Raw genomic sequence first — 230,686 nt, 5'->3', positions numbered from 1 at the left:
TCGCCCGCGAGCCGGGCCTCGCGGCCAAGGCGGCGGTCACGGCCTCGGAGGGCGCGGTCAGCCCGAAACGGATCAACGACCAGTTCGAGCCCGAGAGCTCGGACGACGCCGCGGGCTACATGCACTGGTGGCCGAAGAAGGGCACGTCCGAATGGATCGATTACGCTTTCGAGGCGCCCGTGCGCGTCTCCGAAGCGTCCGTCTACTGGTTCGACGACTCGGGCGCCGGCGGCTGCCGCGTGCCCGCCTCCTGGCGCATCCTCTACAAAGCCGGCGAGGACTGGCTCCCGGTCAGCCCGGCCGGCGCCTACGGCACGGCCAAGGACGCCTGGAACACGGTCAAGTTCGCGCCGGTGCGGACCAGGGCCCTGCGCCTCGAGGTCCGGCTCCAGCCGGACTGGTCGGCCGGCGTCCACGAGTGGAAGATCAAATAGCCCGGGACAGGGATCTTTTGTTCGGCGGCCGGGATGCCGCAGGCCTTCAGATCCGGAAGTGGCCGGCTTCGAGGAGCTTGAAGAAGGCCCGGGCGCAGGCGCCGATGTCGTTGGCCGCGTCGTGGGCCCCTTCGTAGGAGTAGCCGAAGCAGTAGCAGTGGAGTTCGTCGAGCGTCGGCCACTTGAGGCCCCCGCCCGGCCGGCGCAGGCCGCAGAGCTCTGTCGTCCCCTTCATCGTGCAGATCGACGGCAGCTCCAGGAAGCGCAGGGACTTGCGCGCCCGGACCAGCTCGCCTCCGATGACGCCGCGGTCGTAGTCGAAATTGTGGGCCACGAGCGTCGTCGCCGGCCGCTCGGCCTCGGCCAGAAAATCGTCGAGGACCTCCCCGAGGGCCCGGCCCTCCCGCCTGGCCTGGGCGTCGGAGATGCCGTGGATGGCCGTTGCGTCCTCCGGGATGCGGAACCCCTCCGGCTTGACGATATGGCAGCGGGCATCCTCGGGATCGCCCCCGGGATCGTAGCGGGCCCAGGCGATCTGGACGAGGCGGGGCCATTCCTCCGCGACTTCCGGCGCAAAATAGCGGACCCGGGGCAGGCCGGTCGTCTCGCAGTCGAAGAACAAGAGCTTCGGACGTCGCGGTGTCATGATATCGTCTTCCGGCGATAAGGGTTACCCAGATCGCGGTCGGATGTCAAGGCGTTGACAGGGGGACAGGGGCGAGGTAAAGTTGCCGGCGGCCGTCCCAATCCCGAAGGAGGAACGATGACCGCCCACCGCCGCCGCCCGTATCCCGCCCTGATCGCGATCGCCGCGTGCGAGCTGGCCCTGGCCTGCGCGGCCTGCCGGCCCGGTCCCGGAAGGCCCGAGGCCCGGGACGAGCTTGCCGGGGTGACCCAGTTCGTCGCCAACGGCTCGTTCGAGGAGATGCAGGGCGAGAGCCCGAAAGGCTGGACCTCCCGGAGCTGGCAGGACCGGAGCGACGCCTCCTTCTCCGTCGAGCCCGCCGGCCACGCGGGCGCCCGCAGCGTCGCCATCTCGTCCGGGAAGGGCGCCGACGCCTCGTGGGTCGCGACCGTCCCGATCCGGCCCTACTCGCGCTACCGCCTGAGCGGCTGGATCAGGACCGAGAACCTGCTGGCGGGCTCGGGCCGCGGGGCTCAGATCAACGTCGACGGCCAGGAGGAGTGGCGGACGCCGGCGCTCACGGGCACGCGGGACTGGACGCGGGTCGAGGTCGAGTTCGAGGCCGGGGCCAACGACGCCCTGCCGGTTTCCTGCCTCTTCGGCGGCTGGGGCCGGTCCACCGGCAAGGCCTGGTTCGACGACGTCGAGCTGGTCCGCCTCTCCGGCAAGGACCTCGGCCGGCCCGCCGTCAGGATCGACGGCGGCAAGACGGCCGCGCCCATGTCCAGGTACATCTACGGCCAGTTCATCGAGCACCTGGGCCGCTCGATCTACCAGGGCGTCTGGGCGGAGATGCTCGAGGACAGGAAATTCTTCTGGCCGGTCGGCGAGGGGGAATCGCCCTGGCAGGCCGTCGGTGACAAGGCCCTCGTCAAGATGGACGCGGCCAAGCCCTTCACCGGCGCGCACGCGCCGCGCGTGACCCTGACCGGCAAGGGCCCCGGCGGCATCGTCCAGAATGATCTGGCCCTGGTCGCCGGGAAGGAATACTCCGGCCGGGCCGTCCTCTGCGGCGACGCGTCCGCGGCCCCGGTCGAGGTCAGCCTCGTCTGGGGCGACGGCCCCGGGGCGCGCCAGACGCTCGCGGTCAGGGAACTCGGCCGCGGCTACAAGACCTTCCCCTTCGCCTTCAAGGCCGGGGCCTCGACCGGGAAGGCCCGGCTCGAGATCGTCTCGTCCGGCCGCGGCGCGTTCGGGATCGGCACGGTCTCGATCATGCCCGCGGACAACGTCGACGGCTTCCGGCCCCAGGTCCTGGCCCTGCTCAGGGAGCTCGACGCGCCCGTTTACCGCTGGCCCGGCGGCAACTTCGTCAGCGGCTACGACTGGCGCGACGGCATCGGCGACCGCGACCGGCGGCCGCCCCGCAAGAACCCGGCCTGGACCGGCGTCGAGCACAATGACGTCGGCATCCACGAGTATATGGACCTGATGCGGCTCATCGGGGCCGAGCCCTACGTCACGGTCAACAGCGGCCTGGGCGACGCGGCCATGGCCCTCGAGGAGCTCGAGTACGCCAACGGCGGGCCCGGCACCAAGATGGGCCGGCTCCGGGCGGCCAACGGCCATCCCGAGCCCTGGGGCGTCAAGTTCTGGGCCATCGGCAACGAGATGTACGGCGACTGGCAGCTCGGCCATATGCCGCTCTCCGACTACGTCAAGAAGCACACCCAGTTCGCCGTGGCCATGAAGGCCATGGACCCCTCGGTCCAGGTCGCGGCCGTGGGCGCCGTCGGCCCCTGGAGCGAGACCATGCTGGCCGAGGCCTCGAACCACATGGACCTCATCAGCGAGCACTTCTACGTCCAGCACAAGCCGGGCCTTCTCAGCCACGTCAGCCAGATGCCGGCCGCGATCCGCCGCATCGCCGAAGCCCACCGGAAGTACCGGGCCGAGATCCCGACGCTCAAGGCCCATCCGGTCCCGGTCGCCCTGGACGAGTGGAACTACTGGTACGGCCCGGACATCTACGGCGAGATCGGGACGCAGTATTTCCTCGAGGACGCCCTCGGCGTGGCCGCGGCCTTCAACGAATTCGCCCGCCAGACCGACGTCTACTTCATGGCCAATTATGCCCAGACGGTCAACGTCATCGGGGCCATCAAGACCTCGAAGACGGCGGCCGTCCTCGACTCGACGGGCGTCATCCTGGCCCTCTACCGGCGCCACTTCGGGAGGATCCCCGTCGCGGTCGGAGGCGCGCCGGAACCGCTCGACGTCATGGCCTGCTGGAAGGACGACGCGAAGACGGTCCTGACGCTTTCGATCGTCAATCCGACCAGGCGGCCGATGGAGCTCCGGCTCGACGCCGGACGGCTGAAGCTGCCGAAGGCGGCCCGGCTCTTCCTCGTCGACGGGCCCGACCCGAGGGCCTGCAACGTGCCCGGGAAGGAGCCCCAGGTCGTCGTTCGCGAGACCGCGGCCGCCCCGTTCGGCAAGAAGCTTACGGTCCCGCCGATCAGCGTTTCCCTTTATGAGATCGAGATCCCCGGAGCGAAATGACGGGGCATTGAGCGGACCCGGGCTCCGATCCGGCCGGGCCGCATCCGATCCGCAAGCATTACAAGGAGGTCGAGCGTGCAAAAGAACGGTCGAGCTGGCAGACACCTGATCCTGATCCTGGCGTTGGTCTTCATCGCCGGGGCGGCAACGCGCCCGCTTCCGGCCCAGCAGAAGGTCGACGCGGAATACACCAAGAAGATCCTCGAGTTCACGACCGATCCCTGCTTCCTCACCCAGTACGTCAACTACCTGCCGTCCGCCCCGGGCATCCCGACGCCGTTCGAGGTCCTCGGCCACATCGCCGGGGCGCGGGACGTCCTTTCCTATACCGCCGACGTCACCACGTACATGCGGGCCCTGGCGGCGGCCACGCCCCGGGTCAAGGTCTTCGACGTCGGCAAGACCGAGGAGGGGCGCGACTGGATCGTCGTCGCCGTGGCCGACGAGGGGACCATCAGGGACCTCGACCGGTACAAGGGGATCATGGCCAGGCTGGCCGATCCGCGCCGGCTCTCCGAGGCCGAGGCCAGGACTCTCCTGGCCCAGGCCAAGCCCATGTACTGGGCCACGGGCGGCCTGCACTCGTCCGAGACGGGCTCGGTAGAGATGCTCATGGAGCTGGCCTACCGCATCGCGGTCGACGACTCGCCCTTCGTCAAGGCCATCCGCGAGAATGTCATCACCCTGATCACGCCCGTGCTCGAGCCCGACGGCCGCGACAAGCAGGTCGACCTGGCCATGGCCAAGCGCAAGGACCCCAAGGCCAACGTCCCGACGCGGCTCGTCTACTGGGGCAAGTACGTGTCCCACGACAACAACCGCGACAACCTCGGCCTGGCCCTGAAGCTCAGCCAGAACATCACCAAGACCTTCCTCGACTTCCATCCCCTGGTCATGCACGACCTCCACGAGTCGATGTCCTACCTCTACATCTCGACCGGCACGGGGCCCTACAACGCCTGGCTCGACCCCATCACCATCGACGAATGGAACCTGCTGGCCTACCGCGAGGTCGACGAGCTGACCAAGGCGGGCGTTCCCGGCGTCTGGACCCAGGGCTTCTACGACGGCTGGACGCCGAACTACGCCTTCTACGCGGCCAACGGCCACAACGCCATCGGCCGCTTCTACGAGACCCAGACCGCGGGCGACGGCTCGACCCGGGTCGTCTCGGCCTCCCCCGACCGGGCCTGGTTCCGGCCCAATCCGCCGCTGCGCTCGGTCCTCTGGTCGCTGCGCGACAACGTCAACCTCCAGCAGAGCGGCGTCCTCGTCGCCCTCAACCATGTGGCCGCGCTCAAGGACAAGTTCCTGGAGAGCTTCTATCTCAAGGGCAAGCGCTCGATCGCCAAGGCCCGGGCCGAGGGCCCGGCCGCCTACGTTTTCCCCGGCGACGACCCGCGGCCCGGCCAGCAGGCCAGGCTGCTCCGCCAGCTCCAGACCCAGGGCATCGAGGTCCAGCGGGCCGACAAGCCCTTCAAGGTCAAGGACGCGGAATACCCCGCCGGGAGCTATGTCGTCCGCATGGACCAGCCCTATTCGCGGCTGGCCGACATGATGCTCGACCGCCAGTACTTCAACGTCAACGATCCCGCCCCGTACGACGACGTCGGCTGGACGCTCGGCCCGCTCTACAACGCCAAGTCCGTGCGGGTCGAGGACGTCGCGGTCCTGGACGCGGCGATGACCCCGGTCAAGGGCGAGGTGGCCGCTCCCGGCGGCGTCACCCGGCTCGGCAAGGGGGCCGTCCAGGCCTACCTGGTCAATCACAACGCCGACACCGTCCTGGCCACGTTCCGCTACGCCCGCAGGGACCTGAAGATCCGGGCGGCCGAGAAGGACTTCGAAGCCCAGGGCCGGAAGTTCCGGGCCGGGTCGTTCATCCTCAAGCCGGGGGATAACCCCAGGGACCTGGAAGGGATCCTCGACGAGGCCGGCCGGAGGCTCGGTTTCGCCGTCGCCGCCGTGCCCGCCGTCCCCGACGTGCCGGCGCACGAGGCGGACGCGCCGCGGCTGGCCGTCATGCACACCTGGCAGAACACCCAGAACGAGGGCTGGCTGCGGATCGCCCTGGACGATTGCGGCATCCCCTACGACTATATCGATGTCCACGCCGTCCGAGACAACGCCAGGCTCCGCGACAAGTACGATGTCATCATCTTCGGGCCCTCGTCGCCGGACCCGTTCAGCATCGTCAACGGCCTCGAGGGCGACAGGCCCCTGCCCTGGAAGAAGACCGACCTGACCCCGAACATCGGCGCCGAGGACTCGACCGACGACATGCGCGGCGGCCTCGAGCTCGACGGCGTCGTGCACCTGCGCGATTTCGTCCGGGACGGCGGCGTCTTCGTCACCATCGGCAACAGCTCCGGCCTGCCTATCCACTACGGCCTGGCCCGGGGGCTGGCCGTCCGCGACACGACCAAGCTCTGGGCCCGCGGCGGCGTGTTCCTGGCGTCCGTCGGCGACCGGACCAGCCCGCTCGCCTACGGCTATGACGACCAGGTCGGCATCTACTTCAGCCAGTCGCCCGTCTTCACCCTGGGCGGCATGAGCGGCCGGAGCCGGAGCCTGGCGGCCCCGGCGGGCGGGCCGGCGGGCCGGGTATCCGGGCGCGGCGGCGTCTCCGACCCGGACATCATCCAGGGCCGGCCCCGCGACCTCGGCCAGAAGGCCGTCGAGGAGTTCCGCAAGGCCGAGAAGGGCGCGGCCGGGACTGAGGCCGAGGACGAGCTGCCCCGGCCGCAGGTTTCGTCCGTCCGGCCGCGGATCGTTCTGAGCTTCGCCGCGAGCGCCGCCGACCTTCTGATCAGCGGCGGGCTGGCCGGGGGCGAGGAGCTGGCCGGCTCGCCGGCCCTGGCCGACGTCACGATCGGCAAGGGCCACGTCGTCCTGTTCAGCTTCAACCCCGCCTGGCGGAGCCAGACCAGCGGCTCTTATTTCTTTATATTCAACGCGTTGCTTAATTGGAAGGCCCTGGACGCCAGGCCCAAGTGATCAGGCCGCGTCCTTGACGCGGACCGGCCGGAAGACTATATTCTTTTTCCGGCCGGGGCGGGTGGAAGAGCAGGACAGAGGAGTCTTCGTGTTCAGCACATCCGATCTGAAGAAGGGCGATGTCGTCAGGATCGACGGCGACCCGCATATCGTCGAGACCATCAAGGTCCAGACGCCGTCGGCGCGCGGCGCCGTGACGCTCTACAAGATCCGCTTCCGCAACCTCAAGACCAGGAGGAAGATCGACCAGTCGCTCCACGGCGACGACATGTTCGAGGAAGCCGATTTCGAGCGGCGGCCGGTCCAGTACCTCTTCGGCGACGCCTCGAGCATCACCTTCATGGACCTCCAGGACTACAGCCAGTTCAGCCTGACGAAGGAGGAGATCGAGGAGGAGTGGCCTTACCTCACGGAGGGCGTCGAGGGGCTCATCTCCATCTCGTCCGAGGGCCGCGTCCTCGGCTTGGAGATCCCGACCTTCATCAACCTCGAGATCGTCGAGACCCGGCCCTCGGTCAAGGGCGGCTCGGTCACCGCCCGGACGAAGCCGGCCACGCTCTCGACCGGGCTCGTCGTCCAGGTCCCCGAATACATGGCCGTCGGCGAGATCATCCGCGTCGATACCCGGACCGGCGAATACGCCTCCAAGGCCTAGGGAAGATCAGCCGGACGCCGGGCGGATCCCGGACGATGAGAAACCACGGCTACGATTATCCCGACCGGATCTCCCGTCCGGACGAGGGCTCGTCCATTCTGAGCTTTTATTCCCGGCGCTATCGTCATTCGACCGAAGCCGAATGGCGGGAGAAGATCGAACGCGGCGAAGTGACGCTCAACGGCCGTCCCGCTTCGCCCCACGACCCGCTGTCCGCCGGCGACCTCCTCGTCTACCATCGCCCGCCCTGGGACGAGCCGGAGGCCCCGACGGACTTCGGCGTCCTCCTCGAGGACGACGACATCCTCGCCCTGGCCAAGCCCTCCGGCCTGCCCGTCCTCCCCGGCGGCTTCTTCCTGGAGAACACCCTGCTCTATCAGGCCCGGCGCCGCTTCGGCCCGGCCGTTTCGCCGCTCCACCGCCTCGGCCGCGGCACCTCGGGCGCCATCCTCTTTACCCGGAACCATCGGGCCGGGCGCTCGCTGGCCAAGGCCATGTTCGAGCGGCGCATCCTCAAGGTTTACCTGGCCCTGGCCTCGGGAACGTCGATGCCCGGCGCCTTCACCGTCGACGCGCCCATCGGTCCCGTGTCCCACCGCCTTCCGGCGACCGTCAACGCCTATCGCCCGGGCGGCCGGCCGTCCACGAGCCACGTCCGGGTCCTCCGCCGCTTTCCCGAAAAGAACGCCGCGCTTGTCGAGGTCGTCATCCCGACGGGCCGTCCCCATCAGATCCGCATCCATCTCGCCTACGCCGGCCACCCTCTCGTCGGCGACCCGCTTTACGGGCCCGGGGGCGTCCCCCGGGCCGACGGCGTGGACGACGAGGGAGGAACGACGCCCGGCGCGACCGGCTATCTCCTGCACTCCTGGAAGATCCGGTTCCCGCACCCTTCGCGGGGCGAGGACGTCGAAGTGGCGTCGCCGCCTCCGGACGCCCTGCGCCCGGAATGACCGTCTGGGACCGTTCGAACTACTTGATCTTCTGCGCTTCCCGCGGATGGCGGCCCGGCGTCCCGCAGGGGACTGGTCAAGGGATGAAGAAGACGCCAGTTGCATAATCGACGGAGCTGGAAGAAAATACTCGCCGAACCGTCTCAAGGGCGGATATCGTCCGCCAAGGAGGCTCCGTGAAGGCAGGCCGGCCGTTTGGGGCCATCGGCGCCGTCTTCGCTCTCAGCCTGGCCGGCGCCTGCGTCCGCTATCACCCCAAGCCGGTCATACCCGGCCGGACCTTGGAGGCCTTCGAGGCCCGCCGGCTCGATTCGCCCGATCTGGAGGCCTTTCTCGTGGCCAACAAAGAGGCCGAGAGCTGGCCTCCCGCCGTCTGGGGCCTCAAAGCCCTGACCCTCGTCGCCCTTTACTATCACCCGGACATGGACGTCGCCCGGGCCCAGTGGGGCGTCGCCCAGGGAGGCCGGATTACCGCCGGCGAGCGCATCAACCCGGCCCTCAACCCCCTGATGGGTTACAACAGCACGTCGCCCCGGAGCGAGGTCACACCCTGGATCCCGGAGGTCGCTCTCGAGCTGACCATCGAAACGGCCGGCAAGCGCGGCATCCGGATCGCTCAAGCCCGTGACCTGGCCGCCTCGGCGCGCTGGCAGATCTATACCGCCGCGTGGAGCGTCCGCAGCCGCCTGCGCGCCGCGATGCTCGAGCTCTTTGCGGCCGGCGAGCGGGCGGACCTTCTCGGGGAGCAGGAGAAGCTCCAGGCCGAGCTCGTCCGCCTTCTCGAACTCCAAAAGAACGCGGGCGAGATCTCGGTCTACGACCTGACCCAGGCCCGCCTGGCTCTCGACACGGCCCGGCTGGAGGCCATCGAGGCCGCGCGCCTCAAAGAGGAGGCCCAGGCCGGCCTGGCGGCCGCTCTCGGCCTGGCCCGCGGGGCGCTCGAGGGAGTGAGCCTTTCGTTCGAGGAGTTCCGCCAGGCGCCTCCGTCCGACCTACCGGCCGGGGAGGTCCGGCGCCACGCCGTTCTCAACCGGTCGGATATCCTGGCGGCGCTGGCCGCCTACGAGGCCAGCCAGATGGCCCTGAGGCTCGAGGTCGCCAAGCAGTATCCCGATCTCGTCCTCGGCCCGGACTATCAGCTCGACCAGACCGACAGCAAATGGACGCTCGGCGTGGCCCTCTCTCTGCCCCTCTTCAGCCGCAACCGGGGCCCGATCGCCGAGGCCCTGGCCGCCCGCGAAGCGAGCGCGGCGCAGTTCCTGGCCCTCCAGGCCGAGGTCATCGGCGAGCTCGATGCGGCCGTCCAAGACTGCCGGGCCGCCGTCAAAAAGTCCGGCGCCGCCGAGGACCTGCTGATCCACCTCACGGAGCAAGCGCGGCGGGCCCGGACCGAGCGCGATCTCGGCGAGATCTCCAAGCTCGAGCTCATCGGGATTGAGCTCGAGCTCAACGCCGGGGCGCAGGCCTGGCTCGAGTCCCTGGTCCAGGCCCAGGCCGCGGTCGGCCGGCTCGAGAACGCGGCCCAGAGCCCGCTCGACGTCAAGGACTGGATCACCACCCTGTCCCGGCCGGCCGCGGGCCCGGCCAAGGAGCGCCAAGATGACTAAACGCCAGGTCGCGACCGGGCTCATCGTTGCGGCCGTCGCCGCGGCGGCCATCCTGCTCGTCAAGGTCCTGGGCCCCAAGGGCGGCGGGGAGGAAGAGGCGATCGCCGCCGATGTCGGCGTCCACGTCGGCAAGATCGTCCGGGCCACGCTCCGCGGCTATGTCACGGCCTACGGCACGGTCGAGCCCGAACCGCCGGGCGCGGGCCGGGCCGCGGCCGGGGCCCTGATCTCCGCGCCCGTCGGCGGCATCCTGGCCGAGGTCGCCTGCTCCGAGGGCCGGGCCGTCGAGCGCGGCGCGCTGCTCTTCCGGCTCGATACCAGGCTGGCCGAGGTCGCGGCGGCCAAGGCGGCCCGGGCCGTCGAGGCGGCCGAGCTGACCTATGAGCGCCAGAAGAAACTCCTGGCGGCCGACGGGACGTCCGCGAAGAATTTCCAGGAGGCCGAGGCGGCGCTCAACGCCGCCCGGGGCGACCTGGCCGCGGCCCGGACGGAGCTGGCCCTTCTCGAGATCCGGGCGCCGCTTTCGGGCACGGTCGTCCGCATTGACGCCCGTCTCGGCCAATCGGTCGAGACGAACGCGGTCCTGGCCGAGGTCATCGCCCTCGACCGCCTGGTCGTGACGGCGCGCGTGCCGAGCCTTGACGCGGCCCGCCTCCGCGCCGGGAGCGCTGTCCTCTGGGGCGACGGCGACGCCGCCCCGGGCCGGGTCCTGGTCGTCGGCCGGGACATCGATCCGAAGACGGACACGGTCCTCGTCCGGGCCTCGGTCCCCGCCGGCGCGGGTCTTTCTCCGGGTCAGTTCCTGAGCATCCGCATCGTCGCCGAGGAGCGCAGGAACGTCCTGGCCGTGCCTGAAGAGAGCATCGTGCCGGGCCCGGACGGCGGCGCCGAGCTCATGGTCGTCGAGGGCGAGAAAGCCGTGCCCAAGCCGGTCAAGGCCGGTCTCCGCGACGGCGGCCTGGCCGAGATCGAGGGAGAGGGCCTGGCCGAGGGCCTGGTCATCGTTACGACCGATGCCTGCACCCTGGCCGGCGAGACGAAGATCCACATCATCGGGAAGCCCTAGCCCTCATGAGCAAGGATTCCGCCCTGGGCCGGTTCGCCATCCGCCACTCCCGACCCATCGTCTTCGTCTGCCTGGCCCTATGCCTGGCCGGCGTTTACGCCGCCCTGACCATCCCGTCCTCGGTCTTTCCGCAGACGGATTTCCCGCGCGTCGTCATCCTGATCGACAACGGCGTCATGCCGGCCGACGAGATGATGGCCGCCATCACCCGGCCGATCGAAGAGGGGATGAAGGATATCCCCGGCGTCAAGACCATCCGCTCGGCCACGGGCCGCGGCTCGGCCGAGGTCAACGTCTTTTTCAGCTGGAAAGTCGACATGGTCCAGTCCGAGCTCTACGTGCTCGGACGGCTGTCCCAGATCCGCGCCTCCCTGCCGCCGACGGCCGAGGCCGAGGTCTACCGGGTCACCTTCTCGAACTTCCCCATCATCGGGGTCAGCCTGACCAGCCCCAGGCGGAGCCTCGTCGATCTCTGGGAGACGGCCCGCTACAAGCTCAAGCCGCGCTTCCTCCAGATCCCCGGGATCGCCCGGGTGACCCTGGTCGGCGGCCGCGCGCCCGAATATCACATCGTCGTCGACCCGCTGCGCCTCCAAGCCGCCGGGCTGACGCTGGCCGAAGTGACGGAGGCCCTGAACAAGAACAACCTCGTCGCCTCGACCGGGCTCCACGAGGAGAACCGGATGCTCTACCTGGCCGTCGTCGACGGCCGCGTCCACTCCATCCGGGACATCGAGAGCTTCCCGGTGACGGTCGCCGGCGGCCACCCGGTCCTCGTCCGCGACTTCGCCCGGGTCGAGCGCGGGCCGGAGCCGGTGTTCAACTACGTCACCGCCGACGGCCAGGAAGCCGTCCTCCTCAACATCTACAGCCAGCCCGACGGCAGCACCCTGGACATCGCCAAGGCCCTGACCGCCGACCTCGCGGCGCTCAAGGGCGAGCTTCAGTCCGACCTGAAGCTGTCGTTCTTCTATGATCAGTCCCTGCTCGTCCGGGCCTCCGTCCGGAGCGTCTGGGAGGCCATCATCTTCGGGCTCGTCCTGTCCGTCCTGATCCTCTTCCTCTTCCTGAAGAATTGGCGGACGACCTTCGTGGCCATCCTGGTCATCCCGGTCACCGTCCTGGTCACGCTCGTCTCGCTCAAGGCCGCCGGGCTTTCCTTCAACCTGATGACCCTGGGCGGGATCGCCGCCGCCATCGGCCTGGTCATCGACGACGCCATCGTGGTCGTGGAAGCCATCCATACGAAGCGCCGCTCCGGCCTCGACCGGCTGACGGCCATCCGCGAGGCCTCGGGTGATCTCGTCCGGCCGCTTGTCGGCTCGACCCTGACCCCGGTCGTCGTCTTCATCCCCCTGGCCTTCCTGAGCGGGATCACGGGCGTTTTCTTCCGGGCCCTGGCCTTGACCATGGTCGTCGCCCTCCTGACCTCTCTCGTCCTGGCCGTGACGCTGACGCCTTCGCTGGCTGGCTGGCTGCTGCCCGCGCCGGGGGCGGTAGCCGGGGAAGCCGGCCCGGACGAGGGCCCGCTGCTGCGGCGGGTCATCCGGATCTACGAGACGGCGGTCCGGTGGGCGCTCCGGAAGCGCTGGGTCACGATCGCCCTCTGCGTCGTCGTCATCGTCCTGGCCTTCGCCCTCTATCGCGGGCTCCGGAGCGAATTCCTGCCCCCGATGGACGAGGGCGGCTTCGTCATCGATTACCTGACCCCGCCGGGGACGAGCCTGGCCGAGACCCATCGCCAGCTCCGGTACGCCGAGGACATCATCCGCTCGGTGCCCGAGCTCGAAAGCTACTCGCGCCGCACCGGGGCCCAGCTGGGCCTGTTCATTACCGAGCCGAACAACGGCGACTTCCTGCTCAAGCTGAAGCCCGGCCGCAAGCGGTCCACGGAAGAGGTCCTGACCGAGCTGCGGCACCGCCTGAACGCGGCCCTGCCCGGCATCATCTGGGAGTTCCCGGGGATCCTCGGGGACCTCATCGGCGACCTGATGTATTCGCCCCAGCCGATCGAGGCCCGGATCTATTCGACCGACACGGCCTTCCTGAAGGCGAAGGCCCCCGATGTCGCCGCGGCGCTGGAGAAGGTGCCGGGCGTCGTCGACGTCTTCGACGGCCTGGTCTACACGGGACCGACGATCAGCTTCCGCGTCCGGCCCGTCGACGCCGGGCGCTTCGGCCTGAGCGCCGAGGCCATTTCCGCCGCGGTGAACGGCGCCATGCTGGGCGAGACGGCCTCGACCGTGCTCGAAGGCGACCGGGTCATCGAGATCCGGGTCAAGGCGGAGCCGGGCCGGATCGACCGGCTGGAGAAGCTCCGCCACCTGCCCCTGCGCTCGGCCGACGGGGCCCTCATCCAGCTCGACCAGGTCGTCGACGTCGTCGAAGAGCCGGGCCAGCTCGAGCTGCGCCGCGACGATTTCCGCCAGGACGTGGCCGTGACGGCCCGCCTCGAGGGCCGGGACATGGGCAGCGCCATGGCCGAGATCCGGCGCGTGCTCAGGGCGGATAAGACGCTGCCGCCGGGGACTGTCGAGTACGCCGGCCTTTACCAGCAGCAGCAGGAATCGTTCCGCAACCTGGTCATCGTCCTGCTGCTGGCCGTCTTCCTCGTCTTCACCGTGCTCCTGCTCGAGTTCGGGTCGTTCGCCGAGCCCTTGGCCATCGTGCTCGGAGCCGTGCTGGCCATGTTCGGCTCCATCCTGGCCCTCTGGATCACGGGCACATCGCTCAACGTCGTCTCGCTGCTGGGGGCCATCATCGGGGTCGGCATCGTGGCCAAGAACGGCATCCTGATGCTCGATCTCGTCAAGGAGCACCGGGCCCAAGGCATGGACCTGGCCGAGGCCCTCATCCGCTCGGGCCGGCGGCGCCTGCGGCCGGTCCTGATGACCTCGCTGGCCGCGGCGCTGGGGATGCTGCCCCTGGCTTACGGCATCGGCTCGGGGGCCGACATGCTCCGGCCGCTGGCCATCGCCGTCATCGGGGCCCTGGCCATCTCCGTCCTGCTGTCGCTCATCGCCACGCCGGCGATCTACAGCCTGATCGCCGGCCGGCGCAAGACGGACTGAGCTCGGCGGTCAGCGCGGCGGGGCCTTCGGGCTCTCCCCCCGGCCCTTCCAGTCCCTCATGACCTCGGCGAAGCAGGCCAGGCCGCTGGGGATGCAGGCGCCGTAGCCGTGGCCGGGGAAGGTCCAGGCGCCTGCGAGATAGAGGTTCTTGATCGGCGTCCGCTGCGGGAAGCGGCGCTGGCCGGAGTTGTCGATCGTCTGGTCCCAGCCGTAGACCGCGCCGCGCGGGTTCGAGGTGAAGCGGAGATTGGTCAGCGGCGTCGCCACCTCCTCGACCTCGATGGCCTTCCGGAGCCCGGGCAGGAGCTTCCTCTCGACCTGGTCGATCAGGATGCCGGCCAGCCGCAGCTTCTCCCTGGTGTAGGCGTCCTTGTCGCCGCGGAAGTAATCGGCCTCGTACTTCTTCCAGTAGTCCCAGCCCTGGGCGACAAGGATGTTGATCGTGTTCTTGCCCCTGGGCGAGCAGCCCGGGCAGACGTTGTCATAGACGGTCAGCCCGAAGCCCGGGTCGGCCGGGAGCCCGCCCGCCATGATGGCGGCGTAATCGGCCTCGACGTCGTAGCCGGTGTAATAGAAGATCTCGCTTTCCTTCAGCCCGGCCCTGCGGACGAGATCGGTCTTGAGGCCGAGCCAGACGCTGAGCGACGAGTAGCTGACCTGGAGCTTGTCCATGCGGGCCAGCGTGTCCTTGAGGAACTCCCGCTCGCCGTCCATCATCCGGGTGAAGGTGTCGATGGCGTTGGCGTTGGAGATGACTGCCCGGCCGCGATACTCGCTGCCGTCCGCGGCCCGGACGCCGACGGCGGCGTGGTCGCTGGTCAGGATCTTCTCGACCCTCGTGTTGAGCCGGACCAGGCCGCCGTTCTTCTCGATGATCCCGACGAAGGCGTTGCTGATCCGCTGCGACGTGCCGGCCGGATAGTACCCGCCGAACTGGAGGTAGCCCAGGAGCGGCAGGGCGTAGTAGAACGGCGAGAGCTTGGAAGGCGGCAGGCCGAAGTAGCCCCACAGGCCGGAGAGAACGCCCTTGAGCTTGGAGTTCTTGACCCGGTCGTCGAGCATGGCCCCCCAGGTGCGGTTGAAGTTCTTGAACAGCAACGGGAACCTGGCCGGGAAGTCGGCCAGGCCGGCCGTGCCGCCCGCGGCGGAGAGGCGGCCGACCTCGTCGCTCAGGCCCTTCATGTCGGCGAAGATGCCGTCGATGGCCTCGGCGTCGCCGGGGAAGCTCGCCTTCAGCAGCTCGATATAGCCGGCGGGATCCCGATGCGGCACCCGGATGTCGCAGTCGGGGTAGATGGCCCTGTAAAGTGGCTGGTGCGGCGAGAAGACGACGTCCCTGATCTCGGGGAAGCCGGCGATGAGGTTGGCCACGCCGTCGCGGGTCCCGACCGTCGTCGAATGGAGCGAGACGTCGAAGGTGAAGCCGCCGGGACGGGCGAAGGACGAGGCGTAGCCGCCCGGCACGCCCTTCTGTTCGAGGACGACGACCTTGAAGCCCTTGCGGGCGAAGGCCGCCGCCGCGCTCAGGCCGCCGAGGCCGGCGCCGATGACGACCGCGTCGTATGTCGCCGGCCGGGCCGCGGCCTGGCCGGCGTCGCCGCGCGGGAAGGCGCTCCAATCCCAGGCGGCCAGGGGCAGGCCGGCCAGCAGGGTCTTCAGGAAATCACGTCTTTCCCAGGGGTTTGGCGACATGGACGGGCCTCCATCTTGCCGGGGCTGGTGTATGTCCTGAGTGTACGCCCCGGGCGCGGGGCCGTCAATGACGTCCGGGGCGGCCGATTGACAAGGAGCCGGCATCCCCTTAGGATTGAGGCGGATACGCAATAGCCGATCTGTCGTTGGGATCGTTCTGATGAAGAAATTCGCCTTTCGCGCGGCGCCGCTCCTGATCGCGGCCCTGATCGCCTGCGGCCTTCTCGCGGCCGCGGCGGCCGGCGGCGCCCCGGGGGAGACCGGCCCGGCCGGCACCGGCAAGGCCGCCCTGCGGTTCGCCTGGCTGAGCGACACCCACGTCGGCGCGGCCCGCGGAGCCGACGACCTCAGGGCCTCGGTCGCGGACATCAACTCGATCCCGGGCCTGTCGTTCGCCCTGGTCACGGGGGACGTCACCGACAAGGGGTCGTACGAGAACTTCCGCCTGGCCAAGGACATCCTCGACGGCCTCCGCATCCCGTACCACATCATCCCCGGCAACCACGACACGAAATGGTCGGAGTCGGGGGGCTCGGATTTCGTCCGGGTCTGGGGCGCTGACCGCTTCGCCTTCGAGAGCGGCGGCTTCCGGTTCATCGGCCTGTCCCAGGGACCGGTCCTGCGGATGGGCGACGGGCACTGGGCCCCGCAGGACGTCCGCTGGCTGCTGGGCCTGCTGGAGGACAAGGCCTCGGCGGCCAAGCCGACCATCTTCGTCAGTCACTACCCGCTCGACGAAAGCATCGCCAACTGGTACGTCGTCCTCGACAAGCTGAAGACCGTTCCGACGGTCGCGGTGCTGGTCGGCCACGGCCACAAGGACCAGCTGCTGGACTTCGAGGGCCTGCGGGGGGTCATGGGCCGGGCCAACATCGGCGCCGGCAACGTCGGGCCGGGCTACAACATCGTCGAGATCGCGGCCAAGGCGATGACCTTCGCCGGGCGGACGGAGCGGCGGACCGGCGCGCCCTGGTGCCGGATCGAGCTCGAAAAGGGCGGCCTGCCGATCGTGGCGGCCGGGCGGCCCGCCGGCGGCGCTAGCGCGAAGGCCGGGGCCAGGCCGGGAACGCCGGCCCGGCCCGACTTCGGCGTCAACGCCCTCTACCCGCAGGTCAAGGAGCGCTGGCGCTTCAACGCCGGGTGGACCATCGCCTCGCCGGCCGCGGCCAACGGCGAGACGATCATCTTCGCCGACGCCTCGGGTTCCGTGCGGGCCCTGCGGACGAGCGACGGCAGCATCGCCTGGGAGTTCAAAACGGACGATCCGATCTACTCCGCGCCCGCGGCCGGCGGCGGCCTGGTCGTTTTCGGCGGAACGGACGGGGCGATCTACGCCCTGGATGCCCGGCTCGGGACGCTCGTCTGGAAGACCGTGACCGGCGGCCCGGTCGTGGCCTCGCCGCGGATCGAGGGCAAGGTCGTCTATATCGGCTCCGGCGACCACGTTTTCCGGGCCATCGACCTGGCCACCGGCCGGCCCGTCTGGAGCCAGGACGGGATCGACGGCTTCGTGGAGGCCAAGCCGCTCGTCGCGGGCGGTCTGGTCGTCTTCGGCGCCTGGGACGGGCTTCTCTACGCCCTCGACGCCCGGACCGGCAAGGCCGTCTGGACGTGGAAAGGGGAGAAGCCGAGCTGGTTCTACTCGCCGGCCGCCTGCTGGCCCGTGGCGGCCAACGGCCGCGTCTTCATCGTCGCCCCCGACCCCTGGATGACGGCCATCGAGCTGGGCACGGGCCGGGAGCTCTGGGGCACCGACAACTGGGCCGTGCGCGAGTCCATCGGCATCTCGGCCGACGGCGCCCGGGTCTATGTCCGGACCACCGAGAACCTCATCGCGGCCGTCTCCACGGCCGAGGACGACGCCAAGGCCGTCTGGGAGACCGACGGCGGGTTCGGCCAAGACATCAACTCGGCCATGCTGGTCGAGAAGGACGGAGTCGTCTTCTACGGAACGAAGAACGGGCTGCTGCTGGCCCTCGACGGGGCGACCGGGGCGATCAAGTGGAAGCACCGGGTCGGCGTCGCCCTTCTCAACACGCTAACCCCCCTCAGCGGCCGAGAGGTGGTCGTCACCGATTTCGACGGCCACGTCACCCTCGTCGAAGATGGAAAAGAGGGGTTCAAACCTGCTTTTTGCGCAAAAATGAGTAAAAAGTAGGTTTGAACTCCTTCTTTCTCATTTCCTTTTCATTTGCCCCCCTCGTCGGACCGGTGCGGCTGAAGGGTGTTATAATTGACGCACCGGACCATGAAGAAGGCGCTTAGGAAGACGCTCCGGATCTCGGCGCTCGTCGTCGGGGCCATCGTCCTCCTTTTCGCCGCCGCGGTCCTTCTAGCCGTCCTCGACAAGCCGCTGGTCAGGAACATCGTCGAAAAGCAGCTGTCGAAGGGAGCCGGGTCCACGGCCGCGTTCGGCCGGCTCGATTACTCGCTCTTCCCCTTCCGGATCAGCGCCGAGGCGGTCGAGATCAGCCGCGAGGACGGTTTCCAGAAGCTCACCGTCGGCCTGGCCCGGCTCGAGGCCCGGGGCGAGTTCTGGAAGCTCGTTCGCGGCGTCAAGCCGGCCCTGGACTCGATCGAGGCCGACGGCCTGACCGTCCGCCTGGATCAGCGCGCGGCTTCCGAAGCGCCGGTGGACATCCCGAAGGTCCTGCTCCGGGTCTCCGATACGCTGGGCTGGGCCAGGCGGATCTCCGTCAGCGGCACCCGGCTTTCGTTCGGGCTCCTGGCCGGCCGGACCGAGATCGAGGGCCTCGACCTCACCCTGACGCCCGGACCAGAACGGGACGTCGTGACCTACGCGATCGGCCGCGGCCGCATCTCCATGACGGACAGGACCGGCGCGCTGACGCTTTCGACCGGCCTCGTTTCCTCCGGGCGTCTCGGACTGGCCTCGCCTTACCTGGTCGAGAGCACGTTCGACCTGAGCGCGGCGCGCTTCCCCGCGGCCGGGCCCGGGGTCGATCTCGAGAGCCTGAACCTGGCCCTGACCGCCCGCCTGGACCGGCCCAACCAGGAGCTGACCGTCTCCAGCCTGAAAGCCGTCATCCCCGGACTTCTCGATCTGCAGTGCCGGTTCGTGGGGAAATCGGTCTATGGCATCTTCCTCGAGGCCAGCGGCGAAGCCCGGCTCGACGACCTGGCCGCGGCGGCCAAGCTCATCGGCCCGCGGCTCCCGGCCGCGCTGCGGGACGCCGGCCCGCGGGGCCGGGCCCGGATCTCGGGCAAGTACGTCCTCCATCGCTCCGAGCGGAGCTCCAGGGACCACCTGGCCGCGTCCCTCTCGCTCGAGAACGTCGAGTTCTCCGCCCCGGTCGGGGGGCGTCCCGTCCGCGTCAAGGCCTCCGGCCGGATCGAAGCCGCCGGGCCGTCGGCCGATCCCGGGTTCTCGGTCGACCTCCGCTCCTCCCTGGGCCGGGTGGCCGTTTCCGGCCTGACCGTGACTGGCGCCGATCTCCGTGTCGTCGGCACCGGGTCGACCTCGGCCGCCAATATCACGCGTCTTGATATCGGTCTGGCCGGGCTCGACTATCAGGCCGCTGAAGGCAAGCATGTCGCTTTCGCCAAGGCCTATCTCGCGGCCAAGGGGACGATCGACCTCGTTAGCCGGGCTGGCATCCTGTCATCGTTCGAGGCCCGGCTGCCCGGGCTCGCGCCTATCCGGCTCTCCGGCCGCTATGGCGTGGGGCCGCGCCAGGCCGCCGAATTCAGGCTCGGGAGCCGGGGCCTTGACCTGCCGGCCCTGCGTACGGCCGCCGCCCCCTTCCTTCCGGCCGCGCTCGCCGGCTGGGACCTCGGCGGCGCGCTCGACCTTGCGCTGGCCGCGCGCCGGCCCGCGGCGTCCGGCGGCGACTGGACCTTCTCCGGCACGGCCGCCCTGGCCGGCGCCAAGTTCAACGATTCCTCGTTCACGATCGCCGGCGACGGCCTCGACCCCGTTCTCGAGTTCGAAGGCGCGGGCTCGCCCGCCAAGGGGCTTTCGTTCAGCGGCAGCCTGGACATCGGCCGGGGCGAGTCCCTTTTCAAATCGGTTTACCTCGACTGGGGCAAACACCCGCTCCGGTTGACGGCCGCCGGGCGCTGCGTTCCCGCGACGGGCGAGATCGACGGCCTGGCGGTCCGCGCCCGCCTGCCCGAGATCGGCTCGATCGACGTCTCCGGCTCGGCTAAGCTCGGCCCCGCCCTCTCGCTCGAGCTGAAGGCCGCGGCCGACCTAAGCCTCGGCCCGTTCTATTCCCTTTACGCGCAAGCAGGGGTCGCGGAAGGGGCGCGGATGAAGCTCGGCGGCCGGCTGGCCGCCGCCTTCGATATCCGCAAGAGCGGCGGGGCCCTGTCCGTCGGCGGCCGGATCAAGCTTGCGGACGCGAGCATCGCCCGCGCGACGGGGCAGGAGTTCCTCGCTGGCGTCGCCGCCGACGTGCCCGTTCTTTATGAGTCAGGCCCCGCCGCCGCGAACCCGCCGGCGCTCTCTTCCGGCGCCCCGCTCCCCGAGGCCGGCTTCTTCCGCGTCGGCGGCCTCCGGACCCCGTTCGTGTCCCTGGAAAACGTGGACATCGCCCTCCGCGCCGGCCCGAACGCCCTGGGCCTCGAGCCGCTCGCCCTGGACCTCTTCGGCGGCCGCCTCGAGCTCGGCCGGACGACCTTCCGTCTCGACCCGGCGTCCGGATCCCTCCGGGGAGTCGGCTCGCTGGCCCTTCGCGATATCGACATCTCGCGCTTCCCCATCGCCTCGCCCCAATTCAAGCTGACCGGCAAGGTCCAGGCGGAATTCCCCCGCCTCGACATCAGCTCCAGGAAGATCGCCATCTCCGGCCGGGGCGAAGCCAGCATCTTCGGCGGCCAGGTCGTCCTGCGCGACCTGGCCGTCTCCGACCCGTTCGCCCCGGGGCGCTCGATCTCGCTCAACGTCGATCTCGTCGACCTCGATCTGAAGAAGCTCACCGACGAAGTGCCCTTCGGCGAGGTGACCGGCGTCGTCCGCGGCGAGGTCCGCGATCTCGTCCTCAGTTACGGCCAGCCCGAGCGGTTCTTCTTCCAGATCGAGTCGGTGCCCCGCAAGGGCGTGCCGCAGACCTTCAGCCTCAAGGCCGTCGACAACCTGACCGTCCTCAGCTCGGGCGAGAAGGCCTCGGGCGGGACGGGCGGCTTCTGGATGAGGTTCATCCGCGGCTTCCGCTACCAGAAGCTCGGCATCGTCAGCACCCTGCGCAACGACACCTTCACCCTCAACGGCACCATCCACGAGGGAGGGGTCGAGTACCTGGTGAAGAAGCCGCCGCTTTTTGGTATAAATGTGGTGAACCGCGAACCCGGCAAGAAGATCAGCTTCAAGGACATGACCGGCCGGCTCAGGCGGATCGGCCAGTCCGGGAACTGACGATGCGACGCAAGGAGGATGGAACCATGAAGAAACGATACGCCCTGGCGACGGCCCTGGCCGCCGGCCTCGTCTTCGTCCTGGCCTGCATCACGGTCAACATCTACTTCCCCGAGGCCACGGTCAAGCAGGCCGCGGCCGAGATCGTCGACGAGATCCGCAAGACGGACGCGGAGAAGAAGGCCGCCGAGCCGGTGGCCGAGCTGACGGGCCCGCGGGGCTCCGCGGCCTTCTCGCTCGTTCCCGCGGCCTATGCCCAGGAAGCCACCTCCGTCTCGACGCCGGCCATCCGGGCCCTCAAGGAGTCGATGAAGAACCGCTTCGTCTCGCTCCAGCCCTACTTCGCCGCGGGCAACATCGGCGAGTCGAACAAGGGCCTGCTGGACGTCCGCGACGAGGCCGGCCTCAACCTCCAGGCCAAGGCCGCCCTGCGGAACCTGGTCAAGGACGAGAACGGCGACCGGACCAAGCTCTACGCCGAGGTGGCCAAGGCCCTGAACATCGAGGCCGGCCAGGTCGAGCGGATCCAGAAGATCTTCGCCGCGGAATGGGCCAAGAGCGCCGCTTCCGGCTGGTGGATCCAGCAGGAGAACGGCGCCTGGGTCAAGAAGACCTGACGCTCTCCTCCGGCCCGGGGGCCGCGGCCCTCAGGGGGGCGGCATTCCCGCGGGGCGGGCCGGCGCCTTGCGGCCGCCCGCGAACGAGGCCCCGAACGCGCCCAGCCCGAGCACGATCAGCGCGATCGCCGGGATGAGCAGGGCCTTGCTGGCCGGCCTGCCCGGCGGCTCGGGCAGGGCGTAGGTCACCATCTTCCGCGCGGCGTCGTACCTGGCTTGCCGGGCCGCTGCCGGCAGCACCAGGCGGCTGTTGCCCCGGACCGATCCGTCGCCGACCGTCTCGTTGAAGTAGATGGTCTTCTTGTCCTCGTCGAGATTGCTGTAGACGGCGCCGGGTCCGACGTCGAACTCCCAGTGGTTGCCCATGTTCCGGGCCGCCCCGAGCATGTGGATGGTGAAGGTCACGGTGCGCGAGGCGTCGTCCCACTCGGCCTTCTTCCGGGTCACCTCCGCGTCGGCCCGGTTGGAGGCCAGGTCGCGCATGAACAGGTAGAGGTTGCTGACGCTGTCGCGCAGGCCCTGGTAGCGCTCCATGGGCAGGGTCATCTTGAGGACCATGTCCAGGTCGCCGACCGGCGACAGCGTGAAGTTGCCGTCGTAACCGACGTCCTGGGCCCGGGCCGGAAGAACGAAGCCGGCCAGGGCCACGGCGAGGGCCGCGAGGAAGGCCTTTCGTAAAAGCGTCTGGTTCTTCATGGCGTGTCTCCCCGCGCCGCTCATTGGCGCACCAGGACGAGGCTGGCCGTGACGCCCGTGGCGTTGGCGAACTGGCCCTGCAGGCCGCCTTGGACGACCTGGAGGACGATGCGATAGGGCAGTCCCTGGCCCGGCACGGCCGCGCCGTCGATGGCGACCTGGGACTGGTTGCAGACGGCCTGGATGGCGGCGCCGTCGAAGGTGCCCTGGAAGGCGTTCACCTCCTGGACCTGGTGCATCATTCCGTCCTGGCCCATCTGCTGGTAGGCGAAGCGGAAGACGAGCTGGACCTGGCTGCCCTGCTGGATGATCTGGCAGGCCCCGGTCACGCCCTGGCCCGTCGGCATGGTCAGCTGGCAGCCCCAGTTGCCGGACAGGCCGCCCCGGACCGGCTGGGGCGCCGGCCCGCCGCCGCTCCGCGCGGGCTGCCGGCCGCCGCCTCCGCCACCTCCGCCGCCCCGCTCGGCCAGGTCCATGATGCCCCATTTCTCCAGGATGTCGGGCGGCAGCGGGTCGAGCTCGGGGTTGCCGATGCCCTGCGTCCAGAAGGCCCGGACGTCGATGAGGTTATAGCGTCCGGTCCGGTTGATCTTGTTCCAGGTCTCCAGGGCGCTCTTGTTGGCCTCGGCGAAGCTCATGCTCTTGGTGTAGCCGTCGCCGACCCCCGTGGCCTCGACCGGGACGAACTTGCGGCTCTGCGGCAGGCGGGCCATGGGGAAGCAGTGGCCGTCCATGCTGACCAGGATGGGCTCGATGTTGACCGAGTTCATCATGGCCGCCATCAGGATGGCCAGGTCGATGCAGGTCCCGCTGCGCTTCTCGATCGTGTCGCGGGGGAACTGCAGGCTCTGGACCGACTTGATGTCGTAGGACATGTTAGGGTCCTGGAGGTTCGGCGGGTGCTGGTAGCTGACGTGGATGGCCCGCATCAGCTCGTAGAGCTGGCCCAGGACCTCGATGCAGGCCTCGTCGCTCTCCGAGGCGCCCAGCCCGCCGGCCTTCTTGTTGGCCAGCGAGGCCAGGCGGCCGACCACGGCGTCGTCGCTGCGCGAGACCCAGGCCGCCATCAGCGGATAATTGGTGTCGGAATCCTGGAAGGCGCCCGTCCGCTCCTCGGCGGTCATGTCCGAGAAGAAGAACTCGTAGCGGCTCATGATCGTCAGGCGGCGCGTATCGGAGAATTCCTTCTTCCGGCCGCCGCCGTCCGTGTACTCGTACTCGACGGACAGGTCGGCCGGGGCCCGGCTGGTCAGGCGGGCCGTCTGGGCGGTGAAGATGGGATAGTAGAGGTCGACGACCGTCTGCCCCGGGTCCACGGCCGCGTACTTGTGCCAGTTGTTCCAGTCGGATTCGGCGTACTCGGAGACGCGGTAGCGGACCCGGAGGTTCGTCAGGCGCCGGCCGGTCTCGTTGCGGAAGACCGACTTGGCCAGCCACATAGGCACGGGGCATTCGCGGGCCCCGTAGGCCTTGTAGGCCCCGCTGACGACCCGGTCCTTGAACTTGAGGTCCAGCGACAGCTCTCCCTTCGGGGAGCCGGATCCCAGCAGGAACGCCAGGACGCCCAGCACGAGGCCCAGGGCGACCAGGACGCCCCCGGCGATCTTCAGCTGAGCGGGTTTCATGAGACCCTCCGGGCGGGATGGAAACGCAGAACGAGACCTCGATGATTCCCCATGATGGCCTCCTTCAGAGTTGTCCCTATATTCAGTTTAAAAGGGGGCGTTGTCAAGTCCGCCGGCGTCCCCGAGGAGGCGGTCGATCCCGCCTTCACGGCCGGCCGGCCTTCATCCTTGACGACCGGCGCGCGAGTGATATAAGGGGGGCGAGAGGAGAGTGCCATGTCGCGCCGATGCCCGTTCCGCCTTCCGCCCCGAATTCCGATCATGGCCGGGCTGGTCTTCCTCCTCCTCGCCGCCGCCTGCGTCCGCGAGCCGGCCGCAGCCAGGGTGTCGAAACGGCCTTCGTCCGATCCGCTCGCGGCCGGCTTCGCCCGGCCGCCAGATTCCGCCCGGCCCTGGGCCTACTGGATGTGGATGGACGGCAACCTGAGCCGGGAGGGCATCACCGCCGACCTCGAATCCCTGCGCGACGCCGGCCTCGGCGGCGTCGTCATCTGCGAGGTCAACGTCGGGGTGCCGCGCGGCCCGGTCGAGTTCATGGGCCCGGCCTGGCGCGGCCTGTTCAAGCACGTCGTCAGGGAGGCCGAGCGGCTCGGCCTCGAGGTGACGCTCAACGCCGGTCCGGGCTGGACGGGCTCCGGCGGGCCCTGGGTCAAGCCCGAGCAGTCCATGCAGCACATCGTCGCCGCCGCTGTCGAGACCTCCGGCCCGTCCCGCTTCGACGCGGTCCTGCCCCGCCCGTCGCGGCGTCCGGCCTACTTCGGCGAGGACTCCCTGCCCGCGGAGCTGAAGAAAACGATGGACGGGTTCTACCGCGACGTCGCCCTCCTGGCCTTCCCCACGCCGTCGGCCGGGCCGGCCATCGCCGACATCGACGAGAAAGCCCTCTACGTCCGGGAACCATATTCCTCGAAGCCGGGGGTCAAACCCTTCCTGCCCATGCCCGCCGTGTTCCCCGCCCTGCCGGCGGGCGCGGCCGTCGACCCGGCGCGGATCGTGGACCTGACCGGCAAGCTCGCGGCCGACGGCCGGATCGTCTGGGACGTCCCGGCCGGCCGCTGGACCATCCTGCGCTTCGGACGGGTGACGACGGGCGCCAACACCCGGCCCGCGCCCGTGCCCGGCCTCGGCCTCGAGTGCGACAAGCTCGACGCGGCCGCCTTCGACGCCCATTACGATGCCTTCGTCGGGGCCCTGCTTCGCGAGGTCGGACCGCGCCGGACGGACGGCCGGGCCGGATGGACGATGCTTCACATCGACAGCTGGGAGATGGGCGCGCAGAACTGGACCGCCGCCTTCCGCGAGGAATTCCTGGCGCGCCGCGGCTACGATCTCCTGCCCTTCCTGCCGGCGGTCACCGGCCGTCCGGTCAAGGACATGGAAACCTCCGAGCGCTTCCTCTGGGACCTGAGGCAGACGGCCAACGAGCTCGTCCTCGAGAACCACGCCCGGCGTCTCAAGGACCTCGGCCGCCGGGACGGCTTCAGCGTGTCGATCGAGCCCTATGACATGACGCCGTGCTCCGACATGTCCCTGGGCGCCGTCGCCGACGTGCCCATGGGCGAGTTCTGGCTGTCCGGCTTCCACACGGCCCACAGCATCATCGAGGCCGCCGGCATCGCCTACACCAACGGCCGGCCGATCGTCGCCGCCGAGTCCTTCACCTCGGACGACCGGGAGGCCTGGCAGGCCCATCCGGCGTCGATCAAGGCCCTGGGAGATTGGGCCTTCGCGTCGGGCGTCAACCGGATCGTCTTCCATCGCTCGCAGCACCAGGCCGGGCTGGCGACGAAGCCGGGCCTGACCATGGGCCCATACGGGGTCCATTGGGAGCGGACCCAGACCTGGTGGGACATGGTCCCGGCCTATCACCGCTACCTGGCCCGCTGCCAGTTCATGCTGCGGCGGGGACTGCCGGTCGCCGACGTCTGCTTCCTCGTCGCCGAGGGCGCGCCGCACGCTTTCCGGCCGCCGGCCTCGGCGCTCCGGGGCGATCCTCCGGGACCGGCCGGGCCGGCCTTCGACGGCTGCCCGCCGGATACGTTCATGACCTCCGCCTCCGTCAAGGACGGACGGATCGTTTTCCCGGACGGCATGAGCTATCGCGTCCTCGTGCTGCCCGAGCGCGAGACGATGACGCCCGTCCTGCTCCGGAAGGTCCGCGGCCTGGTCGCCGCCGGCGCCACGGTCATCGGGCCGCCGCCGCGGAGGTCGCCGTCGCTGGCCGGATACCCGGCCTGCGACGCCGAGGTCGAGCGTCTGGCCGTCGAGGTCTGGGGCGATTGCGACGGGGAGAAAGTCACGGAGCATGCCTTCGGCCGGGGCCGCGTCGTCTGGGTCAGGGGCCAGGCGGGAACATGCCCGGCTGAACCCCTTTCTTCGCCCGGGACAACCTGGAACGTCGGCCGGCCGCCCCTCGACGAACCCGCCCAGTACGGCGATTTCGCGGTCGTTATGTCGGCGCTCGAGAGGATGCGTGTCGCGCCGGACTTCGCCTCGGACATCCCCCTGCGCTGGATCCACCGCCGGGACGGCGGCACGGACATCTATTTCGTGGCCAATCCCGATGCCGCGCCGGTCGAAACGACGGCCCGGTTCCGGACGAGCGGCAAGCGGCCCGATCTCTTGGACCCCATCGACGGGACGACCCGCGATCTGGCCCGGTACGAGGCTGCTGGCGGATCGACATCCGTCCCCTTGAGGTTCGAGCCGCGCCAATCCTTCTTCATCGTGTTCCGCGATCGGGCGGCGTCGGTCCCGGGCGTCTTGGCGGATCCGCCCGCCGCTTCCGCAGCTGGCCCGGCGGCGCCGGAGAACTTCCCCGCGCTCGAGAAACTCGTCTCGCTCGATGGCCCCTGGGACGTCGCTTTCGATCCGACCCGGGGCGGGCCGTCCCGCGTCGTTTTCGACCAGCTCGCCGACTGGAGCCGGAGGCCGGAGGACGGCATCAAGTACTATTCGGGGCAGGCAGTCTACGCCAGGACGTTCGATCTCGCGGCGGCCGCGACGGACTCTTCGGGCGAGGGAGCCCGGCTCTGGCTCGATCTCGGCACGGTCAGGAACATCGCCTCGGTCCGGCTCAACGGCCGCGACCTCGGCGTCGTCTGGTGCGATCCCTGGCGCGTCGAGATCACGGCCGCGGTTAGGCCGAAAGGCAACCGCCTGGAGGTCCGGGTCGCCAACCTCTGGCCCAACCGGCTCATCGGGGACGAGCGCGAACCGGCCGACGCCGAGTATGGCCCGGACGGAAACCTCGTCCGCTGGCCGGATTGGATCCTCAATGGCGAACGGCGCCCGTCCTCCGGCCGCCTCGCCTTCTCGACCTGGAAACATTATGCGAAGGATTCGCCGCTCCTGCCCTCGGGCCTCCTGGGCCCCGTCGGCGTGCTCCGGAGCCTCCCGTCGCGAGATTGACAGGCGTTCACGGCCGGAACTAGAATCCGGTCGGGGAGGATCGGCATGCTGGGATTGCTCGGCGCCTTCGGGCTGGCCGCGGCGACCGGCCTGAACGCCTATCTGCCGCTGCTCATCGTCGGCCTGCTGGCCCGCTACACCCATCTCATCGCCCTCCGGCCGCCGTGGAGCGCGCTGACGCATCCCGTCGTGCTCGTCGTCATCGGCGTCCTGCTCGCGATCGAGATCACCGTCGACAAGATCCCGGCCGTCGACACGGTCAACGACGTGATACAGACGATCTTCCGGCCGGCGGCCGGGGCTATCCTCTTCGCCGCGAGCGGCAACGTCATCAGCAACGTCAGCCCGGTGCTGGCCATGATCTGCGGCCTGCTCATCGCGGGAGGCATCCACACGGCCAAGGCGGCGGCCCGTCCGGTCGTGACGGCGCATACCGCGGGAATGGGGAACCCCGTCGTCAGCCTGGCCGAGGATGCCGTCTCCGGCGTGACGGCCGTCGTCGCGGTCGTGGCGCCCATCGTCCTCGGGCTGCTGCTTCTGCTGGCCGTTTGGCTCCTCATCCGCCGGCATGGCGGCAGGTCGACGCGGGCCTAGAGCTCAGAGTTCGAATGCGCCGGTTGTCCGCAATAGCCGCACGCATAGGAGACGGGGCACATAAGCTATCCATGGCCCGGCGATCCCAAGGGCGGGGCGATTAATGCCTGATAACAAAACGCGATTGCTTTTCAAGAAGGCTTAGTTGTTTTTTAGCTTCCAAATCTCCGCCTTGATAGCCGGGAAATGCTCTTGCGGCGCTACAACCGACTTCGTTTCCCCATTGGCTCCAGCCTTGCCTTTGGTGGAGCGGCCCTCAGGCCTTTTTCTTGATCAGGCCGTAGATGAAGAGCAGGATCAGCGCGCCGACGATGGCGCCGATGAAGCCGGCCGTCTCGCCGGGCTTGTAGATGCCGACGAGCTTGCCGAGATAGGTGGCGACGAACGAACCGGCGATGCCCAGGACGATCGTCCAGAGCCAGCTCATGTTCTCCTTGCCGGGATAGATGAGCTTGGCGATGATGCCGGCCAGCAACCCCAGAACAATGGTCCACAGGATGTGCATGACCCCTCCCTTTCGGGCCTATCTTGGCAGGAACGGAGAGCCCTTGTCAATGCCTGCCGACGGTCAGGCGGCGCAGGCGGACCAGGAACAGGAAGGCGACGGCGTTGAGGCCGGCCGCGGCCAGGGCCACGGCCGGGAACCCCAGGCCGTAGAGCCGGGGGGAGGCCAGCGACCCGATGGCCCGGCCGACCGAGAACGACGCGGCGTAGAAGGCCAGAAGCGTCGCCCGAGCCTGGGGCAGGATCTCGCTCATGACCGGAAGCATGCTGACGACCGTGTACTCGAAGGTCAGGTAGAAGAGGGCCAGGCCGATGAGCGCCAGGGCGGCCGTGCGGCCGGCCAGGGGCAAGACGGCGGCCGCGACGGCGTTGGCGGCCAGGCCGGTCATCAGGGCCTTCATCTTGCCGATCCGGTCGATCGAGGCCGCGACCAGGCTTTCGCCGCCGAACTCGGCCAGGCCGATGGCCGCCGCCGCGGCCCCGAGGCCGGCCAGCTTGAGCCCGAAGGAGTCCTCGAGCCAGGCGCCGAAGACGAAGTTGACCAGCTCGTTCGAGACGCTGACGGCCAGTATGGCGGCGATCCCCGCGAGGGCCGGGCCCGACCGGAACACGGACCTGAAGCTTTCGCGATGGCCCGCGGCGCCGGCCGCCCCCGCTGCCGGCATCCCCGCGCCGATCCGGACGACGACGAGCCCGGCCAGGCCCAGGACGGCCAGGGCAAGAAAGGGCGACCGCCAGCCGAAGCGGCCGATGAGGAAGCCGGCGGCCGGCACGCCGGCGATGAAGGCCAGGGACCAGCTGAGCTCGGTCAGGGCCAGGGCCCGGCCGCGCCGACCGTAGGGCACGAGGTCGCTCAGGTGGGCCAGGATGGCCGGGTCGATGACGTACTTGCCGACGGTCATCAGGACGAGGGCGGCGGCGAAGCCCGGAAGGCCCGGGCCGACGGCGCCCAGGAACGCCCCGGCCGCGAACAGGCCCAGCCCGAGGGTCAGGCCGAACCGCCGCCCGTGCCGGTCCGTGAATGGGGCGAGGAGGGGGCCCAGCGCGCCCGAGGCGGAGCGGGCCGACAGGGCGATCGACATGGTCGCCAGGTCGACCCCGAAGGCGCGGGCAAAGACCGGCAGGAACGGGTAGACCATCCGGTAGGCGGTATTGGACAGGGTCCGGGCCCCGACCGCGAAGGCGATCGGTGACCGGACCTGCCTGGCCGGATCGGTCGTCACGGCCCTCAGGCGGCGGCCGCTTTCTTCTTGCCGAAGCGCAGCTTCATGGTCAGGATCTTGTCCGTCGAGAAGATCCTGGCCGCGTAGATCACCAGGACCACGAACACGAGGAGCATATAGCCGAGCCCGGCGGCGATCAGGCCGTAGTTGCCGAGGTAGAGGTTCTGCGAGACCAGGAAGGGGTGCGTGAACGGGATGGCCAGGACGAAGACCTTGAGCGGCAGCGACATCGTGTTCAGGTCGGCGAACAGCGAGATGAAGTAGGGGATCATGACCATGAACATGAGCGGCATCATCATGCTCTGGGCGCTGCGAAGGTCCTCGGCCAGGACGCCGAGGATCATGGCCGCCGCGAGGGCCACCAGGATGGCCAGGAAGATGGACAGGCCGAGGATGGCGTAGCCGCCCGTGCTGAAGGTCAGGCCGAGCTTCTGCATCAGCGCCGCCCCGCCGTCCTGGGCGCCCGCCCGGGCCGCTTCTTCACCGATGCCGCCGACGAAGCCCTGGAAGCCGAACATGTAGACGCCGGCCGAAATGAGGCCGACGAGCCCGGCCGCCAGCATCTTGGCGGTGATGATCGAAGTCCGCTTGATGGGCACGGTCAGGAGCGTCTCCAGGGTCTTGTTCTGCTTCTCCAGGGCCACGGCCGAGATGACCATCTGCGAGGAATAGATGACGATCATCATCAGGACGATGGGGATGAGCATGGACTGCTGGGAGATCAGGCCGGCGACCATGTTGGCCGAGCCTTCGGCCACGCGGTCCCTGACGACGACGAAGTCCCGGCTCCGGATGGGCTTTTTGAGGCTGGCCGGGTCGAGGCCGGGCAGCCGCTGGGCCAGGAACTCGTTGGACACGGCCTCGTTGAGGGCGGCGATGACGCCCTGGACGACGACCTGGCCCCGGGCCCCGATGAGCGAGAAGCTGCGCATGAAGGAGTAGGTCTCGATCTCGCTGGGCTTGAGCTCCCGGAGGGAGTCGCCGAAGCCCTTGGGGATGACGAGGAGGAGCTTGGACTCGCCGGCCCTGGCCGTTTCGAGGGCCTGATCCTTGGTCTTGCCCGACTGGTCAAGGACCTTGAAGCGGGCCGACTCGAGGCCCTTGATCAGGGCCTGCGACGCGGGCGTGCCGTCCTGGTCGAGGGCCGAGATGGTCTGGATGCCGACGGCCTTCTGGACCTCCTTCCTGCTGACCTGTCCGATGAAGTTGAACAGGACGACGGTGAAGACGAGCGAGACGACCAGCTGCTTGGTCGCCAGCTCCTTGATCTCTTTCTTTAAAAGGTTGGTGAATCTTTTCATCGGAGGGAACTCCTGAAGACCTCTTCGAGGTTCTTGGCCGCGTGCTTGTCCTTGAGCTCGGCCGGCGTGCCCGTGTCGAGGATCAGGCCCTTGTTGATGAGCCCGACCCGGTCGGACAGGAACTCGATCTCGAGCATGTTATGGGAAGAGAGCAGGACCGACGTCCCCTCCTTGACGTAGCGGCGGACGATCTCCCGGACCTCCAGGGCGTTGAGGACGTCGAGGCCCGAGGTCGGCTCGTCGAGGATGGCCAGCACGGGCTTGGTCATCAGGGCCCGGGCCAGGAGGAGCTTGCGGGTCATGCCCTTGCTGTAGGTGCCGACCTTGGTCGACAGGCGGTCGCCGAGCTCGGTGATCTCGACGGCGCGGCGGACGAACTCCTTCTCCTCCTCCGGCGTCCGGGCGTAGAAGTTGGCCATGAAATGAAGGTAATCCAGGCCCTTCATGTCCTTGTAGGCGCCGGCTTCTTCCGGCAGGTAGCTGATCTTCTCCCGGACGAAATCGGGATCCTTGCCGAGGTCGTGATCGAGGAAGGAGATCTCGCCGGCGGTCGAGGTCAGCAGGGTGGCGACGATGCGGAGGGTCGTGGTCTTGCCGGCCCCGTTCGGGCCGATCAGGGCGAAGACCTCGCCAACGCGGACATCGAAGTCGATGCCGGCCAGGGCGTGCTGGGTGCCGTAGGACTTTTTCAGTCCCCGGACGGTCAGGACATTGGGCATGGGCGACTCCATAGGGATAAAATTCCAGAATATTCTAGTTGATACGGAGGGGCATGTAAACGGTTCGGAGCGTCCCTTATTCGAGGCTGACGTCCTCCCGGTAATCCACCGACACTTTCGCCCGGGAGCCCGGCCGGGGCTTGAGGAGGGCGGCGGCCCGGAGGAAGGTCCGGTTCTTCTTCTTCCAGGCCCTGTCGAGATGCCTGGCGTAGTGGGCGATCCCGAGGGCCAGCCACTGGCCGGACAGGACCTTGCGGACCGAACCCTTGAGCGAATAGAACTTGCGGTGGGCGAAGCTCTGGGCCTTCTGGAGGTCGGGCAGCGAGAAGCGGGCCGGCTGGAACACGGCGTGGTGGGCGTCGTAGAGGGCCCAGTCGTGGAAGGTGATGCGGTGCTCGGCGGCGATCCGGTCGTAAAAGGCCGAGCCGGGCAGCGGCGTCAGGATGAGGAACTGGGTCGAGGTCAGCCGGGCCCGCTTGGCCCAGCGGACCGTCTTGCGCACTGTCTTCCAGTCGTCCTGGTCGAAGCCGAGGACGAACATGCCGTGGATGTGAATGCCGTTCTGCCGGAACACCCGGACGGCCCGGGCGATCTCCGCGACGGTCTGCTTCTTGTGCATTTCCTGGAGCGCGTCCGGGTTGACCGATTCGAAGCCGATGTAGACGGTGTGGCAGCCGGATTCCTTCATCAGGCGGACGAGATCCGGGTCGCGGGCGACGTCGGCCCGGACCTGGGTCGTCCACCGGATCCGGATCTCCTCCCGTATCATGGCCTGGCACAGCTCGCGGGTCCGTTCCGGGTCGGCGGCGAAGTTGTCGTCGTAGAAGAAGACCATGGTCTTGCGGCCCGAATAGCGGCGCAGCTCCTCGATGATGTTCGCGGTCGAGCGGAAGCGGTACTTGCGCCCGAACATGCCGGTCACCGAGCAGAAGGAGCAATCGAAAGGGCAGCCCCGCGAGGTCATGACCGGGATGGAGGACATATGCTTCGTGCCCTTCGCATCGGGCCGCAGGAGCGAGAAGTCGGGGAAGGGGATGCGGTCGAGGTCCGAAGCCCGGGGCGCCAGGGGGTTGTGGATGACGGCGCCGGAGGCGTCCCGGTAGGAGAGGCTGGGTACGTCGGCGTAGCCCCTCCCTTTCTCGCGGGCGTCGATGAAGGCGGCCAGGGCCGCCTCGCCCTCGCCGCGGACGACGAAATCGGCGTGCTGCATCGCCTCGTCGGGCAGGTAGGTGACGTGGGGCCCGCCCATGATGACCGGGATGCGCATGATCCGGACCCGGTCGGCGATGGCGTAGGCCCGTGGCGCCGTGGACGTGATGGTCGAGATGCCGACGAGGTCGGCCTCGGCGATGACGTCGTAATCGACCTTGCGGAAGTCCTCGACGAAGACCTCGACCTCCCAGCCGAGCTTCTTCATCATCGTCCCGAGGATGAGGGTCCCCAGCCGCGGCAGGGGGAACTGGGAGAAGATGTGCAGGTTCGGGGCCTTCGGCTCGATGAGGACGATCTTATGCATGGCTCTTCTCCTTATTTTCTTTGGCGGCTTTCCCGCGCTTCTGGTTCCGGCCCTGGAGGGCGACGATGTCCTTTTTCTTCTTCTTGAGAAGGTCGCGCCAGCGCTCGATGCCCTCCTCCAGAAGCTTCATCTTGTCGGAGAGGCCCCGGATGGCCTCGAGCATCGCGGCCAGCCGCTTCTCGACCTCGGCCTGGGGGTAGGCTTCGAGTTCGGCCTCGATGGCCAGGAGCGTCCGGACATCGTCCGAGATGGCCTTGACCTCCTCGAGCGAGTAGCCGAAGAGCTGGAGGTCGCGGATGAGCTGGCAGAGGATGACGTACGATTCCGAGTAGAGCCGGAAGCCGCCCTCGGTCCGCATGTCGGGCTCGATGATGCCCTTGTCCTCCCAGTGCTTGATCGTCCGCGGGCTGACGCCGGAGCGCTCGGCCAGGTTGCCGACGGTCAAGTAGCCCTTGTCGCGGGCCCTTTTCTTGCCGCGCCGGTCGCGGGGCAGGCCGACCCTCTTGACGATCTTGATGATCTCGTCGGTGCCGTAGCCGAGATCGGCCAGCCGCTGGACCACGGCGACCTGCTCGAGACTCGAGACGGAGAACAGGGGGGACTTCTTCTCGCCGTAGCCGTCGGGCTTGAGGAGCTTGACCTTGGTCCATTCCGCGACACGCTCGGCCGGGGCCCCGGCCTTGTCGGCCAGGTCCTGGACGGTTAGAAGGTCTCTGTTCATTCTATACCTTTGCGTTCAATTATGAATAGATTTTCATATAACATGTACGTACACGAATATATTATACGGACGCGGGGCTGTCAAGAGGCTTATCGCTCAACCGCGATCCGGACCGCCGTTCAAGAGGATCCCGCTCTATCGAGCCGGGGCCCGACGGCCGGAGACCAAAGACGCGAAGCCCTGAAGGCGCTCAGCGCCAATGCGCGTCCTTGACCTCTCCGGCCGTCTTCTGTAAAGTGGGGCGCATTCGGGGAAAATGAAGAAGAGCGAAGAGCTCGTTTTCGATTGCCTGGTCGTCGGGTCCGGATTCGGCGGCTCCGTCGCGGCCATGCGCCTGGCCCAGAAGGGCTATTCGGTCGGCGTCGTCGAAGCCGGCCGGCGCTGGCACGCCGACCAGTTCCCGCGCCGCAACTGGAACCTGCGCAAGTTCCTCTGGATGCCCGGCCTCGGCCTCTACGGCACCTGGCGTCTGCGCCTCCTCAACGGGGCCTTCATCCTGGCCGGGGCCGGCGTCGGCGGCGGCAGCCTCAACTACGCCAACACGCTCTACGTCCCGCCCGACGTCTTCTTCGAGCGCCCCAGCGTCCGCCGGCTCGGCGGCAAGGCCGGACTCCTGCCTTACTACGACCTGGCCGGCCGCATGCTCGGTATCGTCCGCAACCCGGTCGAGACGGCCCAGGACGTCCTGATGAAGGAGACGGCGGCCGAGATCGGCCGCGAGGCCACCTACCGGCTGACCGACGTGGCCGTTTATTTCGGCCATGAAGGGGAGCCGGCGGCGGACCCCTATTTCGAGGGCGAAGGGCCCGACCGCATCGGCTGCGAGCTCTGCGGCGAGTGCATGACCGGCTGCCGCAAGGACGCCAAGAACAGCCTGGACAAGAACTATCTCTACTTCGCCGAGAAGTTCGGGGCCCGGGTCTTCTCCGAGAACAAGGTCGTCGATATCGAGCCGCTCTCCGCCGACGGGAGCGACGGGTATCGTGTCCGGACGCGGAAGACCACCGGCCTGTTGCGGGGAAGGCGCGGCCTGACCTTCCGAGTCAAATCGCTGGTCGTCGCCGCCGGCGCCCTGGGCACGAACACGCTGCTGCTCGACATGAAGCGCAAGGGCCGGCTGCCGAACCTGCCGGCGCCTCTCGGCAAGTACGCCCGGACGAACAGCGAGACCATGCTCGGCGTGCGCTCGCTGGCCAGGGACGCCGACTTCAGCCGGGGCGTGGCCATCACCTCGAGCGTCCACCCGGACGCCGACACGCACCTCGAACCGGTGCGCTTCGGGAAAGGACATGACGTCATGTGCGCGCTTGTCGCCGCCCTGACGGACGGCGGCAAAAGGACGCCCCGGGTCCTGCGCTGGCTGGCCAACGAGCTGCGTCATCCCCTGCGCCATCTGCGCCTGCGCCGGCCGCCCGGCTGGGCCCGGCAGACGATCATCCTGCTGGGCATGCAGACGGTCGACAATTATTTCCATTTGAAGCGGCGCCGGCGCTGGTATGCCCCGTTAGAAGCGGTCCTCGTCTCCGAACCCGGCACGGACCGCCGGAACCCGACCTGGCTCCCGGCCGGCAACGATTTCGGGCGGCGGATGGCCAGGCGGATGGACGCGGTCCCGGCCAACGTCATCACCGAGGTCACGGTGGGCGCGCCCATCACGGCCCACATCCTGGGCGGCTGCTCGTTCGGCCCGACCCCGGAGGAGGGCGTCATCGACGAGCGCAACCGGGTCAAAGGCTATGCCGGGATGATCGTCTGTGACGGCTCCCAGATCCCGGAGAACCTGGGCGTCAATCCGGCCCTGTCGATCACGGCCTTCGCCGAGCGGGCCATGTCGTTCGTGCCGCCGAAGAAGCCCGTCCGCTTCCTGGCCGCGGAGAGAAAGTGGGGAGTCGAAGGCCTCCTGACCAGGACGCCTTCTCCCTAGACAGCTCTTCTCCGGCCCGTTTCATGAGGGCGGCCGCCGCGCCGGCATCGGGTTCCGGCCAGCGTATCTCGCTGACCTGTTTGAGAACGGCCTGGGAGTCCGTGACCGGGGGAGGATAAGGGCGGCGTCCGGAGGCCCAGGCTCCCCAGGCATCCAGGACCTCCTCGAGCGAACGGACCGCGACCTCGGTCGCCCGGATGGCTTCGCCGGCCGAGGCCGCGAAGCCGGCCGCGTCGCGGTCGAGCTTGGCCAGGAGGTTCCCGATATCGGCGGGAATGTCCCCCTGGACGTAGTCCTTTTGGAACGCGGCGGCCAGGTCCCGGCCGCGCCCGGCGGACTGCCAGATCTCGCGCATCCGGAGCCGGATCAGGGCGGCCCCGGTCCAGGCGCCGGCCCTGGCCTTCTCGAAACGGGCCAGCCCGGCTCCCGCCGGCAGGCCCCGTCTCTTCCGCAGGCCTTCGAGCTCGCCGAGCCGGTCTTCGATCCGCCGCCACGCGCCGGCGATATCGCCCGCGGCCCAGGCGCAGAAGGGCCGGTGGCAGGCGATCTCGGCCATGAAGGCTCTCAGCTCGTCCCACTCGACGGTTCCGCGGCCGGCGCTGAACCCGGCCTGGAGCCGGCCGACCACGGCGTCGTCCAGCCCGGCGTGCATGCCCTCATGCATCAGTCCGCCGGCGAGCATGTGGTAATCCTCCTCGCGCAGCTCCCTGAGCAGCCGCAGATAGAGATCCTCGCCCAGGGTCTTTCGGAGCGCTCGATGAGCCGGTTCGTCCCGGAAAAAGGCCTCGAGCCGGCCCAGCTTCTCCCGGAAGGCCGCGGCTTCGCGGCCGTTCGCCGCGGCCAGCATGCGGCCGTAATCCCCGACGATCGCGGCCGGCGTGAACGTCCGCAAGTTCTCGACGCAGAGGGCCAGGTAGGCCGATTCGTGGATCTCCATGAACAGCCGGCCATCAGCGTCGAAGCCGTGGGTCATGAAGTAGGAGCCCGGCCGGACGAGATAGGCGCTGGCCGGGAAATAGCGCCGGGCCCGCTCCCACGCGCCGCCGAAGCCGAGGTCCCTCCATGCCGCCGCGGGGAAACCGTCGCGCATGGAGTAGAACCTCGAGTCGAGAACGGCCTGGATGATCCGCCTGGCCGGGTCGGCCGGAGGCAGGGCCTTGAACAGGATCCGTTCGCGGCCTGCCGCGCCCCCTGCCGCGGCGACGGCCGCCGCGGCGGCGAGCATCGACACGATCGCCGGACAGACCCGTCCGCCGGAACGAGCGTTGGGCTTCATTGGACCCTTCCGGGTTCGATCCGGCCGCGGGTGGCGTCCCCCTCGGGGATCCCGGCCGGAATGAAAGGAGAAAATGCCGTTCGCGGACGGCCTCAGGACTCTTCCCGCTCGGGCTCGGGGGCGTCCGGATTGGGCGGGGCGGCCGGCGCCTCGTCGGGCGAAAAGACCTCGGGCTCACCCTCGGGATTGGCGATCTTGCCCAGGCGCCGCAACCGCTTCTCTTCCTGTTTCTTCAGTCTTCTCAGCTCTTTGGACCGTTTTTCGCTCTTGAAAGCTCTGTTTCCTCTACCCACCAGACCTCCTTGTTCCGGATTTACGGCCTTATCATAACAAAGAAGCACCGGGCGGCGCAAGACACGCCGGGCGGGGCTTTGCTATAATCCGGCCATGAGCGGCCTCCAAGGGACCGATCTCCTGTTCCGCCGCTGGGATGCCGAGCCATCGCCGTCCGCAGTTGCCGGCCCGGTCCCGCCCAAGGCCGTCTTTCTCCTTGTCCACGGGCTGGGCGCCCACTCGGGCCGCTGGGATTTTTTCGCCCGCGCCGCGGCCGGGCGCGGCTATGCTTCGTACGCCATAGAACTCCGCGGCTTCGGCCGGACGCCCGAGCGGCCGCGCGGCCACGTCGCTTCCTTCGAGGTCTGGCACCGGGACCTCCTGGCCCTGAGGGAGGCGATCGGGCGGGACTTTCCGGGGAAAAAGGTCTTCCTCGCCGGCGAGAGCATGGGCGGACTCATCGCCTACGACCTGGCCGGCCGCCGGCCCGGCCTGTTCGCCGGCGCGGTCCTCATGGCGCCGGCCTTCAAGAACGGGATGAAGTTCCCCCCGGGCGCTTATGTCAAGGTCGCCCTGGTCACGCCGTTCCATCCGAAATCCATGGTCGATCTGCCGTTCACCTCGGAGATGGCGACGCGCGATCCGGATTATGCGGCGGTCATGAACGAAAGCCCGGACGAGCTGCGGGTCGCCAGCCTCGGGCTCATGCGCGGCTTCCTTCCAGTCCAGGCCCGGGCGGGGCGCCTGGCCCGGACGTTCGCGGCGCCGGCGCTCTTCCTCGTCCCCGGCGTCGATCGTCTCGTCGACGAGAGGGCCGCCCGCCGCATCTTCGCCCGGCTGGCCGCGGCCGACAAGACGCTCATCGAGTATCCGGACATGTTCCACGCGCTCTACATCGACCTCGGCCGCGACAAGGTCTTTGCCGACATCCTAGATTGGACCGGGACGAGGGCCTGACATGAGCCACGTCCTGGCCATCGATCAGGGCACGACCGGCAGCCGGGCCATCGTCTTCGACAAGCGCGGCCGGGCCGTCGCCTCGGCCTACGAGGAGTTCCCGCAGTATTTTCCCAAGCCCGGCTGGGTCGAGCACGACCCGGAGGAGATCTGGCGGAGCGTCTTCCGGACGGTCCAGAGGGTTCTCGAAAGCGTTCCCGGACGTTCGATCGCCGCGGTGGGCGTCACCAACCAGCGCGAGACGACCGTCGTCTGGGACCGGCGGTCGGGGCGGCCCGTGGCCAAGGCCATCGTCTGGCAGTGCCGCCGGACCGCCGGCCGCTGCCGCGAGCTGGCTGCCAGGCCGGGGATGAGCCGGCTCATCCGGAAAAGGACCGGCCTGCCGATCGACGCCTACTTCTCGGCGACCAAGGCGGAGTGGATCCTCGACCGCGGCGGCCTTCGCGAGCGGGCCCGGCGGGGACGGCTGGCCTTCGGCACCACGGACTCCTGGACCCTGTGGAAGCTGACCGGCGGGGCCAGCCACGCCACCGACCCGACCAACGCCTCGCGGACCATGCTCTTCAACATCCGCCGGCTCGACTGGGACGCGGACCTGCTAGATCTCTTCGGCGTCCCGGCCGCCCTCCTGCCGCGCGTCCTTCCGTCGTCGGGCGAGTTCGGACGAACGGTCCGCCTGGGCCGTCTCCCGGCGGGCATCCCGGTCATGGGCATCGCCGGCGACCAGCAGGCGGCCCTTTTCGGCCAGGCCGGATTCCGGCCGGGCGCGATCAAGAACACCTACGGCACCGGCTCTTTCATCCTGCTCAACACCGGGCGGGAGGCCGTCGAGTCCAAGCACGGCCTGATCACGACCGTCGCCTGCGGCCCCGGCGGCAAGGCCGCCTACGCCCTCGAGGGATCGGTGTTCGTGGCCGGGGCGGCCGTCCAGTGGCTGCGCGACCAGCTCGGCCTGATCGGCACGGCGGCCGAGTCGGAGGCCGCCGCCGCGTCGGTCGCGGACAGCGCGGGCGTTTACTTCGTCCCGGCCTTCGTCGGGCTCGGCGCGCCCTACTGGGACTCCGAGGCCCGGGGCACGATCGTCGGGCTGACGCGCGGCGCCAACCGCGATCATCTCGTCCGGGCGGCCCTCGAAGCCATGGCTTACTCGACCCGGGATGTCCTGGAGACCATGCGCAAGGAATCTGGGCTGCGGGTGCGCGAGCTTCGGGTGGACGGCGGCGCCTCGGCCAACGACTTCCTCTGCCGGTTCCAGGCCGACGTCCTCGGCCTCCCGGTCGTCCGGCCCAAGGCCGTGGAAACGACCTCGCTCGGAGCCGCCTGGCTGGCGGGGCTGGGCGCCGGGCTATGGGACTCGACCGCGGCCATCGAGCGCCTGGCCGTCGACGAGCGCAAGTTCATCCCGGCCATGACCCGCGCCCAGGCCGATAAGCTCTACGCGGGCTGGCAGGCCGCCGTGCGCAAAGCCCGCGCGGTTTGACGGGCGATGATCCTCGCCGCTTCGATCTTTAGCGGCGGGAAGTGAAACAACCGGGCGCCCGGCGCGTATCACAGGGCGGACAGATCATTCAGAGAGGAGCAAGAACGATGAAGAAAATGGCTTCGCTGATCGCGGCCCTGCTTGCCATCGCCCTGTTCTTTGTTGTCCCGGCCTTCCCCGGGACCGTCCCCGCGTCGGTCGTCCCCGAGGGCGCCAAGTGGGTCGTCCACCTGGACATGCAGAAGTTCGTCGCCACCAGCCTCTACGGCTGCCTCGAGAAGAGCGGCGCCTTCGAGGTCAAGAGCCGGAAGGTCAATGACTGGCTCCAGATGGACCTGACCAAGGATGTCACCGGGGTGACCCTTTTCGGGATCGAGCTGCCCCAGGCCTCTGGGAAGAACGGGGCCACCGTCGTCGCGGTCGCCGGGAAGTTCGATAAAAAGAGGATCCTGGCCATGATCGCGGCGGACACGAATAACAAGGAGACCGCCTACGGGTCCTTCACGATCTACTCGGCCGGCCATGACAGGTTCGGCGCCTTCGTCAACGACGGGCTCGTCGTGCTCTCCGAGAGCGCCGAGGGCCTCGAGAAGGCGCTCGACGCGGCCTCCGGCAAGGCCAAGAATTACGCCGGGACCGCCTTGAGCGCGGCGCTCAAGGATGTCCCCGCGACGGCCTTCGTCAGCGGCGTGCTGCCGGACCTCGGCGGGCTGGGCCGGGAGATCGGCCGGTCCAAGGTCCTGGAGAAGGCCACGGGCCTGTTCTTCCTGGCCCAGGAGAAGAAGGACATCCTCCAGGTCCGGCTCCAGGTCACGGCCGACTCGCCCGAGAGCGCCAGGAACATGGCCGACGTGGCCCAGGGACTGATGGCCATGGCCAGGCTGAGCGAGGATCAGGAGAGCGCGGCGAAGATCGCCTCGCTCCTCGAGGGGATCAGGTTCGACGTGAACGGCAAGGTCTTCAAGATCGAGTTCGAGCGGCCGTCGCGGGAGATCGCGGACCTTCTTTCGAAGGGACACGGCCTCCACGGCTTCCTCGACTGAGCCCTGAACGAGGGATGAGCGGGCCCCGGACGGCCGGGGCCCCGTGGAGAGCATGGCCGATTACGATCCGATAAGCGGGAAGACCGACGAAGAGCTGGGCCGCGAGGCGCGGGCTGGCTCGCGCCGGTCTTTCGAGGAGCTGGCCTGCCGCTACAGGCGCCGGCTCTTCGTCTATGTGCGCGCCCGGGCCGGGAGCGACGAGGACGCCGAGGACCTGGTCCAGGACACGTTCCTCAAGCTCTACCGGAACATCGCCGCGTACGACCCGGCCTTCCGGTTCTCGACCTGGCTCTACACCTCGGCCGGCCGGCTGGCCATCGACGCCTATCGTAAGAAAGCGGCGGCGCGCGGGCGGCTGGCCGGGGCGAGGATCGAGGACGCCGCCGACCAGGCCGCGAAGACAGAAGACGCGGGCGGCGCGGCGGGGGCCTCGGGCGCCTGGGACGCGGCCCGGGCCCTCGGCGGGGACCGCTTCCGGGCGCTGTGGCTGCGCTACGGCGAGGACATGAGCATCGCCGAAATCGCGGCCGTGATCGGCCGGTCTCCGCTGGCCGTCCGTGTGCTCCTGCACCGGGCCCGGACGTCCCTGGCCGGCCGTCTCGGACCGGAAGCGGGCGCGGCCGCGCGGCCGAGGACCGGGGCGCCGCGCGCGGCGGCCCGGAGTTGAGGGAAAGGAGAAGGGCGATGGTATGCGCGCTCAGCCGCTGGATGATCTCGAGGGCGGAGGACACCGGGAAAAAGCCGCCTCGCTGGGTCGCGAGCCATGTCCGCGGCTGCGCCGCCTGCGGCGAATTCGCCCGGCGGTCCGCGTCGCTTGCTTCGCGGCTCCGCACGGAGCGGGCCGCCTGGCTGGCTGAAGCCCCGGAATTCCCCGCGGGCCGCGCCCTCGACCTGGAACCGGCCGGGCCGGGGCGCCGGGCCGGCGGATCGGGAGAGGACCGGGCGCGTCGCTTCCGCTTCCTTCGCCCGCTGCCGGCCGCGGCGGCCGCCCTGGTCCTTGTCGCGGCCGGGATCGTCGTCTTCCTAGTGGCTCGCAGGGAGCCCGGGGGTCCCGCTCGGAACCCCGAGGCTGCCCGGGCGGCCTTCCGGCAGCTGGCGTCCGCCCCCAGGGATATCCGACGTGTCCTGAACGAGACGGAGTCGCCGCTCGATAAAGAACGCCGGGCCCTGGAGCAACTCGTCGCTTCGGCCGCCGACTACCTGGGAAACCGCCTGAACGTCAAGATCGAGCGCAAGGTGCCGGGCCAGAACCTCTAGCGGCCCCCGCTCCGGATCTGCCGCAATTCTTCAATTTTTTGAACCATTGCCGCCTGATCCGCGTATCTAAATAAGAAGTCGACGTCCGCGTTGATTTGACCCGGACGTTTTGCGAGAATGTCGGACTGATCCTCTTCAACGGAGGTACCATCACGTGAGCCTTCGCCGCTTCCCCGCCCTAACCGTTCTGGCCCTCGTCTGTTTCGCCCTGGCGCCTCTTTCGGCCGCGAGCCCGGGAGGGGCCGTTCCCACCGGGGACAGCCCCCAGGCCCCGGCCCCCGCGCCGGCCTTCGACCGCTACCACCGGCCGGAGGAGATCGCCGCCGCCCTCCAGGACCTGGCCCGGGCGAACCCGTCATTTGCCAAGGCCTATGTCCTGGCCAAAAGCCCGGGCGGACGCGACCTCGTCCTGCTCGAGGTCGGACCTGAAACGGCCAAAGCCGCCAAGGCCCTGCCGGCCGTCTTCGTCGCGGCCGACATGGACGGCACGGTGCCGATCGCCGCCGAGGCCGGGCTCTGGCTGGCCAAGTCGGTCTGCGCCAAAGCCGACCTGCGCGCCGACCGGACCTGGTACATCCTGGCCTGCGGCAACCCCGACGCGGCGGCCCGCTATTTCGCCAAGCCCCAGCTCCGCGACGCCCGCAACGGCCGCCCGATGAACGACGACCAGGACGACGCGACCGACGAGGACGGCCCCGACGACCTCGACGGCGACGGCCTGATCACCCAGATGCGGGTCAAGGACCCCGAGGGCACGTGGACGGCCGTCACGGGCGAGCCGCGCCTGATGAAGCAGGCGGACGGCGTCAAAGGAGAGAAGGGCCTCTGGAAGGTCTATGCCGAAGGCCTCGACAACGACCATGACGGCCAATACAACGAGGACGGGCCCGGCGGCGTCAACCTGGGCACGGCCTTCCCCCATCTTTTCAAGTACCACGCCCCCGACGGCGGCCCCTGGCCCGGCAGCGAGCCGGAGACGTACGCCCTGCTGAAGTTCTTCGACGTCCACCGCGAGATCGGCCTGGCCTTCGTCCTCGGCGAGTCGAACTTCTGCCTCAACCCGCCGCGGGCGGGACGCAAGGGTGGCGCCGACCTGAACCAGATCAAGGTCCCCGAGCGCCTAGCCGGCTTCATCAACGCCGACCCGGCCCGGACCTACACCATGGCCGAGATCATCGAGCTGGTCAAGCCGCTCGTCCCGCCGGGCATGGAGGTCACCGAGGGCCTCGTCGCCGGCTTCCTCGAGCTCGGCGCGGCGGTCAACCCGCTCGAGGATGACCTGAAGTTCTACAAGGAGCTGTCCGAGAAGTACAAGGAGTTCCTCAAGGCCGCCAAGCTCGACGGCAAGCGCCTCGAGCCGGCCGCCGACAAGGACGGTTCCCTCGAGCTCTACGCCTATTACCAGCTCGGCCTGCCCTCCTTCGCCCTGGACTTCTGGACCCTGCCAGAGGTCAAGGAGGAGAAGCCGGCGGACGAGATGACGCCCGAGAAGCTCGAGAAGATGACCAACGACGAGTTCGTTGCCCTGGGCGAGGAGAAGATCAACGCCTTCCTCAAGGCCTCCGGCGCCCCGGACGAGTTCAAGGCCAAGCAGGTCATCGAGGCCGTCAAGGGCGGCCAGATGGACACCCGGAAGATGGCCGAGATGATGAAACAGATGCCCAGGAAGCCGGAGGAGGGCGGGGCCGACCCGAAGGAGAAGGCCCTGCTCGCCTGGAGCGACAAGGAGCTCGGCGGCCAGGGCTTCCTGCCCTGGAAGCCGTTCAAGCACCCGACCCTGGGCGACGTCGAGATCGGCGGGGCCGCGCCCTTCGCCGACAACACGCCCCCGGCCAGGATGATCGAAGGCCTCGTCCAGGGCCAGGCCCCGTGGGTCTTCGAGGTGTCCAGGAAAATGGCCCGGATCCGGATCGCCGAGGCCAAGGTCACGAAGCTGGGCGCCGGCGTCTACGAGGTCAAGGCCTGGATCGAGAACGCCGGCGACCTGCCCTATCCGACGGCCATCGGCGCCCGGAACCAGCGCATCCTGCCGGTCGTCGTCACGCTCGGCGGCGACGGGTTCGAGATCGCGCAGGGCAGGAAGCGGAGCCTCGTTCCGGCCGTCCCGGCCCGCGGCGCGCAAGCCGTGACCTGGATCGTCCGGGCGGCCAAGCCGGTCAAGATCGAGATCAAAGCGGAGACCCGGATCGCCTGGAGCGACGCCCGCACGATCGACCTCGGAGGTGCCAAGTGAAGAAGCTCGCCGGTTCCGTCCTGCTCATCCTGGTCCTGGCGGCCGGCCTGGCGGCCCAGGCGCCCGCGATCACGGTCCCGCTGCGCTTCGACCAGTACTATCCCCTGGACCGGGTCTACGAGGCTCTCCGGGCCCTCAACAAGGCCTATCCCCAGCTGACGACGCTCGAGACCGTTGGCCGGAGCGAGGAAGGCCGGCCGATCATGGCCATGACCGTCAACAATCCCAAGACCGGCGCGGCGCTCGACAAGCCGGCGATGTACGTCGACGGCAACATGCACGGCAACGAGATCCAGGGCGGGGACATCTCGCTCTACCTCCTCGACTACCTGCTCGGCAACTACGGCAAGAACGCCGAGGTCACGGCTCTGGTCGACAAGAACTGCTTCTACGTCGTGCCGGTCGTCAACGTCGACGGCCGCCACCATTTCTTCGCCGACCCCAACAGCCCCGACAGCAGCCGGACCCTGCGCATCGCCACCGACGACGACCACGACGGGCTCGTTGACGAGGACCCGGCCGACGACCTCGACGGCGACGGCAACATCTGCATGATGCGCAAGAAGGACCCCTTCGGCCAATACCGGACCGACCCCGAGGAGCCGCGCCTGATGGTCCGGGTCAAGCCGGGCGAGAAGGGCGAGTGGACCATCCTCGGCGACGAAGGCATCGACAACGACGGCGACGGCCAGGTCAACGAGGACGAGCCGGGCTACGTCGATCCCAACCGGAACTGGGGCTTCGACTGGGCCCCGCCGTACGTCGAGGGCGGATCGGGCGAGTTCCCGTTCTCCGGCGTTGGGCTCAAGGGCCTGGCCGAGTGGACCATGACCAAGCCGAACATCTGCTTCGCCTGGTCCTTCCACAACAACGGCGGCATGCTCCTGCGCGGCCCGAGCCGGAAGGGCCTGGGCGAGTACCCGGCCCAGGACGTGGCCGTTTACGACTTCCTCGGCAAGCAGGGCGAGCGCATCATCCCCGGCTACCGCTATCTCATCTCCTGGAAGGACCTTTACACGACCTACGGCGACTCCGGCGAGTGGATAGCCCAGACGATGGGGGCCTACTTCTACTGCGCCGAGGTCTTCCAGAACGGATCCGAGACCTTCCAGGGCGCCTCGGAGCGCGGCGAGGCCGGCACCCGCGGCGAGGAAGCCATGCGGGACATCATGGGCGGCGGCCCGTCCGAGCGCGAGCGGCTGAAATACAGCGACAACGTCGCCCAGGGCGAGCTCTACAAGCCCTGGAAGCCGTTCCGGCACCCCGTCTACGGCGACATCGAGATCGGCGGCTGGGTCAAGATGAGCTCCCGCCTGGGCGCGCCCTTCATGATCAAGGACCTCGTCCACCGCAACGCCATGGCCGTCCTGTTCTCGGCCAAGCACCTGCCCGAGGTCGCGCTCGACGTCGTCGAGGTCAAGCCCCTCGGCGGCGGCCTGTACCGCGTCCGGACGCGCCTGGCCAATCCCAAGGCCATGCCGACCATGAGCTATCTCGCCCAGCGGGTCAAGCTCTATCCCCAGGACACCCTGACGGTGAGCGGTCCGGGGGCCAAGGTCGTGGCCGGCGGGCCGGTCCTCGATCCCTACACCGATAAGGTCTCGTACAAGAAGGACCGGCCGGAGACGCAGTTCCTGGTCGTCCCCGGCTTCGGCAAGATCGAGCACCAGTTCCTGGTGGAAGGGACGGGCGAGATCGCGATCCGCTACGCGTCGCGCCACGGCGGGAAGCTCACGAAGACGGCCAGGCTCGAATAGGCCGTCCGCGGCCCGGTCCGCCGTCCCGGCGCCGGCCGCGCTCCCGGGATCCGCCGTCATCTATTGACGGGCGGCTCCGAACCGCCTAGAGTTGCTCTTTGAAGTTTCGGGACGAACGGCGGAAAGGAGCTGCGGTGAACGGAAGGATGAGAGCGGCGGCGGCGGTCCTGCTGGCGGGATCGTCGATGGTCTGGCTGGCCGCGGCCGTCCCGGACCCTGTCCCGTTCTGCCTGGCGGCGCAGGCCGCCGCGCCGGCCGTCCGAGCGACGCCGGGGAAAAAGCCCGGCCGGGCCTGGATCGAGCTGGGCGCCTTCCTGGCTTACTCCACGACCAGCTACTGGACCCGGGCCGCCTTCCCCGAAGACTGGCAATTCCAGCTCAATGCCCATGCCCAGTTCGAGAGGGTCTTCCTGCTCAAGGGCTGGCGCTTCGATTCGAACAATTTCAAGCTCAACTGGACCCACGCCCTGGCCGGCGGCGTTTATTATCAATTCGCCCGCTCCAACAACCTGACCTGGCTCGAATCCTGGCTGGTGGCCTCGGCCGCCTCGACCTACTGGGAGGCCGTGGTCGAGTGGAAGGAAGTCATCTCCCTAAACGACCAGATCATGACCGGCCTCGCCTCGTTCTCGACGGGCGAGCCCTGGTACCAGATCGGACATTACCTGGCCCACCGGCGCGGCCTCCTGGCCCGGGCCCTGAGCTTCGTCAATCCCGCCGTCAAGCTCAATCATTGGCTGGACCGCAAGAAGCCCGGCGCCAGGGACTATCCGCAGCCGGGCTGGCGGGACCTGGCCGTGTTCGCCGGGGCCCGGCGACTCTCGCGGGCCGGCGAGCCCGCCGAGACGGGCCTCAATTTCGGCTTCCGGACGCAGCTGCTCATGCCGCCGGACTACGGCCGGCCCGGCGACGTCCGGCGGGGCCTGAAAGACACCTATTCGAGCGGCATCAGCCTCGATTACACGGTCCGGAACGGGCACGCCGACGAGACCAACTTCTGCACGGGCGCGGTGACCCTGGGGCGCTTCCGGCAGAAGATCGTGGCCGGCCCGACCGGATACAGCCTGATCGTCGGGCTCGGGTCCTCGTTCGAGTATTTCAAGAAGAGGCCCTTCGAGAGCTACGACAGCGATCCGGTGCCCGTCAAGCAGGGCTACGATCTTCATTTCGAGAGGCCGAGGAATTTCACCGACAAGCTGGCCCTGGCGCATCTCGCCGGGCCGGTCGTGGATTGGACGGTCTTCCGTCCCGGCCTCAGGGTCCGGACCGTGGCCGAGGCCTACGTCGATTTCGGGCTGGTCAATTCCTATGCCTTCAACGCCTACTCCGAGCTGCACCATACGCCGCCGGACGACACCATCGAGGGCATGAAGACGACGGTCATGTACTACGGCTATTACTACGGCTTCGGCGGCACCCTCTCCGGGCGGACGCGCCTCGAGTGGGGGAGCTTCCGGGCCCAGGCCCTGGCCAGCTTCGGCGCCTGGAGCTCCGCCGACGCCTTGGACCGGTTCCAGGGAGAGGTCGCGAACAACGCCCATCTCGACGACAACAGGTTCCGCGGCCTCATCGGCGCCGGGTGGAGAGTGCCGGGCACGTCGTTCGAGCTCCAGGCCCGATACGAGGTCGTCCGGCGCTGGGGGCGGATCCTCGAGACCCGCGTTCACCGCCTGGAAAAGCGGCTCTTCGCCGGCCTCGAATTCTCGTTCTGACCTTGCCGCTCGCGCTTGCCATCCGGGCGGCGGCGGGGCATAATCGCGGGGACGCGCGGCGTCCGCCGCGAAGAAAAATCGCAGAGAGTGGAGGAAGGGCATGCTCCGGCGCTACCTGATCGAGAATTCGAAGATCGTCGAGACCGCGGACGAGAAGGCCCCGATCCTGCTCTACATCAATCCCGACGAGGCCGAGAAGCGCCTGCTCGTCGAGACCTGCCAGATCGACGAGCACACCCTGAATTCCGCCCTCGACCCCGACGAGCAGGCCCGTCTCGAATGCGAGCCGAACCATGTCGCCATCATCTACAAGCGGCCGAAGAATTACTCCGGCGGCGACCAGCTCCTGTTCAAGGCCTCGACCATGGGCGTCTTCTTCTTCGGCGACCGGCTCATCCTGGTCACGGCCGACGACACGACGGTGTTCGAGGGCAAGCAGCTGGCCAAGGTCGGCAGCCTGAGCGAGCTCGTCATCCGGCTCATCTACCGGGCCATCTACCATTTCATGGAGCACCTCAGGATCATCAACCAGATCGCCGACGACGTCGAGCAGAAGATCAACAGGGCCATGGAGAACCGCTATCTCATCAACCTGTTCGCCCTGCAGAAGAGCCTGGTCTACTACCAGAACGCCGTCAACTCGAACGGCGTCCTGATCGAGAAGCTCCGCCATAACGCGGCCAAGTTCGGCTTCACCCAGGAGGAGATGGAGCTGCTCGACGACATCGTCATCGAGAACAACCAGTGCTACCGCCAGGCCGAGGTCTACTCGAACATCCTGGCCAGCCTGATGGACGCACGGGCCTCGATCGTCAGCAACAACCTCAACGTCCTGATGAAGACCCTGAACATCATCACCATCTCGATCATGGTGCCGACCCTGGTCGTCTCGGTCTTCTCGATGAACGTGACCCTGCCGTTCGGCCTGAGGGAGCATCCCGCCTTCTGGCTCATCCTGGGCCTGGCCGGCGTCTCGGTGGTCGGGTTCCTGATCTTCTGGAAATACAAGAAGTGGTAGCTGCTTCCCGGCGCGCTTGACGCTGACCGATATCCCCGCCCGGCTGCCTTCGGCGAAGGTCGTCTCCACGGCCGGCAGAGACAGGACGTATTCGACGAAGTCCGCGCCGCCCCGGCCGCCCGGAAGTTGGCCGCTTAGACGGTCCGAATCCCCGGGACCTTCCCGTTTTTCGGCCCGGGGGAGGAAGAAAGACCGGAGTTTGGCGTCCTAATGTAATATAGTAAAGGTTTGCCCGTATCTTCAGGAGAAAGAGGATGGCACAACAGTCCGGACTAGGCCGGGGCATGCGCCCGGCGGCGGTCGCTCTCTGCCTGATCCTCGCCTTGGCCCCCTTGGCCGCCTCCCAGGACAAGACCCTGACCCTCGACGAGGCGGTCAAACTGGCCCTGGAGAGGAACGAACAGGCCCTGGCCGCCCAGGAGAGCATCAGCGCGGCCAACGCCCGCGTCGCCCAGGCCCGCTCGTTCTTCCTGCCGAACATCAGCACCACCGGCACGTACACCCGCAGGGCTTATGAGACGCGGCGGGTCGTCGGCAACTCCGAAGTCGTCATCCAGCGCTTCAACGCCCTCTCGGAGACATTGAACCTCTCGCAGACCCTGTTCGACGCCCGGAGCATGACCAGCCTGGCGGCCGTCCGGTCCCAGCGGAACGCCGATGTGGCCGCGGCCGAGGAGAGCCGGAGGCAGCTGGCCTTCGAGGTCAGCCAGGCTTTCCTGGCCACCCTCGGGACGACCCAGGTCCGGGGAGCCTCGGCCCGGCGCTTCGCCTTCGCCGGGCAGAACCTCGAGGCGGCCAAGGCGCGCTTCGCGGCCGGCCTGGCCTCGGTCAACGACGTCACGCGGGCCGAGCTCGAGTACGCCACGGCCGAGGTCGGTTTGACGCAGGTCAAGGGCGAGGTCGAGACGAGCACCCTCCAGCTGGGCAACCTCCTCGACTCCGCGGAAGCCGTCCGCGGATCGCTCGTCGTCCCCGAGTTCCTGATCGAGGCCGCGTCGGCCGAGGCCGCCGACGCCGAAGCCCTGATCGGCGAGGCCCTGGCCCGCCGGCTCGATGTCGGCTCCCTGCGTTGGGCCGCGGCGTCGCAGCGCTCGCTGGCCAAGGTGCCGATGCTCGGCTTCCTGCCGTCCCTCAGCGCCACGGGCCGGTACAGCCTGACTAACGAAGCCAGCTTCAACAACAGGAACTGGAACTGGAGCGTCGGCGCGACCTTGAGCTGGACCCTCTTCGACGGCCTGACCCGCTTCGGCCAGCGCCAGGAACAGAAGGCCCTGGCCCGGCTGGCCGACCTCGACGTCCAGGCGGCGGTCCGCAAGGTGGACCTCGAGGTCCGGCAGGCCCTGGTGTCCCTGGCCAACCAGCGGGCTTCCCTCAAGCAGGCCACGGTCGCCTACGACGTGGCCAGGAAGAACGCGGCCGAGACCACGGAGCTCTATCGCCAGGGCCTGGCCTCCGCCCTCCAGGTCGCCGACGCCAACGTCAGCCTCTTCGAGGCCGAGGTCGCCTTCGTCCAGGAACGCTACGGCTTGGGGGTCGCTTTCCTCAACCTGGAAGCCGCCCTGGGCCTCGATCCCTTTGGGAAGGAGCCACGCACTTGATCAGCATGACAACCAGGAAGATCGCCGCTGTCGCCGCCGCCGCGGCGTTGATCGTTCTCGCCGGGGCCTGCAAGAAGAAGGGCGCCGGCGCCCAGGGGGCGCGGGGCGGCCGGGGCCGGGTCATGTTCCCGGTCGACGTCGAGAAGGTCCCCGTCCGCTCGCTCGTTTACACCGTGGCCGCCGTCGGCTCGGTCGAGGCCTTCGAGAAGGTCCAGGTCACGGCCCGGGTCTCCGGGGCAGTCGACCGCGTCCGTTTCGCCGAAGGGGAGTACGCGTCGGCCGGCCAGGTCCTGGTCGAGATCGAGACCGAGCGCTACCGCCTGGCCGTCGAATCGGCCCAGGCCGCCTTTGAAAAGGCCGAGGCTTCCAAGGCCGACGCCGAAGCGGGGCTCAAGCGCCGCGAGACGGTCACGACCCAGAACCCGGGCCTCATCCCGGGCGAGGAGGTCGAGACCTGGCGGACCAAGGTCCTGACGGCCGCCTCCGAGGTGGCCCAGACCCGCTCGGCCCTCAACCAGGCCAAGCTCAACCTCAGCGACGCCTTCGTCAAGGCGCCCATCTCGGGCATCATCCAGACGCGGACCGTCCAGACCGGCCAGTATGTCGAGACCGGGACGGTCCTGGCGACGCTCGTCCGCCGCGACCCGCTCCTGCTCCGGTTCCGCGTCCCCGAGCGCGACGCCGCCCGGATCAAGCCCGGCCAGGTGGCGAAGTTCACCGTCCGCGAGGAAAGCCGCGAGTTCACGGCCAAGGTCGTGCATGTCGCCGAGTCGGCCGACGACACTTCGCGCCTCGTCGACATCACGGCCAACATCGACGACACGGGCGACAAGAGCCTCCGGCCCGGCTCGTTCGCGGAGATCTCCGTCCCCGTGGCCTCGCCCGGCGAGGCGCCGGTCATCCCCGTCGGCGCCGTGCGCCCGAGCGAGCGCGGCTTCATCGCCTACGTCGTCGAGGGCGACAAGGCCGCCGAGCGCATCCTGACCCTGGGCATGCGCTCGGCCGACGGCAAGGTCGAGGTCCTGTCCGGCCTGAGCGGCGGCGAGACGCTCGTCGTCCGCGGCGCCGAAGCCCTTTCGAACGGCGTGAGCGTGCGCCTCGGCGCGCCGACCGCCGCCGAGGCGCCGGCCGCGGCCCCGCCGGCCGGGGGCGCCGCGCCGGCCAAGAAATAAAGGATCGTCGCCATGAACATGACCGAAGCCTGCGTCAAGAAGCCCGTCCTGGCCTGGATGCTCATGGCCGCCACCATCGTCTTCGGCGTCGTCGCCGGGGGGCGGATCGGCATCAGCCAGTTCCCGGACGTCGACTTCCCCACGATCAATGTCTCCGCCACCTGGGAAGGCGCGGCGCCGGAGGTCATGGAGAACGAGGTCGTCGAGCCCCTCGAGGAGACGCTCGTCCAGATCGAGGGCATCCGGTCCCTGACCTCGAGCTCGCGCCAGGGCTCCTGCAACATCACCGTCGAGATCGAGCTCTCCCGCGACGTCGATATCGCCCTCCAGGACGTCCAGAACAAGGTTTCGCAGGCCGTCCGCCGCCTGCCCCGGGACATGGATCCCCCGACGGTCTCCAAGTCCAATCCCGAAGACAACCCGATCATGATGGTCCGCCTCGGCGGGCCCTACCCCCAGCGCGTCCTCAGCGACTTCGTCCAGTACGGCCTCAAGGAAAAGCTCCAGACCATCCCCGGCATCGGCGAGATCTCGCTCATGGGCACGCTGTCGCGGAACGTCCGCATCTGGCTCGACGCCGCCAAGCTCGACGAGAAGAACCTGACGGTCAGCGACGTCACCTCGGCCCTGGCCCGCGAGCACATCGAGCTGCCCGCCGGCCGGCTCGAGACGCCGGGCCGCGAGATCAACGTCCGCGTCCTCGGCGAGGCCCTCGACCTCGACACCTTCCGCCAGATCGTCGTCCGCGAGGCCGCCGGCAGCCCCATCTACCTGAGCGACGTGGGCCTCGTCGAGGACGGCTTCGAGGACGTCCGGCGCATCGCCCGGGTCGACGGCGGCCCGGCCCAGGGCCTGGGCATCAAGAAGCAGCGCGGCGCCAACGCCGTGGCCCTGGCCAAGCGCGTCCGGGCGGCCGTCGAGGACTACCGCAAGACCCTGCCGGCCGACATGACCCTCGGCATCACCAACGACAGCACGAAGTTCATCAGCGACTCGGTCAACGAGATCGAGTTCGAGCTCCTGCTCTCCGTCGTCCTGACCGCCTTCGTCTGCTGGCTGTTCCTGGGGTCGCTCTCGAGCACCCTGAACGTCATCCTGGCCATCCCCATGTCGCTCCTCGGCACGGTGGCCATCATCTACTTCCTCGGCTTCACCTTCAACACGTTCACCCTGCTGGCCATGGCCCTGGCCGTCGGCCTCGTCGTCGACGACGCCATCATGGTCATGGAGAACATCTTCCGCCACCGCGAGGGCGGGGAGGCCCTGGTGCCGGCCGCCCTCAACGGGACGAAGGAGATCGCCTTCGCCGCCCTGGCCGCGACCCTGGCCGTCGTGGCCATCTTCATCCCGGTCGTGTTCATGAAGGGCATCATCGGGCGGTATTTCCTCCAGTTCGGCATCACCCTGTGCCTGTGCGTCATGCTGTCCTACATCGAAGCCGTCACCCTGGCCCCGGCCCGCTGCTCCCAGTTCCTCAAGACTACGAGGGAAGGGCGGAACAAGGTCGGGTTGGCGGTCGACAGGGCCTTCGGCAAGCTCGAGCGGTTCTATGGCCGCGTCCTCCACGGCAGCCTGCGCAAGCCGGGGCTGATCCTGGTCCTGGCGGGCGTGCTGTTCGCGGCCGCCATCGTGGTCTTCCTGGTCCTGCCGAGCGAATTCGTCCCCTCCCAGGACCAGAGCCAGGTCTCGGTCCGCCTTCAGACGGCCGTCGGCTCGGACATCACCGAGACCGACGCCCTGCTCATCAAGGCCGAGGACGCCGTCAACAAGCACCCGGAGATCACCCAGGTCTTCAGCTTCGTCGGCGGCATGGGCGGCGGCGGGGTAAACTCCGGGATGCTGTACATCACCATGGTCCCGCCCAAGGAGCGCCGGATGAGCCAGGCCGAGCTCTCGGCCGTCATCCGTCGCGAGCTCAACGCCATCCCGGGCATCCGGGCCGTCATCCAGGACACCTCGCAGCAGGGCTTCACGGCCCAGCGCGGCTTCCCGGTCGAGTTCTCCGTCCGCGGCGCCGACTGGAACCAGCTCGTCCCGCTCAGCCAGAAGCTGATGCAGGACCTGACGGCCAGCGGCCTGGTCGTCGACCTCGACACGGACTACCGCGTCGGCATGCCCGAGCTCCGGGTGACGCCGGACCGGGCCGTCTGCGCCGACGTCGGCGTCTCCGTCGACGAGGTCGCCACGACCATCAATGCCCTGGTCGGCGGCATCCGCGTCGGCAAGTACAGCACCGGCGGCCGGCGGCTCGACGTGCGGGTCAAGCTCATGGCCGGGCAGCGCTCGCGGCCCGAGGACATCTCGCGGCTGCGCGTCCGGGCCCGCAACGGCGACCTCGTGCCCCTGTCATCCCTGGTCATGTTCGAGGAGCAGGCGGCCCTCCAGGCCATCACCCGGCGCGACCGCGAACGGGCCATCTCGATCTATGCCAACGTCGCCCCGGGCCATGCCCAGGCCGAGGTCCTGCGCGTGGTCGAGGGCCTGGGTAAGACCCTGCCGGTCGGGTACCGGGTCGTCCTGGGCGGGTCGAGCGTGGCCTTCCGCGACTCCATGAGCTCGCTGCTCTTCGCCATGGCCCTGGGCATCCTGATCGCCTACATGATCCTGGCCTCGCAGTTCAACTCGTTCAAGGACCCCGTGACCATCATCACCATCCTGCCGCTGTCGGTCGCCGGGGCGGCCTTCGCCCTGCTCGTCGCCGGCCAGTCCCTGAACATCTTCAGCATGATCGGGCTGCTGCTCCTGATGGGCATCGTCAAGAAGAACTCCATCATCCTCGTCGATTACGCCAACGCTTTCCGGAACCAGGGCGTCTCGGCCCGGGAGTCCATGGAGAAGGCCGGCCCCATCCGGCTGCGGCCCATCCTGATGACGGCCACGGCGACCCTGATGGCCTCCATACCCCCGGCCCTGGGCATCGGCTCGGGGTCGGAGATCCGCATGCCCATGGCCATCGCTGTCATCGGCGGCTTGGTGCTGTCGACGGCCCTGAGCCTGATCGTCGTCCCGGCGTTCTACGTTGTGGCCGACCGGCTGGCGAAGAAAAGAACGGCCGAGGCCCCCGAAGGCGCCTTGGCTAACGCAACTGGCTCAGAACAAAGAGAATAGCGCATCAGGAGGGCCCTTTTTAGGGCCCAAACCGGGTTTTTTTACGGGAAAAAGCGGATTTCCGCTCAGCCCTTTTTATCCGAGGCGCCGGGCTTGGTGATCGGGATGCCCTCGGCGCAGAACGGGCAGGCGTCCGGCTCGAAGGCCTCGACCTTGAGCGTCAGCAGGCTGCCGACGGCCTTCCCGTCGATCGGGATGGCCCCGCCGCTGCGGTCGACCAGGACGTAGACCCCGGCCACCGGGACCTGGCGCTCCCTGAGGCAGGCGATGACCTCCAGGATGGACCCGCCCGTCGTCAGGATGTCCTCGACGATGACGGCCCGCGAGCCGGCGAGCCCCGAGAAACCCGAGCGGATGGTCATCTTCCCGTCGGCCCGCTGGGTGAAGGCGAACTTCTTGCCCAGCTTGAGGGCGGTGAGGAAGCCGATGGCGATGGCCCCGTAGGCGGGGGAGACGACGTAATCGAAATCGGGCACTTCGCGGCGGATCTTGGCGGCCAGGAGATCGACGATCTTCTCCAGGGCGGCCGGCTTCTCGATCAGCCGGATCTTCTCGAAGTACCACTCCGAGTGCTTGCCCGAGGTCAGCTTGAAATGCCCGCGGAGCAGGGCGTCGCTGTCCTTGAACAGGTTGAGGACGGTCGCGTCGGCGGCCAGGTCGGTCATGGCAGATCTCCTTTTTGTCTTTTCAGGGTGCCCTTGCTGTAGCACTTGAGATCCTGGCCGGGCGGCGCCAGGTCGAACGTCTGCTCGAAAGTGTCGGGGTCGACGATCCGGTAGGTCAGGCGGGCCTTGAATCCGGCCGGGATGTTCTCGATCGCCTCGGACACGAAAACGAAGGTCCTGCCGTCCGCCGGCAGACCCTCCAGGACGTACTGGTTGACGAAGCCCTCGACATGGAACTGGCGCAGGACGAAGGTCTTGCGGGCCTTGTCGTAGCTGAAGACGCCCATGTCCTCGTGGACCTCGCCGGCGGGGTTCCCGGCCTGGGGATCGAAGACGGCTTTGTTACGGACCTGGAGGAACGTCCCCCGAAGGATGAATTCGAAGGTCTGGAAGCCCCGGCCCGAGCCCGGCGATCCCTCGCCCTGGCCCTGCCACGTCCCGACGAAGAAGCGGAACGGGGCCCAGACGTCCGCGGCCGGCGCGGCCGGTTCCTGCGAGCACGGCACGGCCGCCGCCGGCGGCGCGAGGAGCGGGCCGGCGAAAACGACCGCCAGGACGGCGGCGAAAAGCGCTCGTTCCATGCGGCCCTCCTTGGGTATCAAAACACCATCTCTTATAAACGATTGCGCGGCGGCGGGCAAGAGGCGGGGCATGGGCAGGCGGGACGGCGGGGGCCGGCGGGAGAGAGCGGTCCGGTCGGCGGACTTGCGGGACCGGGCCCGAATGTGCTAAACGAAAGGCCTCATGGACAAAGACTTCCGCGACGCCCGGGCCTGCTTCATCTGCGGCGAGAAGAACCCGATCGGCCTGAAGCTCCGGCTCCGGGCCGATCCCGGCCGCGGCGAATCCTCGGCCGAGGTGACGTTCCCCGGGGAATTCCAGGGCTGGGAAGGCGTCGTCCACGGCGGGCTCGTGGCGGCCGTCCTCGACGAGGCCCTGATCTATGCCGCCGGCGCGAAGGGGCTCAAGTGCGTCACCGGCGAGATCACGGTGCGCTTCGTCAAACCGGCCTCGACCGGCGTGACCTATTCGCTCGTCGGCCGGTGCGTAGAGGACAAGGGGCGGATCGTGCTGGCTGAGAGCCGGCTTGTCGATGCCGAAGGCCAAGAGATCGCCCGAGCGTCGGGCAAGCTCTTCAAGGTCGCCGGAACGATCGACGGGCCAAATCCATGAAAACGCCGGCAAAAAGCTCTATTTCGACCCTCTTTTTGCCCTTTAAAATGGGATATATCTTTTACTATTAGATAGTTGCGTTAGCCAAGGCGCCTGCTTAAATCTCCAGCGAGGTCTGATAGACCAGCGACTCGTCCCGAGGGACATTCGTGATATAGACGCGGCAGTTGTAGGACCCGGGGGAGAGCGGCCTTCCGTCGTTCCCGGTCAGATCCCAGTCCGTAATCTGGCTGAAGGATTCGCGGGGGGCGAGCTCGAGCTCCCACAGGGCCTGGGTGAAGGCCTTGTCATGCGACCAGCGCCAGACAAGGCTGCCGCCGTCGCGGACCTCGATGTCGAAGAACTGGCCGCAGGTAAATTCCAGGGTTTCCTTGACCGGGCTGTCGTTCCGGGCGCCGATCCGGAAATTCAGGGCGTCCGTGCCCTGTCCGGTGATGGACACGGTGATGTGGAGGTCTCCGGCCTTCAGCTGGCTCCGGCTGACGGGCGCCGAGGGCGACGTCGCGGAACCGCAGGCGGCAGCGCCCAAGGCCAGAAAGGTGACGGTCGCAAGGAACACAGTCCTTTTCATGGCATCCTCCCGGCGTGCGAACTCCCTTTCCACACGGGGCATCATGATTCTAGCAAACAACTTTCCTGCCGTCCCATTTCCTAATGAATAGAGGGTCAATGAAATGAATAACGCGTCTCGATCCCGGCATCCAAGAAATGGAATAGATCCGCTTTTTCAAATAGGTCCCGCCTTCTCTTCAGGCTTAGAAAAAAAAGAAGCGTCCGGCGACGAACAGGAGGAAGAGGCCGTAGAGGAGCTTGACCGTCCGGCCCGGCAGCCGGATGGTGATCAGGGCGCCGAAGACCGTCCCGACGAACAGCCCGGCCGCGATCCAGGCGGCCGCGCCCAGGTCGAGGTTGCCGGCCCTGGCGTAGTAGAGGACGCCCGGGATGCCGAAGGGAAACAAGATGGCCCCGAGCGACGTGGCGATGGCCCGCTTGGGCGGATAGTGGAGCGCCAGCGTCAACAGGGGGACGATGATGTTCCCGCCGCCGATGCCGAACATGCCGGCCATGATCCCGGCCAGGAGCCCGATCCCGATGAGCGGTAGAGGGCACGGATGGGGGGCGCTCTCCGGCTCCGGCCCGGCCGCGACCGGGAGGCCCCGCCACTTCCTGAACCGGTTGACCGGATCGACGAAATTCCAGCCGACATAGAGGCAGAAGACGGCGAAGAACCTGCGCATCACCTCGACCGGCAGGGTGTTGGCCAGCCAGGCCCCGGCGACGACCGAGGCCAGCAGGCCGGCGGCGATGTAAAGCGAGGCCCGCAGGTCAATGACCTTGGCCCTGTAATAGGCGACGACCCCGAGGATGCCGACCGGCAGCAGGATGGCCGCGAGCGACGTGCCGGTGGCCCGGACGAGCGGGAAGCCGGCGAACAGGATGAGGGCCGGCACGATGATGATGCCCCCGCCGATGCCGAAGAGCCCGGCGAAGACGCCGGCCACGATCCCGATCCCGATCAGCCACGGTCCGGCCATGCCCGCGATTATAATGGATTCGGCGGCGCTATGGTATAGTGGGAATTCGGAGGCCCCATGAGCTCGCCCATCCGCCGCTCCCGCCTGATCATCTTCGCGCTCGCCGCCGCGGTCTCCCTGGCCGGCTGCCGCGGCCGCTCCGCCGCGAACGGCGGTCCGGACGCGCCCGCCCGGGATTACCCCATCCGCCCCGTTCCTTTCACCGAGGTCAGGCTCGCGGACGCGTTCTGGGCCCCCCGCCTGGAGACGAACCGGACCGTCTCCGTTCCCTACGCGCTGCGGATGATCGAGGAGACCGGCCGGGTCGACAATTTCCGCAAGGCCGCCGGCCTCATGTCCGGGCCGACGACGGGCCGGCGCTTCAACGACTCGGACGTCTTCAAGGCCATGGAGGCGGCCGCCTATACGCTGCGCCTCCACCCCGACCCGGCGCTGGAGAAGACCCTCGACGATCTCGTCGCCCTGATCGCCAGGGCCCAGGAACCCGACGGCTACCTTTACACGACGAGGACAGCCGACCCGGCCCACCCGGCCGCCGGCGCCGGGGCCGAGCGCTGGTCCAACCTCCGGGTCAGCCATGAGCTCTACAATGTCGGCCATATGTACGAGGCGGCCGTGGCCCACTTCCAGGCCACGGGCAAGCGGACCTTCCTGGCCGTCGCCGAGAAGAACGCCGCGCTCCTCCTGCGCACTTTCGGCCCGGGCCCGGGCCGGCGCCATGGCTTCCCCGGCCACCAGGAGATCGAGATCGGCCTGGCCAAGCTCTATCGCGCCACCGGCCGGCGGGATTATCTCGACCTGGCCAAGTTCTTCCTCGACGAGCGCGGCCATTATTTCGGCGGCGAGCGGCACGCCCCCGGCGATCCCTTCGCCGTCTATGACTCCGACGAGTACCTGCAGAACCACAAGCCGGTCCTCGAGCAGGACCAGGCCGTCGGCCACGCCGTCCGGGCCATGTACATGTACTCGGGCATGGCCGACGTGGCCGCCCTCGGCGGTTATCCCGGGTACGTCGCGGCCATCGACCGCCTTTGGCTCGACGTCGCCGGCCGGAAGCAGTACCTGACCGGCGGCATCGGCGCCCGCGGCGGCTCGGAGGCCTTCGGCGACGCTTACGAATTGCCCAACGCCGAGGCCTACGCCGAGACGTGCGCGGCCATCGGCAACGCCCTCTGGAACTACAGGCTCTTCCTCCTGCACGGCGATTCGAGGTACATGGATGTCTTCGAGCGCGTCCTATACAACGGCCTGCTCTCCGGCGTCTCGCTCTCCGGCGACCGCTTCTTCTACCAGAACCCGCTCGAGTCGGCCGGCGGCTACGACCGCAGCCCCTGGTTCGAGGTATCCTGCTGCCCGCCGAACATGACCCGCTTCCTGCCTTCGCTCCCGGGCTATGTCTACGCGACCAGGGGCGATGCCGTCTACGTCAACCTGTTCATCGCCGGCTCCGGCCGGGTCGCGCTGCCGGGCCGGTCCGTCATCCTGACCCAGGAGACGCGCTATCCCTGGGACGGCGCGATCGTCCTGACGGTCGCCCCCGACGAGCCCGGCCCCTTCGAGCTGGCCGTCCGCATCCCCGGCTGGGCCCGCGGCCAGGCCATGCCCACGGACCTCTACCGCTTCCTCGACGCCGCCGCCGGCGAGCCCGTCCTGAAGGTCAACGGCCGGGCCGTCGCTCCGGACATCCGCGACGGCTACGCCAGGATCCGGCGGGAGTGGAAGAACGGGGACGCGGTCGAGCTCGGCCTGCCGATGCCGGTGCGCCGCGTCGTCGCCAACGATCTCGTGGCCGATGACGCCGGACGCGCCGCCCTTCAGCGCGGGCCCGTCGTCTTCGCCGTCGAGGGCGTCGACAACGGCGGCGGCGTCTTCGACCTCGTCCTGCCCGACGGCGCGCCGCTCGCGGCCGGGTTCCGGCCGGACCTCCTGAATGGGGTCGTCGCCATCGCCGGAGAGGCCGCATCCGTCTCGAAAACGCCCGCCGGGAAGATCGTCGAACGCCCGCGGCCGTTCCTGGCGGTCCCCTATTACGCCTGGGCCAACCGGGGCGGCGGACAGATGCTGGTCTGGCTGCCGCGCGCGGCCGGCGCCGCGCGGCCGCCCAAGCATCTGGACATGAAGGTCGACTGACGGCCTTCCCCCTCCCCAAACCCGGCCCCGTTCGGTTATAATCGGACCATCCCCCGCAAGGAGAGCCCTATGACCGCGAAGCGCGCCGGGCGCAGGCCCCGGATCAGACCCATCGCCGTCCTGGCGGTCTCGCTGATTCTCGCGGCGCTGCGAGCCGCGGCCGAAGAGATGGTCCTCGACAACGGCCGCCTGCGGGCCGGGTTCGACGACCACGGGCTAGTCTCGATCGGCGCGCCCAAGACCGGCCGGACGCTCGCCTTCTCGGCCGACCCGTCTTCCGTGACCCTCGACGGCAGCGCGGTCGATATCGGCCGCCTCGGCCCGGCCGAGATCGAGATGACCCCGGCCAAGGTCGCCTATCGCTACACCCGCGATCCCTATACCTTCGACGTCGTCTACGAGCTCAAGCCGGCCTGGCATTTCCTGACCAAGCAGATCATCGTCACCTCGGCCCGCGGCCGCGCCTTCCGCGTCAACGCGGTCAAGCCGCTGGCGACCGAGCTCGGCCGGCCCGTGGCCGAGGAGCTGAAGCTCCGCGACGGATCCTTCGGCGCCGTCTGCCGTTTCGCCGGGGCCGCCGCCGCCGCCGGTCCCGCCTGGAGCGTCTTCTTCATGCTCCAGAACCCGTTCATGGCCTGGACCCGCGACGGTTCCGCCGTCTCCGCTTCCTACGCCCCGGACATGGAATGGAGCCGCGACCTGGGCTCGTTCGCCTCCGACCGCCTCTGCCTCGGCCTGGTCGAGCTCAGCGGGACGCGCTTTCCGGCCAAAGCCGTGCCCGAATGGAATTTCGTCCCCGATTACCAGAAGCTCCTGGCCGCCTCGCCCTCGATCGACGCCGCCGAATCGAACGCCCTGGTCGAGTGCGTGCGCGCCTTCCTCCTTTACTATCCAGGGCGGAGCGTCCGCGTCCACATCCCCTGGTGCGAGAACGACTACCAGATCGACGCCGGCACCCCCGAAGGCGTGGCGGAGTACAAGCGGATCATGGACCGGGCCGCCGAGCTCGGCGCCACCCATCTTCTCTACACCCCGGCCAACAGCTCGCTCTCGCGCCTGGAGGACAACGCCGACTCCTGGGGCTGGGAGAACGTCCTCTGGTTCGGCCTCGGCCAGAAGCTCCGCAAGGGCGAATGGGACCCGCGCCGCGACGAGGTTCCGGCCGGGCTCAAGGAGATGCTGGCCTACGCCGCCTCCAAGAACCTCAAGCTCATGGCCTATGCCTATCCTTCGCTGCCCTTCCGGCAGGACCCGGCCTGGACGGCCTGGGCCGGCCCGGACGCGGCCAAGGCGGGCGCCGACACGGGCCTGCGCTCGTTCCAGGAATGGTGGCTGGGCAAGCTCCTGGACTTCATGAAGGCCACGGGCGCCGCCGGCTACTCCTTCGACCACTGGTGGATCGCCCAGAACAAGGCTTCGACGAGCAAGTACGCCCAATGGTTCGGCTGCCGGCGCGTCCTCGAGGGGCTGCGGCGCGAGGCCTTCGACGCCGTCATCGACGGGCGCCAGCAGTACCAGAACTTCGGCCCCTGGACCTGGCTGGCCGGCTCCTATCCGCACCCGACCCTGACCGACGAGCAGCCGGAGAGCTTCAAGGCCTTCCCCGACCTCCACACCGACCGGGTCTCGGCTGACCGGCAGCGCTTCGCCGCCTGGACCTACAGCGTCGAGCGGCTCACCCCGCCCGAGATCATGCCCGGCTTCATCACCCACCAGTCCGAGCGCAACGACGAGAAAGAGGTCATGCGCCGCGACCGCTTCCGGCCCAGGGACTGGGACGTCCTCGGCTGGAAGTACTCGCTCATCTCGTCGATCGGCACGGCCCCCTTTCACCACGTGATCGATTTCATCCCGGCCCGCGACGCCGAGGAATCCGCGGCCCTGTCCGACGAGGACAAGGCCTGGTTCCGGAAATGGCTCGACTGGACCGACGAGAACGCCCGCTTCCTCCACGCCCTGCGGCCGATCATCGGGCCGCCCCTGGCCGGCCGCGTCGACGGCACGGCGGCCATGGTCGGGGACCGCGGCCTCGTCTTCCTCTTCAATCCCAATCCCGGCCGCAAGGAAGCCCGCTTCAAGCTCGACGCCACGATCGGCCTGACCAGGGGCGACCGGCTGATGATCAAGGAGATCTATCCCGAAGAGGGCCGGCTGGTCGGCTCGGCCGAGGGGCTGTGGACCTACGGCCGCGACGTCGCGCTGACCCTTCCCGGCCGCGAAGCCGCGGTCTACGAGGTCTTCCCGGCCCCGGCCGAGATCACGGAGCCGGTCCTGTTCAACGTCCGGGGCGCGGCCGAGCTCGTCGCGGCGCAGCTGGCCCTGACCGGAGTTACGGCCGAGACGGGAACGGCGCAGACGATCGTCGTCCGGGTCCCCGAGAAGGCCCGGGTCCGGTCCCTTTCGGTCAACGGCGTCGTCCACCCGTTCAAGCGCGACCAGGGCGTGGTCACGGCGACGGTGCGCTTCGCCGGCCGGGCCTTCGGGAAGTCCCAGAGCGCCGGCCCGGTCCCGGAGGGCTTCACGGGCGGCATCTACAAGGCCCGGATCACGGTGCCGTCGCGCGTCCTGGCCCAGCTGGACGCCCGGAAGAAGAGCTGGCCGGTGACGTACACCGAAGACGACCTCCGCGCCCCCTGGCTCGGGCCGTGGCGACTCCTGCTCCACATCCCCGTCATCGAAGGCACGGACGCCATGGACGTGACGTTGAAGGTCAACGGCCTGCCGGTCGAGATCCTCAAGGGCTACAACAGCGTCTACCCGCATGCGCCCGGCCGGACCTTCGTCGGCCACTACGCCGACCTCAGCCTGGTCCGCTCGGACGCGCCCCTCGACATCGAGGTGGCGCTGCCGGCGCTACAGCCGGGCCAGTTCGAAGGGGCCTTCTTCGAGAACGTCGAGACCGAATACACCAGGCGGATCCTGGCCCCCCCGGCCCCGGCGCCCAAAAAATTATAAAAGCCGGTTGACTTGGGAAAGCGGGATTGGATATCCTGAAGCGGGCAGTTCCCTTCGTCTGAAAGGCCCTGATGATGGATCGAAAGCCGCTCCTGAACATCAAGTCTCTCAAGGAACAAGTTTACGGATACTTCCGCGAGCAGATGCGCCACGGGATGATCCTGCCCGGGTCGGCCATCGACATGGGAGAGACCTCGAAGAAGCTGGGCGTCAGCAAGACCCCGCTTCGCGACGCCCTGCTCCAGCTCGAGATGGAGGATTTCGTCACCATCCTGCCCCGGCGCATGATCGTGGTCAACACGCTGACCGAGCAGGACATCCGCAACTACTACGAGATCATCGGCCCCCTCGAGAGCATGGCCCTGCTCAAGGCCTCCGAGCGGATGAAGCCGTCCGACATCGACCGCATGGATGCTTTGAACCGGGACATGGCCGAAGCCCTGACCCGGGACGATTTCGACGGCTATTACGACAAGAACCTGGCCTTCCACGACATCTTTCTCGATCTCAGCGGCAACGCCTGCCTGATCAAGATCGTCAACAACCTGAAGAAGCGGCTCTACGATTTCCCGCGCGTCTCGGGCTTCGTCAAGGAATGGGAGGAGGCCTCGATCGGCGAGCACCAGACCCTCGTCGACCTCCTGCGCCAGGGCCGGAGCCGGGAAGCGGCCAACCACGTCCGCGACGTGCACTGGTCCTTCGACGTCCAGGAGCGGTTCATCCGCAAGTACTACCCGGCCATCGAAAAGAAGGCCGGGTAGGCCCCCGCGCCGGCCGCGCGGCCGGCCGTCAGACCCGCAGGAAAACCTTCTGCCTGTAGAGGAAGTACAGGGACAGCCACTCGACTGCGATCACCCCGGCCTCGAGGACCAGGACGCCGGACGCTCCGGCCAGCCGGGCCAGCCCGCCGAACAGGAACTTGCTCGTGTAGTCGAAGTCGACCATCCTCGATCCCAGATAGATCGTGATCGAGTTCAGGCCGACGACGCGGAAGGCGAAAGACCACTTCCGCAGCCCCCAGACGTCGACGACCAGGTAGAAGAGCGCCAGCAAAATGGCCGAAAGCCCGGCCGCGTAGATGTCGAAGGTGGCCGTCCAGGCCTTCTTGATGATCGGATACCAGCCGGCGAGGACGTATCCCAGCGTCGCCAGACCGACCCCGCCCGCCGCCAGGACCAACGCTTTCCGGTAGGACGCGAGACGGTCGGACTTGAGGATGAGGCCGGCCAGGGCGCCCATCAAGGTCACGGACGTCGCAGAGAGGACGCAGAGGATCCCTTCCGGGTCGAAGACCTTGTCGTAGAGCCGTCCCGGAAGGAGCAGGCGGTCGACCCAGCCGTTGATCGTGCCCTCGGGGGTCAGGAGTCCAGCGCCGGCGCCGGGCACGGGCACGAGCAGCTGGATGGCGGCATAGCCGGCCAGGATGCCGGCGAGAACGGCGATCCGGCCCTTGAGGCCGCGGACGTTGAGCATGATCAGGGCGGCGAAGAGGTAGGCCAGGCCGATCTGGCCGAGGACGCTGGCGTAGCGCTGGGTCTCGAACCGGAGGTCGGTCAGGTGGTTGTAGACGAACCCCAGGAAGACGAGCAGCATGGCCCGCCGGACCAGCTTGAGGTAGATCGGCCGCTTGTCTGCGGCCGTCTCCGCCCTGCCCAGGAGCGAGAAGGGGATGGCCACGCCGGAGATGAACATGAACAGGGGGAAGATGAGATCGTAGAAGTGGAACCCGGCCCATTCGACGTGCTCGAGCTGGACGGCCCAGGACCGGGCCCAGCCCCAGCCGGTCACCTCGGCCAGCGACCTGAAGAAGGCGTCGCCGCCGATGATCCAGAACATGTCGAAGCCGCGCAGGGCGTCGAGCGAGAAGAGCCGCGTTCTTGCGGGCGCCGTTCCTTCCATGTCGGTCACGCGGCTCAGAGCTTGTAGCCGATCTTCCGCAGGAAGCCCTTGCGCCAGGCGATCCCTGCCGCGTCCTCGACGCCTTTCGGCCGGACGCCGTCGACCACGCCGAGGATGGCCCGGCCCTGGGACGTCTCGGCCACGACGATCTCGGCCGGGTTGGCGGTGGCGCAGAAGATGCCGCAGACCTCGGGCACGGCCTTGACGGCGTTGAGGATGTTGACCGGGAAACCCCCGGTCATGAAGATCAGGAACGAGTGCCCGGCGCCGATGTCCATGGCGTTCTTCACCGCGATCCGGACGAGGGCCTCGTCGTTCCCGGTGTGGCGGACCAGGGCCGGGCCCGACGATTCGCAGAAGGCCAGGCCGAACTTCATCTGCGGCGCGGTCGTGACGATGGCCTCGTGGAGATCCTCGACCGTCTTGATGAAATGGGCCTGGCCGAGGATGAAGTTCATGTCCTCGGGCTTGTCGACGGGAACCGCTTTGATGTCCATGCCAACCTCCTTGGTCGGGCTGGGCCCATTATAGGATACTTCGCCCGGTTCCGGGAGCCCCTGGATATCCGGGATTGACAGGCTTCGAGCCCTGAGAGTAGGCTATGCTCCAGCGGTCAGGGGTGGATCCGATGCTCGATCGACAGGACCTCTACAGGTTCCCCTGGTCGAGATCCGACAACGCCGGGGGCTGGGTCGAGGTCACCGACGAGTGCACCCTTTCCTGCCGGGGCTGCTATCGGCACAAGATCGATGGCCACCGCCCCCTGGAGGCGGTCCGGCAGGATATCGTCGACTGCCGGCGTCTCACGAACTGCGACGGCATGGCCATCGCCGGCGGCGAGCCGTTGATCTACCCGCACATCGTCGACGTCGTCGCCTTCATGGCCGGGCTGAAGATCAAGCCGACGATCCTCTCGAACGGGGAGAAGCTGACGCCGGCCCTGGCCCGTGAGCTGAAGAAGGCCGGCCTGGCGAAGATCCACCTGCACATCGACAGCGTTCAGGACCGGCCGGGCTGGGAGGGCCGGAACGAAGCCGAGTTGAACGAGCTCCGGCAGCATTTCGCCGACCTGCTCCGCGGCGCCGGGGGCGTCCAGTGCGGCTATCACGTGACGGTGTTCCGGAACACACTGCCCTATCTTCCCGCGATCACGGCCTGGTGCAAGCGGAACATCGACCGGGTCCAGCACATCTCCTTCATCGCCTTCCGGACCCTGCCCGACACGCCCGAGGTCCGATATTTCGCCGGGGGCCGCCGGGTCCGGCTGGGGGACCTGGGGGCCGTCCCGCACGACCCGCGGGAGATCCCCATCACCGCCGAGGAAATGCTCGCGGAGATCGAGGCCAGCCATCCGGACTTCCGGCCGGCCGCCTTCCTCAACGGCTCGGCCCAGGTCGAGAGCTTCAAGTACCTCATCGGGATCTATGTCGGCAGCCGTCAGGGGATCCACGGCACGCTGGGGGCCAGGACCGTGGAGCTTGTCCAGATGGCCCACCACCTCGTCAAGGGCCGCTACCTGTCGTTCTTGAGGAGCCCGGTCGTCGGGCGGAAGATCTTCCTCCTCGCCCCCTTCGACCCGCGGCTCCGGCGCGCCCTGGCCGCGTACCTGCGGGCCTGCTTCCGCGATCCCCGCCGGGCCTTCGCCCGGATCTATTCGCAGTCCGTCCACCTGCACCAGCCGAACGAGCTCCTGGACGGCCGGGTCAACCTGTGCGACAGCTGCCTGAACATGATGGTCTATCGGGGCAAGCTGATCAATTCCTGCCGCCTGGACGAGTATCGCGTCTTCGGCGCGGCGATCACGCCGGCCGTCGTCCGCTGATCCCCGGACCGGCTGAAAGAAGGCCGAGCCCATGCCGATCGACAGGAAGAGGATGTACAAGCTCCCCTGGTCCAAGGCCGACAATCCCGGGGCCTGGGTCGAAGTGACCGACGCCTGCGATCTTGCCTGCCCGGGCTGCTACCGTCATCGCCTCGAAGGCCACCGCGCCCTGGCCGAGATCGAGGACGACATCCTCCTCTGCCGGCGGCTGACCAACTGCGGCCGGATCTCGATCGCCGGCGGCGAACCCCTCATCTATCCCCGGATCGTCGAGGTGGTCGAGTTCATCCGCCGGAACGGGATGGACCCGGTCATCTTCTCCAACGGGCAGAGGTTCAGCCCGGAGCTCGCGGAAGAGCTCCGGCGGGCCGGGCTGCGCCAGATCTTCTTCCACGTCGACAGCGGCCAGGACCGGCCGGGCTGGCAGGGACGCTCGGAATCGGGATTGAACGAGCTGCGGCAGCGCTATGCCGACATGGTCTCCGGCCTGGGCGGCGTCCAGTGCGGTTTCAACGCGACCCTGACCCGGCGGACCCTGCCCGAGGTCCCCGCTATCCTCGAATGGGTCCGGACGAACATCGCCAAGGTCCAGAACGTCTCGCTCATCGCCCTGCGGGGGCTGGACCTTTCGCCGGGGAAGACGTACATGGCCGAGGGCCGGGTCATCGACACCTCGCGCTGGCAGAGCGGCGCCGCGGACAGCCGCGAGGTCACCATGACCAGCGAGGAGATCTACGAGGTCGTCGAACGGGCCTTCCCCGGGACGCGCCCGGCCGCCTACCTGGGCGGCACGGCCCGGCCCGAAACGCACAAGTTCCTCATCATCCTCTATCTTGGCTCTCCCCGCGGCATTTTCGGGACCGTCGGCCCGAAGACGGTCGAGCTGAACGAGGCCTGGACCCACCTGCGGAAGGGCCGCTACATGGCCGGCTTCGCCAGGCCCCGGATCGGGAAGAGGATCTTCCTTCTCGCCGGGGCCGACCGCGAGATCCGGCGGGCGTTCTTCAGGTACCTTCGGGCCGGCCTCGGCCGTCCCGCCCGGCTCTTCGACCCGCTCTTTATCCAGTGCGTCAACATCCAGCAGCCGAACGAGATCCTGGACGGCGAGATCAATCTCTGCGACGGCTGCCTGAACCAGATGGCCTATAAGGGCGGCCTCATCCCGTCCTGCCAGCTCGACGAATACCGGCTCTATGGAGGCCCGATCACCGGGGCGGCCGGGAGCCCCGGCGAATGATTCCCGGGTCAGCGGGCCAAAGCCCGGTCGAGCCGCCGCTTCACGAGCGGGGCGGCCCGCCAGCAGACGAACGCCAGCCCGACGCCCATGAGAGTGTCCGAGAGGTAGTGGAAGCGGCCGTAGACGGTCGAGGCTATGAGCGACAGCCCCAGGGCAAGCAGCGGATAGAAGAGCCGGCGCTCGTGCTTGAAGGCGGCCAGGAGCATGATCGTCGTCGCCGCGGCGTGCCCGCTCGGCATGCCGCCGCCGGGGGTCATCGACGCGCGCATGAATTCGGCCACCGCCGTGGCGGCGTACCCCTCGAGGGGGACGGTGTGGAGGGCCCCGAGACCGGCGACCGGGTTGTTCACGGGATAAACGGGATAGAGGAAATTGCAGACGATGTTGTTGAAGGCCAGGGTGAACAGGAACCCTTCGAAGACCGCTTCGCCGCGGCGGAAGAAAAGGACGGCCGTCACGATCGGATAGAGGGCGAAATAGAAGACATAGGCGAACATCATCCATTCCGTCAGGCCCGGCCTGACGAAGGCCTGGAGCCAGACGGTCGGCGCGCCGCCGAACAAGGCCTTCTCCAGCGCGATCAGGGATCGGTCCTGCCAGGCCGGCCAGGCGATGAAGGCCAGCCGGAGCGACGCTTCGTAGATCGCCCCCAGGGCTAGCGACACCGACAGGAGCCGGAGGAAGAACCGTCCGCCCGGCCGGGTCAGGCGCCGTTGGATTAGGTTCAGGCCGAGAAACAGCCCGGCCGCTCCGAGGCAGCCCAGGGCCACGGCCGGCCAGCGGCCCACCCGGGAATGAAAGGCCGCCGCCAGCCCGGCGATCAGGACGAGGGCCAGGACCAGGACGAGGTCCAGCGCCCGGAACCGCGGCCGGCCCTTTGGGCGTTCCATGGACCGGCTCCCGCCGCTATTTCTTCGGCGGCACGCGGTCGCCCTTGGCCGGGTCGGGCGGGAAGACGTCCTGGACCGAGAAATCGACCCAGATCAGGATCTCGGTGTTCGGAGCCGCCGCCAGGATGCGGTCCCCGATCTCCCTGACCGGGTCCTTCATCAGGCCCCACCAGGGCTTGTCGGTCTGGTAGCCGTACTGGAACCCGACCGGCGACGGGGCGAAGGTCCGGCCCCACTTGGCGAACTCCTCGATCATCTCGCCGGACGACTTGAAGATCTGGCTGTCGTCGACGAACATGATGCCTTCGCGGAAGGTCGGCGGCATGACGTTCTCGCGGAAGTGCTTGAGGAACATCCGGTAGGCGGGGTTGTGGGCCCGGGCCGCGGCCAGCCAGCTCCTGGCCATCTCGTCGGTCACCGGGTCGCCGAGGTCGGGGCTGTTGGAGCGATGCCACTCGATGTCGACGCCGACGCCGACGACGCACTTGTGATGGCCGTAATGATCGAGCATGACGTGAAAGACCTTGTCGACGGGCGCCCAGGCGGGCTCGGTCTGGAGCCAGACCCGGTAGCCCAGCTCGTCGAAGAGACGGAGGACCGGCTCGGAGATGTCCTCGGGCAGACCGCTGATGAGCGGATCCACGCCTTCGGGAACGGGGAACGACATCTCGGTGCCGCGGCCCTTCAGCCGGCTGACGATCCAGATGGCCTCCGGTTTCGCGCCGGGGAACTTGGCCGCTATCTCGACCCCGGTGCGGGCCCAATAACCCGGGCCGGGATCGTTGGGACGGCCGTAGGTCGAGCTGCGGATGCCCGCGCCCTTGAGGTTGTCCGTCCGGCCCGGTCCGGCCGGGAGCCCGGCCGCGGCCAGGAGCGCGGCCAGGACCGCCGCCGCGCCGATCGCCGCCCGGCCCCTTTTCGCTTGTGTCGCGGTCATGTTGTCCCTCCTGATGCGGCCAAACTATAGCACCGGGGCGGGAGCCGGTTCAAGGCCGGGACGGCCGTACTCCGGCCCCCCGGACGACGATCTCTTGGCCGTCGCGGGCGGCCTCGAGGACGACGCCATTCTCGCGCCCGAGCCGACCGATCTCCCGGCGAGCCGCCCGCGCGTCCTTGTAGAACCAGGCCCCGAAGTGGGTCAGGACGATGCGCCGGCAATAGGGTTTGAAAAGATGGACCAGGCCGGGCACCCCCCGGTGCCCGTAGATCTTCCCCGTCGCCGGGTCCTTTTTCACCAGGCCGGCCGGGCGGATGAAGCTCGCCTCGGTGATCACCAGGTCGAGCCCCTCGAAGAGAGGATGGTATTCCTTGTCGATCCAGATCATGTCGCCGGTGTAGAGGATCCTCGCGGCGCCGTCCGAAACGAGGTAGGCCTGGGACGCGACCTTGAGGCTGTGATGGGTGGGGATGGGCCGGACCTCGTACCCGGCGACCGTCGCCGGCTTGCCCAGGACCGTCAGGGCGAACCCCGGACGGCTCTCCGGCGCGAAGATCGGGATGCCGGCGGGCGGCGGCGCCGCTCCGGCCCGGACGAAGCAGGCGTGGTCGGGGTGGAGGTGCGTGATCAGCACCGCCTCGGGCCGGCGGTCGAGGAACCCGGGTTCGCCCAGGTCGAGCAGGAGCCGGCCATCGACCAGGACGCCGGAATGCCGGGAATGATACGGCGCGGTCTCCTCGATCTCGCCGCGCGTGCCGAGGATCCTGATGCGCATGGCCGGGGCTATTCGGGGAGCGGCATGAACCAGAGGTTCTGCGGATCGGCCCGCAGGTACTTGGCGACCACGACGTACCGGCGCTTGGCGAAGTAGTCCAGGATCTGCTGGCGCACCTGGGGATGCGCCTCGACGCAGACGAGACCGGGGAGGAAGCGCCCGAGGTCGAAGCCGGCCAGGGCCTGGGGTTCGTGCAGCTCGACGTCCAGCGACAGGAAGTCGATCCGGCCGACGTTCTCGGCGGCGAGCAGGTCATCGAGCCTGACCGTCCGGACATCGATCGCGGCCTTCACGCCGGTGAACTCCTCCGTGAAGCCCTTCTGGGCCGAGGAGAACAGGCTGTTGTCGCCGACGTGGAGAAGGACCTGGCGGTCGGATACGTCGGAAACGAACATCGGGTAGAACCTCGTCCGCGGCCTATGCTTGACGTAGCCGGCGGCCAGGCCGGGAAGAGGGTCGACGGCGATCCCGGACCAGCCGAGCTCCTTTTCCAGGTAATAGGTATTGCTGCGATCGCGGTAATGACCCGCGCCGATATCCACGAAGAAGCCGTCCCGGCGGTCCGAGAAGAAGTCCCGGACGAAGAGCTCCTCGTCGTGCGACGAGTAGCGCGCGGGTCCCAGGCGGGACTTGAACGGGCCCAGCTCGTCGGCGAGCACGGGGCGCTTGAGGCCGGCGGCCCCGGCCCCTTCGTCCCGGAACGGCCGGAGAAGGAGAGCGGCCAGGATCGCGGCCAGCAGCAGGCCGCAGAGGATCAGGAGCCTTGTGCGCCCGCGTCTACCGTTCATCTTCCATCCCTCCCGCGCTGCCGAAGATCGCCATCGGGACCTCGTTATCGCCCCCCATGATGTCAGAAGGGGCGGCGGGAATCAAGGCGCCGTCAGGGCGTGCGGCTGGAGACGGCCATCGCGGCCGCGATGGGATCGCCGGGCCGGAACGGGCCGAAGTCCGAGGCCGGATAGGGCCGGAGGGCGACGGCCGGAGACACGGCGCCGGCGAGCAGGCTCGGCTGGCTGAACGACGAAATGAACAGCGTCTCGTGCCCTTGGCCCATGCAGGACAGGACCCCCCGGAGCGGCTCGCCGGGCCCCGAGCCGGGGATGTCCACGAGCGTGTAATGGTGCTTCTTGGTGAAAAGGGGCTCCCGGACGTTCGGGTACATGGCGTTCCGCTGGCCCCCGCCTCCGGTGATGACCATGAGGACGCCGTGGTAGACCAGCGAGGCGTGGACATGGCGGTGGCCGAAAGCGGCCAGAACGACGTGATGGCGGGCCAGGATGTCCAGGAACGCCGGCTCGTTCTCGATGGCCGGCGTGAACAGGGACGACAGCCCCGGGTTGATCCTCTTGAACGGGGCCTGGGGCGGGACATGGGCAAAGAAGAATTTCCGGGCAGGCGAGGGCGCGGACAGCACGCCCTCGAGCCAGCTCAGCTGTTCGCGGGTGAAACCCTGGGCCCCGTGGGGGCGGGCGTCGCCCATGAACACGAAGCGCTTGTCGTCGAGGTCGAAATAGAAGTCCCGGTCTCCGAAGAAGGCCCGGGAGATCCGCTCGCCCTCCTCCCGGAGGTCGTGGTTCCCCTCGACGTGGAGGATGGGGCAGGGCGGATCGGCGACGGCCTTCAGGTAGGCGCCGAAGGTCTTGATGACGGGCGAGGTGCCCCGGTCGCCCAGGTGGACGATGAACGCGGGCGGCGGGTCGAGCGCGGCGATCTCCCGCAGGAAGCCCTTGAACGTCTCGTTGTCGTTGGAGGCCGTATCCCCGATGACGACGAACCGCAGGTCGCCGGCGCGGTCGCGGCTCCGGACCTCCCGGACGGCCTCGGCATTGGTGGGGACGAGCCCCTTCAGCTCATCGGGGACAGAGACGAGTCTGGGGTCCTCGCGGAACCGGGACAGGTCAACCCCGCCGTTCTCGACGCTGTATCGGCAACGGCCCGCGAGCAGGGCCAGGGCGAACGACGCCAGCAAAATTCTCTTTGCGGACATAGGTCGGTTTCATCTCCGAATTGCACTATAGGAATTCCATTATAGCGGATTCCCAAAGGACCGGCCGGGAACGAGGGCCCTGGCGAGGGGGAGCGGCCCGCCGCGGACCCTTAACAAGCAGCGCGGATTTTGTTAGGATGTCGCCAGGGAACCATGTCCGCGAGCGCTGCAAGCCCGGGCTAATTTCGCTCGAAAGGAGATCCAATGAAGAACCTGTCGAGGATCCTGGTGATCGGCCTGTTCGTAACGGTCCTGGCCCTGCCTCAGGCGGCCGCCGCCGGCGTCAAGTTCGGCCTCAAGGGCGGGGCGAACGTCGCCAACGTCAACGGCAATTTCTCCGACGCCCTCGCCGACTGGAAGAGCACGGTCGGGTTCTGCGGCGGGATCTTCCTCGAGCTGAATTTCGGCCGGGTCCTGACCATCCAGCCCGAGATCCTTTATACGATGAAGGGGGCCGATACGGGCGAAGGCAAGCTCAAGTTCGACTACATCGAGATCCCGGTCCTCCTCAAGGTCCGGATCCCGATGGGCAGCGTCCATCCGTTCGTCTTCGCCGGCCCGGCCTTCGGCTGGAAGCTGAAAGCGGCCGTCGAGGGCTATAAGATCGACGACATGCCGAAATCCGATTACAGCGCCGTCTTCGGCGCCGGCCTCCAGCTGGGCGGCTCGGTCCATATCGATGCCCGGTACACGATGGGGCTCCAGAAACTCGAGATCCCAGACCTGGGAACGATCGATCTGAAGAACGGCGTCCTCTCGGCGACGATCGGCCTGGCTTTCTGAGCGCGGGCGTCCCGGCCGTCCGGGAGGCCCTTCCCCGGGGGCCGGGTTCCGCCGGGAAGGAGGATCGGCATCGTCATGCCGGGAATGAAGAGTTGTGTCTTCTGAAAGGGGAACCGCCTTGAAAAAAAGCCAGGCCATCTTCACTCTGCTTCTGGGTCTCGCGGTCGTCGCGGCGGCCGACCGGAGCGTCGTGGGCGATGCCGATGCGGCATCGGTCATAGCCAAGCGCGCCAATGCTCCGGGGAGCCCGGCCGGGGTCGCGCCGGCGGCGCGACAGGGAAACCCGGGCTTGGCGTTCGACGAAGCCCGCTGCAGCGTAAAGACCCTGACGGTGGGCGACCTGACGATTGCCTACCGCGCCTATGAGAACATAGTCTATGCGGCCAACCCAGTCGACGCGAGATATCAAAGCCTGAGCTTCTTTGTGCCTGAGGCGTTCTATAAGGGCGAGACGGTCGGGGGCTACAACGCCAGGACGGCTCCCATCTTCTTCCCGAATTCCGTGGGCGGCTACATGCCCGGCTTGGCCGGCGGCCCCGGCCAGGCCAGGGACGGACGCCCGAACGCCGCGTTCATGGCCCTATCGAGGGGCTGCGTCGTGGCGGCGCCCGGAACGCGCGGCCGGACCTTGCGGAACGCGAACGGGATGTTGACCGGCAAGGCTCCGGCCTGCATCGTGGACCTGAAGGCGGCGGTCCGCTACCTGCGGCATAACGACCGGATCATGCCCGGGGACGCCGAAAAGATCGTCTCCAGCGGCACCAGCGCGGGCGGCGCGCTTTCGGCGTTGCTGGGGGCTTCCGGCAACGCCGCGGATTATGAGCCCTTCCTCAAGGAGATCGGCGCGGCCGCCGAGCGGGACGATATCTTCGCCGCCAGCTGCTATTGCCCTATCACGAACCTGGATAACGCGGACGCCGCCTACGAGTGGCTGTTCTACGGCGTCAACGACTACAGCGGCAGGGCCAAGGGTTCGATGTCCGCCGCTCAGATCGAGATATCCGGCCGGTTGAGGGCCCTGTTCCCGGAGTACGTGAACGGCTTGGGACTGAAGAAGGCCGACGGCTCTCCCCTGACCCTGGACGCGAGCGGCGGCGGGTCGTTCAAGGATCACATCAAATCCCTCGTGATGGCCTCGGCGCAGGACGCCCTGAACGGCGGCGGGGACCTGTCCGGCCTGACTTGGCTGACCATCAGGGGCGCCACGGTCGCGGATATCGACTTCGATCGTTTCCCGCGGTATGCCACCAGGATGAAGACGGCCCCCGCCTTTGACGCCCTCGATCTCAGCAGCCCGGAGAACAACCTGTTCGGCACGGCGACCGTCGACAGCCGGCACTTCACCCGGTTCGGCAGGGACAACAGCGCGGACCGCTCCCTGGCCGACGCGGCGGTCGTGAAGATGATGAATCCGATGAGCTACATCGGCGCGAAGGGGGCCTCCACGGCCCGGCATTGGCGGATCCGCCACGGCGCCGTCGACCGGGACACCTCCCTGGCCATCCCCGTCATCCTGGCCGCGAAGCTGAGGAACGAAGGCTTCGACGTCGACTTCGCGATCCCGTGGGGACAGGGGCATGGCGGGGATTACGACCTGGACCGGCTCTTTGCCTGGATCGACAGGATCTGCGGCCCGGAGAGGTCGGGCCGTTAGAGCGGCCGGACGGGTTCGCAGATCTCGATCAGGAACTTCCCTTCGGGATGGGTCTTGGGGTCGTTGAGATAGACCTCGTAGCATATCCGGTCGTCGGGCTGGTAGCCGCTCTCGGGGAACCAATCCCTCATCAGGGCGTTCCAGGCCTCCCCGAACTGGCGGGGCAGGATCTCGGCGCGGGCCACGGCGAAGCGGCCGCCGGGAATGGACATCCGGCCGATCTCGCCGTCGGCCTTCGTTTCCGGGGGCACGGTGATGCAGGCGCTGGAGCGGAGCTTGTCCGCTTCCGTGATGTCGGGGTTGTCGTGGTAAACGGCCAGGAGCTTCGTCTTAATCCCCCTGCCCCCTTGTTAATTCAAGGGGGAAACTTGCGGACGGCGTTTCCCTGCCGAAACGCCTCTCAAGACTTTGTCCGTAGATATTAATCCCCCTGCCCCCTTGTTCAATCAAGGGGGACTGGTGGACCGCGTTTCGGATAAAGGAAGTGTGGGCGATAGAGGACTTGAACCTCTGACTTCTACCGTGTGAAGGTAGCACTCTACCGCTGAGTTAATCGCCCAGCCGACCGTATTTTATCGGATTGAGGGCGGTTGTCAATCTTGGCCGGGACGCCACGGGATCACCGATCAGATCAGCCCTCCCGCTTGAAACTCAGGATATCGCCGGGCTGGCAATCCAGAACCTCGCAGATCTTCTCGAGGGTCGAGAACCGGATGGCCCTGGCGTGGCCTTGCTTGAGTTGACGGCGGGGACGGCCAGGGGCCGGATCCTCCCGGCGGCTTCAGGCCTTGACCGCGCCCGACCCGCCGCGCACTGCCCGGCTTCGGCCGATCAGCCGGACGAGCCCGGCAGTCAGCGGGCAGCGCATCAGGAAGGAGACGGTCTTGTTGACCCAGCCGGGGACGCAAACGACGCCCCGGCCGAGCCGCTTCAGCGATATCCTGACGACCTTCGCGGCGGTCATCCAGGCGATCCGCGGAAGGCCCGAGAGGTCCAGGCCGGCGGCGGCGTGGAACTCGGTATGGGTCAGGCCCGGACAGAGGGCCTGGACGACGACGCCCTTGGAGCGGAGCTCGGCCTGGAGGTTCTCGGAGAACATGACCAAGAACGCTTTCGTCCCGCTGTACATCGCCCCCGAGAACGGGGAGAAGGCGGCGACGGAGGCGAGGTTGATGACGGCCCCCCGGCCGCGGCCGATCATCCCCGGCAGGGCCGCCCTGGTCAGCCGGACCGTCGCGTCGACGTGGACGCGAACCATGGCGAGGTGGTCCGCGACGTCGCCGCGGACGAACCCGGCCTTGCCGCCGAAGCCGGCGTTGTTGACGAGGAGGTCAAGCGTCGGGCACGCGGCGACGCGGCCCTCGGTGGCCGCCGTCCCTTCCGGCGCGGCGAGGTCGGCCTGGAGCGTTTCTACGGTCACGCCGTGCCGGGCCCGGAGCTCCCCGGCCAGCTCCTCGAGCCGGTCCCGGCGGCGGGCGACGAGGATGAGATCCGTCCCGGCGGCGGCCAGCTGACGGGCGTACTCCGTCCCCAACCCGGCCGAAGCGCCGGTGATCATGGCGGTCCTGTAGGTCGTCTTCGGCATCGGCTTCCTCCGGCCGCTAGTCTAAAGGATACGGGCCCCGCAATTCAATTGACATCGTCCCGTTTCCTTATGATAATGAAATCAATGGCTATCACCCGCTGTCCCTATTGCCACGCCATCATCGACGAGAACGACAAGTACTGCAACAACTGCGGCACCCAGCTGCTGTTCGCCGACGACGACGATGTGGAAGAGGAGATCCCGGGCGAGAAGATCGTCGAGGCCGAGGTCGAGGAGAAGGACTACACGGTCGAAGAGCCCGAGGGCGAGAAGCGCCCGACCGGGGACAGGGACCTCGAGGACGACATCGAGGAGGAGCTCGAAGAGAAGACCGAGGAGATGCGCCCCGAAGATCTCGTCGACGAGGAAGGCGAGGAGGGGGAGGAGGACGAAGAAAGCGAACCCACCGAAGAGGTCATCCTGGTCGACGAGAACGACGCCGCCGCGGGGAAGGCAGGGATCGCCGCCGCCCCGGAAGAGGACAAGACCGGCGAGGTGAAAGCGCCGTCCGTCTCGGCCGCGCCTCAGGAGGGCGCGGAAAGCCTGGAGGAAGACGAGGAAGACGAAGAACACGGAAAAGGAACGATGCCGATAGCCCTCGACGACGAGATCGAGGACGAGCTCGAAGAAGAGGAAGAAGAGCTGGAGCCGCCCCCGCCCTCCGGCGAGCGGCCCGAGATCGAGTATGTCGCCGAGACGCCGCCTCCCGACGAGGCCGCGACCGCCGGCGAAGCGGCCCTGCGCCCGGTCACGTTCGATACCAAGGAATTCGAGAACCTGGGCCGGACGGTCGAGCTGAGCAAGCAGAAGGTGGACAGGTTCATCGAGGGACGGGCCGTCGCCGCACCACCCGCCGCTCCTCCGGAGCCGCCCTCCGGGCGCCCTGAGGCCGAGCCGATCCCCGAGCCCCGATCCATGCCCTGGGCCGAGCCGATGGCTCAAGCTGAGCCGGGACGCGAGGAAGAGGGACCGGCCCGGGAGGAAGCGGACGCGGGGGAAGGCGCCTTGGCGGGCACCCCCGAACCGTCGACCGGGGCGCTCCCGCCCTGGGCCAGCACCATGAAGGGTGCGCCCGTCTTCACCGAGGACACGGGTCCGGTCGAGACGCGCCGGCAGCGCGGCGGAGAGCCGTTCTCCCCCGATACGGAGGAGGGAGTCGAGATCTTCCCGCGGCGCCGGGCTTCGGACTCGACCATCGGGCTGCCGGAACAAGTCCGGCAGGCCCCGCTGCCCTTCGAAGCGGCCGTGGCCGGAGAAGATGCGGACATGGAAGACGAAGAGCTGGCCGACGAAGAGCGGGACGAGCGGGAGGAAGAGGAAGCGGCGCTGGAGATCCCCCGCGACCTGACCCCGGAGGAGGTCGTCCTGCCCGCGGGCCAAGTCAGCCCCATCCGGGAGCCCGTGCTGCCGGCGCGGCCTCGGGAGGCGGCCGGACCGGCCTTTGAGGCCGCCGAAGAAGCCGAAGAGCCCGAGCCGCGGCCGCCCTTCAGCTTCTCGGTCTTCTTCAAGTCCAAGGCCTTCGACATCCTCTTCGTCGGCCTGTTCTGGCTCGTCGCCCTCTGGCTGGCCGCCGGCTCGACGGGCCGGACCCTGTTCGAGATCCTGGGCGCCATGTCCGGGCCGATGCTCCTTCTCTACGGCGTGTTCCTGCTGATCTATTTCTTCCTGTTCAAGTTCTTCCTCGGCGAGACCATCGGCGACCGGCTCTTCCGCCGGCGTGAATAAGACCCTGAAGACCGTCATCAGCGCTTCGCGGCGCACCGACCTCGTCGCCTCGTTCCCGGACTGGCTGGCCGCCTGCCTGCGCCGTCGCGCGGCCGAGGTGGCCGGGCCGGCGGGCGGCGTCTATCGGGTCGATCTCGCGCCGGAGAAGGTCCATACGATCGTTCTCTGGTCGAAGGACTTCGCGAACCTGCTGCGGAACGCGCACGGCCTGCGGGACCTGCTCGCGGCCTATGATCAGCTTTATCTGCACTTCACCGTGACGGGCCTGGGCCGGACGGCGATCGAGCCCGGGGTGCCCTCGTTCCGCGAGGCCCTGGCCGAGCTCCCCGGGCTGGCCGCCCTGGCCGGCGATCCCCTGCGCGTCTCGCTGCGGTTCGATCCCGCCGTCTTCTGGCAGGACGGGGGCGAGATACGGTCTAACCTCGGGCGGTTCACGGAGGCGGCGGACGCGGCGGCGGCGAACGGCGTCCGGGACATCCGCATCAGCTTCGCGCAGTGGTACGGCAAGGCCGAGCGGCGGGCCCGCGCCCGCGGCTTCCGCTTCGTCGATCCGCCCGACGAAGAAAAGCGGGCTCGGGCGGCCGGGCTCGCGGCCGTCGCGGCCGAGCGGGGGCTCGTCCTGCACGCCTGCTCGCAGACGCTCCTGGACGGCGTCCCCGGCCTCCGGCCGTCGGCCTGCATCGACGGGGCGCTCCTCGAGTCGCTGCATCCGGGCCGCGAGCCGGCCTCGCGCCGCAAGGACCGCGGCCAACGGGCGGACTGCCTCTGCACGGAATCGAAGGATATCGGCAGCTACGCGCAGGCCTGTCGCCACGGCTGCGTGTATTGTTACGCGAATCCGAAGGTTTAGGGGGAATTCAGATGCCCAGGCTGAGGCGCTCGGCCAGGGCCGGCGGCAGCTTTTCCTCGATGATCTTCCGTTTGGCCTCTTCGATGTCGTACTCGACGCGGCCGAACTTGACCGTTCGGGCCTCGGAATCGTAGACGGCGAACGCGGCCCGGGGGTTGCGGTCGCGCGGCTGGCCGACCGACCCGGGGTTGATGAGGTAGCGGACGCCCTTCTCGAGCTTGATCTCGTTGGCGTTGCCCTCGAGGAACGTGCCCTCGACGTTGCCGTCCTTCTCGGTGTAGACGAAGGGGAAGTGGGTGTGGCCGAAGAAGCAGACCGGGGTCTGGACATAGGAGAAGGCCTCGGCCGCGTCGAACTCGCCGAAGATGTAGTAATCCTCGTCGAAAGGCGCCCCGTGGCAGATCGTGATCGAATCCTGGACGACCTCGGGGCTCTGCTTCAGCCGGACCAGGAAATCGAGATGCTTGCGGGCGATCGTCTTCTTCGTCCAGAAGATGGCCGAGGCGGCGATGGGGTTGAAGGTCTGGACGGAGTCGAGGCCGGAGACGGCCTTGTCGTGGTTGCCGCGGATGATCGACAGCGGCTTGAGGGTCAGGATCTTCTGGATGACCTCGTTGGGGGAGGCGCCGTAGCCGACGAGGTCGCCGAGGCAGATGTAGTGATCGATCCGCTTCTTCTGGACGGCCTTGAGGACGGCGTGAAAGGCCTCCATGTTGCCGTGGATGTCGGTGAAGATCAGGTAGCGCATGTTCCCTCGTCCTTGGCGCGGACCGCTTCGTACAGCCGGCCGGCCTCGTAGGAGCTCCGGACGAGCGGTCCGGACACGACCTCCAGGAACCCGGCCCGGCGGGCGTCCGCCGCGAAAGCTTCGAACTCCCCGGGCGTGTAGTACCTGGCGACCGGGGGATGGGCCGCCGTCGGCTGCAGGTACTGCCCCACGGTCAGCAAGTCGCAGCCGGCCTGACGCAGGTCGGCGAAGGCCTTTAAGATGTCCGCCTCGTCCTCTCCCAACCCGATCATGAGGCCCGATTTCGTCAGGGCGCCCCTGGCCTTGGCCGCGGCCAGCACGCCGAGCGAGCGGCGGTAGTTCTCGCGGGGGCGGCGGATGGCCGGATAGAGAGTCTCGGTCGTCTCCAGGTTGTGGTTGAGGACGTCCGGCCGGGCGGACAGGACGATCTCCAGCGCGTCGGCCTCCCCCCCGAAGTCGGGGATCAGGGCCTCGATCCGGGTAGCCGGGCTCTGGCCGCGGACGGCCCCGATCACGGCCGCGAAATGGCCAGCCCCGCCGTCGGGGAGGTCGTCGCGGGTCACCGAGGTGATGACCACGTGGGCCAGGCCGAGCGCCGCCGCGGCCGCGGCGACGCGGGCCGGCTCCTCCGGGTCGGGCGGCAGAGGCGTCCCCTTGGTCACGGCGCAGAAGCCGCAGTTGCGGGTGCAGGTGTCGCCCAGGATGAGGAACGTGGCCGTCCGCCGCTCCCAGCACTCGCCGATGTTCGGGCAGCGGGCGCTCTGGCAGATCGTGTGCAGACGCCCGGACTTCAGGATCTCCGCGACACGGAAGTATTCACCGTGCGACGGGAGCGGGACCTTCAGCCAGGCGGGTTTTTGAGTCGCCGTCACTCCCCCTCTCATAAAGACCCGGCCCTTCGATGCTGGCTCGGATGCGGTCTCGGGCGGGGCGAGGAATGGCCGGGAAGAGATGAAAGTTCTTAATACTCGACGTCGCGCTCTCTCTTGATGCGCCGTCTCATCCGCTTGCGCGCCTGGGCCTCCTTCATGCGGCGCTTCTCGCCGGGCTTGAAGTAGACCGAGTGCTTCTTGATCTCCTTGATGATCGCTTCCTGCTGGACCTTCCTCTTGAACCGGCGCAGCGCGGACTCGAGATTCTCACCTTCGTCAAGCTGTACAAAAGCCAAAAACTTTCACCTCCTCACTGGGGAAAGTACCGCCGATTTATACCCGATTCCCCCTGAAAAGTCAACCCGCCCTCGGGATATTCGCCTCAGTCCGCCGCGGTGACCTTTCGCGCCGTCCAGCTCGCCGCTCCCCTCGCCCCGGCTCCTGCCCGGCTGGATCGCCGCTCATGCGGCCTCCGGCGGCGTCCCCCGGGCCTAAATTCCGCGCAGGCGGGCGCCGGAGCGGCGGACGGCCGCCCTGGCCCCGATGGTCAGGGGGTCGATCAGGGGCACGGACAGGTCGCCCTCCCTCAGGACCAGGGGGACCTCGGTACAGCCGGCCACGACCGCCCGGGCGCCCCGGCGGATGAGCCCGGCCGCGATCCCGAGCAGGATCTCCCGGGGCGGGCCGGAGGTGACGCCCGCCTTGATCCCCCTTTTCCCGTAAATGGCGGTCATGACCTTCTTCTGCTCACGCCCGGAAGGGACGAGGACCTCGATCCCGGCGGCCGCGAAGGCGCGGGCGAGGACCCCCGAGCGGACCGTCCCGGTCGTGGCGATGATCCCGATCGTCCCCGGCGCCGGGTTCATCCGGCGGACGGCCGCCACGGTCTCGTCGACCAAGCTGAGAAGGGGCAGGGGCGATCCGGAGACGATCCGGGCGAAGAAATGATGGGCCGTGACGCAGGGGATGACGGCGAAATCGGCCCCGGCCGCCCGCAGGGCGCCCAGGCCGCGGCGCAGCGCCGGGACCGGGCTGGGGCCGCCTTGGAGGATGGCCCGGGTCCTGTCCGGGACCTGGGGCACGCTGTAGAGGACGACCGGCGCGTGGTCCTGGTCCCGGCCGGCCGCCGTTTCGCGAATGATCCGCTCGAAGAACGAGGCCCCCGCTTCCGGGCCCATGCCGCCGAGGACGCCGATCGTCCGCAGCCTCTTCGGGCTCACCTGACGAGCTCCCGGACCCGGTCGAGCGGCAGGGCCTCGGCGACGCGCCCGTCCTTGCCCTCGGTCCGGACGGCCTTGAACAGGGAATTCCAGATGGCTTCTTCGGCCGCTTCGGCCGCGGCCTGGAAGAGCGGGGACATCGCGTCGTCCCGGAGCAGGGTGACCGTCCGGGTCGGCGAGGTCGAGGCGTTGGGGACGCGGACGCTTTCGGCGGCAGAGAAGGCGATGGCGTAATCGCCGCTGCCGTTCGAGAAGTAGCCGCCGGTGCGGGCGATGCCGAGCAGCGCGCGCTTGGCCAGGCGCTCGAGATTGCGGGCGTCGAGCGGGGCGTCGGTGGCCACGACGATCATGCAGGATCCGTCGCCCGACGGGTTGGACCGCGGCGCCGCGGCCGGGGCGCCGGCGGCCTGGCGGTCGAAGGGCACGCCGCGCAGGGTCAGGACGCCGCCGAAGTTCGTCTGGACGAGCACGCCGACCGTGTAACCGCCCCGGTCCGCGGGCAGGCGCCGGGAGGACGTGCCGATGCCGCCCTTGTAGCCGAAGCACGTCGTCCCCGTGCCGGCGCCGACCGCCCCTTCGGCGACCGGCCCGTCCGCGGCGGCCCGGATGGCCTCGAGGACGCGGGCCTTGGTGACGTGCCGGCCGCGGATGTCGCTGAGCCAGCCGTCGTTGGTCTCGCCCACGACCGGGTTGACCGACCCGACCTTCTCGTTGCCGGGGAGGCCGAGCGTCCAGTCGATGACGGCGTCGGCCGCGGCCGGCACGCTCAGCGTGCTGGTCAGGACGATCGGCGACTCGAGGGTGCCCAGCTCCCGGACCTGGGTCACTCCGGCGAGCTTGCCGTAGCCGTTGCCGACCGAGATCGCGGCCGGGACCTTGTCCTGGAAGACGTTCCCGCCGTGCGGCAGGATGACCGTGACGCCCGTCCGCACGTCCCGGCCTTCGACGATCGTGACTTGGCCGATCTTGACCCCGGCCACGTCGGTGATGGCGTTCAGGGGTCCGGGCGGAAGGACCCCGATGATCAGGCCGAATTCCCGGGCGCGAGGGCGGGCCGCAGGGGCCGGACCCGGGGCCGCGGCGGCGAACGCCGCTGCGGCTAAACCGAGGACAAGACCGGTGACGGCCAGGATGGACATGGTTTCTTCCTTGGCGGGCATGATGCCCTCATCATACGAGGACGGGCGCCGGATGACAAGCGGGGGACCGGGCCTCCCGCGCCTGCCTTGAGCGCGCCGGGACTTTCTGCTAATACTTGTGCCGTGACCGAGGACAGACGCCCTTTTCTCAGCGAGCCGCGGCTCGCGTCCGTCCCCGGACTCGTCCACGGCTTCGGCGAGGCCCGCTGGAGCGAGGCGGACTTCCTGGCCTTCGCGGCCTCCCGGGGCCTGCGCCCGGTCATCATGCGTCAGCTCCACTCGGACATCGTCCACCGGATCGACGCCGCGCCCTCCGGGGCGCTCGACGGCGACGCCCTGATGACGAACGTCCCGGGGCTCGTCCTGGTCATCCGCACGGCCGACTGCCTGCCCGCGCTTCTGGTCGACGAAGCCCGCCGGGCCGTGGCCGCGGTCCACTGCGGCTGGCGCGGCACGGCCGGGCGCATCCTGGAAAAGGCCGTGCGGGCCATGGGCGAGGCCTACGGCTCGAAGCCGGAGGGCCTGCGGGCGGCCCTGGGCCCCTGCATCGGCGCGGCCTGCTACGAGATCGGGCCCGAGGTGCGGGAGGTTTTCCTGGGGGCCGGCTTCCCGGAGACCGTCCTGGTCAAGCGGGGGGACGCCCCCGGCGTCCATGTCCCGGAGCTGAAGGCGAAATACCTTCTCGATCTGCGGGCCGCGAACATCTGGCTCCTCGCCGGGCTGGGGGTCAGGAAAGAGAACATCTTCAGCCCGGGGGCCGTCTGCACCCATTGCGAGCCGCGTCTCCTGTCCTACCGCCGCTTTCCCGCCGACCGGCGCCGGATGGTCAACTTCATCGGCCTGACCCCTTAGCAAGGGTGGGCCCCCTTTCCGCTGTTCTTGTTACGCTGTTCAGTCCTCGTTTTCTAAAAGCGTTCAATGTCGCAAGGGGCGCGCTTGAAGGCCCGCCGCAGGCCGCGGAAGAAGGGGCCGATCCCCGAGGTCACGCCGCGGCCGTTCGTGACCCTGGCGGGGCCGCCGTTGGCATTTGCTTTTTAAAAACGATTTGGCTATCCTTGACGGGTCCCAAAGGAGACGGTCATGGAACAACCCATCGGCGACATCGAGCTTCCCGGTCTGCCTCTCTTCCGCAAGGGCAAGGTCCGCAACGTTTTCGAGGTCGAGGACAAGCTCCTGATCGTCGCCACGGACCGCATCTCCGCCTTCGACTGGGTCCTGCCCTCGCTCATCACGTACAAGGGCAAGGTCCTGACGCAGCTGTCGAAATTCTGGTTCGATTTCGTCGGGCTGGTCATCCCCAACCACCTCATCGCGACCGAAACCAGGGACTTTCCCCCGGTCCTGGCCCCCTTCGCCGGCGTCCTGGCCAAGCGGTCCATGCTGGTCAAGAAGACCAGGGTCGTGCCCGTCGAGTGCGTCGTCCGCGGCTACCTGTCCGGCTCCGGCTGGAAGGAGTACAAGGCCACGGGCAAGGTCTGCGGCATCAGGCTGCCCAAGGGCCTCCGGGAATCTGACCAGATCGTCGAGCCCATCTTCACGCCCTCGACCAAGGCCGAGAAGGGCCATGACGTCAACATCTCCTTCAAGGACGTCGAGAGGGAGATCGGCGCCGAGCTGGCCGGCAAGATCCGCAAGACCAGCCTCGAGCTCTACCAGAAGGCGGCCCTGTACGCCGTCTCCAAGGGCATCATCATCGCCGACACGAAGTTCGAGTTCGGCCTGGACGGCGACGATCTCGTCCTCATCGACGAGATCTTCACGCCCGACTCCTCGCGCTTCTGGCCCCTGGCCCAGTACGAGCCCGGCCGGCCCCAGCCGAGCTTCGACAAGCAGTTCGTCCGCGACTACCTCGAGACGACCAACTGGGACAAGAACAGCCCGCCGCCCGAGCTGCCCGCGGACATCATCGCCAAGACCTCCCAGAAGTACCTGGAAATCTACAAGGTCCTGACCGGCCTCGACGACCTCGCATGAGCGGACGGGTCGATTTCCACGTCCACTCGAACAAGAGCAGCGACGGGGACTTCTCGCCGGCCGAGCTCGTCGGGTTCGCCGGGAACCTCGGCCTGCGCGCCATCTCGATCGCCGACCACGACACCGTGGCCGCCTATCCCGAAGCCGTGGAGCTGGGGCGCCGGGCCGGCGTCGAGGTCATTCCCGGCATCGAGCTGACGACCCTCTTCGGCGGCCGCGAGTTCCATTGCCTGCTGCCCTTCGTCGATTGGACGAGCCCGGCCCTGGCCGGGATCATCGCCGGCCAGACGGAATGCCGCCTGGCCGAGACCGCCGAGCGGATCGAGAAGGTCCGGGCCCTGGGCTTCGCCCTGACGCTCGACGAGGTCCGGGCCAAGTCCAACGGCGCGCCGCCGCTCGGGGTCAAGATCGCCCAGATCCTGCTCGAGAACCCGGAGAACCGGAAGCACCCGGCCCTGGCGCTTTTTTATAAGGAAGAGAACCGCGGCTACGCGCCGTACATGTTCTACAAGGAATATTTCGCCGAAGGGAAGCCGGCCTTCGTGCCCAAGAGGTTCGTGGCCCTGCTCGACGTGCTGGCCGCGGCCCCGGCCACGGGCGGGGCGCCCGTGCTGTCCCACCCCGGGGCCTACTTCCAGCGCACGACGCCCGGGGACGCCCGGACGCTCAAAGATCACGGCCTGCTGGGGATGGAGGTCTATACCTTCTACCACACGGCCGAACAGACGGCCTTTTACCGCGACATGGCCGCGGAGCTCGACCTGGTGGCCACGGCCGGCTCGGATTTCCACGGCCGGATCAAGCCCCATGTCGTCTTCGGCGCCCTGCGGGAAGGGGACTACGGCATGGTCGAGAAGCTGCGGGCGAGACGGGGAGGGGCGGCATGAACTGGCTCGACTACGTCATCCTGGCCATCGTCGTCCTGACGGCCATCTACGGCATCTTCAAGGGATTCGTCAAGCAGGTCATCGGCCTGGTCGCGGTCATCGCCGGCCTGATCCTGGCGGTCATCTACTACGCCCAGGCCTCCGGGATCTTCAGGGGCTTCGTCAAGAACCGGGCGGTCTGCAACTTCCTGGCCTTCCTGCTGATCTTCGTCCTCGTCCTCGTCGCAGGCACGATCCTGGGCCATCTGCTGACGAAGGCCATGGTCGGCCCCCTGGCCTTCGCCAACCGGCTCTTCGGGGCCGTTTTCGGGGTCATCAGCGCGGTTCTCGTCTGCGGCATCGTCGTCTTCGCCCTGGTCTCGTTCGAGATGGCCAAGCCGGCGGTCGAGACATCCGTTCTCGCCCCGGCCTGCCTCGGCGTGGCCCGGGCCGTGGTCCACACGGTCCCCAAGGACCTGCGGCAGCGGTTCGACGAGTCATACAAGCGGATCCGCGAAAGCGGAGGGAAACATGGACAAGAAATCTAGCGAATTGAACTTCCATCAGCGCATGGAGATCCTGGTCAAGGATATGGTCGACAAGGAGATCAGCCTCAAGGACGCCCTGCGCGAGTTCGAGAAGATCTTCTACGAACAGGCCGACCGGAAGCATCAGGGCAACCAGACCAAGATGGCCCAGGCCCTCGGCGTCCACCGCAACACCCTCCATAACCGGGCCAAGCTACTGAAGATCAAAAAGAAATATTAGCAGTCTAAGCCGGCGACTGCCAACATTTGTTTGTTCCTCCTCTTGACAAATCCATCGACTATATATATTATTAGCACTCAGATTTTCTGACTGCTAAATCTCAGGTATACCACAGGAGGTTTTCATGAAAGTTCACCCTCTGTACGACAGAGTGCTCCTCAAGAGAATGGAGGAACAGGAAGTCAAGAGAGGCGGGATCATCATCCCGGACACGGCCAAGGAAAAGCCCCAGGAAGCCGAGATCATCGAGGCCGGCAAGGGGCGGATCAACGATGACGGCAAGACGATCGCCCTCGCGGTCAAGAAGGGCGACCATGTCCTCATCGGCAAGTACAGCGGCACCGAAGTGACGGTCGACGGCGTCGAACTCGTCATCGTCCGCGAAGAAGAGATCCTCGCGATCATCGAGAAGTAAGGAGATATCATGGCTAAACAGATCCTTTCCGGAGACGATGCCCGTCATGCCCTGCTCAAGGGCGTCAACGTTCTCAGCAATGTCGTCAAGGCGACGCTCGGCCCCCGCGGCAAGAACATCGTCCTCGACAAGAAGTTCGGCTCCCCGACGAGCACCAAGGACGGCGTGACCGTCGCCAAGGAAGTCGAGCTCAAGGACCCCTGGGAGAACATGGGCGCCCAGCTGGTCAAGGAAGTCGCGTCCAAGACGTCCGACGTCGCCGGCGACGGCACGACGACCGCCACGGTCCTGGCCCAGGCCATCTACGGCGAGGGCCTGCGCTACGTCACGGCCGGCTCCAACCCGACGGTGATCAAGAAGGGCGTCGACAAGGCCGTCGAATCGATCATCGGCGAGCTCAAGAAGATGAGCCGCGAGGTCAGCGGCGAGATGATCGCCCAGGTCGGCGCCATCTCGGCCAACAACGATCCGTCGATCGGCAAGATCATCGCCGAGGCCATGGACAAGGTCGGCAAGGACGGCGTCATCACGGTCGAGGAGGCCAAGGGCCTCGAGACCACGATGGAGACGGTCGAGGGCATGCAGTTCGACCGGGGCTACCTGTCGCCCTACTTCGTGACCGATCCCGAGCGGATGGAATGCGTCCTCGAGAAGCCTCTGATCCTCCTCCATGAGAAGAAGATCAGCAACCTCAAGGACTTCCTGCCCCTGCTCGAGAACGTCGCCCGCATGGGCCGGTCCCTGCTCGTCGTGGCCGAGGAGGTCGAGGGCGAGGCCCTGGCCACCCTGGTCGTCAACAAGCTCAAGGGCACCTTCCAGTGCTGCGCCGTCAAGGCCCCGGGCTTCGGCGACCGCCGCAAGGCCATGCTGGAGGACATCGCCGTCCTGACCGGCGGCCAGGTCATCACCGAGGAGATCGGCGTCAAGTTGGAGAAGGTCGGCGCCGATTGGCTCGGCGAAGCGAAGAAGGTCGTCATCGACAAGGACAATACGACCATCGTCGAGGGCACGGGCAAGCCGGGCGCCGTCCAGGCCCGGATCAAGCAGATCCGTGTTCAGATCGAGGACACGACTTCCGACTACGACCGGGAGAAGCTCCAGGAGCGGCTGGCCAAGATGGTCGGCGGCGTGGCCCTGATCAAGGTCGGCGCGGCCACCGAGACCGAGCTCAAGGAGAAGAAGGCCCGGGTCGAGGACGCCATGCACGCCACCAAGGCGGCCGTCGAGGAGGGCATCGTGCCCGGCGGCGGCGTGGCCCTGATCCGCGCCCAGAAGGCGCTCGAAAAGCTCGAGCTCGAAGGCGACGAGAAGATCGGCGCCAACATCGTCAAGAGGGCCATCGAAGAGCCCATGCGCCAGATCGCGGCCAACGCCGGATTCGAAGGCTCCGTGGTCGTCGAGAAGGTCAAAGAGATGAAGCAGGACATGGGCTTCAACGCCCTGTCCGAGACGTACGAGGACATGATCAAGGGCGGCATCCTCGACCCGACCAAGGTCGTCCGGATCGCGCTCCAGAATGCCTCCTCCATCGCCGGCCTGCTGCTGACCACCGAGGGCCTGATCGCCGAGCTGCCCGAAGAGGACAAGAAGCCCGCGTATCCGACCCCTCCCGGCGACATGTATTGATAGGTCGCGCCCCGCGCGACAGCGAATCGCCAGCCCCGGGCGGCCTGCCGCCCGGGGCTTTTTTTTGGGTTTGACCGCGCAGCGGCTGCCGCCATATCATAGGCGACGCGATGGCCCGGCTCGTCGATCGCTACGTTCTGCGCGAGGTCGTTCCGCCCTTCCTCGTCGGCCTCCTGCTCGTCACCTTCGTCCTGCTGATGAACCAGGTCCTGCTCGCGGCCGACCTGTTCATCGACAAGGGCGTCCCGGCCCTTCAGGCGCTCCGGCTGCTGGCGCTTCTCGTTCCGTCCATGCTCGTCTTCGCCCTGCCGATGGCCGTCCTGATGGGCATCCTCGGCGGGCTGGCCCGGCTCTCGGCCGACTCGGAGATCGTCGCCCTGGCCGCCGCCGGGGTCGGGGCCCGCCGCCTGGCCCGTCCCCTCGTTGCCTTCGGCCTGTGCGGCTTCCTGCTGACCCTGCCGCTCGCCCTCTATTGGGCCCCCCGGGCCAACGACGCCTGGGTCCGGGACATGACCGCCTCGGTCCTCGGCCGCGTCCGCCTGAAGGTCGAGCCTCTCGAGTTCAACGAAACGTTCCCGGGACTGGTCTTTCTTGTCCGAGAGGTCGGCCGGGACGGGGCCTGGACCGGCGTTTTCGCCTCCCTGAACCGGGATGCCTCGCATCCCCGCCTGATCATGGCCCGCTCGGGCAGGCTCCGCCTGTTCCCGGACGAGCGGCGGGCCGTCCTGGAGCTCGCCGACGGCATCGCCTATTCCGGGACGCCGGCCTCGCCCGGCGAGGACGCCGTGACCACCTTCGACCGCCTGGAGGAGGAGATCGATGTCGCCGGGATCATCCCCTCCCTGACCGTCGAAAAGAGGGTCCGGGAGAAGGACATCGGCGAGCTCGTCCGCGATCTGCGGTCCCTCGAGGCCGAGTCCCGCGCGGGCCGGCCCCAGCCGCGGCAGCTCCGGGCCCACCGGATCGAGATCCACAAAAAGCTCGCCCTGCCGGCGGCCTGCCTCGTCTTCGCCCTTCTCGGCCTGCCGCTCGGGGCCATGACCGGCCGGACCGGGCGCATCGGCGGCTTCTCGCTGGCCCTGGTCATCATCATTCTCTATTACGTCCTGCTCACGGCCGGCGAAACGGCGGCCATGGACGGCCGCCTGTCCGCCGCGCTGGGCATGTGGGGCCCGGACATCATCCTGGCCGCGGCCGGGGCGGGGCTTGTCCTGGCCTCCAAGCGCCGGGTCCCGGCGATATTCCGCAGGCCGCCGCGGCCCGAGTCCCGGCCCGTCGCTTCGGCCCGGACCGCTCCTGCGGCGAGACCGGCGCCCGCCGGCCGGGACCGCTCCCCGGCCGCATCCCCCCGTCTCCCGGGCCTCCTCGACCGCTACGTCTCGAGGCGCTTCCTGGGCGTCCTGGCCTTCGTCCTCGCGGCCCTGGCCGCCGCCGCTTTCCTGTTCATGTTCTTCGAAAACCTGGAAGAGGCTCTCCGCGCCGGCGCTCCGGTCGGGCTCCTGGCCCGTTTCGTCCTGTACAGGCTGCCCGAGTTCCTGGCCTTCCTCCTGCCGGCGGCAGTTCTGACGGCGGCGCTCCTCGCCCTCGGCCTCCTGGCCCGAACGAACGAAGCCACGGCCTTGAAAGCGTGCGGCGTCAGCGTCTACCGGACCGTCCTGCCGATCGTTCTCCTGGCCGCGGCCGCCGGCCTCCTGGGCTTCCTCATCCAGGAGCGCGTCGTGCCCGCCGCGCATCAGAGAGCCGAAGCCGCCTGGAACGAGCTGCACGGCCAACCCTCCCGGCTCTCCGGCTACGTCAACCGCCATTGGGTCGTCGGCGCACACCTCGGCCGGATCTACCATTTCGATTATTTCGAGCCCGGCTCGTCGACGTTCGGACGGCTCTCCGTCTTCGATATCGACACCCGGCGCTGGAGCCTCGCCCGCCGCACCTACGCCGAGAAAGCCGCGTTCGAGGGAGATCAGCTGGCGTACCGGGACGGCTGGACCAGGGACTATGCCGCGGCCCCGGGCCCGGCTTTCCTGCGGTCGGCGGCCGGGCGCGTCGACGCGGCCGACGATCGGCCCGCCTTCCGGGGGGCGCCCTGGCAGGAGCGGCTGGAGATGACCTACGGCCAGCTGCGGCGCTATGCGGCCGACGTCCGGGCCATGGGCTTTCCCGCCGTCCGGCTGCGGGCGGCCCTGGCCGAGAAGATCGCCCTGCCGTTCGTCAGCCTGATCATGGCCCTGCTGGCCGTCCCCTTCGGCTTTCGCCTGGGCCGCAAGGGGACGCTGGCGGGCGTCGGCCTCAGCCTGGCCATCGCCATTGCCTATTGGGGGACCTTCGCCGTTTTCCGCAGCCTCGGCGCCGCGGGCCTCCTCAGCCCGTTCCTCGGGGCCTGGGGAGCCAACCTTCTCTTCGGGCTGGGAGGGATAGCGGGGCTGCTGCGGCTTCGGACCTGAGCCCTATTACATCTTGTACTTGCCGAAATCCTCCGGCTGCAGGGTTTCGAGCCATTTCCGCAGCTTCTCGGAGGATTCGACCTTCTCGTCGAACCTCAGGCCGTTGGCCTTCTTGACCACCTGTTCCTCAACGAAGATCGGCGAGCTCATCCGCAGGGCCAGGGCGATGGCGTCGGAAGGACGCGAATCGATGACGATGGCCTCCTCGGCCCGGCGGCAGTGGATGAGGGCGAAGAAAGTGTTGTTCCGGACGTCGTTGACGACGATCTTCTCGATGGAGATGCCGAGCTTCTCCAGGAAGCTCTTCAGCAGGTCGTGGGTCATGGGCCGGGGCGTCGGCACGTTCTCGATCGTCAGGGCGATGGCGTTGGCTTCGAAGACGCCGATCCAGATGGGCAGGATCTGCTCGTTGCGGGGGTTCTCAAGCACGACGATCGGCATCTTGGATATCGGGTCCACGACGAGACCCTTGACCTTCATTTCGATTTCCATGGCCCGCCTGTACCGACTCCAATATAAGTGCCGGTCTGGGCTTTGTCAAATCGCCGGCCGGCTCAGAAGAGGGACAGCTGGGGGGAGCAGGCGTCGGGCGACGGGCCCTCGCCGAAGAGGCTGATCCGGCCATACTCGCCGTCGTGGCCGGGGGCGATGGAGACCTGGCCCCGGCGCATGCGGTCGATCCCCTCGGCCACCTTCTCGGGGGAGATCCGGGCCAGCTCGGACGTCGGGACCTCGGTCAGGATGGCGTGCTCGTCCCCGAACTCGCGGATGAACCGGAAGTAGAGGTCCCAGACGCCCTGGCACTCGGGCGTCTTGCCCAGGGCCTCGGCGATGACCTCGTTGAGCGGGACGAGGTTCTTGAAGGGGACGGGGCCGGGCCGCTCGGCCCCGGACTCGCGGTCGGCCAGCTCCTCGACGCGGTGCAGGACGCCGATCGTCAGCTTCTTGCCGCACTTCGGGCAGACGTCGTTCGTCTTGAGGCTCTCGCGCGGCGACGAAACGACGCCGCACTTGCGGTGGCCGTCGTAATGGTACTTGCCCTCCTCGGGGAAGAACTCGACGGTGTAGAGGAAGCGGGCCGGGTCGTTGGCCCGCAGGGCGTCCATGAGGCCGCGGAAGCTGAACTCGGTGTCGAAGGCGTTGGCCTCGCGCCCGATCTTCGCGGGCGAATGGGCGTCGGAGTTGGAGACGAGGGCGTAGCGGTCGAGCGCGGACAGCCGCCGGTTCATCGGCGGGTCCGACGACAGGCCCGTCTCCAGGGCGAAGATCGAGGGCGTCATCTCCTCGAAGCACTCCTCGATCGAGTCGAAGCCGGAGTTGGCCCCGAAGAGCGAGAACCAGGGCGTCCAGATGTGCGAGGGGATGACCACGGCCCGCGGCGCGGCCTCGGCCACCATCCGGCAGAAGAGGCGCACGTCCAGGCCCAGGATCGGCCGGCCGTCCGAGGCCAGGTTGCCGACCGCCTGGAGGCGCCGGTTGACCCGCTCGACGGATTCGAAGTCGGGGGCCAGGAGCATGACGTGGACCTTGCGGACCTTGCCGCCCTTCGAATAGATGAAGCTCAGCTCCGAGGACAGGATGAAGGCGACCGGCCTGGACAGGGCCGGCAGGCCCCTGAACGGCGGAGCGTCCAGGGCCGTCGTCCCGTTCTTGAGCCGCAGGAAGCCGTTGCCCATTGGCTCGAGCCGCTCCTTCATCAGGAACAGCCACTCCGGATGGGTGAAATCGCCGGTGGCCAGCAGGGAGATGCCCTTAACCTTGGCCCAGGGCGCCAGGGTCTCGAGGACCATGTCCTTGGCCGTGGCGCGCGAGTACTTCGAATGGATATGGAGATCGGCTAGGAATCTCATGATGGAGGGTCCAGTGTAGGAGATGCGGCGGGCGAATGCAAGTTGAAAAACCGCCGCAAACGCGGTAAACTGAATTGCCGTGCCTCGGGCTCGAAAGGACCCTCCATGAAGCTTCGAACCGTCGCTCTTCTTGGCGCTTTGACTCTGGCCGCGCTTCCCGCAGCAGCGCAGAAGGCCGCCGTCAGGGACCTGCCCGAGCGCTTCCGCTCCTGGATCGAAGAGGAAGTCCCCTACATCATCTCGCCCAAGGAAAAGTCCGTCTTCCTCCGGCTGGCCAACGACCGGGAGCGGGATATGTTCATCACGGCCTTCTGGAAGGCCCGGGACGAGGACCCGTCGACGCCCGAGAACAAGTTCAAGGACGAGCACTACCGCCGCATCCAGTACTCCAACTTGTGGTTCGGCCGCGGCCTCAAGGCCGGCGGCTGGCGGTCCGACATGGGCCGGGTCTATATCACGCTGGGCGAGCCGAAGACGATCGAGCGCTACGAGAACGAAACCGACGTCTACCCGATGATCGTCTGGTTCTACCAGGGGCAGATGGGCGGCGGGATGCCCAACTCCTTCTACGTCGTGTTCTTCAAGAAGGACGGCGGCGGCGACTATATCCTCTACTCCCCGGTCCGGGACGGGCCCCAGAAGCTCATGCCCTTCTACAACGGCGACATGACCAACTACCTCCAGGCCTGGGGCGAGCTGCGGCAGCGCAACGCGGTCCTGGCCGACCTGTCGATGTCCCTCATCCCCGGCGAGTACGTCCAGGGCATGAACCCCACCCCGGCCTCCGACATCCTGATCAGCCAGAAGATCCCCCGGATGGGCTACGAGAGCGTCAAGGACTCCTACGCCGAGAAGCTCCTCAAGTACAAGGACATCGTCGAGGTCGAGTACACGGCCAATTACATCGAGAACGACGCCATGGTCCAGGTCGCCCGGGACGCCGCCGGCCGGGCCTTCGTCCACTACCTCATCGAGCCGTCCCGTCTCAGCATCGAGCGCATCGAGGGCCTCTACCGGACGGTCTTCGACGTCAACGGCATCGTCTCCGACGCTAACGGCAAGACCGTCTACCAGTTCGACCGCAAGATCCCGCTGGAGCTCAACGAAGAGCAGTTCGCCAAGGTCAGGGACCGCAAGGTCTCACTCCAGGATTCCTTCCCGCTCATCGAGGGCGATTACAAGATCAGCCTGCTCTGGAAGAACACGGTCTCCAAGGAATTCACCTCGGTCGAGGCGGCCGTCAATATCCCGCCGGCCCGGACCCTGACCCTGAGCGCGCCCCTCCTGGCCAACCGGGTCGTCCGCAATCTTGCCTTTGCCGGACAGATCAAGCCCTTCACGGTCGGGGAGACCCAGCTCGTCGCCTCCCCCCGCAACGATTTCACGGTCCAGAACACGCTGACCCTGTTCTGCGAGCTCGGCGGCCTGACCGAAGCGCTGAAGGCCGGCGGCAGCCTGTCCATCACGATGGTCCGGAACGACCAGGTCGTGGCTGCCATCAGCAAGTCCCTGGCCGGCGCGGGCGACCCCTTCCGGGTCTTCGAGGACTTCCCGCTGGCGAATTTCCCGCCGGACTACTACACGGCCCAGGTCGAGCTGCTCGACGCGTCCAGGACAGCCGTCCTGACGTCCAAGGCGGCGTTCTACGTCACGGCCAACACGGCCCTGCCGCGCGCCTGGATCATGTACGCGCCGCTGCCCGCCGCCGGCGACCCCTCCTATGCCGACATCCGCGGCATGCAGTATTTCCAGAAGGGCGACCTGGCCAAGGCCCGGCCGCTCCTCGAAGAGGCCTCGCGGCGGGCGCCGGGGTCAGCGGCCTACGCCCTCGACCTCTGCCGCGTTCTTTACGAAGCCAAGGATTACGACGGTCTCCACTCCGTGGCCCTGCCGTTCTACCGGGACAGGAAGAACTTCGAGTTCGCCCAGTACCTCGGCGAGAGCGCCCAGGCCCTCGGCCGCTACGCGGAGGCCGCCGCTTTTTATAAGGATTACCTGACCTACTCCGGGACGAACCTCAACGTACTCAACGCGATCGGCGACTGTTATGTCAAGACCGGCGACTTGGCCGGGGCCATCACGGCCTGGAAGAAGTCGCTCGAGCTCAACCCGTCGCAGCCCGAGCTCGCCAAGAAGCTGGCCGACATCCAGGGCAAGATCAAGGAGGACTGATGTCCGTCTCAGTCAGGGTTTGGGCCCTGGCCCTGGGGACGATGCTGCTTGCCGGCGCTTGCGCTTCGTCGGGCGCCCTGAAGCAGCTCGATCCCAAGAGCCGGGATTTCATCTCCAAGGTCCGCTACACGATCACGCCGGAGGAGCGCCGGGCCTTCCTGGCCCTGGCTCCCGAGGCCCGGGAGCCGTTCATCGAGGACTTCTGGAAGCGGCGGGACCCGACCCCCGTCAGCCCCGAGAACGAGTACAAGATCGAGTACTACAACCGGATCGAGCGGTCCAACAGGCTCTTCTCCGGCGGCGGCGCCCCGGGCTGGCTCCAGGACCGCGGCCGGGTCTACATCACGCTCGGGCCCCCGGACACCCGCATCACCTATCCGCGTGGCGTCACGTTCTACGGCCTGCCCACCGAGATCTGGTGGTACGGCATGGTCGCCATCGTCTTCATCGACGAGTACTGGAACGACGACTACAAGATCTCCCCGGACAGCGCCGGGCAGATCGCCGTGATCACCCAGGCCCAGCGGGAGTTCAACCTGCCGCGCGAAGGGCTGCCCCAGGCGGGCGGCGTTCGTTACGCGTCTAGCATCGCCGGGCTCGAGGTCTCGATCCAGGTCGCCGACAAGGAGACGGCCCGGTTCGTGCTGACCGTTCCTTACAAAAGCATCTGGATGAAGTCCGGGGGGCAGTCACTCCGGACGACCCTCGAGGTCGTGATGAAGGTCTCCGACACCGAAGGCCGGGAAGCCTGGGCCTTCACCAAGAGCTATCCCCTCGATATCCCGGAGAGCCGCCTGAAGGAGGTCCTGGCCGGGGATTTCACCGTCGAGGCCAGCGCTCCGCTCAAGCCCGGCCCCTATACGCTGAGCGCCCTCGTCACCAACGCGACCGACGGCAGCAAGGCCGCCATCGAGCGGAAGTTCCAGATCTGATCAGGCCTTACTTCCGGCTGGCCGCGGCGGCCGCGGCCGCCTGTCCTTTTCTGGCGTTCTCCGCCGAACGGGCGTCGTCGCCGACGCGGTTGTAGAGATCCGCCAGGAGGAAGTAGCCGAGCGGCAGCTCGGCCGGGGCCGGCCGCAGCTCGATGCCCTTCAGGGCCAGGGCGATGGCCTCGTGGTAATCCCCGCCGCGCCGGAGCAGGATGCGGGCGGCGTGGAAATAGGCCAGCGGGAAATCCGGCTCGACCTCCATCGTCCGCCGCAGCGTCCGGAGCTCCTCTTCCTCCCGGCCCATCTGGCGATAGACCCGGGACAGGTTGTAGAGGGCCTTGTAGCTCTTGGGCGTGTCCTGGATCTCCTGGCCGTAGAGGGCGGCGGCCTCCTCCAGCCGGCCCTGCTTCTCGCGGACCTGGGCCGTGTTGTAACGCAGGCTGGTCAAGGCCGGGTTGATGGCCGCGGCGGAGGCGAAGGCCCGGTCGGCCCGCTCCAGGTCGCCCGGGCCGTCGAGCGTGAGGTAGACCGCCCCCAGCGCGTTGTAGGCCGAGGCCGACATCGGGTTGACCGCCAGGCACTTCTCGAAATAGGGGATGGCCTTGTCAGGCTGGCCGTGGTGGACCTTGATGTTGCCGAGCAGGAAGTAGAGCTGGGAGTCCTCGAAGCCGCGGGCGACGTAGTCGAGGACGAACTTCTCGGCCTCGTCGTAGCGGCCCATGGCCTGATAGCAGTTGGCCACGTTGATGGCGGCGAACGAGTCGTCGGGCTTGAGGTCAAGGGCCTTGGAGAAGGCCTCCAGGGCCTCGGGGAAGCGCCGGGCCTTGAAGAGTACGTTGCCCAGGCCGAAATGGGCGTCGCCGATGGCCGGGTCCTCGGCGATGATGGCCCGGATGGCCGCGATGGCACGGTCGGGATCGCCGGCCAGGCCGTCCTCGCGGGCCCGGGACAGCTCGTTGAAGATGCCGATCTTGTCCTTGGGGTCGGCCAGCTTCCGGCCCTGGAGCTTCGACGAGTCGGTGAACGAGCCGATGTAGCCGAGGGCGGCCAGCTTCTCCCGGGTCTCCTCGTCGACCTTCTTGAGATCGACCTCCAGGCCGTTCCGGCCGGCCTCGGCCATCATGGCCCTGGCCCTGGCCGAGAGGTCTTCGTAGACCCTCTTCTCGATGTAGACGAGGTTCTTCTGTTCGCGCGGGTCGGCCTCGAGATCGTAGAGCTCGGGCACCGGGGCCAGGATGAGTTTGTACCGGCCGTCCTGGACGCTCCGGAGCTCGGACCAGCCGTAGTGATAGCGGGGGTAATAGGTCTCCGAATAGGCCAGGCGGCCGGCCGCGGCGCCGGGGCGGAAGAGATCGGGGACCAGGCTCCGGCCCTGGACCGCCGCTGGCACGGGCAGGCCGGCCATGTCGCAGATCGTCGGCATGACGTCGACCAGGCCGACCGTCCCGTTGGCGACGACACCCTGGAGGGGCTTGAACGGCGTGACGACGATGAGCGGGACGTGCAATGCGCCCTGGTATAGGAAGAAGCCGTGGCTGCTCTCCCGGTGCTCGCCCAGGCTCTCGCCGTGGTCGCCGGCCAGGACGAGGAAAAGGCGGTCCCGCAGCCCCGCCCGGTCGATGAAATCGTTCAGGCGGGCCAGCTGGCTGTCGGCGAAGGCGATCTCACCGAGGTAAGGGTTCTGGCCGTATTCGGACTTGAACGGCTCGGGCGGCTCGTAGGGCGTGTGCGGGTCGTAGAGGTGGATCCAGGCGAAGAACTTGCCGTCCTTCTTCTTGTCGAGCCAGCCCAGGGCCTCGTCCAGGACCTCGTTGGCCGGCCGCTGGACCTCGCCAAGCGAGATGCGCTCGAAGCGGCTCAAGTCGAACTTGTCGAAGTAGGTGTCGAAGCCCTGGTTCAGGCCCCACTTGGAATCGACGACATAGGCGGCGACGAAGGCCGCGGTGTCGTAGCCCTTCCGCTTGAACGCCTCGGCCATGGTCTCGAGCTCCGAGGGGACGACGAAACCGCCGTTGTCGCGGACGCCGTGATAGGGCGGCAGGGTGCCGGTCATGATGGTCGTGTGGGACGGCAGGGTCAGGGGCGTCTGGGAGATGCAGCCGGCGAAGCGGACGCCCCGGGCGGCGAAGCCGTCGATCGCCGGCGTCCGGACGCCGGGATTGCCGTAGCAGCCGACCTTGTCGGCCCGCAGGGTGTCCACCGTGATCAGGATGACGCTGAAGTCCCTGCCGTCCCGCAGCCCGGCGAAATCCGCGGCCCGCGGGCGCAGCAGGAAAAAGGCCGCCAGACCGGCCCCGGCCAGCAGGACCGCCGCGGCGGGCCAAAGCGGCCTCTTCTTCTTCGCCTTCATCCGTTCGGTCATCGCCGTCTATCTTACCAAAAAAGGCCGGCCGCCGGTAACGGCGGCGGCCCGAAAAAAAAGAGCCCCGGAAGGAAGGCCTTCCGGGGCTCGGGCGTGCGCGGAGAGATGGAGCCTTAGAAGATGAGACGGACGCCGATGCGGGCCTGGCGGGGATTGACGATGCCGTAGAGCTCGTGCCCGCTCGTCGAGGGATACGTGCCGTCGGTGTACCAGTCGTAATCGACGCGCGTCCCCCAGGACGTGACCGCGTCGGCGTTGAAGACGTTGAAGACGTCGAACAGCACGCCAAGGCGGTACTTCTTGGCGATGGTGAAGATCTTCTCGAGCCGGATGTCCAATTCCGTGTCCATGGGATAGTGCTCGCTGCCGCGCGGCTCGAGGAAGAAGGTGACCCGGCCCTGGTTCAGGCGCGCGGTGCGGTAGCGGGCCGTCCAGGCGTTCCCGGTGATGCCGCGGAAGTAGGCGTTGACGCTCAGGTCGATGACCGGGATGAGGTACGAAGCCTGGACCTTGATCATGTGCGTCGGGTCGTAGGTCGCGTGGCCGTCGGCGTTGATGTAGAAGTTCGGATCATTGGTGCCGCCGCCGTAGTTGATGTCGTCGGCCTGGCCGTTGTCGATCGTGCCGTGGGTCTTCGACAGGACGTAGGAGGCGACCAGCTGCCAGCGGTTGGAAAAGCGCTTGTTGAAGAGGATCTCGAGGCCGTCGTACTTGCGGTACGGATCGGCCAGGATCCAGTTGTCGCCGGCCTTGTAATTCGTGATCAGGTAGTTGAAGGTGCTGACAGTCTCGGCGGTCCGCTGGTAGATCGTGTAGTTGCCGTAGCCCGGGACCGTGACCGCGTACTCCGTATAGTCGGCGGCGCGGTCGACCGGACCGATCGTGTTCTTCCAGTTGCGATGGATGTAGGTGACGCTCAGGGACGCGTCCTTGAACAGCTCGCGCTCGAGGCCGAACGTGATCTGCTCCATGTACGGGTGCTTGATGTCCGGATCCATGGAGTAGAGGTTCTCGTGGACGACGCGCTCGAACTCTACCCAGCTCGCATCAATATAGTCCCAGTAATAGCTGACCTTGTCCTGGTAGGCCGAGGCGGGGTTCATGTGGTCGTGGTAGCTGGCGTTCATGGCCTCGGCGAACTGGCCGTAATGGGCCTTGAAGATGGTGGTCTTGTCGCCGAGCACGTCGAAGGTGAAGCCGAGGCGCGGCGAGATGCGGCTGGCCGTGTAGACGTTGCCGCTGACGTTCTTGACCTGGCCCCAATACTGGCTCAGGCGGAGGCCCAGGCTGATGTTGAGCCTTTTGGTGACCTGCCAGGAATCCTGGACGAAGCCCTCGAGGCGGGTGTAGCGAGTGTTGTTGTCGTAGCCGCCGTACTGGTAGGCGAGGTAGTTGGAGACGCCGGCGTATACGTAGTCCGTGTAGTCGTAGTACTCGACGGCGTTGCCGAGGGCGCCGCCGGTGCCGGTATAGCCGTAGCGGCTGCGGACGAAGGAGCGCTCGATCTCGGCGCCGAACTTGAAATCGTGCGAGCCGGCGATGAAATCCTCGACGTAGTGGGTCAGGCTGGCGTTGGCCTGGTAGCGCGACCGGTCGGCGAGGTAGTAGTAGCCGGCGCTGTCATGGCGCCGGTTGTCGGCATAGTCGAAGTGCATGTAGGTGTCGCGGCCCGTTTCCGGCTCGAGGTAGTAATAGCCGTGGAAGAAGGCGCCCTTGAGGTCGAAGAAGGTCGTCGGGCTGAAGATCTGGGTCAGGCTGAAGTTGCCGACCTTCTCGGGCGATTCCTGGCTGACCGTGGCGTCGGCGTCGACATTCGAGGCGGAGTCGCGGTTGACGCCCTTGTAGTTGTCCATCTCGAGGGAGACGTTGATGTTCAGGGAGGGGGTGATCTGGCTCGTCAGCTTGATGAAACCGCGGGGCTGCTTGTAGTCGACGTCCTCGGGGAACCCGGTCGGGCGGTCCTTGGTCCGGTAGTACTGGCCGCCGACGTAGAACCAGAGCTTGTCCTTGACGATCGGTCCGCCGAGATGGACGTTGATGTCGAAGAGGTTCGAGCTCGGCGCGGTCAGGCCGGGGAAGTCCCCGAGGTAGGCGGCGTTGTTGTTGGCCTGCCAGAACTTGGACCCCGACATCTGGCGGTTGAACTCGACGTGCCCGGCGAAGTCGTTGCCGCCGGACTTGGTCACCAGGTTGAAGATGACGCCGGTGAAGTTGCCGTACTCGGCCGGCAGGCCGACGCCCATGACCTTGGCTTCCTCGACGATGTTGTGATCGAGGAAGACCCAGGCCGAGCCGGCGTCGGGGTCGCCGACGCCGACGCCGTCCATCGTGTAGGCGACGCCCGTCCCGGACGAGGCGCCGTAGGCGCTGTCATTGTTGACGCCGGGGGCCATGTTGACGATGTCCGAGGTGAACTGGCTGTAGGGGATGTTCCGCAGGATCTCGTTCGACAGCGTGACGGACGCGGTCTCCGTCGACTTGACGTCGACCGTCGGCGACTGGCCGATGACCGTGACCTCTTCGGCCAAGGCCGACGGCTTCAGCTGGATGTCGACGGCCAGGGTGGACGTCGTCGTCAGACGGATCTTCTCGCGGATGACCGTCCCGAATCCCTGGAGCTCGGCCTTGACCTGGTATTCGCCGGGCGGCAGGGCGGGGAAGCGGTACTCGCCGTTGGCGTCGGTCACGTAGGTCCGGGTGCCCATGAGGTTGCCGCCCGAGAGCGTCACGTTGACGCCGGGCAGCGGGGCGCCCGATTCTTCGGACACGACGCCGCGGATGGCGCCCGTCTCCCGGGATTGGGAGAAGGCGACGGGAGCGAGAAGGAGGGTCAGGGCGAAGATGGCGATCAGTTTGTTCTTCAAAAATTCCTCCTTATGAATTCCTAGGGGGCATTGCCGATGAGCTACGGAGACGACGGGGCGCAGCGCTTTCCTTGCGATCACTCATGAACGTGAGAGCAAGCAAATTCCATGCCAGTCGGCCCTTTCACCTATCCGGCGCTAGAATAGACGAAATAGACTAATAAATGGTTACTTACTAATCCAACATAATGGATATTATCCAAGAATTAGGATAACTGCAAGGGGTTTCTTAATAAAAAAGAGCCCCGGAAGGGCGGCCTTCCGGGGCTGGCGCAGGCGCGCGGCGGGGAGCTAGAACATGAACCGGATGCCGAGGCGGGCGTTCCTCGGCGTGCTGATGCTGCGCAGCCGGTGCCCGTCGGTCGAGGGATACGTGCCGTCGGTGAACCAGTCGTAGCCGATCCGGGTGCCCCAGGACATGATGGTGTCGTCGTTGAACACGTTGAAGACGTCGAACATCAGGCCGAGGCGGTACTTCCGGGCCAGGGTGAAGACCTTCTCCAGGCGCAGGTTGAGGATCTTCTGCATGGGATAGTGATGGTCGCCCCGCTCCTCGGTGAAGAACGTGATCTGCCCCTGGTTGAACCAGTCGGTCAGTATGCGCGTCGTCCAGGAGCTGCCGGTGATGCCCCAGAAGTAGCCGGTCAGGCTGATGTCGAGCGGCAGGATGTAGGTGCCCTGGATCTTGATCATGTGGGTCGGATCGTTGGTCAGATGGCCCTCGGCGTTGATCCAGATGTTCGGGTCGCTCTTGGTGGCGGCCCAGGCGGCGCCGACATCCTCGCCGAAGGAGTTGTCCACCGTCCCGGTGGCCCGGCCGTAGACGTAGGACGCCAGCAGCTGCCAGCGGTTGGAGAAGCGCTTGTTGAACAGGACCTCGATGCCCTCGTACTTGCGGTAGGGGTCCGCCAGGATGTAGGGCAGGTCGGGGCTCTGCTTCAGGTTGGTGATGATGTAGGAGTAGGTGTCGAGGGTGTCGAGGGTCCGCTGGTAGACGGTGAAATCTCGGCCGAGCTCGTCGGAATGGACCGTTGCGGGCTCGTAGACGCCCAGGGTGTCGTACTTGCCGATGAGGTTGTTCCACCTCCGGTTGATGTAGGTCACGCCCAGGGAGGTGTTCTTGAACAGCTCGCGCTCGATCCCGACCGTGAACTGGGTCATGTACGGATGCTTGATGTCCGGGTCCATGGTGTAGGGATCGTGCGGGATGTCGTACCAGAGGTCCCAGGACGCGGTCAGGGGATCGTACATGTAGCCGATCTTGTGGCTGAAGTTGGCGACGGGGTTCATCCGGTCGTGGTAGGACGTCAGCATGGCCTCGGTGAACTGGCCGTAGTGGGCCTTGAGGATGGTGGTCTTGTCGCCCAGAACGTCGAAGGTGAACCCCAGGCGCGGCGCCAGGCGGTGGGTGTTGTAGACGACGCCGGAAACGCCCTTGACGTCGCCCCAGTTCTGGCTGAAGCGAAGGCCGAGGCTGATGTTCAGCCGCTTCGTGACCTGCCAGGAATCCTGGGCGAAGACCTCCAGCCGGGTGTAGCGCGTGTTCACGTCGTAGCCGGCGTACTGATAGGCCAGATAGGGGCCGGTGAAGTAGGCTAGCTGGCCGGAGAGGTTGTAGGCGTAGCCGACGTAGTCGGTGTACTTGACGTTGTCCCCCAGCTCGCCGCCGCTGCCGGTATAGCCGTAGCGGCTCCGGGCCATGGAGCGCTCGAACTCGGCGCCGAACTTGAACTCGTGGGACCCGGCCAGGAAGTCCTCCACGTAATGCGTCAGGCTGGCGTTGGTGCCGAAGCGGGCCCGGTCCGCCCAGTAATAGTAGCCGGAGCTGCCCGACAGCCGGTCGTCGTTGAGGGAATAATGGGAAACGGCCGTGGTGCCCGGCGTGGGATCGAGGTAATAGCGGCCCTCGAAGTAGTTGGTCTTGAGGTCGAAGAAGGTCCTGGCGCTGAGGATCTTGGTCAGGGTCAGGCCGATGAGCCAGTCCGGGGAATCCTGGGTGACGGTGGCCTCGGGCAGGACCCAGTCGGCGGCGTCGCGGTTCGTGCCCTGATACTTGGTCCTCTGGAAGGCCAGGCTCACGTTCAGCGACGGCGACGGCTGCGCGCTCAGCTTGACGAAAAGCCGCGGCTGCTTGTAGTCGACGTCGTCGGGGAAGCCGGCCGGCCGTTCCATGGTCCGGTAGAACTGGCCGCCGATGTAGAACCAGAGCTTGTCCTTGACGATCGGCCCGCCGACGTGGGCGTTGACGTCCAGGAGCTTCGAGCTCGGCGAGGTCAGACCGGGGAAGTCGGCGAGGTAGGCCTGGTTGTTATTGGCCTGCCAGAAGCTCGAGTCCGCCTGGTAGCCCTGGAAGTCGAATTCGAAATGGCCGGACAAGGAGTTGCCGCCGGACTTGGTCACCAGGTTGAAGATGACCCCGGTGAAATTCCCGTATTCGGCCGGCAGGCCGATGCCCATGACCTTGGCCTCCTCGATGATGTTGTAGTCCGAGAAGACCCAGGCCGAGCCGGCCTCGGGGTCGGCGACGTTGACGCCGTCCATGGAGTAGGCGATGCCGGTGTTCTCCGACCCGCCGTAGGCGACGTTGTTGGTGACGCCGGGGGCCATGTTGACGATCTCCGCGGTGAACTGGTTGTTGGGGACGTTGCGCAGGATCTCGTCGGACAGGGTGACCGAGGCCGTTTCCGTGGACTTGACGTCCACGGTCGGGACCTTGGCCACGACCGTGACCTCCTCGGCGACCGCCGCGGCCTTCATCTGAACGTCCACCGTCAGCGTGGTCGTGGTCGTGAGCCGGATGGACTCGCGGACGATCGGGTTGAAGCCCTGGAGCTCGAACTGGACCTTGTATTCGCCGGGCGGCAGGGCCGGGAAGCGGTACTCGCCCCTGGCGTCGGTGATGAAGGTCCGCAGGCCCATGAGGCTCGGGCTCGAAAGCGTCACGCTGACGCCGGGCATCGGGTCGCCCTGGTCGTCGGTCACGACGCCCCGGATGGCGCCGGTCTCCCGGGACTGGGAGAAGGACAGGGGGACGAGGAGAAGGCAAATCGTCAGGACGAACAATGATCTCTTCAAGGGATACCTCCTTTCATCGTTCTCGGGATTTTGCCTTCGGTCGAGGGGGCGATGGGATCTGGGCGTTCCTTCGAAGCACCTCCCTTCCGGCCGCGTTCCGGCCGTGCGGCGGGGCAGGCCGCTCCTTCGAGCTCAGGCCGACGGGAACGACGGCTCCCGGACGCGAAAAAGACTGCCCTTCCGAAAGAAACCCGACCCTCTTCGTAACTATCATAGACATCCCGGGGCGCTTTGGCAAGGGCCATTTCTCCCCCGCCGCGCCGAACTGGCATTTGTCAACGTCCGGACCGTGTGCTATCGTAGTTCCTCAAAAAAGGGAAGCGCCTTTTGAAGACCCAAAAGATCCGGCTCGGCCTGGCCCTGGCGGCCCTCCTGGCGGCGGGAAGCGTCCTGGCCGGCGGGCCTCAGGCCGCCGCGGAGAAGATGACGCCCGAACTGGCCGCTTGGCTCGAGGACGTCTCTCCGATCATCACCAGGGCCGAGCGGGCCGTCTTCACCAGGCTCCAGACCAACGACGACCGGGCCAAGTTCGTCCGCTTCTTCTGGAAATCGCGCGACCCCCTGCCCGATACCGAGGAGAACGAGTTCCGGAAGGAATACGAGGGGCGGATCCGCTATGCCGACCAGAACTTCGGCCGGACCTCGCCCAAGCGCGGCAGCCAGACCGACCGGGGCTTCTTCTACGTCCTGCTGGGCAAGCCGCGCGAGCGGACCTCGTTCGAGACCCAATCCCAGCTCTGGCCGCTCGAGCTGTGGTTCTACCAGGGCGAAGAGCAGTACGGGCTGCCGAGCTACTTCTACCTCATCTTCTACCGTCCCGAGGGCATCGGCGATTTCCGGCTGTATTCCCCGAGCGTTGACGGGCCGGAAAAGCTGACCGTCCCGGCGCTCGGCAACGGCGTCGCCCTGAACCGGCGCACCGCCCTGGCCGCGATCAAGGACATCAACGGCGAGCTGGCCCGGGCCTCCCAGAGCTACGTGCCGGGCGAGACGCCGGCCGGCCTCTCGTCGCTTTCGTCCGACGCCATCATCGCCGCCATCCGCAACCTCCCGGAGAAAAAATATCCGGACAGCTACGCCCGCTCCTACCTGGCGTTCAAGGATTACGTCGAGACCGATTACTCCGACCGCTTCATCCCGAGCGCCTTCGACGTCCGGGTCTTCCGGGAGGGCGGCCAGCCGTTCCTGCACTGGTCGATCGAGCCGGACAAGATGAACTTCAGCTCTCAGGGCCCGTCCATCTACGCCAGCTACGAGCTCATCCTGCGGCTTGAGGACGGCCGGGGGCGGACCGTCTTCGAGAGGACAGAGGAGATCCCGCTCCGGCTCGACGCGGCCCAGTACGAAGCGCACCAGCGCCAGCGCTTCGCGTTCCAGGACCTCCTGGCCGTCGCCCCCGGCGAATACCGGGCCCTGTTCCTGCTGAAGAACAAGACGACCCGGGATTTCACCTCCTTCGAGACCCCGGTCGACGTCCCCGCCGGCGACGCCGGGCAGGCCGGCCTGACGGCGCCGCTCCTCTTCTACGGCCGCGGCGCCGTCCCCGAGGCGCAGAAGAAGAACCTCAAGGCCTTCGTCTTCGGCGGGCAGCAGTACATCGTCGGGGCCCGCCGCGAATTCCCAGCCGCGGCGAACCTGGGCGCGTTCGTCCAGGCCCGCAATGTCGCCGGCCTGGTCCGGGGCGCTTCGCCTTCGTTCGTCCTCGACCTCTTCTCGCTCGACCGGAACGAGATCGCCGCGACCTTCCCGCTGACCGAGGTCGCGCCCGACCCCGCCGACCCGGCCGCCCTCCTGGTCGCCGGCGAGGCGCCGTTGAAGGACGTCAAGCCGGGCTATTTCCGGGCCGACGTGTCGCTCGTCGCGCCCGACGGGCGGCGGCTGCTGACGAAGAGCGAGAACTTCATCGTCCTGGCCCAGCCCCTGAACGCGGCCCCCTGGCCCTACGCCCGTCTGCACGGTCCCTTCCCGGGCCTCGAGCACCTCAAGGTCCTGGGCTCCCAGTATTTTCTGAAGGGCGACTACGCCCGGTCCCGGGACATCCTCCGGCGGGCCCTCCAGATCCGGGACGACGCCGATTCGCGCCTGCTCCTGGCCAAGTCCCTCTACGGCCTGGGCCTCTACGGCGAATCGCTGACCGAGGCGACGGCCGTCCGGGAGCGCACGGGCGACCGCGAGGCGGCCAAGGTCATGGCCCTCGACCAGGCCGGCCTGAAGGACTGGAACGCCGCCCTGGCCATCCTCGACAAGCTCATGGCCGAGGCCACCGAAGTCCCCGTCCTCAACCTGGCCGCCGAGTGCCACATGGCCCTGGGCCGGCCGGAAAGAGCGCTGCCCCTCATCCAGCGATCCCTGACCCTCCTTCCCGACCAGCCGGCCGTCCGGGCCCTGGAGGAGGAGGCGAAAAAACGCATCGGCCAACGATAGGAGTTCCTCATGATGTCCCGAAGAGCCGCCGCCCTGGCCGCGATGGTCCTGCTGCTCGCCCTGTCCGCCTGGCCCCAGTTCCAGGGCAAGATCAGCGGCCGGGTCCTCGACAAGGCCGGCCAGCCGGTCGAGAAGGCCGACGTGTCCATCGTCTCGCAGAAATCGGCCACCCTCCGCTATGACCTCAAGACCGACAAGGACGGACGCTTCGTCCAGATCGGCGTGATGCCCGGATACTTCATGCTCACCGTCAAGAAGGCCGGCTTCGCCCCCGGCTCGAAGGAGATCCACATCGGGGTCGCCGGCGACGAGGGCGTCGAGATCACGCTCATGTCCGTCGAGGCCGCCGCCGAGCGGAGCCTGTCCGCGGCGGACAAGGCCTTCCTCAACGGCAACAAACTTTATGCCGAACAGAAGTTCGAGCAGGCCGCGGCCGCCTACAACGAGGCCATCGCCCAGGCCCCGGCCAACTGGGGCTACCACCTCAACCTCGGCCTGGCCCTCAAGAAGAGCGGCAAGGCCGGCGAGGCCCTGGCCGCGTTCCGCAAGGCGGTCGAGCTCAACCCCGAGAGCTACAGCGCCAACAAGGAGGCCGGCGAGGCCCTGGCCAAGGCCGGCGGGTTCGCCGAGGCCAAGCCGTTCTACGAGAAGTCCGTTTCCCTGAGCCCCGACGACCCCGACGCCCAGTACAACCTCGGCGTCTGCCTGGTCAACGTCGGCGATTCGGCCGGCGCGCTGCCCTGCTTCGAGAAGGCGGTCAGCCTTAAACCGGATTATGCCGACGCCTATTACCAGATGGCGACCATCCAGATCGGCCAGAACAAGGTGCCCGAGGCCAAGGCCAGCCTGGAGAAGTTCCTGGCTCTGGCCCCGGCCCATGAGAAGGCCGGCATCGCCAGGCAGCTGCTCGAATACCTGAAGAAACAGGAATAAAAAAAGGACCGCCCCGGGCGGGGCGGTCCTTGTCGATCCTATCCTGTAACGGCGGGACTTACTTGACCGTGAAGGTCATCTTGGTCTCGCCCTTCTTGCCCGTCACCTTGTCGAGGACGTTGACCGCGAGGACGTACTTCCCCGCCGGCAGCGGCTTCTTGTCGGTCTTGGTCACGGTGCCCTTCTCGTCCATCGTCTGGAGGGTCTGGAACAGGGGCAGCGGCTGGTTGACCAGGTAGATCTCGTAGGACTGGGGCGCCCACTTGATGGCCGGCTTGCCGTCCTGGCCCTGGACCTCGAAGTTGACCTCGATGTCGAACAGGGGCTGTTGGGCGGCCGGATCCTTGACGGCGGCGCCGATGACGAAGGAGAGGATCTCGAGGTTATCGCCGGAGGCGATCTCGGCGTCCGCGTTGGCGACGACCTTGATGCCGCCCCAGGTGAAGCAGCCGCGGTGGATGGTCGGCCGCTGGTCGGGATCGATCCGGTCCATGGAGACGACGACGATCGGCTCAGAGGGCAGCAGGGCCGAAGCGATGGCGTCGGTCCCGGGCAGGGTGATATCGCTGTAGGCGACGCTGAGCTTCTTCATGTCCGCCGAGGCCAGGACGAAGGCCAGCGTGTACTGGCCGTGGGGCAGGCCCATGGCGAAGGAGTACCAGTCCTCCTTCTGCGCGTCGAAGCCGGCTCCGGGGGCCGTCACCACGGCCTGGGCCTTGCCGCCGAATTTCGGCTTGAGCGCGCCGGCGGCGTCCGGCTCGAAGAACTGGAAGTAGGCGTTGACCGTGGCTTCCATCTCGCCCGATCCGGAGGCCGAGGGCGCGTAGCCGAGGTCGGCGTTCTTGATCCTGAAGAACCAGACCGGGTAGAGATTGTCCTGCTGGGCCGGGAGGATCAGCGTCTTGAAGAAGCTGAAGGGAATGTCCTGACGCCCCTGCCTGGTCCCCAGTCCTTCCTGGATCACCGCAGCGATCTCTTTGGGCATCGAAGCCTTCTGGGGCTTCGGCTCTGCTGGCTTGCCTTTCTGGGGTCCGGGCGCCGCCTGCACGGACACGGCGAGAAGACCGGCGATGACGAAGAGCGCGAGCGCGGCCGCGATCGTTCTGGAAGCTCTCATTTTTCCTCCTGAAGTTGACATCTGCTTCACTTCCGCTTCCCTAGAGAGCAATTGTCATGCCAATCTCAGGGGTGGTTGCTCTCGGTCATTGGGGGAGGATAAGACTCGGCCTGTAAAAGACTTTTACAGCTTCCTGTCGTACCTCGCTCAAGACTCCGGTTATGCGGAATGAACCATTAATATATCAAATTTCAACGATTTTTCAATTCCCGATATTCTCTCACGGCGTCCAGATGCTGGCCCAGGGTCCGGCTGAAACGGTGGCCGCCGTCGCCCTTGGCGACGAAGTACAGGAAGTCCCCGGCGGCGGGATGGAGAGCGGCGTCGAGGCTCGACAGGCCGGGGTTCGAGATAGGGCCCGGCGGCAGGCCGGCATGGAGGTAGGTGTTGTACGGCGAATCGACCTTGAGGTCGCGCTGGAGCAGCCGTCCGGTGTAGCGGCCCTCGCGCTTGAGGGCGTAGGCGACCGTCGGATCGCAGTCGAGCTTCATCCCGATCCGCAGCCGGTTGTGGAAGACGGCCGAGACGAGAGGGCGCTCTCCGGGCAAGGCGGTCTCCTCCTCGATGAGCGAGGCCAGCGTCACCACGTCGCGGACGCTCATCCCGAGCTCGGCGGCCCGCCGCCGGCGGCTTTCGTCGAAGACGCGGTGGAACCCGGCGACCATGGCGGCGACGAGATCCGATCCCGGGGCCTTCCGGGGCAGATTGTAGGTCTCGGGAAAGAGATAGCCTTCGAGGTCCCCGGCCGCGGGGTCAAGGTCGGCGATCAGGGAGGTTTCGCGGAGGGCGGCGCGGAAGGCGGCCGCGCTCCCGCCGTCGCCCGGCCGGAAGAGACCGGCCATCTCGTCGCCGGTCAACCCTTCCGGGATGGTGACGGAGACGAGATGGACGCGGCCGCTGAAGACGAGGAAGAGCGCGTCCCTGGCCGCGAGTGGCGGGGTGAAAAGATATTCGCCCGCCTTGAAGCGCTGGCCGGGATAGAAGAGCCGGCAGGCCAGCCGGAGCGGCAGGGCCCCGCGGACGATGCCCTGGCCCTCCAGGCGTTCGATGATGGTCCGGGCCGTCCAGCCTTTCTCGATCTCGAAGGCGATCCCGGCGCTTCCGGCCGACACGGCCGCGGGCTCGTCGAGGGCCCGGACGAGCCAGCCGGCGAAAGCGGGCAGCAGCAGGAGGGCGGCGAGGAGGACGCCCCTAACGGCCTTCAGGAACATCGTCCGTTCCGCGCTTCCTCTCGAGATAGGTCGAGAGGATGATGACCGCGGCGATCTGGTCCTCCCACTCCTTCTTCTTCCGGCCGCGGAGCTTCTCGTCGTCGAGGGTCTTGAGGGCCTGGCGCGTCGTCAGGCGCTCGTCCAGGAGCGTCACCGGCCTGCCGACGGTCTTCTCCAGCCAGGCCGCGAACGACCTCGTTTTCTCGGCCCTTGTCCCGGAGCTGCCGTCCATGCGCAGGGGGTTGCCCAGGACGATCTCGCCGACGTCGTGCCGGGCCACGAGGTCCCGGAAGTACTGCCCGTCGACGCTCGCGCGGCCGCTGGGCGTGTAGGCGCCGAGCGGCTGCGCGGTGATCAGGAGCGGATCGCTCAGGGCCAGGCCGATGTGCCGGTCGCCGTAATCGATCCCCAGGATCCGCATCAGCGGTCCCTTTCGAGGCAGGCCTTGCGGCTCGCGTGGCGCTCGAAGCCGAGCGCCACGAGCCGCTCGAGCAGCCGGGGGAAGGGCAGGCCCGAGGCGGCCCAGAGCTTGGGGTACATGCTGATCTCGGTGAAGCCGGGGATGGTGTTGATCTCGTTGACGTAGAGACGGCCGGTGCCCCTCTCCAGGAAGAAGTCGACCCGGGCCAGGCCCGAGGCGGCCAGTGCCTTGAAGGCGGCGATGCCCAGCGCCTGGACCCTGGCCGTTGTCTTCGCCCCGAGCTTCGCCGGGATGACGAATCCGGTCTTGCCCTCGAGGTACTTGTCGGCGTAGTCGTAGAACTCGTTGTGGGGGATGATCTCGCCGGGGAGCGAGGCCTCAGGCTCGTCGTTGCCGAGGACGCTCAGCTCGAGCTCGCGGCCGGCGACGCCTTTCTCGACCAGGGCCGTCGCATCGTAGCGGAAGGCCGTGTCCAGGGCGGCCGCGAGCCCGGCCGCCTCCATGACCTTGGTGATGCCGACGCTCGAGCCCAGGTTGGAGGGCTTGACAAAGACGGGCAGCGGCAGGGCCCGGCGGACGCGGCGCAGGCTGGCCGCGCGGTCCCGGCCCCAGTCGATCTCCCGGACGGTCGCGCAGGGCACGACCGGGAGGCCGTGGTCGCGGAGGACCGATTTGGACACGGATTTGTCCATGCCCACGGCCGAGCCCGTGACCCCGGCCCCGACATAGGGGACTCCGGCCAGCTCGAGCAGGCCCTGGATCGTCCCGTCCTCGCCGAAGGGCCCGTGGAGGACCGGGAAATAGATGTCGGCGAACGGCCGGTCCGCGGCCGGGGCGGACTCCCACGGCAGGAAGGAGAAGTCCGGCCCCGCCTCGAGGTCCCCGGGGCCGGCCGACGGGGCCTCGACCGCCTTCCACCGGCCCCCCCGGGTGATGTAGATCGAGCGGACGTCGAACTTGTCCCGGGGCAGGTTTTTATGGACGGCGGACGCCGAGACCAGGGAAACCTCGTGTTCGGCCGAGCGCCCCCCGAAGATCAGGCCGACGGTGATTTTTTTGGACATTCGTGTCCTCGGAGCGACTAACATTATGATTTGATTCATTCTATTCGAATCATGGTGGCTTGTCCATCGGGAGCGGGTGCCGACGGAATGTTGACAGTCGAGAGAGGCGCTCCGTATAATAACGCCCGGTGGAACTCCATCGGCCAAGAGGTGAGACCATGAGCAGAAAATCGGCGGTCTACGTTGGCATCGCCCTCGTCGGTCTGGCTCTCATCGTCCCGGGCCGGCCTTTCGCCCAGGACACGCAGGAGACGATGATCCAGAAGCCGAAGATCTTCGAAGAGAACTACCAGCTGATCAACGAGTCCGACCTCAACTGCTCGTTCTATATGTACGAGGCCGGCAAGCTCCTGCCCGACATCCGGATCATCGGGGCGGAGCGGATGAACGAGAAGAGCATCTTCGAGGACGGCGACGTCATCTACCTGGACAAGGGCGCGGCCGACGGGCTGGAGATCGGCCAGCTCTTCCTGACGGTCGGGCCGCGGGCCAAGGTGGGCAAGCTCGGGACGGTCATGGAGCGCCACGGCCGGGCCCGCGTCGTCCGGCTCGAGGACCGCATGGCCACGGCCAAGGTCGAGAAGGGTTGCGGCCGGATCCTAATAGGCGACTATCTCATTCCCTTCGAGGAAGAGGCCGGCCAGATCGGCCGGGACCTCGGCTACCGCGACATGGACCCCAACGCCAGCAAGCGGGGCCGCGTCATCTACATCGAGAACGACTTCCACATCTCCGGCACGGGCCAATGGGCCCTGGTCGACCTGGGCCGCCAGCACTGTGTCCAGATCGGCGACCAGCTCAACGTCTTCCACCAGGCCAAGCCCAATCTGCCCAGGGAGGCCTTCGCCAGCGCCATCATCATCGACGTCCGCGGCGCGACCTCGACCATCAAGATTCTCGGGGCCCGCGACGCCGTCGACATCGGCGCCGAGGTCCAGATCAGCACCGCTCATTGACCTTGTTTTCCAGGGGGGCATGGACCTTCGATCCGCGCCCCCCTTCTTTCGGTTGACAGCCTCCGGCGATTCTGCTAGTTTAAGGCCTGCTGTCCCTCGGAAGAGGGGTGAGCGGGCGGGCGTAGTTCAGTGGTAGAACGTCTGCTTGCCATGCAGAAGGTCGTGGGTTCAAGTCCCATCGCCCGCTCCAACGATCCGCTCGATCAATGAAGAACCTGGCGCGGTACCCAAGTGGCTAAGGGAGAGGTCTGCAAAACCTCTATCCGTCGGTTCGAGTCCGACCCGCGCCTCCACTCTTTCTTCTCTTTCTTCCCGCCGCCCCCGCAGCGGCCGCGTTGACACTCCCCCGGCCCTGGTTTATCATTGGGCCACCTTAAGGCAGGAGGGTGACATGGATATCATCCAGAGGGTCCAGTCCATTCTTCTGAAACCACGGGAGGAATGGGTCAGGATCAAGGCTGAGCCGGCCACCCCGGCCGGCCTGTTCCCGTCCTACATCATGGTCCTGGCCGCCATCCCGCCGGCTTTCCAGTTCCTCGGCAACGTGCTCGTGGGCAAGCGCTTGCCTCTCGTCGGGGTCTTCCGCTGGCCGATCGGCCGGGCCCTCGGCTACGCCGTCGTCTCCTATGTCCTGGCGCTCGTCACGGTCTATCTGTTCGCCCTGATCATCGACGAGCTGGCCCCGACCTTCTCCTCGCCCAAGAACATGACCGCCGCCCTGAAGCTGGCCGCCTACAGCATGACGCCCGGCTGGGTGGCCGGGGTCCTGTTCATCGTCCCCGGCCTGTGGGCCCTGGGCCTCGTGGCCAGCCTGTACGGCCTGTACCTGCTCTACCTGGGATTCGAGACGCCGATGATGGAGACGCCCAAGGACAAGATCCCGGGCTACATGATCGTGAGCGTCCTCGTGGTCCTGGCCTTGTCGATCGTCTTCAACCTGATCGTCAAGGGGATCTTCGCGGTCCGCTACGGCCGGCTCTGATCTAGCTCCTCGACGATCCGGAGGAAGGCCTCGTTCGGCGAGGGCGCCCCGGTGATGGGCCGCCCGATGACGAGATAATCCGCTCCCCTGGCCACGGCGTCGGCCGGGGTCATGATCCTCTTCTGGTCCTGGGCGGCCGCCCAGACGGGCCGGATGCCCGGCGTGACGATGACCAAGTCGCGCCCGTACTCCCGGCGCAGGACCTCGATCTCCTGGGGGGAACAGACGACGCCGTCCAGGCCCGAGGCCTTGGCCAGTCCGGCCAGGCGCACGACCTGGGAGGCCACATCGGCCCCCTGCCCGACCTCCTCCAGATCCGCGCCCTTGAGGCTGGTCAGGACCGTGACCCCGAGGAGAAGGGGCTTGGGGCCCTTGGCCGCTTCGGCCGCGGCCCGGGCCGTTTCGGCCGCCCTGGCCATCATCTCCCGGCCGCCCGAGGCGTGGAGGGTCATCATCTGGACGCCGTGCTTCAGGGCCGAACGGACGGCCCCGGACACGGTGTTGGGGATGTCGTGCAGCTTGAGGTCGAGGAAGATGTCCTTGCGCAGGACCTTGAGCTTGCGGAACAGGGCCGGCCCCTCGGCGGTGAACAGCTCCAGCCCGACCTTGAAGGTCCGGGCGTCCCGGAGGCGCCCGACCAGGGCGCTGCCCTCTTCCCTGGTCTGGACGTCGAGGGCGATGATGATGCGGTCCGCGTTGGAGAGGGCCATAAGGGCGTCCTTTCTTCGGGCTTACGGAACGGCCAGCGTCCCGACCAGGTCGCGGACGGCCGCGACGCCGTGGGCCTCGCACCAGCTCACGATCTCGCCGATGATCCGCGCGGCGGCGTCCGGATCGACGAAGCTCGCCGTCCCGACCTCGACGGCGGCCGCCCCGGCGACGAGGAACTCCAGGGCGTCCGCGCCGGTCATGATGCCGCCCAGGCCGATGACCGGCACCGTGAGCCGCGACGCGACCTGGTGGACCATGCGCAGGGCGATGGGCTTGATGGCCGGCCCGCTCAGCCCGCCGTAGACGTTGCCGAGCCTGGGCCGGCGCGTCTCGAGGTCGATGGCCATGGCCAGGAACGTGTTGACCAGGGCCACCGCGTCCGTCCCGGCCTCCGCGGCCGCCTGGGCGATCTCGATGATCGAGGTGACGTTGGGCGAAAGCTTGGTGATGAGGGGGCGCCGGCTCACCGACTTGACCAGCTTCACGAGCTCGAAGGTCGGCTCCGGGGCGAGGGCCGGGCAGGCCCCTTCCTTCTTGACGTTGGGGCAGGAGATGTTCAGCTCGTAGGCGGCGATGCCTTCTTGCGCGTCCAGGAACTCGACGACCGCGGCGTACTCGTCGTCGTCCGCGCCGCAGACGTTGACGATGACGGCCGTGTCGATCGCCCTCAGCCTGGGCAGGACCTTGGCGGCGAAGGCCTCGACGCCGACGCCCTGGAGGCCGATGGCGTTGATGAGGCCGCTCGGCGTCTCGACCAGGCGCGGCGGGGGGTTGCCCTCCCGGGGATGATAGTAGAGCCCCTTGACGACGATGCCGCCGAGCTTGGCCAGGTCCAGGTAGGGCTCGAACTCGAGGCCGTAGCCGAACGTGCCGCTGGCCGTCAGGACGGGATTGCGGAGCCGGAGGAAGCCCAGGTCCGCGGTCAGGTCGACCGGCCTTGTCGTCACGGCCATAGGATGCGCTCCCCGGGGAAGACCGGGCCTTCCTCGCAGATCTTGACCCAGCCGTCGCCGCTCTCGTTCCGGATCCGCTGGACGCAGCCCCAGCAGGCGCCGATGCCGCAGCCCATGATCGACTCGAGCGAAAACTCGGCCGGGACGGCGTGCCGGGCCGTGATGCCGGCCAGGGCCTTCATCATCCGGTCCGGGCCGCAGGCGTAGACCTTGGCGGGCCTGGACTTGATCAGCTCCTGGTCGACGAGCGCGGTCACGAAGCCGGCGAAGCCGAAGCTGCCGTCGTCGGTCGAGCATCGGACCTCGATCCCGGCCCGCTCGAACCGGTCCCGGATGGGTATCTCGTCCCGCGTCCGCCCGCCGTAGAAGACGATCGGCCGGGCCCCGGCCCGGGCCAGCTCGCGGGCCAGGAAGTAGAGCGGGGCGATGCCCCGGCCGCCGCCGACGAGATAGGCCGTCTTCCCTTCGGCCGGGGCCGGCATCGTGAACCCCTTTCCGAGCGCGCCGATGACGTCGAGGCGGTCGCCCGGGGCCTTGCGCGACAGGGCCTCGGTGCCCCGGCCGACGATGCTGAAGAAGAGATCGAAGCCGCCGGCGTCCGCGTCGTGGATGCCGAGCGGCCGGCGGAGCAGGGGGGCCGTCCCGTCGGAAACCTTGACCATGACGAACTGGCCCGGCCGGGCGTCCTTCCCCACGGCCGGAGCGTCGATCCCGAACCGGAAGAAACTCCCCCAGCTCTGGACCTCGCGGAGGCGGGCGTCTCTCTCGATCGTCATGGGCTTTCCGGAGCTCTTTCCGCCCGGTAAAATATCAGAAGTGGTCCCGGCTTGGCAATCGGAATGTTCCCCGCCCGCCGGGCTTGACGAGGAACGAAGGAAAATCATATAAACTGGGGACGATGAGAACCATTTGGGCCCCCTGGCCGGCCGTCGTTTTCCTGCTTGGCCTGGCCTGGCCGGCCGCGGCCCAGGACTCCCATTATTGGACCCATCAATACGGCTCGCGGGCGACCCTGCTCGGCGGGGCGGTCATCGGCAGCGTCCTCGACCTGTCCGGGACCTACTACAATCCGGGCGGCATGAGCCTCCTGGAGAAGCCGCAGACCCTCATGGCCGCCAAGGTCTTTCAGTATCCGCGGGTGACCCTGGTCGGGGCAGGGGCGGCGAGCGTGTCCCAATATACGTTCAATCCGGGCCCCGCGCCCTCGCTCCTGGCCGGCACCATCCGCATCCGCGGCCTGCGGAAGCACTGGTTCGGCTACTCCTACCTGACCCGGCAATCGGTCAAGCTCGGGGTTTCGACCTCGGCAACGGGCTTCCGGGACGTCCTCCCGGACATCCCCGGCCCGGAGGATTATGTCTCCCAGTTCCGGCTCGACGAGAAGGTGTCCGAGAGCTGGTTCGGCCTGACCTGGTCCTACAAGATATCGCCTCACATCGGCGTCGGCGTCACCCAGTACATCGCCTACCGCAACCAGCGGGCCATGACCCAGGAGCTGGTCGAGGCGCTGAGCCCGGACAAGCGCCTGGCCATGGCCGTCGGGGCCCGGCAGTACCGGTATATCCATTTCCGGGCCCTGTGGAAGATCGGCCTGGCCGCCGACTTCAGGAGGCTCACGCTGGGGCTGACCCTGACTACGCCCAGCGCGGCCATCGGCGGGCAGGGCGCGACCGGCGTCAATTCGAGCGTGGCCGGCCTGGACCTCGACGGCGACGGCGCCGCCGACGATTTCCTGGCCGCCGCTTATCGCGACCGCCTGCCGGCGGTCTACCGGACGCCCCTGTCCGTCGCGGCCGGGATGACCTTCAAGATCCAGAAGGTCCGGGCTTATTGGAGCATGGAGTGGTTCGCCCGCGTCCGGCCGTACGCCGTCATCGACTCGCCCGAGTTCGTCTCTCAGACGACCGGCGAGACGTTCTCGACCGATGTCACCCAGGAGCTCGGGGCCGTGCTGAACTGGGGCACGGGCATGGAGTGGTTCTATTCCGCCCGCTTCAAGGGCTATGCCAGCTTCACGACCGACGCCTCGGCCAAGAAGCCCGGGACCTCGTCCAACCTCTCGCTGACCGACTGGGACATCCATCACATCGTCACGGGAGGCGAATTCGCGTTCAAAGGATACTCGTTCACGGTGGGCTTGGGCGTCTCGTTCGGCGGACGGCAGATCGGCGGGCGGCCCGACATCATCGCCCGGGAGGGGCTCGACGGGATGTGGGACCCGTTCGGCCAACTGAAGTTCCGCTACACGGCCTATAAGCTGATCGTCGCGTTCGCGATCTAGCCGGACCGTTGAGTTGGTGCGGCGAATTCCATATAATGAAGCTTAATATTCCGGGCCCGGACCCCCAGGAGGATTCATCCATGAACGTGTCGAAGCGCGGCCGCGAGATCCAGGCGTCCCCGATCCGGAAGCTGAAACCCTATGCCGACGCGGCCAAGGCCAAAGGCATCAAGGTCTTCCACCTCAACATCGGCGACCCCGACATTCCCATGCCGGGGCCGGTCCTGGAGACCTTCCATCGCTGGGACCAACCCGTCCTGGCCTACGGGCCGGCCCAGGGCTTCCTCGAGCTGCGGCAGGCCGTCACCGGCTATTTCGCGAACTACGGCATCCCGCTGGAGGCGGACGACGTCCTCATCACCTGCGGCGGATCGGAGGCCATCCACTTCACCTTCTCCGTCATCGGCGACGTCGGCGACGAGATCATCATCCCCGAGCCGTACTATACGAACTACAACGGCTACGCGGCCTTCGCCGGCCTCCGGATCGTCCCGCTGCCCCTGTCGGTCGAGAACGGCTTCCGCCTGCCTGCGGTCGAGGCCATCGAGGCCCGCATCACCCCGCGGACCAGGGCCATCCTCCTCTGCTCGCCGAACAACCCGACCGGCACCGTCTACACGCCCGAGGAGCTCGACCGCGTCGTCGCCCTGGTCAGGAAGCACGACCTCTTCCTCGTCGGCGACGAGGTCTACAAGGAGTTCATCTACGACGGCCTCCGGCACAAGAGCATCCTCGAGTACGAGGACATCAGGGACCGGGCCATCGTCGTCGACAGCATCTCCAAGCGCTTCTCCTGCTGCGGCGCCCGGATCGGCATGATCATCACCCGCAACAAGGACATCTATGCGGGCGCCCTCAAGTTCGCCCAGGCCCGGCTCTGCCCTCCCTCGATCGAGCAGATGGCCGCCCTGGCCGCCTACAACATGCCCATGAGCTATTTCGCCGGGATCCGGGCCGAGTACGACCGCCGGCGCAACGTCCTTTACGACGGGCTCAAGGATATCCCCGGCGTCGTCATCCGCAAGCCGGAAGGGGCCTTCTACGTCATCATCCGCCTGCCGGTCAAGGACGTCGAGCATTTCGCCGTCTGGCTGCTCTCGGACTTTTCGCTCGACGGGAAGACGGTCATGATCGCCCCGGCGCCCGGCTTCTACTCGACACCGAGCCAGGGCACGGACGAGGCCCGCCTGGCCTACGTCATCAACGAGCCCGAGCTCCGCGAGGCCGTCCGCGTCTTCAAGGCGGCCCTCGAGAAGTACAGGGCGGTCCACGGCTGAGACGGAGGTCCACTTGAGCGAGGCCCGGCGGACGCTGCGGCAGGCCGCGGTCCTGGTCGGGTTGAGCGTCGCCGTCGCGGCGGCCGTCCATATCCCCCTCATCGGCCGCTTCGCCCGGGGGGAGTTCCGGGAGTCGTTCTTCCCGGCCGCCGAATATCCCGGCATCCGGATGGTCACCCTGGCCGAGGCCGAGGAGCTCTGGCGGACCGGGCAGGCCGTCATCCTGGACGCCCGGGCCGCCGGCTTCTTCGAACGGGGCCATGTCCCGGGGGCCCGGAACCTGCCGGCGGCCGGGGCGAAGGGCGCCCTTCCGGCCGGCATCCTCGAGATCCCACGGGACCGGACGTGTCTCGTCTACTGCGAGGGCGGCGACTGCCGATCGAGCCTGAGCCTGGCCAGGCGCCTGCATGACGCGGGCTTCCGCGACATCCGCGTCTTCGGCGGCGGCTGGGAGGAATGGACCGGGGCCGGGCTGCCGGAGGAGAAGAGCGGTGGTCAGGAATAGGACCGTCCTTCTCGTCTTCCGGATCGTCCTCGGCGCCCTGTTCGTCTGCGCCGGCGCCGCCAAGGCCCTTGAGCCGCTCGCCTTCGCCCAGAACATCCGGAATTATCAGCTCGTGGGTCAATCCCTCTCCTTCGCCGCTGCTCTCATCCTGCCCTGGCTGGAGATCCTGGCCGGGGCGTTCCTTGCCGCGGGGGCCTGGAAGCGCGGCGCGGCCCTCGTCATCTCGGCCCTCCTCGTCTTTTTCATCGCCCTGACGGTCGTGACCATGGCCCGCGGCCTCGACGTCGATTGCGGCTGCTTCGGGGCCGTCGAGCGCAAGGCCGGCCTGGGCGTCATCGTCGAAGACCTGGGGATGCTCTATCTCGGGCTGTGCCTGCTGTTCGAAAAGGCGAAGGGGCGGGTCTTGATAAAGAGCGATTCCAGGGGATAATAGAGGCGGGGGGACGGTCCGTCCGGGGAGGCCCGCGGCGGATGATTCCAGGGGCTGCCAAGGGGGGAGGCGCGGTTGAATTCGGGTCTGAATGCGTGTATATTTTCATGAATACTCTGTATATCAGGAGATGACCTATGGCTAAGAAGTTTGTGTATTTCTTCGGCGGCGGCGCCGCCGAAGGCAACATGGCGATGAAGGACATCCTCGGCGGCAAGGGCGCCAACCTGGCCGAGATGGCCGGGATCGGCCTGCCCGTCCCGCCCGGATTCACGATCTCGACCGAGGTCTGCGCGCTCTACTACAAGAACCGGAAGCGCATCCCCGAAGCGCTCCGCGCCGAGGTCGAAAAGAACCTGAAAAAGCTCGAGAAGACCGTCGGCCAGTCCTTCGGCGATCCCAAGAGCCCGCTCCTCGTGTCGGTCCGCTCCGGGGCCCGGGCCTCCATGCCGGGGATGATGGACACCATCCTCAACCTCGGTCTCAGCGACAAGACGGCGGCCGCCCTGGTGGCCAGGACCGGCAACGAGCGCTTCGTCTACGATTCCTATCGCCGCTTCGTCCAGATGTACGGCGACGTCGTCCTCGGCCTCAAGCCCGTCCACAAGGACGACATCGATCCCTTCGAGGCCATCATCGAGGCCAAGAAGCACGAGCGCGGCATCCGGAGCGACACCGAGCTGACGGCCGCCGATCTCAAGGACCTGGTGGCCCGGTTCAAGGCGGCCATCAAGGACAAGACCGGCCAGGAATTCCCCGAGGACCCGAAGAAGCAGCTCTGGGGCGCGATCGGGGCCGTCTTCGGCTCCTGGATGAACGAACGGGCCATCGCCTACCGCAAGATGTACGACATACCCGAGGCCTGGGGCACGGCCGTCAACGTCCAGCTCATGGTCTTCGGCAACATGGGCAGCGACTCCGGCACCGGGGTCGCCTTCACCCGCGACGCCGCCACCGGCGAGAACGTCTTCTACGGCGAGTACCTCATGAACGCTCAGGGCGAGGACGTCGTGGCCGGCATCCGGACGCCCAAGCCCATCTCCGAACTGAAGAGCGACGATCCCAGGGCCTACGCCCAGCTCGAGAAGATCCGCCACATCCTCGAGAAGCACTACGGCGACATGATGGACATCGAGTTCACCATCCAGCAGGGCAGGCTCTATATGCTCCAGTGCCGCGTCGGCAAGCGCACGGCCTTCGCCGCCATCCGGATCGCCGTCGACATGGTCGGCGAGAAGCTCATCAGCGAGAAGGAAGCCCTGTCGCGGATCGAGCCGGACCAGCTCAACCAGCTCCTCCGGCCCGTCTTCGACCCGGCCGAGAAGGCCGCGGCCGTCAAGGCCGGCAAGCTCCTGACCAAGGGGCTGAACGCCGGCCCGGGCGCGGCCACCGGCCGCGTCGTCTTCAACTCCGTCGACGCCGAAGCCTGGGCCGGGCGCGGCGAAAAGGTCGTCCTGACCCGCATCGAGACCTCGCCCGAGGACATCAAGGGCATGAACGCGGCCGAGGGCATCCTGACCGCCCGCGGCGGCATGACCTCCCATGCCGCCCTGGTCGCCCGGCAGATGGGCCGCGTCTGCGTCGCCGGCTGCGGCGATCTGGTCATCGACTACGGCGCCCACACCATGACCGTCCGCGGCCGGACGGTCAAGGAAGGCGACTGGATCTCGATCGACGGCACGACCGGCGAGGTCCTCGAGGGCAAGCTCCAGACCAAGCCCTCCGAGGTCCTCCAGGTGCTAATCGAGAAGACGCTCGACCCGAGCAAGGCCCCGGTTTACCAGACCTTCGCCAAGGTCATGGCCTGGGCCGACAAGTTCCGGACCCTCAAGATCCGGACCAACGCCGACCAGCCCGACCAGTCAGCCAACGCGGTCGCCTTCGGGGCCGAGGGCATCGGCCTCTGCCGGACCGAGCACATGTTCTTCGGCGCCGGCAAGATCGGCCCGATGCGCGAGATGATCCTGGCCGACACCGTCGAGCAGCGCAAGGCCGCCCTGGCCAAGCTGCTGCCCCTTCAGCGCCGGGATTTCGCCGGCATCTTCGAGGTCATGGCCGGCCGGCCGGTGACCATCCGGACGATCGATCCGCCCCTCCACGAGTTCCTGCCCCACGAGGAGAAGGAGCAGCGCGAGGTCGCGGCCCAGATGGGCATCACCTTCGAGAAGGTCAAGGAGCGCGTCGACTCCCTCCATGAGTTCAATCCCATGCTCGGCTTCCGCGGCTGCCGCCTGGGCATCATCTATCCCGAGATCACCGAGATGCAGGCCCGGGCCATCTTCGAGGCCGCCGCGGCCACGAAGAAGAAGGGCATCCCCGTGCTGCCAGAGGTCATGATCCCGCTCGTCGGCAACGTCCTGGAGCTCCGGAACCAGGAGAAGCTCGTCCGGGCCACGGCCGAAGCGGTCATGAAGGAACAGGGGACCAGGTTCGACTACCTCGTCGGGACGATGATCGAGATCCCGCGCGGCGCCATCACCGCCGACGAGATCGCCGCCGTGGCCGAGTTCTTCAGCTTCGGCACGAACGACCTGACCCAGACGACGCTCGGCGTCAGCCGCGACGACGCCGGCCGCTTCCTCCGCCCCTACGTCGACATGGGCATCTACGCCAAGGACCCGTTCGAGGTCCTCGACCGCGACGGCGTCGGCCAGCTCATGCGCATGGCCGCGGCCAAGGGCCGGGCGACCCGGCCGGGCATCAAGCTCGGCATCTGCGGCGAGCACGGCGGCGAGCCCTCGTCGGTCGAGTTCTGCCACCTGATCGGCCTGAATTACGTCAGCTGCTCGCCTTTCCGGGTGCCCATCGCCCGGCTGGCGGCGGCCCGGGCGGCCATCCTCAACGCCCCCAAGGCGGCGGCGAAGCCGGCCGCAAAGAAGGCCGCGAAGCCGTCCAGGGCGAAAGCGGCCAAGGCGAAGAAGCCGGCCCGCAAGCGCTGATCGATCTCGCGAACACCCAGGGGCTGTCCCTCATCCGGGGGACAGCCCCTTTTTTTGTTCTTCTCAAGGCGGGCCGGGCCCCCTTGCCAATTTCGGGCTGACCGGCTATGCTTTCTTCGACAAGCCGCCCGGGGGGGGGGACGCGCCTGCCCGGGCCAGGGTCCGACGGATCGGAAGAGGAGAAACCATGGCGACGGACAACGGCGAAAAAGAAGTCCTGAAAGCGGGAGACGGCAAGGACCGCAAGGAGCCGGGCCTCAAGAAGCACGATCCGCTCTTCAAGCCCCTGGACAGGAAACAGTTCAATTTCTCCCTCTGGTATTTCCTGCTGATGCTGATCGCGCTCTTCGTCATCAACACCATCCTCCTTAAGCCCCGGATCGAGTCCATCGACTACAGCGACTTCAAGGCCAGGATCCAGGCCGGCGAGATCAACCGGGTCGAGCTCGGCGATAAGTACGTGACCGGCTTCTCCATGACCCGGGCCCAGCTCGAGGCCTACGACAAGTCCCGGCCAGGCGCGAAGAGCCCGGCCCCGGAGCCGAAGACCTACCGGGCCGTGCGCACGGCCGACCCGGACCTCATCGCGCTCATGGACAAGAAGGGCCTCGAGTACTATGCCGTCGCCCCCCAGAGCACTTCCTGGCTGGGCGCGATCCTGTCCTGGGTCCTGCCGATCGTCCTGATGGTCGCCTTCTGGAACTACCTGAGCAGGAAGATCGGCCAGCCCGGCCAGGGCGTTATGTCCTTCGGCGCGAACCGGGCCAAGCTCGTGGCCGAGGGCGACACGGGGGTGACGTTCCAGGACGTCGCCGGCGTCGATGAAGCCAAGGCCGAGCTCGTCGAGGTGGTCGATTTCCTCAGGAACCCGAAGAAGTACGAGGCCGTCGGCGGCACGATCCCCAAGGGCGTTCTCCTCGTCGGGCCGCCGGGCACCGGCAAAACCCTGCTGGCCCGGGCAGTCGCCGGCGAAGCCAGGGTGCCGTTCTTCCGGATCAGCGGGGCCGAGTTCGTGGAGATGTTCGTCGGCGTCGGCGCGGCCCGGGTCCGGGACCTGTTCAAGCAGGCCCGCGAGAAGGCTCCCTGCCTCGTCTTCATCGACGAGCTCGACGCCATCGGCAAGAGCCGGGGCTTCACCCTGGGCGGCAACGACGAGCGGGAGCAGACCCTGAACCAGCTCTTGGTCGAGATGGACGGCTTCGACGCCCGGGCCGGCGTCATCATCCTGGCCGCCACCAACCGGCCGGAGATCCTCGACCCGGCCCTTCTCCGGCCGGGCCGGTTCGACCGCCAGGTCCTCGTCGACCGGCCCGACCTGAAGGGGCGCGTCGACATCCTGAAGGTCCATGCCCGGAAGGTGACGCTCGATCCCTCCGTCGACCTCGAGACGGTGGCCCGGGGCACGCCGGGATTCACCGGGGCCGACCTGGCCAATATCGTCAACGAGGCGGCGCTCCTGGCCGTCCGCGGCGGCCGGGACAGGGTCCTGCCCAAGGACTTCGACGACGCCATCGAGCGGGTGGTCGCCGGCCTGGAGAAGAAGAACCGCCTGCTCAACCCCCGCGAGCGGACCATCGTCGCCTACCACGAGACCGGTCACGCCGTCGTGGCGGCCTTCACGAAGGGGGCCGACCCCGTCCACAAGATCTCCATCATCCCCCGGGGCATCGGGGCCCTCGGGTACACGATCCAGCTCCCGACGGAGGACCGGTTCCTCCTGACGGAGGACGAGCTGCTGGGCAAGATCGACGTCCTGCTCGGCGGCCGGGCCTCGGAGCAGGTTTTCTTCAACGAGATCTCGACCGGGGCCTCCAACGACATCACCCGGGCGACCGACATCGCCCGGAAGATGATCACCGATTACGGCATGAGCGGCAAGTTCGCCAACGTTGTCCTGCCCTCGCAGAGGAGCCCGCTGTTCATGCCCGAGGAGTCCGTCCCCAGCCAGCGCGAATATTCCGATTCGACGCAGCAGTACGTCGACGAGGAGATCACGCGCGTCATAGCCCAGCGCTATGACCGGGCGGTGAAGTTCCTCGGGGAGAAGCGGGCGACCGTCGACCGGATCGCCAGGAGGCTGCTCGAGGTCGAGACGATCGACGAGGCCGAGTTCAAGAAACTGCTGGGCGAAGCGGCTCCGGCGGCCCCGGCCTGAGACGGGCGCCACCGTTGCCCACGGACTTGACAAGCGGGCTCTCCCCCTGTAGAATCTCGACTACAAAACGATTATGGTCCAATAGTATGAAAACATCGGCGAAAGACGATCCTGTTCGGGCGGATATCGTCAGGGCGGCGGAAACCGTCTTCCGGCGGTGGGGGCTTTCCAAGACGACCATGGAGGACATCGCCCGCGAGGCCGGCAAAGGCAAAAGCACCCTCTATTATTATTTCCAGAGCAAGGATGACATCCTCGAGGCCATGGCCCAATATGAGCTTGATCGGATCATCGGCCTGGCCCGGGAGATGATCGCCGGGAAGAAAACGGCCAAAGAGCAGCTGTTGGCCTACGTCCTGACGATCTTCCAGGAGATCCGGGAGCTCATGACCCCTCTCAACTTCGAGCGCGACTTAGCATCCGTCCGGGCCGTCATCGACCGCGTCGGGGACAAGTTCATCGTCCTGAACGAAAAGGTCGTCGAGCCCATCCTCCGTTCAGGTCTCGAGAGAGGGGAGTTCCGGAGCATCCAAATGGAGGATCTCAAGATCACCACGCAGGCCATCGGCGGGGTTATCAAGAGCCTGGCGTTCAACCTGTTCTTCGACAGCCGCGATAAGAGCCTGATCGATCCGATCATCCGGCTGATGTCCGAGGGACTTTAATAATTTTTTTTGCCGATATTCGACTAATATACGAAAACCGTTCAGCCGTTCAATAAGGAGAGCCCATGAATGCCAGGAACGCTTGCTCGATAGGATTCGCTATCCTGATCCTTTTTTCCGCCTGCCGCTCGCCGCACGAAGCGGCATCCGCCCCCGCCCCGGCCAAGGTCGTCGTCCGCAAGGCCGCGCCGGCCGAGGCCGGCCGGGAATTCGCCTACAGCGGAACGATCATGGAGTCGGAAAGCATGCCCCAGAGCTTCGCCGTGACCGGCACCGTGACCCGGGTCCACGTCAACGAAGGGGACTTCGTCGCCAGGGGGGCGGTCCTGGCCGAGATCGACGACGCGACGTACCGGCAGGGCCTGGAGATGACCAAGGCGGCCGAGAAGCAGGCCGAGGACGCCTTCGAGCGCCTGTCCAGGATGTACAAGAACGGGAACATCCCCGAGATCAAATATGTCGAGGTCGAGACCGGCCTCCGGAAGGCCAGGGCGGCCGCGTCGATCGCCGAGAAGAGCGTGGCCGACTGCCGCCTGCGGGCCAGCGCCTCGGGCTATGTCGCCAAGCGGTCGATCGAACCCGGCCAGGTGGTCATGCCCAGCCTGGATTCGATAACCATCGTCCGGATAGACAAGGTCTATGCCCGCGTTCCTGTCCCTGAGAACGACGTGGCCCTGCTCCACAAGGGCGACCGGGCCGTGATCCGGATCGGGGCCCTGGGGCGGAAGGAGTTCGAAGGCCGGATAGAGGACATCGGCGTCATGGCCGACCCCCTGGCCCATTCCTACAAGATACGGATCGCCGTGGCCAATCCCGACCGGATCATCAAGCCCGGCATGGTCTGCATGGCCTCGATCAAGGGTCTGGATATGGGCTCCGGGCTGGTCCTTCCCAACCAGGCCGTCCTGGTCGATGAGACCGGCCGCAACTATGTTTATTGCCTCGACCAGGCCGGTGCGCGGGCTTCCGTCCGCTATATCAAGCTGGGCGAACTGCTCCAGAACGGGATAAGGGTGACCGACGGACTCAAAGAAGGCGACCTGGTCGTCGTCTCCGGCCAGCACAAGCTTGTCGACGGGGCGGCCGTCCGGGTCGTCGAGAGATAATCCCGCGAAGAGGGGACCGCCATGGCCGAAAAAAAGCGTCAACTGATAGATTTCCTGCTGCGTTATCAACAGCCGATAGTGATACTGGTACTCATCCTTGTCACCGCCGGCATCATCGCCCTGGTCAAGATGCCAAGGGACGAATACCCCGAATTCAAGATCAGGCAGGGGGTGATCGTCGGGGTCTATCCCGGGGCCTCCTCGGAACAGGTCGAATCCGAGATCACCGCCAAGGTCGAGAAATATCTCTTCCAGTACAACTCGGTCAAACGCTCCAAGACCTATTCGATCTCCAGAGAGAACGTCATGATCATCTACGTCGAGGTCGCGGAGAAGGAGAAGGACCCCGACGGCTTCTGGGTCAAGCTCCGCCACGGCCTGAACGAGCTGAAGGCCGGTCTTCCCTCGGGGCTCATGTCGCTTACGGCCGACAACGATTTCGGGAACACCTCGGCCCTGCTCCTCTCTGTCCGCTCCGACGGCAAGACCTACCGCGAGCTCGAGGACTGCATCAAGATGTTCGAGGACGAGGTCCGGCGGGTCCCTTCCGTCTCCAGGGTCAAGCGCTACGGGGAACAGAAGGAAGAGATCAACGTCTACCTCGACAACGCCAAGCTGGCCCGCTACGGCATACGGCCGCTGACCCTGGCCGCGGCCATCGTCCCCCAGAGCACGACCGGCTACTCCGGCGAGCTCGATGACGGGAAGTTGGTCCGGCCCGTGCATATACCGGCCAACTACAAGTCCGAGAACGATCTGGCCGAGCAGATCGTCTATTCCGATCCCATGGGGACGGTCGTCCGTCTCAAGGACGTGGCCCGCGTGGTCCGGGAATATGAGGAGCCCCAGTCCTACGTCCGGGTGGACGGCAAGAAATGCCTGGTCGTCTCTCTGGAGATGCTGAGCGGCAACAACATCGTCGAATTCGGCCGGGATGTCGGCCGGGTCATCGCCGATTTCCAGAAGACCCTGCCGCCCGACGTCAAGATCGACGTCATATCCAACATACCCGACGCGGTGTCCAAGTCCATCGGCGGCTTCCTGAGGGAGTTCCTCATCGCCGTTCTGTCGGTCATCGCCGTGACCCTCATCCTGCTGCCCGGCCGGGTGGCCCTGGCCGCGGCGGCCACCATCCCGGTCACCATCCTCTCGAGCCTGGGCCTGCTGTGGGCCTTCGGCCTGGACCTCCAGACCGTGTCCCTGGCCACGCTCATCGTGGTCCTGGGGCTGGTCGTCGACGACCCCATAGTCATAATCGACAATTACGTCGAGAAGCTCGACCAAGGCTTCGACCGCCGCCGGGCGGCCACCCTGAGCGTCAAGGAGCTCTTCCCCTCGGTCTTCGCGGCCACCATCATCATCATCAGCTGCTTCCTGCCCTTCAGTTCATTCCTGAAAGGGATGGCCGGGGATTTCGTCCGCTCCATGCCGCCGACGGTCATCACAACCTTGACGGCGTCGCTGCTGGCCGCCTCGCTCCTGACCCCTCTCATGTGCTTCCATTTCATCAAGCAGGGGGTCAAGCACGGCCAGGCCGGCAAGAGAACGGCTTTCCTGGAAGGCCTGCAGAAGCGCTACGACCGCCTGGTGGAGGCCGTGTTCCACAAGAAGGCCCTGATCATCGCCATAGGCGTTCTGTCCTTCGCAGTCGGCCTGATCATCCTGGCCAAATCTCCGAGCCAGCCCTTTCCCAAGATAGAGAGGAACCAGTTCGCGGTCGAGGTCACCCTCTCGACCGGGAGCTCCCTCGGGGCCACCGACGCCGTGATGAAGGACCTGGAGGGCCGGCTCATGAAGGACCCCCGGGTCAAGGTGGTTACCTCCTTCGTCGGGACGAGCTCGCCTCGCTTCCACACCCTTTATGCCCCCCGCTTCCCATCGCGCGACATAGGCCAGCTCGTGGTCCTGACCGATTCCAACAAGTCAACCATGATGATCCTCGATGAATACAGCCGGAAATTCGCAGAGAGCTATCCGGGGGCCGAGGTCAAATGGAAACAGTTGGATATGGCCTACTTCACCGAGCCAATTGAAGTACGCATCTGCGGCGAGGACATTCGCGAACTGAAGGCTACCGCCGGTAAGGTAGAAGCGATACTCAGGGCGGCCAGGGGAGTGACCCTGGTCCGCACCGACTTCAGGCAGCCGGTCCAGAGCGTGGAGGTCGATATCCACAAGGATGAGGCCAACCGGCTGGGTTATCCCAACGCCATGCTCAACTACTCGCTCATGACCGGGACCAAGGGTCTGCCGGTGGCCAGGGTCTGGGAGGGCGATTACCCGCTCCAGGTCCGGCTGAAATTCGAGGGCCTGGACCACGCCGGTCCGGCCGACCTCGAGGACCTCTACATCACCTCGCCCCTTCTCGGCTCGGCCGTGCCGCTCCGCCAGCTGGCCGACCTCCGGCCGGGCTGGACCGACGGCGATATAGTTCGGCGCAACGGGGTGCGGACCCTGACCGTTATGGCCGGGGTCGACAGGAAGGTCTTCGCCTCGGAGGTCATTAAGAAGGCCAAGCCGCTCATCGACGGGCTGAAGCTCCCCGCTGGGCTGAGGATCGAATACGGAGGCGAATATGCGGCCGGCATCGAGTATTTCACGCCGTTCTTCTATTCCCTGGCCGTGACCGTCGTCCTCATCTTCCTCATCCTGATGTTCGAGTTCCGGAGCGTCAAGAAATCGCTCCTGATCATGATCATCATGCCCCTGACGCTTTTCGGGGCCGCCTTCGGCATCATGATCTCCGGCTATCCGTTCAGCATCACGGCCTTCGTCGGGATCATCGCCCTGTTCGGCATCGTTGTCAGGAACGGCATCATCTACGTCCAATACGCCGACGAGCTGCGCCGGACGCAGGGCTGCACGCCCGAGGAGGCGGCCATCGCCGCCGGCAAGCGCCGGATGCGGCCGATCTTCCTGACGGCCATGGCCGCGGCGGTCGGCGTCGTGCCGATGGTCCTCAGCGGCTCGTCCCTGTGGGGACCGCTGGGTTCGGTCATCTGCTTCGGCCTGCTCTTCGGCCTGGTCCTGTCGCTCCTCATCCTGCCGGTCCTTTACTATCTGCTTCATAAGAACGAACGCCGAACGCCGCCCGCGCAGGGATCCTCGGCGGAAGGGGAAGTCGCATGAAGAACATGAAGACGATGTGCGCCGCGAGCGTCATCCTGATGCTGTCCGCCGGCTTCCTGCGGGCCGGCCAGAAGCTGACGCTCGCCGAAAGCAAGGCGCTGGCCGTCCGGAACAACGTCGAGATGAAGAACGGCCAGCTCGAGACCGAGGCCGCCCGGCAGGACAGGAAGGCGGCCTTCACCAAGTATTTCCCGACCGTCAGCGCCTCGGGCACGGCGCTGGAGGCCGAAGATCCCCTGATGGAGATCAGGACCGAAGGCGGGAACCTCCCTGTCTACGACGGCAATCCCGCCAACCTGCCCGGCGCCACCCAGTTCGCCTATCTCCCCGGCTCGACCATGGGCCTGCTGGGCTCCCTGAAGACGGGCCTGATCACGGTAGTCCAGCCGGTCTTCGCCGGCGGCCGCATCGTCAACGGCAACCGCCTGGCCGCCCTGGGCGTCGAAGCCAGCGAGGACAGGGCCCGGCTGGCCCGCAACGAGGTCCTGCGGTCGACCGAGGAGCAATACTGGCAGATCGTCTCCCTGGCCGAGAAGGCGAAGACCCTGGCGAGCTACGAGACGCTCCTTCGCCGCCTCCTGGCCCAGGTCGAGGACGCCTGGAACGCCGGCCTGGTCATGAAGAACGACGTCCTCAAGGTCAAGCTCGAATTGTCCGGCGTCCTGCTCAACGAGTCCAAGGTCGAGAACGGCCGGTCCCTGGCGGCCATGGCCTTCTGCCGCTATCTCGGGATCGAGTACGATCCGGCCCTCGAGCTCTCCGACGCCCTTGTCATCGATGGGCCGCCGGATCGCTGCCGGGTCGACCACAAGGCCGCCCTGGAAGGCCGGCCCGAATACAAGCTCCTCCAGGCCTCCGTCCGGTCCGAGGTCCTGAAGACCCGCATGACCCGCGGCGAGTACCTGCCCCAGCTCGGGGTCGGCGTCGCCGGGCTGTACATGAAAATGGACGACGCGAAGGGCCGGACGGACGGCCTCGTCTTCGGGACCCTGTCCGTGCCGCTCTCCGGCTGGTGGGAGGGATCCTACGCGCTGGGCCGGCAGAAGGCCCGCGAGGAGATCGCCCGCAACACCCTGCGCGACAGCGAGGCGATGCTCCTGCTCCAGATGGAGAAGGCCTGGAAGGACCTGACCGACGCGGACCGGGAGCTGGCCCTGTGCCGGGAGTCAGAGGCCCAGGCGGACGAGAACCTGAAAGTCAACCAGGACGGCTACGACAACGGGCTTATCACCGTGTCCGACCTCCTCGAGGCCCAGGCCCTGCGGCAACAGGCCCGGGACCGGCTGACGGAGGCCATGGCCGCCTACCGGATCAAGCTCGTTCAATATCTGCAAGTCACCGGCCGGTAGGGAAGGAGCGGGGTACCTCCCATTCCTCCTATTGAACCGCCCTTCCCTCCGGCCGGGCTTTTTTCTCGGCGGGTTTTCTGGTATCGTGAGGTCCCCATGGGCGATCTTCTCGACCTCTTCAAGGTGCTGATCGGCAAGCGCTTCCCCTTCCAGCTCGTCTTCAGCAACGAGTACTGGATGGTCGAAGGCGGCAAGCACGTCTTCCCCCTTCAAAAGTACCGGCTGGTCTACGAGAACCTCCTGGCCATGGGCGCCAAGCGGGAGAACTTCCTCCGTCCCCGCCCGGCCGCGGAAGAGGACATCCTGCTCGTGCACAACCCGCGCTACTTCAAGCGGGTCAGGACGGGCGGCCTGAGCGCCGCAGAGCTCAAGGCCCTGGAGATCCGGTACTCTCCCGAGATCGTCCGCTTCGCCCTCCTGGCCGTCGGCGGGACGATCCTCGCGGCCCGCAAGGCCCTCGAATCGGGCCTGGCGGTGCACATCGGCGGCGGCTTTCATCACGCCTTCCCCGACCACGGCGAGGGCTTCTGCCTGCTCAACGACGTCGCCGTGGCCGCCCGCAGGGTCGTCGTCGACGGGCTGGCCGAACGGGTCATGATCGTCGACTGCGACCTTCACCAGGGCAACGGCACGGCCGCGGCCCTGGCCGGCCATTCCGAGATCTTCACGTTTTCCATACATCAGATGGATATCTATCCCCACGAAAAGCCGCTCAGCACGCTGGACGTCGGCCTCTGGGCCGGCGACGGCGACGCCAAGTACCTGGCCGGGCTGCGGACCCATATCCCCAAGATCTACAGGGAGTTCCGGCCCAACCTGATCATTTACCTGGCCGGGGCTGACCCTTATGAGAAGGACCAGCTGGGGGGCCTGGCCGTGACCAAGCCGGGGTTAAAAGAGAGGGACAAGCTGGTCATCGAGAACGCCCGGCGATTGGGCATCCCCGTCGCGGTGGTCCTGGCCGGCGGCTATGCCCTGGAGATCAAGGACACCGTCGATATCCACCTGAACACGGTCCGCATCGCCCAGCGCATCCAGCGGATCTACCCCGAGCCGCCGTCCCCCCTGGCGGCCGTGCGCCGGCCGGTCTGAATCCGGCCGGCCGCGGGCCTTCTTTCGCCCCTATTCCTGCAGGAAAACGTGGCCGAAGACCTTGGCGTCGCCGACCATGTTGTCGATGATGCAGTACTCGTTCGGCTGGTGGCCGGTCTCGTCGATCTTGGACCAGCAGGCCGCCGGGATCCCGGCCCGCCGGAAGATCGCGGCCACCGTGCCGCCGCCGATGCCCATGGCCCTGGCGTCCTTGTGGTAGACCTCGCGGACGGCCTTCCTGAGGGCCAGGACGACGGGGGCCTGGGAGGACGTCGGGGGAGCGGCCGGCGCCTTCTGCTGGACCTCGAGCGTGATCTTGACCCGGAATTTTTTCTCGATCTTCGCGGCGATCTGCCGGACGGTCTTTTCGACGTCCTGGACCTTGATCTTGGGCAGGATGCGCATGTCGGCGTAGAAGACGTCCTCGCCGGGGATGGTGTTGATGTTCGGGACGTTCGGCTCCTTCTTCGTCGGCTCGAACGTGGAGATCGGCGGATCGAAGAGCCGGTCCCGGCCCGGGTAGATCTTGTAGAGGTCGTTCAGGGCCGTGACGAAGAAGCTCGCGGCCTTGAAGCTGTTGACGCCCTTTTCGGGGGTCGAGCCGTGCGTCTGCTTGCCGAGGGTCTTGAACTTGAGCCAAAGAAGGGTCTTCTCGGCCACCTCGATCATCGTCCCGTGCTCGTTGCCGGCGTCGGGAACGACGATCAGGTCCTGCTTGCGGAAGGCCCCGTGGGTCTGGATGACGTAATCGATGCCCTTCCGGCTGCCCGTCTCCTCGTCGGCGACGAAGACGATGCCGATGTCCGAGGGCGGGACCAGGCCTTCGGCCTTCAGGGCCTTGACGGCGAAGAGCGAGGCGACCAGGTCCTGCTGGTTGTCCTCGACGCCGCGGCCGTAGACGCGGCCCTTCTCGACCCAGGCCTTGAACGGATCGCCCCGCCAGAGCGACATCTCGCCGGGCGGCACGACGTCCATGTGGGCCATGACCCAGACCGTCCGGGCCTGGCTCTTGCCCCGGTAGTAGGCCAGGATGTTCGGACGGTAGCCGGCCGGCGCGTCGAGATCGGGGGCCTTGACGAGGGTGACATCGACGAAGCCGTTCGCCTTGAGCCACTCGACCAGGAACTCAGCCTTCTTGGCCTCTCCCTCGCCGCCGCTCGAAGGGGCGATAGCGGGGATGGCGCAGAGCTTCACCTGGAGATCGACCATTTCGTCGCGGAACTGTTCGATCCGGCGGGCCAGCTTGTCGAAGTTCGACACAGGATTCATAAAGAGCTCCTCAATACCGCATTCCCGAGGAATCTTATCATGGGCGGATAAAAAAGCAAACTCCGGCCGGCGGCCGCCGCTAGGACGCGCGGGGCTGGCGGAGCATGCGGACGGCGATGAAGACGTAGTGGACGAACGATCCGGCCGCGAGCAGGACCGTCAGGACGTAGATCCAGGCCAGCGACCGGGGTGATCCGCCGGCGGCGTTGAGATAGAGCACGAAGTAGATCAGGAAGACCTGGCAGATCGTGCTGGCTTTCCCGGCCAGGGTCGGGGGGAATCGCCGTTTGCCGCGCAGGGCGACGATGACGAGCGCCCCGAGCGAGATGACGACGTCGCGGCCGACGCACACGGCGGTCAGCCAGACGGGCAGGGCGTTCGGCTCGGCCAGGGCCGGCAGGGTCAGGACGACGAAGGCCGCGGTCAGCAGGAGCTTGTCGGCGATCGGGTCGAGCCACAGCCCCAGGTTCGACTTGAGGTGGAGCTGCCGGGCCGTGAAGCCGTCGAGGGCGTCGGTCGCGCCGGCGGCCAGGAAGACGCCGAAGGCCGCCCAGGGCCGCCGCTGGAGCATCATGAGGACGAAGACCGGCGTCAGGAGGATCCTGGCCAGGGACAGCAGATTGGGCAGCTGCAGAAGCTCGGACCAGAGCGCCCGTCCGCGCGGCGCCCTGGCCATGTCCATCGATCCGTTCCGGTCTTCCATGGTCGCGTTCCTAGCGGGCCAATCCGTGGATGAGCTCGAGGATCCGGATGGCCTCTTCGCCGGAGACAATCCGCTCGGGCTCGAACAGCCGTTCGGGCGTCAGGGCCATGATCTGGAAGGACAGGGCCTTGACGATCGGGCCGTAGTAAAGGCTGTCCGCGGCGACGTCGGCGACCTGGATGCGGCGCGTCTCGACCAGAGGCACGAAGCGGGCCCCGCGCTGCCCAAGGACGCCGATGAGCCGGACCGCCGCGTCGGCCAGCTCGGCCCGGTTTATGATCCGGCGGGGCTGGAAGGTGTGGTTGACGGAGGCCCGGATGATCCCGAGCGAGGCCACGGTGACGATGTACCGCTGGGCCCACGACGTCGCGATGTCGACCAGGATCTCGGTCCGCGAGGCCGGAGCCTCGAGGTCCTTCTCGAACCGGACCCCGATCAACGCGGCCAGGTCCTCGCGGGTGACGGCCTCCAGGCCCGGGATGGCGTCGTACTGGCTGGGGATCTCGTAAACCCCGAGCTTTTCCCTGAGTTCCTCGACCCGCTTGCCGACGGCGGCGTCCTTGGGCGCCGCGGCGGCCAGCTTTTCGAGGACCTCCAGGCTCTGGCCGAGCTGGCCGGCCTCGGCCAGGAACTCGGCATATTCCCGCAGGACCGTCTTGTCCGACGAGCCCGCGGCCATGGCCGCCCTGAAGTGGGCCAGGGCCTCGGACGTGTTCTTGTCCTGCCGGTAGAGGCGGGCCAGCTCGAGATGGGCGGAGGTCGAGTCGGGGGCGTAGGAAAGGACGTTGAGGAACTCCCGCTTGGCCGTCTCGCGGTTGCCCGAGGCCAGGGCGGCCCGGGCGGCGGCGCCGGCGTCGCGGACGAGCTCGTCGCGCAATGCCTCGAACCGCGGCCCGGCCCAGCGGTTGGCCGGGTCGAGCCTGAGTATCTCCCGGTATTCGGCGAAGGTCTTGTCCTTCTCCCGCCGGGATTCGTAGATCTGGGCCAGGCCGACGTGCGATGGGATCATGCCCGGCGTGCCGGCGATCGAGGACTTGAAGCGCGCTTCGGCCTCGGTGGTCTTGCCGGCCAGGAGGTCGGCGTAGGCCAGGCCGGCCTCGCGGACCGGGCTGGCCGTGCCGAGCTTCATCAGGTGCTTGCGGGCCAGCTCGGGCCGGCCGGACTTGAGGGCGTCCCAGGCGTCGGCGGCGGCGATCCGGTCGTCGAGCTTCAGCCGCATCGTGGCCTCGGCCGGCAGGCCCTCGACGAAGAACGCTGGGGGCACGGGGCGGGGCGCGCTGGCGCAGGCCCAGGCCCCCAGGAGGGCCAGCAGGACAGCCGCATTCCGCTTCACCATGGCTCGGCTCCTTGTTCGAGATAAGGCAGGAAACCGACGATGCCGGACGGCTCGGCCATGATCTTGAACTCGACGAAGCCGCCGCTCTCCCGCCTCTTCAGGACGAGCGACCGGCGGGCCAGCGAGTCCGTGATCTCCCGGGCCCCGCCGGGCACGCGGAGGTAATAGGTCCGGAAGCCGGCGAAAAGGACCTCTCGGAGCCGGCGCAAAAGGTCCGGGACGCCTTCCCCGGTCCCGGCCGAGAGGGCGACCGTCTGGCCGTGCGGATCGGCGTTGCGGCGGAGAAGGAGCGCTCGCTCCTCGTCGGGCAGGAGATCGACCTTGTTGAGGACCTTGACCACGGGGATGCCGGCGACGCCCAGGTCGGCCAGGATCGTCTCGACCGCTCCAAGCTGGCGCTCGCACGAGGCCGAGGCGACGTCGACGACGTGGCAGATGCAGTCGGCCTCTCCGACCTCCTCGAGGGTGGCCCGGAAGGACGTGACCAGCTCGACCGGCAGGCGCTTGATGAAGCCGACCGTGTCCGAGAGGAAGAAATACGCGCCGTCGGGGAAAGAGACGCGGCGCAGGAGCGGGTCGAGGGTCGAGAACAGATTGGACGAGGTGTAGCGGCGCTCCTTCGCAAGCAGGTTGAACAGGGTCGATTTGCCCGCGCTCGTGTAGCCGACGAGGGAGACGGTCGGGACGGGGCCCTTGCGCCGGCCCTCGCGCTGGCTCGAACGGCGCCCGGCCAGCGAGTCGATCTCGCGTCTGATCCTGGTGATGCGATCGGTGATGCGGCGGCGGTCGACCTCGAGCTTCTTTTCGCCCGGGCCGCGGGTGCCGATGCCGGCGCCCTGCTGCATCAGGCTGAGGCCCCGGCCGCGCAGGCGCGGCAGGCGGTAGCTCAGCTGGGCCAGCTCGACCTGAAGCTTGCCCTCGTTCGTCCGGGCCCGCTGGGCGAAGATGTCGAGGATGAGCTGGGCCCGGTCGATGACCTTGACCTTGACCTCGTCCTCGATGCTCCTCTGCTGCGAGGCGTTGAGGTTGTGGTCGAAGATGACGAGATCGGCGTCGGCCTGGCGGGCCTCACGTCCGATCTCGCGGACCTTGCCCTCGCCGACGAGCCAGCGGGGATTGAGGCGGGGCCGGACCTGGAAGACCTTCCCGGCCACCTCGGCTCCGGCCGCGACCGTCAGGCCGGCCAGCTCGGCCATGGATTCCCCGGCCTCGTCCTTTTCGGACTTGGTCGTGGCGACGTTGACGAGGATGGCGCGTTCCATGGGGCTCCGTGACCCCTATTGTAGCCGCTTTCGGAGGTGTTCCTCAAGGGCCGGGCGGTCGTCCGGGGAGAACCAGTCGACGTCCGCCATCTTCCGGAACCAGGTCATCTGCCGCTTGGCGTACTGGCGGGTCTCGATCTTCGTCAGGGCCGCGGCCTCGCCCCGGCCGATCTCGCCGGCCAGGTGCCGGACGACATGGCGGTAGCCCAGGGCCCGGAAGGGCGGGGCCGAGGCCGGCACGCCGCGGGCCAGCAGGCCGCGGACCTCCTCGACGAGGCCCCGGGCGAACATCCGGTCGACCCGGTCCTCGATGCGGCGGCAGAGCGTCTCGCGGTCGAGCGTCAGGCCGATGCGGACGAGCTTCCGGCCGGCGACGGGGGAGCGGGTCTCGCGGAAATGCTCCGACAGGGGACGCCCCGTAGTCATCAGGACTTCGAGGGCCCGGATGATCCGGACGCGGTCCCGGCCGCGGATCTTGCGGGCGTAATCCGGATCGGCCGCCTCGAGCCGGCCGAAAAGGGCGTCGAGCCCGCGCTCGCGGGCCTCGGCTTCGAGGGATTCGCGCAGCGCCGGGTCGCGGCCGGGGCCGGGGAAGAGACCGTCGAGGAGGGCCTTGAGGTAGAGGCCGGTGCCGCCGGCGACGATCGGCAGCCGCCCCCGGGCGGCGATGTCGCCGGCCGCGGCCAGGGCGTCCCGGACGAAGTCCGCGGCCGTGTACTGGACCTCGGGCCCGATGATGTCGATCAGGTGGTGGGGGACGCCGCGCCGGGCTTCGGGGCCGGGCTTGTCGGCGCCGATGTCGAAGCCGCGGTAGACCTGGATGGAGTCGCCGCTGATGACCTCGCCGCCGAAACGGAGGGCCAGGTCGACGGCGGCGCGGCTCTTGCCGACGGCCGTCGGCCCGAGGACGATGACGAGAACGGGGGCTTCAGCGCACAATTTCGATCAGGATCCAGACGGCCAGGGCCGAGACGAAGAGGAGCGCGGCGAGGAGCTGGCGCCGCTTCACGGGGCCTCCCCGAACCGCTCCAGGCTCCGGACGAGGGCGGATTCGTGCTCCGGGCCCAGGGTCCGCTTGACTATCAGGACCTCGGCGGCCAGGACCTCGTCCATGCTCCGGAGCATCGAGGTGCGGCAGTCGTCGCCGACGATGTTGGCGTTGACCCGGAGCGGCGACTTGAGCTCGAGGCGGCCGTCGGGCTTGAGCTCCGCGCCCTGGAGGGCCGGGTCGAGGCGGCCGCGGACCTCGTCGACGGCCTTGCCGATGAGGTTGAAGGCGACCGGGCCGATCTCCTTGGTCACGTACTTGAGGACGAAGGCGCACTTGGCGTTGAACTGGCCGAGGATGCGGTCCATGGCCGCGAGCGATAGGTCGCCGGGGAGCCGGGCGGTCTTCGGCTTGGACGCAGCCGTGCCGGCCAGCCCGAGCAGGAGCAGGGCGCAGAGGGCCCGGCGCGTCCCGGCTTCGCCGGCGTCGCTCTCGGCGCAGACCTCGGCGGCGGTCTTGGGCGGATCGAGGAGACCGAGGACGTAGCGCTCGACCAGGGACAGCGCGAACGCGTCGGGCGAGAACGCCGGCAGCCGCCGGATCGCCTCGTCCGGGGCCGGCAGGACCCGGGCGAGCGCGGACGCGTCCCCGGTCTTCCGGACGGTCTCGAGCAGGAGCGTGGGCACGTCGATGGCCTCGACGTAGACGCGGGCCGGCGGTCCGCTGCGGGTATGGAATTCGCGCTCGGCCCCGGGGTCTGCGACGAGCGCCAGGGCCTCCTCGCGGGCGTAGCGCTCGAGGAGCTCCCAGAGCCGCTCGGGCGTGAAGAGCGGGATTTCGGCCAGGGCCCGCAGGGACGAGCCGCCAGACCGCTGCGCGCACTCCTCGACCCGGGTCAGCGCGATGAGGTCCGCCTGGCCGGCGGTCAGCAGGAAGCGCAGGAAATCCTTCTCCTCGAAGGACACGGAGTCGAGCGTCAGGAAGCCGCGCTCGAACGACAGGCACTTGGGAACGCCGCCGGCCCGCGCGTAGAGCGAGCCGCTCAGCCCCTGCCTCCAGATCTCCGCCAGCACCCGGGCCAGGGGCGCGCGGGCGAAGTCCTCGGAGGCGAACCAGTCGTCCATGCGATTAATTTAATGGCCGGTGAACGCGAAGTCAATTATCTTAAGAAGCTCGTGCCGATCAGCCCGATGCCGATGTTGGTGAGCGCCTTGAGGGCCCACACGCCGTAGGACAGGACCAGGGCTTTTTTCGGCGCGATCCTGAAGATGGCCGACAGGCCGAAGGCCAGGACGCCGAACATCCAGAGCTGGAAGAAGTCGACCTGGGTCAGCATGATGTAGAGCGTCGACGTGACCTCCAGGCGGGGAAAGAGGAGAGCCAGGCTGGTCGAGGTCTGCATGAGGGAGCCCCGGCTCAGGGCCAGGCCCAGGCGGACGGCGTTGCCGAGCAGCTTGTCGATCAGGCTGGCGTGGACGAGCGCCGCGAGCGCCTGGACGTAGGTCCCCTGCGTCGAGAGGAGCCGTCCCAGGATGAGCAGGAGCAGGCTCTGCAGCAGGAGAGCCGCCGCCGCGAACAGCGGCGTCGTGACGAAGATCTGGAGGATCTGGCCGGAGCGCGAGGGGTGCTCGGTCCGCTCGATCAGCTTGGCGTAGGCGTCTTCGCCCATCCGCTCCTTGAGGGCGGCGTTGTCCTTCATCAGGGCGAGGTTGTCCTTCTGGGCGTAGGGCAGGACCACGAGGTTGAAGGCGATGAGGGCCAGGAGGACGACGACGAGCATGTCGATCCAGGCCGGCCTGGCGGCCAGGCCTTCGAAGGTCCGGCGTGGATCGACAAAGACGCCGCCGGCGCGCTTGATCAGGTTCACGGGTCAGCCTCCGATCCGTTCGTCCTTCTCGATCTGGCCGTCGCGGATGTGGATGATCCGCTGGGCCTGGGCGGCGACCTCGCGGTCGTGGGTGACCATGATGATCGTGGTGCCCTGTTCGTGGATGCGATGGAAAAGATTGAGGATCTCCCGGCCCGTCCGCGAGTCGAGGTTGCCGGTCGGCTCGTCGGCCAGGAGCAGCGAGGGCTCGTTGACCAGGGCCCGGGCGACGGCCACGCGCTGGCGCTCGCCGCCCGAGAGCTCGGCCGGCTTGTGGCTCATCCGGGCCTTCATCTCGACCCTCTCCAGGGCCCGCCGGGACTTGTCCAGGCGTTCGGCCTTCTTGACCCCGGCGTAGATGAGCGGCAGCTCGACGTTGTGGAGGGCCGTGGCCCGCGGCAGGAGGTTGAAGACCTGGAAGACGAAGCCGATCTCGTGGTTGCGGACGAAGGCCAGCTCGTCCTCGGACATGGCGCTGACGACCTTGCCGTTGAGGCGGTAGGTGCCGGAGGTCGGGGTGTCGAGACAGCCGATCAGGTTCATCAGGGTCGACTTGCCCGAGCCCGACGGGCCCATGATGGCCGCGAACTCGTTCCGCTCGATGGTCAGGGAGACGCCGCGCAGGGCCTCGACCTCCTGTTCGTCGAGCTTGTAGACCTTCCAGAGGTCTTCGACAAGGATGACGACGGGATCGGTTCCGCTCATGACGTCTTGGCTTCCTTCCTGGCGTCCGACCGGACCAGGGTGCCGTCCTTGAGCCCGCGCAGCGAGGCGTAGGGGCCGGAGACGATCTCCTGCCCGGCCTGGAGCCCCGAGACGATCTCGATGTCCATGCCGCCGGTGATGCCCTTGACGACCGGCGCGAACTTGACCCGGCCGCCGGCTTCGACGGCGTAGACGCCCTCCTCTTCGCGGGCCGAGGCCGGCGCGCCGGCCGGGACGTTCGGCTTGTCCCTCAGGACGAGGGCCGAGATGGGCACGGCCAGGACCTGGGACTTCTGGGCGACGATGATGTCGGCCGAGGCCGACAGCCCGGGCTTGAGCTTCCGGTCGGGATTGTCGAGCGTGACGACGACCTTGAAGTCCTTGGACTCCTTGGTCGACGTGGACAGGCCGGCGGTCGCCTGCTGTATGGCCGAGCTGCCGATCTCCGTGACCTTGCCCTTGAAGACCGTGTTCGGCATGGCATCGACGCGGATGTTGGCCTCCTGGGCGAGGGCGACGCCGATGACGTCGGTCTCGTCGACCTGGACCTCGACCTCCATGACCGACAGGTCGGCGATGGTCATCATGACCGTGCCGGGATTGTTCATGGTGCCGATGATGGCCGTTTCGCCCTCCTCGACCTGGAGGCTGGTGATGATGCCCTCGATCGGGGAGTTATAGGTGGTTTTGGCCAGGCTGTCCAGGGTGCTTTTGAGGGAGGCCTCGGCCTGCTTGATCTGGAAGTTGATGGCGTTGGCCTGGGCCACGGAGACGTCATAGCTGGCCTTGGCCGCCTCGAGCTGTTCCTTGGAAATGAGGCTTTCGTCGAAGAGCTTCTGCTGGCGGTCGAAGGAATTCTTGTCCCGCTGCAGCCGGGCCTCCGATTGGATGAGGTCGGCCTTGGCCGCCCGGATGTAGTTCTGGTCGCGGTCGGCGTTGGCCTCGTACTGGGTCGAATCGAGCTTCAGGAGGAAATCGCCGGCCTTGACCTCCTGGCCCTCGACCACGCCGATCTTGACGATCCGCCCGGGGACCTGGGCGCTGATGTTGATGTTCTTCTTGGGCTTGATCTCGCCGGAAGCCGAGACGATCGAGGTCAGGTCCTGTTTCTGGACCTTCCCGATGGTCACCTTGACGGTCTTCTCGCGGCGGGACCGGATGTTCCCGATGACGATGGCGCCCAGGACAGCCAGGACGGCGATGACGATCAGCGGCTTTTTATGGCGCTTGAGGAAGCTGAACCTTTCACTCATGGGGCAAACCTTTCAGGCTCGATTGTTGACGGTCTATTATACTACGTAAATCAGCCGGCCCGGTTCGCCGCCCCCCTTGCCCGCCCCGGGTTTCCCCTATAAGATAGAGCCGATGGACGATATAAGCGAATTTTCCAGGATCGGCGAGGCGGCCGTCCGCGAGGCCGGACTGTATCTGCGGTCCAACCTCGGGCGGGCGATCGAGGCCTCCTACAAGGGGGCGGTCGACCTGGTGACCCCCTTCGACCTCGGGTCCCAGGAGATCCTGGTCGGCCGCCTGTCCGCCGCCTTCCCCTCCCACGGATTCCTGGCCGAGGAAGGCCTGTCCCGAACGGGAGCCTCCGGGTACCGCTGGGTCATCGACCCGCTCGACGGCACGACCAACTTCGCCCATGGCTTCCCGGTCTTCAGCGTTTCGGCCGCCCTCGAAAGCGAGGGCCGCCTGGCCCTGGGCTTCGTCTTCGACCCGATGCGCGACGAGATGTTCCGGGCCGAGGCCGGCCGGGGGGCCTCCCTCAACGGCGCGCCGATCCGCGTCTCCGGCGTGGCGGACCTCGGCCGCAGCCTGCTGGCCACGGGTTTCCCCTATGACGTCCGGCAGAGCCCGGTCAACAACCTCGACCATTGGGCCCGGCTCATCGTCCGGGCCCAGGCCATCCGGCGCTGCGGCTCGGCCGCCCTCGACCTGTCATACGTCGCCTGCGGCCGGTTCGACGGGTTCTGGGAGCTCAAGCTCAAGCCCTGGGACATGGCCGCGGGGGCCCTGATCGTCCGGGAAGCTGGCGGCCTGGTCACGGACGCCGGGGACGGCCCGTTCGTTCTCGACGCCCCCGGCATCGTGGCCACCAACGGGCTCCTCCATCAGGCGATCATCGACGTCCTGAAGATGTCCGGCCAGGCAGGAGGGCGCGATGTCCGCTGAGTTCCGCCCCGGCATCGTCCGGGCCGCCGCGGCCGGGCTCTGCGCCCTGGCCCTGTTGGCCGGGAGCGGATCCCCGGCGCTCTCCCAGGAAGCGCCTCCCGCCGCGCCGCTCGAAAAGACCGTTTCCGTCGCGGGAGAAGGCGGCTGGGTGGATACGGCCATCGACGTCGCCGCCGGCGAAGAGATCCGCTTTTCCTCGACCGGCGAGGTCGTCCTTCAGAAAGGCAATCCGGGGGCCGTCTGCGGCCCGGCCGGCCTCGATCTCCTGACCGTCGACCAGCCCATCCCCAACGCCAACCTCGGGGCCCTCATCGGCAAGATCGTCCAGGTCGTGGCCAGTCGCGTCGACGAGGACTCGAAGACCGAGGTCAGGGACGAGATCTTCGTCCTGTTCGTCGTCGGCCCGGAGGGGACGGTGGCCGCGCCCTTCAAGGGGCGGCTCTATCTGGGCGTCAACGAGAACGTGCTACGGGACAACGGGGGCGCGTTCACGGTCACCGTCCGCCGGCGGCCGGCCTGACGTCCCGCCGGCCTCAGACCGCTTCTTCGCTCGCGGCCTTCGCGGCCAGGTGCTCGTCCATGAACTGCGTCGTGTAGCGCCCGGCCACGAAATCAGAATTGGACAGGATCTCCAGGTGGAGTGGGATGTTCGTCTTGATGCCGACGATGGTCGTCGTTTCGAGGGCCGCCCGCATCTTGCGGATGGCCAGGTCCCGGCTGGGGGCGTAGGCGATGATCTTGGCCACCATCGAATCGTAGTCGGGCGGGACGACCCAGCCGCCGTAGGCCGCGGAGTCGACGCGGATGCCCTCGCCGCCCGGCAGGACCAGGAAGTCGATCCTGCCCGGCGACGGCGCGAAGGTCACCGGGTCCTCGGCGTTGATACGGCACTCGATGGCGTGCCCGCGCATCTCCAGGGCGTAGGGGGGGGCGTACTTCTCGCCGGCCGCGATCCGGATCTGGGCCTTGATGAGGTTGATGCCGTAGACCATCTCCGTGATCGGGTGCTCGACCTGGACCCGGGCGTTGGCTTCCATGAAATAGAACTTGTGGTCCTCGTCGACCAGGAACTCGAAGGTGCCCAGGCTCTGGTAGCCCACCTCGGAGGCGGCGTCCTCGACCTCCTTGATCATGCGCCGGCGCGTCTTCCAGTCGATGAACGGCGACGGCGTTTCCTCGATGAGCTTCTGGTAGCGCCTCTGGACCGAGCACTCGCGCTCGCCGTAGGCCGTGACCTTGCCCTGGCGGTCGCCGATGACCTGGATCTCGATATGCCGGGCCCCGCTGACGTATTTTTCGATGTAGAGCGAGGAGTCGCCGAAGGCCGCCTTGGCCTCGCCCTGGGCGATCGGGAACTGGTCCTCGAGCTGGGAGGCCGAGCGGCAGATGCGCATGCCCTTCCCGCCGCCGCCCGCCGCCGCCTTGATGATAACCGGGTAGCCGATCTTGGCCGCCGTCTTCTTGGCCACGACCAGGTCCTCGATGACCGTGTCGCTGCCGGGCAGGACCGGCAGGCCGGCTTTCTTCATGGTCTGGCGGGCCTTGTTCTTGTCGCCCATGAGCCGGATGATGGACGGCGGGGGCCCGATGAAGGTCAGGCCCTGGGTCTTGCAGATATCGGCGAACTTGGCGTTCTCGGCCAGGAAGCCGTAGCCGGGATGGACGGCGTCGGCCCCGCTGATCTCGGCGGCGCTGAGGATGTTGGCGACGTTGAGGTAGCTTTCGGAGGCCCGGGCCGGCCCGATGCAGATCCGCTCGTCGGCCAGCAGGGCGTGGAGGGCCTGGCGGTCGGCTTCCGAGTAGACCGCGACGCTCTTGATGCCGAGCTCGCGGCAGGACCGGATGATGCGAAGGGCGATCTCCCCGCGGTTGGCGACCAGGATCTTGGAGATCATCGGACCTCAGACCTGCGGCAGGATGGCGAAGAGCTTCTGCCCGAACTCCACGGGCTTGGCGTTCTCGACGTAGATATCGACGACCGTGCCGTCGATGTCGGCCTCGATCTCGTTCATCAGCTTCATGGCCTCGATGATGCAGAGCGTCTGCCCTTTCTTGACCGTGTCGCCGACGTCGACGAAGGGCGCGGAGGTCGGGTCGGGGGCCCTGTAGAACGTCCCGACCATGGGAGAGGTCATGACGTGGTGGCCCTTGGCCGCCTCGTCCGCCTGGACCTGGGCTTCGGCCGCCGCGGCGGCCTCGGGGCTCTGCGGCAAGGCCGCCGGAGCGGGGGCCGGCGCCGCGGGAGCGGGAGCCGGGGCGCTGCGGGCGATCTTGACCTTCAAGCCCTCGACCTCGAGCTCGAAGAGAGAGAGGTTCTTCTCCTCGAGGAGCGAGATCAGCTTGCGGACCTCGTCGTAGTCGATCCGGCCGGCCAGAGGGCTCTCGGGAGGTCCGGACGGCTTGTTGTTCTTTTCGCTCATTCCGTTGTTCACCTCGCCAGGGTTGACTTTTACCTTATCGGCAAGCCCCCCCGTTTGTCAAGTTTCCCCCCCGACCCAGGGGGCGTCCCCCGGGCAAGTTGACCGGCCTGAGGGCTTCGCCTATGATGGCCGGAGGGAAACGAGCCGATGTTCGACCAACTGTCCGGGCGCCTCGAAAAGATGGTCAAGTTCCTTCGGGGCGAGGTCAAGGTCACCGACAAGAACATGGCCGAGGCCCTGAAGATGATGCGCCTGGCCTTCCTCGAGGCCGACGTCAACTACAAGGTGGTCAAGGACTTCGAGGCCCGGATCCGGGAGAAGGCCCTGGGCGAGGAGGTCCTCGGCGGGCTCAACCCGGCGCAGCAGGTCATCAAGATCGTCCGCGACGAGCTGGCCGGGATCCTCGGCGGGGGCCAGAAGCCGCTCCTGTTCGCCTCGCACCCCCCATCGGTCTTCATGCTGGTCGGCCTCCAGGGGAGCGGCAAGACGACGACCTGCGGCAAGCTGGCCCGCCGGGTGGCCGGCATCGGCAAGCACCCCCTGCTCGTCTCGTTCGACCTGAAGCGGCCGGCGGCCCAGGACCAGCTGAGGACGATCGCCGCCGGCCTGGGGGTTCCCTTTTACGAGATGACGGCCGCCCGCATGGCCTCCCCGAAGGAGGCCCTCAAGGAGCTCCTGGCCTATGCCGCCAACCGGGGCTTCGACCCGCTGATCGTCGACACGGCCGGCCGCCTCCACATCGACGACGAGCTCATGGACGAGCTGCGGCTGGTCAAGGACATCCTCGGCCCGGTCGAAACGATCTATGTCGGGGACGCCATGACCGGCCAGGACGCGGTGCGCAGCGCCCAGGCCTTCGAGGAACAGATCGGCCTGACCTCGGTCATCCTGACCAAGCTCGACGGCGACGCCCGGGGCGGCGCGGCACTGTCCATCGTCTCGGCCACGGGCCGGCCCATCAAGTTCGTCGGCGTCGGCGAGAAGGCCGACCAGCTCGAGGTCTTCCACCCCGAGCGCATGGCCTCGCGCATCCTGGGCCTGGGCGACATCCTGTCGCTCATCGAGAAAGCCGAGGAGCAGGCCGACATGGCCGAGGCCGAGGAGATGGCCCGCAAGCTCCGAAAGCAGGAGTTCACCCTGGAGGATTTCAAGAAGCAGCTCGTCCAGATGAAAAAAATGGGCTCGCTTTCTGATCTCCTGGGCCATCTGCCCCAGGCGGGGCCGTTCAAGAATCTGGGCCAGGCCCAGATCGACGACCGCCGGGTCGTTCACTTCGCCGCCATCATCGATTCCATGACCCCCGCGGAGAGGGCCGAGCCGAGGATCCTCAACGGCAGCCGGCGGGCCCGCATCGCCCGCGGCAGCGGCCGGCCGGTCCACGAGATCAATCAGCTGGTCAGGCAGTTCCTGGAGATGCAGAAGATGATGAAGCGGACTTCCGTCCAGAAGCTGCTCGGCAACCTGAAGTAGAGGCGATAGCCTTCGCCGCCTCAAACGGGAATCTCAGCAACAAACCGGATAGCGTTCGCCCTCAGTGGCCTTCGAGCAGGCGCTCGACGCATTCGAGCCAGAAGGCAGCGTAATCCTCCCAGAAGACGAAGTTACAGCCCCAGTGCGGGGCGGGGTCGGACATGTAGGCCAGGACCCGGCCGCGGCCGCAGCTCCGGATAGCCAGGAGGGGGTCCCCGGCGTCGCGGACCTCGAGCAGAACCCGGCCCTCGGGGATGGCGATGGTCTTGTTGTACCCCAGGATCGGCGGCATGGTCCGCAGGTTGATCGCCTTGAAGAAGCGCTCCCCGGCGGCGGTCAGCTCGGCGTCGAAGCCCTCGGTGCTCTCGACGAGGTCCTCGTGCTCGAGGCAGCGGACGGGCAGGATCTCCCGGAGCCGGGTCCGGCCCCAGCCCCCTTTGCCCATCTCGCCGGTGAAGGAGTACCAGCCGCCGAGGAACATGGCCGATTTGCCCTCCTTGACGGCCTCGATGGTCAGCCGGATGCGGTCCGGGTAGGTCAGGACGGCCGTCCCGAACTTCTGACGGTCGAAGAAGCCGGGGGCCAGCTGGAACAGCTTGCCGTCGACGTCGCTGAAGACGAAGACGTCAAATTCGGCCAGGATTCGCTCGTAGTCGCCCGGCCCGAGCCTGTTGTAGAAATCCCAGGCGGGGACGGATTCGACCTGGTGCTTCCCGGTCGACTCCAGGGCCTCCTTCAGCCACTTGCCGTAATTGAAGATGTCCAGCCCCTTTGTCGAGTGATAGAACGGCGTTTCGGCAAATACGGGCCCGGTCAGGACCGCCCAGTCGCCCACATAGTAGATCTTGGCCATCTCTTTGGTCTCCTTCCCGCGGGTAGGATAGCATTGAACGGCCGGGAGAGGAAGCGGCCCCGCGGGGGGTGTCCTCTCCGGGGGACAGGGGGCTCGTTTTCTGTTGACTTGACCCCCGAATTCCGCTATGATTCTCCAGCAATTACCTCTATTGCGGAAGTGAAACCACAATGATGACCATGCGCTTGATGAGATTCGGCAGCAAAAAGAAGCCGACCTACCGGATCGTGGTGATGGACTCCAAGAGAGCCCGCCAGAGCCAGGCCCTGGATACGCTGGGCACCTACACCCCGCTCGACGACCCCGCCGGACTCCGCCTCGATCTCGAAAAAGCGAAGACGTGGATCGCCAAGGGTGTCCGCCCTTCGAGCACGGTCCAGACGCTCCTGGACAGGGCCTCCAAGACCGCCAAGCCCCGTTCGTGACGCGATAGCATAAAGGAGGTCACCGTGAAAGAACTCGTCGAGCTCATTGCCAAGGCGTTGGTGGACCAGCCTGACCGCGTGCAGGTATCCCAGCTCGAGGGCGAACAGACCACCATCCTCGAGCTCAAAGTCGCCCCGGAGGACCTCGGCAAGGTGATCGGCAAGCAGGGACGGACGGCCCGGGCCATTCGCATCATCCTCGGCGCGGCCGGGATGAAGCTGAAGAGGCGTTTCAATCTCGAGATCATTGAAAAGGGCTGACCTGGTCGCCCTGGGCCGGATCGTCCGGAGCCAGGGACGCGACGGCCGGCTCAAGCTCCGGCTCAACGAAAAAGGCCCCACCGGCTTCACGGGGGCGACGGTGTATCTCAAGCGTGACGGCGGCTTCGAGGCTTTCCAGGTAGAATCCCTGGTCCTCGACCGCAACGCCTACGTCCTGAAGCTCAAGGGCGTCGACACGCTGGAGGCGGCCGACGCGCTGGCCGGGCGCGAGATCTTCGCGGCTCAGCGTGATTTCCGGGGGCTCGACGGGGGCGCCTACTACGATTTCCAGGTCCTCGGCAGCCGGGTCCGGACACGGGACGGGGCCGAGGTCGGAGAGGTGGCCGGCGTGCTGGCCGCCGGAGGCCCGCTCATCCTCGTCGTGAAGAGGGCCGCGGGCGAGGTGTTCGTGCCCTTCAACGAGACCGTCGTCGTGAAGGTGGACCCGGAAGCGGGGGAGATCGTGATCGACCCTCCCGACGGCCTGTTGGACTTGAATGAGATTTGATATAATCACGATCTTCCCGGAGATGTTCGCCGGCGTCTTCTCGGGGGGGGTCGTCAAGAGGGCCCTGGACCGGGATGTCGTCCGGATCGCGGTGCACGATCTGCGGGACTTCACCACGGACAAGCACCGCCAGGTCGATGACCGGCCCTTCGGTGGCCTGGAAGGAATGGTCTTGAAGCCCGAGCCGATCTTTCGCGCCGTCGAGGCCGTCCGCGAGGCGGAGGGGAGCAAAGTCTACCTGCTCTCGCCCCAGGGGCGGACCCTGGACGCCGCGCTGGCCCGGGAGCTCGCCGCCGAGCGCCAGATCGTCCTCATCTGCGGGCGCTACGAGGGCGTGGACGAGCGCGTCGCCGAGCACCTCGCCGACGGCGAGATCTCGATCGGCGACTACGTCCTGTCCGGGGGCGAGCTGGCCGCGGCCGTGGTCGTCGACGCCGTGGCCCGCTTCGTGCCGGGGGTCGTCGGCAAAGAGGGCTCCGTGCGGAACGATTCCTTCTGCGGCGGGATCCTCGATTACCCCCAGTACACGCGGCCGCGCGAGTTCCGCGGCCTTAAGGTGCCGCCCGTGCTCTTCTCGGGAGACCACAAGAAGATCGAGCGCTGGCGGCGGAAGAAAGCCCTGGAAAAAACGGCCCGGCAGCGGCCGGACCTTGCGGGCCCCGGTGCCCTGTCCCCGGAAGACCGCGATCTTCTGGCGGAAACCCCGAACGAAAGGAAGGACGAATGAACCTCATCAGCGCGGTCGAGGATAAACATCTGAAGAAAGACCTGGCGCCCTTCAACGTCGGCGACACGGTCAAGGTCCACGTCATCATCCGGGAAGGCGACAAGGAGCGCATCCAGGTCTTCCGCGGCGACGTCATCGGCAAGCGCGGCGGCGGGGTCAAGGCGACGTTCACCGTCCGCAAGGTCTCCTTCGGCGTCGGCGTCGAGCGCATCTTCCCGCTGCACTCGAAGATGATCAAGCAGATCGAGGTCGTGCGCAAGGCCAGCGTCCGGCGGGCCAAGCTCTATTACCTGCGCGATCTCAAGGGCAAGGCCGCCCGGCTCAAAGAAGACCAGGGCTGACCTTAGCCTGGATCTTCATGAAAACGCCGGATTTCTCCGCCACGCAAGAAAGGCCAAGACCGGCGTTTTCGCCATTCGGGCAAGCCGATCCGGACGCATCTGCCTCGTTCCGAAGGGCGGAATTTCTGTCCCTCATCCCGCCCTTCCGGGCCTTGCATCTGCAGCCGCCTCGGCTCGTGAATTATCCAGGCTAGGGCCGTGGCCAGCCTCAGGCTCGAGAAGGAGCTTGCCCGCGGCGGCGCCAAGCGCATCGCCGGGGTCGATGAGGTCGGCCGGGGGTCGCTCTTCGGCCCCGTCGTGGCGGCCGCGGTCGTCCTTCCAGCCGATTGGCTCGTCCGGCGCCTTCCCGCCTGGGCGAGCGAGATCGACGACTCCAAGATCGTTCCGGCGCCCCGGCGGGCCGAGCTGGCCGCCGCCCTGCTCAGGGACGCCTGGGGGGTGGGCGTGGGGCTGGCCTCGGCCACCGAGATAGACGCCCTGAACATCCACCGGGCCGCCCAGCTGGCCATGGTCCGGGCGGTCGAGAGCCTGCCCGAGCCGCCCGACGTCCTCCTGGTTGACGGCTTCCCGATAAAAGAGGTACATTACCGCCAGATGGGCATCCCGAGGGGCGACCGGACGAGCCGGTCGATCGCCGCGGCCTCCATCATAGCCAAGGTCTTCCGGGACGGACTGATGCGGACCTTCGACTCGCTTTACGAAGGCTATGGCCTGTCCAGGAACAAGGGCTACGGCACGGAGGAGCATTTCCGGGCGCTGAGGGAGAAGGGGCCCACGGGCCTGCACCGGACCTCCTTCAAGCTCGGCTGAGGATACGACGTCATGACCGTGCGCACGGACCGGGTCAGGGTCATCGAACAGGCCGAGAGATTCGTGCGCGCCGGCCGGATCAAGGAAGCCATCTCCGAATACGAGAAGCTCTCCCTGGGCGAGCCTCAGGACGTCGGCACGCTCAACATCATCGGCGACCTCTACGTCCGGGTCGGTCAGAACGACCGGGCCGTCCGTTCCTTCCAGCGGGTGGCCGAGGAGTACGAGCGGCGGGGCCTGTTCTCCCAGGCCCTGGCCATCTGCAAGAAGATCCACAAGCTCAGCCCCGAGGACGCGGATTCGTCCCTCAAGCTCGGCGACCTCTACGCCCAGCAGGGCTTCCTGGCCGAAGCCAAGAGCGTCTACGCCGCGGTCGCCGGCCGTCTGGCCGGGGCGGGCCGGACGGCCGAGGCCATCGCCATCTTCGAGAAGATCGTCAAGCTCGACCGGGAGGACCACGACGCCAGGCTGGCCCTGGCCCGCCTCTGCCGCGAATCGGGCAACCTCGACGCCGCCCTGGAGCAGCTCGACGAGAGCGCCGACGTCCGCCTCGAGAAGGGCGAGTTCGACGCGGCCGCGGGCGTGCTCCAGGAGGCCCTCCTGCTGCGACCGGGCGACGGGCGCAGCGTCACCACCCTGGTCGAGGTCTACAAGCGCCAGGGCCAGCCGGCCAAGGCCGTCGAGCTCGTCGAGAAGGAGCTGGCCGCGGCCCCCGACAACGTCCAGCTTCTCAACATCCTCGGAAACCTCCACTTCGAGGCCGGCCAGACCAGGGCGGCCGAGGAGATCTTCACCCGGATCGTCGCCGGGCACCCGCTCAACGTCAACGCCCGCATCAAGCTGGGCCGGATCCAGATCCTCAAGGACAAGCTCGACCAGGCCTACGAGCTGTTCGAGCCGCTGATCAACAACCTGGTCAAGAAGCACCGCGACGAGAAGGCCATCGGCCTCCTGGGCCTGATCCTCGAGAGCCAGAAGCCGCACCTGCCGGCCCTGGAGCGGCTGGCCCTGATCTACCGGTCGAACAAGGAGGTCCGGAAGCTCGAGGTCGTCGACCGGGCCATCCTGGACGAGCTGCGCCGCCTCGGCGAGAAGGAGCGCATGGTCGGCGTCTACGCCGAGCTCCTCGAGCTCCGGCCAGACGACGCCGAGCTGGCCCGCGAGGTCCGGGCCCTGCGCCAGGAGATGAACCTGCCGGTCGAGGAGGTCCCGGAGGAGGCACCGGAACTGTCCGAGAAGGACCGCGAGGCCATCCGCGAGGTCATGGGCCAGGCCGACCTCTACCTCCAGCAGGGGCTGGTCCGCATCGCCCGTCGGCTCCTCGAGAACCTGCGCTTCCGCTATCCCGAGGATCCCCAGATCGTGCGCAAGATCGCCGTCCTCGACGAGGTCCGGACGCACATAGACGAGGACGAGATCCGCCGGCGGGTCGAGAAAACGACCATCCTCGAGGCCCAGTACAAGGAGAAGGCGGCCGGGAAAAAGGCCGAGGACAAGACGGCGCCGGAGCCCCGGAAAGAAGAGCTGCCGCCGGAGGGGCCCGGCCCCGCGCCGGCGCCCGCCGCCCCGCCGAAACCCGAGGACAGGGCGGCCGACGCGCAGCGCCCGCCGGCCGGCCACTTCAAGGCCGACGTCCTCGCGGGCGAGAAGGTCAGCACGGCCGACCTCTTCGCCGAGACCGATATCATCCCCTTCGCCGGCGGCCCGTCAGGCGAGCGGGCTTATTACGACCTCCGGGACGCGGCCGCGGCGGAGCTGCGCTGGCTGGCCGCGGCCAGGGAGCGCCAGCTCGGCAGCGGCGCTCCGGCGCTCGAGCGGGAGCTCTCGGGGATCGTGTCCGAATTCCGCAAGGAGCTCCGGACGAAGGCCGCCGCGGCGGGCGCCGAGACCCACTATCAGCTGGGCTTGGCCTTCATGAGCCAGGGCCTCGTCGCCGAGGCCATCGAGGAGCTGACCGAAGCGGCAAAGGACAAGAACCTGGCCATCGACAGCCTCAGCCTCATCGGGGAGGGCTATCGCCAGAAGAAAAACTTCGACGAGGCGGCGAATTGGCTCAAGGCCGCCCTGGCCGAGGCCGCTCAGGGCACCGATCAGTACTACGCCCTGCTATTCGAGCTGGCCGAGGTCCGGGCCGCCGCCGGCGACCGGGACGCGGCCGCGGCGCTGTTCCGCGAGATCCGCGACTGGAACCCCGGCTTCCGGAACGTCAGCCAGCGCCTTGGCTAACGCAAATAGAAGAAAAACAATTAATTAGGTCTTTTTTCGAGCCGTCCGCAAGCTTGAGGGAACAGGTTTTCGGGCCAAGAAAGCAAAAAAACACGCGCCCGCAAAGAAATAGGAGGGACAGTCCCTTCTTCGGGGACCGTCCCTCCCGGACAGCGCTAATCGACGATCTTGGCGGAGATGATAAGGATAAGCCCCTTGTCGCCGCCGTCGAGCTTGGACACGCCGACGACCGTCCGGTCGCCGGACTTGATATTCAGTGAGCTCTCGATCAGGGTGACGTGGTTGGTAACCTGTCCCTGGGGCGTTTCGGCGCCTTCCGGTTTGGCCTTGACGAGGCCCCGGACGACTGTCTTTCTCAGTTGCACCTGGGTTTTGATGACGGGCATCTTGGCGTCCCCGATGACCTCCGGCCTCAGGGCCAGATGAAAGTCGGCCTTCGGTCCGAACTGAACGTTGCCGTTCTCCATGTTGACGGTCCGTATGAGCGTCGAGTCGAGCAGCGTGTAGCCCTTGTAGCGCAGGAGCTTGCCCAGCTCCCTAATGACGGGGTCGGCCTTGAGCTCGGCGTCGGTCGTCGCATCGGCCTCCGAGCCCAGGACCAGCTGGACGGTGTAAAGGACATCGGCCGGCTTGACGTCGATCTCGCGGATGGCCGCCAGGATCTTCTCGACGTTCTCGGGCGTGTCGCTGACCGCCAGGACCGAAGGCATATTGGGATTGAACTGGACGTGGCCGTCCCGGCTGACGTACGCGTACAGAAGGTTCTGGATGTCCTGGGCCCGGACGTACTTGAGCCTGACGATCTCCTTGCGCAGGTTCTTCGTCTCGGCGTTCTGGGCCTGCCCCGGGGCCGGGTCCTCGGCCAGGGCCGGCAGGACGGCGGCCAGGGCGAAAGCCAGGGCCAGCAGGGCGATCATCATTTTCTTCATCTTCGGGGTCATTCCTTTTCTCCTTTGTAGTCGAAATTCCGGTCGAAGAACCAGACGATCTGGAGCCCCGTCTCGGGGGAGACCATGGTCATGGTCAGGACTTCCTGGGTCTTGGCCTCGCTAACCACGGGCCCGGCGCCTGTCGCGGCCGCTTTTCGCCCGGGGCCAGGCCCGGTCTTGAAGAGAATGAATAGAACCGCCAGGCCGATGGCCGCGCCCAGCGCCGAGGCCGCGGCCCAGCGGGGCCGCCAGGCAAGGCCCGCGCCGCCGCCGGCCCTCGACCGTTCGAGGGAGGCCTCCGACAGCACGCGGCCCATCAACGCGCTCCACTCCGTCTCGCTCCAGCCCGGGACGTCCCCGGCCCTCGCCTCGGCCGTGATCGCCGCCAGATCGGCCCGGAACCGTTCGAGCTCCGCCCGGCAGCCCGGGCAGGCGTCAACGTGGGCCCGGAAGGCCGCGGCCTGCCTTGGCCGCAGATCGCCGCCGACCGCGAGAGGCACGAGCTTGCGGGCTTTTCGGCACCTCATCGTCCGACCTCCAGATGGGGAAAGTCCCGGCGGATCGCCTCGCGCATCTTGCGCCGGGCCGCTGACAAGTGGACCCGGACCGAGACCGACGAGCAACCCAGCGCCCGGGACGTCTCCCGGATGTCGAGCTCCTCGAGGTCCCGGAGGACGAAGACCTCCCGCTCCCGAGGGCTCAAGGCGGCCATGGCCCGCCGCACCCCATCGCGCAGCTCGCGGCGGTCCTGCCCGGCCTCCGGGTCCTCGGCCGCCGGCGCCCGCCCGGCCGCTTCCTCGAAGGAGGCCCGCTCCCGGGCTTTTTGCCTGTAGCGGTCCCGGGCCTCGTTGGCGGCGATCTGGAAGAGCCAATTGCGGAAGGGCCGGGCGGCGTCGTAGCGCCCGAGCGAGCGGTAGGCCCTTAGCAGCGTTTCCTGGACGACCTCGATGGCCTCCTCGCGGTCCCGGGTCAGCCGCGACGCCAGCGCCAGCAGCCGGCCCCGGTACGGGGCCGTCAGCGGCTCGAAAGCCTCGGCCCGGCCGGCGAGAACCATGTCGACGAGCTCCTTCTCCGTCTCGTTCATCCGCATGGTTCTACCCCGGTTCGGGCGGATACGTTAAGGCAAGCCTCCGGGAAGGAAGATAGCACACGCGGGGGCGTGACTCTATAAGCCGATAAAGAACGCGGCGCAGCGCCAGTCAGCCCAGGCCGCCGCCAGTCAGCCCGATCGGGCGCGGACGGATGCCTTCCGGCCGCCCCGCCGGCCTCCGTTCCCCGTCCGGACGGCTTAGGCCGCGGTCTGGATGAGCGGCTTGACCTGCTTGAAGATCTCGAGGACGCGGTCGACCTGCTCGTCCGTGTGGGTGGCCATGTAGCTCGTCCGCAGGCACGAGAACTCGGGCGGGACGGAGGGCGGCAGGGCCACGTTGGTATAGATCCCGGCCTCGAAGAAGACGTTCCAGGCCTTCAGGGTCTTCATCGCGTCGCCGATGACGATGGGGATGATGGGCGTTTCGGAGGCGCCGATGTTGTAGCCCATGGCCCGGAGCTCGGTCCGGACGCGGGCCGCGACCTTGTTGACCCGTTCGACGCGCTCCGGCTCCGCCTCGAGGATGTCCAGGCAGGCCAGGACCGCGGCCACGTTGGACGGCGGCAGGCTGGCGCTGAACATGAACGGCCGGGCGAACATCTGGATGAAGTGGACGGCCTCCTTGGGGCCGGCGATGAAGCCGCCGACCGAGGCCAGGGACTTGCTGAACGTGCCCATGACCAGGTCGACGTCGTCCTGCAGCCCGAAATGCCAGCCCGTGCCCCGGCCGCCGCCGAGGACGCCGATGGCGTGGGCGTCGTCCGACATGAACCGGGCGCCGTATTTCTTGCACAGGGGGATGATCTCGGGCAGCTTGGCGATGTCGCCGCCCATGCTGAAGACGCCGTCGACGATGACCAGCTTGGCCGGCCCCGCCGGCAGACCCTTCAGCACGTGCTCGAGGTCGGCTGGGTCGTTGTGCTTGTAGGTCCGGATCTGGACGTTCTTCAGGGCCTTGGCCATGCGGACGCCGTCGATGATGCTGGCGTGGACCTCTTTATCCGTGACGATGATGTCGTCCTTGTCCATGATGGCCGGGATGGAGCCCAGGTTGACCTGGAAGCCGGTGCTGAAGACGAGAGCCGCTTCCTTGCCGACGTACTTGGCCAGCCGGCCCTCGAGCTCGATGTGGAGGTCCAGGGTGCCGTTGAGGAAGCGCGAGCCGGTGCAGCTCGTGCCGTACTTCTTGATGGCCTCGATGGCCGCTTCCTTGACCTTGGGATGGGTGGTCAGCCCGTCGTAGTTGTTCGAGCCGATCATGATGTATTTCTTGCCGTGGATATAGGCTTCGGGCCCCTCGGCGCGGTCGATGGGGATGAAGAAGGGGAACAGGCCCATGGCCTGGGCCGTCCGGGGATTAAGCGGATAGCCGTATTTCTGGGCGACCTTCGGGTCGGAATAAAAGCCCTTGCATTTCTCGAAAAGGTCCATGTTGCACGTCCTTTGGTAGGATTTCAGCCCCCAAGTATAGAATTCCCCGCCCGAACTGTCAATTTTCAAGGCGGGGAAAGGGGGACGGAACGTCCACAATTCCCCGCTCGGGTTGGCGGGGAAAGGGGGACGGAACGTCCACAATTCCCCGCCCGAACTGTCAATTTCGAGGGCCGCTAGGCGGCGCCAGGCCATTCCCTGAACGGCCGCGTCAGGCAGGTCGGGCCGCCGGCGCCCTTGGCGGAGATCTCCCGGCCCTCGTAGGCCAGGACCTCGATCCCGGCCTTCTCCAGGGCGGCCGCCGTCCGCGGGTTCCCGGACAGGGCCAGGCACTTCCCCGGGGCCAGGGCCAGGACGTTCGCACCCATTGAGCCGTATTCCTCGTCCGGAACTTCGACCAGCCCCAAGCCCGATTCCAGCAGGCGTTTCCGGAAGGGCACGGGGAGCAGGCGGGAATAGACCAGCAGCTTTCCCTGATCGACCGGGCTCAGCATCGACATCAGATGGAGCACGTCGCCGGGGCCGTCCCAGTGGGGCAGAGGAACCTCGAGGACCTCGATGCCGTCCGCCGCGAGGAGCTCCCGGAACTGCCGGATCCCCTCGGCGTTGGTCCGGTAGCCGTGGCCGACGGCGACCGTTTTCCCGTCGAGCCAGACGACGTCGCCGCCTTCGAGGGTGCCTGGCGCCCGGATCTCGCCGGCCACGGGCCGGCCCGCCCCCCGGATAAGGCCGCCGACGGCCGCCGGCTCGCCCCGCCGGAGCTCTTTGCCCATCCGGCAGAGGATGACGCCGCGCGGCCCGGCGCAAGCGGCGTCCCGGACGTAGATCGAATCAAGGCCCGTCCCGGGGTCGGCGGGAAGGAAGCGGATCGCTCCCGCCCAGCGCCCGAGGATCCCGGCGAACGCGTCGTATTCGTCGCAGGCCCGGCTGAAGTCCGGCTCCCCGGCGTAGCCCAGGTCCCGCCACTGCTTCCGGACGCCGTCCCGGTCGATCCAGGCCTGCCGCGGATGCTTGAGGAGGAGCTCCCGGATCGGCGCCGTTTCTGATAACCCGCTCGAAGCCATTGTCACGCCCTTCATAGCGGCTTTTCCCCCGCCGCCGGGGACATCTTATCCCGGGCCGGGCCGGCCGTAAAGGGGTGCTCCTCCTTCGTTCCCCGGCCCCCACGGCAACGGGCCGGTCCGGGCCCCGCCGAGCCCCGCGGAGGCCGGCCGGTCCTGATAACAGACAGATAACAAATGAGTTACCAATTAATGTTGCCAGGCCCTGGATTTTAAGCGGGGGATAGTGTAAAATCCCGCGCAAATCGGAATAGGAGGAAAAATGAAGAGACTGTCTCGAGTGTTGCTTCCCGTGCTCCTGGCCGTGGGCCTGGCGGCGGGCCTATTCGCCAACGGCCTCAACCTGAACGGCACCGGCGCCAAGTCGGACGCCATGGGCGGCGCCTTCATCGGCCTGGCCAATGACTTCACCGCGGCCTACTGGAACCCGGCCGGACTGGCCCAGATCGCCAAGGCGACCTTCGGCCTGTACGGCTCGGACATCATTCCCACCGGCACGTACGCCTTCAGCGCCGCCGGGATCGACGCCAAGTCCAAAGCGGCCCATTACCTGATCCCCGGAGTGGGCTACTTCCGGCCCATCGGGAAGAAGCTGGTCGTTGGCGCCTATCTTTACGCCCCGTCGGGAGTCGGCGCGGAGTATAACGGCCAGGACCTGGCCGCGCTGACCGGCGGCACGCCGATGCTGTGGTACAGCAAGCTGGCCATCATGACGATTTCACCGTCCGTGGCCTACAAGATCACCGATAAGATCCTGGTCGGCGCCACGCTGGACATCGATTACGGGACGCTCAAGATGGACCAGCCGTTCGCGCTCGGCCAGTACCGGGAAGACCTCAAGGGCTGGTCCGTGGGCGGCACGATCGGCCTGCTCGTCAAGCCCGTCGAACAGTTCAGCTTCGGCGTGAGCTACAAGTTCCCCTTCAAGGCCAAGCTCAAGGGCGACGTCACTATCCCCTACGCGACCCTGATCCCGGGCGTCACCTCGACGACCGAGCCCGGGACGCGCGAAGCGACCTGGCCGATGTGGCTCGGCGGCGGCGTGGCCGTCAAGCCGGTCGACAAGCTGACCATCACGGCGGACGTCCAGTGGACCAACTGGAAGAAGCTGCAGACGGCTCCGATCACGTTCGAGGACCCCACCTGGAACGCCGTGTTCGGCCCCGGCGGGACCTATGATCGGTTGATCCCCTTCCTCTGGAAGGACTCGCTCCAGTACAGGTTCGGCGCGGAATACCAGGTTTCGACGAGCCTCGCCCTGAGGGCCGGCTACTACCTCGACCAGAATCCTGGTCCCGTCTCGACGCAGAACGTCCTCCTGCCCGAATTCAAGTACAACTGGTTCTCCGCGGGATTCGGCTACGAGTCGGCGCATTTCGTCGTCGACGCGGCGCTCCAGTACGGCATCGGCAAGGACGTCACCGTGCCGTACGGCGAGGGCACCATGCCCGGCGTCCACGGCATGAAGATGTGGGTGCCGAGCCTCAGCTTCGCCTACAAGTTCTAAGCGTTCGGTCCTTCCGCCCGGGCCCCTTCTCGCCCGAAGGGGCCCGGGCGTTCTTTCGCCTCTTCCGGGCCTCTTCGGATTGACCCTGTCCGAGGCTTTGTGATATAAGCCCCTTTGGCATTCGACGCCCGGTTCCATGAGGTCATCGACGGCTCCCGCCACTCCCCCCTTGTTCCCGCCGGCCCTTTTTCCCCTCGGTCCCGCCGCCGCCCCGGCCCGGGCTTCGTCCGTCAATAATCCCGCACGATAAGGAAGGTGTGAACATGGACGAGTCGAACAAGACCGCCGCTCCCGCCCAGCCGGCCTGGAGCCGGCGGAAGTTCCTCAGCGCGGCATCGGCCGCCGCGGCCGGGTTCATGGTCGTGCCCCGGCACGTCGTCGGCGCTACCCAGAAGCGCAAGGCGCCGAGCGACACCCTCGACATCGCCTGCATCGGCGTCGGCGGCATGGGCTTTTCGGACACGCGCGGCGTCCGGTCGGAGAACATCGTCGCCCTGTGCGACGTCGACGACGAGATGATCGCCAAGCTCCTGCGCAGCGAGGATCTCGAGCCGGCCGAGCGGGCCATGTATGAGAAGGCGGCCAAGTACCGCGACTTCCGGCGCATGTTCGAGAGGGAAAAGGGCATCGACGCCGTCACGGTGACGGTCCCGGACCACAGCCACGCCGTGATCGCCATGACCGCCATCAAGCTGGGCAAGCATGTCTATGTCCAGAAGCCGCTGACGCACACGATCAAGGAAGCCCGGCTCCTGGCCAAGGCGGCCAAGGAAGCCAACATCGTCAGCCAGATGGGCAACCAGGGCCATTCCAAGGAAGGCGCCCGGCTCGTCTGCGAGTGGATCTGGGCCGGCGCCCTCGGCGACGTCACCGAGGTCCACTGCTGGACGAACCGGCCGATCTGGGCCCAGGGCATCGACGCGCCGGCCGAGATCCCGTCCGTGCCGTCGACTCTCGACTGGGACGTCTGGCTCGGCCCGGCTCCCTTCCGGCCTTACCACCCCGCCTACCATCCCTTCAGCTGGCGCGGCCTGTGGGACTTCGGCACCGGGGCGCTCGGCGACATGGGCGCCCACATCATGGACCAGCCCTTCTGGGCCCTCAAGCTCAAGTCGCCGATCAGCGTCCAGGCCTCGTCCACGGTCTTCACCAAGGACTACGCGCCGCGAGCCGAGGTCGTGACCTACGAGTTCGCCGCCCGCGAGGGCATGCCTCCGCTGACCCTGACCTGGTGGGACGGCGGCCTGATGCCGCCGCGCCCGGCCGAGCTCGAACCCGGCCGGATGATGGGCGACGACGGCGGCGGCTGCCTCTTCCGCGGCACCAAGGGCCTGCTGATGTGCGGCACCTACGGCGAGAACCCCAGGCTCGTTCCCGAGAGCCGGATGCAGGAGTTCGTGCGCCCGGCCAAGACCATCCCCCGCTCGCTCGGCATCCGCGAGGAGTGGATCGAGGCCATCAAGAAGGGGACCAAGTCGACGACCGACTTCTCCTACGCCGGCCCGCTGACCGAGACCATGCTCCTGGCCAACGTCGCCGTCCGCCTCAAGGACAAGAACACCAAGCTCCTCTGGGACGGCGACAAGATGGAGTTCAGCAACATGCCCGAGGCCAACGAGCTTCTGCACTTCCCCTACCGGCCCGGCTGGAGCCTGTAGATCGAGTTGCCGTGTTGGGAGGGATCGTCCCCGAAGGGGCGGTCCCTCTTTTTATCCAAGGAGGCCGAGATGAGGCTGACGACGCGAGACGATCCGAAGGGCCGGCCCCTTCTCCGGGCGGCCGTGTCCGCGGTCCTTCTTCTTGCGACCGCGGCCGCCGCTCAGATCCAGTGGCCCGTCCATGATATGACCCGGCCGCAGCCGCCGGTCGTGACGCCCGGCCCGGCCGGCCCGCCGGTCCCGCCGCCCTCCGGCGCGGTCGTCCTCTTCGACGGCCGGGGCCTGGCCGGATGGACGGACGCCAAGGGCCAGCCGGCGAAGTGGAAGGTCGAGGACGGCTTCATGGAGGTCGTCCCCAAGTCCGGCGGCATCCGCACGGCCAGGGGCTTCGGCGACTGCCAGCTCCACGTCGAGTGGATGGCCCCGTCCCCGGCCCGCGGCTCGGGCCAGGACCGCGGCAACAGCGGGGTCTTCCTCATGGACCTCTATGAGGTCCAGGTCCTGGACTGCTACGCCAACACGACCTACGCCGACGGCATGACGGCGGCCATCTATGGCCAGCACCCGCCGCTCGTCAACGCCTGCCGGCCTCCGGGCGAGTGGCAGGCCTACGATATCGTCTTCCACCGGCCCCGCTTCGGCACGGACGGCCGGGTCCTCGCCCCGGCCCGGATGACGGTCTTCCACAACGGCATCCTCGTCCACGACAACGACGTCCTGACGGGCCCGACGGCCCACAAGGCCCGGCCGCCATACAAGGCGCACGCCGACCGGCTGCCCATCTCGCTCCAGGACCACGATCATCCGGTCCGCTACCGGAATATCTGGCTCCGCGAGCTCGAGTGAAAGGACAGGCCATGAAGAAAGTCATCGTTCTCGCCGCGGTCATGCTGGGGACGGCCGGCCTCCTGATCTCGTCCGGCGCCGGCCAGGCCCCGCCAGCGCAAAAGACGGCCCTCGTCGTCTGGGGCGGCTGGGAAGGCCATGAGCCCAAACAGTGCGTCGACATCTTCGCCCCCTGGCTCGAGAGCCAGGGCTTCAAGGTCGAGATCTCTCACACCCTCGATGCCTACCTGGACCTCGAGAAACTGAAAAAGCTCGACCTCATCGTCCACATCTTCACCATGTCGGACATCACGGCCGAGCAGGAGCGGAACCTGGAGGAGGCGGTCAAGAGCGGCGTCGGGCTGGCCGGCTGGCACGGCGGCCTGGGCGACGCCCACCGGTCGGCCGTGGAGTACCAGTTCATGGTCGGCGGCCAGTGGGTCGCCCATCCCGGCGGGGTCATCGACTACGACGTCGACATCACCAACACGACGGACCCCATCACCAGGGGGCTGAAGGCCCGCTTCCACATGAAGTCCGAGCAGTACTTCATGCACGTCGATCCGGCGAACGAGGTCCTGGCCACGACGACCTTCTCGGGCCAGTACGCGCCTTGGACCGCCGGCGAGGTCATGCCGGTCGTGTGGAAGAAGCTCTACGGCAAGGGCCGCGTCTTCTACACGTCCCTCGGCCATGTCGCGGCCGACTTCGACGTGCCCGAGGCCCGGACGATCGTCCAGCGCGGCTTCCTCTGGGCCGCCCGGGCCATGGGCGAGGACCCGGCCGGGATGAACATCTACGCCCCGCTCCTCAAGAAGAAATGACCGGCGCGGCGGCTCAGGGGCCGCGGCGGACGAAGAGGGACAGGACGACCTCCGGCCGGAGGCCGTAGAATGATTGCGCGTAGCCGTCGCCGAGAGCGGCGGCCATGTCGCCGGCGAACGCGGCGGACGAGATGACGACGGGAGCCCGGCCGGCCGGCACGTCCTTCGCGGCCGCTTCGGGGCTCGTCCAGTAGCCGACCTTCCCGAATCGCCGCAGGTACCAGGGCAGCGGCCAGGTCTCTTCGGGAGGGGCGACGACCTCGACCAGGATCTCTCTCTTCTCCGGCGCCGCGGCGGCGGCCCGCTCGACCGCCGCGACCAGCTTCAGGAAGTCGGGGCTCGTCTGGGCGTAAGCGTAGGGATTGGCCGGGTCGGCGGGGGAGACGAAATTCGCCCGGTAGCCCTGGGCCGCCAGGCCGGCGAAACCGAGGACCAGGATCGCCGGGACGAGGATCCGGACGAATCTGGAGCGGCCGATCCGGACGAGCGCGGCCGCGCCGTCGCCGGCCAGGATGACCAGGCCAAGATAGAAGGGGAGCATGTTCCAGGGGGTCTTGTAGGGGATGAGACTGTACGCGGCGGCCGTGACGGCCGTGAAGAAGAGGATGAAGCGGAGGAAACGCCCGCTGCCGTTCCGGCCGGCGTCACGGCGCAGGGCCGCGATCCCGCCGGCCAGGGCGAGGGCGAGAAGGAAGGCCTCGCTCCAGAGCGGGCCGCCGGCCGCCTTCGAGTAAGCCAGCGTCTGGAAATAGTAAGGCCAGGGATGGGCGTGGACGCCGGGCCGGCCGGCCCGGGCGAACGACATGCCGACGGCCCGGACGGCGTCGGCCAATCCGGGGATGTTGCTGAAGAACGAGGAATAGAAAAGCACGGCGACGGCCGCGCCGGCCGCCAGGAACAGCAGGGCATGCCCGGCGCTCGGGAGCTTGGTCCTGGTGTCGCGCCAGACCCAAGCGTCGCCGGCCGTCAGGACCGGGCGGCGGCGCGTCCGGACGCTCTCGAAGATCGACAGCAGGAGGAAGGCCGCAGCCAGGCCGCCGAAGAGAATGAGGCTCGTTTCCTTTGTCGCCGCCATCATCCCGGCCGAAACGCCGGCCAGGAACGCCCAGGCGGGGGAGCGCTTGCGGGCGTACCGCCAGCCGCAGCCGACGAGCGCCGCGAGGAAGAGGACGAGCAGCGTCTCCTGGATGTAGAAGCGGCTGTAATAGGTCAAGGCGGGAGAGACCGCGGCCAGCGCCGCCGCGGCCAGGATCGCGCCGCGGCCGAGCCCGCCGGCGAAGAGGAGGATGACGAGGAGGAGCGCCGCCCCGGCCAGGGCCGGGACGAGCCGCAGGACCCGCTCGTCCAGGGCGGCCAGGGTCCTGTCTCCGGCCGCCCAGGCCGAGGGCAGGGTCAGGTAATAGAGCGTCGGGCCGTGATGGTCGCCGGGGTCGAAGCGGTATTCGCCGCGCTCGAGGAGCCGGCCGAACTTGACCGCCTGGTTGGCCTCGTCGGGGTGCATCGGCCGGACGTCGAGGCGGACCAGACGGAAGGCCAGGGCGCCGAGGACGGCGCAGAGGAACAGCCCGCGAAAGGCCCTCTTGGTCATTTGGCCGGCAGACCGTAGACCTCGACCTCCACGTAGTGGTTCATGTCGTTGGACGTGTTGCCGGCGCTGTAGAGACGGACGTAGCGGGCCTTGACGCCCTTGGGATCGAAGAGCTTGCCGTCGAAGGTCTCGATATACTCCTTGTCCTTGCCAGCGCCGAGGCCGGAGCTGTTGTCATGGTCGTTGTTGAAGACCGTGGTCACGCCGCTGATGAAGTCCTTGTCATTCGAGACCTGGACGATGACGTCCCGGTAGACGCGGGCCTGGCTGTGGTAGTGCCAGCAGACGATGGCGGCGAGCTCCTGCGGCTTGCCGAGATCGACCTGGACCCACTGGGTCATCGGGCCGAGCTCGACGTAATAGCCGTCCTCGCCGGACTTCTTGCCGTCGGTGACGTAGGATATTTCGCCGATGACCGGCTCCTTGTCGCTGGCCGTGACCGGCTTGCCGGCCGAGAGGAGGACCGTGCCGACCGGGACCATGAACGGCCCGCGGGGCCGGCCGGTGACGGCCTCGAGGTTGGGAGTGCGGATGTTCTTGGGCGTGCCGATGAACATCGGCTTTGGCAGCTGGATCTTCAGGACCTCCTTGCCCGGCTCCTGGGCCGCGGCGGCGGGCGCCAGCACGGCCAGGCCGAGGCCGAGGATCGCTATTCCACACATGAGCTTCTTCATCTTGAACGTCTCCTTGAATTTCGCGCGGGCCGCGCTTCGGACATCGTGCCCGCATTGAATATTCTACACGTTTCGGGGCCGGTTTTCACGAGGGCCCAGACGGCCCGGTGCCGGCGGCAGAAGGCGGCCACCTCGGCCGGCGACATGACCATGAAGGCCGTCGACAGGGCGTCGGAGACGGCGGCCGAGGGGTGTGAGGCCCAGGCTGCGACGGCCCCCCCGGCCGGGCGGCCGCTGCGCGGATCGACGATATGAGCGCCCTTGACCTCGGTGCCCGACCCGCTGAGCGAGCGCCGGCGCAGGAGGACGCGGCCGGGTCCGGAGGCGCTCCCCGCCGCCCCGCCGGCGCCGACGGGCCAGCCCCCGCCGCGCCCGGCCGAGGCCGGGCCGGGGCCGTCGGCCAGGGCCGTGCTCGTCCCGGCATGGAGGAGGACGTTGCCCACGTCCCAGGTCCGGAGAACGGCCAGGGCCGCGTCCAGGGCGTAGCCCTTGCCCACCGCCCCCAGGTCGAGGTCGAGGGCCGGGGCGGACGCCCGTCCCTTCGGCCGAAGCCGCGTCACCTCGAACCCGCGGCCGTCCGTATCGATCCGGAGGAGCGCCGCGAGCGGCAGCGGCCCTCGCCTGGCCCGGCCCCCGGCCCGGCGGGCCGCGCCGAGGTGATCGATGTCGAAGGCGCCGCCCGTTTCCCTCTGGACGAAGGCAGCGAGCCCGAGGACCTCGGCCGTCTCGAGGCCGATGCGAAGGGACCGGCCGGGCCCGAGCCGGCCGATCCGGCTGATCTCGCTCGAGGGGTCGAAGCGGCTGAAAAGCAACTCGATCCGGTCGATCTCGTCGAAGGCCGCCCGGGCCGCCTGCCCGGCATAGGTCCGGCCCTTGCCCGCGATGAACACCTCGAACGTCGTCGACATGGCCTCGTGGGCGAAGCGATGAACGGCCGGATCGCGGCTCGGCGGCATATGTCGAGTATCCCCGATTCTCCGGCCCAAATCAAACGGAAAAGGGCCGGCCGGGAGCGGTGTCCCCGGATTAAACGGCCTTGGGCCCGAGCGGGAGCCCGCGAACGGCGTTCGAAGCGACCTTGAGGCGGGCCGCGACGTCCTTCTCTCCCTGGATCTTCTCGTCCGTCAGGAAGAGGACGTCCAGCAGGCCGTCGGAATGGAACCCGGTCCGGAAGTAGTTCACCTCGGCCAGCGACATGCTCCAGCCCTGGAGCCAGGTCTCGAGCTCCTTGCGCTGGCGGGCGCCGCCCGTGAAGTGGATGACGAGCCTCATGGGCGAGGCTGGATCGGCCTGGCCGCCGTCGCCCGGGTCCACGTAATAGACGCCCCGGATGCCCCATTTCGGGCCGCCGCAGCGGCAGGCGATCCGTTCGGCTATGCGCATCCGCCAGAGGGACTGGCCCTCGTCCTCGCCCAGCCCGGCCCGGGCGGCGCCGCCGGCCGTCCGCACCGCGGCCTCGGGCGGAGCGAAGTAGCCGACCGCCGCTTCCTCGTCGGCGTTCATGACCACGCGGAGAACCTTGCCGCCGGCGGCCTGGGGGACGTCGATGACCCGGAGCGCGTCGGCGAGCCCGGCGCACTCCGGGCAAAGGTCGGCCAGCCGGTTGGGCGACGTGAGCAGGAACCTCTCGTTGAACTTGATCCCCTCGTCGTCGGGATAGAGCGGCAGGTAGCGGATGCCCGACTCGACGAGGTCCTGGAAGAAGTGCGTCCCGAACGAGACGTCGGGGACGTAGTTGCCCTTCTTGCGCGCCACCTCGATGAGCATGGCCGAGTTGTTGATCTCGGAGTAGGTGACCCGGACGCCGAGCTTGATGTCGCCACGGCTGCCCCAGCGCCCGGGCCCCATGAGGATGAACTGCCGCCGCGGCAGGAGCTTGTTGAGCTTGCCCACGGCCTGCCCGACGGCCGCCAGATCGGCGAAATCGGCCAGGCCGCCGTAGCGGTCCGGATCGACGTAGACGATGTGGGTGATGTCGGCGACGCGGCCGTTGGGGACGTGCTTGCGGGCCGTGAACAGGACGGCTTCGTCCGGCAGGTTGGCCGGGATCTCCATGGCCACGTCCTCGGCGGCCTGGCTCTGCGGCCGGCACTGGAGGAGGTAGAAGTCAGTGCCCGTCGAGGCGAACTCGATGTCGACCGGAACGCCCATGGCCGTCGACAGGGTCTTGAGGATGGCCTCGAGCTGGGCCATGAAGGGCGACGCGGCGACCAGGCCGTCGAAGGTGGCCACGGCGTCGGACGAGGCCCAGTCCGTGGCCAGGCCCATGGGCCGCTGGAGCAGGCCGTCCCGGTAGATGGAGAAGACCTTGGTCAGGGCCGGGAAATCGCGGCCGGCCTCGCGCAGGACCTCCCGGATATCCCTGGTCACGAAGGCGTTCTCCTCGAGGTCGATGACGTCGATCCTCTTGGGCGAGTAGCGGACGACCTCGTCGGTCGAGACGTTGACCCGCAGGTTCGGCTGGCCGGGCGAGACGAGGACGGGATAGTCGTCGCTGACGCGGTCGACGGCCCGCGTCCCCAGCCCCGGCACGAGCCGGAGCAGGCCGTCCTCGCGGCGGATGCGCGGCGACCAGCGGAACTCGTTCCGGCTGAAGGCGACGCCGGCGTAGGCGGGGAAGAAATACTTCCCGACGCGGGTCCCGACGACCTCCTGGATCATGACGCCCATCTCCTCGTAGAAGTCGAGGAGGCCGCGCTCGGCCCGGTACTGTATCGGGTCGGGGCTGAAGATCGAGGCGTAGACCTCGGCCACGGCGTCGAGCAGGGCCCCGAGGCGCTGCTGCTTGTCGCCCTGGTTGGCCAGGAACAGGGACTTGTACTTCCCGGCGAAGGCCGTGCCCAGCCGGTCCTCGAGGAGGCTCGAGCTGCGGACGATGAGCGGGACGTCGCCGAAGTCGTCCAGGGCCACCGACAGGCCCTTGACGATCTCGGGCGGGAAGGTCGAGTTCTTGAAGACCTGGACGAGGTGGGGATACTCCTGGCGGACGATCTCGATATCCTTGTATTTCTGCTCGTGGACGTCGTCGAGGTTGTTGTAGGACGTGAAGGCGATCAGGGCGTCGGAGGTGATGTACCAGGTCCGGGGCTTCTTGACCGTGCCGATGGCCTTGGTCCGGCGGGCCGCCTGGGCCAGGATCCGGCTGGCGACGAACAGCCCGGCGCTCTTGCCGCCCAGCTTGCCGTGGCTGCCGGGCGGGAAGACGATCTTCTCGCTCAGGTCGAAGAAGTCCTCGATGTCGACGTACTTCTTGGCGACGTTGATGAACTCGAGCTGCTCGGTGAAGAAGCGGCGGATGAGGGCGACCCGGACGCTGTTGGCCGTCGAGCGCGGCAGCTGGATGCCCTCGGGCGCCAGGATCCTGATCCGGCGCATGCTGTCGAGGACCTCCGGCAGGCCGGCGTAGACGTTCTCGAGGTTCTGGACGGCCGAGCTCGAGCGGTCCTCGTTGATCCACCGCTGGATGCGGTCCAGGATCTCCTCGTCGGTCAGGTTGGCCGAGGCGCAGCGGAAGGTCTCCTCGGTCAGGGCGAAGAAGCGGTCCAGGGACTCCCGGGTCTGGGGCTGGTTCGATTCCCCGTACAGGCCGTCGGCCACGGCCGCGCCGCCGAACCGCTGCAGCAGGTCGCGGGCCTCGCCGACGCCGCGCCAGCCGAGGTAGTTCATCATCTTGCGGGAGACCCGCAGGAGAAGGGTCGGGTTGGTGTTGCGGAGGAGGTCCAGGGCGATCCGCCAGCCCCGCGTGCCGCCGGCGCCGTCGCGGCGGTCGCTGCTGATCTGCTCGTACATGCCCCGCAGGCGCTGGTGGAGAATGAACTGGCCGAGGCGCTCGGCGACCTGGTGGATGAGCTTGACCTCGCCCTTCATGAACGGGCCGCAATCGCTCTCCGGCGTCGGCTTCCTGTAGGAGACGCAGAGGCGGCCGACCGAGGCGTCCTGGACGCGGATGTCCGCGCAATGCACGTAGGGCGTTTCCTCGTATTCGGGGGTTTCGAAGACGTCCGTCCCGTAGGTGATCTGGGCCTGGCAGCAGTCGGGGTACTGCCAGCCCGGCGGGACGGCCTCGATGATCTGGCGGAAGACCTCTTCCAGGGGGACGTCGTAGATGCTGAGGATCTCCTCGATGCGGTAGAGGCAGCTCAGCTCCTTGGCCCGCTCGTGGAGCGTGGAGAACAGGGTCTCGACGGCCGTCGGCGTGCGCGGATTGGTCATGTCGCGGCGTCCCTCCTTTCTGATCGAGAGGCCGCCGGCCCGGTCCTGTTCCGGCCCGGGTCCGGTCCGTCAATAACGCCCCGTCCTCCCCGGCCGGACCGGGGAGGACGGGACGGCGACGTCGCGACGAACGGAAGAGATCAGACCCAGCCGCGGTCCTTGCAGGCGTTGGCGACGCGGCTGACGGCGATGACGTAGGCGGCGTCGCGCATGAAAAGCTTGCGCGTCCGGGCCAGCTCGCTGACGGCCTTGAAGGCGGCGGTCATCTTGTCATCGAGCTTGCTCAGGACCTCTTCCTTGGTCCAGAAGAAGTTCATGTTGCACTGGACCTGCTCGAAATAGCTGCAGGTCACGCCGCCGGCGTTGGCCAGGAAGTCGGGGATGACGAAGATGCCCCGGCTCTTGATGACGGCGTCGGCCTCGGGGGTCGTCGGGCCGTTGGCGCCCTCGGCGATGACCTTGACCTTGGGGCCGATCCTCTTGACCGTTTCACCGTTGATCTGGTTCTCCAGGGCGGCGGGGATGAGGATGTCGACGTCCTGCTCGATCCAGGCGTCGCCGGGCAGGCGCTCGTAATCGAGCGATTCGGCCTTGGCCTTGTCGATGCCGCCGAAGCGGTCGGTGATGGCCAGGAGCTCGTCGAGGTTGACGCCGCTTTTCTTCCGGTAGGTGTAGGAAGCCTGGTCGTTCTGGTCCCAGCAGGCGACCGCGACGACCTTGCCGCCGAGCTGGGTGTAGAGCTTGATGGCATACTGGGCGACGTTGCCGAAGCCCTGGACGGCGGCCGTGGTCGACTCGATCTTGATGCCCTTCTCTCTTAGGGCTTCCCGGAGCGTGAAGACGACGCCGTAGCCCGTCGCTTCCGTCCGGCCGAGCGAGCCGCCCATGCCCACCGGCTTGCCCGTGATGAAGCCGGGGTACTTCGCGCCGTGGATGGTCTCGAACTCGTCGAGCATCCAGAGCATGTGCTGGGGATTGGTCATGACGTCGGGGGCGGGGACGTCGCGCAGGGGGCCCACGTCATAAGCCAGGACCCGCATCCAGCCCCGGCAGAGGCGTTCCTGCTCGCGCTGGCTCAGGTCGTGCGGGTCGCAGATGACGCCGCCCTTGCCGCCGCCGAGCGGGATGTCGACGACGGAGCACTTCCAGGTCATCCACATGGACAGGGCCCGGACGGTGTCGATCGTCTCCTGGGGGTGGAAGCGGATGCCGCCCTTGCAGGGCCCGCGGGCGTCGTTGTGCTGGCAGCGGAAGCCGTGGAAGACGCGGACGGATCCGTCATCCATGCGAACGGGGATCGAGAAGTGGTACTCCCGCAGAGGCGTCCGCAGGAGGTCCCGGGTCGGTTGGTCAAGCTCGAGAAGATCGGCCACGGAGTCGAACTGCTTCTGAGCCATTTCGAAGGCATTGAACCCTTTTAAAGCCATTGATAAGCTCCTAAAGTGTGGTGATGGCGGCACCTTGCGGTGCCTCATCGTCGCGGTCCCCGCGACAAAAAATGATAGTCCATCCAAATGGAAATAGCAAGGGGACGGAGGGGCGCAGGACCGGCCCGCCCGGCCTCAATCCTTGAAGATCTCGAGGCCGGCGAAGACGACGGCCGCCGCGGCCGATGCCAGCGCCGCGTAGCGGTGGAACTCGAAGAGGAACCTCTGTCCCGGCGTGCCGAACAGGGGCAGCATGGGCAGCAGGGCGGATATCATGAGCAGGAACCCGGCCGCGACGAAGAGCCAGAAAGCCCAGACCCTGACCCGGGCCGGCGTGACGCCCATCTTCCGGAGGTCGAGGATGGACAAGGTCAGGCTGGCCGGCTTCGGCACGGCGACGAAGTCACGGCCCTTGAACAGGACGATGACGGCCAGGCAGACGGAGAACAGGCCGCCGCACATGACGTGCCCGACGAGCGGGAAGCCGAACAGGCCGCGCGGGATGAAGACGCCGAAGAAGAACCCGCTGGCCGCCAGGTAGAGGAAGCTCCCGCAGAAACAGATGTCGAGCCACTTCTCCAGGACCGGCTCCCGCCAGAGGGGGAGCCCCTTCAGGCAGGCCCGCCAGGCCCGGGGCGAAGCCCGCCGGGACATCTGGACCGTCCGGAGGGCCAGCCAGGCGAAGAACTTCTTGATCAGCTCGCCGTAAAGGATGGTCGACCGGGCCTCCTCGCGGGTCGTCAGGAAGCGGTGGAAGGCGAGCCCGAGGAACGCCGCCGCGAGAACGAGGACGGTGACGATCGTGAAGACCATGGCCCTACCTCTTCTCCATGAACCCGGCGAAGCGGCCGAGCGCGACCAGCCCGGCCAGCAGGAGGAGCGGCCCGACGAGGAAGGCGCAGACGGCCAGGACGATCTTGAAGACCGGCCGGACGATGAACGACAGGCCGAAGACGCGCTGGAAGAGGCCGCCGAGGCCCATGAAGGACGCGGCCGAGCGCTTGGCCACGCTCTTCGTCAGCAGGGGCCCCGTGCCCTTGATCGTGTCGAAGAAGAAGTCCGATCCGCCGCTGTGGCAATCGGTGCAGGCCTTCCAGCCCAGGGACTGCTGGGCCGGCCGGACGTTGTGGGCCAGGGGCCAGGTCACGGGCGCGGCGGCCTTGTCCTTTCGGGACACGAGCCGGCCGCCCTTGTCGAGCCTGAACAGCCGGCCGCCGGAGACGTAAACGCACTCGCCGTTCCCGCCGGCCCTGGCCAGCGCCCCGAGGACGAGCGTTACCTGTTCTTCGGTCAGCGTCTGTTCGGTCCCCGCCTTGGCGGCCGCGGTCCGGACGTCGAGATCCGAGGCCAGGGGCTGGAGCTTGCCGGCGGCGAGCCAGCCCGGACCGGCCGCTCCGGCCAGGCCGGCCGGAGCTTCGGACGCGTCGAGGAAACCGTCGACGAGACGGTAGACGGTCTTCCGGACGACGATCACCGGCTCGCCCGGCTTCGGAGCGATGGTCTCCAGGGCCTGGAGGAACTCCTGGAACCTGGCTTCGACGGCCGGGTCCTTGTCCGCGGCGGCCGGATCGAAATCGGGCGCGAGCGGGGCGATCTCGGCGCCCTTGCGGATGCCCCAGAAGGCCGCCGTGTCCGCCTTCGCTCCCGGCCGCCCGGCGGCGTCCAGGCCGGCGTCGACGTTCGCGGAGAAGACGAACCGTCCCGCCGCGAGAACGGGCGTCTCGTCCTCGGCCGTCACCTGGCTCAGGGCGATGAGGACCTGGGCGATGCGGTCTTCGCCCTTGAGGATGTCGCCGGCCGCGGCCTCGACCTCGGCCGGCTTGATCGGTGCCAGGCCCTGGCCGGACCGCCGGGCCCAATAAGCCGGCCAGACCAGCCGCTGCGGCGCGATCTTGCCGGCCGCGTCCTTCTTATAGACGGGCTCGACGACGGCCGGGGAATCGGTCGCCCAGGCGGCGACGCCGTGGATGCCCAGCCGGTTGGCCCGTGACGTCCGGACCCGGGTGAAGCCCTCCTTCGGCCGCGGCCCAGAGTGGCAGACGGTGCAGGAGAGGCGCTTGAAGTGGACCAGGGGGATGCCCGTGTGCTTCGGATAGGGCGCGCCGAGCCGCCCCGGCGCGACCGTCTTCCGGCCCCCGGCGTCCTCCCCGAGGTGGCAGCCGCGGCAGGTGAAGGAGGCCGCGGTCTTGTTGCCCGTCTCGGCCGCCTCGCCCTCGTAGCCGCGGACGATGGCGTGGCCGAGGTCGTTGCGGTGGCAGTCCGTGCACTTCAAGCCGGCCGCCGCGTGGACGTCGGCCTCGGCGCTCCACATGGGCTCGTCCTTCGGCGAGACCGCATGGCAGGCCAGGCAGCGCTCGTCAGAAGGCTGGTAGTTCAGGTCGAAGAAGTAGCGGTGCTTGGAGTCGAAATCGGCCGTCCGGTACGTGACCTCCGGGACGACGGCCCATTCGTGGTCGTCGGGATTTGGCCCGTCGTAGATGTCCCAGGTGCCCTTGAGCCGGGAGGCCATGCCGCCGACCTCGCCGATCCCGGCGGAGGCCGTGGCCGCCCAGCGCAGGTTCTCGCGGAGGACCTGCTTGGCCCATTCGCTCGGGTCCTGGCGTCCGGACCTGTTGTGACAGGCCAGGCAGTTTATCTCGGCCTTGCCCGAAACGCTCCAGCGCCCGTCCGGCTCGGCTTCGACCTCGGCCTCGGCTGGCTCGGCCGGGCCGCCGCCGGCGAGATGGCGGCCGAAGAGCATGGTGAAGTCCCAGGCGCCGAGGCCGACCGCCCGCGGGTCGAAGGCCCCGGTCCATTTGCGATACGAGAGCGGCAGGACGGTCCCCGTCCGGGGGTCGACCTCGAACCAGGGCTCGCCGGGCCGGCCGCTCCGGCCGGCGGTCATGGCCCCGAAGTGCCAGCCGCCCTGGATGGTCTTGTAGTCGTGGCAGGGCCCGCAGGTATAGCGGGCCGAGTACGGCAGGGGCTCGGCCTCGGTCGGGATGATGGGCTCGTCGTTCTCATCGCGCAGGGGCAGCAGGTGGGTCGTGATGGTCCGGTGGCCGTCCCAGGCCGCGGGCTTGGGGGCCGGGGCGGGCACGGCCGACGCGGGCTGCCCGGTCCCGGCCGGCGCCGCGCCCTGCGGATTGGTTTGGGCCGCGAGGCCCGCGGCCATGACGAGCGCGGCGAAGAGGGCCGCGCCCGCAACCCGGAAAGCGGTCCGTCCGGCGGGGCTCATGCCTTGAACTGCTCCGGCCGGAACTCCATGATCCGGCGGGCCTTGACCGCCTCGTTGGCCTTGAGCACGGCGACGCACGACTCGTAGGCCAGCTCGGCCGGGCAGTTGAGCGGCGTCCCGCTGCGCACGGCGTCGAAGAAGTTCTCCAGATGCGGCTGATGGGCCGGTTTGGCCAGCTCGACCGGCAGCGGCCAGCGGCCGGCCTCGGCCGTCACCCGGACGTCGACGAAGATGTTCTTGGTCGTCGACTTCTGGATGGGCACGGCCTCCGACTGGAGCAGACCGGCCTTGGCCAGGGAGTCCCACTCGGGCGCGTGGGGCTCGCGCATGGCCCAGTTGCCGCGCTGGGGGATCTCCGACAGGACGAGCGAGCCGTTCTCGCCCATGAACGTCTCGTAGAAGCCGCCGTGCTGGGTCGTCGTCTGGACCTGGTAGAAGGCCCGGGCCGGGCCGTCCGGGGTCTCGTACTCGTAGATGGCCATGACGTTGTCGTACCATTGCCAGTTCTTGTAGTAGTCGAGGCCGCCGCTGGCCACGACCGATCTGGGCGGCGCGCCGTGGACCCAGCTGAACAGGTCGATCTGGTGGGAGCCCAGGTCGACCATCGGCCCGCCGCCGTACTTCTTGTACAGGCGCCAGTTGCGGAACTCGGTCATCGAGCCGTAGCCGTACTTGTCGAGCGTGGCCCGGTCGATGCCGTATTTCTCGGGCCAGCCCAGCAGGTCGGCCTTGGCCCGGTTCCACTGGGCGTAGGCCACCGTCACCCGGCCCAGGAGCTTTTTCTCGCGGATGAGCCGGTCGATGGCGTGGATGTAGCGTGGATTGGAGCGCCGCTGGTGGCCTATCTGGAGGAGCTTGCCTGTCTCGCGTGCGGTCAGGACCATGGACCGGGCCTTGTCGAGCGAGTTCGACATCTCCTTTTCGCAGTAGACCGGAAGGCCCGCCCGCAGGCAGGCGTTGGCGTGCTCGGCGTGCATCCAGTCGGGGGTGGCCACGACGGCCGCGTCGAGGCCCTTTCTTTCGGAAACCAGGAGCTCGCGGTAGTCCTCGTAGGCCTTGGCGACATGGCCGTACTTCTTGAGATAGTTCCCGGTGTACTGGCGGCTGTAGGACCAGATGTCACAGATGGCCGCGACGCGGACCGAGGGGATGCGGAGCATCGACTCGATGAGGACCCGGCCCTGGGCGCCGCAGCCGATGACGGCCACCCGGAGCTCGTCGGCGGACTTCGCGGCCGAGGCCGCCGGCCCGGCCTGGGGCGGGGCCTGTCCGAACGCGGTCCCGGCCAGGGCGGCGCCGAGCCCGGCCGTGGCCGATGTCTTCAGAAAATCACGGCGGCTGATACGTTCGGCCTCCGGCGTCTTGGCTGCGTGGGCCATCGTGTCTCTCCTGCCTCGGTTGAGGACAGCACATCATACTATAAAGGGAGGCCCCGATGAAGAGGCCGCGGGAGCCCCGCTCATCAGCCCGCGCAGCCGAGGACGGCCCGCGCCTTCCTGATCTGCCGCCGGACCATGTCGGGGTTGGTCGAGCCCGGCGTCTTTTTGCGCCGGACCGAATGATGCGGGTCGAAGAGCCCCGATGGCAGGTCCTGCAGGGCCGGATGAAGGGCCCGGAGTTCGTCCGGCGCCAGGCCGTCGAGGCGGCGGCCCGAGCTCTCCGCCAGGCGGACGGCCTCGGCGGCGATGCCGTGGGCCTCGCGGAAGGCCAGTCCCCGCTCGACGAGCGTATCCGCCAGGTCGGTGGCGAAGATCGACGGGTCGATGGCCGCGGCCATGCGCTCCGGCACGGGGCGGACGCAGCGCAGGACGGCCCGCGCTGCCTCGAGCGCCCGGAGGGCGTCCTCGACGCCGCGGCGCAGCGGCTCCTTGTCCTCCTGCAGGTCCTTGTTGTAGGACCAGGGCGTTCCTTTGAGGACCAGGAAGAGGCGGGAGTAGTGGGCGAACAGCCGCCCGGGGGCCGCCCGCAGGAGCTCGAGCACGTCGGGATTCTTCTTCTGCGGCATCAGGCTGCTCGAGGTCGCCGCGGCGTCGGCCAGGGCGATGAAGCCGAATTCCGCCGAGGCGAAGATGATGAGGTCCTCGGCCAGGCGGGACAGGTCGATCAGGACGAGGCCCATGGCGCCGAGGCTCTCCAGGATGAAGCTCCGGTCGGCCACGGCGTCGAGCGAGTTCTCGGACACGGCGGCGAAGCCCAGCTCGGCCCGGAGGCCTTCGCGGTCCAGGGCGACGGTCGACCCGGCCAGAGCTCCCGACCCCAGCGGACAGACGTCCAGGCGCTCCAGGGCGTCGGCGATCCGGCCCTTGCCGCGCTCGAGCGCCCAGAAGAAGGACAGGGCGTAATGGGCGAAAAGGATCGGCTGGCCGCGCTGGAGATGGGTGTAGCCGGGCATGACCGCGCCGGGGGCGGCCTCGGCCAATTCCAGCAGGGCCTCCTGGACGCCGGCGACGGCCGCCGCGACGGCGGGCAGGGAGGACTTCAGGTACAGGCGCTCGTCGGTCGCGACCTGCTCGTTGCGGCTGCGGCCCGTGTGCAGCTTCCGCCCCGGCTCGCCCGCCTCCTCGATGAGCAGGAGCTCGACGGCCGAATGGACGTCCTCGAACCGGGACAGGTCCTCGCCGGCCGCGAGGCGCCGGGAGACGGCGGCCAGGCCTCTCAGGACCGCCGCCGCCTCTTCGCTGTCCAGGACCCCGGCCGACGAAAGCGCCAGGGCGTAGGCCCGCGAGGCGTCCATCTCCGCGTTGAGCAGGAAGGCGTCCTCGCCGATCGAGGCGTTGTAGCTTTCCAGGGCCGGGACGGCCTTCCGCCCGGCGAAGCGCCGCTCCCAGACCTTGCCGCTCATTGCCCGTTCCTCATGAAGTCCGTGACCTTCTTGCCCCGGCGGGTCATGATGGCGTTGTGGGCCATGAGGCGGATGGCGTTGATGGCGATGAAGCCGCGCGAATCCTGCTGGTTGAAGCCGCCCTCGATGTCCATGCTGGAGAGGTCCTGGTCGTAGAGCGAGCTCGGCGATTCCCGGCCGGTGACGGTGACGTTGCCCTTGTACAGGGTCAGGCGGACGATGCCGTCGACGACCTCCTGGCTCTTGTTGACCGCGGCCATCAGGAAATCCATCTCCGGCGAGAACCAGAAGCCGTTGTAGACGATCTCGGCGAACTTGGGCGTGAGCGTGTCGCGCAGGCGCATGACCTCGCGGTCCATGGCGATGCCCTCGATGTCCATGTGGGCGGCCCGGAGGATGGTCAGGCCCGGCGTTTCGTAGACCCCGCGGCTCTTGACGCCGACGAACCGGTTCTCGACCATGTCGACGCGCCCGATCCCGTTCTCCGCGCCGACGTCGTTGAGATAGGCGAACAGCGCCGAGGGGCCGGTCTTGGTCAGCCCCCGGGTCAGGTCGGTGACGCGCACCGGGACGCCGTCCTTGAACTGGATCTCCAGGCTGGTCTCGGCGTCGGGCGCGTCCTTGGGGCTCCGCGTCCAGGAGAAGACCCCCTCGTCCGGCGCGGTCCGGGGGTCCTCGAGGATCCCCGATTCGTGGCTGATGTGGATGAGGTTGGCGTCCTCGGAGTACGGCTTCTCCCGCGAGGCCTTGACGTCGATGCCGTGGGCGGCCGCGTAGGCGAGCAGGTCCGGCCGGCCCTGGAACGAGGCCAGGAACTCCTTGTCCTTCCACGGGGAGATGACCTTGATGGCGGGGTCGATGGCCAGGTAGGCCAGCTCGAAGCGGACCTGGTCGTTCCCCTTGCCCGTCGCCCCGTGGGCGACGTACTGGGCCTTCTCCTTGTGGGCGATCTCGACCTGTCGCTTGGCGATCAGCGGCCGGGCCAGCGAGGTCCCCAGGAGATAGCGGCCTTCGTAGATGGCGTTGGCCTTGACCGCGGCGAACACGTAATCGGCGACCAGCTCGTCCTTGATGTCCTCGACATAGACCTTGGAGGCGCCGGTGGCTATGGCCTTGGCCTCGACCGCGGCCATGTCGTCGTCCTGGCCGACGTCGGCCACGTAGGCGACGACGTCGAAGCCGCGCTCGACGAGCCACTTGAGGATGACCGACGTGTCGAGGCCGCCGGAGTACGCGAGGATGACCTTGTCCATGAGAAAGATCCTTTCATTGACCGGAAGAATGGGTTTTCGGGACCGGCCGCGAGGGCCGGGACGGTGGTGACGGGGGGTGATCAGTTGTGCCGGGAGCCCCGGCGCCGGAACATGCCCCTGGTCGGGAAGAACTTAGAGGAAAGCACGGAATTCCCCCAGGAGGGCGCGGCCGTGCTCGTCGCCGTCGGCGACCACGAGGATGGTGTCGTCGCCGGCCACCGTGCCCAGGATATGCGGATGGTCGAGGGCGTCGATCAGGACGCCGATCCCGGCGGCGTTGCCGGGCGAGGTCTTGACCAGCACCAGGGATCCCGTCCCCTTGACGCCGGAGACGAGGGACCGGAACATCGCCCGCAGCTTCTCGCGCGGCGACCCGGACGCGCCGCCGGCGGCCGGGACCTCATAGCGGAAGCCCCCCGAGGGCGCCGGGACCCGGACGGCGCCGATCTCCCGGAGATCGCGGGACAGCGTCGATTGGACGGTCCTGAGGCCGTGCCGGCGCAGGGCCTTGAGAAGGGCCTCCTGGCTTCCGGCCGGCTCCTCGCGCAGGACCCGGGCCAGGAGCCGGCGCCGTTCTTTGACTGAATATTTATCCATATGAATCGAATAATTATCCACAATCGGGCCCGCTTGTCAAGCCCCTCCGCGAAGATCGGCCGCCCCGGCCGGGGAGTTGACATCGGCGGGAGCCGGGATTACGCTTCCGGCCTGTGGTGCCCGCCGTCGGGGGCAGGAGCGATCGTCCGGATCTCAGGGGAGGGGCCTTTATGACGAAAAAAGCCGTGTGCGCCGTTCTCGCCGCCGTCTGCGTCCTCGGGCTGGCCGGCTGCAAGCCGAAGAAGCCGTCCGCGGCCGAAGCCGAAAAGGAGTGGTACCGCTACATCAGCGCCTTAACCTCGGGGACGATCTTCCGCAAGTCCCCCGTGCGCGTCCTCTTCGTCGACAACGCCGGAAGGCCCGGCCCGGCCGCGCCGGGGCTGTTCGAATTCTCGCCGGCCATCGACGGCGCGGCCGAGTGGAGGAACCCGCGCGAGCTCGTCTTTGTCCCCAAGGGCGAGCTCAAGCCGGGCCAGGAGTACAAGGCCGTCCTCCGGGTCGGCAAGATCCTCGATTTGCCCAAGGCCTTCGCCCGGTTCGAGTTCCGCTTCGGCGTCGTCAAGCCGAGCCTGGAGGTCTCGCTCGAAGGGCTGTTCGCCGAGGACCCGGAGCGGCCCCAGGATCAGGTCCTGCGGGGCCGCCTGGTCACCTCCGACATGGAGGACAAGGCCCTGGTCGAGAAGGTCCTCGAGGCCGAGCAGGACGGGAAGGCCCTGACGGTCGAGTGGAGCCACTCCCAGGAGGGCCTGAACCATTATTTCTCGGTCAAGGACATCGCCCGGAAAGAGGAAGATTCCGCTGTGACCCTGTCCTGGGACGGGGCGCCCGTCCGGATCGACAACCGCGGCCGCCGCGACGTCGCCGTCCCGGCCCAGGGGGCCTTCGAAGTCGTCTCCGTCGAGGCCGTTGCCGGCGAAGCCCGCCACGTCCTGGTGCGCTTCTCCGACAGGTTGGCCAGGGACCAGGACCTCAAGGGCCTCATCCGGATCGAGGACCGGCCCCTGACCTTCGAGATCGAAGGCAACGTCGTCCGGGCCTACTCGACCCGGAATTTCCTGGGCAGCCTGCCGGTCCAGGTGTTGCCCGGCATCCGCAACTTCCTCAACCGCCGCCTGAAGGACGGCCTGGAACGGACCGTGACCTTCGAGTCCCTCCAACCCCAGGTCCGTTTCGTCGGCCGCGGCCTCATCCTGCCTCGCAAGGATCGCCTGACCGTGCCGATCGAAGCCGTCAACCTGAAGAGCGTCCAGGTCGCAGCCTTCCAGATCTATCCCGGCAACATGGCCCAGTTCTTCCAGGTCAACAGCCTGGAAGGCTCGGAGGAGCTGGCCCGGGTCGGCCGCTATCTCTGGCGCAGGACGGTGCCGCTCTCAGACGATCCGGCCGTGACCGGCGGGTGGACGCGCTACGACCTCGACGTGACGCCCCTGTTCAAGGAGAGCCCCGGCAGCCTCTTCCGCCTCGTCCTGTCGTTCAACCGCGGCAACTCGACCTATCCCTGCGCCTCGGGCGGCGCGCCGGTCGTGACCGAGCCGCCGCTCCAGAACATGGACGACGAGAGCTACAGCCGCTATTCGAACTGGGACTACTACGACGAGGGCTACGCCTACGATTCCGGCGACTGGTCGCGCCGCAACGACCCCTGCGCCGACGCCTACTACATCCCGCGCTACAATCACAGGGCCGCCGTCGGCCGTAACTTCTTCTCCTCCGACATCGGCCTGGTGGCCAAGCTCGAGGAGAGCGGCGGCCTCCACGTCGTGGCCACGGACATCGGCACGGCCAGGCCGCTCCCCGGGCTGAAGGTCAAGGCCTACAACTACCAGAACCAGGTCCTGGGCGAAACGGCCACCGACGGCAGCGGGTTCGCCATGCTGGCCCTCAGGGACCGGGCCTTCTACGTCTCGGCCGAGGGCGGCGGCGACATCGGCTACCTCCGCATCGCCGGCCAGGGCGCCCTGCCGGTCAGCCATTTCGACGTCGGCGGCGAGGTCCACAAAAAGGGGGTCAAGGGCATCCTTTACGGCGAGCGCGGGGTCTGGCGGCCCGGCGACACGCTCCACCTGACCTTCGCCCTGTTCGACCGCCTGAAAGCCCTGCCGGCCGGGCAGCCCGTCCTCCTGGAGCTGGCCAACCCCCAGGGCCAGGTCGTCCTGACGGCCAGGCCGGAGAAGGTCGTCGAGCCGTTCTACGGCTTCAGGATCGACACGGACGAGTCGGCCCCGACGGGCAACTGGCAGGCCCGCATCCTCGTCGGCGGCCTGACGTTCGCCAAGACCCTCAAGATCGAGACCGTCGTGCCCAACCGGCTCAAGATCACGCTCGACGCCGGGCGCGACGTCCTGGTCCGCAAGGACATGCCGTTCGAGGCCTCGGTCGCGTCCCAATGGCTCCACGGCGCGCCGGCCGCCAACCTGAAGTTCGACGTCTCCGTCCGCCTGTCCAGGCGGCCGACCCGTTTCGACCGCTACCCGGACTACGCCTTCGACGATCCCGCCCGGGACTTCGAAGGCGCGACGGTCGAGGCGGCCAAGGGCACGCTCGACGCCCAGGGCCGCGGCCAGGCCCGCATCGATATCGAGCCGCGGCAGCCGAGCCCGGGCCTGCTCGAGGCCGCCTTCACCAGCCGGGTCTTCGAGGAGAGCGGCGATTTCAGCGTCGATTCGTTCTCGCTGCCGTTCCATCCCTACGACTCCTACGTCGGGGTCCGGGCGCCCAAGGGCGACCAGGCCCGGGGCATGCTCCTGACCGACAAGGACCAGGTCGTGTCGATCGCCACGGTCGACACGGCCGGACGGCCCGTGTCCCGGGACAAGATCCTGGTCTCGCTCTACAAGCTCGATTGGCGGTGGTGGTGGGACCGCAGCGGCGAGTCCCTGGCCCAGTACGTCTCGAGCGTCCAGACCCGGCCGCTGCTCAAGGGCGAGGTGGCGACCCGGGACGGCGCCGGCCAGTGGACCTTCCAGATCCGCTATCCCGACTGGGGCCGCTATCTCGTCCGGGCCGAGGACCCGGTGAGCGGCCACGCCGCGGGCCAGATCGTCTACATCGACTGGCCGGGCTGGGCCGGCCGGTCCCGCGAGGAGGGCGGCGCCGGCGCGACGGCCCTCAGCTTCACGGCCGACAAGCCCTCCTACAAGGTCGGCGAGAAGGCCGTCATCTACCTGCCCGAGGCGGTCCAGGGCCGGGCCCTGGTCTCCATCGAGAACGGGACGTCGGTCCTCGACAAGTTCTGGGTGCCGACGGTCAAGGGCGAGAACCGTTTCGAGGTCCCGCTGACGGCCGCCATGACCCCCAATGTCTACGTCCACGTCACCCTCATCCAGCCGCACCGCGACAAGATCGCCGACACGCCCATCCGCCTCTACGGCGTCATCCCGATCCTGGTCGAGGACCCGGCCACGCGCCTGGAGCCCGTGATCAGGGCGGCCGACGAGATCCGGCCCCGTGAGAAGTTCCGGGTCGAGGTCAGGGAGACGGCCGGCCGGCCCATGAGCTACACGCTGGCCGTGGTCGACGAGGGCCTCCTCGGCCTGACCCGGTTCGCGACGCCCGACCTGCGCCAGGGGTTCTACGCCCGCGAGGCCCTCGGGGTCACGACCTGGGACCTCTTCGACATCGTGGCCGAGGCCTACGGGGCCGAGATGGCCCGCATCCTGGCCCTGGGCGGCGACCAGGGCGGCGAATCCAAGGACAAGGCCAAGCAGCCGCGGCGGTTCCCGCCGGTCGTGCTGTTCGAGGGGCCGTTCGAACTCCCGGCCGGCGGCAAGGGCGTCCACGAACTGACGATGCCGCAGTACTTCGGGGCCGTCCGGATCATGGTCGTGGGCGGCCGCGACGGCGCCTTCGGCCGGGCCGAGAAGTCGGTGCCGGTGCGGCGCGACCTGATGGCCCTGGCCACGCTGCCGCGGGTCGTCAGGCCGGGCGAGGACGTGGTCATGCCGGTCACCGTCTTCGTCGCCAACCCGGCGATCAGGGAGGTCACGGTCGGCGTCGAGACCAACCCGCTTTTCGAGGTCGTCGGCGAGCGGACCCGGACCGTCGTCTTCGCCAGGCCGGGCGACGAGATCGTGCCGTTCGCGCTCAAGGCCGCGGGCGGCATCGGCCAGGGCGAGGTGAGGTTCCGGGCCGCCGGCGGCGCCGAACGGACCGAGGACGCGATCGCCATCCCGATCCTGGCCGGCAACCCGGCCGTCACCCGGACGACGCGGCTCGAGGTCAAGCCGGGCCAGGCGGCGAGGCAGGAGGTCGTTCCCTTCGGCCTCGAGGGCACGAACCGGGTCATCGTCGAGGCGTCGTCCGTGCCGCCGCTCGCTCTCGAGAAGCGGCTCGACTATCTCATCCGCTATCCCCATGGCTGCCTGGAGCAGACGCTCTCGGCGGCCTTTCCCCAGCTCTATCTCAAGGGCCTGGTCAGGCTCGACGCCCAGCAAGCGCGGGACGTCGAGGAGCACGTCCGGGCGGCGGTCGAGAAGCTGGCCGCCTTCCAGATGACCAACGGCGCGTTCTCCTATTGGCCCGGCGACCGGGAGGGCCACGAGTGGACCACGGCCTACGCCGGGTATTTCCTGATCGAGGCTTCCCGGCTCGGCTATCACGTGCCGCAGGCCATGCTCGACGCCTGGCGGGCCAACCAGAAGATGATGGCCAACAATTTTGTCACGGGGAGCGGCGCGGACCGGCTGATCCAGGCTTTCCGCCTGTTCGTGCTGGCCCTGGCCCGCGACCCCGACCTCGGGGCGATGAACCGGCTGCGGGAGAGCGAGGGCCTGCCCGGGCTGGCCGGGCTGATGCTGGCCGCGGCCTTCCACGTCACCGGGCAGGCGGACGCCGCCGCGGACCTGGCCGGCCGGGCCAAGCTCGAGTTCAAGGCCTACCGCGGCGACAGCCTGACCTTCGGCTCCGACTTCCGGGACAAGGCCCTGGCCGCCCGGGCCTTCGTCCAGATGGGCCGGTCCGGCCAGGCCCGGCCGCTCGTCGCCGATATCGGCGGGACGCTGGGCTCGGACCAGTGGCTCTCGACGCAGGAGACGTCGTTCGGCCTGATGGCCCTGGCCGCGTTCTACGGCAGCGAGGGGATCAAGCCCTTCCGCTTCCGCTTCGCCTGGGACGCGGACAAGGCCGTCGACGTCGAATCCTCGACGCCGTTCGACCGGCGCGAGTTCGCTTCGTTCCCGCTCCAGGGCCGGACCCTGGCCGTGACCAATCCAGACGCGGCGGTCCTTTACGTCACCATCTACCGGCGCGGCGTGCCCGCGGCCGGCGCCGAGACGCCGTCGTCCGAAGGGCTTTCGATCGACGTCCGCATGCGCGACATGAAGATGAACGGGATCGCGATCGACAAGGTCGCGCAGGGGCTGGACCTTGTCGCCGAGGTCCGGGTCAGGAACCTGACCGTGGGCCGGCTCGAGAACCTCGTCCTGACCCATCTCCTGGCCGCCGGCTTCCAGATCAAGAATCCGCGCTTCGCCGGGGAGACGGGCGCGGCCGCGGCGGTCAACTACCAGGATGTCCGCGACGACCGCGTCTACACCTACTTCGGGCTCGGCGCCGGCGAGGAGCGGGTCTTCCAGGTCGTCCTCAACGCTTCGTTCCGCGGCCGCTATTACCAGCCGGGCCTGGCCGTCGAGGCCATGTACGACGCCGCGCTCCATGCCAACACGAAGGGACAATGGGTCGAGATCGTGCAATGAAGATCTTGAGGGGATCCGTCACCCGGCCTCACAGATCCCGAAGGATCATGGCCATTGGATCGGCGCTCGTTGCCCTGATCGTCTCCTGGTTTGCCATTCCCGTCGTCCATTTTCACGATCCCGTCTCGCCGGTGCTGTTCAGCGCCGAGGGACGGCTGCTCGGGGCCAGGCCGGCCGCCGACGGCCAGTGGCGCTTCCCGCCGGGGGAGCGCGCGCCGGAGCGCTTTTTCGAGGCCCTCGTCCGCTTCGAGGACAAGCGCTTCTACTCCCATCCCGGCGTCGATCCGCTGGCCATCGGCCGGGCCGCGCGCCAGAACCTCCGGTCGGGCCGGGTCCGGAGCGGCGGCAGCACGATCACCATGCAGGTCGTGCGCCTGGCCCGCAAGAACCGGCCGCGGACCTACATCGAAAAAGTCGTCGAGACGATCCTGGCCCTGCGGCTCGAAACGCGGCGCCCGAAGAAGGACATCCTCGCGCTCTTCGCGGCCCACGCGCCCTTCGGCGGCAATATCGTCGGGCTCGACGCCGCCTCCTGGCTCTATTTCGGGCGGAGCCCCGACGAGCTGAGCTGGGCCGAGGCCGCCTTCCTGGCCGTCCTGCCCAACGATCCGGGGCTGCCGGCCACGGCGGAGGGAAGGGCCAGGCTTCTCCGGAAGCGGGACCGGCTGCTCGAGAGGCTGCGGGCCTCGGAGGCGATGCCCGCGCTCGAATGCCGGCTGGCCCTGGCCGAGCCGCAGCCCTCCCGGCTGCGGGCCGTGCCGCGCGACGCGCCGCATCTCCTCGACTCGCTGGCCGCCCGGCCGGGGGCGGCTTCGCCGTTCCGGTCGTTCATCGCGGCCGACCTGCAGAGGACGGTCGGCCGCATCGCCGAGGAGCACGGCAGGAGGCTGGCTGAGCGCGGCATCAGCAACCTGGCCGCCGTCGTCATCGATAACCGCGCCGCCGCCGTCGTGGCCTACGTCGGGAACGTCGGGACCGGCCGGGCCGGGGAGGAGGGACAGGACGTCGACATCCTCCAGAGCCGGCGCAGCACGGGCAGCATCCTCAAGCCGTTCCTCTACGCGGCCTTGCTCAAGGAAGGCGGATTGACGCCGCTGACCCTCGTCCCCGACACCCCCGTGCGCTTCGAGGGCTTCAGGCCGGAGAATTTCGACCGCAAGTTCCGCGGCGCCGTGCCGGCCCGGGCGGCGCTGGCCTGGTCGCTCAACGTCCCGGCCGTGCGCGAGCTGCGCGATTACGGCATCCCCCGCTTCGAGAACAGGCTGAGGCAGTGGGGGATGACCACCCTGGACCGGCCGCCCGACGATTACGGCCTGACCCTGGTGCTCGGGGGCGCGGAAGGCCGGTTGATCGAGATCGCCGGGCTCTACGCCAAGCTGGCCGAGCTGGCCTCGGGCGCGCCGGGAGGCGGCCGGGAGGTCCGGCTGCTGAGAGACGAGCCCGAGTCGCCTTCGAAGATGCGGGAGCTCGGGGCGGCCTCTGCCTACCTGACGCTCCAGGCGCTGACGGCGGTCAGCCGGCCCGACGACGAGGGCTATTGGCGGAACTTCAGCTCGTCCCGATGGGTCGCCTGGAAGACGGGCACGAGCTTCGGGCTGCGGGACGCCTGGGCCGTGGGCGTCACGCCCAACTACACGATCGGCGTCTGGGCCGGGAACGCGGACGGCGAGGGCCGGCCCGGGTTGACGGGCCTCGGCGCGGCGGCCCCGGTCCTCTTCGACCTCCTCGGCGCGACAGACGGCGGCGGCGAGATCGCCCGGCCGCGGTCGGGGCTCAAGACGCTCCGCGTCTGCCGCGATTCGGGGTACCTGGCGACCGACCTCTGCCCGGCGGTCGAGGCCCAGGTGCCCGAGGAGAGCCGCTTCGACCGCATGTGCACGTTCCACCAGACCGTCCACCTCGACGAGACGGGACGCTTCCGGGTGGACAGCCGCTGCCTGCCGGTCGACCGGATGCGCCACGAATCGTGGTTCGTCCTGCCGCCCGTCCAGGAGTATTTCTACCGGGCCGACCACGCCGAGTACCGGCCCCTGCCGCCCTTCCGCAGCGACTGCGGCGGCGGGCCGGCCGGCGAGCGGGGATCGCGGGTGATGAGCCTCATCTATCCCGAGCCGGACGTCTCGGTCTATGTCCCCATCGGCCTCGACGGCCAGGCCGGGGAAGTCGTGCTCGAGGCCGTGCACCGCGAGGCCGGGGCGACCATCCACTGGTACCTCGACGAGACGTATCTCGCTTCGACCCGCGTCTTCCACCAGATCGGGGTCGCGCCCGAGCCCGGACCGCACCGGCTGGTGCTGACGGACGACCAGGGCCGGCGGCTGGCCCGGGACTTCCAGGTCGTCTCCCCCTCCCGCCGCGGCGACCGCTGAGGCGGCGACGGACCGTCCCCATTTTTGTTCATCTCCCGTTTCCGGGGAACCTCCCGAGGCGCAAGGGATGTACGGCAGTGAGCGGGGTCCTCGAAGCGACTGAGAGATGTCTTCAGAGAGTGCTTTTTTAAATACTTGGCAGAATCGCAGCAGAGTGTTCGAAGCCGCGATTCTGCCCGGCCGCTCCCAGGGGTCCGCTTCCCGCTACCGGGGAGGCCGGGGAGCAAGAGGCATATCCCGGGCAAAGCCGGAGAGAGGAGCTTCCCGGGATCCGGAGAAGAACCCTATTTTTTCATGTCCTTGTCGAAAGCGACCGTGGACGGCGCGAAGTTCATCGTCCGGACGAACTCGAGCGCTTCCCTGGCCCCGAACTCGCGGTCCATGGCGTTGTCCTCCCACTCGACCGAGAGCGGGCCGTCGTAGCCGATGGCGTTGAGCTCGCGGACGACGGCGTCGAAGTCGACGTCGCCGTGGCCGAGGGAACGGAAGTTCCAGCCGCGGCGGACGTCGCCGAAGGGCAGGAACGAGCCGAGGATGCCGGCCCGGCCGTCGAGGGTCACGGCCACGTCCTTCATGTGGACGTGGTAGATGCGGTCGGCGAAGTCGCGGAGGAAGAGATGCGGCTCGATGCCCTGCCAGACGAGGTGGCTCGGGTCGAAATTGAGGCCGAGGGCCAGCCGGCCGTTGAAGGCGTCGAGCAGGCGCCGCGTCGTGTAGACGTCGAAGGCGATCTCGGTCGGGTGGACCTCGAGGGCGAACTTGACGCCCTGCTCGTCGAACTCGTCGAGGATGGGCGACCAGAGGGCCAGGACCTTCTGGAAGCCGGCCTCGACCATCTCCTCGGTCGTCGTGGGGAAGGAGTACCAGGCCTTCCAGATGGGCGAGCCCATGAAGCCGTTGACGACGTAGCAGCCCATGTTGCGGGCGGCGCGGGCGGCGGCTTTCATCTCCTCGACGGCCCATTTGCGGATGGCCTCGGGCTTGCCCTTGACGGCGTCGGGGGCGAAACCGTCCAGGCGGGGATCATATTCGTCGCCGACGCACTGGCCGGCGAGGTGGGCGCCGAGGGCCCAGCACTTGAGGCCGTGTTTCTCGAGGATGCGCTTCCGGTCGCGGATGTACGCGGGGTCGGCGGCGGCCTTGCGGACGTCCATGTGGTCGCCCCAGCAGGCGATCTCCAGGCCGTCGTAGCCCCACCCGCTCACCTTCTTGCAGACTTCTTCGAACGGCAGGTCGGCCCACTGGCCGGTGAAGATGGTGACGGGTCGTGCCATGTTATTCTCCTTCATATCCCCATCTTGATCCAGACCGCGCCCCTGGCCGAGCTCTCGACGCAGGCCTCGATGAAGCGCAGGCCGCGGACGCCGTCGTCGACGTTCGGGAAGTCGAGGTCGTCGCCGGCAAGCGGCTCGCCGCGGAGACTCTTGGCCAGGGCGCCGATGAAGGTCGAGTAGACGTTGGCGAAGCTCTCGAAGTAGCCTTCGGGATGGCCCGACGGCAGGCGCGAGAGCGATCGGGCCCGCGGCGACATCGGGTCGCGGCCGCGCGAGATCGTTCCGGTCGGCCGGTCCAGGAACGAGACGCGGGCGGTGTTGGGCGTCTCCTGGAACCACTCGACGGCGCCCTTGTCGCCGTAGATGCGCAGGCGCAGGGCGTTGTCGTGGCCGGCCGCGATCTGGGAGCACCAATAGACGCCCTTCGCGCCGCCCCGGTAGTTCAACATGATCGTGGCGTTGTCGTCGAGGGGGCGGTTCGGGCCGAAGCGATCGAGGCGGGCGCAGAGGGATTCGATCTCCAGGCCGGTCATGTAGGCGGCCATGTACTCGATGTGGCTGCCGATGTCGCCGACGCAGTTGGAGGCGCCGGCCAGGGCCGGGTCGGTCCGCCAGGCGGCCTGCTTCTGGCCCGTGTCCTCGAGCCTGGTCGCCAGCCACTCCTGGGGATATTCGCCGTTGACGAAGCGGATCTCGCCGATCTCGCCGGAGCGGATGAGGTCGCGGAGATGCTTGACGATCGGGTAGCCCGAGTAGGCGTACGCGACGCAGAAGAGGCGTCCCGATTCGCGGACGAGGCAGGCCAGGTCCTCGGCGTCGCCCGAGCTCGTCGCCAGCGGCTTTTCGCAGACGACCGCGAAACCGAGCTCGAGGGCCAGCTTGGCGGCCGGGTAGTGGGAGCTGTTGGGCGTGACGATGCTGATGAAGTCGGGCCTGTCGGCCCGGCCGGCCTCGGCCCGGAGCATCTCCTCGAAGGTCCGGTACAGGCGCTCGTTCGGAAGGCCGAGGGATCCGCCCGTTTCCAGCGTGTTCTCGTAGCTCCGCGAGAAGGCGCCGCAGACGAGCTCGGCCTTGCCGTCCATGGCGATGGCCTTGCGGTGGACGTCGCCGATGAAGGCGCCCGGCCCGCCGCCTATCATGCCGTAGCGGAGCTTGGGAGATCTCGTTCCAGAGGCTTGTCCTTCGATCATGGCTTGCCCCCTCTATTCTTACTTTAGGGCTTTTTGGATGCGGTCGGCCGCCGCCTTGGCCTCCGCCGCGACCGCCGCGTCGCCCAGGAGCGATTCCGCCGTCTTCAGGCTGGCCGCGCAGGGGAAGCGGCCGAGCATTCCAAGGACGAGCTTTATCTCCTCCGTCCGCGGCGAGAGAGACAGGACCTTGACCAGGTCCGCCGCCGCGCTTTCGGGCGCCCGGTAGGGCTCGAGCCCGATCATCCGGATATACGCCCGCGTCGCCAGGACCTTGTGGTTGAGCTCCGTGGCCGATCCGGCGATACCGAGGACGTCGTCGCGGGCGGTGATCGTCGGCCAATCGGCCAGCGCCCGGACGGCCGCGTCCACCACGACCCCGTCGGGGCCTCCGAGCGCGTCTCTGACCATGGGGAGAGCCGAGTCGTCGCCGATCTTGCCCAGGACGCGCAGCAGGTCCGCCCTGTTCTGCGGGTCCTTATCGGCGGCCAGCCGGGCCATGACCTCGCCGGCGCGGGCCAGCTCGCGGGGATTGGTCCGGGCCACGGCGGCCACCGTATCTTCCATGGTCTCCCGGGCCTGCTCGTCGTCGAGGCCGGCCAGAAGATCGACGAGCGCCGGGATGTCCCCCTGGGCGCAGAGCGTCCTGAGGGCCGAGGCGGCGCGCGACCGGATCGCCGGGGCCGCGGACCTGACGGCGTCCATCAGCGCGGGCTTGGCCGCGGCGACGCGCCGCTCGCCCGCCGCGCGGATGAGCTCGGCCTTGATCGCGTCGTCGGAGGTTTTGAGGAGATGCGCGAGGACGGCCTCATCGACATCCTTTCCCCTGAGCCGGATCAGGGCGTCCCGCGCCGCATCCTGTTCGGCGCCGGCGGTCCGGGCCGCCTTGGCGGCCAGGAAAAGGACCGACTTGCCGTCGCCGGCCGCCGTGATCGAGCGGAGCGCGGCCAGCCTGACCTCGAGGGCCGGGCTTTCCGCCGCGGCCAGGAGATACGGCCTTGCCGTTTCGGCTGGGTACTTGGCCAGGAGCGCCGCGAGCTGGACGCGGTTCTCCACCGGCAGGCGGTCCATAAGACCGGCCACCGCCGCGATATCCGCCGCGGCGAAATTCGCCGGGACCGCGGCCAGGGCCGGCGCGTAGAGCAGCGCGTCCTTCCCGGACAGGGCCTTGAGGATCATGTCCCTGGCCGCGGCCGCCGTGGCCAGCCGGCCCTTGAACGCGGCCTGCCGCAGGACCGGCGTGGCGCCGGCCGCGAAAACCCGGTCATAGACGGAGGCCGCGGCGGCCCTGTCGCCGTGAGCCAGGGCCTGTTCCGCGGCCAGCATCAGGGCCGAGGCGGCCTCGGCTCTCAGCGACAGGCTGGCCTTGCCGAGCACGGCGGTCAGGCTCTTGACGGCCTCCGGTCCGCCGGTCTTGCCGAGCGCCTTGACGGCGTCGGCCGCCAGGACGGCGTCCGGGCCGCCGGCCAGCCCGGCCAGCGCCGGAACGGCCGCGACGGACCGCCTCTCGCCGAGCGAGAAGACGACGCCGCGGCGGATGTCGCCCCGCGCCTTGTCCAGCGCTCCGAGCAGGGCCCGGTCGGCCTCGCCGCCGGGGATCCGTTCGAGCGCATAGCGGGCCGGGCCCGTCGTCCCGGGCTTGAGCACGAGTCCGGAGAGGACCGGCACCGAGTCGGGGCCGCCGATGAGCCGGAGGGCCCGGCAGGCGGCCATCAGCCCGGCCGGCGCAGGCGAGCCCTGGACGAACTTGAGGAGCGCGGCTTCGGCCTCCAGGCGGGCCTGGGCGTTGTCCTTGCGAGCGAAGACATAGGCCCGCAGCCGCATCGCCGGGCCGACATCGGACGCATCGTAAGCCTGGAGATCCTTGAGGATGAGGTCCAGGGACTCGACGACGAGGCCCATTTCGCGCTTGGTCTTATCGTCCATCTGGCTCGCCGCCGGCTGGGCCGCAAGCGCCAGCGAAACCGCGAGTAGGGCAGCCGCGACGGCGATCGGTCTTCCTGCGTTCTTCATGGCTGCTCTCCTCACTCCGGCAGCTGCCAGGGTTGGCGATAGGAGTGGCCGAGGAGCCGCTCCGCTTCCGGGTCGCCGATGATGGTCTCGGTCCGGGGGTCCCACTTGATCTTGCGGCCGACCTCCATAGCGATGACGCCGAGGTGGCCGACGCTGGCCGAGCGGTGGGCCGTCTCGGCCGGGGCGATCGTCGCCGCCCGGCTGCGGACGCAGTCGAGGAAGTTCTGCTGGTGGTCGCGGCTCTTGTAGAGACGCACCTCCTCCGGCCCGATGACCTCGCGCTTGAGGCCGGCCGGCTCGGTCTCGAACTGCCCCCGGTCGACCCAGATCCAGCCGTACTCGCCGATCCACTTGGTCCCGCTCCAGATCTCGTCGTGGCCGCCGGCCAGGACCAGCGGCGTCCCGTCGGCGTACCTGGCCTGGACGTAATAGCGGATCGGGCTGTTGTAGATGCCCGAGGCCGGGAACTCGCCCTTGGCCTCGATCTCGACCGGGCCGGTCTCGTCCCAGCCCATGCCCCAGTGGGCGATGTCAAGGTGATGGCCGATCCAGTCCATGTACTGGCCGCCGCCGAAATCCATGTTCCAGCGCCAGTTCATGTGCACCCTGGCCTTGCAGTAGGGCCACCAGGGCGCCGGTCCGATCCAGAAGTCGTAGTCCAGGTTCGGCGGCGGCGGGACCAGGGCCTCCTGGCCGAAGGTCCCGGCGAAATCGTAGTGGCCCTGCGGCAGGCCGACCTCGATCCTTTTGATCTTGCCGACGCGGCCGTTGCGGACGAGCTCGCAGGCCTGATGGAAGTTCTCGACCGAGCGCTGCCAGGAGCCTGTCTGCCAGACCCGGCCGTAGCGCCTGACGGCGTCGCAGAGAGCCCGGCCCTCGCGCAGGTTGTGGGTCAGGGGCTTCTCGCCGTAGACGTCGAGCCCGGCCCGCAGGGCCGCGATCGACAGGATGGCGTGCCAGTGGTCGGGCACGGCGATCGAGACGGCGTCGAGGTCCTTGCGCAGATAGAGCTCGCGGAAATCGTGGTACGTGGCGCAGCTCTTGTTGCCGTATTTCTTGTCGACCGTGGCCTTGGCCCGGGCCAGCGGCTCCGTGTCCAGGTCGCAGGCGGCCACCCACTGGACCTCGGGCTTCTCCAGGAAGTTGGCCATGTTGTCCGGGCCCATCATGCCGAAGCCGATGCCGGCCATGACGATCCGGTCCGACGGAGCGACGGCCCCGTCCCGGCCCAGGGCCGAGGCCTTGACGATGGCCGGGAAGCCGGCCACGGCCGCGCCTCCCGCCGCCGCGACGGTCTTGAGGAAATGCCGACGGTTCATTTGGCTCATGCGTCCTCCAGGATTCAATGATGCCATCCGGCGATCCTTCGTCCGGCTAGACGAGCGGGGTGACCCCCGGCACGGCCACGGGGTCGACCGGGTTCGGCCCGAACTCGTATTTCGCCGGCGAGAGGTCTAGCTTCGAGGCGTTCATGGCCCAATCCCAGGACAGGGCCCGGCCGGTGTAGGCGCTCATGCGGCCCATGATGGCGCACATCGTGCTCTCGGCGATACGCTTGCCCTCGTTGAGCGGCCTGCCGGCCCGGATGCTGGCGATCAGGTCGGCGTGTTCGACGACGTAGGGATTGGGCTCGTCGCCCTCGAACTTCCAGGCGTTCGGGCCCAGGATCTCGCCGTAGCCGAAGGCCTGGCCTTTGGCGCCGACGATCTTCTCCTCGACGCGGTCGGCGCAGCCCTTGATCTGGCGGCACTGGCTGGCGACCCGGACGCCGTTCGGGTACTCGAACTCGACGGCGAAGTGGTCGAAGATGTTGCCGTATTCCGGAGCCGTCCGGACCTGGCGGCCGCCCAGGCCCATGACCTTGACCGGCGTTGCGCCGAGGGCCCAGTTCATGACGTCGATGTTGTGGACGTGCTGCTCGACGATGTGGTCGCCGGAAGTCCAGGAGAAGTAGAGCCAGTTGCGGCACTGCCACTCCATCTCGCTCATCTCCGGCGTCTTCCTGATGACCCAAAGGTCGCCCTGGTTCCAGTAGCACTGGCCGCCGACAATCTCGCCGATGGCCCCTTCGCGGACGCGCCGCATGAGCTCGAGGTAGCTCTTCTGGTGGCGCCGCTGCGTGCCGGCGACGATGGCCAGGCCCTTGGACGCGGCCAGCTCCGAGCTGGCGATGACCGAGCGGACGCCGGCCGGGTCGACGGCGACCGGCTTCTCCATGAAGACGTTCTTGCCGGCCTCGATCGCGGCCTTGAGGTGGATGGGCCGGAATCCGGGCGGGGCGGCCGTGACGATGTAGTTGATGTCCTTGATCTCCAGGAGCTTCTTGTAGCCGTCGAGGCCCGTGAAGCAGCGTTCCGGCTTTACCTTCAGCGCGGCCGGGACCTTTTCGCCGAGGGTCTTGAGGCAGCCCTCGATCCGGTCCTTGAAGGGATCGAAGAGGGCGATGATCTCGACGCCCGGGGAGGACTCGACCGCGTTGACGGCCGCGCCCGTGCCCCGGCCGCCGCAGCCGATGACCCCGATCTTGATCGTGTCCGACCCGCCGGCGAAAAGCCCCCCGGCCCCGGACATGGCGCCGGCCAGCGTCGCCGCCGAGGCGATGGAGGCGACCGAAGCCGTCTTGAGGAAGTCCCGGCGCGTCAGCTCGTGATTCTCGCTCATCGATGTTCTCCTTTTCCGGAAGGGGTCAAACCCGCTTTTTGCCCAAAAACGAGCAAAAGCGGGTTCGCCCCCCTCTTTTTTCTCTAAAAGTTGTCGGCCTGGCGGTAGGCCTCTAGGAGCGCCTTCTCGCCCTCGAGCCCGGGCTTGCTCTTGCCGTGCTCGAGGCACAGGACGTCCGCGTAGCCCTTGCCGCGGATGTGCTTGAAGATGTTGCGGTAGTTCATCTCGCCCGTGCCCGGCTCCTTCCGCCCCGGCGAGTCGCCGACGTGGAAGGAGGCCAGCTCGTCCCAGCAGGCGTCGATGTTGGGGATGATGTTCCCCTCGGTGATCTGCTGGTGGTACATGTCGTCGAGGATCTTGACCGACGGGCTGGCGACGGCCTTCGAGATCTCGTAGGCCTGGGCCATCCTGGTCAGGAAAAGCCCCGGGTGGTCCTTGGGGTTGAGCGGCTCGAGGACGATGACCAGGCCCGACGGCTCGCAGATCGCGGCCATCCGCTTGAGGTTATCGACGACGTTGGCCGTCTGGTAGCCCCAGTCGTTGCTCAAGTTAAAGCGGCCGGGGACGGCCAGCGTCCAGCGGCAGCCGGTCCGCCTGCCGGTCTCGACCGCCGTCCTGAAGCGGCCGGCCAGCATGTCGCGGACGGCCCCGTCCCGGGTGACGAAGGATTCGACGCCGAAGTCGGCGTAGACGACGAACGGGCCGATGGTCAGGCCGAGCCGGCTCGATTCCCGGGCCAGGGCCTCCTGCTCGGCCGCAGGCCGGCCCATCAGGCCGTTGTCGAACCAGGCCGTGAAGCCCTGGTCGCCCATGAACTTGAGCTGGTCGATAAAGTTCTTTCCGGCGCTGGCCTCGAACATGCCCAGGCTGGGGGCGTACTTGAGCTTGAACCCGGCACCCTTGCCGGCCGCGGGCCCGGCCTGAGCGCCGCCGGCGAAAGGCGCGACGGTCAACGCGGCCGACCCCAGGGCCGCCGCTTTGAGGAAGTCCCTTCGGGACCGGCCGGTCTCTTTCTCTATCACATTCGTCCTCCTAGGCGGAGATCCCGGGCGGCAAAAGCGGACTCCAGAGGCCCGATGCTCATGTCGTGCGGCGACGGGTCCGGGGCGAAGGGAGACGGCGATCGCGGAGCGCGTTTGATGCAGCCACGGCACGCCGATTCTATTAAAAAGCGGGGCGGCATTTCAACCTGCGCCGATAGCCGGGCGCCCGGCCCCTCGGAGTTCTTCCCGCCGGGGGGCTTGTCCCTCTTCCCGGCCCGGCCCCGGGGCCCCGCCGCCGGTCCGGGGGCCGCAAGAACCGGGCTTGATTTCGGGCCTCCTGTTGTTATATGCGTTATGGGAAAGAGGAGAGGAACGCCATGATGATCGAATACTTCCACGCCTCGAAGTACGGCAACGGCGCCCTGGTGGCCGAGGAGTTCCGGAAGCGGATGGCCGCGCGGGGAGTCACCGTCAACGTCCATCACGTCCGCGACGCGAAGCCCAAGGAGATGCCCCCGGCCGACCTGTACGTGTTCAGTTCGCCGGGGCGGATGGGCCGGCCGATCGGGCGCATGCGCCGGTTCTTGAAGAAGCTCCGGCTGCCGGCCGGGACGAAGTACGCCATCCTGACCACGGAAGGCGCGCCCAAGCCCGAAAAGGAGACCGGGCGGCCGCCCAACGAGGAGGAGCTGGCCCGGCTGCAGCGCGTCATCCCGATCATGCGCGGCCTCCTGCAGGGCAAAGGACTGGCCGGGGTGGCCGAGGGCAAGGTCATGGTGATGGGCATCAAGGGGCCCCTCGAGGAGGGCTGGCAGGAGAAGGTGGAAGCTTACGCCGCCCGGATCCCCATCCTGCCCTGAGGGCCCGGCCGCAAACGTCCCCGTCCTTTTGTCCGGGACCGTCAAGCAGGCTTTGATCTCGTCATGAGGAGGTCTGGATGAGATCCCGCAGCGCCGCACCGCTTTCCCGGGCACTGCCCTTATCTCCTGCGGACGGTCTCGCCCGAGCTGAAGGTGCCGTCCGAGATCCGGTGAAAGGAGGGGGCGCCCCCTTCTCAACGGTATTTCAGATAGGCCTTGGGGTCGAGGCCGGAGTCCGGCGGCATCCGCCACATGAAGTCGGGATCGATCCGGGGCTCGTCGTCCCGGTGTTCCTTCATCAGGGCGATCTTCTTCCGGATGAGCTCGGCCAGGTTCGGGCCGTACATGTTGAAGGTCTCGCCCGTCGGGTCGATGGGCATGAACCGGACCTTCGAGGTCTCGAAGAGCGCGGCCAGGTCCGCGGCGTTCCGGATCTCGTCGTCGACCATGGCCCGCACGGCGGTCCGGCGGCGGGCCTTTTCGGCCGGGTCCTTGGCCTCGAGATAGCCGTGGACGCCGGCCACCCAGGCGGCCGTGTTGCGCAGGGTCCGGAAATAGCAGCGCAGGGCCCGGAGCCGGTCGAGCTGATCGACCAGGACTTCCACGTCGCCGCTATAACGCCGGCGGCCGTCCGGCTCGATCCGGACCCCGTCGGGCACGCGATCGATGGCCGCGCCCAGAACGGCGATGGCCTCGTCGAGCGGCGGCCACGTCGCCCGGTCGGCCTGGGCCACGGCCGCATCGGCCTGGGCGGTCGTCATGAGCGTCCAAAGGATGTCCATGCCCAGGTCGACGAGGTTGGGATTGTTGAAGGTCACGGTCATGAACTTCTCGTAATAGGCCCGCTCGGCCTCGGGGATCTTGCCGATGTCCGGGGCGAACGGCCGGACGAGCAGCCGGTACCAGGGGAAGCTCCAGTTGTTGTCGCCGTAGAGCATGATCGGCGGGAAGCCCCGGACGGCCGCGTCGCAGAGCCGCCAGGCCTTGACCAGCGCCGCGTCGGCCGGCGGATCGGCCCAGCGCGCCGCGGTCGCGGCGACGACGGCGTCGACGTCCGCGGCCGGATCGAAGTTGATGGCCCGCAGGACCTCCCGGTTGACGTCGTAGGGCGCGAGCGGCTGCGGGTCGACCGTGACCTGGGCCTTGTCGAAGCCCGCGGCCTGGAGACCGCGCACCTCCTCGGCGGCCAGCCACGGGGAAGGGATGCCGAGAAGGTAGTTGTTCTGGAGGCGCGTCGTGGTGAAGATCTCGCTGCCCTTGGCCGGCAGGGCCTTGAGTCGCCGGCCCCGGGGCGAATCGTCGAGCTCCTTCGGCGCGACCCAGAGGTCGAGCCCCGGGGTCAGGCCGTCGAGGATGAACGCTTCCTCGTTCGAGAAGGAGAAGAGGTTGAAAAGCAGCCGGAAATCGGGACGGGTCTCGGCGGCGGCGTCCCGCAGGACCCGGAAGTAGCGCAGGACGTTCTCGGCCGCCGCCCGGGCGATCGACTCGTGCGATTTCCATTCCCGGACGAGATAGGCCCCGCCGTTGCGCCCGGCGTAGAGGCTGGCCGTGTACTCGAAGCCCGAGCCGCTGTCGTTTGTCCAGAGATAGATGTACCCCAGCTCGGGCACTTCCTTCATCAGCCGGCGCACGAGCTCGGCGTAATGCCAGCGGACCGCCGGATGCGACAGGGTCAGTGTGTAGCGGGGCCGGTAGCTCCGGAAGGGATGGTCGACGCGGGCGCCGCGCAGGTAGGGGTATCTCTCCAGGACGGCGTCGGGGACCGAGCGCGGCGAGCTGATATTGAGGCCGGGGGTCAGGCCGTATTTCACGGCCAGCCTGGCGTTCTCCTTGAGGAGGGCCAGGTTGGCCTCGAGATATTCGGGGGAGTAGGCCCCGGCGTTGAGCGGGGTCTCGACGAACTGGTCGAGGTCGGGGCTGAAATAATAGAAACGGTAGTAGATCTCGCCGGGCGGCCCCTGCTCGGCCGGCATGTCCTTGGCCAGGGCGTTGACGGGGACGTGGCTGAACCCCAGCCGGGCCAGCTCGCGGACCGAGGCCTCGGCGTCGTAGCCGGCGGCCGCGCGCTTCGGGTTGGCCAGGTAGTTGTCGCCGCCCTCGAGGCGCGAGAAGCGGGTCCAAACGAGCCGCCCTTTCTCGAACTCCTTGGCTTCGAGCCCGTGCCAGTCGTCGTCGACCATCCGGAAGAGGGCGTAGAGGAGATGGGGCGCCGAAGAGACGAGCTCGCCCGAGCCGTCCGGGCCAAGCCGGAAGTACATCCAGCTCTTCCCCCCGGCGTTCCGGAGGGCTTCGGCGCCCGGCCCGTCGGCCAAGCCTTCGCCGGCGACAGCGATGCGGAAGACGCCGGCCTCTGACGCCGGCCCCTTGTCCGGTCCGACGGGCCGGATCTCCGCCCGATCGGCCCAACAGACCCGCATCTCCTCGGCTACCGTCCGGTCGACCGGCCGGCCGTTCGCCGGCACGGCCAGGAGCCGGACCTTTTTAAGGACGTTGGCCACCGTCGGCGCCGCGCCGGCGCACGGCCCGGCGGCCGGAAAGGCGATGAGAGCCAGAATTCCCAGGAGACCCAGGACGGCCGCGCGTCTTGACATCTGCTCCTCCTTGCCGGGGGTCCGTCCGGGACGGCGAGGCTTTATTCTAGGGGATTCCGCGGACGGGGCGCAATGAGAAAATCCCGCCGCTCCGTTCGTCGCTTAATTGTGACCCCCCAGTTCCTCTCCCGCATCGCCGAGGTCGTCTTCGATCACGTCACCGCAGACCTGGGCGTTTTCCGCGCCTTCGATGCCAAGGGCGATCCGGCCTTCGAGGCCTGCCGCGGCCCCGGCGGCCCGCAGGGCCTGGCCGCGACGGCCAGGCAGGCCGGCGAGATACTGCTCGGACGGGCCCTCGAGATCGGCCGTCCGGTCCTCGTTCCGGACCTGCGGCGGGAGCCGCTCTTCGCCGACCTCGAGCTCGACGGCGACGGCAACCGCCCCCGCAGCGTCCTGGCCTATCCCTGGATCGTCCGCGGCCGTCCGGCGGGCATCGTCCTGCTGGTCCGCCGCGGCGAGGTCCGGCCTTTCGACGCCGACAACATGGAGTTCCTGACCCTGGCCCTGGCGCCGCTCCTCTTTCTCCTGAGGAAGAACGGCGGCCCGGCGCCGGCAGCCGACACGGGGCCGCCGTCCGGAACGGCCGCGTTCCTGGGCGAGGCGGCGGCGGTCCGCCGAGTCCGGGCCATGATCGAGAAGGTCCGGGACACGGACGCCCCGGTCTTCATCGCCGGCGAGAGCGGTACGGGCAAGGAGCTGGCCGCCAAGATCCTCCACGAGACGGGCTGCCGCCGGACCGGGCCGTTCGTGGCCGTCAACTGCGCCGCCATCCCGGAAGCGCTCCTCGAAAGCGAGCTCTTCGGCCACGCCCGGGGCTCCTTCACCGGCGCTTTCCGGGACAAGACCGGCCTGGTCGAGGAGGCCTCGGGCGGCACCTTCTTCCTCGACGAGATCGGCGACCTGCCGCTGGCCCTGCAGTCCAAGCTCCTCCGCGTCCTCGAGGAGAAGACGGTCCGGCGGGTGGGCGAGACGCGGCCGCGGGCCGTGGACGTCCGCTTCGTCAGCGCCACCAACAAGGACCTCGAGGCCGAGGTCGAGCGCGGCCGCTTCCGCCAGGACCTGTTCTACCGGCTGAAGATCATCGCCATCGACCTGCCGCCCCTGCGCGAGCGGCCGGACGACGCCCACCTCCTGCTCAACCACTTCCTGGACGAGTTCGCCCGCTCGATGCGGCGGCCGCGGCCCTTCGTCTCGCCGGTCGCGCTGGAGATGCTGCTCCGCTATCCCTGGCCGGGCAACGTCCGCGAGCTCCAGAACGAGGTCCAGCGGCTCCTGGTCCTGGCCGGGGGCGGGCCGCTCATCCTCGAGGAGCACCTGTCCCCCAAGATCAACCCGGCCGGGGAGACCCATTCGAACGCCTCGCGCCGGCTGGCCGAGGCCCGGGCCGACTTCGAGCGGCGCTTTCTGCGCGAGGCCCTGGTCCGCTGCCGCTATCACCGGACCAGGACCGCGGCCGAGGTCGGCCTGACCCGCCAGGGCCTGTTCAAGCTCCTGAAGAAGCATGGCATCGAGGCCAAGGCGGGTTGATGGGGAGGCGGCCCTTATGCTACATTCGCGTCATGGCGGATCCTCAACAGAAGGACGGGAAGCACGTCTTTTCGGTCGTCTGCCCCTGCTGCGGCGCCACCCTCTGGGTCGACGGGGAGACGCGGTCCGTTCTGCGCTCCGAGAAGGCCAAGAAGGCCAAGGGCTCGCTCGACGACTTCCTGGTCAAGGAGCACAAGCGGCAGAGCGAGTTCGACCGCAAGTTCGACGCGACCTTCGAGCTCCAGAAAGAAAAGCACGACCAGGCCGACGAGCTGTTCAAGAAAGCCCTGGAGAAGGCCGAAAAAGGGGAGGACGACGAAGGAACTTAGGGGGGCGGGCTCGGCCTCCGGTTCCGGAGCTAGCTCCCGGCCTGCGTCTCGTCCTCCCGCTTGCGCGGGGCCATCGTCCAGCCGGTGAACCCGAAGAGGATTAGCATCCCGACCGAGAGGTAGTTCATGAAGGCCCAGGGCAGATATGAGAAGGTCGAGACGCCCAGGGTGCCCGTGATGTAGACGCCGGCCATGCTCCAGGGGATGAGCGGCACGATGATGCCGCCGCTCTCCTCGATGATGCGGGACAGGTTCTTGGCCGCCAGGCCCTTCTTTTTAAAGACGGGCGCCAGCAGGTCGGCCGGCAGGATCATCGACAGGTAAGAGCTGCCGGTGATCAGGGCCGAGAGGACGGCCGCGCCGATCGTGGTCAGGACCAGGCTCCAGACGTGCCGGGTGAAGCCCATGACCCGGTCCAGGATCGCGGCCAGGCAGCCCGTGGCCTGCATGATGCCGCCGTAGGCGAAGGCGGTGAAGGCGATGAGCTGGGTCTCCATCATGCTCATCATGCCGCCCTTGGTCAGGAGCTTGTCCACGACCTCGACGCCCGTCCGGGGGGGCAGGCCCGTGTTCATGGCCGTGGCCACGACCGTCAGCGGGATCTTCTGGACGACGACGGCCAGGACGGCGGCCGTGAGCGACGACAGGACCATGGCCGGGATGGTCGGCTTCTTGGCGATGGCGAAATAGAAGATGACGGCCATGGGCAGGAGCAGGAGGAGGTTGAAGCGGAAGTTGGCCCTGAGCGTCGACAGGATCAGGTCCAGCGTCTCCGACCGGGCCGAGGCCGCGCCGTACTTCAGGCCGGCGATCGAATAGAGCGCCAGCCCGGCCAGCCAGGCCGGCCCGGCCGAGGGGATCATGTGCTTGATGTGGTCGAACAGGTTCGACCCGGAGATGACCGTGGCCAGGTTGGGGATGTCGGAGAGCGGCGACATCTTGTCCCCGAAGTAGGCCCCGGCCACGACCGCCCCGGCCGCCGGGCCGAGCGGGATGCCGAGGCCCATGGCGATGCCGATGAAGGCCACGCCGATCGTTCCGATCGTGCCCCACGACGTGCCGCAGGCGAGGGAGACGACGGACGAGACGAGGCAGGCCGTGGCCAGGAAGAACTTCGGCGAGATGAGCTTGAGCCCGTAGTAGATGACCATGGGGATGGTGCCGCTGGCCATCCAGGAGCCGACGAGCAGCCCGACCGAGAGCATGATCAGGATGGCCGGCAGGGCCTTGTGGATGCTTTCGACGATGCCCCGCTCCATGTCCTTCCACTTGAAGCCGAGGACCAGGCCGAGGAGGGCCGAGATCGCGGCCGCCGCGACCAGCAGGATCTGGGCCTTGATCCTGTAAACTCCGTAGCCGACGCCGAGGAGCAGGGCCATGGCGGCGAGCGGGATGAGGGCGACGCCGAACGAGGGCCGCTTCCCGGCGGCGTTGATCGGAGACGGGGAGCCGGCCGGGGGGTTCGGAACGGTCGCTTTTTCTGGTTGATCCGCCATAAGCCTTTTCTCCTTGCTTGATTCAGGTCCGGTCATGAGGGACAGCCCGCTCGTCGCGCCCGGGGACAGCCCCCGATCAGGCGCTGAACGTGCCGCGGGCCAGGAGCTTCCCGCCCGCCATCAGGCGCTGGCCCCGGGCGAAAACGTCGACGGGGCCGAGGCCGCCGTCGACGACGAGGACATCGGCGTCCCGGCCCGGCTCGATCCGGCCTTTCCGGCCGAGCTTGTAGAAATCGGCCGCGTTGGTCGCGAAGACGCGGACGGCCGCTTCGAGCGGCAGGAGCCCGGTCCGGACGGCCTCGCGGAACTTGAGCAGCAGGTCCTGCTCTGTGGCGATAGCCAGCCGGACCAGCCGGCCGCCGGCGTCGAAGACCGGCATGCTGCCGTTGCCGTCCGAACTGGCCATGACCCGGGTCAGGGGCAGCCCCCGGCGGGCGAAGGCGGCCAGGGCGTCCTCGAACCGGACGTCGGGATCGCCGGGCGCCGGCTCGGGCCCGACGGTGATGTCGACCGCGCCGCCGGCCGCGACCCACTCGAGGGCCTGGTCGAACAGGCCCGGATTGCGGGTGACGTGGGTCGGGATGACCTGGGTCACGGGGATCTCGGTTTCGCGGACCAGCCGGAACAGGAACTCGAGCCCCCGCCGGCCGTCGCCGAGATGGCAATGGAGCACGCCCGCCTTGCCGCCGAGCAGGCCGCCGACGCGGCACTCGGCCGCCAGGCGCGCGATCTCGTCGAAGGTCGGCTGCGAGGAGCGGTGGTCGCTGAGGGCGATCTCGCCGGCCCCGATGACCTTGTCGATGAGAGCGAGGTCCGAGCGGACGCTGCCGGTCAGAGTCTGGACCGGGACCTCGTAGGAGCCGGCGAAGATGAAGGTCGAGACGCCTTCGATCTCGAGGGCCCGGGCCTTGGCCAGGAGGGACGCCATCCGGCGCGTGATCCCGTCCGTCCCCAGGCAGCCGATGACCGTCGTGACGCCGCAGGCCGCGATGTCCTCGACCCGGATCTCGGGGGCCCGGGTGGCCGGGCCGCCCTCGCCCCCGCCGCCCAGGATGTGGACGTGGGGGTCGATCAGGCCGGGCAGGACGCGCTTCCCGGACGCGTCCACGACCTGGCCGCCGCAGCCGTCGACGCCGAGGCGGCCGGGCTCGGCCACGGCCTCGATGACGCCGCCCGCGAGCAGCACATCCCTGCGGCCGAGGGGCTCGGGGGCGAAGACCTCGCCGCCGCGTATGAGCGTGATCATGAGCGCCTCCTTCGACGGTTGACGGGCCATAAATTAACATGCCTGTCCGGCCTTAGCAAGCCGGTCCCCGGGCTTGGCCCGGCGCTTTGAAATCGGGAGGGCCTTCCGGTAGAATAATCGCGCGGCCATGGGCACGTTCGAAGAGGAATTCGAATACCTGCGCGGGTTCGTCGACCGGACCTGCCGCTTCCTGCTGCTGCCCAAGAAGATCGACCTCCGGGGCGCCGGGAACTTCGTCCCCGAGGGCCCGAACATCATCGTCGGCAACCATATCGGCGCCTACAAGGACGTGGCCGTCCTGTTCCGGACCGTGCCCCGGATGATCTACTTCACGGCCAACCAGATGATCTTCACCCGGGAGGGGGCGTCCGAGCTCGTCCTCCGCCACCTCCACCGCCACATGGGCAGGATCGGCGGCTTTGTCCACATCCTGCTCGGCCCGTTCTACCGCTTCATGGTCACGTATGTCTCCGGCCACATCGCCCGGGTCGGCACCATCCCGGTCGACATCTACGGCAGCAAGCGCGCGTCCATTTTGAGGTGCCAGGACTATCTGGACCGGGGCCGGTCCATCATCGCCCTCCAGGGCCGGGGCCGGGTCTTTCCCAAGGAGCCGAACCCTTACGTCAAGGATTTCCGGCGGGGCGTCTCCATCATGGCCTACAACCTTTATAAGGAGCGCGGACTGTCCGTCCCCGTGACGCCATTGTCGATCTTCGGCACGCACATCATGTGGGGGGTCCCGGCGACGATCAGGATAAACGTCGGCCCGCCGCTGTTCATCAGGGATTACTGGACCGGCGAGGAGGTTTCGACCGTCGAGACCTTCCGGGCGGCCCTGCAGAAGACCGTCACCGGCCTGCTGCGGGCGAGCCTCGGCTGGGAGGCGCCGCCCAAAAAGAAAAGGAGGTTCCCATGGCCCTTGAAGGCTTGCTGATCGCCAGGAACGCCGAGGAGGACCTGCTGCTTCTGCCGCGGATGGCCAACCGCCACGGCCTCATCGCCGGGGCGACCGGCACGGGCAAGACGGTCACCCTTCAGGTCATGGCCGAGCGCTTCAGCCGCATCGGCGTCCCGGTCTTCATGGCCGACGTCAAGGGCGACCTGGCCGGGATCAGCCAGGCCGGCGCGGCCAATCCCAGGATCCAGGAGCGCGTCAAGACGCTCAAGCTCGGCGACTTCGCCTTCGCGGCGAGCCCGGTGACGCTCTGGGACATCTTCGGCGAGCAGGGCCACCCGGTCCGGACGACGGTCTCGGACCTGGGGCCGCTGCTCCTCTCGCGCCTCCTCAACCTCAACGACGTCCAGAGCGGCGTCCTGAGCATCGTCTTCCGCATCGCCGACGATCAGGGGCTGCTCCTCCTCGATTTCAAGGACCTGCGGACCATGGCCCAGTACGCGGGCGACCACGCCGGCGAGTTCGAGACGGAATACGGCCGGATCTCGCCGGCCAGCATCGGGGCCATCCAGCGCGGCCTGCTCGCGCTCGAGGAGCAGGGCGCCGCCCGGTTCTTCGGCGAGCCGGGGCTGGACATCGGCGACCTCATGCAGACGGACGGCTCCGGCCGGGGCATCGTCAACATCCTCGCCGCCGACAAGCTCATGCTGACGCCCCGGGCCTATTCGACCTTCCTGCTCTGGCTCATGTCGGAGCTCTTCGAGCGCCTGCCCGAGGTCGGCGATCAGGACAAGCCGCGGCTCGTTTTCTTCTTCGACGAGGCCCACCTCCTGTTCGCCGACGCGCCTCAGGTCCTGCTGGAGAAGATCGAGCAGGTCGTCCGCCTCATCCGCTCCAAGGGGGTCGGCATCTACTTCGTCACCCAGAACCCCCTGGACGTCCCCGACGTCATCCTCGGCCAGCTCGGCAACCGCGTCCAGCACGCCCTGCGAGCCTTCACTCCCCGTGACCAGAAGGCCGTCAAGTCGGCGGCCGAGACCTTCCGGCAGAATCCCAAGGTCGACGTCGAGACCGAGATCACCCAGCTCGGCACGGGCGAGGCCCTGGTCTCCTTCCTCGACGAGAAGGGCCAGCCGGGGATCGTCGAGCGGGCCTTCGTCCTGCCGCCGTACAGCCGCATCGGGCCGATCGCCCCGCCGGAGCGACAGGCCCTCATCCAGGGTTCGCTCGTCTTCGGGCATTACGAGAAGGCCGTCGACCGCGAATCGGCTTACGAGATGCTCAAGGCCCGGGCCGGGCAGCAGGCCGCGGCCCAGGCCCAAGCCCAGCGGGCGCCCTATGCCTATCCCGCCCCGGAGGGGCAGGGCCGGGCCCCCCGGCCCTATCCTGATCATCCGCAGGAGCCCCGCCGGCCGGCCGGGCGGCCGGGTGACACGCTGATCGAGGCCATGGCCAAGAGCGCGGCCCGGTCGGTCGGCTCCAGTCTCGGCCGTCAGATCATCCGCGGCGTCCTCGGCTCGATCCTCGGCGGCCGCCGCTAAGAGGGGGTCGAGCCCGCGTTGGGGAGCGGGGCCCCCCGAAAGGGAATCCCTGCCCAGCCGCGGCCTTTTTTGTTATAATCCCGGACTTGAGAGTCATCCGGCATCCGCGCGCATTGCAAGGACGGTGAATCATGTTCAAAGGGCACCCCAAAGGCTTGTTCGTCGCCTTCTTCTCCAACATGGGCGAACGCTTCGGCTTCTACACGATGGTCAGCATCTTCACCCTGTTCATGCAGGCGAAGTACGGCATGTCGTCGGGGACAGCGGGCCAAATTTATGGACTTTTTATGGCCGCCGTTTATATCTTTCCTCTGCTCGGCGGCTTCCTTGCCGACAGTTACCTCGGCTACGGCCGAACGATCCGCCTGGGGATCGTCGTTATGTTCGCCGGCTACATCCTGTTGGCGCTGCCCACGGCCATGGCCACCGGCCTGCCGCTCGTCATCGCTGCCCTGGCCATCATCGCCCTGGGCACAGGCCTGTTCAAAGGCAATCTCCAGGCCTTGGTCGGCAACCTGTACGACGACCCGAAATACTCGCCCTTGAGGGACCGGGCTTTCAGCATCTTCTACATGGGCATCAACATCGGGGCCATGTTCGCCCCCTCGGCTTCCACGGCCGTGTGCAATTGGATCATGAAGGGGGCCGGCTTCACCTACGATGCCCGCATCCCGGCCCTCGCGAATAACTTCCTCAAGGGCACACTGGCCGACGCCTCGTCGTTCCTGTCCATCGCTCAGGGGCAGGACCACTCCGTGACCCTGGTCACCCTGGGGGACTTTGCGACGCGCTACATCAATCAACTGAGCAAGTCCTACCACCTCGGTTTCGGCGTCGCCTGTATCAGCCTCATCGTCTCCATGATCGTTTTCTGGGCCTTCCGCAGGCATTATGCTCTCGCCGACCTATCCGAAAGGCAGAAGGCCAAGTCCGAAGCCCACAAGTCCCAGGTCGTCGAGATGTCCCCTGAGCAGACCCGCGAACGCCTGTTCGCTCTTGGCCTGGTCTTCCTCATGGTCATCTTCTTCTGGATGGCCTTCCAGCAGAGCGGCGTCACCCTGACCTACTTCGCCAGGGATTACACGGTTTCGAGCGTCGGCCAAGCCGCCTTTCTTTTATTCGACTTGACGGGGATATTGCTGGTCGTTCTTGCCCTGGCCGGCCTTGTCGTCCTAGTGCGTAAGTCGTCCGGCTGGCTGGCCCGCGTCCTTGGCACCTTGGCTTTCTCCGGTTTCGGCTTCCTGGCCTTCCTGCGCTATAGGGGATACGGAGCCACGAACAGCTTCCAGCCGCAGATCTTCCAGCAGTTCAACCCCATCTTTATCGTCGCCCTGACGCCCATCGTTGTAGGCTTCTTCGGCTGGCTCAACCGCAGGGGCAAGGAGCCTTCGGGACCGCGCAAGATCGGCATCGGCATGCTGTTGGCCGCGGCGGCCTATGCCATCCTGATCGCCGGCTCGATCGGGCTGCCAAGCCCGAAGGCTTTAGGTGGGATGGTGGCCCCGGCTGCCTCCCAGGTCTCCGTCCACTGGCTCATCTCGACCTATTTCATGCTGACCATCGCCGAGCTCTTCCTCAGCCCGATCGGCATCTCCTTCGTCTCCAAGGTCGCCCCGCCGAAGTACAAGGGCCTGATGCAGGGCGGCTGGTTCGCGGCCACTGCCGCCGGCAACTACCTCGTCAGCGTGACGTCCTTCCTTTGGGGACGATTACCGCTCGTGGCAGTCTGGGGCATCCTCGTTGCGGCCTGCCTCCTGTCCGCCACGGTCATCTTCTTGATCATGAAGCGGCTGGAGCGGGCGGCCGCCGCCTGAGGTCCGCCTGAACGCGGCCGCGAAGCCCCGCTTCTGCAGATGGGGTCAAAACTACCTTTTGCCCATTCTTAGACAAAAGGTAGATTTGACCCTCTCCGGTTTCCGCCGGCCGGCCCGGCCGATCAGAGGATTGCTTTCTTCTGATCCAGGTAATACAGGTAATTCTCGTAGCTGACGTCCGGCGGGACGCGGTGGTCGACGCAGGGCAGGTAGCCGCCGCGCTCGACGAGCGGCCGGAGCTTCTCGAGCTCCCGGTCGATGGCCTCCCGGCCGGCGATCAGGGCGAGCTTGTCCACCCCGCCGAGCAGGAGAACGTCCGTCCCGTATTCGTTCCGGAGCCGCCAGGGATCGGTGTGGGCGGCCTCGATGGGGAACATGCAGTTGATGCCGCCCCGCAGCCAGCCCGGGACCAGGTCGTAGATGCGGCCGTCGCAGTCGAGGACGTTGACGAAGACGCCCTTGGCCTTGAGGGCGCCGGTGATGCGCTTGTAGCGCGGCACCATGAGCTCCTCGAAGAGCCGCGGCGACATCAGCGGGCCGTGGTTGTAGCACATGTCCTCCCACCACCAGGCCACGTCGATCCGGCCGCCGCCCGGGATGTGGCGCTCGATCAGGTCGAGGTCCATCCGGGTGACGTGCTCCATCATCTCCTCGATCCAGTCCCGGTCGGTCATCAGGGCGATGGACAGGTTCTCGAGGCCCATCCAGTCGCGGAGCCAGCCGTAGAGCGAGCCGCAATGGAAGAGGATGGGCAGGCCCGTGGCATGGGCCGCCTCGACGGCCGCCGTCACGTCCCCGACCCGTCCGGGCGCGCGGGGATCGAGCCGCTCGTCCCTCAGCCGCTCCCAGTCCGCCCGCGTCTCGACGGCGAACTTGACGAACTTGGGCATGGACGAGTCGTAGTCGAGCATCTCGGCCAGGGCCCCCTCCCTGGTCTGGACGATCCGACGGCCGTTCTTCTCGTCCAGGGTCCGCACCTCGAACTCGGGGTAAAGCCCCCTCTTGACCGGCGCCTCGGGGATGATCTCGAGCCCCTCGAGGCCGAGATGCCGCTCGATATCCTGGTTGGTCCGGCATTCGCGCGGCAGGCCCTGGTCATGCCAGACGGCGATCGTCTTGTCCCAGTAGCCGAACTCCATGTTGGGGACGCGGTCCGGCTTCTCCCAGCGGAAGACCTTGTTGAACCGTTCTCGGGCAGTCATGGGCGCGACGATGATATCCCGGGGGGCCGGCCGCGTCAACGGGGCTCCGGCGCCGGTACCGTGTTTGAAAAGCCTGCCCCCCTGTAATAGAATGGCCTGCGCCAGGATCGGAGCGGTCAGAATGAACAGCAGGCAGGATCGGAAGAGCGAGGTCGCGCCGGCCCCGTCCGCTCCCCGGACGATCCTCCTGCCGAAGAAGCTCAGGGCGGCCGAGGTGGCCGCGCTCCTCCGCGGGCTGCGGCACCCGGAGGCCGGCGGGCCCCTGACCCTGGATTTCCGGGAGGTCGAGGATTTCGACGGGGCGGCCCTGGCCCTCCTCGGGCGCGTCGCCCAGGATCTGCCAGGCCTGACCGCGGTCAACGTTCCCGAGGCCGTGGCCCGGGCCGGCCGCGGCTTCTCCAGATCGCCGTCGGGGTCCTGGCCGGCCAAGCCGGCGGAGCCGCGCACGGGCAGCCGCGCGGGCCGGTTCGTCCGGGCCCTGGCCGGCCTCTTCCTGAAGCGGGCCCGCATCACCATCGAGTTCCTGTCGATGCTGGCCGACGAGGTCTTCCATGTGGCCGCGTATTTCCGGACGCGCAAGGGCGTCTATCCGGGGGAGATCGGGAACCAGATGTTCTTCATGGGCTACGGCTCCTACCCGATCGTCTGCGTGCTCCTGTTCCTGGTCGGCGTGACCATCTCGTTCGCCGCCTCCAGCCCGCTGGAGCGCTTCGGGGCCTCGACCTTCATCGCCGATATCATCGGCTACGCCATGCTCCGGGAGCTCGTTCCGCTCATGGCCGGCGTCATCCTGGCCGGCAAGATCGGCGCGGCCATCACGGCCGAGCTGGCCAGCATGAGCGTTCTCGAAGAGGTTGACGCCCTGAAGACGATGGGCGTAGTCCCGGAGCGCTTCCTGATGGTGCCGCGGCTCGTGGCCATGACCGCGGTCGTCCCGCTCCTCGTCGGCCTGGCCGACGTCTGCGGCATCGCCGGCGGCATGACGGTCTCGGCGATCAAGTACGGGACGCTGCCGAAGGAATTCCTCGACCGGATGGTCAACACGGTCGATTGGACCGATTTCGCCTGGGGCCTGGTCAAGACGGTCGTTTTCGGCTGGACCATCGTCGTCGCCGCCGGCTACAAGGGGCTGACCGTTGGCCGGAGCGCCGAGGAGGTCGGCCGGGCCACGACGGAATCGGTCGTCCTGTCGATCACGCTGGTCATCGTCATCGACTGCCTGTTCGCCTTCGTGCTGTACTGACATGGACATCATCCGCGCCCGGAACCTGACCATCGGCTACGGGGGGGAGGCCATCCTCCGCGACCTGACCTTCGGCATCCCCGCGGGCCGGATCACTGTCGTCCTGGGCGTCAGCGGGTCGGGGAAATCGACCCTGCTCAAGAGCCTGGCCGGGCTCCTGCCGCCCCTCGGCGGGACGTACGAGTTCGCCGGAAGCCCGGTGGACTACGCCTCCGAGCGGTCGCTCCAGGGCCTGTACGACCGGATCGGGGTCCTCTACCAGGGCGGCGCGCTGCTCAACGGGCTGAGCCTCTACGAGAACGTGGCCCTGCCCGTCCGCATGCACTACCCCGAGATCCCCGAGGACATGGTCCGGGACATGGTCCACGCCGGGCTGGCCCAGGTCGACATGGCCGCCGCCGCCGACAAGTACCCGCCCGAGCTCTCCGGCGGCATGGTCAAGCGGGGGGCCCTGGCCCGGGCCCTGGTCCTCGATCCCGACATCGTCTTCTGCGACGAGCCCTCCTCGGGCCTCGACCCCATCACCTCGTCGCTCCTTGACGACCTGCTCCTCCGTCTCAAGGAGACCTTCGGCATGACCCTGGTCGTGGTCACCCACGAGCTGCGCTCGATCGAGCGGGTGGCCGACCGCATGCTCGTCCTCAACGACGGGCGCCTCCACTTCGACGGCGACGCCGGCGAGCTGGCCGCCTCGGACGACGAGTTCATCCGGACATTCTTCCTCAGGAAGCACCATCATGATGACGAATGAGCAAAAGACACGGCTGGGGATCTTCCTGGCCCTGGCGACGGGCATCTTCCTGGTCGTCGCCGCCTTCTTCATCGCGCCCAAGCTCCGCGATCCCGGCGAGATCTACGTCGTCAGGTTCTGCAACACGTCGGTCAACGGCCTGCCGGTCGGCGGCGACGTCAAGTACCGCGGCGTCACGGTCGGCCGGGTCGTGGCCATCAGGCTTGACCCCAAGGACATGGACTGCGTCGAGGTCGAGGTCAAGATCCGGCCCGGACTGACCATGAAGACCGACATGCAGGCCTACATGGTCTACCTCGGCATCACCGGGAACAAGTACGTCGAGATCAGCGGCGGGAACGCCTCCTCCCCGGATCTCAAGCCCCACGCCGTGATCGCCATGGGACGGGGCCTGGGCGAGAAGGCGGACGATATCGTCAACAACATCCAGACGACGGCCAAGCGCATCACCGACGTCCTCTCGCCGGAGAACGTGGCCCGCTTCTCCGCCCTCATGGACAACGCCGCCAGGGGCTCGGCCGCGCTGGCGGGGGTCCTCCAGGGCCGCCAGACATCGCTCGACAACACCCTGGCCAGCCTGGAGAAAGCCACGGCCGATTTCGCCGCGGCCATGACGACGTTCAAGCCCATGGTCAATGACCTCGACCGGCTCATCGGGACCGTAGAGACGGGCTCGAAGCAGACCCTGGGCAACATCTCCCAGCGGTTCTCGGCCGAGGAGCTCGGCGCAGCGATCACCGACCTCAGGACGTTCCTCTCGACGGCCTCGGTCAGCCTGAAGAAGATGGAGAACGTCCTGCTCGAGCAGCAGACCCAGCTGCAGCGGACGTTCGCCAGCCTCGGCGACGCCATGGAGAACCTGAGCCGCTTCTCCCGGGAGATCGCGGAGGAGCCGTCGGTCATCCTGCGGACACGAAAGGACAAGAAATGAAGAGGACCATCATCCTGCCGGCCGCGGCCGCCCTGATCCTCCTCGGCGCGGCCTGCCTGTCCACGCCGTCGAAGCGGTATTTCCAGATCGTGCCGATCGAGAAGGACTCCGAGCGCCATCCCACGATCGACAAGGTCCTCTACATCGAGCCCGTCCGCGTCGACCCGCTCTACGACGACTACCGGATCATCTACCGGGTCTCGCCCTACGAGCTTAAATACTATTCCTCCGTCTTCTGGGCCAAGAAGCCCGCCGACCTCTTCCGCGAGGCGATCGTCGAGTACCTTGTCCGCAAGGAGGGCTTCTCCCGGGTGAGGATCGACGTCCTCCAGGGCGATCCGGCCATCGTCCTGCGCTCGACCGTCAGGCTCGTCGAGGAGATCGACAATCCCAAGGTCTGGTTCGGCCGGCTGTCCATGGAGCTCGAATTCCTGGATTTCAAGAGCGGGAAGAGCCTGGCCCGGCACACCTTCGACAAGCGCCTGCCTCTCGGCGCCCGCAAGTCCCAGTACCTGCCGGCCGCGGTCTCGGGCATCCTCGTCGAAGAGCTGGACGCGGCCGTCGGCAAGCTGGCCGACGCCCTGGCCGCCCGCTGAGCGGCCGGGCAAGCCCGGTCTTGCCGGGCGGGCTTGCCAAAAGGGGGACACGTACGGAATTCCAGAGAATTTCGAGCATGTCCCCCTTCTGCGAAACTCAGCTCGCTTCGAAAGGGGTTCTCGCCTAGTCCCGGCCGCCGTATTCCTGGATCGCCCGGAACATCGCCGCGATGTTCGCGGTCGGGACGTTGGCCTGGATGTTGTGGACGGCGTTGAAGACGAAGCCGCCGTCGCGGCCGAGGATGTCGCAGCGCTCGAGGACCTCGGCCCGGACCTCCTCCGGCGTGCCGAAGGCCAGGGTCTTCTGGGTGTCGACCCCGCCGCCCCAGAAGACGAGGTCGCGGCCGAACTCCCGCTTGAGCCGTCGCGCGTCCATGCCCGCCGCCGAGATCTGGACGGGGTTGAGGATGTCGAAGCCGCTCTCGATGAAGGACGGGATGAGGTCGAAGACCGCGCCGCAGGAATGCTTGAACGTCTTCCAGGCCGTGCGGGCGTGGATCCAGCCGTTGATGCGCTGGTAGTAGGGCAGGTAGAGCTCGCGGAACGCCGCGACCGAGCAGAAGGTCGACTGCTGCGTCCCGAAGTCCGTGCCGCAGACGAACGCGGCCTGGACCCGGTCGCCGACCCGGGCCGCGATCCTTTCCAGGTTGGCCAGGGCGATCCCGGTCTGCCGCTCGAAGACCCGGTGGATATAGGGGCGGCGGGTCAGGGTCGAGACGTACCATTCCTCGACGTCGCGGATGCCCCTGGGGCGCTTGAGCTGGGGGCCGGGCACGAGGGCGATGTCGCCGAGGGCGGTGCCGCCGAAGGAGGCGATGACCCCCCTTCCGGTCGCCGCGGCCCGGCGGCTCTCACGGTCGAAGTGGTCGAGGGCCGCCTCGGACACGGGGGCGAATTCCTGGAGGTTGTCCTCGGGGTCGAGCCGGGCCTCGTCGATCGGCTCCTGGCGGATGATGGTGTCGAAGAAGAAGCCGTCCCTGGGCAGCCGGGCCGAGGGCGGCGCCGAAGTGTCGCCGCCGGGGAAGACGAGCGTGTCGCCGTTCGCGTCCCTCGCCGTCCGGAAGTTCCCGGACATGAGGACCTCGGTCCCGTCATCCATGCGCCAGGGGGTCCAGTTCTCGTTGCGGCAGCCGAACATCGTCTCCGGCCCGTAGACGCCTTCGACGTCGATGCCCAGCGCGTCCCGGAGATCCTCGTCGATCCAGCCGAGCATCTGGTAGGGCTCGTGGACCTTGACCAGCCGCTTCTCCAGGCCGTAGTGCTCGCGGAGGCCGATGACGCACCTGACATGCATGCCGGTGACGCCCGTGCCGTTGAAATCGACAGGGATGCGGTCGGGCTGGCGGTGGTCCAGCGCGGCGGCCAGGCGCTCGCGGCCGGTCATGAGCACGGGGGCCTCCCCGGCTCGTCCTCCGCCCGGCGCCGGCTGACCCGCCGCATCAGCAGGAAGACCGGCAGCCCGGCGGCGAAGAAGATCGACCCGTAGAGCGCCTCGCGGGTCTGGGTCGCCAGCACGGACCCGGCCACGGCCAGCATCGTGGCGATGAAAACGGCCGGCAGGACAGGATAGAGCGGGACGCGATAGCCCGTGTAGGCCTCGCCGGAGGCCCGGGCCTTGCGCCTCAGGAAAAAGACGGACGACGAGACGACGGCCAGGGTGACGGTGTCGAGGAACATGACATAGTTGACGATGTTCTCGAACTTACGCAGGAGGAAGATCGAGACGAGGATGATCAGGCCGAGGAAGAGCAGGCCGAACTCCTGGGCCTGGGTCCTGGCGTTGACCTTCTTGAAGACCGCCGGCAGGGTCCGGTCCTCGGCCATCGAGTAGTAGACCCGGGGGATCTGCATCAGGGTGACGTTGAGGAAGCCCATGGCCGAGAGGAAGATGGCCAGGGAGACCACGAGCTTGCCGGTCTCGCCCAGGGTGACCCGGGCCGTCTCGGCGGCCACGAGCTTGGCCCCGGCGATGCCGGGGACGCCGAGCGTCCTGACGTAGGCAACATTGATCGTCAGGTAGCAGGCCAGGACGATGAGGATGCCGAAGAAGATGGCCCGCGGCACGTTGCGGCGGGCATCGTGGACGTCGGCCCCGAAGTTGATCGTGTTCTGGTAGCCGCCGTAGGCGTAGAAAACGAAGATGAAGGCCACGCCGAGAGCGAAGAACCAGGGCCGGTCGAGAGGCAGGGAAGCGGGCCCTTCCGGAGCCTTCTTCGACAGGAAGGCCGCCGCCGCCAGGACGCCGATCATGACCACCTTGAGGATGCTCAGGACGTTCTGGGCCCAGGCGCCGGTCTTGATTCCCAGGTAATTGACGGCCAGGAGCCCGAGGACGAGAACGATGGCCGTGACCTGGACGCGGGCCGTCGTCGGCGCGGCGCCGGGGAAGACGATCGGCGTCAGGTACTCGGCCCCGATCAGGGCCACGCCGGCCGCCCCGGCCCCGTTGACGATGACGACGTTGGTCCAGTTGAGCATGAAGGCCAGGCCGGAGCCGTAGTTCTCGGCCACGACCTTGTAGTAGCTGCCGGGCTTGGCGAAGCGGCCGCCGATCTCGGCGAAGGTCAGGGCGCCGAGCAGGCTGACCAGCCCGCCCAGGACCCAGGCGGCGTAGAACAGGGCCGGGGTCCTGGCCGCCGCGGCGACCATGGCCGGGGTGCGGAAGATGCCGATGCCGATGATCAGGCTGACGACGATCATCGTCGCGTCGAAGGTGGTCAGCTTGGCCTTGATGTCCATGGCGGCGCAGCCTCCGTTCCCAACCATTCTATCCAGGCCCTGATGATTGACAAGCGATATTTCCGGTCCCGGAAGACGCCTCCCTGCGGCCCTGCCCGGAGCCAGGCCCAGGCTCCCCGGGCAGCGGGAAGCGCGGAATGGGCCTCGACGCTAGGCGGCGCGCGCCGGGTCCTCGCTGAGGATGCCGTCCAGCGTCGCGACGAAAAGGTCGGCGTCGGCCTCCGAGAAGCAGAGCGGAGGACGGATCTTGATGACGTTATGCAACGGGCCGTCCGTCCCGGCGAGGATCCCGAGGTCGCGCAGGCGCTCGACGACGTAGGACGCCTCGGCCCCGGCGGGCTCCAGGGTCCGGCGGTCGCGGACGAGCTCGAGGCCGAGAAACAGGCCCGAGCCGCGGACGTCGCCGATGATCGGATGGCGGCCGGCCAGCCGCCGCAATCCGGCCAGGAAATGGCCGCCGACCCGCAGGGCCCGGTCCTGGAGCCGGTCCTCCTCCATGACGTCCAGCACGGCCAGGCCGGCGGCGCAGGCCACCGGGTTGCCGCCGAAGGTGCTGAAGAATTCCATGCCGTTGTCGAAGGCGGCGGCGATCTCCCCGGTCGTCACGACGGCGGCCAGCGGGAAGCCGTTGCCGATGGGCTTGCCGAGGACGACGATGTCGGGGACGACCTCGTGGGTCTGGAAGCCCCAGAAGCTCGTCCCGAGCCGGCCGAAGCCGACCTGGACCTCGTCGGCGATGCACAGGCCTCCGGCCGCCCGGACGTGGCGGTAGGCCTCGGCCAGGTAGCCGCGGGGCAGGACGATCTGCCCGGCGACGCTCGGCAGTGTCTCGGCGATGAAGGCGGCCGGCCCGCCCCGGGGCGCGGCCTCTTCGGCGATGACGCGGCCCACGGCCGCGGCGTACTTCTTCCCGGCCTCCGGATCGTCGCGCTTGAAGGGGCCGCGGTAATCGTCGGGCAAGGGCGCGACGTGGACCCAGGGCCGGCGTCCCCGGCCGCCGGGCCCGTTGAACTTGTAGGGGCTGATGTCGATGAGGCCGGTCGTGTGGCCGTGGTAGGCCGCCTCCAGGACGATGACGTCCTCGCGGCCGGTGCGGGTCCGGGCCAGGCGCAGGGCCAGCTCGTTGGCCTCGCTGGCCGAGTTGAGGACGTAGCAGACGCGGAGCGGGGCGGGCATCAGCGCCGTGAGCCGCCCGGCGTAGCGGACCAGGTTGTCGTGGAGGTAGCGCGTGTTGGTGTTCAGAAGGGCCATCTGGTCCTGGACGGCCCGGACGACGCGGGGGTGGCTGTGGCCGACGAGGGGGACGTTGTTGTAGGCGTCGAGATAGGCGCGGCCGGCTTCGTCATAGAGGCATTGCATCCAGCCCCGGACGATCTTCAGGGGGTCGCGGTAGGAGACGCTGAGGTTATGGCCGACGAGACGCCGGCGCGCGGCCAGGGTCTCCGTCTTGGCCGGCTCCGCCGCCGGGAAGCGGCCGGCCGGGACGCCCAGGATCAGGTTGGGGTCCGGGGAGAGGCCGGTCCAGAGCGTGCGGCGGCCGGCCGCGGCGACGCCCGGGAAGTCCTCGTCGAGGCCGAGGAGATCGAGAATGATCTGGACGTGGACGTGGGGCCACCAGTCGCCGTTCGCCGGCGGGGCCCCGACGGCGGCGAAACGCTCGCCGGCCCGGAGCGCCCGGCCGGGTTCGAGCCCGGCCGTGGAACCCGGATCGAGATGGCCGTACAGGGTGAAGAACTCCGGCCCGGACGGGACCGCGTGGCGAAGGATGACCAGCGGACCGTAGTCCTTGGGCGCGTCGTTGCTGGCGACGACGTGGACCGTCCCGTCGAGAGGGGCGCGCACGGCGCTTCCGGGGGGCACGCTCAGGTCGACGCCGAGATGAACGGTCCGCCGGGCGGCGGACGGGCCGGCGCCGGCGGCGAACGCGCCGGCCGTGTAGAGCGCCCGGGCCTCGTCGTAGCGTCCGAGGCCGACGGCCGCTCCCGCGCCCGCCATCGCCCGGGAGACGATCTCCGTCAGTCGCGGCGTCTCGAAAGCGGCCGGGTCGGCGCCGAGCATGCGGCTGCCGACGGACAGGTCCAGGACGGCGACCGGGGCCGCGCGCAGGTCGTGATCGAGGACGGGGGCGAACGACCCCGCGGCGCTGCGGAGCCAGCCGACGACGGCCGGGCCGTGCGGGACGGGAGGCAGGCCGCAGGCGTCGCGGTAAGCGTAATGGGCCAGCCGCGGCGGGACCCGGTCGAAGGCCTCCAGGGCGGCCCAGGCCGGCGCCTCGCTGACCGTGAGATAGGGATCGCCTGGTTCGGCGGCGGCCCGGCAGGCTGAGTTGACCACGCTGACCGCCAGGCGGGCGCGGACCAGGACGTCGAGGACGGCGATCTCCTCGTCGGCGAGCGGGCGGAGGCGATGGTAGCCGGCGACGAGCGGCCGGACGGCCTCGAGCGGGTCGGCCGCGCCGAAGGACGCGTAGGCGGCGGCGACGGCCGGCTCGGCCGCGGCCGCCGTCTCGATCATGTCGCCGAAATCGATCAGGCCGGCCAGGCGCGGCGGGCGGCCGGGCTCGACCCGGACGAGGATGTTGTGCTCGTTGGCGTCGGCGTAGACGACGCCGCACCGCAGGCGGCCGAGGACCGGCGCGGCCTCGGCGTCGAAGCGGGCCAGGACCTTCTCGACGAGGGCCCGGCGGCGCGGGTCCCGCAGGAGGCCCAGGTGTTCCCGGATCCAGCCGGCCCGGGCGAGATCCCACTTGAGCTCCCGGCGGGCGGCCGGGTGCGAGAACCCCTCGAGGGCCAGGTCGAGGCGGGCCAGGGCGCGGCCGAGCTCTTCGAGCAGCCCGGACGTGACCGGCCGGATCCCGGCGATCGGGCGTCCCTCGAGGTAGGACAGCATCCAGACGATCCGCGGCGGCCCGTCGCCGGCCGGGACCGTGGACCAGGGCCGGCCGGCTCCGTCGGGCACGACGCGGGGGACGGGCAGGCCGGGGTCGCGGGCCGCGATCCGGGCCAGGGCGGCGCACTGCATGTCGACGAAGCCCGGGTCGCGCCTCGGGTGCATGACCTTGAGGACGCGCGACGAGCCGTCGGCGGCCGCCAGCCGGAAGTTGTCGTCGTATTCGCTCGGCAGGGCGCAGGCCTGGGCCTCGAGACCGTAGAGGTCGCGGGCCAGCCGGACGGCCTGGCCCGCCGTCGTCCGTGTCTCAGGATGCGCGCCGATATCCAATGGAATTCCTCCTCCGTGGTCGTGTCCCGGTCAGGACTCCGGCATCGGGATGATAGAAGAACGGTTCCGGGCCGTCAAGGAAGACGCCCGGAAGAACGGCCGGGGGATTATCGGCCGGCCGGCTGGCCCTTGACGGCGCGCTCGATCCGTTCCAGCGCCTCGAGGAGGACCGAGCGGGGGCAGCCGAAGTTGACGCGGACGAAGCCCTCGAGCTCCCGGCCGAACATCGCCCCGTCGCTGAAATAGACCCCGGCTTTCCTCAGGAAGAAATCGTCGAGGGCGCCCGGCGCGAGGCCGAGCTTCCGGCAGTCGAGGAGCGCCAGGTAGGTGCCCTCGGGCCGGATCAGCCCGATCGCGGGAACGCGCTCGGCCAGGAAGGTCTCGAGCAGATCGATATTGGCCTCGAGATAGGGCAGCAGGGCGTCGAGCCAATCCCCGCCGTGGCGGTAGGCCGCCTCGAAGGCGACGATGCCGAGGGCGTTGCCGAGATCGAAGCCCGAGCGCTCCGCCTCGTCCTCGAACCTCTTGAGCAGGTCGGCATTGGCGGCGACGACGGCGGCCGTGGACAGGCCGGCGACGTTGAAGGTCTTACTCGGGGCGACGCAGGTGACCGTCTGCTGGGCCAGCTCCGGGGACAGCGCCGCGAAGACGTGATGGCGGCGGCCGCCGTAGACGAGGTCGTGATGGATCTCGTCCGAGACGACGAGGAGGTCCCGCTCGACGGCGATCCGGCCGAGGCTCTCGAGCTCCTCCCGGTCCCAGACGCGGCCGACGGGATTGTGGGGGCTGCAGAGGATGAGCATCCGGCCCGGGGCGTCGATCTTGGTCCGGAGGTCGTCGAGGTCCATCGTGTAGCGCCGGCCGTCGAACCGGAGCGGATTGCGGACGACCCGGCGGCCGTTGTTCTCGATCGCGTAGTAGAAAGGATGATAGACGGGCGTCTGGATGATGACCGGGTCGCCCGGGCGGCTGAAGGCCCGGACGCAGTAGTTCAGGGCCGGGACGATGCCGGGGGTCATGGCCATCCAGGCTTTCTCGACCTCCCAGCCGTGCCGCCTCCGGAACCAGTCGACGGCCGCCGCGCAGAGCGACGGAGGGACGAGGGGATAGCCGAAGACGCCGTGATCGACGCGGCGGCGGAGGGCCTCGATGACGGCCGGGGGCGACTCGAAATCCATGTCGGCCACCCACATCGGGATGGCGTCCCTGGCGCCGAGGACCTGGCGCGGATAGGCCCACTTCATGGATTCCGTCCCGGTCCGGTCGATGATCCTGTCGAAGTCGTATTTCATGTCATATCACCGAAGCCCTCTTATACCCGATAAGAGGAACGGGTTCAAGCGATGCCCGGGTCCACGGGGGCGGTCACGAAAAGAGAGCCCGTCCCGACGGGGCCCGGGAAAAATGGGAAACGGGTATCATTCCCCCATTAAATGAGGAACTTGCCGTTCCTGGCGATGAGCTTCCCGTTGGCCCGGATGGTGACCTTGTCGACCAGGGCGTCGAAGTGGAACTTGCTCTTGTTCTTGCCGAGGCCGTAGGAATCGCCGATGGCGAAGTGGACCGTGCCGAAGGCCTTCTCGGCCTCGAGCATGTTCGGCGAGATGCGGGCGCCCTTGTTCGTGCCGATGCCGAACTCGCCGATGACGCGGGCCGTCGGGTCGTCGCCGACCGTCCTGATGACCTCGGCCACGCCGGCGCCCTTGAAGCCGACGAGCTTGCCTTCCTTGAACGTCATCTCGCCGGGCCCCATCTTGTCGTCGATGAGGCCGATGACGATCTTCCCGGTGAAGGTCGCCTCGACCGGCGCCGTGAAGCATTCCCCGGCGGGCAGATTGCCGTGCACGCCCTTCCTGGAGATGTCGCCGATGTCGGCGTCCCATCTCCGGCCCGCCACGCTGAAGGCGATGCGCGTGCCGGCCGCGTTCTCGATCTCGATCGCGGCGCCCTTCACGGCCCGCATGACCTTCCTGGTGAAGCGGGCCATCTCCGAGAAGTCGATGGCCACCAGCCGCTCCATCATGTCCCGGGTGATGCCCGGCATCATGCAGATGCGGCCGTGCCTGGCGCCCTCGGCGACCATGAAGCCGCGGAAGGGTTTCTCCGGGAAGCGGCCCTCCAGGAGGTAGGTCGTGGCGCCGGCTCCCCGGATGAGCTCCTTGAACTGGCGGGTCGGCCCGGTGATGGGCCGCAGGGTCTCGGTCATGAGGTAGGTCGTCGTCTCCGCGCCCGCCCGCCTGGCATAATGGGCCAGGGCCTCGGCGATCTCGAGCTTGGCCGTGTCGGTGACCAACAGGTACTTCTCGCCCTTCCGGAGCCGGAGCGCCTGGTTGACGGCCCGGTCGGCGGCCGCGTAAAGCTTGTTCGTCGTCATCGTCCCCTCCCTTCGCGCCGGCGCGCTTTTGCCGCCGCCGCCTTATTTCTGCCGCCGCGCGTCCCAGTAGACGAAGCCGCACAGCAGGACGAACGCGGCCAGGCTGAAGATCTGTCCGTAGGCGTCGAACCAGGGCCGCGGCGCCCCGTCGACCCAGCGCCCGGCCTCGAGGACCATGGGGATGCCGAGGCTGATGGCCTGGTCGACCTTGAGCAGCTTCAGGACGGCCAGGACGATGCCCATGAGGGCGCCGCCGGCGATGAAGCCCGAGGAGATGATCGTACCGCGGTTGTTGCGACGCTCGGCCAGCTCCTTGTCCTTCGTCGATCTCTTGACCAGGTGCGAGAGGAACCCGCCCACGAGGAGCGGCGTCGTCAGCGGCAGGGGCAGGTACATGCCCAGGGCGAAGGCCAGCGGCGGCACCTTGGCCAGCTCGGCGACCAGGGCCACGGAGGCGCCGATGCCGTAGAGGAGCCAGGTCACCGGCTCGCGGGACATCATCGACTTGATGACCGAGGCCATGAGGTTGGCCTGGGGCGCGGCCAGGGCCCCGCTCTGGAAGGAGAAAGCCTTGTCCAGGAGGGCTATGGCGACGCCCACCGTCAAAGCCGAGACGAGGACGCCGGCGAACTTGAACCGCTCCTGGTTGCGGGGCGTGGCCCCGAGCCAGTAGCCGATCTTGAGGTCGGTGATGAAGCTGCCGGAGATCGACAGGGCCGTGCAGACGACCGCCCCGATGAGCAGGGCGACGGCCATGCCCTGCTCCCCGGACAGCCCGGCGCCGAGCAGGATGACGCTCGACAGGATGATCGTGATCAGGGTCATGCCCGAGACAGGGTTGGTCCCGACGATGGCGATGGCGTTGGCGGCCACGGTCGTGAACAGGAAGGACAGGAGGAGGCAGATCAGGACGCCGATCACGGCCAGCTTCAGGTTCGCGATCCAGAGGAAATAGAGGAACAGCCCCGCGGCGGTGGCCAGGAGGCCGAGGATGATCGTCTTCATGTGCAGGTCGCGGTCGGTCCGCGGCGCCGCGGCCTCGTCGGCCCGCTGGCCCCGGAAGATCTGGCGGAAGCCGAGCGAGAACGACTTGACCATGACCGGCATGGACTTGATGATGCCCAGGACGCCGGCCATGAAGATGGCCCCGATGCCGATGTTCCGGACGTAGGCGCTGAAGATCTGGGTTTCGCTCATCCCGCTGATGGGCACGGTCCCGGGGTAGACGGCCCCGGGGATGTGCTGGCCGAGGAACCAGATGGCGGGAATGAAGCCGAAGTGCGAGAGCAGCCCCCCGGCCACGATGACCGCGTTGTAGCGCAGGCCGATGACGTAGCCGAGGCCGAGGAAAGCCGACAGGGCGTCGAGCTTGAAGACCATCTTCGTCTTGACGGCCAGGCTGTCGAGGAAGGGCACGAAGCGGAAGTCGATGAGCTCGTTCCAGAGCCGGACGCCGATGGTCAGGAACTCGTAGACGCCGCTGACGGCGACGCCGAGGATGAGGGCCCGGGCCTGCTTGCCGCCGGATTCGCCGGAGACCAGGATCTCGGTCGTGGCCGTGGCCTCGGGGAAGGGGAGCTTGCCGTGCTGCTCGACGCAGAAGTACCGGCGCAGGGGGATGAGGAAGAGGATGCCCAGGCAGCCGCCGAGGAAGGTCGAGAGGAAGATCTTGACGATGTCCGTCGGCAGGCCGAGGATGTACAGGGCCGGGATGGTGAAGATGGCCCCGGCCACGAGGGCCCCGGACGCGGCGCCGATCGACTGGAGGATGACGTTCTCCAGGATCGAGCTCTTACGCTTGTACATGTAGCCGACGCCGACGGCCAGGATGGCCACGGGGATGGCGGCCTCGGGCACCGTGCCCACCTTGAGGCCGAGATAGGCGATCGAGAAGGTGAAGAACAGGGACATGAACAGGCCCCAGGCCACCGAGCGGACGGTGACCTCGGGGACCCTGGCCTCGGCCGGGACGAAGGGCGCGTAGGCCCGGCCGGGCGGCAGCTCCTGGTAGGCCTCGGGCGGAAGGGACTTGCGGGATGACTCCATCGCGGTCTCCTTTCTCGGCGTCGATGTTCTGACCTGACGCCCGGGCCGGCAGGCTTATGACTGGCCGGAGTACCTCGACAGGACCTCCTGGCTCAGCCGCTGGTAGGCTTCGGCGTTGATCTTGACCTTCTTCTCCTCGCGGGCCTTGGTCATGTAGGCCATCAGGAAGCGGTTCTTCTTGTCGCCGAGGAGCGTATCGCGTTCGGAGGCCTTGACCTTCTCGAACTCCTCCCTGGTCGCTTCCTTGCGCTCGAGGACGCGGAACAGGGCGTAGCCCTCGTCGACGGCCGCCGGCTCGCTCGTCTGCCTGAGCGGCAGGCTGAAGAGCAGGGCGTCGATCTCGGGCCGCTCGCCGACCAGGCTCAGGTACTGCTCCCTCTTGTGGGCGTCGACCGACTTGTACTCGAGCTTGAGCTTGGGGGCCTCGAGGTGCCAATCGTCCTTGAGCCCGGCCCGGAGCTCGCGGAGCCGGGCCAGGGCCGCGGTCTTCTTGAGCTCGTCGGTCATCTCCTTGGCCACCTCGTCGCGGACCTCCTCGAACCTGGCCGGCCGCTCCGTCTCGACGGCCTTGAGCTCGGCCAGGGCTTCGCCGGCGTAGGTTGGGATCGGGGCGGAGATCTCCCTGTCCTTGAGCCCGAAGAGGGCCGAGCTGACGGCGCCGGTCGTGTCGAAGTCGCCGAGCGGGTCGCCGCGCTTGAGGGCGCCGGTCGAGGCCGGCTTGAGCCCCATCTTCTGGGCCGCGACGTCGAGGCTCTTCTCCTTGCGGGCCGACTTCTCCAGCTGCTGGATGCGCCCGGCCACCAGGGTCCGGGCCTTTTCCTCCTCGAGGATGCCCTTGATCGCCGTCTTGACCTCGGCCAGGGCCTTGGTGACGGCCGGCCTCTTTTCCGTAACCTTGAAGATCGCGGCCCCGGCCTCGGCCTCGACCACGACGGAGACGGCCCCGGCCTCGAGCTTGCCGACGGCCTCGGTCTCTGGGGCGGACAGGGACTTCCAGTCGTAGGCTCCCCAGTCGCCGCCCGCCGCCGCCTTGTCGTCCTTGGAGAAGGCCCGGGCCAGGGCGGCGAAGTCCTCGCCGCCGGCCGCGCGCTTCCGAACGTCGCCGGCCTGGGCCAGGACCTTGTCCTTGTCGGTCGCGCCGAACGGCAGCCAGATGCGGCTGGCCTTGACCGTCTCGGGCTCCTGGAACTGGGCCGTGTTGTCGCGGTAGTACTTGTCGATCTCGTCGTCCTTCACCGCGACCTCCTTCCTGAGGTCCGCGGTCCGCAGGACGACGTAGTCCGCCGTCCGCTTCTCGGGGACCTTGTAGGCCGCGGCGTTCCGGTCGTAGCGGGCCCGGATCTGGGCCTCGCCCGGCGCCGCCGGGGGCTCGGCCTTGGCGGTCTCGGCCACGAGATACTCGATCTTGGCCGAATCGTTCTGCTTGCTGTAGGAACCCCAGACCTCCTCGTCGGTGACGAAAAGGCCCGCCGTCAGGGACTCGACGACCTTGCTCATGAGGACTTCCTGGCGGATGCTGGACTCGAACTCGGCCAGCTGGATGTGGTTGTACTCGAGGGCGCGCTTGTAGTTCTCGAAGCCGACGAACTTGCCGTCCAGCTGCAGCCCGGGGAAGGACATGATCTTGGCCCGGACCTCGGTGTCCGAGGCCTTCAGGCCCATATCCGAGGCGATCTCGAGCAGGAGACGCTGCTGGACGAGCTGCTCCAGGGTCTGCTGCGGCACGCCGAGCTGCTGGATGAGGCCGGCGTTGAGCTCGCCGCCGCCCAGCTGCTTCCGGATGGCCTCGAGCCGCTGGCGCAGGGCCTGGTAGAACTCGTCGGAGGAGATATTGGCCCCGCCGACGGTGGCCAGCGTATCGGCCCGACTCCTTTCGCCCAACCGTCCGGCGCCGCCCCAGATGGCGAAGATGGCCACCACGAACACGGCGACCAGGACCCAGAGGACGAACTTGAGCGATTTGACGTTGCGTCTCATGGTTTTCAGCATGGCATCACCTCGAACGGCGTCGCCGCTCTTCGTCGAAAAGCGGACGCAGTTTCCGATAGGTCGTTTCCAGGTCCTCGATGAAGACCCGCGTGCCCCCGATGAGGGGCATGAAATTGGAGTCCCCCGTCCAGCGGGGGACGACGTGGAGATGGTAGTGCCCGGCCACCCCCGCCCCGGCGCTGGCGCCGAGGTTCATCCCGGCGTTGAAGCCCTGGGGCCCGTAGGCCCGGCGCAGGACGAGCAGGGCCGTCCGCTGGAGCTCGGCCATCTCGGCCCGCTCCGCCGGCCCGGCCTCGGCGTAGTCCGCCAGGTGCCGCTTGGGGGCGATCATGAGGTGCCCGGGATTGTAGGGGTAGCGGTTGAGCATGACGAAGTTGCGCCGGCCGCGCAGGAGCACGCCCGCCGCCCGGTCGTCGCGGCCCTTCAGGGCCTCGCAGAAGATGCAGCCCTTCACTGCGGCGGCCTGGCGGACGTAGTCGGCCCTCCAGGGAGCGGAGATGTAGCGCATTACTTGTTGATCAGCTCCTTGAGGAGCTTGCTCGGCTTGAAATAGAGGACCTTCTTCGGCGGGACCTTGACCGGCTCGCCGGTCCGGGGATTGCGCCCGGCCCGGGAGGTGCGCTTGCGGAAGCGGAAGCTGCCGAAGCCGCGGATCTCGATCTCCTCGCCGCGCAGGATGGCCTCGCGGATGGTCTCGAAGAACAGGTTGACGCCCTCCTCGGCTTCCTGCTTCGGAATGCTCAGCTCCTGGGAGATCTTGTTGGTCAGGTCCGCCTTAATCATGGGAGTCCTCCTTTTTGGCCCTCTTCTTCGGGGCCTTGAAGCCCTTCAGCTGGTCCCTCATGATATCGCCGAAGGTCATGCGATCGTTCTGGGATTCCATGAACCGCTGGAACTCCTGCTTCTGAAGGTCGTACTGGGCCTGCTTGAAGCTCAGCGAGATCTTCCTGGCCTTGGGGTTCATCTTGACGATCTTGGCGTTGCGCTCGTCGCCGACGGCGAACATGTCGGAGGGTTTCTCGAGCTTCTTCTCGTCGAGCTCGGCCGTGAAGACGACGCCCTCGATGCCCGGGACGATCTCGACGAAGGCCCCGAAGTCCGTCAGGCGGACGATCTTGACGTTGACGATGTCGCCGATCTTCTGCCGGGTGAAGAACTCCTCCCAGATGTCCCCCTCGAGCTGCTTCATGCCCAGGGAGACCTTCTGCTTGTCGACGTCGATGTTCAGGACGATGGCCTCGGTCTCCTGGCCGAGCTGGAGCTTCTCGGATGGATGCTTGATCTTCTCCCAGCTGATGTCGGAGATGTGGACCAGGCCCTCGATCCCCTTCTCGACCTCGACGAAGGCGCCGAAGTCGGTCAGGCTGGTGACCGTGCCCTTGACCCGGGAGCCGACGCCGTGCTGCTGGCGGAAGGTCTCGAGCGGGTGGGGTGAGGCCTGCTTGAGCCCGAGGGAGATGCGCTTGGTCTGGGGGTTGACGTCGAGGACGGTGACCACGACCTCCTGGCCCGGGGTCAGGACCTTCTTGGGGTGGACGAGCTTGCGCGACCAGGTCAGGTCGGAGATGTGGACCAGGCCCTCGACGCCCTTCTCGAGCTCGACGAAGGCGCCGAAGTCGGTCAGGCTGGAGACCTTGCCGGCGATCTTCTGGCCGGCCTGGTACTTCTCGGCGATGGTGGCCCAGGGATCGGGCGTCAGCTGCTTGAGGCCGAGGGAGATCTTCTCGGTCTTCTCGTTGAAGTCCAGGACGACGACCTCGACCTCCTGGCCGAGGGCCAGGTAGTCGGAGGGGCGGATGCCCTTGCCCCAGGAGATGTCGGAGACGTGGAGCAGGCCCTCGATGCCGCCGAGGTCGATGAAGGCGCCGAAATTGGTCAGGGACTTGACCCGGCCCGCGACCTTCTCGCCCTTGACCAGGCTGCCGAAGACGGCCTTTTTCCGCTTCTCCCGCTCTTCCTGGAGGACGAGCTTGCGCGACAGGACCGCGTTCTCGGTCTTGCGGTCGAATTTGATGACCCGGAACCTGAACGTCTGGCCGATCAGGGCCGCGGGGTCCTTGACCGGACGGAGATCGGCGTGGGACTCGGGCAGGAAGGCCGGCAGGCCGACGTCGACGTGGAAGCCGCCTCGTGTCCGCTCGACGACCGTGCCGCTGACGATCAGGCCGTGCTCGAAGGCCTGGTCCAGGGTCTCGATGGCCCTGACAGCGTCGGCTTTCTTCTTGGACAGGACGAGATAGCCGTCCTTGAGGTCGGTCTTCTCGAGCATGGTCTCGACCTCGCTGCCGGGCTCGAGGGCCTCCAGGGCGGCGGGGTCGGTGAAATCCTCGTTGGGGATGAGGCCCTCGGTCTTGAACCCGACGTCGACGAGGACGTGGGTCGGGGTGCGCTTGATGACGCGGCCCTTGAGGACCTTCCCCAGCGTGATCTCCTTCGTGCTGTACTCGTAGCGGTCGAGCAGGTGCTCGTAGTCTTCGGACGACATCTTGGCATCGTCCCGCTCTGGCTGCTTGTTCGGCTCGGTCATGACGCAAAGCTCCTGATATGAAGATGCGGGGACATCCCTCAGGGAAGGGCCCGGAACGGAAGACCCATCCTATCGAAGAAACGCCTCGTTGTCAACTCTAAGTCCAAATGGGGCCGACACTTAGGGGCTAGGCCTCGACGGCCTTCTCCTGTTCGAGGATCTTGGCGATCTCCGCCTCGGAGGGGAGCTCGTCGAGGCTGTTGAGCCCCAGGTAAAGCAGGAACTCGTCGGAGGTCCGGTAGACGAGGGGATTGCCCGGCGCCTTCTTCCGGCCGACGATCTTGATCAGCTTCTTCTCGAGCAGCGTCTTCAGCGACCCGGTCGTGTCGACGCCGCGGATGGCCGAGATCTCGGACTGGGTCACCGGCTGGTGGTAGGCGATGGCGGCCAGGGTCTCGAGGCCGGCCGAGGACAGCCGGTTCTTGCGCTCGATCTGGAGCAGGCGGCGGACCTCGTGGTCGTGGGCCGGCTTGGTGGCGAAGAGCCAGCCGCCGCCGGCCCGGATGACGCGGACGCCCCGCCCCTCGGCTTCGCATTCCGCGGCCAGGGCCTCGACGGCGGCCTGGATGTCATCGGCGGAGGCGCCTTCGAGCACGGCCTGGAGCCGCTCTATGGTCACCGGCTCCTGGGAGACGAAGATCAGGGCTTCGACGAGGGCTTTGAGGTCGTTATTCATGGGCGGCCGTCCTGGAAGGGTCCTTGCGGAGCCAGACGCGGATCGTCTGGAAAAGCTCGTCCTGGACGGCCACGGCCACCCGGGACTTGACCAGCTCGAGAACGCAGAAGAAGGAGATCAGGGCCTCCTCGAGCGATTCGTGCGTTTCGAAGTATTCGAGGAAATCGAGGACGCCGCGGCTCCGGAGGAGCGTCACCAGCTCCTTCATCTTGACCTCGACCGGGACCTCCCGGCCGCGGATGATACGGGTGTCGTCGGCCGACTTGCGCTTCATCATGGCGAAGAACGCCTCGGCCAGATCGAAGAGCGACAGCTCGACCGGCTCCGTCTCGCCCTCGCCGTGGAGGGGCGGGACGAAATCCCTCTTCCACTGGAGGATCTGGACGTCCTCCCGCTCGCGGAGGAGGGAGCAGGCGGCCTTGACCTTCTCGTATTCGATCAGACGGTCGACCAGGACCCGGCGCGGGTCCTCGCCCTCGGCCAGGTCGGTCTCCCGCGGCAGGAGCATCTGCGACTTGATGTAGATCAGCAGGGCGGCGATGAAGACGAACTCGGCCTCGCGGTCGAGGTTGATCTCGGTCTTGCGCTCGAGGTAGCCGAGGTAATCCCGGGTGATGGCGGCGATGGGGATATCGTGGATGTCGATCTTCTTCTTGCGGATAAGGAAGAGGAGCAGGTCGAGCGGGCCCTCGAAGACGTCCAGCCGGACCTGGTAGCCGTCGGCCGCGGGCGCCTCCGGCGCGGCGGGTTCGGCGGCGAGGGGTTCGACCGCCGGAGCCCCGGCCGCGGGGACCTCGGCCGGGGCCGCCTCGACAGGCGCGGGGGCCTCCTCGAGGGGCAAGGCGTCGGGGGCGGGATCGGTCATGCTAGGAAAAGAGCCTGAGGATGAGGTTCTGGACGGGCGCGAACACGGCGTTCAGGATGTTCGTGTACATCAGCACGATGAGGAGCAGGAAGCCGTAGGGCCGGAGCCGTTCGTACCGCTCCGCGGCCCGGTCCGAGAGCAGCCCGGCCAGGATGCCGCTGCCGTCGAGCGGCGGGATGGGGATGAGGTTGAAGATGGCCAGCGATAGATTGATCAGGGCCGTCACGAACAGGATGACGACGAGGCCGCTCAGGGGTTTGCTCCACATCGACGAGATGGGCGCGTTGGCGCCGACGGCCTTCAGGAGCCGATAGAGAAGCACGGCGGCCGTCGCCGTGGCGACGTTGGCCATGGGGCCGGCCAGGGAGATCCACAGGCCGCCCCGGCGGGGGTGGCGCAGGTTGTTGGGATTGTAGGGCACCGGCTTGGCCCAGCCGAACACGGGCTGCTTGAGGAGGATGAGGAGGAGCGGGAAGATGATCGTGCCGAAGAGATCGATGTGGACCAGCGGGTTGAGCGAGGCCCGGCCCAGGGCGGCGGCCGTCGGATCGCCCAGCTTGTTGGCCATCCAGGCGTGGGCCGCTTCATGCACCGTGATGGCGAAGAAGATAACGAAGGCTTGGACGAGGGTGAATCGGATATCCATGTGGTTAAAGAAGACTATTTATAGCACAGATGAAGGCGTCAGTAAACATCGCGGCATTCGGAATTCTAGGGGGACACGATCCCTTTTCAAGAGAAAAGGGTCATGTCCCCGAATTCCGTTAACGGGATTCGACGACGACCTCGTAACCCTCGCGGACGGGCGCCGAGGTGAAGAGCGGCATGAACTTGACCAGCTGTTCCTGGTAGTAGCGGTTCTCCTCGTTGGCCACGGCCGAGGCCTCGTCGTCCCAGAAGGTCAGGGCGATGCAGCGGCCGGCCGGCCGGTCGGCCAGGAGATAGACCCCCCGGAAGCCCTTCTGGGCCCTGGCCGCGGGGACGACGCTCTGTTCGAAGAGGCGGATCCCTTCGTCGGCCCTGTCGGCATGGAACATCAGCGTCGTCATGCGCACGAACATGGACCCCCCTTCTTTCGCCGGACGGTTCTTGCTGTCCGCCGGGCCCGGGATCATGAATCCCGACCGGCGGCCGACCCTGAGACTCATCGGCGCAGGCCCCTCTCCGCTCCAGGGATACGATAAACCCCGGCGGGCCGGGAGTCAACCCCGGGTCAGTCGCGGAAGGAGGGATCGCGGAAAACCTCCCGGCCCTCGAGAAGCGTCAGGAGCACCTTGGCCCGGCCGATCTCGGCCGGCGGCATGGCGAAGAGGTCGCGGTCGAGAACGATGAGGTCGGCGGCCTTGCCGGGCTCGAGCGTGCCCCGGGTCTTCTCCTCGCGGCACAGCCAGGCCCCGTTCGCGGTGTAGGCCCGGAGCATGGTCGCCAGATCGGCCCGCTCCTCCGGGATCCAGGCCTCGCCCGGGGGCGCGTCGGGGCCCCGCCGAGTCAGGGCGACCTGGATGGCCAGGAGCGGGTTCATGGACGAGACCGACCAGTCGCTGCCCCCGACGATGACCGCCCCGGTCCGGGCGACGCTGCCGATCGGGTAGAGCCAGCGCGAGCGGGCCGGGCCGAGGATAGGCAGGGTCAGGTCGGTGATGTAGGTGTCCGGGTAGGCCCAGAGGGCCTGGAAGTTGGCCGCCGCGCCCAGGCGCTTGAAGCGCGGGATGTCGGCCGGGTCGAGGAGCTCAAGGTGGGCGATATGATGGCGCATGTCCCGGAAGCCGTTGGCCCGGCCGGCGGCCTCGAAGGCGTCGAGCGACATGCGGACGGCCCGGTCGCCGATGGCGTGGACATGTATCTGGAAGCCGGCCAGGTCGAGGGCCCGGGCCAGCTCGTCGAAGGCCTCGGGCCCGAGCAGGGGCGCGCCCCGGTCGCCGGGCCGGTCGACGTACGGCTCGAGCAGGGCGGCGGTGTGCGGCTCCATGACGCCGTCGGCGAAGATCTTGGCCGCCGTAGCCTTGAGCCGCCTCCCGGCGTAGCTGCGGCGGAGGCCGGCCAGGCGCCGGACCTCGGAGACCCCCTTGCCGGTATCGACGTAAAGCGAGGCCAGGACCCGGACCGAGAGCTCGCCGCCGCGGTCGAGGGCCGCGTAGGCGTCCAGGAGCTCCGGACCGGCGCTGGCTTCGACGATCGAGGCGATTCCGAACCGGTTGGCCATGGCCATGCCGGCCCTCAATCCCTTTATATAATCCCCGGGCTGGAGCGGTGGAACGAGCTTCTCGACCAGGTCCGCGGCGCTCTCCCGGAGGGTCCCGGTCGGGACGCCCGTCCCGGGATCGCGCTCGATGCGGCCGCCGGCGGGGTCCGGAGTGTCCCCGGTGATCCCGGCCAGGGCCAGGGCCCGCGAATTGACCCAGGCGGAATGGCCGTCGGCCGAGTCCAGGATGACCGGCCGGCCGGGGACGAGGGCGTCGAGGTCCTCCTTGCGCGGGTTGGCCTGGGGGAAGAGCGGCAGGTCCCAGCCGCCGCCCGTGATCCAGGCCGCGTCCGGGCGGGCCGCGGCGTAGTCGCGGACCCTGGCCAGGACCTCGTCCTTGGTCCCGAGGCCGTTGAGGTCGCAGAGGCCGAGCTCGATGCCGCCCATGATCAGGTGGATGTGGGAGTCCTGGAAGGCGGGCAGGACCAGCCGGCCGCCGAGGTCGGCGACGCGGGTGGCTTCGCCCCGCAGGGCCAGGGCCTCGCGCCCGTCGCCGACGAAGACGATCCGGCCGCCGGCAATCGCCAGGGCCTCGGCCCGCGGCCGGGTCCCGGCCATGGCAACCACCGCGGCGTTCGTCAGGATTAGGTCGGCCGGCGCGGCGGCCGGGCGCCCGCCGCACCCGGCGGCCAGGCCGATCAGGACGACGGCGAGGATCAGGGCCAGGGGACGTGATTTCGACATGATCTGGAGCTCCTTCGGGGAAAACGACGGCCTCACCCCGGGCCCCGCCTGAGGAGGCGGTCCATGGCCGCCGCGGCGGTCCGGGCGTCGCCCATGGCCAGGATGACGGTCGCGCCGCCGCGGACGATGTCGCCGCCGGCGTAGACGCCCGGGACGGAGGTCGCCATCGTGGCCCAGTCGACGTCGATCGTGCCCCACTTGCCGACGCTCAGGCCGGGCGTCGTCCGGGGGATGAGGGGGTT

The 230,686-nt window shown here is 67.9% G+C and carries 183 protein-coding genes, 3 tRNA genes and 1 pseudogene (2 of these 187 running past the window's edge); 89 read left to right on the top strand and 98 right to left on the bottom strand.

All coding sequences use genetic code 11. The features are described 5' to 3' along the window. Positions 1–434 carry the end of a glycoside hydrolase family 127 protein gene (locus ABFD52_11995; protein ID MEN6561487.1) on the top strand. The gene continues 2,005 nt to the left of window position 1, outside the view, so the window shows 434 of its 2,439 coding nt (coding positions 2,006–2,439); the start codon falls outside the window, past its left edge; the stop codon is at positions 432–434. A 46-nt stretch (positions 435–480) separates the two neighbouring features. Here the strand turns inward: ABFD52_11995 and ABFD52_11990 are convergent, their stop codons facing one another. After that, positions 481–1,080 carry a 3'-5' exonuclease gene (locus ABFD52_11990; GenBank protein MEN6561486.1) on the bottom strand — a complete coding sequence of 200 codons (600 nt, stop codon included), beginning with the start codon at positions 1,078–1,080 and terminating at the stop codon, positions 481–483. A gap of 117 nt (positions 1,081–1,197) precedes the next feature. On the opposite strand from ABFD52_11990, the gene ABFD52_11985 reads away from it, so the two are divergent. The 7 genes from ABFD52_11985 (at position 1,198) to ABFD52_11955 (ending at position 13,970) form a co-directional block, all read left to right on the top strand. Next, positions 1,198–3,621, top strand: coding sequence for an alpha-L-arabinofuranosidase C-terminal domain-containing protein (locus ABFD52_11985; GenBank protein ID MEN6561485.1), 2,424 nt, complete (start codon positions 1,198–1,200; stop codon positions 3,619–3,621). A gap of 75 nt (positions 3,622–3,696) precedes the next feature. Next, positions 3,697–6,618 (top strand): M14 family zinc carboxypeptidase, encoded by a 2,922-nt coding sequence (locus ABFD52_11980; GenBank protein ID MEN6561484.1) that lies wholly within the window; start codon positions 3,697–3,699, stop codon positions 6,616–6,618. An 88-nt stretch (positions 6,619–6,706) separates the two neighbouring features. Next, positions 6,707–7,273 (top strand): elongation factor P, encoded by a 567-nt coding sequence (locus ABFD52_11975; GenBank protein ID MEN6561483.1) that lies wholly within the window; start codon positions 6,707–6,709, stop codon positions 7,271–7,273. 35 nt (positions 7,274–7,308) lie between these two features. After that, positions 7,309–8,226, top strand: a complete 918-nt coding sequence (locus ABFD52_11970) for an RluA family pseudouridine synthase (protein ID MEN6561482.1) — start codon at positions 7,309–7,311, stop codon at positions 8,224–8,226. Between the two features lie 176 nt (positions 8,227–8,402). Beyond that, positions 8,403–9,833: a TolC family protein gene (locus tag ABFD52_11965; GenBank protein MEN6561481.1), complete on the top strand. Its 1,431-nt coding sequence runs from the start codon at positions 8,403–8,405 to the stop codon at positions 9,831–9,833. After that, the gene (locus ABFD52_11960; GenBank protein ID MEN6561480.1) at positions 9,826–10,899 is read left to right on the top strand and encodes an efflux RND transporter periplasmic adaptor subunit; all 1,074 of its coding nucleotides are present in this window, start codon (positions 9,826–9,828) and stop codon (positions 10,897–10,899) included. The genes ABFD52_11965 and ABFD52_11960 overlap by 8 nt, the downstream gene beginning before the upstream one ends. A gap of 5 nt (positions 10,900–10,904) precedes the next feature. Continuing rightward, positions 10,905–13,970 carry an efflux RND transporter permease subunit gene (locus ABFD52_11955; protein MEN6561479.1) on the top strand — a complete coding sequence of 1,022 codons (3,066 nt, stop codon included), beginning with the start codon at positions 10,905–10,907 and terminating at the stop codon, positions 13,968–13,970. Positions 13,971–13,979: 9 nt separating this feature from the next. Here the strand turns inward: ABFD52_11955 and ABFD52_11950 are convergent, their stop codons facing one another. Continuing rightward, positions 13,980–15,662: an NAD(P)/FAD-dependent oxidoreductase gene (locus ABFD52_11950; GenBank protein ID MEN6561478.1), complete on the bottom strand. Its 1,683-nt coding sequence runs from the start codon at positions 15,660–15,662 to the stop codon at positions 13,980–13,982. Positions 15,663–15,822: 160 nt separating this feature from the next. On the opposite strand from ABFD52_11950, the gene ABFD52_11945 reads away from it, so the two are divergent. From ABFD52_11945 to ABFD52_11935, 3 genes are all read left to right on the top strand, one after another. After that, entirely contained in the window at positions 15,823–17,820 is a 1,998-nt protein-coding gene (locus ABFD52_11945) for a PQQ-binding-like beta-propeller repeat protein (GenBank protein MEN6561477.1), read from the top strand. A 90-nt stretch (positions 17,821–17,910) separates the two neighbouring features. Further along, complete coding sequence (locus ABFD52_11940; protein MEN6561476.1) at positions 17,911–21,039, top strand: hypothetical protein; 3,129 nt, start codon at positions 17,911–17,913, stop codon at positions 21,037–21,039. A gap of 26 nt (positions 21,040–21,065) precedes the next feature. Further along, a complete protein-coding gene (locus ABFD52_11935; protein ID MEN6561475.1) occupies positions 21,066–21,656 on the top strand; it encodes a DUF1318 domain-containing protein in 591 nt (196 codons plus the stop codon). A 30-nt stretch (positions 21,657–21,686) separates the two neighbouring features. Here the strand turns inward: ABFD52_11935 and ABFD52_11930 are convergent, their stop codons facing one another. Both ABFD52_11930 and ABFD52_11925 read right to left on the bottom strand, forming a co-directional pair. Beyond that, positions 21,687–22,352, bottom strand: a complete 666-nt coding sequence (locus ABFD52_11930; protein MEN6561474.1) for a hypothetical protein — start codon at positions 22,350–22,352, stop codon at positions 21,687–21,689. Positions 22,353–22,372: 20 nt separating this feature from the next. Next, positions 22,373–23,977 carry a transglutaminase family protein gene (locus ABFD52_11925; protein ID MEN6561473.1) on the bottom strand — a complete coding sequence of 535 codons (1,605 nt, stop codon included), beginning with the start codon at positions 23,975–23,977 and terminating at the stop codon, positions 22,373–22,375. A 216-nt stretch (positions 23,978–24,193) separates the two neighbouring features. On the opposite strand from ABFD52_11925, the gene ABFD52_11920 reads away from it, so the two are divergent. Continuing rightward, entirely contained in the window at positions 24,194–27,388 is a 3,195-nt protein-coding gene (locus tag ABFD52_11920; protein MEN6561472.1) for a glycosyl hydrolase, read from the top strand. 45 nt (positions 27,389–27,433) lie between these two features. Further along, the gene (locus tag ABFD52_11915) at positions 27,434–27,982 is read left to right on the top strand and encodes a DUF4126 domain-containing protein (GenBank protein ID MEN6561471.1); all 549 of its coding nucleotides are present in this window, start codon (positions 27,434–27,436) and stop codon (positions 27,980–27,982) included. 256 nt (positions 27,983–28,238) lie between these two features. On the opposite strand, the gene ABFD52_11910 is transcribed toward ABFD52_11915, so the two are convergent. The 6 genes from ABFD52_11910 to ABFD52_11885 form a co-directional block, all read right to left on the bottom strand. Then, complete coding sequence (locus tag ABFD52_11910; GenBank protein MEN6561470.1) at positions 28,239–28,487, bottom strand: GlsB/YeaQ/YmgE family stress response membrane protein; 249 nt, start codon at positions 28,485–28,487, stop codon at positions 28,239–28,241. A 46-nt stretch (positions 28,488–28,533) separates the two neighbouring features. Next, positions 28,534–29,709 (bottom strand): MFS transporter, encoded by a 1,176-nt coding sequence (locus ABFD52_11905; protein ID MEN6561469.1) that lies wholly within the window; start codon positions 29,707–29,709, stop codon positions 28,534–28,536. A gap of 5 nt (positions 29,710–29,714) precedes the next feature. Beyond that, on the bottom strand, positions 29,715–31,010 hold the full coding sequence (locus ABFD52_11900) for an ABC transporter permease (protein MEN6561468.1): 1,296 nt from the start codon (positions 31,008–31,010) through the stop codon (positions 29,715–29,717). Next, positions 31,007–31,729 carry an ABC transporter ATP-binding protein gene (locus ABFD52_11895; protein ID MEN6561467.1) on the bottom strand — a complete coding sequence of 241 codons (723 nt, stop codon included), beginning with the start codon at positions 31,727–31,729 and terminating at the stop codon, positions 31,007–31,009. Before ABFD52_11895 ends, ABFD52_11900 begins: the two co-directional genes overlap by 4 nt. A 76-nt stretch (positions 31,730–31,805) precedes the next feature. After that, positions 31,806–33,245 carry a radical SAM protein gene (locus ABFD52_11890; GenBank protein MEN6561466.1) on the bottom strand — a complete coding sequence of 480 codons (1,440 nt, stop codon included), beginning with the start codon at positions 33,243–33,245 and terminating at the stop codon, positions 31,806–31,808. Beyond that, positions 33,238–33,966, bottom strand: coding sequence for a MerR family transcriptional regulator (locus ABFD52_11885; protein MEN6561465.1), 729 nt, complete (start codon positions 33,964–33,966; stop codon positions 33,238–33,240). The genes ABFD52_11890 and ABFD52_11885 overlap by 8 nt, the downstream gene beginning before the upstream one ends. 256 nt (positions 33,967–34,222) lie before the next feature. Here ABFD52_11885 and ABFD52_11880 point away from each other — a divergent pair, with 256 nt between their 5' ends. After that, positions 34,223–35,890 (top strand): GMC family oxidoreductase, encoded by a 1,668-nt coding sequence (locus ABFD52_11880; GenBank protein ID MEN6561464.1) that lies wholly within the window; start codon positions 34,223–34,225, stop codon positions 35,888–35,890. Here the strand turns inward: ABFD52_11880 and ABFD52_11875 are convergent. Together ABFD52_11875 and ABFD52_11870 are read right to left on the bottom strand one after the other, a co-directional pair. Next, positions 35,772–37,166 (bottom strand): hypothetical protein, encoded by a 1,395-nt coding sequence (locus tag ABFD52_11875; protein MEN6561463.1) that lies wholly within the window; start codon positions 37,164–37,166, stop codon positions 35,772–35,774. The genes ABFD52_11880 and ABFD52_11875 overlap by 119 nt on opposite strands. A 92-nt stretch (positions 37,167–37,258) precedes the next feature. After that, entirely contained in the window at positions 37,259–37,459 is a 201-nt protein-coding gene (locus ABFD52_11870; GenBank protein ID MEN6561462.1) for a hypothetical protein, read from the bottom strand. Between the two features lie 94 nt (positions 37,460–37,553). Between ABFD52_11870 and ABFD52_11865 the strand changes: the two genes are divergently transcribed. From ABFD52_11865 to ABFD52_11810, 12 genes are all read left to right on the top strand, one after another. Next, positions 37,554–38,396 carry an alpha/beta fold hydrolase gene (locus tag ABFD52_11865; GenBank protein MEN6561461.1) on the top strand — a complete coding sequence of 281 codons (843 nt, stop codon included), beginning with the start codon at positions 37,554–37,556 and terminating at the stop codon, positions 38,394–38,396. A 1-nt stretch (position 38,397) separates the two neighbouring features. Next, a complete protein-coding gene (gene glpK, locus ABFD52_11860) occupies positions 38,398–39,876 on the top strand; it encodes a glycerol kinase GlpK (GenBank protein MEN6561460.1) in 1,479 nt (492 codons plus the stop codon). 107 nt (positions 39,877–39,983) lie between these two features. After that, the gene (locus tag ABFD52_11855; GenBank protein ID MEN6561459.1) at positions 39,984–40,919 is read left to right on the top strand and encodes a hypothetical protein; all 936 of its coding nucleotides are present in this window, start codon (positions 39,984–39,986) and stop codon (positions 40,917–40,919) included. 52 nt (positions 40,920–40,971) lie between these two features. Beyond that, positions 40,972–41,586 (top strand): sigma-70 family RNA polymerase sigma factor, encoded by a 615-nt coding sequence (locus ABFD52_11850; protein MEN6561458.1) that lies wholly within the window; start codon positions 40,972–40,974, stop codon positions 41,584–41,586. 17 nt (positions 41,587–41,603) lie between these two features. Then, complete coding sequence (locus ABFD52_11845; protein MEN6561457.1) at positions 41,604–42,176, top strand: hypothetical protein; 573 nt, start codon at positions 41,604–41,606, stop codon at positions 42,174–42,176. Between the two features lie 154 nt (positions 42,177–42,330). After that, positions 42,331–44,409, top strand: a complete 2,079-nt coding sequence (locus ABFD52_11840) for a M14 family zinc carboxypeptidase (GenBank protein MEN6561456.1) — start codon at positions 42,331–42,333, stop codon at positions 44,407–44,409. Then, on the top strand, positions 44,406–46,166 hold the full coding sequence (locus tag ABFD52_11835) for a M14 family metallopeptidase (protein MEN6561455.1): 1,761 nt from the start codon (positions 44,406–44,408) through the stop codon (positions 46,164–46,166). The genes ABFD52_11840 and ABFD52_11835 overlap by 4 nt, the downstream gene beginning before the upstream one ends. Positions 46,167–46,300: 134 nt before the next feature. Beyond that, positions 46,301–47,878 (top strand): DUF3943 domain-containing protein, encoded by a 1,578-nt coding sequence (locus ABFD52_11830; protein MEN6561454.1) that lies wholly within the window; start codon positions 46,301–46,303, stop codon positions 47,876–47,878. A 100-nt stretch (positions 47,879–47,978) separates the two neighbouring features. Then, positions 47,979–48,896 (top strand): magnesium transporter CorA family protein, encoded by a 918-nt coding sequence (locus tag ABFD52_11825; GenBank protein MEN6561453.1) that lies wholly within the window; start codon positions 47,979–47,981, stop codon positions 48,894–48,896. Positions 48,897–49,150: 254 nt separating this feature from the next. After that, the gene (locus tag ABFD52_11820) at positions 49,151–50,494 is read left to right on the top strand and encodes a TolC family protein (GenBank protein MEN6561452.1); all 1,344 of its coding nucleotides are present in this window, start codon (positions 49,151–49,153) and stop codon (positions 50,492–50,494) included. 5 nt (positions 50,495–50,499) lie between these two features. After that, positions 50,500–51,666: an efflux RND transporter periplasmic adaptor subunit gene (locus ABFD52_11815; protein MEN6561451.1), complete on the top strand. Its 1,167-nt coding sequence runs from the start codon at positions 50,500–50,502 to the stop codon at positions 51,664–51,666. A gap of 12 nt (positions 51,667–51,678) precedes the next feature. Continuing rightward, positions 51,679–54,774, top strand: a complete 3,096-nt coding sequence (locus ABFD52_11810) for an efflux RND transporter permease subunit (GenBank protein ID MEN6561450.1) — start codon at positions 51,679–51,681, stop codon at positions 54,772–54,774. 65 nt (positions 54,775–54,839) lie between these two features. On the opposite strand, the gene pyrE is transcribed toward ABFD52_11810, so the two are convergent. Both pyrE and ABFD52_11800 read right to left on the bottom strand, forming a co-directional pair. Beyond that, complete coding sequence (pyrE, locus tag ABFD52_11805; protein ID MEN6561449.1) at positions 54,840–55,439, bottom strand: orotate phosphoribosyltransferase; 600 nt, start codon at positions 55,437–55,439, stop codon at positions 54,840–54,842. Further along, positions 55,436–56,020, bottom strand: a complete 585-nt coding sequence (locus ABFD52_11800; protein ID MEN6561448.1) for a heme-binding beta-barrel domain-containing protein — start codon at positions 56,018–56,020, stop codon at positions 55,436–55,438. Before ABFD52_11800 ends, pyrE begins: the two co-directional genes overlap by 4 nt. A gap of 163 nt (positions 56,021–56,183) precedes the next feature. Here ABFD52_11800 and ABFD52_11795 point away from each other — a divergent pair, with 163 nt between their 5' ends. After that, entirely contained in the window at positions 56,184–56,612 is a 429-nt protein-coding gene (locus ABFD52_11795) for a PaaI family thioesterase (GenBank protein ID MEN6561447.1), read from the top strand. Positions 56,613–56,709: 97 nt separating this feature from the next. Here the strand turns inward: ABFD52_11795 and ABFD52_11790 are convergent, their stop codons facing one another. Together ABFD52_11790 and ABFD52_11785 are read right to left on the bottom strand one after the other, a co-directional pair. Beyond that, entirely contained in the window at positions 56,710–57,183 is a 474-nt protein-coding gene (locus ABFD52_11790; GenBank protein ID MEN6561446.1) for a BsuPI-related putative proteinase inhibitor, read from the bottom strand. Positions 57,184–57,367: 184 nt separating this feature from the next. After that, on the bottom strand, positions 57,368–58,147 hold the full coding sequence (locus ABFD52_11785; GenBank protein MEN6561445.1) for a sulfite exporter TauE/SafE family protein: 780 nt from the start codon (positions 58,145–58,147) through the stop codon (positions 57,368–57,370). A 57-nt stretch (positions 58,148–58,204) separates the two neighbouring features. Here ABFD52_11785 and ABFD52_11780 point away from each other — a divergent pair, with 57 nt between their 5' ends. From ABFD52_11780 to ABFD52_11770, 3 genes are all read left to right on the top strand, one after another. Beyond that, complete coding sequence (locus ABFD52_11780) at positions 58,205–60,277, top strand: beta-L-arabinofuranosidase domain-containing protein (GenBank protein ID MEN6561444.1); 2,073 nt, start codon at positions 58,205–58,207, stop codon at positions 60,275–60,277. Between the two features lie 69 nt (positions 60,278–60,346). Then, complete coding sequence (locus tag ABFD52_11775) at positions 60,347–63,232, top strand: hypothetical protein (GenBank protein MEN6561443.1); 2,886 nt, start codon at positions 60,347–60,349, stop codon at positions 63,230–63,232. Between the two features lie 71 nt (positions 63,233–63,303). Beyond that, positions 63,304–63,993 carry a GntR family transcriptional regulator gene (locus ABFD52_11770; GenBank protein ID MEN6561442.1) on the top strand — a complete coding sequence of 230 codons (690 nt, stop codon included), beginning with the start codon at positions 63,304–63,306 and terminating at the stop codon, positions 63,991–63,993. A gap of 28 nt (positions 63,994–64,021) precedes the next feature. Here the strand turns inward: ABFD52_11770 and ABFD52_11765 are convergent, their stop codons facing one another. Beyond that, positions 64,022–65,131, bottom strand: a complete 1,110-nt coding sequence (locus tag ABFD52_11765) for a DUF5009 domain-containing protein (GenBank protein MEN6561441.1) — start codon at positions 65,129–65,131, stop codon at positions 64,022–64,024. Positions 65,132–65,145: 14 nt separating this feature from the next. Beyond that, on the bottom strand, positions 65,146–65,628 hold the full coding sequence (locus ABFD52_11760; protein ID MEN6561440.1) for an adenosine-specific kinase: 483 nt from the start codon (positions 65,626–65,628) through the stop codon (positions 65,146–65,148). 131 nt (positions 65,629–65,759) lie between these two features. Between ABFD52_11760 and ABFD52_11755 the strand changes: the two genes are divergently transcribed. Both ABFD52_11755 and ABFD52_11750 read left to right on the top strand, forming a co-directional pair. Continuing rightward, complete coding sequence (locus ABFD52_11755; protein MEN6561439.1) at positions 65,760–66,953, top strand: radical SAM protein; 1,194 nt, start codon at positions 65,760–65,762, stop codon at positions 66,951–66,953. Positions 66,954–66,984: 31 nt separating this feature from the next. Next, a complete protein-coding gene (locus tag ABFD52_11750) occupies positions 66,985–68,190 on the top strand; it encodes a radical SAM protein (protein ID MEN6561438.1) in 1,206 nt (401 codons plus the stop codon). 8 nt (positions 68,191–68,198) lie between these two features. Here the strand turns inward: ABFD52_11750 and ABFD52_11745 are convergent, their stop codons facing one another. The 5 genes from ABFD52_11745 to ABFD52_11725 all read right to left on the bottom strand — a co-directional run bounded on the left by ABFD52_11745 (position 68,199) and on the right by ABFD52_11725 (position 72,779). Beyond that, positions 68,199–69,080, bottom strand: coding sequence for a phosphatase PAP2 family protein (locus ABFD52_11745; protein ID MEN6561437.1), 882 nt, complete (start codon positions 69,078–69,080; stop codon positions 68,199–68,201). A 16-nt stretch (positions 69,081–69,096) separates the two neighbouring features. Beyond that, positions 69,097–70,017 carry a hypothetical protein gene (locus tag ABFD52_11740; GenBank protein ID MEN6561436.1) on the bottom strand — a complete coding sequence of 307 codons (921 nt, stop codon included), beginning with the start codon at positions 70,015–70,017 and terminating at the stop codon, positions 69,097–69,099. 49 nt (positions 70,018–70,066) lie between these two features. Then, positions 70,067–70,792, bottom strand: a complete 726-nt coding sequence (locus ABFD52_11735) for an MBL fold metallo-hydrolase (GenBank protein MEN6561435.1) — start codon at positions 70,790–70,792, stop codon at positions 70,067–70,069. 8 nt (positions 70,793–70,800) lie between these two features. Then, entirely contained in the window at positions 70,801–71,580 is a 780-nt protein-coding gene (locus tag ABFD52_11730; protein ID MEN6561434.1) for an FkbM family methyltransferase, read from the bottom strand. A gap of 92 nt (positions 71,581–71,672) precedes the next feature. Beyond that, positions 71,673–72,779: a metallophosphoesterase gene (locus tag ABFD52_11725; GenBank protein MEN6561433.1), complete on the bottom strand. Its 1,107-nt coding sequence runs from the start codon at positions 72,777–72,779 to the stop codon at positions 71,673–71,675. Between the two features lie 204 nt (positions 72,780–72,983). On the opposite strand from ABFD52_11725, the gene ABFD52_11720 reads away from it, so the two are divergent. Next, positions 72,984–73,562 carry a porin family protein gene (locus ABFD52_11720; protein ID MEN6561432.1) on the top strand — a complete coding sequence of 193 codons (579 nt, stop codon included), beginning with the start codon at positions 72,984–72,986 and terminating at the stop codon, positions 73,560–73,562. Between the two features lie 118 nt (positions 73,563–73,680). Continuing rightward, a complete protein-coding gene (locus ABFD52_11715; protein ID MEN6561431.1) occupies positions 73,681–75,216 on the top strand; it encodes a subtype B tannase in 1,536 nt (511 codons plus the stop codon). On the opposite strand, the gene ABFD52_11710 is transcribed toward ABFD52_11715, so the two are convergent. The 4 genes and pseudogenes from ABFD52_11710 to ABFD52_11695 form a co-directional block, all read right to left on the bottom strand. Then, complete coding sequence (locus tag ABFD52_11710; GenBank protein ID MEN6561430.1) at positions 75,213–75,536, bottom strand: GyrI-like domain-containing protein; 324 nt, start codon at positions 75,534–75,536, stop codon at positions 75,213–75,215. The genes ABFD52_11715 and ABFD52_11710 overlap by 4 nt on opposite strands. 167 nt (positions 75,537–75,703) lie before the next feature. Beyond that, positions 75,704–75,775: transfer RNA gene (locus ABFD52_11705), tRNA-Val, on the bottom strand. Positions 75,776–75,847: 72 nt separating this feature from the next. Continuing rightward, positions 75,848–75,955 (bottom strand): annotated as a pseudogene (locus ABFD52_11700) (helix-turn-helix domain-containing protein). 42 nt (positions 75,956–75,997) lie between these two features. After that, a complete protein-coding gene (locus ABFD52_11695; protein MEN6561429.1) occupies positions 75,998–76,801 on the bottom strand; it encodes an SDR family oxidoreductase in 804 nt (267 codons plus the stop codon). A gap of 84 nt (positions 76,802–76,885) precedes the next feature. Here ABFD52_11695 and ABFD52_11690 point away from each other — a divergent pair, with 84 nt between their 5' ends. Beyond that, positions 76,886–78,526 (top strand): zinc-ribbon domain-containing protein, encoded by a 1,641-nt coding sequence (locus ABFD52_11690; protein ID MEN6561428.1) that lies wholly within the window; start codon positions 76,886–76,888, stop codon positions 78,524–78,526. After that, entirely contained in the window at positions 78,519–79,376 is an 858-nt protein-coding gene (locus ABFD52_11685) for a DUF1848 family protein (GenBank protein MEN6561427.1), read from the top strand. The genes ABFD52_11690 and ABFD52_11685 overlap by 8 nt, the downstream gene beginning before the upstream one ends. Before the next feature lie 7 nt (positions 79,377–79,383). Here ABFD52_11685 and ABFD52_11680 read toward each other — a convergent pair whose 3' ends face one another. The 5 genes from ABFD52_11680 to ABFD52_11660 form a co-directional block, all read right to left on the bottom strand. Next, on the bottom strand, positions 79,384–80,124 hold the full coding sequence (locus tag ABFD52_11680) for a metallophosphoesterase family protein (GenBank protein MEN6561426.1): 741 nt from the start codon (positions 80,122–80,124) through the stop codon (positions 79,384–79,386). Further along, positions 80,112–80,996 carry a lipoyl synthase gene (lipA, locus tag ABFD52_11675; protein MEN6561425.1) on the bottom strand — a complete coding sequence of 295 codons (885 nt, stop codon included), beginning with the start codon at positions 80,994–80,996 and terminating at the stop codon, positions 80,112–80,114. Before lipA ends, ABFD52_11680 begins: the two co-directional genes overlap by 13 nt. Before the next feature lie 89 nt (positions 80,997–81,085). Further along, positions 81,086–81,292 carry a 30S ribosomal protein S21 gene (rpsU, locus tag ABFD52_11670; GenBank protein ID MEN6561424.1) on the bottom strand — a complete coding sequence of 69 codons (207 nt, stop codon included), beginning with the start codon at positions 81,290–81,292 and terminating at the stop codon, positions 81,086–81,088. 195 nt (positions 81,293–81,487) lie between these two features. Continuing rightward, positions 81,488–82,216: an amino acid racemase gene (locus tag ABFD52_11665; GenBank protein ID MEN6561423.1), complete on the bottom strand. Its 729-nt coding sequence runs from the start codon at positions 82,214–82,216 to the stop codon at positions 81,488–81,490. Then, positions 82,213–83,376, bottom strand: a complete 1,164-nt coding sequence (locus tag ABFD52_11660) for a P1 family peptidase (protein MEN6561422.1) — start codon at positions 83,374–83,376, stop codon at positions 82,213–82,215. The genes ABFD52_11665 and ABFD52_11660 overlap by 4 nt, the downstream gene beginning before the upstream one ends. 102 nt (positions 83,377–83,478) lie before the next feature. Between ABFD52_11660 and pgeF the strand changes: the two genes are divergently transcribed. From pgeF to ABFD52_11620, 8 genes are all read left to right on the top strand, one after another. Beyond that, entirely contained in the window at positions 83,479–84,207 is a 729-nt protein-coding gene (gene pgeF, locus ABFD52_11655; GenBank protein MEN6561421.1) for a peptidoglycan editing factor PgeF, read from the top strand. A gap of 228 nt (positions 84,208–84,435) precedes the next feature. Then, entirely contained in the window at positions 84,436–85,329 is an 894-nt protein-coding gene (locus ABFD52_11650; GenBank protein ID MEN6561420.1) for a phosphoribosylaminoimidazolesuccinocarboxamide synthase, read from the top strand. Next, positions 85,326–86,216, top strand: coding sequence for a PHP domain-containing protein (locus ABFD52_11645; protein MEN6561419.1), 891 nt, complete (start codon positions 85,326–85,328; stop codon positions 86,214–86,216). Before ABFD52_11650 ends, ABFD52_11645 begins: the two co-directional genes overlap by 4 nt. After that, positions 86,213–86,743 carry a CvpA family protein gene (locus tag ABFD52_11640; protein ID MEN6561418.1) on the top strand — a complete coding sequence of 177 codons (531 nt, stop codon included), beginning with the start codon at positions 86,213–86,215 and terminating at the stop codon, positions 86,741–86,743. Before ABFD52_11645 ends, ABFD52_11640 begins: the two co-directional genes overlap by 4 nt. After that, entirely contained in the window at positions 86,727–86,963 is a 237-nt protein-coding gene (locus ABFD52_11635) for a helix-turn-helix domain-containing protein (GenBank protein MEN6561417.1), read from the top strand. Before ABFD52_11640 ends, ABFD52_11635 begins: the two co-directional genes overlap by 17 nt. A gap of 124 nt (positions 86,964–87,087) precedes the next feature. Continuing rightward, positions 87,088–87,378, top strand: coding sequence for a co-chaperone GroES (locus tag ABFD52_11630; protein MEN6561416.1), 291 nt, complete (start codon positions 87,088–87,090; stop codon positions 87,376–87,378). A 6-nt stretch (positions 87,379–87,384) separates the two neighbouring features. Next, positions 87,385–89,004 (top strand): chaperonin GroEL, encoded by a 1,620-nt coding sequence (gene groL / locus ABFD52_11625; GenBank protein ID MEN6561415.1) that lies wholly within the window; start codon positions 87,385–87,387, stop codon positions 89,002–89,004. Between the two features lie 110 nt (positions 89,005–89,114). Beyond that, entirely contained in the window at positions 89,115–91,445 is a 2,331-nt protein-coding gene (locus ABFD52_11620) for an LptF/LptG family permease (protein ID MEN6561414.1), read from the top strand. A gap of 6 nt (positions 91,446–91,451) precedes the next feature. On the opposite strand, the gene ABFD52_11615 is transcribed toward ABFD52_11620, so the two are convergent. Both ABFD52_11615 and ABFD52_11610 read right to left on the bottom strand, forming a co-directional pair. Next, positions 91,452–91,937, bottom strand: coding sequence for a bifunctional nuclease family protein (locus ABFD52_11615; GenBank protein MEN6561413.1), 486 nt, complete (start codon positions 91,935–91,937; stop codon positions 91,452–91,454). 62 nt (positions 91,938–91,999) lie between these two features. Then, entirely contained in the window at positions 92,000–93,295 is a 1,296-nt protein-coding gene (locus tag ABFD52_11610) for an endonuclease Q family protein (protein MEN6561412.1), read from the bottom strand. Between the two features lie 105 nt (positions 93,296–93,400). Between ABFD52_11610 and ABFD52_11605 the strand changes: the two genes are divergently transcribed. Together ABFD52_11605 and ABFD52_11600 are read left to right on the top strand one after the other, a co-directional pair. Beyond that, positions 93,401–95,467, top strand: coding sequence for a GWxTD domain-containing protein (locus tag ABFD52_11605; GenBank protein ID MEN6561411.1), 2,067 nt, complete (start codon positions 93,401–93,403; stop codon positions 95,465–95,467). Then, positions 95,467–96,399: a GWxTD domain-containing protein gene (locus ABFD52_11600; protein ID MEN6561410.1), complete on the top strand. Its 933-nt coding sequence runs from the start codon at positions 95,467–95,469 to the stop codon at positions 96,397–96,399. The genes ABFD52_11605 and ABFD52_11600 overlap by 1 nt, the downstream gene beginning before the upstream one ends. 7 nt (positions 96,400–96,406) lie before the next feature. On the opposite strand, the gene ABFD52_11595 is transcribed toward ABFD52_11600, so the two are convergent. The 3 genes from ABFD52_11595 to ABFD52_11585 form a co-directional block, all read right to left on the bottom strand. Then, complete coding sequence (locus tag ABFD52_11595) at positions 96,407–98,758, bottom strand: sulfatase-like hydrolase/transferase (GenBank protein ID MEN6561409.1); 2,352 nt, start codon at positions 98,756–98,758, stop codon at positions 96,407–96,409. Between the two features lie 113 nt (positions 98,759–98,871). Beyond that, positions 98,872–101,622, bottom strand: a complete 2,751-nt coding sequence (locus ABFD52_11590) for a carboxypeptidase regulatory-like domain-containing protein (GenBank protein MEN6561408.1) — start codon at positions 101,620–101,622, stop codon at positions 98,872–98,874. A 291-nt stretch (positions 101,623–101,913) separates the two neighbouring features. Then, positions 101,914–104,697: a TonB-dependent receptor gene (locus tag ABFD52_11585; protein ID MEN6561407.1), complete on the bottom strand. Its 2,784-nt coding sequence runs from the start codon at positions 104,695–104,697 to the stop codon at positions 101,914–101,916. A 327-nt stretch (positions 104,698–105,024) separates the two neighbouring features. Here ABFD52_11585 and ABFD52_11580 point away from each other — a divergent pair, with 327 nt between their 5' ends. After that, on the top strand, positions 105,025–107,121 hold the full coding sequence (locus tag ABFD52_11580; GenBank protein MEN6561406.1) for a GWxTD domain-containing protein: 2,097 nt from the start codon (positions 105,025–105,027) through the stop codon (positions 107,119–107,121). A 9-nt stretch (positions 107,122–107,130) separates the two neighbouring features. Continuing rightward, positions 107,131–108,054 carry a tetratricopeptide repeat protein gene (locus tag ABFD52_11575; GenBank protein ID MEN6561405.1) on the top strand — a complete coding sequence of 308 codons (924 nt, stop codon included), beginning with the start codon at positions 107,131–107,133 and terminating at the stop codon, positions 108,052–108,054. A 58-nt stretch (positions 108,055–108,112) separates the two neighbouring features. Here ABFD52_11575 and ABFD52_11570 read toward each other — a convergent pair whose 3' ends face one another. From ABFD52_11570 to ABFD52_11555, 4 genes are all read right to left on the bottom strand, one after another. Beyond that, positions 108,113–109,171 (bottom strand): hypothetical protein, encoded by a 1,059-nt coding sequence (locus tag ABFD52_11570; protein ID MEN6561404.1) that lies wholly within the window; start codon positions 109,169–109,171, stop codon positions 108,113–108,115. Positions 109,172–109,362: 191 nt separating this feature from the next. Next, a complete protein-coding gene (gene mltG / locus ABFD52_11565; GenBank protein ID MEN6561403.1) occupies positions 109,363–110,382 on the bottom strand; it encodes an endolytic transglycosylase MltG in 1,020 nt (339 codons plus the stop codon). Further along, entirely contained in the window at positions 110,363–110,803 is a 441-nt protein-coding gene (ruvX, locus tag ABFD52_11560; protein ID MEN6561402.1) for a Holliday junction resolvase RuvX, read from the bottom strand. Before ruvX ends, mltG begins: the two co-directional genes overlap by 20 nt. Then, a complete protein-coding gene (locus ABFD52_11555) occupies positions 110,803–111,867 on the bottom strand; it encodes a D-alanine--D-alanine ligase family protein (GenBank protein ID MEN6561401.1) in 1,065 nt (354 codons plus the stop codon). Before ABFD52_11555 ends, ruvX begins: the two co-directional genes overlap by 1 nt. Before the next feature lie 158 nt (positions 111,868–112,025). Here ABFD52_11555 and ABFD52_11550 point away from each other — a divergent pair, with 158 nt between their 5' ends. The 4 genes from ABFD52_11550 (at position 112,026) to ABFD52_11535 (ending at position 113,805) form a co-directional block, all read left to right on the top strand. Then, positions 112,026–112,823 carry a hypothetical protein gene (locus ABFD52_11550; protein MEN6561400.1) on the top strand — a complete coding sequence of 266 codons (798 nt, stop codon included), beginning with the start codon at positions 112,026–112,028 and terminating at the stop codon, positions 112,821–112,823. Between the two features lie 115 nt (positions 112,824–112,938). Continuing rightward, positions 112,939–113,013 (top strand) — tRNA-Gly (locus tag ABFD52_11545). 27 nt (positions 113,014–113,040) lie between these two features. After that, positions 113,041–113,116: transfer RNA gene (locus ABFD52_11540), tRNA-Cys, on the top strand. 98 nt (positions 113,117–113,214) lie between these two features. Next, the gene (locus ABFD52_11535; GenBank protein ID MEN6561399.1) at positions 113,215–113,805 is read left to right on the top strand and encodes a Yip1 family protein; all 591 of its coding nucleotides are present in this window, start codon (positions 113,215–113,217) and stop codon (positions 113,803–113,805) included. Here ABFD52_11535 and pyrF read toward each other — a convergent pair. The 3 genes from pyrF to ABFD52_11520 are packed head-to-tail and all read right to left on the bottom strand — an operon-like array spanning position 113,790 to position 116,245. Then, complete coding sequence (gene pyrF / locus ABFD52_11530) at positions 113,790–114,515, bottom strand: orotidine-5'-phosphate decarboxylase (protein MEN6561398.1); 726 nt, start codon at positions 114,513–114,515, stop codon at positions 113,790–113,792. The two genes, ABFD52_11535 and pyrF, sit on opposite strands and share 16 nt — an antisense overlap. A gap of 21 nt (positions 114,516–114,536) precedes the next feature. After that, on the bottom strand, positions 114,537–115,469 hold the full coding sequence (locus ABFD52_11525) for a dihydroorotate dehydrogenase (protein MEN6561397.1): 933 nt from the start codon (positions 115,467–115,469) through the stop codon (positions 114,537–114,539). After that, a complete protein-coding gene (locus tag ABFD52_11520; GenBank protein MEN6561396.1) occupies positions 115,460–116,245 on the bottom strand; it encodes a dihydroorotate dehydrogenase electron transfer subunit in 786 nt (261 codons plus the stop codon). Before ABFD52_11520 ends, ABFD52_11525 begins: the two co-directional genes overlap by 10 nt. A 122-nt stretch (positions 116,246–116,367) precedes the next feature. On the opposite strand from ABFD52_11520, the gene ABFD52_11515 reads away from it, so the two are divergent. The 11 genes from ABFD52_11515 to ABFD52_11465 all read left to right on the top strand — a co-directional run bounded on the left by ABFD52_11515 (position 116,368) and on the right by ABFD52_11465 (position 132,397). Next, the gene (locus tag ABFD52_11515) at positions 116,368–117,750 is read left to right on the top strand and encodes a hypothetical protein (GenBank protein ID MEN6561395.1); all 1,383 of its coding nucleotides are present in this window, start codon (positions 116,368–116,370) and stop codon (positions 117,748–117,750) included. Between the two features lie 80 nt (positions 117,751–117,830). After that, a complete protein-coding gene (locus ABFD52_11510; protein MEN6561394.1) occupies positions 117,831–119,027 on the top strand; it encodes a pyridoxal phosphate-dependent aminotransferase in 1,197 nt (398 codons plus the stop codon). 13 nt (positions 119,028–119,040) lie between these two features. Beyond that, positions 119,041–119,532, top strand: a complete 492-nt coding sequence (locus tag ABFD52_11505) for a rhodanese-like domain-containing protein (protein MEN6561393.1) — start codon at positions 119,041–119,043, stop codon at positions 119,530–119,532. Beyond that, positions 119,519–119,962, top strand: a complete 444-nt coding sequence (locus ABFD52_11500) for a MauE/DoxX family redox-associated membrane protein (GenBank protein ID MEN6561392.1) — start codon at positions 119,519–119,521, stop codon at positions 119,960–119,962. The genes ABFD52_11505 and ABFD52_11500 overlap by 14 nt, the downstream gene beginning before the upstream one ends. A gap of 137 nt (positions 119,963–120,099) precedes the next feature. Further along, a complete protein-coding gene (ppdK, locus tag ABFD52_11495) occupies positions 120,100–122,901 on the top strand; it encodes a pyruvate, phosphate dikinase (protein ID MEN6561391.1) in 2,802 nt (933 codons plus the stop codon). 187 nt (positions 122,902–123,088) lie between these two features. Then, positions 123,089–125,056 (top strand): ATP-dependent zinc metalloprotease FtsH, encoded by a 1,968-nt coding sequence (ftsH, locus tag ABFD52_11490; protein MEN6561390.1) that lies wholly within the window; start codon positions 123,089–123,091, stop codon positions 125,054–125,056. An 86-nt stretch (positions 125,057–125,142) separates the two neighbouring features. Then, positions 125,143–125,721: a TetR/AcrR family transcriptional regulator gene (locus ABFD52_11485; protein ID MEN6561389.1), complete on the top strand. Its 579-nt coding sequence runs from the start codon at positions 125,143–125,145 to the stop codon at positions 125,719–125,721. Between the two features lie 65 nt (positions 125,722–125,786). Beyond that, on the top strand, positions 125,787–126,827 hold the full coding sequence (locus ABFD52_11480; GenBank protein MEN6561388.1) for an efflux RND transporter periplasmic adaptor subunit: 1,041 nt from the start codon (positions 125,787–125,789) through the stop codon (positions 126,825–126,827). A 21-nt stretch (positions 126,828–126,848) separates the two neighbouring features. Then, the gene (locus tag ABFD52_11475) at positions 126,849–129,956 is read left to right on the top strand and encodes an efflux RND transporter permease subunit (protein ID MEN6561387.1); all 3,108 of its coding nucleotides are present in this window, start codon (positions 126,849–126,851) and stop codon (positions 129,954–129,956) included. Beyond that, complete coding sequence (locus ABFD52_11470; GenBank protein ID MEN6561386.1) at positions 129,953–131,305, top strand: TolC family protein; 1,353 nt, start codon at positions 129,953–129,955, stop codon at positions 131,303–131,305. Before ABFD52_11475 ends, ABFD52_11470 begins: the two co-directional genes overlap by 4 nt. Positions 131,306–131,401: 96 nt before the next feature. Continuing rightward, positions 131,402–132,397, top strand: a complete 996-nt coding sequence (locus ABFD52_11465; GenBank protein MEN6561385.1) for a histone deacetylase — start codon at positions 131,402–131,404, stop codon at positions 132,395–132,397. 30 nt (positions 132,398–132,427) lie between these two features. Here the strand turns inward: ABFD52_11465 and ABFD52_11460 are convergent, their stop codons facing one another. The 9 genes from ABFD52_11460 to ABFD52_11420 form a co-directional block, all read right to left on the bottom strand. After that, positions 132,428–133,666: a M20 family metallo-hydrolase gene (locus ABFD52_11460; protein MEN6561384.1), complete on the bottom strand. Its 1,239-nt coding sequence runs from the start codon at positions 133,664–133,666 to the stop codon at positions 132,428–132,430. A 79-nt stretch (positions 133,667–133,745) separates the two neighbouring features. Next, positions 133,746–134,369: a CDP-alcohol phosphatidyltransferase family protein gene (locus ABFD52_11455; protein ID MEN6561383.1), complete on the bottom strand. Its 624-nt coding sequence runs from the start codon at positions 134,367–134,369 to the stop codon at positions 133,746–133,748. 10 nt (positions 134,370–134,379) lie between these two features. Beyond that, a complete protein-coding gene (locus ABFD52_11450; protein ID MEN6561382.1) occupies positions 134,380–135,705 on the bottom strand; it encodes a tetratricopeptide repeat protein in 1,326 nt (441 codons plus the stop codon). Next, entirely contained in the window at positions 135,699–136,967 is a 1,269-nt protein-coding gene (gene hflX, locus ABFD52_11445; GenBank protein MEN6561381.1) for a GTPase HflX, read from the bottom strand. The genes ABFD52_11450 and hflX overlap by 7 nt, the downstream gene beginning before the upstream one ends. Before the next feature lie 15 nt (positions 136,968–136,982). Continuing rightward, entirely contained in the window at positions 136,983–137,906 is a 924-nt protein-coding gene (gene miaA, locus ABFD52_11440; protein MEN6561380.1) for a tRNA (adenosine(37)-N6)-dimethylallyltransferase MiaA, read from the bottom strand. Between the two features lie 66 nt (positions 137,907–137,972). Beyond that, on the bottom strand, positions 137,973–139,079 hold the full coding sequence (locus ABFD52_11435) for a hypothetical protein (GenBank protein MEN6561379.1): 1,107 nt from the start codon (positions 139,077–139,079) through the stop codon (positions 137,973–137,975). Positions 139,080–139,114: 35 nt separating this feature from the next. Beyond that, positions 139,115–139,822, bottom strand: coding sequence for a YIP1 family protein (locus tag ABFD52_11430; GenBank protein ID MEN6561378.1), 708 nt, complete (start codon positions 139,820–139,822; stop codon positions 139,115–139,117). Between the two features lie 3 nt (positions 139,823–139,825). Beyond that, the gene (locus tag ABFD52_11425; protein MEN6561377.1) at positions 139,826–140,527 is read right to left on the bottom strand and encodes an ABC transporter ATP-binding protein; all 702 of its coding nucleotides are present in this window, start codon (positions 140,525–140,527) and stop codon (positions 139,826–139,828) included. Further along, a complete protein-coding gene (locus tag ABFD52_11420; GenBank protein MEN6561376.1) occupies positions 140,524–141,780 on the bottom strand; it encodes an efflux RND transporter periplasmic adaptor subunit in 1,257 nt (418 codons plus the stop codon). Before ABFD52_11420 ends, ABFD52_11425 begins: the two co-directional genes overlap by 4 nt. A 112-nt stretch (positions 141,781–141,892) precedes the next feature. Between ABFD52_11420 and ABFD52_11415 the strand changes: the two genes are divergently transcribed. Beyond that, a complete protein-coding gene (locus ABFD52_11415; protein ID MEN6561375.1) occupies positions 141,893–142,702 on the top strand; it encodes an inositol monophosphatase family protein in 810 nt (269 codons plus the stop codon). Continuing rightward, the gene (locus tag ABFD52_11410) at positions 142,692–143,222 is read left to right on the top strand and encodes a hypothetical protein (protein MEN6561374.1); all 531 of its coding nucleotides are present in this window, start codon (positions 142,692–142,694) and stop codon (positions 143,220–143,222) included. The genes ABFD52_11415 and ABFD52_11410 overlap by 11 nt, the downstream gene beginning before the upstream one ends. 13 nt (positions 143,223–143,235) lie before the next feature. On the opposite strand, the gene accC is transcribed toward ABFD52_11410, so the two are convergent. After that, positions 143,236–144,597, bottom strand: coding sequence for an acetyl-CoA carboxylase biotin carboxylase subunit (accC, locus tag ABFD52_11405; protein MEN6561373.1), 1,362 nt, complete (start codon positions 144,595–144,597; stop codon positions 143,236–143,238). A 6-nt stretch (positions 144,598–144,603) separates the two neighbouring features. After that, positions 144,604–145,065: an acetyl-CoA carboxylase biotin carboxyl carrier protein gene (gene accB, locus ABFD52_11400; protein MEN6561372.1), complete on the bottom strand. Its 462-nt coding sequence runs from the start codon at positions 145,063–145,065 to the stop codon at positions 144,604–144,606. A gap of 204 nt (positions 145,066–145,269) precedes the next feature. Here accB and ffh point away from each other — a divergent pair, with 204 nt between their 5' ends. Further along, complete coding sequence (gene ffh / locus ABFD52_11395; protein MEN6561371.1) at positions 145,270–146,592, top strand: signal recognition particle protein; 1,323 nt, start codon at positions 145,270–145,272, stop codon at positions 146,590–146,592. Positions 146,593–146,653: 61 nt separating this feature from the next. On the opposite strand, the gene ABFD52_11390 is transcribed toward ffh, so the two are convergent. Next, complete coding sequence (locus tag ABFD52_11390; protein ID MEN6561370.1) at positions 146,654–147,445, bottom strand: glutamine amidotransferase; 792 nt, start codon at positions 147,443–147,445, stop codon at positions 146,654–146,656. A gap of 179 nt (positions 147,446–147,624) precedes the next feature. Here ABFD52_11390 and rpsP point away from each other — a divergent pair, with 179 nt between their 5' ends. The 7 genes from rpsP (at position 147,625) to ABFD52_11355 (ending at position 152,743) form a co-directional block, all read left to right on the top strand. Continuing rightward, entirely contained in the window at positions 147,625–147,870 is a 246-nt protein-coding gene (gene rpsP / locus ABFD52_11385; protein ID MEN6561369.1) for a 30S ribosomal protein S16, read from the top strand. A gap of 24 nt (positions 147,871–147,894) precedes the next feature. Next, positions 147,895–148,131, top strand: coding sequence for a KH domain-containing protein (locus ABFD52_11380; protein MEN6561368.1), 237 nt, complete (start codon positions 147,895–147,897; stop codon positions 148,129–148,131). Beyond that, positions 148,118–148,639 carry a ribosome maturation factor RimM gene (gene rimM / locus ABFD52_11375; protein MEN6561367.1) on the top strand — a complete coding sequence of 174 codons (522 nt, stop codon included), beginning with the start codon at positions 148,118–148,120 and terminating at the stop codon, positions 148,637–148,639. The genes ABFD52_11380 and rimM overlap by 14 nt, the downstream gene beginning before the upstream one ends. Then, entirely contained in the window at positions 148,629–149,366 is a 738-nt protein-coding gene (gene trmD, locus ABFD52_11370) for a tRNA (guanosine(37)-N1)-methyltransferase TrmD (GenBank protein MEN6561366.1), read from the top strand. Before rimM ends, trmD begins: the two co-directional genes overlap by 11 nt. Then, a complete protein-coding gene (gene rplS / locus ABFD52_11365; GenBank protein MEN6561365.1) occupies positions 149,363–149,707 on the top strand; it encodes a 50S ribosomal protein L19 in 345 nt (114 codons plus the stop codon). Before trmD ends, rplS begins: the two co-directional genes overlap by 4 nt. 198 nt (positions 149,708–149,905) lie before the next feature. Continuing rightward, the gene (locus tag ABFD52_11360) at positions 149,906–150,517 is read left to right on the top strand and encodes a ribonuclease HII (protein ID MEN6561364.1); all 612 of its coding nucleotides are present in this window, start codon (positions 149,906–149,908) and stop codon (positions 150,515–150,517) included. A gap of 12 nt (positions 150,518–150,529) precedes the next feature. Further along, positions 150,530–152,743, top strand: coding sequence for a tetratricopeptide repeat protein (locus ABFD52_11355; GenBank protein MEN6561363.1), 2,214 nt, complete (start codon positions 150,530–150,532; stop codon positions 152,741–152,743). A 155-nt stretch (positions 152,744–152,898) separates the two neighbouring features. Here the strand turns inward: ABFD52_11355 and ABFD52_11350 are convergent, their stop codons facing one another. The 5 genes from ABFD52_11350 to ABFD52_11330 form a co-directional block, all read right to left on the bottom strand. Beyond that, positions 152,899–153,684 carry a secretin N-terminal domain-containing protein gene (locus ABFD52_11350; protein ID MEN6561362.1) on the bottom strand — a complete coding sequence of 262 codons (786 nt, stop codon included), beginning with the start codon at positions 153,682–153,684 and terminating at the stop codon, positions 152,899–152,901. Beyond that, a complete protein-coding gene (locus ABFD52_11345; GenBank protein MEN6561361.1) occupies positions 153,681–154,199 on the bottom strand; it encodes a zf-HC2 domain-containing protein in 519 nt (172 codons plus the stop codon). Before ABFD52_11345 ends, ABFD52_11350 begins: the two co-directional genes overlap by 4 nt. Continuing rightward, complete coding sequence (locus ABFD52_11340) at positions 154,196–154,756, bottom strand: sigma-70 family RNA polymerase sigma factor (protein MEN6561360.1); 561 nt, start codon at positions 154,754–154,756, stop codon at positions 154,196–154,198. The genes ABFD52_11345 and ABFD52_11340 overlap by 4 nt, the downstream gene beginning before the upstream one ends. A 204-nt stretch (positions 154,757–154,960) precedes the next feature. Beyond that, complete coding sequence (locus ABFD52_11335; GenBank protein MEN6561359.1) at positions 154,961–156,193, bottom strand: pyridoxal phosphate-dependent aminotransferase family protein; 1,233 nt, start codon at positions 156,191–156,193, stop codon at positions 154,961–154,963. A gap of 176 nt (positions 156,194–156,369) precedes the next feature. After that, positions 156,370–157,272, bottom strand: coding sequence for an arginine deiminase family protein (locus tag ABFD52_11330; protein ID MEN6561358.1), 903 nt, complete (start codon positions 157,270–157,272; stop codon positions 156,370–156,372). Between the two features lie 244 nt (positions 157,273–157,516). On the opposite strand from ABFD52_11330, the gene ABFD52_11325 reads away from it, so the two are divergent. The 4 genes from ABFD52_11325 to ABFD52_11310 all read left to right on the top strand — a co-directional run bounded on the left by ABFD52_11325 (position 157,517) and on the right by ABFD52_11310 (position 162,068). Then, complete coding sequence (locus ABFD52_11325; GenBank protein MEN6561357.1) at positions 157,517–158,761, top strand: outer membrane protein transport protein; 1,245 nt, start codon at positions 157,517–157,519, stop codon at positions 158,759–158,761. Positions 158,762–159,024: 263 nt separating this feature from the next. Further along, on the top strand, positions 159,025–160,419 hold the full coding sequence (locus ABFD52_11320) for a Gfo/Idh/MocA family oxidoreductase (GenBank protein ID MEN6561356.1): 1,395 nt from the start codon (positions 159,025–159,027) through the stop codon (positions 160,417–160,419). Positions 160,420–160,488: 69 nt separating this feature from the next. Further along, positions 160,489–161,265: a DUF1080 domain-containing protein gene (locus tag ABFD52_11315; protein ID MEN6561355.1), complete on the top strand. Its 777-nt coding sequence runs from the start codon at positions 160,489–160,491 to the stop codon at positions 161,263–161,265. 41 nt (positions 161,266–161,306) lie between these two features. Next, positions 161,307–162,068 (top strand): ThuA domain-containing protein, encoded by a 762-nt coding sequence (locus ABFD52_11310; GenBank protein MEN6561354.1) that lies wholly within the window; start codon positions 161,307–161,309, stop codon positions 162,066–162,068. A gap of 13 nt (positions 162,069–162,081) precedes the next feature. On the opposite strand, the gene ABFD52_11305 is transcribed toward ABFD52_11310, so the two are convergent. From ABFD52_11305 to ABFD52_11255, 11 genes are all read right to left on the bottom strand, one after another. Further along, the gene (locus tag ABFD52_11305; protein MEN6561353.1) at positions 162,082–163,656 is read right to left on the bottom strand and encodes a flippase activity-associated protein Agl23; all 1,575 of its coding nucleotides are present in this window, start codon (positions 163,654–163,656) and stop codon (positions 162,082–162,084) included. After that, a complete protein-coding gene (locus ABFD52_11300) occupies positions 163,653–164,330 on the bottom strand; it encodes a discoidin domain-containing protein (GenBank protein ID MEN6561352.1) in 678 nt (225 codons plus the stop codon). Before ABFD52_11300 ends, ABFD52_11305 begins: the two co-directional genes overlap by 4 nt. Beyond that, positions 164,327–165,286: an FAD:protein FMN transferase gene (locus ABFD52_11295; protein MEN6561351.1), complete on the bottom strand. Its 960-nt coding sequence runs from the start codon at positions 165,284–165,286 to the stop codon at positions 164,327–164,329. Before ABFD52_11295 ends, ABFD52_11300 begins: the two co-directional genes overlap by 4 nt. 70 nt (positions 165,287–165,356) lie before the next feature. Beyond that, positions 165,357–168,542: a PEP/pyruvate-binding domain-containing protein gene (locus ABFD52_11290; GenBank protein MEN6561350.1), complete on the bottom strand. Its 3,186-nt coding sequence runs from the start codon at positions 168,540–168,542 to the stop codon at positions 165,357–165,359. A gap of 140 nt (positions 168,543–168,682) precedes the next feature. After that, positions 168,683–169,969, bottom strand: a complete 1,287-nt coding sequence (locus ABFD52_11285; GenBank protein MEN6561349.1) for a Glu/Leu/Phe/Val dehydrogenase — start codon at positions 169,967–169,969, stop codon at positions 168,683–168,685. A 135-nt stretch (positions 169,970–170,104) separates the two neighbouring features. After that, positions 170,105–170,782 carry a hypothetical protein gene (locus ABFD52_11280; protein MEN6561348.1) on the bottom strand — a complete coding sequence of 226 codons (678 nt, stop codon included), beginning with the start codon at positions 170,780–170,782 and terminating at the stop codon, positions 170,105–170,107. Positions 170,783–170,786: 4 nt separating this feature from the next. Further along, a complete protein-coding gene (locus tag ABFD52_11275) occupies positions 170,787–173,186 on the bottom strand; it encodes a hypothetical protein (GenBank protein MEN6561347.1) in 2,400 nt (799 codons plus the stop codon). Next, complete coding sequence (locus tag ABFD52_11270; GenBank protein MEN6561346.1) at positions 173,183–174,565, bottom strand: Gfo/Idh/MocA family oxidoreductase; 1,383 nt, start codon at positions 174,563–174,565, stop codon at positions 173,183–173,185. The genes ABFD52_11275 and ABFD52_11270 overlap by 4 nt, the downstream gene beginning before the upstream one ends. Before the next feature lie 83 nt (positions 174,566–174,648). Further along, positions 174,649–176,028: an argininosuccinate lyase gene (gene argH / locus ABFD52_11265; protein MEN6561345.1), complete on the bottom strand. Its 1,380-nt coding sequence runs from the start codon at positions 176,026–176,028 to the stop codon at positions 174,649–174,651. Beyond that, the gene (locus ABFD52_11260; protein MEN6561344.1) at positions 176,025–177,281 is read right to left on the bottom strand and encodes an argininosuccinate synthase; all 1,257 of its coding nucleotides are present in this window, start codon (positions 177,279–177,281) and stop codon (positions 176,025–176,027) included. Before ABFD52_11260 ends, argH begins: the two co-directional genes overlap by 4 nt. 132 nt (positions 177,282–177,413) lie before the next feature. Further along, positions 177,414–177,878 (bottom strand): arginine repressor, encoded by a 465-nt coding sequence (locus tag ABFD52_11255; protein ID MEN6561343.1) that lies wholly within the window; start codon positions 177,876–177,878, stop codon positions 177,414–177,416. A 170-nt stretch (positions 177,879–178,048) separates the two neighbouring features. Between ABFD52_11255 and ABFD52_11250 the strand changes: the two genes are divergently transcribed. Both ABFD52_11250 and pbpC read left to right on the top strand, forming a co-directional pair. Next, positions 178,049–183,571, top strand: a complete 5,523-nt coding sequence (locus ABFD52_11250; GenBank protein ID MEN6561342.1) for an MG2 domain-containing protein — start codon at positions 178,049–178,051, stop codon at positions 183,569–183,571. 47 nt (positions 183,572–183,618) lie between these two features. Beyond that, positions 183,619–185,940, top strand: a complete 2,322-nt coding sequence (gene pbpC, locus ABFD52_11245; GenBank protein MEN6561341.1) for a penicillin-binding protein 1C — start codon at positions 183,619–183,621, stop codon at positions 185,938–185,940. Between the two features lie 284 nt (positions 185,941–186,224). Here the strand turns inward: pbpC and ABFD52_11240 are convergent, their stop codons facing one another. The 6 genes from ABFD52_11240 to ABFD52_11215 form a co-directional block, all read right to left on the bottom strand. Next, positions 186,225–187,214: a sugar phosphate isomerase/epimerase gene (locus ABFD52_11240; GenBank protein MEN6561340.1), complete on the bottom strand. Its 990-nt coding sequence runs from the start codon at positions 187,212–187,214 to the stop codon at positions 186,225–186,227. A gap of 11 nt (positions 187,215–187,225) precedes the next feature. Continuing rightward, positions 187,226–188,404 carry a Gfo/Idh/MocA family oxidoreductase gene (locus tag ABFD52_11235; protein MEN6561339.1) on the bottom strand — a complete coding sequence of 393 codons (1,179 nt, stop codon included), beginning with the start codon at positions 188,402–188,404 and terminating at the stop codon, positions 187,226–187,228. Positions 188,405–188,422: 18 nt separating this feature from the next. Then, positions 188,423–190,414, bottom strand: coding sequence for a HEAT repeat domain-containing protein (locus tag ABFD52_11230; protein ID MEN6561338.1), 1,992 nt, complete (start codon positions 190,412–190,414; stop codon positions 188,423–188,425). Positions 190,415–190,425: 11 nt separating this feature from the next. Then, a complete protein-coding gene (locus ABFD52_11225; protein MEN6561337.1) occupies positions 190,426–191,742 on the bottom strand; it encodes a Gfo/Idh/MocA family oxidoreductase in 1,317 nt (438 codons plus the stop codon). 46 nt (positions 191,743–191,788) lie between these two features. Next, the gene (locus ABFD52_11220) at positions 191,789–193,075 is read right to left on the bottom strand and encodes a Gfo/Idh/MocA family oxidoreductase (protein ID MEN6561336.1); all 1,287 of its coding nucleotides are present in this window, start codon (positions 193,073–193,075) and stop codon (positions 191,789–191,791) included. A gap of 83 nt (positions 193,076–193,158) precedes the next feature. Further along, the gene (locus tag ABFD52_11215) at positions 193,159–194,097 is read right to left on the bottom strand and encodes a TIM barrel protein (GenBank protein MEN6561335.1); all 939 of its coding nucleotides are present in this window, start codon (positions 194,095–194,097) and stop codon (positions 193,159–193,161) included. Positions 194,098–194,435: 338 nt separating this feature from the next. Between ABFD52_11215 and ABFD52_11210 the strand changes: the two genes are divergently transcribed. Then, the gene (locus tag ABFD52_11210; protein ID MEN6561334.1) at positions 194,436–194,918 is read left to right on the top strand and encodes a hypothetical protein; all 483 of its coding nucleotides are present in this window, start codon (positions 194,436–194,438) and stop codon (positions 194,916–194,918) included. A 194-nt stretch (positions 194,919–195,112) separates the two neighbouring features. Here ABFD52_11210 and ABFD52_11205 read toward each other — a convergent pair whose 3' ends face one another. Further along, a complete protein-coding gene (locus tag ABFD52_11205) occupies positions 195,113–197,509 on the bottom strand; it encodes a hypothetical protein (GenBank protein ID MEN6561333.1) in 2,397 nt (798 codons plus the stop codon). 72 nt (positions 197,510–197,581) lie between these two features. On the opposite strand from ABFD52_11205, the gene ABFD52_11200 reads away from it, so the two are divergent. Together ABFD52_11200 and ABFD52_11195 are read left to right on the top strand one after the other, a co-directional pair. Continuing rightward, entirely contained in the window at positions 197,582–199,036 is a 1,455-nt protein-coding gene (locus tag ABFD52_11200) for a sigma-54-dependent Fis family transcriptional regulator (protein ID MEN6561332.1), read from the top strand. A gap of 32 nt (positions 199,037–199,068) precedes the next feature. Beyond that, a complete protein-coding gene (locus ABFD52_11195; GenBank protein MEN6561331.1) occupies positions 199,069–199,365 on the top strand; it encodes a hypothetical protein in 297 nt (98 codons plus the stop codon). A 29-nt stretch (positions 199,366–199,394) separates the two neighbouring features. On the opposite strand, the gene nhaC is transcribed toward ABFD52_11195, so the two are convergent. Further along, positions 199,395–200,861 (bottom strand): Na+/H+ antiporter NhaC, encoded by a 1,467-nt coding sequence (nhaC, locus tag ABFD52_11190; protein ID MEN6561330.1) that lies wholly within the window; start codon positions 200,859–200,861, stop codon positions 199,395–199,397. A 76-nt stretch (positions 200,862–200,937) separates the two neighbouring features. Beyond that, on the bottom strand, positions 200,938–202,107 hold the full coding sequence (gene iadA / locus ABFD52_11185) for a beta-aspartyl-peptidase (GenBank protein MEN6561329.1): 1,170 nt from the start codon (positions 202,105–202,107) through the stop codon (positions 200,938–200,940). Between the two features lie 127 nt (positions 202,108–202,234). Between iadA and ABFD52_11180 the strand changes: the two genes are divergently transcribed. The 3 genes from ABFD52_11180 (at position 202,235) to ABFD52_11170 (ending at position 206,360) form a co-directional block, all read left to right on the top strand. Further along, positions 202,235–203,044 (top strand): hypothetical protein, encoded by an 810-nt coding sequence (locus ABFD52_11180; GenBank protein MEN6561328.1) that lies wholly within the window; start codon positions 202,235–202,237, stop codon positions 203,042–203,044. After that, positions 203,023–204,546, top strand: a complete 1,524-nt coding sequence (locus tag ABFD52_11175) for a helicase HerA-like domain-containing protein (GenBank protein ID MEN6561327.1) — start codon at positions 203,023–203,025, stop codon at positions 204,544–204,546. Before ABFD52_11180 ends, ABFD52_11175 begins: the two co-directional genes overlap by 22 nt. A 131-nt stretch (positions 204,547–204,677) precedes the next feature. Then, the gene (locus ABFD52_11170) at positions 204,678–206,360 is read left to right on the top strand and encodes a peptide MFS transporter (protein MEN6561326.1); all 1,683 of its coding nucleotides are present in this window, start codon (positions 204,678–204,680) and stop codon (positions 206,358–206,360) included. Between the two features lie 122 nt (positions 206,361–206,482). On the opposite strand, the gene ABFD52_11165 is transcribed toward ABFD52_11170, so the two are convergent. Then, a complete protein-coding gene (locus ABFD52_11165) occupies positions 206,483–207,562 on the bottom strand; it encodes a uroporphyrinogen decarboxylase family protein (protein MEN6561325.1) in 1,080 nt (359 codons plus the stop codon). Positions 207,563–207,683: 121 nt separating this feature from the next. Here ABFD52_11165 and ABFD52_11160 point away from each other — a divergent pair, with 121 nt between their 5' ends. Genes ABFD52_11160 through ABFD52_11145 form a run of 4 tightly spaced genes read left to right on the top strand, consistent with a single transcriptional unit; the run spans position 207,684 to position 211,083 of the window. Beyond that, positions 207,684–208,805, top strand: a complete 1,122-nt coding sequence (locus ABFD52_11160) for an ABC transporter permease (GenBank protein ID MEN6561324.1) — start codon at positions 207,684–207,686, stop codon at positions 208,803–208,805. A 1-nt stretch (position 208,806) separates the two neighbouring features. Then, on the top strand, positions 208,807–209,556 hold the full coding sequence (locus ABFD52_11155) for an ATP-binding cassette domain-containing protein (GenBank protein MEN6561323.1): 750 nt from the start codon (positions 208,807–208,809) through the stop codon (positions 209,554–209,556). Then, positions 209,543–210,487 (top strand): MlaD family protein, encoded by a 945-nt coding sequence (locus ABFD52_11150; protein ID MEN6561322.1) that lies wholly within the window; start codon positions 209,543–209,545, stop codon positions 210,485–210,487. The genes ABFD52_11155 and ABFD52_11150 overlap by 14 nt, the downstream gene beginning before the upstream one ends. Next, positions 210,484–211,083: an ABC-type transport auxiliary lipoprotein family protein gene (locus ABFD52_11145; protein MEN6561321.1), complete on the top strand. Its 600-nt coding sequence runs from the start codon at positions 210,484–210,486 to the stop codon at positions 211,081–211,083. The genes ABFD52_11150 and ABFD52_11145 overlap by 4 nt, the downstream gene beginning before the upstream one ends. A gap of 124 nt (positions 211,084–211,207) precedes the next feature. On the opposite strand, the gene ABFD52_11140 is transcribed toward ABFD52_11145, so the two are convergent. From ABFD52_11140 to gltA, 16 genes are all read right to left on the bottom strand, one after another. Then, positions 211,208–212,467: a uroporphyrinogen decarboxylase family protein gene (locus ABFD52_11140; protein MEN6561320.1), complete on the bottom strand. Its 1,260-nt coding sequence runs from the start codon at positions 212,465–212,467 to the stop codon at positions 211,208–211,210. Continuing rightward, the gene (locus tag ABFD52_11135; protein ID MEN6561319.1) at positions 212,464–213,822 is read right to left on the bottom strand and encodes an APC family permease; all 1,359 of its coding nucleotides are present in this window, start codon (positions 213,820–213,822) and stop codon (positions 212,464–212,466) included. Before ABFD52_11135 ends, ABFD52_11140 begins: the two co-directional genes overlap by 4 nt. A 150-nt stretch (positions 213,823–213,972) precedes the next feature. Further along, positions 213,973–217,041 carry an aminotransferase class III-fold pyridoxal phosphate-dependent enzyme gene (locus ABFD52_11130; protein MEN6561318.1) on the bottom strand — a complete coding sequence of 1,023 codons (3,069 nt, stop codon included), beginning with the start codon at positions 217,039–217,041 and terminating at the stop codon, positions 213,973–213,975. A gap of 107 nt (positions 217,042–217,148) precedes the next feature. Next, positions 217,149–218,333 carry a PatB family C-S lyase gene (locus tag ABFD52_11125; protein MEN6561317.1) on the bottom strand — a complete coding sequence of 395 codons (1,185 nt, stop codon included), beginning with the start codon at positions 218,331–218,333 and terminating at the stop codon, positions 217,149–217,151. Positions 218,334–218,470: 137 nt separating this feature from the next. Next, positions 218,471–219,415 (bottom strand): aminopeptidase, encoded by a 945-nt coding sequence (locus ABFD52_11120; GenBank protein MEN6561316.1) that lies wholly within the window; start codon positions 219,413–219,415, stop codon positions 218,471–218,473. A gap of 42 nt (positions 219,416–219,457) precedes the next feature. After that, positions 219,458–221,461, bottom strand: coding sequence for an oligopeptide transporter, OPT family (locus ABFD52_11115; GenBank protein MEN6561315.1), 2,004 nt, complete (start codon positions 221,459–221,461; stop codon positions 219,458–219,460). 54 nt (positions 221,462–221,515) lie between these two features. Continuing rightward, on the bottom strand, positions 221,516–223,438 hold the full coding sequence (locus tag ABFD52_11110; GenBank protein ID MEN6561314.1) for a SurA N-terminal domain-containing protein: 1,923 nt from the start codon (positions 223,436–223,438) through the stop codon (positions 221,516–221,518). 16 nt (positions 223,439–223,454) lie between these two features. Then, the gene (locus tag ABFD52_11105) at positions 223,455–223,958 is read right to left on the bottom strand and encodes an HIT domain-containing protein (GenBank protein ID MEN6561313.1); all 504 of its coding nucleotides are present in this window, start codon (positions 223,956–223,958) and stop codon (positions 223,455–223,457) included. Then, positions 223,958–224,233: an HU family DNA-binding protein gene (locus ABFD52_11100; protein ID MEN6561312.1), complete on the bottom strand. Its 276-nt coding sequence runs from the start codon at positions 224,231–224,233 to the stop codon at positions 223,958–223,960. The genes ABFD52_11105 and ABFD52_11100 overlap by 1 nt, the downstream gene beginning before the upstream one ends. Then, the gene (locus ABFD52_11095; protein ID MEN6561311.1) at positions 224,226–225,935 is read right to left on the bottom strand and encodes a 30S ribosomal protein S1; all 1,710 of its coding nucleotides are present in this window, start codon (positions 225,933–225,935) and stop codon (positions 224,226–224,228) included. The genes ABFD52_11100 and ABFD52_11095 overlap by 8 nt, the downstream gene beginning before the upstream one ends. Positions 225,936–226,104: 169 nt before the next feature. Next, entirely contained in the window at positions 226,105–226,653 is a 549-nt protein-coding gene (gene scpB / locus ABFD52_11090; protein ID MEN6561310.1) for an SMC-Scp complex subunit ScpB, read from the bottom strand. After that, positions 226,646–227,518: a segregation/condensation protein A gene (locus ABFD52_11085; protein MEN6561309.1), complete on the bottom strand. Its 873-nt coding sequence runs from the start codon at positions 227,516–227,518 to the stop codon at positions 226,646–226,648. The genes scpB and ABFD52_11085 overlap by 8 nt, the downstream gene beginning before the upstream one ends. 1 nt (position 227,519) lies before the next feature. Continuing rightward, positions 227,520–228,164 (bottom strand): site-2 protease family protein, encoded by a 645-nt coding sequence (locus ABFD52_11080; protein MEN6561308.1) that lies wholly within the window; start codon positions 228,162–228,164, stop codon positions 227,520–227,522. 118 nt (positions 228,165–228,282) lie between these two features. After that, positions 228,283–228,579 (bottom strand): antibiotic biosynthesis monooxygenase, encoded by a 297-nt coding sequence (locus tag ABFD52_11075; GenBank protein MEN6561307.1) that lies wholly within the window; start codon positions 228,577–228,579, stop codon positions 228,283–228,285. Positions 228,580–228,731: 152 nt separating this feature from the next. After that, complete coding sequence (locus ABFD52_11070) at positions 228,732–230,444, bottom strand: amidohydrolase (protein MEN6561306.1); 1,713 nt, start codon at positions 230,442–230,444, stop codon at positions 228,732–228,734. Between the two features lie 32 nt (positions 230,445–230,476). Then, positions 230,477–230,686 carry the end of an NADPH-dependent glutamate synthase gene (gltA, locus tag ABFD52_11065; GenBank protein ID MEN6561305.1) on the bottom strand. 1,164 nt of this gene lie beyond the right edge of the window, so 210 of the gene's 1,374 nt are visible here — the last part of the coding sequence; the start codon falls outside the window, past its right edge — the gene reads right to left on this strand; the stop codon is at positions 230,477–230,479.

The sequence above is a fragment of the Acidobacteriota bacterium genome (assembly GCA_039683095.1).
Lineage (GTDB): Bacteria > Acidobacteriota > Aminicenantia > Aminicenantales > Saccharicenantaceae > RBG-16-66-30.
The sequence above is the reverse complement of the archived record's forward strand: the minus strand, read 5'-3'. Positions and strand labels throughout refer to the sequence as shown.

What these genes read in the sequence shown, in the direction of transcription:
- ABFD52_11990 (MEN6561486.1), bottom strand. Translation starts at nt 1,080, where the DNA reads ATGACACCGCGACGTCCGAAGCTCTTGTTCTTCGACTGCGAGACGACC.
- ABFD52_11985 (MEN6561485.1), top strand. Translation starts at nt 1,198, where the DNA reads ATGACCGCCCACCGCCGCCGCCCGTATCCCGCCCTGATCGCGATCGCC.
- ABFD52_11970 (MEN6561482.1), top strand. Translation starts at nt 7,309, where the DNA reads ATGAGAAACCACGGCTACGATTATCCCGACCGGATCTCCCGTCCGGAC.
- ABFD52_11960 (MEN6561480.1), top strand. Translation starts at nt 9,826, where the DNA reads ATGACTAAACGCCAGGTCGCGACCGGGCTCATCGTTGCGGCCGTCGCC.
- ABFD52_11955 (MEN6561479.1), top strand. Translation starts at nt 10,905, where the DNA reads ATGAGCAAGGATTCCGCCCTGGGCCGGTTCGCCATCCGCCACTCCCGA.
- ABFD52_11950 (MEN6561478.1), bottom strand. Translation starts at nt 15,662, where the DNA reads ATGTCGCCAAACCCCTGGGAAAGACGTGATTTCCTGAAGACCCTGCTG.
- ABFD52_11945 (MEN6561477.1), top strand. Translation starts at nt 15,823, where the DNA reads ATGAAGAAATTCGCCTTTCGCGCGGCGCCGCTCCTGATCGCGGCCCTG.
- ABFD52_11940 (MEN6561476.1), top strand. Translation starts at nt 17,911, where the DNA reads ATGAAGAAGGCGCTTAGGAAGACGCTCCGGATCTCGGCGCTCGTCGTC.
- ABFD52_11935 (MEN6561475.1), top strand. Translation starts at nt 21,066, where the DNA reads ATGAAGAAACGATACGCCCTGGCGACGGCCCTGGCCGCCGGCCTCGTC.
- ABFD52_11930 (MEN6561474.1), bottom strand. Translation starts at nt 22,352, where the DNA reads ATGAAGAACCAGACGCTTTTACGAAAGGCCTTCCTCGCGGCCCTCGCC.
- ABFD52_11925 (MEN6561473.1), bottom strand. Translation starts at nt 23,977, where the DNA reads ATGAAACCCGCTCAGCTGAAGATCGCCGGGGGCGTCCTGGTCGCCCTG.
- ABFD52_11920 (MEN6561472.1), top strand. Translation starts at nt 24,194, where the DNA reads ATGTCGCGCCGATGCCCGTTCCGCCTTCCGCCCCGAATTCCGATCATG.
- ABFD52_11915 (MEN6561471.1), top strand. Translation starts at nt 27,434, where the DNA reads ATGCTGGGATTGCTCGGCGCCTTCGGGCTGGCCGCGGCGACCGGCCTG.
- ABFD52_11910 (MEN6561470.1), bottom strand. Translation starts at nt 28,487, where the DNA reads ATGCACATCCTGTGGACCATTGTTCTGGGGTTGCTGGCCGGCATCATC.
- ABFD52_11900 (MEN6561468.1), bottom strand. Translation starts at nt 31,010, where the DNA reads ATGAAAAGATTCACCAACCTTTTAAAGAAAGAGATCAAGGAGCTGGCG.
- ABFD52_11895 (MEN6561467.1), bottom strand. Translation starts at nt 31,729, where the DNA reads ATGCCCAATGTCCTGACCGTCCGGGGACTGAAAAAGTCCTACGGCACC.
- ABFD52_11890 (MEN6561466.1), bottom strand. Translation starts at nt 33,245, where the DNA reads ATGCATAAGATCGTCCTCATCGAGCCGAAGGCCCCGAACCTGCACATC.
- ABFD52_11885 (MEN6561465.1), bottom strand. Translation starts at nt 33,966, where the DNA reads ATGAACAGAGACCTTCTAACCGTCCAGGACCTGGCCGACAAGGCCGGG.
- ABFD52_11880 (MEN6561464.1), top strand. Translation starts at nt 34,223, where the DNA reads ATGAAGAAGAGCGAAGAGCTCGTTTTCGATTGCCTGGTCGTCGGGTCC.
- ABFD52_11875 (MEN6561463.1), bottom strand. Translation starts at nt 37,166, where the DNA reads ATGAAGCCCAACGCTCGTTCCGGCGGACGGGTCTGTCCGGCGATCGTG.
- ABFD52_11865 (MEN6561461.1), top strand. Translation starts at nt 37,554, where the DNA reads ATGAGCGGCCTCCAAGGGACCGATCTCCTGTTCCGCCGCTGGGATGCC.
- glpK (MEN6561460.1), top strand. Translation starts at nt 38,398, where the DNA reads ATGAGCCACGTCCTGGCCATCGATCAGGGCACGACCGGCAGCCGGGCC.
- ABFD52_11855 (MEN6561459.1), top strand. Translation starts at nt 39,984, where the DNA reads ATGAAGAAAATGGCTTCGCTGATCGCGGCCCTGCTTGCCATCGCCCTG.
- ABFD52_11850 (MEN6561458.1), top strand. Translation starts at nt 40,972, where the DNA reads ATGGCCGATTACGATCCGATAAGCGGGAAGACCGACGAAGAGCTGGGC.
- ABFD52_11845 (MEN6561457.1), top strand. Translation starts at nt 41,604, where the DNA reads ATGGTATGCGCGCTCAGCCGCTGGATGATCTCGAGGGCGGAGGACACC.
- ABFD52_11825 (MEN6561453.1), top strand. Translation starts at nt 47,979, where the DNA reads ATGCTCCGGCGCTACCTGATCGAGAATTCGAAGATCGTCGAGACCGCG.
- ABFD52_11820 (MEN6561452.1), top strand. Translation starts at nt 49,151, where the DNA reads ATGGCACAACAGTCCGGACTAGGCCGGGGCATGCGCCCGGCGGCGGTC.
- ABFD52_11815 (MEN6561451.1), top strand. Translation starts at nt 50,500, where the DNA reads ATGACAACCAGGAAGATCGCCGCTGTCGCCGCCGCCGCGGCGTTGATC.
- ABFD52_11810 (MEN6561450.1), top strand. Translation starts at nt 51,679, where the DNA reads ATGAACATGACCGAAGCCTGCGTCAAGAAGCCCGTCCTGGCCTGGATG.
- pyrE (MEN6561449.1), bottom strand. Translation starts at nt 55,439, where the DNA reads ATGACCGACCTGGCCGCCGACGCGACCGTCCTCAACCTGTTCAAGGAC.
- ABFD52_11800 (MEN6561448.1), bottom strand. Translation starts at nt 56,020, where the DNA reads ATGGAACGAGCGCTTTTCGCCGCCGTCCTGGCGGTCGTTTTCGCCGGC.
- ABFD52_11795 (MEN6561447.1), top strand. Translation starts at nt 56,184, where the DNA reads ATGGACAAAGACTTCCGCGACGCCCGGGCCTGCTTCATCTGCGGCGAG.
- ABFD52_11790 (MEN6561446.1), bottom strand. Translation starts at nt 57,183, where the DNA reads ATGAAAAGGACTGTGTTCCTTGCGACCGTCACCTTTCTGGCCTTGGGC.
- ABFD52_11785 (MEN6561445.1), bottom strand. Translation starts at nt 58,147, where the DNA reads ATGGCCGGACCGTGGCTGATCGGGATCGGGATCGTGGCCGGCGTCTTC.
- ABFD52_11780 (MEN6561444.1), top strand. Translation starts at nt 58,205, where the DNA reads ATGAGCTCGCCCATCCGCCGCTCCCGCCTGATCATCTTCGCGCTCGCC.
- ABFD52_11775 (MEN6561443.1), top strand. Translation starts at nt 60,347, where the DNA reads ATGACCGCGAAGCGCGCCGGGCGCAGGCCCCGGATCAGACCCATCGCC.
- ABFD52_11770 (MEN6561442.1), top strand. Translation starts at nt 63,304, where the DNA reads ATGATGGATCGAAAGCCGCTCCTGAACATCAAGTCTCTCAAGGAACAA.
- ABFD52_11765 (MEN6561441.1), bottom strand. Translation starts at nt 65,131, where the DNA reads ATGGAAGGAACGGCGCCCGCAAGAACGCGGCTCTTCTCGCTCGACGCC.
- ABFD52_11760 (MEN6561440.1), bottom strand. Translation starts at nt 65,628, where the DNA reads ATGGACATCAAAGCGGTTCCCGTCGACAAGCCCGAGGACATGAACTTC.
- ABFD52_11755 (MEN6561439.1), top strand. Translation starts at nt 65,760, where the DNA reads ATGCTCGATCGACAGGACCTCTACAGGTTCCCCTGGTCGAGATCCGAC.
- ABFD52_11750 (MEN6561438.1), top strand. Translation starts at nt 66,985, where the DNA reads ATGCCGATCGACAGGAAGAGGATGTACAAGCTCCCCTGGTCCAAGGCC.
- ABFD52_11745 (MEN6561437.1), bottom strand. Translation starts at nt 69,080, where the DNA reads ATGGAACGCCCAAAGGGCCGGCCGCGGTTCCGGGCGCTGGACCTCGTC.
- ABFD52_11740 (MEN6561436.1), bottom strand. Translation starts at nt 70,017, where the DNA reads ATGACCGCGACACAAGCGAAAAGGGGCCGGGCGGCGATCGGCGCGGCG.
- ABFD52_11735 (MEN6561435.1), bottom strand. Translation starts at nt 70,792, where the DNA reads ATGCGCATCAGGATCCTCGGCACGCGCGGCGAGATCGAGGAGACCGCG.
- ABFD52_11730 (MEN6561434.1), bottom strand. Translation starts at nt 71,580, where the DNA reads ATGAACGGTAGACGCGGGCGCACAAGGCTCCTGATCCTCTGCGGCCTG.
- ABFD52_11725 (MEN6561433.1), bottom strand. Translation starts at nt 72,779, where the DNA reads ATGTCCGCAAAGAGAATTTTGCTGGCGTCGTTCGCCCTGGCCCTGCTC.
- ABFD52_11720 (MEN6561432.1), top strand. Translation starts at nt 72,984, where the DNA reads ATGAAGAACCTGTCGAGGATCCTGGTGATCGGCCTGTTCGTAACGGTC.
- ABFD52_11695 (MEN6561429.1), bottom strand. Translation starts at nt 76,801, where the DNA reads ATGCCGAAGACGACCTACAGGACCGCCATGATCACCGGCGCTTCGGCC.
- ABFD52_11690 (MEN6561428.1), top strand. Translation starts at nt 76,886, where the DNA reads ATGGCTATCACCCGCTGTCCCTATTGCCACGCCATCATCGACGAGAAC.
- ABFD52_11680 (MEN6561426.1), bottom strand. Translation starts at nt 80,124, where the DNA reads ATGCGCTACCTGATCTTCACCGACATCCACGGCAACATGGAGGCCTTT.
- ABFD52_11660 (MEN6561422.1), bottom strand. Translation starts at nt 83,376, where the DNA reads ATGCCCGCCAAGGAAGAAACCATGTCCATCCTGGCCGTCACCGGTCTT.
- ABFD52_11650 (MEN6561420.1), top strand. Translation starts at nt 84,436, where the DNA reads ATGGAACAACCCATCGGCGACATCGAGCTTCCCGGTCTGCCTCTCTTC.
- ABFD52_11645 (MEN6561419.1), top strand. Translation starts at nt 85,326, where the DNA reads ATGAGCGGACGGGTCGATTTCCACGTCCACTCGAACAAGAGCAGCGAC.
- ABFD52_11640 (MEN6561418.1), top strand. Translation starts at nt 86,213, where the DNA reads ATGAACTGGCTCGACTACGTCATCCTGGCCATCGTCGTCCTGACGGCC.
- ABFD52_11635 (MEN6561417.1), top strand. Translation starts at nt 86,727, where the DNA reads ATGGACAAGAAATCTAGCGAATTGAACTTCCATCAGCGCATGGAGATC.
- ABFD52_11630 (MEN6561416.1), top strand. Translation starts at nt 87,088, where the DNA reads ATGAAAGTTCACCCTCTGTACGACAGAGTGCTCCTCAAGAGAATGGAG.
- ABFD52_11620 (MEN6561414.1), top strand. Translation starts at nt 89,115, where the DNA reads ATGGCCCGGCTCGTCGATCGCTACGTTCTGCGCGAGGTCGTTCCGCCC.
- ABFD52_11615 (MEN6561413.1), bottom strand. Translation starts at nt 91,937, where the DNA reads ATGGAAATCGAAATGAAGGTCAAGGGTCTCGTCGTGGACCCGATATCC.
- ABFD52_11610 (MEN6561412.1), bottom strand. Translation starts at nt 93,295, where the DNA reads ATGAGATTCCTAGCCGATCTCCATATCCATTCGAAGTACTCGCGCGCC.
- ABFD52_11605 (MEN6561411.1), top strand. Translation starts at nt 93,401, where the DNA reads ATGAAGCTTCGAACCGTCGCTCTTCTTGGCGCTTTGACTCTGGCCGCG.
- ABFD52_11600 (MEN6561410.1), top strand. Translation starts at nt 95,467, where the DNA reads ATGTCCGTCTCAGTCAGGGTTTGGGCCCTGGCCCTGGGGACGATGCTG.
- ABFD52_11595 (MEN6561409.1), bottom strand. Translation starts at nt 98,758, where the DNA reads ATGACCGAACGGATGAAGGCGAAGAAGAAGAGGCCGCTTTGGCCCGCC.
- ABFD52_11575 (MEN6561405.1), top strand. Translation starts at nt 107,131, where the DNA reads ATGATGTCCCGAAGAGCCGCCGCCCTGGCCGCGATGGTCCTGCTGCTC.
- ABFD52_11570 (MEN6561404.1), bottom strand. Translation starts at nt 109,171, where the DNA reads ATGAGAGCTTCCAGAACGATCGCGGCCGCGCTCGCGCTCTTCGTCATC.
- mltG (MEN6561403.1), bottom strand. Translation starts at nt 110,382, where the DNA reads ATGTTCCTGAAGGCCGTTAGGGGCGTCCTCCTCGCCGCCCTCCTGCTG.
- ruvX (MEN6561402.1), bottom strand. Translation starts at nt 110,803, where the DNA reads ATGCGGATCCTGGGGATCGATTACGGCGACCGGCACATCGGCCTGGCC.
- ABFD52_11555 (MEN6561401.1), bottom strand. Translation starts at nt 111,867, where the DNA reads ATGTCCAAAAAAATCACCGTCGGCCTGATCTTCGGGGGGCGCTCGGCC.
- ABFD52_11550 (MEN6561400.1), top strand. Translation starts at nt 112,026, where the DNA reads ATGAGCAGAAAATCGGCGGTCTACGTTGGCATCGCCCTCGTCGGTCTG.
- ABFD52_11535 (MEN6561399.1), top strand. Translation starts at nt 113,215, where the DNA reads ATGGATATCATCCAGAGGGTCCAGTCCATTCTTCTGAAACCACGGGAG.
- pyrF (MEN6561398.1), bottom strand. Translation starts at nt 114,515, where the DNA reads ATGGCCCTCTCCAACGCGGACCGCATCATCATCGCCCTCGACGTCCAG.
- ABFD52_11525 (MEN6561397.1), bottom strand. Translation starts at nt 115,469, where the DNA reads ATGGCCGTGACGACAAGGCCGGTCGACCTGACCGCGGACCTGGGCTTC.
- ABFD52_11520 (MEN6561396.1), bottom strand. Translation starts at nt 116,245, where the DNA reads ATGACGATCGAGAGAGACGCCCGCCTCCGCGAGGTCCAGAGCTGGGGG.
- ABFD52_11515 (MEN6561395.1), top strand. Translation starts at nt 116,368, where the DNA reads ATGAGAACCATTTGGGCCCCCTGGCCGGCCGTCGTTTTCCTGCTTGGC.
- ABFD52_11510 (MEN6561394.1), top strand. Translation starts at nt 117,831, where the DNA reads ATGAACGTGTCGAAGCGCGGCCGCGAGATCCAGGCGTCCCCGATCCGG.
- ppdK (MEN6561391.1), top strand. Translation starts at nt 120,100, where the DNA reads ATGGCTAAGAAGTTTGTGTATTTCTTCGGCGGCGGCGCCGCCGAAGGC.
- ftsH (MEN6561390.1), top strand. Translation starts at nt 123,089, where the DNA reads ATGGCGACGGACAACGGCGAAAAAGAAGTCCTGAAAGCGGGAGACGGC.
- ABFD52_11485 (MEN6561389.1), top strand. Translation starts at nt 125,143, where the DNA reads ATGAAAACATCGGCGAAAGACGATCCTGTTCGGGCGGATATCGTCAGG.
- ABFD52_11480 (MEN6561388.1), top strand. Translation starts at nt 125,787, where the DNA reads ATGAATGCCAGGAACGCTTGCTCGATAGGATTCGCTATCCTGATCCTT.
- ABFD52_11475 (MEN6561387.1), top strand. Translation starts at nt 126,849, where the DNA reads ATGGCCGAAAAAAAGCGTCAACTGATAGATTTCCTGCTGCGTTATCAA.
- ABFD52_11470 (MEN6561386.1), top strand. Translation starts at nt 129,953, where the DNA reads ATGAAGAACATGAAGACGATGTGCGCCGCGAGCGTCATCCTGATGCTG.
- ABFD52_11465 (MEN6561385.1), top strand. Translation starts at nt 131,402, where the DNA reads ATGGGCGATCTTCTCGACCTCTTCAAGGTGCTGATCGGCAAGCGCTTC.
- ABFD52_11460 (MEN6561384.1), bottom strand. Translation starts at nt 133,666, where the DNA reads ATGAATCCTGTGTCGAACTTCGACAAGCTGGCCCGCCGGATCGAACAG.
- ABFD52_11455 (MEN6561383.1), bottom strand. Translation starts at nt 134,369, where the DNA reads ATGGAAGACCGGAACGGATCGATGGACATGGCCAGGGCGCCGCGCGGA.
- ABFD52_11450 (MEN6561382.1), bottom strand. Translation starts at nt 135,705, where the DNA reads ATGGTGAAGCGGAATGCGGCTGTCCTGCTGGCCCTCCTGGGGGCCTGG.
- hflX (MEN6561381.1), bottom strand. Translation starts at nt 136,967, where the DNA reads ATGGAACGCGCCATCCTCGTCAACGTCGCCACGACCAAGTCCGAAAAG.
- ABFD52_11435 (MEN6561379.1), bottom strand. Translation starts at nt 139,079, where the DNA reads ATGGACGACTGGTTCGCCTCCGAGGACTTCGCCCGCGCGCCCCTGGCC.
- ABFD52_11425 (MEN6561377.1), bottom strand. Translation starts at nt 140,527, where the DNA reads ATGAGCGGAACCGATCCCGTCGTCATCCTTGTCGAAGACCTCTGGAAG.
- ABFD52_11420 (MEN6561376.1), bottom strand. Translation starts at nt 141,780, where the DNA reads ATGAGTGAAAGGTTCAGCTTCCTCAAGCGCCATAAAAAGCCGCTGATC.
- ABFD52_11415 (MEN6561375.1), top strand. Translation starts at nt 141,893, where the DNA reads ATGGACGATATAAGCGAATTTTCCAGGATCGGCGAGGCGGCCGTCCGC.
- ABFD52_11410 (MEN6561374.1), top strand. Translation starts at nt 142,692, where the DNA reads ATGTCCGCTGAGTTCCGCCCCGGCATCGTCCGGGCCGCCGCGGCCGGG.
- accC (MEN6561373.1), bottom strand. Translation starts at nt 144,597, where the DNA reads ATGATCTCCAAGATCCTGGTCGCCAACCGCGGGGAGATCGCCCTTCGC.
- ffh (MEN6561371.1), top strand. Translation starts at nt 145,270, where the DNA reads ATGTTCGACCAACTGTCCGGGCGCCTCGAAAAGATGGTCAAGTTCCTT.
- ABFD52_11390 (MEN6561370.1), bottom strand. Translation starts at nt 147,445, where the DNA reads ATGGCCAAGATCTACTATGTGGGCGACTGGGCGGTCCTGACCGGGCCC.
- rpsP (MEN6561369.1), top strand. Translation starts at nt 147,625, where the DNA reads ATGCGCTTGATGAGATTCGGCAGCAAAAAGAAGCCGACCTACCGGATC.
- trmD (MEN6561366.1), top strand. Translation starts at nt 148,629, where the DNA reads ATGAGATTTGATATAATCACGATCTTCCCGGAGATGTTCGCCGGCGTC.
- rplS (MEN6561365.1), top strand. Translation starts at nt 149,363, where the DNA reads ATGAACCTCATCAGCGCGGTCGAGGATAAACATCTGAAGAAAGACCTG.
- ABFD52_11355 (MEN6561363.1), top strand. Translation starts at nt 150,530, where the DNA reads ATGACCGTGCGCACGGACCGGGTCAGGGTCATCGAACAGGCCGAGAGA.
- ABFD52_11350 (MEN6561362.1), bottom strand. Translation starts at nt 153,684, where the DNA reads ATGACCCCGAAGATGAAGAAAATGATGATCGCCCTGCTGGCCCTGGCT.
- ABFD52_11345 (MEN6561361.1), bottom strand. Translation starts at nt 154,199, where the DNA reads ATGAGGTGCCGAAAAGCCCGCAAGCTCGTGCCTCTCGCGGTCGGCGGC.
- ABFD52_11340 (MEN6561360.1), bottom strand. Translation starts at nt 154,756, where the DNA reads ATGAACGAGACGGAGAAGGAGCTCGTCGACATGGTTCTCGCCGGCCGG.
- ABFD52_11335 (MEN6561359.1), bottom strand. Translation starts at nt 156,193, where the DNA reads ATGGACCTTTTCGAGAAATGCAAGGGCTTTTATTCCGACCCGAAGGTC.
- ABFD52_11330 (MEN6561358.1), bottom strand. Translation starts at nt 157,272, where the DNA reads ATGAAGGGCGTGACAATGGCTTCGAGCGGGTTATCAGAAACGGCGCCG.
- ABFD52_11325 (MEN6561357.1), top strand. Translation starts at nt 157,517, where the DNA reads ATGAAGAGACTGTCTCGAGTGTTGCTTCCCGTGCTCCTGGCCGTGGGC.
- ABFD52_11320 (MEN6561356.1), top strand. Translation starts at nt 159,025, where the DNA reads ATGGACGAGTCGAACAAGACCGCCGCTCCCGCCCAGCCGGCCTGGAGC.
- ABFD52_11315 (MEN6561355.1), top strand. Translation starts at nt 160,489, where the DNA reads ATGAGGCTGACGACGCGAGACGATCCGAAGGGCCGGCCCCTTCTCCGG.
- ABFD52_11310 (MEN6561354.1), top strand. Translation starts at nt 161,307, where the DNA reads ATGCTGGGGACGGCCGGCCTCCTGATCTCGTCCGGCGCCGGCCAGGCC.
- ABFD52_11305 (MEN6561353.1), bottom strand. Translation starts at nt 163,656, where the DNA reads ATGACCAAGAGGGCCTTTCGCGGGCTGTTCCTCTGCGCCGTCCTCGGC.
- ABFD52_11300 (MEN6561352.1), bottom strand. Translation starts at nt 164,330, where the DNA reads ATGAAGAAGCTCATGTGTGGAATAGCGATCCTCGGCCTCGGCCTGGCC.
- ABFD52_11295 (MEN6561351.1), bottom strand. Translation starts at nt 165,286, where the DNA reads ATGCCGCCGAGCCGCGATCCGGCCGTTCATCGCTTCGCCCACGAGGCC.
- ABFD52_11290 (MEN6561350.1), bottom strand. Translation starts at nt 168,542, where the DNA reads ATGACCAATCCGCGCACGCCGACGGCCGTCGAGACCCTGTTCTCCACG.
- ABFD52_11285 (MEN6561349.1), bottom strand. Translation starts at nt 169,969, where the DNA reads ATGGCTTTAAAAGGGTTCAATGCCTTCGAAATGGCTCAGAAGCAGTTC.
- ABFD52_11280 (MEN6561348.1), bottom strand. Translation starts at nt 170,782, where the DNA reads ATGGTCTTCACGATCGTCACCGTCCTCGTTCTCGCGGCGGCGTTCCTC.
- ABFD52_11275 (MEN6561347.1), bottom strand. Translation starts at nt 173,186, where the DNA reads ATGAGCCCCGCCGGACGGACCGCTTTCCGGGTTGCGGGCGCGGCCCTC.
- ABFD52_11270 (MEN6561346.1), bottom strand. Translation starts at nt 174,565, where the DNA reads ATGGCCCACGCAGCCAAGACGCCGGAGGCCGAACGTATCAGCCGCCGT.
- argH (MEN6561345.1), bottom strand. Translation starts at nt 176,028, where the DNA reads ATGAGCGGCAAGGTCTGGGAGCGGCGCTTCGCCGGGCGGAAGGCCGTC.
- ABFD52_11260 (MEN6561344.1), bottom strand. Translation starts at nt 177,281, where the DNA reads ATGGACAAGGTCATCCTCGCGTACTCCGGCGGCCTCGACACGTCGGTC.
- ABFD52_11255 (MEN6561343.1), bottom strand. Translation starts at nt 177,878, where the DNA reads ATGGATAAATATTCAGTCAAAGAACGGCGCCGGCTCCTGGCCCGGGTC.
- ABFD52_11250 (MEN6561342.1), top strand. Translation starts at nt 178,049, where the DNA reads ATGACGAAAAAAGCCGTGTGCGCCGTTCTCGCCGCCGTCTGCGTCCTC.
- pbpC (MEN6561341.1), top strand. Translation starts at nt 183,619, where the DNA reads ATGGCCATTGGATCGGCGCTCGTTGCCCTGATCGTCTCCTGGTTTGCC.
- ABFD52_11240 (MEN6561340.1), bottom strand. Translation starts at nt 187,214, where the DNA reads ATGGCACGACCCGTCACCATCTTCACCGGCCAGTGGGCCGACCTGCCG.
- ABFD52_11235 (MEN6561339.1), bottom strand. Translation starts at nt 188,404, where the DNA reads ATGATCGAAGGACAAGCCTCTGGAACGAGATCTCCCAAGCTCCGCTAC.
- ABFD52_11230 (MEN6561338.1), bottom strand. Translation starts at nt 190,414, where the DNA reads ATGAAGAACGCAGGAAGACCGATCGCCGTCGCGGCTGCCCTACTCGCG.
- ABFD52_11225 (MEN6561337.1), bottom strand. Translation starts at nt 191,742, where the DNA reads ATGAGCCAAATGAACCGTCGGCATTTCCTCAAGACCGTCGCGGCGGCG.
- ABFD52_11220 (MEN6561336.1), bottom strand. Translation starts at nt 193,075, where the DNA reads ATGAGCGAGAATCACGAGCTGACGCGCCGGGACTTCCTCAAGACGGCT.
- ABFD52_11210 (MEN6561334.1), top strand. Translation starts at nt 194,436, where the DNA reads ATGATGATCGAATACTTCCACGCCTCGAAGTACGGCAACGGCGCCCTG.
- ABFD52_11205 (MEN6561333.1), bottom strand. Translation starts at nt 197,509, where the DNA reads ATGTCAAGACGCGCGGCCGTCCTGGGTCTCCTGGGAATTCTGGCTCTC.
- ABFD52_11200 (MEN6561332.1), top strand. Translation starts at nt 197,582, where the DNA reads ATGAGAAAATCCCGCCGCTCCGTTCGTCGCTTAATTGTGACCCCCCAG.
- ABFD52_11195 (MEN6561331.1), top strand. Translation starts at nt 199,069, where the DNA reads ATGGCGGATCCTCAACAGAAGGACGGGAAGCACGTCTTTTCGGTCGTC.
- nhaC (MEN6561330.1), bottom strand. Translation starts at nt 200,861, where the DNA reads ATGGCGGATCAACCAGAAAAAGCGACCGTTCCGAACCCCCCGGCCGGC.
- iadA (MEN6561329.1), bottom strand. Translation starts at nt 202,107, where the DNA reads ATGATCACGCTCATACGCGGCGGCGAGGTCTTCGCCCCCGAGCCCCTC.
- ABFD52_11180 (MEN6561328.1), top strand. Translation starts at nt 202,235, where the DNA reads ATGGGCACGTTCGAAGAGGAATTCGAATACCTGCGCGGGTTCGTCGAC.
- ABFD52_11175 (MEN6561327.1), top strand. Translation starts at nt 203,023, where the DNA reads ATGGCCCTTGAAGGCTTGCTGATCGCCAGGAACGCCGAGGAGGACCTG.
- ABFD52_11170 (MEN6561326.1), top strand. Translation starts at nt 204,678, where the DNA reads ATGTTCAAAGGGCACCCCAAAGGCTTGTTCGTCGCCTTCTTCTCCAAC.
- ABFD52_11165 (MEN6561325.1), bottom strand. Translation starts at nt 207,562, where the DNA reads ATGACTGCCCGAGAACGGTTCAACAAGGTCTTCCGCTGGGAGAAGCCG.
- ABFD52_11160 (MEN6561324.1), top strand. Translation starts at nt 207,684, where the DNA reads ATGAACAGCAGGCAGGATCGGAAGAGCGAGGTCGCGCCGGCCCCGTCC.
- ABFD52_11155 (MEN6561323.1), top strand. Translation starts at nt 208,807, where the DNA reads ATGGACATCATCCGCGCCCGGAACCTGACCATCGGCTACGGGGGGGAG.
- ABFD52_11150 (MEN6561322.1), top strand. Translation starts at nt 209,543, where the DNA reads ATGATGACGAATGAGCAAAAGACACGGCTGGGGATCTTCCTGGCCCTG.
- ABFD52_11145 (MEN6561321.1), top strand. Translation starts at nt 210,484, where the DNA reads ATGAAGAGGACCATCATCCTGCCGGCCGCGGCCGCCCTGATCCTCCTC.
- ABFD52_11140 (MEN6561320.1), bottom strand. Translation starts at nt 212,467, where the DNA reads ATGACCGGCCGCGAGCGCCTGGCCGCCGCGCTGGACCACCGCCAGCCC.
- ABFD52_11135 (MEN6561319.1), bottom strand. Translation starts at nt 213,822, where the DNA reads ATGGACATCAAGGCCAAGCTGACCACCTTCGACGCGACGATGATCGTC.
- ABFD52_11125 (MEN6561317.1), bottom strand. Translation starts at nt 218,333, where the DNA reads ATGAAATACGACTTCGACAGGATCATCGACCGGACCGGGACGGAATCC.
- ABFD52_11120 (MEN6561316.1), bottom strand. Translation starts at nt 219,415, where the DNA reads ATGACGACGAACAAGCTTTACGCGGCCGCCGACCGGGCCGTCAACCAG.
- ABFD52_11115 (MEN6561315.1), bottom strand. Translation starts at nt 221,461, where the DNA reads ATGGAGTCATCCCGCAAGTCCCTTCCGCCCGAGGCCTACCAGGAGCTG.
- ABFD52_11110 (MEN6561314.1), bottom strand. Translation starts at nt 223,438, where the DNA reads ATGAGACGCAACGTCAAATCGCTCAAGTTCGTCCTCTGGGTCCTGGTC.
- ABFD52_11105 (MEN6561313.1), bottom strand. Translation starts at nt 223,958, where the DNA reads ATGCGCTACATCTCCGCTCCCTGGAGGGCCGACTACGTCCGCCAGGCC.
- ABFD52_11100 (MEN6561312.1), bottom strand. Translation starts at nt 224,233, where the DNA reads ATGATTAAGGCGGACCTGACCAACAAGATCTCCCAGGAGCTGAGCATT.
- ABFD52_11095 (MEN6561311.1), bottom strand. Translation starts at nt 225,935, where the DNA reads ATGTCGTCCGAAGACTACGAGCACCTGCTCGACCGCTACGAGTACAGC.
- scpB (MEN6561310.1), bottom strand. Translation starts at nt 226,653, where the DNA reads ATGAATAACGACCTCAAAGCCCTCGTCGAAGCCCTGATCTTCGTCTCC.
- ABFD52_11085 (MEN6561309.1), bottom strand. Translation starts at nt 227,518, where the DNA reads ATGACCGATCCCGCCCCCGACGCCTTGCCCCTCGAGGAGGCCCCCGCG.
- ABFD52_11080 (MEN6561308.1), bottom strand. Translation starts at nt 228,164, where the DNA reads ATGGATATCCGATTCACCCTCGTCCAAGCCTTCGTTATCTTCTTCGCC.
- ABFD52_11075 (MEN6561307.1), bottom strand. Translation starts at nt 228,579, where the DNA reads ATGTTCGTGCGCATGACGACGCTGATGTTCCATGCCGACAGGGCCGAC.
- ABFD52_11070 (MEN6561306.1), bottom strand. Translation starts at nt 230,444, where the DNA reads ATGTCGAAATCACGTCCCCTGGCCCTGATCCTCGCCGTCGTCCTGATC.